The following is a 230,686-nucleotide window of genomic DNA, read 5'->3' as shown; positions in this document are numbered from 1 at the left end:
GCAAAGGAATCACACACGATATTAGAAAGTTGGGACATTATTGTCCCAATCTCTTTGTTTAAAAAATAGAAAGAAGAAAATAATGGCAGAAAAAACTTATCCTATGACCCTTGAAGAAAAGGAAAAACTTGAAAAAGAATTAGAAGAACTTAAATTGGTTCGCCGTCCTGAAGTAGTAGAGCGTATTAAAATTGCTCGTTCTTATGGAGATTTATCAGAAAATAGTGAGTATGAAGCAGCCAAAGATGAGCAAGCTTTTGTTGAAGGACAAATATCTAGTCTAGAAACCAAGATTCGTTACGCTGAAATTGTAGACAGCGATGCAGTAGCTCATGATGAAGTCGCTATTGGTAAGACCGTTACGATTCAAGAAGTTGGTGAAACAGACGAAGAAGTCTATATGATTGTTGGCGCAGCTGGAGCAGATGCTTTTGCTGGAAAAGTCTCTAATGAAAGTCCTATTGGACAAGCTCTAATTGGCAAGAAAACAGGTGACACAGCTACAGTTGAAACACCTATTGGTAGTTATGATGTAAAAATCCTAAAAGTCGAAAAAACAGCATAATTAAAAAAAGGAAACGCGCCCCATGGTATCATCACAATCACGGGGCGCGTCTCAGTAAAACATAGAGGAGGGAAACATGTCCCATCAGTCCCAAGTGATTTTAACCAACATGTGTCTAATTGAAGATGATCAGAATCGTATTGTTATGCAGATTCGGGACCCAAAACGGTATTCTTGGTCAGGAGCAGCTCTACCTGGCGGACATATAGAAGAAAAAGAAAGTCTCCACCAAGCAGTTGTGCGTGAAGTATATGAGGAAACGGGATTAACAATCCATCGTCCTAGACTGGTTGGTATGAAACATTGGTATACGGCGGAAGGTATTCGTTATCTGGTCTTTCTTTATCGTACAAATGAATTTTCTGGTCATATTCGTTCGTCAGAAGAAGGTGAAGTTATGTGGGTGGCACGTGAAGACCTAGATACTATGGAGTTGGCTTATGATTTAAAAAATCTACTACGTATTTTTGATGATAAATCGTTGTCAGAATTATTTTATAGTGAGCGCTTAGAAAATGATTTTGTTCGTGAATTTTGGTAAGTTTATTTTTAAATGAGAATATTCTGTCATTCAAGTTGGTGTTTGAAAAGATGGAGTGTTGTTTCATAGTAGGATGATTTTCTGATTGAACGGCAAGCAAAAAGCTGGAATGATTATCCCAGCTTTTTTTGTTTATCTTGAACGTTGTTTTCCAGCATTACGATTTTTCTTTTTATTTTGTTTTCTATTTTCGATAACGGCCTGTGCTTGAGGGGTTACATCCTTTTTATAAGTAGAATTTTTAATGTCTTTAGGTGGGTTATTTTTGTATTCTTCAGCTACGCGTTTTCTGAGCTGAGGACGGATGTAATGATTGATAATCAATTGTTGAATGATCATAATGAAACCGCCGATTACCCAGTAAAGTGTTACACCTGCTGGAGCTGTGAAAGAAAAGATAACAATCATGAGCGGGCTCATGTACATCATTTTTTTCATTTGTTCTTTTTGAACTTCATCAACACCGACAAGAGTTAAAGCAGACTGGATGAAATACAAAACACCGACGATAGCAGTAAGGAGAATGCTGGCTTTTCCAAGTGGAATACCTAAAAATACGCTGTGTGCAATTCCTTCAGTGTATTGAGCTGAAAAGTACAAAGCCGAGAAGAAAGGCAATTGAATCAATAATGGTAAGCAGCCAATTCCGCCAAACATGCTGACACCATTTTCTTTTTGAGCAGCCATGAGTGCTTGCTGAGCAGCAAGTTTTTCTTCTTGTGTTTCAGCATTTTTCATACGTTCTTGGATAGGCTCAAAAATAGGCTTCAAGTAGTTCATCTTTTCAGATTGATAAGTTGCTTTCCATGATTGATAAAGTCCTAGTGGCAAAATGATCAGCCGCACAATCAGGGTAACAATGATAATAGCAACACCAAAACCTAGCCCCATGTTATTAGCAAAATACTGAATGGCAAGGCTCATTGGTCTTCCAATGATATCCCAGACAAACCCAGCAGGCTTACCATCTTTTACTTGCACACATCCTGAGAGCAGCAGAAGCATAGATAACCCTAATCCTGAGAATAAAATACGATTTAATTTTTTCACGTGTTTGTTTCCTTTTTCTAAAAAATAATACCTTTCTATTCTACTGTTTTTTTCCCAAATATACAATAGTTCTTAGGACTTAATTTGCAATTTTAAAATCTGAATAGGATTCAAAATTCGTCATTGTAACATCTAAATAGCTGACTTTTGAAAATGGCGTTGGTCCTTTGCGGATTTCTTGGATAAATTTTGCCATAAGGGCAGAGTTTTCTGCTTGCGCCAAAATCTCTACGGTACCATCTTCATTATTCCAGACACGCCCTGTAATGCCACCAATTTCTGTAGCAAGCCTATAGACTCCCCAACGGAATCCGACCCCTTGTACGCGGCCTTGCGCAATCATTCTTACTTTTTGCATGCGAGCCTCCTTTTTGTGATATAATATACCTATGAATATTATAACCTCAAAAGCTAATAATGTGGTAAAAAATACTAAAAAATTACTTCAAAAAAAGTATCGGAAGAACTCATACTTAATTGAGGGTTGGCATTTATTTGAAGAAGCAGTAAATGCACAAGCTGAGATTCGACATATCTTTGTTTTAGAAAATTTTTTTGATAAAGTGAAAGATTTTTCTCAAGTTCATGTGGTAACCTCAGAAATTTTGACTGATTTGGCTGATTCGAAAACGCCGCAGGGCATTGTGGCAGAGATTGCTTTTGAAAAACAATCTGCTCCTTCATTTCTCAAAGGGAAATATCTCTTTTTGGAAGATGTGCAGGATCCCGGAAATGTAGGAACGATTATCCGAACGGCTGATGCAGCTGGTTATGATGGAGTGTTTATTTCGCAGCATTCGGCAGATATTTACAATCTTAAAACCCTACGTTCCATGCAAGGCAGTCATTTTCATTTGCCTATTTATCAAATGAAAACATCAGATTTTCTTGAACTTGCCAAACAAATACAATTGCCGGTCTTGGCAACGACACTTTCAAGAGATTCTATTGATTATCGAGAATTAGCACCAATGACAGATTTTGTTCTTGTATTGGGAAATGAAGGGCAAGGAATCAGCCAGCAGATGATGGATAAGGCAGATCAACTGGTTCATATTTCGATGAAAGGACGAGCTGAGAGTTTAAATGTAGCCGTTGCAGCAGGAATTCTCATCTTTTCTTTAAGTTAAAATTTAGAAATATATTTATAATTTGAAGCACATGGAGGTGGTTCTATGCTTTATAAAGAAGATAAAGAGTATATGGAGCATGTTGGACAATTGATTGCTCAACCACGCGTCCAGAAATTAAAAACTATAACACATCATATTTATTCCAACCGTTTGGAACATTCGATTCATGTTAGTTATACGAGTTATAAAATTGCTAAGAAATTAGGTTGGGATGCAAAAAGTACCGCGCGTGGAGGTCTTTTGCACGATATGTTTTATTATGATTGGCGTGAAACAAAATTCAATAAGAGCCATGCTTGGGTACACCCTCGGTTAGCAGTGAGGAATGCACGGAAAGTAACCAAACTAAATAAAGTCGAAGAAGATATCATTCTCAAACATATGTGGGGTGCAACAGTAGCGCCACCGCGGTATAAAGAGGGCTATATTGTCACCATGGTGGATAAATACTGGGCAATCAAGGAAGTAATAGCACCAGTTCGGAAAAAGATTGCTAAAAGAAGACTTTTCCACAGAAAAATGTTAAAATCATAACATATAACAATAAAGGAGAGAGCTTATGAACAATACAATTATTCAAGAAAATAGTGGTATCAATAGTTTTTATGCAAAAGTATACTCTTTAGTTGGAATGGGGATTGGTATTTCTGCTCTTGTATCAGCACTAATGCTGACCATCTTTCAAGATGTGATTTTGTCTGTCATGACAGGAAATACTTGGATTTTTTACTTAGCAATTTTTGCTGAGCTGATCCTTGTCTGGGTAGCTTCGGGCATGTCTGCTAAAAACAATCCAGCTGCATTGCCAACTTTTCTAGTTTATTCGGCTTTAAATGGTTTTACGATTAGTTTAGTGTTGGCTCTTTACACACAAGCAACAGTTTTAGCAGCCTTTGTTACTTCTTCTGCAATGTTTTTTGCGATGGCACTGATTGGCAAATTTACTAAGAAGGATTTGTCTGGTCTAGGCAGAGCTTTTATTGCAGGGTTAATTGGAATTATCATCGCTAGTTTGGTGAATATTTTCCTTAAAAATTCTGGACTGGATTTCATCATTAGTATTATTAGTGTGATTATCTTTTCTGGTTTGATTGCTTGGGATAATCAACGAATCCGCTATGTCTATGAGCAATCGGGAGGAAATGTAGCAGCTGGTTGGGCAGTTTCATTGGCCTTGGGTTTGTATCTTGATTTTATCAATTTATTCCTAAGTATTCTTCGTATTTTTGGAAGAGATAATTAGGAGTGAAAGAAATATTAATGATTGGAAGTGGGACAAAAATCGATAACTCGAAGAGTTCGATTTTGTCGTCCCATCCCCGCAACGATGGCTAGGCTTTAAAAAGCTTGATATAAGCGCCTTTAAAGCCAGACAGTGACTGCGTCTTGCAAATTTTGCTACATAGTTTTAGGAGACTGAGAATTTTTGTCTCAGTCTCTTTTTGTTTATGAAAGAATGAGCTTGTTAGATGTCTTAGCCCATTGACAAGAGTATCATTTTCTATAGTTTGGACTTTGAAAAATAGACAATTTTTGATATAATAAGAAGATGTAAAAAGGGAAAAGAGGATTACATATTTATGAATTTACTATTAGCTATTTTGTTGATTATTCTTGCTTTTTTTGGTGGCATGGTCGCTGGCATGTATCTTGTCCGCAAACAAATTGAAAAAGAATTTGCAGACAATCCACGTTTGAATATCGATGCTGTCCGTATGATGCTATCCGCAAACGGACAAAAACCAAATGAAGCAAAGGTACAACAAGTGTATCGTCAAATTAAAAATCAACAAAAAGCAGCACTTGAAAATGCTAAAAAGAAAAAATAATCTTTGTTTTATACGATAAATTGATTTTTAAAGAGATAAATGAATGGGGATTTGGGACTTGCACCCAGTCCCTTCTTTAGAAAGAAGAACTTATGGATAATCGACCAATTGGTTTTTTAGACTCAGGCGTGGGCGGTTTGACAGTTGTTCGTGAGTTGATGCGGCAACTTCCACATGAGGAAGTAATTTATATTGGCGATTCTGCACGTGCGCCTTATGGTCCCCGACCTGCAGAGCAGATTCGTGAGTACACATGGCAATTGGTACAATTCCTTTTAACCCAAAATGTCAAAATGATTGTTCTCGCCTGCAATACAGCTACTGCTGTGGTTTGGGAAGACATCAAAGAAAAATTAGATATCCCGGTTTTAGGAGTCATCTTACCAGGAGCTAGTGCAGCAATCAAAGCATCTCAACATGGAACGATTGGCATTATAGGAACGCCAATGACGATTCAATCAGATATTTATCGTCAAAAAATCGAACGTCTCTTACCGGAAGTGGAAGTGACAAGTCTTTCCTGTCCCAAATTTGTACCGCTAGTAGAATCTAATGAACTGTCGTCTAGTATTACGAAAAAAGTGGTGTATGAAAGTTTAATGCCTTTAAAAGGCAAGGTGGATACTTTAGTACTAGGCTGTACTCATTATCCTTTACTAAAACCAATCATTCAAAATGTGATGGGACCAACTGTGAAATTGATTGACAGCGGAGCAGAATGTGTACGGGACATTTCTGTCTTGCTAAACTATTTTGAAATCAATCATAGCAGAGAAGGAAAACTCCCGCAACACTGCTTTTTTACAACAGCTAATGCGAAAAGGTTTGCTGAAATTGCAGAAACGTGGTTAAACAAAAAAATAAATGTGGAGCATGTAACATTATGAGCAATAAAGTTTATGAGTATAAAGATGCTCAAGATTGGTATGTTGGAGAATGGTCTTCCTATGGCGGCGGATTCTATTTTAAAGATGTCATTTCAGAAGAACTTAGTCGAATGGAGGAAGAGCTCCGTCAATTAGTAGTTGAAGGACAGTCTTTTTCTGTTGCAGTGATTCAATATAACTCAATCATGTCTTTTGTTCAATTCGTCTTGCAACTAATCAATGAAAATCAAGCATCACAGTTTCAGGCACAATTTCATAAGGGTGCTATTTTAATCACGGAAAAGGGACAATTAGTTTTAGTGCACTTACCTGAAAAAGGTGTCAAATTAAATGTTTTCTTTTCTCAACAAGAATTGTCAGGTTTGACAGTAGGAGATACGATTTTAATTGCTACTCGTAATGAGGGAAAGACCGCTGAATTCCGCAGAATCTTTGAAAAATTAGGCTATCAGATTGAAAATTTGAATGACTATCCTGATTTACCAGAGGTCGCAGAAACTGGGATGACTTTTGAAGAAAATGCTCGTTTAAAAGCAGAGACTATCTCTAAGCTGACTGGCAAAATGGTATTGGCAGACGATTCAGGCTTAAAAGTAGATGCGCTAGGTGGTCTGCCTGGAGTTTGGTCTGCTCGCTTTGCTGGAAATGATGCGACAGACTTAGAAAATAATGCAAAACTACTACATGAATTGGCAATGGTTTTCGAGTTGAAAGATCGCTCAGCGCAGTTTCATACAACTCTTGTGGTAGCAAGTCCTACTAAAGAAAGTCTAGTCGTGGAGGCTGACTGGGCAGGCTATATTAATTTTGAGCCAAAAGGGGAGAATGGATTTGGCTATGATCCGTTATTTTTAGTAGGTGAAACAGGCAAAACATCTGCAGAATTAACAATGGAAGAAAAGAATGCTCAATCACATCGAGCTCAAGCAGTCCAAAAATTAGTGGAGGTATTTCCAACATGGCAAAACAAACCATCATCGTAATGAGTGATTCTCATGGAGATCGTGCTATTGTAGAAGAGATAAAGACCTATTATCTCGGAAAAGTAGATGCTATTTTTCATAATGGTGATTCTGAGCTGCCAAGTGATGACGAAGTGTGGCAAGGAATTTATGTTGTAGCAGGGAACATGGATTTCTATGGTGGCTATCCAGATCGTTTGGTGACGGATTTAAATGGTACCGTTATTGCACAAACTCATGGTCACCTTCAGCATATCAACTTTGGTTTTCAAAAATTGGATTTATGGGCACAAGAGGTAGATGCGGATATTTGTTTATATGGGCATTTGCATATTCCAGATGCGTGGATGGAAGGAAAAACGCTCTTTTTAAATCCGGGGTCAATCAGTCAACCACGAGGTGTTATTAATGAGCGACTTTATGCCAAGGTAGAGATTACTGATGATGCATTCCATGTAGATTACTATACACGTCAGCACGAGCTATACTCTCGCCTCTCAAAGGAGTTTTCTCGATGATTGCCAAAGAATTTGAAAATTTTCTCTTACAGCAAGAAGACACTTTTTTAACACCGGCAGAAAACTTAGCTGTCTTGATTGATACCCATAATGCAGACCATGCTATTTTATTACTGAGTCAAATGACATACTCACGAGTACCGGTAGTGACAGATCAGAAAAAGTTTGTGGGTACGATTTCGCTAACAGATATCTTGTCTTATCAAATGCAGCACGAAATCCCTGATGAGGAGTTTATGACAACTGATATTGTACATATGGCAAAAAAAGATGACCTAACTGTCGGCCCAGATTTTACATTGACAGAAGTACTACATAAATTAGTAGATGAGTCCTTCTTGCCAGTTGTTGATCAGGAAAATACGTTTCAAGGAATTATTACGCGTAAATCTATCTTAAAAGCAGTCAATGCTCTTTTACACAGCTTTGCGAATGAATACGAGATCCATCCAAAATGAAAGAAGAAATAATCACCTTTTTAGAAGGAAAAAATTTATCTGATAATTCAAAAACAGCTTATTTTTATGATTTGGAGCAGTTTGTAGATGTGATTCATGCAAAAATTACAGATACTAATCTTCGAATTTATCGGGCTTCTATTGCTGACTTCAAACCTTCTGTTCAAAAGCGAAAGCTATCTGCTGTCAATCAATTTTTGTATTATTTATACAACAAACGCTTCATTTCAAATTTTTATCGCCTAGAGTTGCCAAAAGTTGGAATTCCGAAAGAACACGATGCGGAGATTTTGGACTTATCTAATTTTTATGCCGATACAAATCAATACAACGGTCGTTTGATTGCACTTCTCATTTTGGAAATGGGGCTGTTGCCAAGTGAAATTTTGCAGTTAAAAGTAGCAGATGTAAATCTAGATTTTCAGATTATTCGCATTGAGAAAGCAGGTCAAAAGCGTATTGTTCCTATTCCAGATCAATTGATTGGAGAGCTGGGAACAACTCTGGAAGGGACTTATTTGTTAGAAAAAAATGGGAAAACCTATTCACGGCAATGGGGCTTTCGTCAATTAGAGGCTTTTTTGATTGAAAAAAATCAAGCTACCTTATCTGCTCAGAGTTTGCGAGAGCAATATATTTTACGTCAGCGAGAGAAAGGCGTAGAAATATATGAAATTGCGCGCAATTTAGGTTTGAAAACAATGATGACGTTGGAAAAATATAGATAATGGACATAAAAATTAAAGATTTTGAAGGCCCGTTGGATTTATTACTTCATTTGGTGTCAAGATACCAAATGGATATCTATGATGTGCCGATTACAGAGGTTATTGAGCAGTACTTAGCTTATGTAGCGACCCTTCAAGCTATGAAGTTAGAAGTGACAGGTGAATATATGGTCATGGCGAGTCAGCTCATGTTGATTAAAAGTCGGAAGCTCTTGCCAAAAGTGGCGGATACCGTAGAAACTGAAGAGAATCTGGAGCAAGATTTACTTGCTCAAATCGAAGAATATCGGAAATTCAAATTGTTAGGTGAGAAAATGGCAGAGCAGCATGAAGAACGGGCTCTTTATTACTCCAAGCCTAAAATCGAATTGGTATATGGAAATGCTGAGTTACGTCATGACAAAACAACGATTGATTTGTTTCTGGCCTTTTCAAAGTTGATGACACAAAAAAGAGAAGAATTTGCTCAAAACCACACAACCATTGTCAAAGACGAATATAAAATTGAAGACATGATGAATGTAATACGCAATCGTTGCCATCTACAAGAAAAAATTGCTCTTCAAGCGATCTTCTCAGAAACAAAAGATATAAATGAAGTCATTACTCTATTTTTAGCAACATTGGAATTGGTAAAAGTGCAAGAAATTCAAGTGGTGCAGGAAGAAAATTTTGGGAATATTTATCTAATGGGAAAAAGAAATGAGTAAATTAGCAGAGATTGAAGCCTTGCTCTTTGTAGCAGGTGAGGACGGCTTGCGTGTCCGTCAACTAGCAGATCTCCTCTCTATACCGCCTACGGGTGTGATACAGAGTTTGGAGAAATTAGCAGAAAAATATCGAAAAGACGAAGATTCAAGTCTTGCTCTATTAGAGACATCGAATGCTTATAAAATTGTTACCAAACAAGATTTCGCTGACCTTTTGCGGGAATATTCAAGAGCTCCGATCAATCAAAGTTTATCAAGAGCTGCACTTGAAACCTTGTCGATTATTGCTTACAAGCAGCCCATTACAAGAATTGAAGTGGATGAGATTCGTGGTGTCAATTCTAGTGGTGCAATCTCTAAATTACAGATTTTTGATTTGATTCGCGAAAATGGGAAAAAAGAAGTGCTTGGTCGCCCAAATCTTTATGTGACGACTGATTATTTTTTGGATTATATGGGCATCAATAGTATAGAAGAATTGCCAGTAGTGGAAGAAACAGAGTTAATAACAGAGGAAAGTCAACTATTTGTTGAAAGGATAGAGGATGAGAATCAATAAATATATTGCCCATGCTGGGATTGCTAGTCGTAGAAAAGCAGAAGAATTGATAAAGCAAGGGCTGGTCACTGTAAACGGACAAGTTATTCGTGAATTGGCAACGACGATCAAGTCTGGAGATCGCGTGGAGGTAAATGGTCAGCCAATTTACAATGAAGAAAAAGTGTACTACCTCTTAAATAAGCCACGTGGTGTTATTTCTAGCGTGACAGATGACAAAGGTCGTCCAACAGTAGTTGATTTGTTACCAAATGTCACAGAACGGATTTATCCAGTAGGGAGGCTTGATTGGGATACGTCAGGTGCCTTAATTTTGACAAATGATGGAGATTTTACAGATGAAATGATTCATCCTCGAAATGAGATTGATAAGGTCTATGTCGCTCGTGTCAAGGGGATAGCTGATAAAGAGGTCCTTCGACCGTTGACAAAAGGTGTAAAAATTGATGGTAAGAAAACCAAACCAGCTGTTTATGAAATTCTGAAAGTAGATCCGGTTAAGAATCGTTCGATTATCCAGTTGACGATCCATGAAGGACGAAATCATCAAGTAAAAAAGATGTTTGAGGCTGTTGGTTTGCAAGTAGATAAACTTTCCCGCACGCAATTTGGCCATCTAAATTTAACTGGTCTTCGTCCAGGTGAAGCTCGCCGTCTCAATAAAAAAGAGGTCAGTCAGTTACATAATCTAGCTGTTACAAAGAAAAAATAATGAAAAAAGTTCTTATCGCGCTAATCCGTTTTTATCAAAAATTTATCTCACCGGCTTTTCCACCTTCCTGTCGTTATCAGCCAACTTGCTCAAACTACATGATTCAAGCGATAGAAAAACATGGCATCAAGGGTTTGTTGATGGGGATTGCACGTATTTTGCGTTGCCATCCATGGGCGAATGGAGGAGATGATCCTGTACCGGATGATTTTAGCTTGAGACGCAATCACTCAGAAAATAAAGAAACTCACTAGTCTATTGACTGGCGAGTTTTTATTGGATCTAGTTATCGTTTGGACCAAGTTTGTGGCATAAAGAGCAGAATCATTGGGTAAATTTCTAAACGTCCAGCAATCATAGCAAGAGAGAGCAGGAATTTGGAAATTGGACCAAAGATTGCAAAGCTCTCTGTTGTACCAAGCATTGGTCCAATGTTGTTGAAACAGCTAAGAACAGTGCTCACGACGGTCATCAAATTATTATTATCTAGACTGACAATGAAAATAAGACTGATGATAATCATCGTATAAAGCACAAGGTATTTTAAGATTTTATGCTGCGTATCTTTGTCAATCACGCTATGGTTGACATGCAGGGTCAGTACACGTTTTGGTGAGAGAGTGGATAAAACTTGATTTTTAGCAATGCGGACTAAGATTAAGCCACGAACAATTTTTAAACCTCCTGCAGTTGATCCGGCAGAACCTCCTATACACATGAGAATGAGGAGAATAAATTGGGAAAAGAGTGGCCAAGAGGTAATGTCACCAAGACCAAAACCAGTGGTGGTGATGATATTCGCTACTTGGAAAAGAGAAATTTCTAAAGTCTTAGCTATATTTTGATAAATATGAAAGACATTCAAACAGATGAGAAGAGTAGTTGATATTACAATAATGAGATAGGTTCGCAATTCTTCATCTCCAAAGAATGCTTTAAATTTTCTCAATAGTAAAAAGTAGTAGAGGTTGAAATTTACTCCAAAGATAAGTACTCCAAAACTGACTAGATACGTAATGAGAGAGCTGTTATAGTGAGCAATACCATCATTGTAAACTGCAAAGCCTCCTGTACCAGCTGTTCCCATGGCGATGATAAAGCTATCAAATAAAGGCATTCCTGCAAGGTAATAGATTACTACAAAAATAGCAAAAAGTGCCAAATAGAGTAAATAGAGAATTTGTGCCGTGTCTTTTAATTTAGAGACAACTTTACCAAAGACAGGACCAGGAACTTCTGCTCGCATCACTTCCAAATGGCTATTTTTATTATTTTCCATGATAGCAAGGGCAAAGACGAGGACTCCCATACCTCCAATTAAGTGGGTGAAACTACGCCAAAAGAGTAGAGAATGTGATAAGACAGAGACATCTGGTAAGATAGAGGCACCTGTTGTTGTAAAGCCTGAACTGATCTCAAAGAAAGCATCTATGAGGTGAGGAATTTGTCCTGAAAAAACAAAAGGAAGTGCCCCAAAGAAGGACCAAAGTATCCAGCATAAGGCGACAATTAAAACCCCTTCTTTGGCATAAATATGATGATTTTTGGGCTTAAAAGAACTGCCTAAAAGTCCGACCACCAAGAGGATTCCAATTGTGATGCTAATGGAAAGTAAATTTTGATGAGGCTCGCGATAGATGAAAGCCACAATGAGTGGAACTAGAAGTAGTCCAGCTTCAATGATTAACAACTTGGAGAGGAGGAAACGAATCATATTTCTATTCATGGCTTACCTCTCTAACAAATCATATATTTGTGTGATACTTTGAATGAGCGTTGTGACAATGATTTGGTCACCTATTTGAATGTAATCCTCACCCGTCGGGAAAATAGGTTTTCCATTTCGGATAATGGCTGCAATTAAGACACCTTTCTTTAGTTTCAAACTAGAAAGTGGTCTTCCAGTCATTTTATTTTCTTCCTTGATTTGAAATTGCAAGGTTTCAAGTTGTCCATTAGCTAAGTGGTGCATAGCTTGCAAATCGGAATACTGAGCATTCACACGTCCGCGGACAAAGTGCATAATTGTATCTACTGCAATTCTCTTAGGCGTCACAATACTTGAAAATTCCTGACTGTCAATGATTTCAAGTAAACTAGTCCGATTGACTTTCGTGATATTTTTTTGAACCCCCATGCTTTCAAGGAACATAGAAGAAATGATATTTTCTTCGTCTACACCAGTCAGGGTCGCAACTGCATCATAGTGTTGAGCACTTTCTTCTAGTAAAATGTCTTTTGCAGTACCGTCACCTTGAACAATATGCAAATGTGGAAATTCTTGGCTAAACCATTCAGCATGCTTTGGATTGATTTCAATCACTTTTAGTTTGATTTTGCTATTTTTTAAAATATTAAGCAGATAGTAGGCGATTTTTCCTGCACCAATGAGCATCAAACTTTTAATGACTTTGGGTCGCACGAAATTATGGAAAAGAATAACATCAACCCGATTTCCGGTGACATAGATAATATCATTCTGCAAAATGGTAATTTCACCGTCTGGAATGAGCAATTGATTATCACGTTCAATAGCACAAATCAAGACATTTCCAAATTTCTTCCGAAATTGAGATAAAGTCATCTGACACAGATTACTATTTTGTTTGACTTTAAATGCCATTAAACTGACACGTCCATTTGAAAAATGTTCCACAGAAAGTGCGTTAGGAAATTCGATGATATTGGCAATGTAACGGGCTGCTAGTAGCTCAGGATTGACAATAAGTGAAAAACCAAGGATATTTTTTTCTTTAAAATAAGAATTTGAATATTCTGGATTGCGAGCGCGGACAATCGTTTCTTTTGCCCCCATTTTTTTAGCCAGCACAGACGACACCATATTGACTTCGTCATGCTCTGTCATGGAAATGAAAATATCACAATGCTCTACATTAGCCTGCTCTAAGATTTTAAAATTAGCACCGTTACCCACAATGCCCATAATATCATAACGTTTTGTGATCCGATTGAGTACGGACTCATTTTGCTCGATGAGAATCACATCATGTTTTTCAGCCACAAGTGAACGGCATAGTGCAGATCCGACCTTACCGCCACCAACGACAATAATTTTCATGTTATACCTCCCAAGTATACTTCTATATCATACTCTTTTTTTGCAAAAATTTCATCATTTTGAAGAAAGAAAAATGTATATTTTGTCCTATTAAAGCGTCCTGATGAAAACGATAAGAGAATTCTTGAAAAAATTGACAAATAATCTAGAAAATATGAAAATTTTAAGCTGTAAGTGTCTAGAGTTTCGGGAAACGTAAAATTAAATACCTTGTAACCTAAGAGAACGAAAAAATCGTTCTCTTTTTTCGTTGCCTAAAATAATGGAAAGGACACCAAACAGATGTCAAATAACATTGAAATCATCATGAATCTTGATACCTTAGAAATCTTTGAAGTAATTGATCTTGATGAAGAGAAAGAAGCAGCTGTTACAGATACTGAGGAGCTTCCTGAAGAAGTAAAAACATCCCCATACGATGACCTAGGAAGAGTTTGGCTAGGGAATGGTTATTACTACAAGCCTTTTAGCTTGCTTTGGAGAACTGAGAAAGATGATGTTATTCATGAGCTGAATCCCAAGAATAAACATGGCACCTATCCTTATCATAAACGAGCCCGAGATGGGACGTGGGGTCATATTTATCAACTGACACAAGAAGAAGCCTTGTGGCTAACCTTAGAGTTTAATCCTGAATTGATGAGTTATGTGTAGGGTTAAGAGAGAAAATAAAAAATGACCGAACGAGAAGAATCACTTTATGAAGTAAGGTTATGCCTATTTGGAATCCCATTATGGAAAGTAAAATACACTAAGCGAGAATTACTGATGTCTGCTTTTTGCGCTGCTAATAAGAACAAGATTATTGAATTGATATTTATTGATAAAGAGGGGGAATATGATATTTGGTATTTTTAACTTTTTATTGATTATATCAGTATTTAGAAAGGAGAGGTAGAAAGAATGAGTGTCTTGATTCCTGTAAATATTATCTTTGCTTTAATACTTTACCCTATGTTTATCAGTAATTATCGGAAAAGAAAACCTTATTTGTTGCATTTGTTTCTCTTTCTGATAAATGCTCTAGTATCACTGTATGAGATTTTTAATTATTTAGGCTGGTTGAAATAAGGAGATAGAGGATGACTCAAGAAGAAATAGAAGCTGGAATTTGTAGACGATGCGGATGTAATTGGATTACCCCTTGTATCGATGAAAAGTATGGTCCTTGCTGGTGGGTAGATAAAAATAGAACGCTGTGTAGTCATTGTTTTTATGGATTTAATGATAAACCTTATCAGACGAAAGTTTACTATAGGCCAGGTTATGATTTTCTTGAGAGAAATAGAGAATTTGCATGGGGAATATTGACAAATCCAAAAAGTCACTGGGTTTATGATATGGAACATGATGTTTTGTGTGTAGTTGGCTTAGGGGATCATATTGGAGCTGTTCGTTTTATTGCAAAAAAATTCTATGGACTAAAACGTATCTATCGTGAAGAGATACCTAAATGGCAAGAAATTATCGATGAGAATATGATTTTTTACAATGCAATGGTTGATGATCCAGAACATTATGCTTGGCATTTACCACGAAAGTATCGATTGGAGGATTGATATGAATAACAAGGTTATTTTTAAGATACAGAACCTTCTTGAATTAGCTTATGATGCACCAAATGACGAAGAAGGACAAACAGCTCTTCTAATGGCTCAAAAACTCATGGTCAAGCACAATCTATCTATGACCGATCTAACGACTACTAAAAACAAAAATAACATTGGTGAAACAGTAGGAACCTGGGAGTATAGAATGCCTTGGTGGCAAGAGAAATTAGCAGCTATTCTAGGTGAAAATTTTAGATGTAAAACGATAAGAAGAAGGGTTGTTGATGAAGGAATTACACAAATCATTTTCTTTGGGTATGATACGGATGCTGAATTGTGTACCAAGGTCTATGAAGGAGCTATTTTATATCTGAAGTATCGATTAAAATGGCTATTTCCTACAATTCCTAAAGCACGTTGGAAAGATTATAAAAAGTCATACTTGATAGGATTTCTTGCAGGACTAGACGAGCGATTTAGAAAACAGGCACAATCCTCAGAAGAATTTGCTTTGATGGTGCAGGTACCAGCAGAAGTGCTGGAAGAACAAAGACTACGTATGGGAGAATTGAAAAATCGCGAAACTAAAGCACAGATTGAGAATATTGATTTTGAGGCGTATGTAACTGGTCTTGAACATGCTAAAAAATCTCGATTAATGCCTAATAAATTGTTAAAAAGCAGTTAAGAAAACAAAAGAAAAAAGAATCCAATAAAGGAGTTTTTATGAGAACACAACAATCTTCTATGGTTAAACTAACAAAAAATATGATGGTAATTGATTTGATGAGAACAACAGGTTGGTCACGAGATCGAGCTCTTGCTGCGATTGAAGAATTGGAAGCAACGAGTTTAATCCAGTTCTCTCATCAAGGTGGTATGAAGCTATGTATCAATGCTGAGGTGTTTTAAATGATTCCAAATAGAGATATTACAGTCAATCAATTAACCACACAGACCTTTTATCAAATTCCACAATTATTTATGACAAGAATTGAACGCAAGTGGAATCCTGAAAGAAAGATACTGATGACGATTCGTTACGTTAGTCCATACGTTAAATTATCTTCAGATGCCAAACTTAGTTATGGCATATTGCTGAACCGTTGCCAGTTAAGTATTCATTCTCATGAAAGTGGGAACAGTGAATATGTAGATGAAAATGGCTCAGTGTTTATGATTTATACAGTCAGCGATTTGATGGAAGTATTAGATAAATCAAAACCAACTGTTACCAAAATTAAGAAAGAATTAACTGAAATGGGCTTGTTGCGAGAAGTTCGACAAGGAAATAATAAACCGAATCGATTGTATTTACAAAATGTTGATGCAACTTGCCAAATAGTAGAGCATTACGATGAAAATAATGTCTTGTTAAAACGGTTTGACTACTTTGGAAAACTTCTTTATGAGAAAGAGGAGTCGTTAACAGAAGAAGCGAAAACCCTTGATAATAGCGGAGGTAAAAAAATTGAACGTCCAAAATCTTTACTTCCGGAGGGTAAAAATTTTAACCCAAGTAAGAATAATACAAGTAAGACTGAGATAAATAATATTAGTTCTAGAAAGAGTGAGAAAATTTCTGATGAAATTTCTCCCTCTCCTGAAGCTGATCATATACATCATCTAGAAAAAGTTGAGAAATATATTTCACCAAAATATTATTCTCTCTTACAAGTAATTGCAGATGAGTATAATGGCAAATTTTGCCAACAAGATTTGTTTACTGGAGAGTTCCAAAATTACAGCTTAACTCATAGGCAAAAGATGATGATAGGACAATACCTTTCGGAAGGTTATGTGACCAGTAAAGAAGTTCTTAATCTTATTAATCGTATTCCCTATGATTGCGGATCTCCTTTAGCCTATCTCATGCGCAGTTTAGAAAACCTCAAGGAAGAGCGAAGATTAGAAGTGAAGATATTGGCGCATAAACAGGCAGAGTTGAAATATGGCAAGAGCAAGGGAGGGGACAAGTATGGCGTTTAACAGACAAAAAGGCATTATCAGAGGCTCGATGGCTGCTAGAATACGTCCGACAGAACCGAAACCAGTACAAGAGATAGTGATGGAGATTGAGTATTTTGATAAAACAACAGAAACAATTTCACTCACCTATAACCTAGAAGAACTACAGAGATTAGTATCTAGCTCTTTCAGTACAGGAGCTAGTATGAATTTTTCAGAAGCTCGACCGCCTTTCACTATCAATCCAAGATGGGTGAAGAAGGTGACCTACAAAGTAAAAGGGGGTGACTCCATGTGACAAAACCCATCCAAAACCGAGTGAAGGAACTACGAAAACAGGCCGGTCTAACCCAACAAGAGCTTGCAGATCAGCTTGGGGTTATTCGTAAGACAATCTCAAATTGGGAAAGAGGAACGAATCGGATCAGTCCTGAACATACTGAAAGCCTAGCTAGATTTTTTCAAGTGTCGGTTGGATACTTATTAGGCGTGAGTTCAGATCGAAAAGCAAGTTCAGATTTAGGTCACTATGTAGCTTATCGTCTTAAAGGTGAGAGGTGAACCTAATAGTTCTTCAGAAAATAAATGACCTAAGCAAGTCTTAAAACTACTTGAAGCTCTTTGACAATTGAATACCCCCACTGTCCTGATTAGCGGAACTAAGCATAAAAAAGAAAAAAGGGCGGTGTGTAGCTAGAAAAGGATATCTAGCGCTGTTCCACCACGTAAAGGCATAGCTAGTTAAAGCTATAAGCCGAAGGAGTTTGCGGTAAACTAGACTCAAAACCGTGCGTAAGAAACACAGTAGAAATGCTACGGCATTAACTCGGCATGGCTGTAAATCAGCCTTTGATTCGCAAGGAGGAAAATGATGAATCAAATAAATTCAACAAGTGAGGTAACCCTCACAGATTTAAGACGATTAGGAATGCAAGGAGGTGCAACAGCCCTTCTTGACAATGGTGAAGAAGTTAAGTTGACGAAAAAATATGGTCTAATCTCTCGGAAAGGATACGTTGAAGGAAAACTTGTAACGGTTGCGACAATCGCAAATTATGGGAATATTTATAAAAGCATACGCACCATTAAACGTGGCAATATTCTTGTAGCCCGTAAAGTCAAACGAGGGAAACAGTCTATTTTACAGTTAACTGGCAAAGGTTACCATAGACCGATCGTTCCATCTTAACAGATAGAGTCCTCATCTGTCTGTTTTGAAGAACAAAGAAAGAAGTTTTCTTTGCTGTTGAAAGCAGATTGATGATTGACAGAATATTAAAATTACAAAATATAATTTTTGTAGAAATGTTTATATTGTTATAAAATAAATAAAAATAGATTTAGGAGAAAAAAGATGAATAAAGTTAGTAAAACGTTGATGACAACAGTTGCGACTGTTGCTGTGGTAGGTGCAGGACAAGTAGTGCAGGCAGAAAATGTGCAACCAAAAGAGGTTAAAAGTGCGGAAGCTGCTCAACCGAAAGCAGTTGTAACTAAGGAAGAAGTGGCAACTAGTCAAACAAAAGTAGATACCGCAAATGCAGCAGTCAAAGCACAAGAACAAGTGACTAATCAAGCACAAAAAGATGTGACGGTTGCTGAAAATATAGTAAAAACAGAAACAAACAATGTTGCTCAGGCTGAAAAAGTAGCACAAGAAGCTACTCCAGAAAACATTGCTAAGGCAGAAACTTCTGTTAAGGAAACGACTAATCAGGTAAGTCAAGCTGAAAATGCTGTATCTGCTAGTCAAACAGCCCAACAAACAGCTCAAGAAGGGGTATCTAAACAGACAGAAGCGGTTGCTAAAGCTCAAGAGACCGTTACCCAAAAACAAGCAGATGTTGCTCAAGCTGAAAAGAAAGTAGCTGAAAAACAAGCAATTTTAGACGGTACAGGTACTAAAGAAATTATTGCTAAAGCTGAACAAACGCAAGCAAAAGTAAACGCTGATAAAGAAGTGGTTACTAAGGCTCAGACAGATTTAGCTAAAGCAAAACAAGATGACCAGAAACGTACTTCCGATTTAGCTGAAGCAGAAAAAGTAGTAACTCAATCTCAAAAGGCGGTAACTACTTCTAAAGCTGATGTAGATCAAAAGGCAGCTTTGGCTAATAAAACAGCTCAAGCTTTAGAAAAGGCAACAGTTGATTTGACTAAAGCTAATCAAGATGTTGAAGCTATCAACAAAATCAAATTGACTCAAGAGTATATTGCAGCATTAAGAGAATATGCTCAAAAAATCGCCACAGCTTCCCCAGCAGAAGAAAAGGCTATGACGGATAAATTGGTTGCTCTTGGGAAGGTTTTAGCTAAACAAAATCGTTTTAAAGCGAATAAAAATGATAGCCAAGAAAAACTTGACTTGAATAATTTGTCAGAAGCAACGAGAGAAGAATTGTCTCTCTTTGCAGCGGACTTATTAAATCAAATTCATGCAGCTTTTGGTACATCAAAGGTTGAAGTGACAAAAGATGTAACTAAAATTATTAACGACCATGTTTCAACTTCTAAAACAAATGGCGTGAAAGGTCATGACACTGAACATCTTAATAAACTTCTAGCACAATACAATATTACTTCTTCAGAAACAGATGAAAATATTGGCTTAATGGGCGGTAGTGGTATTTATAGTGCGAAACAGTTTGTAACAAAAGCAGAATTAAAGCGTTTGGTGTATAACACTATTTTGAATTTGATGTTTAATGCTTTTGATGATGTAGAAGATAATGTGAATAATGAATTCCTACATGCCTCAAGTATGGCAGGGTTGTTTGCCCCAGAAGCTAAAACTTCTTATCTTGGGGTAGGAACTTCTTACAAAGATGATTTTTGGCAGGTTGTTAATTTCTTGTTTGTACATGATAAAGCACTAACAAACAGTACCTTTAATCGTACAGCATTAGCTAATCCATTTGATAGCCAAGAATTATTGAATACTCAAAAAGAAGCTCAAAGTACTTATGATGTTGTAAAACAAGATGATGATCATGCACAAGCAGGTAAGTTGAAAGCTGAAGCTGATCATAAGAAAGTAACTGCTCATTTAACAGAAGCAACGGCACAACGTGACGCTATTAAAGCTATAAAACTGAAAACTCCTGCAGCTCAAACTCAATTGGATCAAGTCCAGGCAACTTTAAAAGCGGATGAAGCTGAAAATAAAGCAGCCCAAGAAGCCGTTGCTCAATTGAATGCGGACGTGAAAGCTAAACAAGCAGCTTTAGCCCAAGCAAAAGCTGAATTGTCTCAACAACAGTCAGAACTTAATGTGCTTAAGACTAGCCTTTCTGCTGAACAACACAAATTAGCTACTAAACAAGCGGATTTGACAAGAGCCCAAGCATTGGTCAGCCAACGTAACAATGAGTTAGTACAAGCTAAGGCACGTTTGACAGCAGCTCAAGAAAAAGTTCTTAAGCTAAAAGATGCTCCTTTACGTTTAGCACAAGCAAAACAAAGTTTATTGAAAGCTAAACAAACTTTAGCAGAAAAGAAAGTTTTGCTAGAGAAAGAAGAAGCAAAATTGCAAGCATTAAAAGCAACTCAAGCAGAGGTAGTTGCTAAACACTCTAAGATTGTCAAAGTATATCAAGCTCAATTGGAAGCAGAACGATTGGCAAAATTAGCAGCACAAAAAGCAGCGATTGAACAAGCAGGCGGACAAGCAATTCCAATTGTAGATGAAACAGGTAAAATTATAAGTTATGTGGATGGAAAGAAACAAACTGTTACACTTATCCAGAACTTACCAACCAATCATAAGCAAGTGAAAGTTAATTATAATGTATCCACTAATCACTTGCCTTCTACTGGAGAAACAACTTCTTTGTTAGGATTGCTTGGAGGAGTGATACTTTTAGCTCTTAGTTTTGTTTCTCGCAAACGTGTAAAATAATGATAAAACGAAGTCATCATGATATGTGATGGCTTTTTAAAATAGTTAAAGAAGGATAAAAAATGGTTATATTATTTCTGAAGAAGGCTCGTGCGCCTTCTTTTGTTTTTTAAAGCATAAGAATAAAAAAATAAAAATAGATTTAGGAGAAAAAAATGAAATCAAATGAAACAAAAACGTATGGATCAATTCGCAAAATCAAAGCTTATGGTGCTTGTGGTGTTATTTTAGGGCTTGCAGCACTAGCTGTAGCGACAACTAATGGTGTACAAGCAGATGAAGTCGCTAAAACAGAGCCTACAACGGTTGCACCCGCAAATACAGCTACTAATTTACCAGATAGTCAACCAGCAAAAACAGCTGAACAACAAAATCAGTTGAATCAAGCTGGTCAAGCACAAGGAAATGTAACTGTACAGGTTGACAATAGTCAAGTGAATCAAGCAGCACAAGCAGCTCAAAAAGAAGGTGTAAAGGTTGTTCAAGATGCTCCTGTTGATAAGGGAACAACGAATACAATTACTGAAACTCAAAAGGCTCAAGCGGAAATTGCGCAAGACCAAGCAAAACAAAAAGCTGAAGTTGAAAAAACAACTACAGATTATGCAAAAGCAAAAGAAGACCATGCAAAAGCAGTAGAAGAAACTAAAAAAGAAAATGCTAAAATCAATGCTGATAATGCAGCATTGAAAGAAGCGCATGATAAAGCTGAAAAAGCAGGTCAAGATGTCAATCAAGCTGTTTCAACTGCGAAAGAAAAGGTAAAAGCTGAGTTTAAAGATGCTCAAGTATCTGAAAGTTCTAAGACAGTTAAAGTTGAAGCAACTAAAGAGTCTTATGACGCTTATACTAAAGAAGTTACCAAGGTAAAAGAAGACAACCAAAAGGCAACTGATACTTATGTTGTAGAAAAACGCAAAGAAAACAAGGAAATTGCAGCTGCGAAGGCTTATAATGAAGCGGTGCGCAAACGTAATGCAGAAGGCAAAGCAAAAGTAGATGCAGAAAATGCAGAAATTGCTAAACGAAACAAGGCTCAATTAGATCATAAGAAATCAGTTGAAGCAGAAAATGCAGAAATTACTAAACGTAACGAAGCGGGTAAGGCTAAAGTCGATGCAGAAAATAAAGTAATTGACGCTTATAATAAGACAGTCACTGAACACAATAAAGCAGAAGATGCTCGTGTTGCAAAAGAAAAAGCAGAAGCTGAGAAAAACAAAACAAAAGATGGTTGGTTGCCTGAAGTCATCCAGCATCGTCTCTTGTTTAACCAGGAGACTGTCAAAAATGCTGAAATTCTAGATTCCGAAGGAATTGAATATTTCAATAAGGACAAATTTCTGAAATTGGTGAATGACAAGCATGGAGACAATCATGCTGTATTGAGAACGGATTTATCTCACTTGTCTGCTTCAAAGCAAGAAGGAACGGATGCGAATCGTGGCGTATTTGGTCGAATGAAAGTTGGGCAAACTGCGAAAATCACTTATGGAAATTTGAATGTGAAAGCAGGAGATAAAATTGTGACAAAAGCTGTATTTGAATATACAGTGGTTTCTACACCAAATAGTCAAGGCTATATCAATGCCATATTCTGGAAGAGTCCTGTACGAACTATTGATTATGGTGCAGTAAATGATAATGGACAAGATTCAAATATTCGTCTGCGTGTTCGTCTGTATGATAAAGACGGAAACGAAATTAAACCAACAAAAGAAAATCCTTGGTATTATTCTGCCGCTTCTTTAAATTCTTCTGGAGTAGGAAGTACCCACATTGAATACGTTAAGGCAGGACAAGGCACTCGTTTCTTGAAAATCAATGGCTCTTTTGTGGAACAACATTCTGATGGTATCTACTCTGCAACAGATATTGATTATGGAGCTGTGAAGACCGCAGATTGGGATTCAGCAGACAGCCCCAATGCCTATTATGGTGCTGGGGTTATGAAAGTGACGGATACCATTGAACTTTCTTTTGGAGTAAAGACATCAGGAAATTCTTCTGCTTTAAATTCTGCTTGGTTTGCATTCAATACGGATATTAAGGCAACTGGTGTTCCAACACCCCCACGTTATCAAAAGACAAAAGAACCTAAGAACTTCACACCAGAAAAATTGAAAGAAGTTCCAACTCCTAAATTGGAAACTCCGAAGAACTTTACTCCAGAAAAGGAAAAAGTAGTTCCAACTCCAAAAGCTAAATTGAATTTGGTAACAGTGAATGGTGTTCCAGCCCCAACTTATAAACCAAATGAAAAGATGCCAACCCCTCCAGTAGTACCAACCGTACATGTACATGGTTATAAATTATCCACTCGTCCTCAAGTACAAAAAGCAGTTGAAAATGCGGATAAGGTAAACATCAATGGTCAGTACGTAGCGAAGAACTCATTGAATCGGTTTGTTTTGCAAACGGAAACTTTGCCATCTTCTCGTAAGACAACAACTCAGCTAGTCTTTAATGATCATTTACCTCAAGGCTTTAAGTTGGATGTAGAGAAAACCAAAGAAGCCAACAAGGGGTATGATGTTTCTTATGATGAAAAGGCAAACTTGTTGACATTTAAGGCAACCACAGCTACTCTTACTTCGGTTAATAAAGATTTAGCTAAAGAGTACAAATTAGCTGATTTGTCTGTTTGGGGTCGTCCTCAAAATGACGCAGCTGACTACGAAAACGTCTTTGAAATGGTCGTGAACGGTGGTGGTTCAAATGGCTATGTTCGTAAGTCGAACAAAGTCTTGATTCATACGCCAGGTAAACAAAATCCAAACAAACTAAATGACCCTAAGAATCCTAATCGTGACCCATTGAAACCAGAAAAGCATAATTACAATGAACAAGGAAAACTTGTTGATGGTAAAGAGATGTTGCCTGAAGGAGTAAATTACTATGTTTCTAAATGGACGAATCGCCCTAATAAGAGTGATAAGTCTGGTAAGGAAGCAATTGCGAAAGGATTTGCTTACATTGAAGATTATCAAGATGATGCAGTTACACCGCTTGAAAGTCGATTCCAAGTGAAAGATGCTCAAGGTAAAGCTGTTAACGGTTTGAAGATGTACCATGTATTAGACCGTAAAACACTTTCTAAGGCTTTGAATGACATGATTGATAAGTCAGGTATTTCTCCAAAAGGCGCATTTTACATGTGGGTTGCAGAAAAACCAGAAGAATTTTACAAGGCTTATGTACAAACGGGTATGGATTTGTATTTCCATACACCAATGCAAAATAAAAAAGGTTTTGTTGGTAAATACACGAACCAAACCTTCCAAGTGCAATTTGGCAATGGTTACTATTCAAATGTGGTAGTCAATCATGTACCAGAATTGAAAGTCCAAAAACGAGTTTACAATAAACTTGGAGATGGTCAAAATCTTGATGGTAAGCTCATCAAGCTTGGTGATAAGTTCTATTACTATTTAGATGGAGCTAAGTTGCCAGCTGACCGTGGAGAAGCTCTCAAAGAATATCGTTTCTATGATGACTTTGACGAAAAGGGTGACGAGTTCACAGGTGAGTATAAGGCAATTGCTGGTGTTGACATCAAATTGAAAGACGGTGCAGTTATTAAGGCTGGTACAGACTTGTCACAATATGCAGAATTGAAATATGACAAATCTAGAGGTGTTGTTGAGATTTCAATGAAACAAGACTTCTTGGATAAAGTAGATAATGCGTCTGAATTTGATGTAGATGCAGCAATTCAAATGAAACGAATTTCAGCTGGAACATTTGAAAACACCTATAAGAATGTGGTGAATGGTCATGAAGTTGTTTCTAACACGGTTAAGACTAGCACTCCAGAACCAGAAAAACCACAACCTAAGAAACCAACTCCAGCACCAAAAGCACCAACCCCAGCTTTACCACAAACGGGTACTGCCTCATCTATTGGATTGTCTGTATTGGGAATGATACTTGCAGGATTCAGCCTTGTTAGTTTCAAAAAGTATAAAGAAAATTAAAGAAGCACAATCTGTCATCCAGTCATAAGGTTGTTTTATGACTGGGTGATGTTTGATAAAAAAGAAAGAGGTATTCTATATGACCAAAAAACAATTTTTTGCAGCATTAACTGTTTCTACACTCGTTTTGACAAATGGTGGAGCTGTTTTAGCGGAGGCAACTCCTCCTGCGTTGGATTCTTCTACTCCTGGAGTGGTGGCACCAGGCCCTTCTACCCCTACACCATCAGAGCCAAATCAGCCAGCACCAGAAACACCAGTAGATCCGACGACACCGTCCACTAATCCATCTGAACCAAAGCCAGAAAATCCAGGAACAACTCCAGCAGAACCTTCTGTTCCTTCTGATCCAACGACACCTTCAACGGATCCGTCAACAGATCCAAACAAACCAACTCCAGGAACAGCGGAACCAGAAAAACCTTCTGAAGATGATAAAAAGGAAGAACCTCAACCGAAGCCGGAAGAAAAACCGGCTCCTAAACCTGCTGAAGAACAACCAAAAACAACAGATGAAGCAAATCAAGCAGGTAAAAGTCAAGTTGGCACCACTTCCACCTCAACGGGACAAGTGGTTCAGGATGTAGCTCCTAATAAACCTGTTTATACAGAAAATGGCTATACGATTGTAGGAGTACAAGATAGTCATCCTGTGATCGTAAATGGCGACGGAACAACTTCTGTGGTAGAACCTGAAGTTGTAGGGGCAACGGTCAATGAAGATAAAACCGTCACGGTTTCTACTGCTACAGGAGAGAAGAAAACACTCCCTCATACGGGTGAGAAAGAAGCAACTCTCTTAGTAGCGATGGGAATGACCTTGCTTGCGGCTGTTTATGTTATGAAACGTTTAGATCGCAAGTTTCATTCAAAATAAATGGAAAGGCTAGTTTTCCCCTTGGATTTATGGTATAATGAGACCAACTAATGGGAGGGGAAATGATGGAAAAGGATAAGAATATGAATGTACATGTGACAAAAAATGGCTATAAATACTATACACCACAAAACAGACAAATCAACACAGTTCAACCTTCTCCAGAAAACAAATTGAAGAAGGGACTTAGCTGGCTCGGACAGGTGCTTCTAGCAGGAATCAAAAACCTTCCCACCCTCATCATGAGAGCAGCGACCCTCATGGTTACAACACCTCTCATGATCCTGCTCTTTGTGGTGAATCTCATAAAGAGCTTGTTGGTGACAGCTATTGGGTGGTTTATATTTAAAGTAATTGTAGGATTTGCAGTTATTTGTTATTATGCATTTTTAACAAAGGAAGGAAATGCTCCTGCTAGTGTAGAAAACTGGTTTCATAACTGGATAATGCCTTCGGGAGTTCCTATTCATCATTGGTGGGAAACGACCATTATCGTTGTCCTTGCTATCATTACCGCCCTCTCTTTAACCAACCGTCCAAGTGAGGACTAGTTTATTCTAACCCTATCCATAACACACAGACACTAAGTAAAGACTTGGTGTCTTTTTTTGTTTTTAAAAAAGAAAGTGAGAAAAATATATGCAACCAGTTGTCAATTTTATCAATCAAATCGGAAATATCGGCGGACTGATCGGTCTTGGTTGGGCTGCCTGGGGCGCTTGGGATCTAGCAATTGGGATTCGTCGGGAATTGGACGATAAGAAGGACAAAGGTATCCAAAGTGTAATTCTAGGTGCTCTTCTTGGAGCTGTTCTGAAAACACTCTTTTCAGCCCTTGCCGCAGGACTGTCCTCTATCGGGTAAGAGAAGGAGGGGGAACAATGGACCAATCCACACTCAATCAGTTAACGATGAGCCTCAAGGATTATAATCCGACGGCTTATAAACTGATGGAAACTGTTTCTGGTTCGATGGAGAAGGTAGCAGTTTTACTGCTTCTCTTATTTATGGGACTCAACCTTCTCAATTGGAACCAGCAGCTCAAAAGCAACGGTGGAGAATTGACCCTGCAGCTTTGGATTGAAGAAATCCTCAAATATGCGATTGCCCTCTTTCTCATCCTCTATGTGGATGAGATGTTTGATGCACTCTCTTGGATTTTTAATGCCATTATCAAATTGATTGCGAAAAGTGGTATAAATCCATATAAAGCTAACACTCCAGATTTTAAAGGGCTTAATTTTGCATCTAAGTTAATGCTTCAATTTGTTTATTGGGTTGTTGACTTTATCGGTCAAATTTCCACCAAACTTTTGATTCTCTTGCGCTCCTTTACACTCTACACCTATAAAGGCATCGCCAAGATTGTCGTGGCTTGTTACATGATGGAGAGTCTACGTCCTATTTGTTTCGGCTTTTTCAAACTCTACATCGCAGCGGTACTTCAAGGACTGATTTTAGTGATTGTGATTCTGCTGTATCCAGCCATTGTGACCAATGATTTATTAACGGTCGCAAAAACGGGTGCTTGGACGAGTGCTCTGATGGCGATTGCGAAAGGAATCATCTATATCATTATGCTCTTTGGCAGTCAACGAATGGCCAAGAACATTATGCAAGTAAACTAGAGGAGAAAAATAATGACCCGCTTAGGCAGTGAATTTTTAAAAGCCTTGGATAGTTACGAGCGGCCAGTGATTGGCTATATCACCTTTAGGCAGCTAGTTCTACTCTTTGGCATCGGACTGACGGTTGTAGCAGCCTCAGTCCTTTATTGGTTTAAAATACCCGAACTCATTCTTTATGGCGTTAGTCTCTTTGTACTAGCGCCTTTTGTGATTTTTGGATGTTATATTGACGAAAAGATAAAAGATGAGATGCGTTTTCTCTTAACAAAGCAAGAACGCAGCTATCAAACCGATTACGACAGAAAGGAATACACCAGGAATGCCTTTATTCAAACAAAAGAAAACCCCGAAACTCTCTAAAGCAGAAAAAGATCGGGCGAAGCGACTGAGACGAACCATGACCGCTTCCACTCAAAATAGTCTCAATTATCAGTGGCTTACTCCTGATGGTCTGATGACCATCACAAATGATACCTACTCAAAAACTTATCGCTTAGGGGATACTAGTTATATCACCGCAACCGATGACGAGCGGATTGATGTAATTGAAACTAATGCGGATATCTTTAATTCGCTAGACATCGATAACGACTTACAGCTCTTAATCCTGAATCGAAGAGTAGAAACAACCAGTCTCTCTGCTATTCGATATGACCTTACACAAGACGGTTATGACGATTATCGGAAAGAATACAATCACATGATTCAAGAGCGCTTCTCGCATGATCAAAATACCTTTAAAGTAGAGAAGTATTTAACAATCACCGCACAAGCCGATCAGGATCATCAAGCGAGACGGATTTTGGATGATACAGCGAATGTCATTGAAAGCCAGTATAGTGGTTTGGGAATTTCCTTTAAGGAAATGGACGGATTAGACCGCTTAATGATCTTTCGTAAATTGCTGAGGCGAGAGAATTTTTTGGATTTTACCTATAAGGATATTGCAATCTCTGGTTTATCAACTAGGGATTTTATTGCACCCAATTACCTGAAATTCGAGAAAGACCACCTTAGGATAGATGATGGCTATGCACGCATTCTCTACGTCAAACAGTACCCAACCTTTTTAAATGATAAGCTCATTAAAAATATTTTGGATACAGGAATTGAATTAGCGATTAGTTTACATGCGAAGCCTTATGATACGGCAGATGCTCTCAAGAAAATTAAAACGGTTAAATCAAGCGTTCGCAGGGAAATGATTAAAAGCCAAAAGGCTGCTGCTAAAGCAGGATATGGAAGTGACCTTGCAGTTGGTGGAAAGGCAATTGAAACCTCTCGTGAAACAGAAAAATGGACGGAAGAATTGCAAGACAATGACCAGAAGATGTTTTCAGGAGTCATGACCGTCTACCTGATTGCTGATAGTCTGGAAGAGTTGAACAATTATACGGAACAAGTTCAGCGCTCTGTCCGCAAGAATACCGTAGAGCTAGATAAGTGTTACCTCTATCAGGAAGAAGCCCTCAATACGATCTTACCGATTGGGGTTCCTTTTATCAACGTGAAACGTCGTTTTATGCGAGATATGACAACGAGCAACCTCGCAACCCAAGTTCCTTTTACAAATGTTGACTTACGCTCTAGTAGCCCTCGTGCTGTTTATTATGGTCAAAATCAATTGTCGAAAAATCCCATTACCCTTGATCGAAAAAAAGACCTCAACACAGGTTCTGGAGCGATCTTTGGGATTTCAGGTTCAGGAAAATCTGTTTTGGCGAAAGGCGGAGAAATTATCCCAACGCTCCTACGTTATACAGAAGATCAAATTATCATTGTAGACCCAGAAGCCGAGTACACAGATATTGGTCGTGAATTTAACGCAGAAGTGATTACCATTGCTCCAGGCTCTCCTCATCATTTTAACCTACTTGACTTACCTGATAAGGATAAGCTTCAGGCAGAAGATAGTGATCCGATTGGTCAAAAGGCTAATCTTCTCTCAACCCTATTTGAAAATATCTTCTCTGAAGTATCAGATGATGAATTTGCGATGATAGACCGAGTGACTAGAAAGACCTATGAAGCAGTAGATAAGCCAACCTTTAAGGACTGGCAGCGTGTCCTAGAAGAACAACCTGAAGATATCGCAAAAGCATTAGCTTTAAAAGCAGAGCCTTATACAATGGGTTCAAATGATATTTTTGCGCATCCAACCAATGTCAATATGGAGAACCGCTTTATTATCTTTAACCTGAAGCAGCTAAGCGGGAAGCTCAAACCATTTGCCTTGCTTGTTATTCAGGACTATATATGGAACCAAGTAGTCAACTTCCAAGGGAAAACCACAACCTGGCTCTATTTTGATGAATTGCAGCTTTACTTCAAAAACAAGCTTCAGGCAACCTTCTTTACCGAATTGTACTCTCGCATCCGCAAATACGGGGCGCTACCAACAGGCATTACCCAAAACCCTGAAACCGTATTGTCAACTGAAGAAGGACGTAAACTTGTGGCCAATTGTGAGTTTTTGGTTCTCCTGAAGTTGAAACGTACTGACTTAGAAGCTCTTTCTCAAGTCACGCCTCTCACACCTTCTTTAGAGCGCTTTGTCTTACGGCCAAAAGCCAAAGGAACAGGACTCATTGTGGCAGGGGACACCATTGTTCCTTTTGAAAATCCGATTCCAAAAGACACGAAACTCTATCAATTAGTTGCTACAGATGGTTAGAAAGGAGGAGGATGAATCTTGTACGAGAGTGATCCAAAACAACTCAAACAAGAACGAAAAGCTCGGATCAAAGAAGGCATCAAAGACAATCAATCCACCATTGCTAAAGCAGCTCGGCTAGACTCTCAAGCCACCTACAAAACGGCTAAGAAGGACTACCGTTTGGCTCAAAAAGCCTATACCTTAAACAAGAAACCACATCTTACAGCTAAGGAACTCTTTTTCAAAAAGGAATTAGATCGAGCAAAGCTAGATAAACAAGTCGCCAAGAAAGTCTATCAAAAAGCTAAACAAGCAGATAGCACCTATATCCCTAATCGAATCAAGCATCGAGCTAAACAAGGAAGCAAGATAAAAGTCAGACAGGATGTGGAAAGAACGATGCGAGATAATGAAATTCTAGGCGATTGGGTAAAAGCAAGACAAGATATTCGTCAGCTTCGTTATCAAAAAGAAGCCTCAAAACAGGCTTTAAAAGCGGGTGGGAAGTTGGCTAAATACACCATTAAACACAGCTATAGTCAAGTCAATCGAGCCTATAACTTTACTCGTGGTCGTGGTTTTACAAGAACTCCGAAAGAATTCTCTTGGGAAGGGAAACTGACGAAGAAGATGCGCCAGGCAAAGCAGCGGTTAGCACAATCAAAAGTAGGGAAACTAACCAAAGGGACAGGAAAGGCCGTAAAAGTTACCACAAAGCCTCTACGTTCCATTTTAAGGAATCCTTTAGCTATTAAGTCCTATTTCCTCATGTTTCTCATCTTTGGGGTTCTAGCCCTGTTTATGGGCATATTTGCAGGAAGTGGGCCTGTCCAACAAAATGAATTTGACCTCAATCGGTCGTGGCTTCAGATTTCCAAGCGAGATCGGGAAAAGTCCAATGATAAAGTGGATTATTGGACTAATATTGATGATATTCTATTTTTTATGAATTTCCGATACGGAAACGAGTGGAATCCAGAAAGCAGTTGGAAGGATGGAACAGGTGGGGAACTAGCTGGTAATTTAGGTTTTAATCATTATTCAGATGCTTTAAATGACCTTTGGAATCATCTGAACGGTGATCCTCAAAATCTTAAGACAATGGCGGATTTGTATGGATCGGCTTCTTCACTGAAGTGGGCGAAGTTAAACAAGGATGAGCAGAAAGATTATCAGGAACTGGTGGAACTAACCAAAGAAGTCGGGCGTTACCCTTCCTATCAGGAATTGGATAATCCTTTCTATAGTGAAGACAATCCATCCTATTCCAATCCTCTCACTATCCTGAAGCGATTTGGCTATACCTCAATCAAGGATATTTACGAGAAAACCCAATTAAAAGCCACTACTGGTCAAAGCTTAAGAGCGACATTATCAGGTACCGTCTCCATTCAAGGAGATACTCTATCCATCAGAACTAAGGAAGCAATTTTTTCTTATGAAAAAGTTGGCAGTATCCGAGTGAGTGATGATGCAGAAGTGAAAGCGGGTGAAGAGATAGGGAAGGTCACCACCAATGGTTATCAGACCATTCAATACCAAAAGCTAGAGGAAAAAGCCACCAATAAAACGAAAGAAAAGTGGACTTCGGTCAATCCTGGATTTTACTTTCAGTCAGTAACTTATAACCAAACAACTTCTGTTCTCACAACTTTAGATGGAGATCTGGGCACAAAGTCGAGAGCTATTCGAGATTATCTGAAGCAAAAACTTCCTAATCTCACCGATAAAGGACTAGCTGCTATGTTAGGGAATTTTGCGACAGAGAGCAATATCAATCCTAAGCGAGCGGAAGGCGACTATCTCAATCCTCCTGTAGGAGCCAGCAGTAGTTCTTGGGATGATGAAGCTTGGCTCTCCATGGGTGGCCCCTCCATTTACAATGGCGGTTATCCCAATATCCTACATCGAGGGTTGGGGCTAGGACAGTGGACGGATACGGCAGATGGTTCCACTAGACATACACTGTTACGCAACTATGCCAAGTTAAAGAATAAGAAATGGTATGATCTAGAATTGCAGCTAGATTTTATGTTAGAAGGTGACAGTCCTTATTACAGAACGATCGCAAAAGAGATTTTGACTAGTAATGAGAATGTGGGGACACTCACCAAACGCTTTCTAAATAACTGGGAAGGAAATGCAGGTGATAAACTCTTAGAAAGGCAAAATAATGCGAAACAAATTCATGCTTTTCTAAGCCAACAGATAATTGGCGGAGGAACGCTAGCTTCTTCTTGGAACTTTCCTGAAGACTATCGCTCCAAAGTTCCAAATCCACCAACACAAGCTGCCATGACGACACAAAGCGGCTCAGGTTATCCTGTTGGTCAATGCACCTGGTACGCCTATAATCGCTTGGTTGAGTTAGGCTCTATCAAAGACCTATCTGGTAGCTATGGCTATCTGGGAAATGGTCAGGATTGGGTGAGAAATCTTGTCGCAAAAGGCTGGCGCTATAGTGCTACTCCTATCAAGGGAGCAGTTGTTTCTACAGCAGGCGGATTCGATGGAACCTTTGCTTTATATGGTCATGTCGGGATTGTGGAAGCGGTCAATGCGGATGGCTCATTCCTAGTATCTGAATGCAATTATGCAGGTAGACAAGATGCGATACATTTTAGGGTCTGCCAACCTGCACCTTATTATACATTTGCGACCCCAAATTAAACCAGAAAGAAGGAAATAAATTATGAAAATGCTTGATACTGAAAAATTGAAACTGTTAAAACTAGTAGGTCTTGGACTAGGAGCTATTCTGGTCTTAGGTTTGGTATTCTGGTTCAGTGTGGCGACAAGCTCCCACTCGAACTTAAAAACTAAGCAGGTATCAACTCATCAGACGAAAAAAATAGAAGGTGGTGAGCTCACACAGGCTTATGTAAAGCAGTTTCTAACAGCTTATTTTACGAAGAAAGACTTAGGTGAAAATCGAAACCGCTATTTGCCTTTTATGACTGAAGCTGCTTACCAGCAGGAAGTCAACACAGAAAAAGAACCTGCAACACAGGCTTATAAGGGATATGTTGTAGATACGAAACTTAAGTCTGCGACTATTTATATTGATCAGGAGAATAAGACGGTGATTGTTCAAGTTAACTATACTCAAACTCAGCTTCAGAAAAAGAACAACTATGCCAATGCTCAAACAGATATTCTATCAAAAACGACGCTGCGGATTCGCTATATCAAACAGGAAGGGAAATATTTAGTTAGTCAACTGGAACCAATTCTCATTGTCGATACCTTGACAGCTAGTCAAGAAGCGAGCTTACCAACTCTAAACCAACCGAAAACAACAGAAGAAGGAGAAACGAACAAATGACAAAATTAGAAACTCTTGAAAAACAACGCACCAAAGCAATAGAAAGAAAAGAGGATTACCTCGCTAAAGCAAAAAAGGAAGAAGAAAAAATTAAGGCTTTGGATACGCAAATTATTTTAGCGAAACACGAAGAACGTTCGGACTATTTAGCGAGACATCACCTCACTTGGGCGGATATTGAAAAAGCTCTTGCTGAAGGTAAACTGAAAGGAGAAAAACACCATGTACCGTTTAACCAATCTGACACTGGACACGACGACAACCTACAAGAATAAAGACTTAGTCTATCAGGCTCTTGATCGAGAAAATGCCAAGGTGAAACATCAGGAAGCAGAAGGAGTGTTGCTGGCGGAAGAATTGGATAAAAAAGGCGTAGTAATTTACCAGGAAGATATCTATCTTCCCTTTGATGGGATCGCAGATAGCCTTTTTCTAAAGGCTCGTACAAACGCAACTCCTGAAACCACGATAAAGGAAAAACGTTTCTCTTTCCTGAGGGGCTCTAGAGGCGAGAACGACCAAGAACCCAGCTCAAAAGCCAAACAAGAGCCTAGAAAGGCTCTCTCGACACCTCAAATAAAAGAGAAAGAGGTGTCCTCGTCATCTAATTGGATAAAAAGAATTATGCAGGTAGTGGGACTCTTTCTTCTTATCATCAGCTTTGTCTTTTCGCTGATTACGACTCAATTATTCTTAGCTAGTCAACGACAAGTTCGAACGCTTCAGCACCAGGTTACTCGCTTGAGCCAATTTCAAGAACACACAGGTAAACTAGACACGTTTGGGCGTTATTTCTTACCCTCTTACTATTCGGAGAAAGGACAACTGGCTGATTTTAGTTCTTCTCGTATTACATTGCATCATCAATCAGGCCAGCTTCAATCGGTTATTTTAGAATCCGTCTCACAAATGAAAAAGGATACCTATCAACTAACTTATGTTTTAGCGATTAAAGAAGGAGAGACCAGAAGTCAAAAACGGTTGAATTTGGTCGTTCAAAAAGAAAAGGCAGCTCCTTATGGCTATCAAGTCGTCCAGATTCCTGAAGTAAGCAATTATCCTAAATAAGTGAGGTATGTCGAATGGATCAAGAAAAAACCAGCCATTCCCTAGCTTTAAAAGGGAAAATAACGACAGAGAGGATCCTTCAAGCTCTCTATGTTTTAGCGAAAGAATTGCAGGCTAAACATCAATATAAGATGGAACACAGAATCTTTGAAGGAGAGACTCGATTTAATGATTTTATGGCAACTAAAAGTCAGAAGGACATGGAGCGATTATTAAACAGTGAAATCCATCTTGCTAAGCTGAAGCAATACTTGGAAGAACATAAGGTAGGGTTTACCTATTATCAAAAGGGAGAAGAAACCCTGCTCTTTTTTGAAACTAAAAATCGACTCTTAGCTGAAAAATCAATTCAACAGATGCTCTCAGACATCACGAAAAGTCCTGAAAAACTTGAAAAATTCTCGAAAAAGGTCTTAAAGAAACCACATGAAATGACCCCAGAAGAAAAAATAGCCTATTACAAGACTCACACAACTTATCGAGGTCTAAAACCAGTCATAACGAAAGATCTTGGGAAGGAGAAAGCACGATGACCAGAAAATCTATCTGGCCCTACTTAGTAGTGGGGCTTTTTTCTTTTATCCTTTGTCAATCGTTTTATCATTATTATCAACTATCAGCAGCAGCTGTTCCCTTTATGGGTTTGTTGCGATTGGAATGGTTGTTTCATCACTGGGAACAGTTTTCATGGCATCTTGCATTTGATCAAGGTTCTTTATATGCAGGTGTTATTGGATTTGGGTTGCCTCTGCTGGTTTATGCTTCAGGAGATAAGAATATTTATCGCCAAGGAGAAGAGCAGGGGAGCGCTCGTTTTGCGACCTTAAAAGAGATGAAACGGTTTGAAGATAAAGAAGTAGAGAAAAATATGATCTTTACCAAGCAAGTCAAAATGGGGCTGTTTAACTTTCGGCTTGCTTATAATGTTCAGCTCAATAAGAATGTGATTGTGGTTGGGCTACCAGGGGATGGAAAAACATTTACCTTTGTATTGCCGAATCTGATGCAGCTGAATTCCAATTTTGTACTCACCGATCCAAAAGGAAATTTGGCACATGAAACAGGACAAATGCTCGAAAAGCATGGCTATGCCGTGAAAATCTTTGATCTCATTCGACTGAAAAATTCTGATCGCTTTAATCCTTTTCATTATATGAAGTCAGAACTGGACATTGACCGCATTTCTGAAGCCATTACTGAAGGAACAAAGAAAAGTGAGCACATGGGAGAAGACTTCTGGGTACAGGCAGAATTGATGTTGCAGCGGGCTCTCATCGGTTATCTTTATTTCGACTCTAGGGATCCTGAAACGGGAGCACAGCTTTACATGCCAAATTTAGGTCATGTGGCTGATCTCTTAAGAAACATCTACCGTGAGGATCCTGAACTTCCTAGCCCAGTAGAACAAATGTTTGAGGAGCTAGCAGAGCATCAACCAGGAAATTATGCTTATAAGCAATGGAAACTGTTTCAAAACTTCAAGGGGGAAACCAGAAATAGTGTCGTTGCGATTTTATCTTCTCGCTATTCCATTTTTGATCATGAGGATGTGAGAAAACTCATTAGTGAGGACACGATGGAAATAGACACCTGGAACACCAAGAAGATAGCCGTTTTTATTGCCATTCCTGAAACCAATAATGCCTTTAACTTCTTATCTTCTATCCTTTTTGCTATTGGTTTTGAAGTCCTCACACACAAAGCAGATGATATTTTACAAGGTAAGATACGAGGGTATAGTCGAAAGAATTTGCGTCACATTCAATTTATTCTAGATGAGTTTGCACAGATTGGTCGTATTCCAAACTTTTCCCAAGTTTTATCGTCTATTCGGAGTCGTGAGATGTCAATCAAGATCGTCATTCAAGCGGTCAATCAGTTAGAATCTCTTTACAAGAGTGATTGGAAAACAATCTTCAATAACTGTGCGACCCATTTATTCTTAGGAACAAACGATAAAGATACAATGGAATATTATTCAACTCGATCAGGAAAACAAACCATCCGAACCCGCTCTACCTCAAAAACTCATAGCTATCGGAACGGTTCTTCTGGTGAGAATAAGCAAATTCAAGGACGTCCTCTCTTAACACCTGATGAAGTAGCACGAATTGGTGTGGATGAAGGGCTAGTCTTTATTTCTAAACAAAATGTTTTCAAGGATAAGAAAGCTAGTGTTTATGATCACCCTAGACAAGATGAAATTTCCCATTCTCCTGAAGATGAGAATTGGTATGACTATATTCGTAAAGGAACAGATATTGATGGCTTGTTGATTCATGCCAATGATCTCACACCTCGTTTAGAAGAACTTTTTGCATCTTAACTATATAGAAAGGAAAAAACATGAAACAATCAACTATACGACTTGGCTACTTAGAAAGTATTTGTCAGGTTTTAGCATTGAAAACAGAAAACCTCGTTATGGAGCATCATACCATCTGGCAGCTATTCCAAGAAGCAGATGAAACACTGTTTCTTCAACTAGCTCCTCATCTATTTACAACAAAAAGCACACAAGAACCTTTTCTTGCGGAACCCTTAGAGTCCAGTCAAGAGGGCTATCAGTATTTTAAACATTTAGTAGAACAAGGAGGATAAGAAATGGTCTTTACAAAAGCGCAAGCAAAATCTCTAGCGATTTTGGATGTCGCAAGAAGTCTCGGAATGGAGATGAAACGTAAATCTCATAGGGAATACTATTGGGCGGAACATGATTCCTTTAAAATTGATACGCTCAAAAACACTTGGCATTGGTACGCTAGAGGAACTTACGGTGATACGATTAGCTTGGTTCAAGAAATGCGCAATGTCAGCTATTCAACTGCCATGAAATTTTTAGAAACAGGCCAGTTTCCTGAAGCTAAACCGATGGAAGAAGTGCGTCAACCCTTTAGATATACATTAGCGCCCTATGAACAACCCTTTAAAGAAGCAAGAACTTATCTCAAAGAAACTAGGGGGTTGTCAGATGAAACCATCAACTTTTTCCTAGATAAAGGAGTATTAGCGCAAGCGAAGCGAACAGACAGAGAAGGTTTTACAGAAGATGTCCTAGTCTTTAAATACCTGAATAGAGAGAAGAAACTGGTGGGAGCCAGTCTTCAGGGACTAGCGTCATACCCAGAGCGTTATGAAGGAAAAGGCTATCTCAAACAAATCATGTACCAGTCAGAAGGGATTGCAGGACTAAATATCTCTATTGGCTCTCCTGAGCGTTTAATTGTGGCAGAGGCACCAATTGACCTTATGAGCTATTATGAGCTTCATAAGAGTGAATTAAACAATGTGAGACTGGTTGCCATGGAAGGGCTCAAAGAAGGGGTGCTATCTCGCTATGCGATGGAAGCTCTGCAAGAACGAGGTATCCTTGGTGACATCCATAGAGATTATACTAAAGTCAGCGATTTGACCAAAACCTCTCAATTTTTATCAAATGCGGCAGAAACCTCGACCCTCTTTCACGATCACAAGTATGATGACTTGATTACCCTCGCGGTGGATTATGATAAGGCAGGAACAGATTTCTTAGACAACTTAAGAGAAAAAAACATTCCAGTCATCGATGCGAGACCTCCTAAAGGGAATGGTCAAGACAAGATGGATTGGAATGAGTATTTACAAACATCAAAAGCGGTCGAAAAACAAATGGCAGAAGAAAAGGAGGCTGAATTATCTGATTTTCGAGACAAACAAAAAGCTCCTGACCGAAGTCAAGAGCCATCTAGCAATGCGGGCGATTCACATCGCAATCCCGATTCTTTAGGAGACTTGTCTCCAGGGGCAGCATCGAAGCCCGTTGTGGACGAACCACAACCTGATTTTCCTGTCATTGCTCACTTAAATTTTACCACTAAAGGGGAGAGAATGTCAACCATAAAGCCAGGTTATCATGTCATTACCAATGGAGAATTGAATAGGCTGAATAAATTTGCGCCAGGTTTACAAGCAACTGCTCAATGGTATTTAAAAGAGTTGTCAGGAAGTACTATATCATATTTGTATCAAGACGGAGAGACGTTAGGTAAATTGAGTGTCCAGTTTTCTGATGAGAACTTTGCGCATTTAACTGGTATTTCTCCAAAAGGTATTGAGATGAGACAAGTGGTTTATGATTTTGCACAGGGAGTTGGTGACTATGGCAATATTCAAGTTTCCCATGCTATCAAGGATAAATCAATGGTTCTTCCGCTATTACCAGACATCCTATCGTCTCAATCCTTTGTATTTAATGATTTATCGGAAGTTGAAAAATTCAACCGGATTGATTTATCTCAGGCTATTAAAACAAATGATGAGGATTTATTACTTGCCATTAGAGATGTTGATGGAGTCGGTATCCCCGCTTCAGTGATGCGAATGAAAGAAAAATTATCTGAAGATCTCAAGGGGAAAGAAAACATTGTTCTTGCAGTTTATCGTCAGCGTGATGGAAAACTTGACAAAATGTCTATCAATGAAGAATATGTGAAAGATGGAGGGAAACGGTTTGAAGACATTCTAAAAAATGATGAGTTTAGCCGTTATCAAGAAGACCTGTACAAAGAGGAAACTAAGCAGCTTTCTTCTAAACGGGACTCAGATGGTGATGGTATTTCAGATGAGGAGGAACTAAAACAAGGAACGAATCCTTATGATTTTAGATCAACGCCCACCTCTAAACCAGCAGAAGAAAATGAGCTTGAACCTGAAGAAATGCTACTTGCTGCTGAGAGTGTTGTCGTCGCAGACTTCATCAAAAATAAAGATATCGCAGGCCTTAATCAACACCTCAAGGAAGGGATCAAAGCTTATCTAAATTCGGAACATTATAAAGAATTTCTCACTAAGATGAGTCAGTTCAATCAATATTCCAGTCGAAACTTACGCTTGATTTTAGCACAGAAACCAGATGCCTCTTACCTTGCTCCTTATAATACGTGGAGAAAATTTGACCGTCATGTCAAACGAGGGGAAAAGGCATTGAGTGTCATTATTCCAGTAACCTATGTAAAGAAAGATCAACAGGGACAACCCATCTTAGATAAAAACGGCAGACCTGAAACAGGAATGACTTTCCGCCTAAAACCAACCACCTTTGATGTTTCTCAAACAGAAGGAAAAGAGATGCCAAAGGCTGCTGAAGTGAAAGAACAGTTAACTGATTTAGATTATGCCAATCTCTATCGTGCTCTTATGAGTATTGCTAAAACTAATGATGTGTCTGTGAGGTTTGAAGAGATGGCAGGAGAAACAAAAGGTTATTACAGCCCAGCCGAACATCAAATTGTTTTACGCAGTCATGATATGAATAAGTCACAACTTATTAAGACCTTCATCCATGAAACAGCTCATTCAGAATTACATCATTCTAATAATCCACCAAGAGAACAACTGACCAGAAGTAATGCTGAACTGCAAGCAGAAAGTGTCGCTTATGTCGTTGCTTCTTACTACGGTATTGATACGTCTGATTATTCCTTTGACTACCTAGCGGGTTGGTCAAAGGATAAAGAGACCTTAGCTGACTTGGAAGCACAACTGGATATTGTCCAACAAGAGGCCAAAAGTTTAATGGTTCGAATGGATCAGGAACTAGAACGCTTGCAGTTAAGCCAACAAAAGCAAACTCAGCACCAATTTGAAAATAAACTTCAAAAATTTAAGGAAAAATCATCTCAAGAGGTCAAAGCTCACCAAGAAGAACAAAGAGCAGAAGTTCAGTCAAAAAAAGAAAGGGGTATCTCGAAATGACCAATCGGGATACCCAAGAACATCTTAACCTTAAATTAAAAACAACTCAGAACCAAGGAGGTCAACGAACATGAACGCACTACAAGAAAATCAATTCATTCTTCTTCTATCCGACTACGTTCCTATTATGAATGGAGATATTATCAAAGGAATTTCTCCTGAAGCAAACGAATTGACTCGTCAAAAACTGATAGAGAATTTGAACGAAGAATTAGAAAACTTTTCAGAAATGGAACCATCGCTTTTAGAATGGTATGAGAAAAATATCAGCCTGCTAGAAACGATTTCTGATCAAGAATTTCAATCAGCTCTTGATGAAAAAATTATGATAACGGAAGTTCAAATAGGACATTCACTCTTTGAGCCGCTCACTCCTACACAGCTAGATAAACTTGCAGAAAAATTCTCTATTCATCGGAAAGACCTTCAAGGAACAGATGAAAAAGCAGTAGAATTTGAAGCTCAATCTCAGTCCATTTTAAAGAATTTTTTTAAGGGCTTTCGCCAGAAATAAACGTTCAATTAAAAAGTAATCGCTCCTAAAGTGAGAGGGACAAGGGGCTTGGGGATTTCCCCAAAACTGAAAAAGGCAAGAAGGAAAACTGCAAAGTTGACCTTCTTTGACCTTTTTTAATATCGCAAATGGATATCCATTTGCTAAGCTTGCCACAAGGAGAGGTGGGGAATACCATCTTGAAGTTATAGATAAATTTTGAATGAAAGGACATCTAAAAATGTCACGACAGAAAGAAAATCGAAAGCGATTTATTCAGCGGCTCATCCGTTTAACGCCAGAAGAAAATGAGCAAATCAAGCACGCAATGGCTCAAATGAATGCTCCTTCTTTTCAATACTACGCAAAAAACCAATTGGTACAAGGGAAGCTAGTCCAAATTGATTTTTCAGAGCTGAAAAATTTACGAATAGCGGTTAATCGGATTGGCGGAAATATCAACCAAATCGCCAAACATGCAAATGAAAATCAAACAATCTCACCAGAAGAGTTGGAACAAGTTTTAGCTTATTTATCGGAGATTAGAAATATAGTCGCAACTAAGCTATCTAGTGCCGAGAAGAAAAGTTTACAAGAAAGAAAAAATAAAGAGATAAGGACGTATGATGAATGGTAGCTATAAAACCACCTAAACAAATTAAAACGTCCTCCAATTTGAAAATTGCGGTACGTTATATTTTAAATGAAGCAAAAACATTAGTCAAAGATGTCAAAGAAACCGACACGGATTTCCCCCTGATTTATCATAATGGAGAAATGCAGCTAAAGCTAGTGTCGTGTCATGGTATTGAGGATGTCAGCGTAGCAGATGAAGAAATGGTGATGACAAAATTAGCAGCTGCTTTTAAAAAAGGAGATGATGACCTAAAAGAATTGACCTCAGGGAAACAAGTCTTAGCGCATCATCTTATCCAGTCGTTTTCTCCAGAAGATAACTTGACGCCTGAACAAGTCCATGAGATTGGACGACAGACCATGATGGAATTTACGGGTGGGGATTATGAGTTTGTGATTGCAACACACGTTGATAAAGATCACCTGCACAACCATATCATTTTATCTACCACCAATACGTCGACGCTGAAAAAAATGCGTTGGCAGAAGAATACACTCAAGAATTTGAGAGCTATTTCCGATAAACATGCAGCCAAAAATGGAGCTAAGATTATTGAGCCGAGCATGAAAAATTCTTACACAAAATATTCTGCTTGGCGCAGACAAAACAATTATCGTTTTGAGATTAAACAACGCTTAGATTTTCTGCTGAGGCAGTCAACTTCTTTAGAAGATTTCAAGCAGAAAGCAACAGCTCTTGATCTTCAAATTGATTTTTCTGGGAAATTTGTCAAGTATCAATTGACGGATCAACCTCAAAAGAGACGGGTTAGAGATGACACCTTATCAAAGAAAGGACGCTACTCACTCGAAAAAATCAAAGAACAGGTTGAGAAAAATCAATTGGTTTATGATGCTTCTGAAATCAAAGAACGCTATCAAGAAACAAAGTCTGAACTCAATAACGATTTTGAATTGAAATTAGAGGTGGCTAGTTGGCAGGTTGAACAAGAAAGTAAACAAGGCATCTATCTTCAAATGGATTATGGTGCCTTAAACAGTGGTACTATTTTAGTTCCAGCTCACAAAGTGGATAAGACGGAAGATGGCAATTATACCATCTACATCAAAGAAAAAGATTACTTTTATTTTCTTAATCCTGATCAATCTCAAAAGAACCGTTACATGATGGGAACGACCGTTGCGAGACAATTAGCGAAGCAAAATGGGGAGCTGCTCGTCACAAAAAATCCGTCCATTTCCTCTATGCGAGAACTCATTAAGGAATATAATTTCTTAGTGGAGCATGGCGTAACAAGTGGTACTCAATTTCAAGAATTAGAAAATCGTTTTAATGAGAAGATTAAAGAAACGGATAAGGAATTGAAACAATTAGATAATCGTCTCGCTAGATTACATAAAATTGAAGGAGCTTTGATGACGTTAGAGGTGGCACCAGAAAATAGTTTCACCGCTATTCAAGTACTTCAGGAATTAAATATTCCAACAAAGACGGAATTGTCAGATATCCAACAGCGTATTCAACAATATCAAATTGAAAAAGAGGCTCTGCAAGAATTCTTTGAAGATACTTTGAAGCAATATACAAACTATCAAGAGATTAAAGATACTATCCGTTCTCGTGAAGCGGCTACTCAAAAACATTCAACGAATGAAAAATCATTAACATAATATTGCTTATACTTAAGGCTTGTAAAGGAGAACAAATGAAAATAGAAACAATACCATTGAGCCAAATCACCCCCTACGATAATAATTCCAAGAAACATCCCAAGTATCAAATTGAACAAATCAAGGAGTCTATTCAAACTTTTGGAAATAATGATCCGATTGCCATTGATGAAAATAATATGATTATTGAAGGACATGGTCGATACCTTGCCTTAAAAGATTTAGGAGTTGCCCAAGTTCCTGTGATTCGTCTGAAGCATTTGACAGAAGAGAAAAAAAGAGCTTATATCTTGGCTCACAATAAAATCACTCTAAATACAGACTTTGATATTGATCTCCTGAAGCAAGAACTGACTAGTATCATGGACATTGATATGGCTCAGTTTGGTTTTTCTGTTAACCTCTTATCTTCTCCTTTAACTGGACAGGAAGAGAAGGATGTCAATATGGATGATGATATAGAAACAATGACGGTAGGAAATCTTTATCAGTTGGGCAGACATCGATTGATGTGTGGGGACAGTACTAATCCAACTCATCTCAAGCAACTTCTTGGAAATACTATTGTAGATCTTTATATCACTGATCCGCCTTATAATGTGGACTACGAAGGAAAAACCAAGGAAGCCATGACGATTCAAAACGATCAAATGGATCAACTAACTTTTCAGAAGTTTTTAACAGATGCTTTTGCAACTGTTGATCACTACTTAAAAGCAGGTGCAGCCTTTTATATTTGGCATGCAGATAGTGAACGTCTGTCCTTTTCCAATGCCATTTTAGCTACAGGTTGGTTGGAAAAACAATGTCTTATTTGGGTCAAAGATAGTTTTGTTTTAGGTCGTCAAGATTACCAGTGGCAACATGAACCCTGTCTTTACGGATGGAAGCCAGGAGCTAAGCATTACTTTGTCAGTGATTTTAGCTCATCAACCCTTCTTGAAAGTAATCTAGAACAGAAAAGTAAGGCTGAATTGATTGACATCATCAAGACCTATCAAGAACACCAATCAACGTCTATTTTAAGAGTCAAGCGTCCACAAGCTAATCAAGACCATCCCACTATGAAGCCTCTAGCACTTATGGAACGGTTGATTAGACATTCTAGTCGACAAGGTGATGTGGTGTTGGACAGTTTTGCAGGAAGTGGAACAACGCTGATGGTTTGTGAGCAGTTGAACCGTATCAATTACTCCATGGAACTTGATCCTAAATATGTCTATCGTATCCTGAAGCGTTTTGAATATGAAACAGGGATCAAAGCAAAACAAATTCTATAGGAGGTAATGTGGTGGCAAATGAGCAGAACTTAATTCCTGTTAATCAACGAACCAAGAGCGAAGCAAGAGAAATTTCACAAAAAGGAGGGATAGCTTCAGGAAAAGCCAGGCAGCAACAAGCTAATTTAAAGCGAGCGTTTGAGACACTCCTAAGCTCTGAAGTCAACAATGAGCAGATGCGAGATTTTCTTATTGGGCTAGGCTATGATCCAACAAATGAAATGGCACTAGCCTTGGTTGTTCTTCAAAAAGCGTTAAATGGTGATATAAAAGCTTTTCGGGAGATACAAGAGTTGATAAATAAGGAATAAGAAAAAGCCACCCCCTAGAGAGTGACCAATCTCAGTGTTAGAAAAAAGCCATATTAATCTTCTAGCACTTCTTTTAGTATATCATATTTTCAAAAACACTTAAATTTAATAAAATAAGGTATGGTTAGATTTGATGAAAGAACTTTTATGGATGAGATGGCACGACTACATGAGAAAGAATTTCTCAAACGTGTTAAATCATATGACGATAAAGTTGCCACTACCATGATACAACATGGTTATAAGCGAGTGGATAGCAGTGAGCGAACCGTACTCTTTACTTTTGGAGAGATGACCTTCTCACGAAACAGATGGCGAAAAGGGAAAAAGACACGTTATCCCGTTGATGAATGGCTAGGATTAAAGCCTTATACCCGCTACTCTCCTGAACTAATTCTTCACATGGCTAAACATGCCTCCAAATTGTCCTATCGGGAAGTTTGCCGAACGATTCAGACAGCTTATGATTTGCTCGTGACAAAAGATGCTGTCTTAAAAGCGGTTAAAGTGGCTGGTCGTCTTTTTTCAGAGAGAGAACAGTATCGCTTTTTGCTCGAAGGAGAGCAACCACAAAAAATCCAAGCAGACAAAATCTACTTGGAAGGGGATGGCGTGATGGTGAAAACAACCTCTGGCGGTGACGAACGTCACAATACCGACTTGGCTCATTTTCTCGTCCATACAGGGACTAAAAATGTAGGTAAAAACCGTTATATCCTACAAAATAAACATGAAATCATTCATACAAACTATGAGACGGCTAGAGAAGAGCTGCTGGATTATCTCTATAACCACTTTGAAATTACTGATAAAACGATTCTGATTACTAATTCAGATAATGGAAAGGGCTATACCAAACGAGTCTTTCAAGAAATTAAGAAGGCTTTAGGGATTAAACATCATGAACATTTTTGGGATGCTTACCACCTAAACGAACAACTCGAAACCTTCCTAAAGCCTTACCCTTATCCCTTACAAGTGCTAGCTTTTAAGGCTATTCAGACATATCAAAAACCTCTCCTTCAGTCAGTCTTTGATACTGTAGAGTCACTTATTCAAAGCGATGAGGAGTATGATCGGTTTCATACTTTCCGTCAAAAACTTTTTGACCATTTCAAAGAAACGAAACCACCCAAATTAAGAGGCCTATCATCGAAAGGGATTGGTGTTATGGAAAGTCAGCACAGGAAAGTTACATACAGGATGAAGCACCGAGGGATGTATTGGTCAGTAAAGGGAGCTTGTGCTATGGCCAAGATGATTCTTTTAGAACGAATGGATCAGCTAGAGGAGTTGTTTTTTGGAGATTGGCGAAGAGAATATCAGTATTATCAAGGAAATAGATTGAGTGCTGGTCGTCTGGTTAACCATTATCCACATAAAGCCGTCATTAGGAAAAAAGGATATTTTGGTAAGTTATAATTATAATTAGGGATACATAAGAACCGCTAAAAAAGGGATTTTTTAGGGTCTTTTTGTCGTACTTTTTCTTGCTTTTTTGTGTAATCTATGGTACAATATACTTATTAAAAACGAAAAAGGTGTAGAAGCGTGAACTTCTACACCACCGATTAAGACAAAACGGAACTTTGCTTAATCAGTCAAACAGTATTGTACCATACCAAGAACAATATCGTCAAGACTGGAGCAGAGAAAAACTTTGTTTCAGTCTTTTTTCGCCAAAGAACCTAATGTTTTCTTAGGTTATAAGGGTTAGTTAGACTTTCCCAAAAATTTAGACACAAACTTTTAAGCTTTTTTTGTTGACATGTGCAAAGAAAGTGATATACTAAGAAAGTACCCTCATTGATTTACCTCAAACCTGTTGTGATGTAAGTTAATGAGCCTTAAACCACGCTGTCTGCTGAGCTTGACTCCGGGCAGTGTGGCTATTTTTTTGCTTGATAGCAATTACAGTTCACTAAGATAGATGAGAAGGCTATAACATATGACAACATTTCAAAACCACATTGTTCTTTTTGAACCGCAAATCCCACAGAATACGGGTAATATTGCTCGGACTTGCGCAGCAACGAATTCACCGCTTCACATCATTTTACCAATGGGATTCCCGATTGATGATCGTAAGATGAAACGAGCAGGTTTGGACTATTGGGATAAGCTGGATATTACTTATTATGACAATTTAGAAGAGTTTATGAGTAAAATGGATGGACATCTCTATTTGATTTCTAAATTTGCGGAGAAGATTTATGCAGCAGAAAATTTTACAACCGCTGGAAATCATTATTTTATGTTTGGGCGTGAGGATAAAGGATTGCCAGAGGATTTTATGCGTGCTCATTCTGAAAAAGCCCTGCGTATTCCGATGAATGATGAACATGTCAGAAGTCTGAATTTGTCAAATACAGTCTGTATGCTGGTGTATGAAGCCCTGCGGCAACAGAATTTTGCAGGTTTGGAGCTAGTACATCACTATGCACATGACAAATTAAAATAGGATTTCTCAAAAGAATGGACGACATCGGATAAAATGCTTGCTCTAGCAAGCTTTTTTTGTTATGATTAAAGGGTCTTCAGGGCAGGGTGAAATTCCCGACCGGCGGTAATTTGCAGCCGTTGACAATCTTTTGTTTTTATATAGCGTTGTAGTTTCTTTGTGTACCTTTGAAACGCCACTTCATTTAAAAACAAAATCTTTGCCAACTGGATAGCTGTTTTAAGTCCGCGAGCGTAAGCTGATGTGGTGCAATTCCACAACCGACAGTATAGTCTGGATGGGAGAAGACGAAAGGCAGGGGAGAAGTCCCAAGACTGTGGCTTTTAATTTTATTTAAGGAGACTTCCTTATACTATCATAAAGGTTTCACTGACTGGGATAAGTTATTCTTCAGCAAGCCTTTCCAGCTTCTCTAATTTAATAAAATTGGAGGAACCTGTTATGACACATACACGCAAAATGGCTATTATTGCCATTCTTTCAGCTATCTCATTTTTGCTGATGTTCTTTGATTTCCCGATTTTGCCGGGAGCCAGCTTTTTGAAGTTGGATTTTAGTATTTTACCAATTCTATTGGGATTAGTGGTACTGAATCTGAGAGGAGCTTTAAGCATTTTACTGGTTCGTTCAGTGCTCAAACTTCTACTGAACAACCAAGGGGTCAATACCTACATTGGTTTGCCGATGAATATCATTGCAGTTGCTGTTTTCGTAATCGCTTTTGCGCTTATTTGGAAAAAAGAACAGACAATCGTTCGTTTTCTGATTGCTTCTGTGGTGGGAACACTGGGATTGACTGTGGCAATGCTTCTTTTGAATTATATCTATGCAATTCCGCTATATGCAACGTTTGCTAATTTTGATATTTCAAAGATTCTTGGTGTAGCAAATTATCTGTTTGCGATGGTCATTCCATTTAATCTATTGGAAGGTGTAGTTTTTGCAATTGCCTTTTGGGTCATTAACTTGCTTTTAAAACCGATTTTAATTAAATATGAAAAATAAACAAACTTTTTTAACCAAGGGCTCTTTTGCCCTTTTACTTTTTGTGATTCTAGGCTATGTTGTCAAGTTTCATCCTAATTATTTAAAAGACTTTGATAGTCTAATTCAGATAACTTTGCGTGGAGATTTGCCACATACTTTGACATTTTTCTTTTCTAGCGTAACGAGTCTGATTAATACGCCCGTTATTATGACCTGGGTCGCAGTTTTGGCTGTTTTTTTCCTTTATAAGAAATGGTGGAGTGAGGCTATTCTTTTAATTGGGAATCTTGCCTTGACGGGGCTTTTAGTTGCTTTTTTGAAAAATATCTATCAACATTCGCGTCCTGCTATTCAACATTTGGTAGAAGAAGGTGGATTTTCTTTTCCGAGTGGGCATGCCTTGGCTTCTACACTAATCTTTGGTACGCTGTTGATTATCGTTAGTCAACGAATAAAATCAGTGCAGACGAAGCGTATCTTGCAAAGTTTGATGATTGTGATGATTTTTATCATTATGACGTCACGTGTGTATCTGGGAGTACATTATCCGACAGATGTGTTGGGAAGCTTTCTCTTAGGCCTAGGAATTTTGCATGTTGAATTTCCTTATTATGATAAGTTGCGTTTTCAATGGCGTTTCAAAGGAAAACAAAAATAGCATTGCTACAAGGAAAAAGATGATGCGAAAAGTGTTAAATGACAAGTTAGTACATCAAATTTTATCAGTTGTGTCCTGTATTCCCTTAGGGAGCGTAGCGACATATGGGCAAATTGCGCAGTTGATTGGGCGAGAAAGAAATGCTCGTTTGGTAGGTCGCGTCCTGTCTCAGGCTGGACTTTATGGGAAGTATCCTTGCCATCGTGTGGTTAATTCCGCAGGACGCTTAGCGCCAGCGTGGGAGGAGCAGAGACATCTCCTTTGGGCCGAAGGAGTGACTTTTAAAACGAATGGCTGTGTGGATTTAAAAAAACACCAATGGAGGCCAACGGATATTAGTAAAGTGTAAATGGAACTCCGAGCGCGAGTTCTGTTTTATTTTGTGGTACAATGAAAGTTATGAAACCTTATAATTCTTTGAATGCTTATTATCGAAAACTATTTGGAGAGAAGACTTTTAAAGTTCCGATTGATGCGGGATTTGATTGTCCCAATCGAGATGGAACGGTTGCTCACGGTGGCTGTACTTTTTGTACGGTGTCAGGTTCTGGTGATGCGATTGTAGCTCCTGAAGCACCGATTCGTGAACAATTTTATAAAGAAATTGCCTTCATGCATCGAAAGTGGCCTGAAGTCAAAAAATATCTAGTTTATTTTCAAAATTTCACCAATACCCACGATAAGGTAGAAGTTATTCGTGAGCGTTATGAACAGGCCATCAATGAGCCAGGGGTTGTAGGTATCAATATCGGTACCAGACCAGATTGCCTGCCTGATGAGACGATTGCCTACCTAGCAGAATTATCTGAACGTATGCATGTGACGGTAGAGTTGGGCCTGCAGACGACTTATGAAACTACTTCGCAATTGATTAACCGCGCACATTCATATGAATTATACGTTGAAACGGTTCAACGGCTGCGGAAATTTCCAAAAATCGAGATAGTTTCCCACTTAATCAATGGTTTGCCTGGTGAAAGCCATGAGATGATGATAGAAAATGTTCGCCGCTGTGTGACAGACAATGATATTCAGGGGATTAAATTACATCTTTTGCATTTAATGACTAACACACGGATGCAACGAGATTATCATGAAGGACGCTTGCAGTTGCTTAGCCAAGATGAGTATGTTGCTATTATCTGTGATCAATTAGAAATAATCCCTGAACATATCGTCATTCATCGAATTACAGGAGATGCGCCACGGGACATGCTCATTGGACCCATGTGGAGCCTCAATAAATGGGAAGTGCTAAATGCGATTGAGCAAGAAATGAAACGTCGTGGTAGCGTGCAAGGTTGTAGGGCAAAGGAGCAGTGATTTATATGTTAAGACCATTGCAAATGGCACATGCTTTTTTATCAGAAGTCATAACCAAAGAAGATATAGTCGTAGATGCTACTATGGGAAATGGATATGATACTCTTTTCTTGGCACAATTAGCTAAAAAAGTCTATGCTTTTGATATTCAAGAACAAGCTATTAAGCAAACCGCTAAGCGCTTGGCAGAAGCTAAAGTAGATAATGTTGAATTGTTTTTAACTGGTCATGAAAATGTGGGGCAGTACATTAAGAGCACGAAGGCAGCTATTTTTAATTTAGGCTATCTGCCGTCAGCAGATAAGTCGGTAATTACCCAGCCACATACAACCATACAGGCCTTGGAAAAATTATGTCAGCGTTTAGAAGCTGGCGGTCGGATTGCGGTCATGATTTACTATGGGCATACAGGTGGCGAGATAGAGCGGGATGCGGTACTAGATTTTGCGAGCCATCTACCCCAACAGGAATTTACCGTGACTTTGTATAAAACTATCAATCAGATCAATCAACCGCCTTTTTTGGTAATGATTGAGAAATTTAATTCGTAATTAACTCAGTCAGAATAGCGTAAAGCCTAGTTAGGCTGAAAAATATGACATATACCCCTGTTGCTAGTTGATTTTGCTTCACAAAAAAGCCCATTTGGTGTACACTGCAAGTGAAGAAAAAAAGCAGAGAGGTAAACCAAATGGACACTTTCCATTATACACCGAGTCGTCATCCTCTTCAACTCAGTATGCCACAGCTTCGTGAAGTCTGATGTGACTTATATCAAAAGATCGCTCCTGATGAGCTGGTTCATCGTAAGAATGTAGAGCAATGCAAGGTTTCAGATGTTTCTGTTTTGACCTTAATGCTGTTCCAGGCAGAAATTGGAATGAAGTCACAGCGAAAATTTTACCAATTGATTCGCAATTTCTTCGGATTCACCAGGCTGGAGAGAAGCCACTTTTATCGTCGTTCTCGTTATTTAGTGCCCCTATTTCAATCAACTGGATTTTGATGAATTGGTCATCATCGATAGTTTTCCAGTCCTCCTCCTTTTCCAGCCTGTCAGAAATCATCGGATTAAGGTCTTGAATAAGGTGGTCAACATTGGCTACTGTGCTTCCAAAAAGATGTGGTTCTACGGTTTGAAAGTGCATTTGGCGGTGACAGAGTCGGGCTATATTTTGGATTATCTGGTTACCCTTGCCTATTCAGGTAGCAGAAGAATTGCTGGAGACCGTGTCCCTTATTCTCGCGTTTTAGGAGATTTGGGATAAAGTAAAGAGTTGAAAGAACGCTTGGAGGCAAAGGGGATTCATCTTTGGACGCCGCTTCGTAAAAATATGGAGGGCATTGATGAGGGTAACATTCCTGCAATTCTAGCCATCCGAGGAACTATTGAAACTCGAATCTTTGTTCTAAATGCAATGTTTGACATTGAGCACCCGATTGTTAGGTCTTTAGCAGGATGGCAATTGGAGATTGAACAGGTTCTTTTAGCCTACCATTTAGAATTTTTTATCAACTAGCAACGCGAGTATCTATTGTTTCTTGTACTGTTTTTCTAGCTATATTTACTTGTATATATTCTGCTTTAATTATTTATCTCGTAGCACGTTATGGAAGTAAAAGATTTAAGTCATAGTTAGAGAAAAGCGGTTTGGCGAAATAAAAATCGTCTTAAAAGTTAGATTTTTCTATCTAACTTTTGGGGTGATTTCTTAAGCGCGAAATGCAAGATAAAAAATAAGCCCACAAGGGCTTATTTTGTTGGAATAGAAATTTCAATCAAGTTAGTAGAGTAGAGTGTTTTAATTCGAGATGCATCAATCAATTTTGTATCAATTTTTCGTTTTAGGAAAAATTCTCGAATTTTTTCAACTTCTTGTTCGCGAATAGCGCGGTGTTTATTTGAAATCAGGATTTCATAATGAAGTGGAGCCTGCGTAAAAACAACATCTGTATTTCCAGCAGAAAAAGTTTCAACTAAAGTGGCATCTGTGCTTTCTAACTGGCTTTGGACAAGATTCGCGTGGCTATTGGTTGTATTGATAAGCTTCATAATGATTTCCTCCTATATGCTAACCCTATTATAGCACTTTTCCATAAGAAATGTGAACAATTTCTCAGACTTTATGACTCTTTTTCCACATTTCAATTCCCCATTTATGGCTTCCGCGTTTTAGTTTGGAAATAGCTTCTTCGATTGGAAACCAAGCAAGCTGATTAAAATCCTCTAAAGGTGCTTGTGATTGCTCATAATGGCTTACTTCGTAAATGTAGGCAGGATTGTAAAAGTGGGTATCACGATGGCGAGAGTAGAAGTATTCGTCTGCTTGTCCGTAATATTGCTCGATTTCAGCTGTGAAGCCAAGTTCTTCAATCAATTCGCGTTCAAGTGCGGTTCGATGGTTTTCACCTTCTTCGATTTCACCACCTGGTAAAAACCAAGCTCCATTTGGTGCTTGCACTAAGATGATTTTTTCTTTTTTAGCATCTGGAATAACTGCGTAAACACCATAGCGATTTACATATTGAACGCTTTCTTTCTTTTCTCCAAAAGTTGCGACTGTCATATTTGTTCCTCTTTTGTGACTAGTTTACTATTATCATAAAGGATGAAGTGATTACTGTCAAGGGTTTAATAAGATTTCTTTTTGTTCAATCACTTGGTATTAAAACGAGACAAGATTTGGCAAGTTATAGTGGTATAATTATAGAGAGGTGAGAACATGACTCAAGGAAGATTACTAGGTATCATTTATTATCTACTGGGAAATGGACATGCTACAGCACCAGCATTGGCTGAGAAGTTTGAGGTGTCGATTCGTACTATTTATCGTGATGTGGATCGGTTAAGCAGTGTAGGTATCCCTATTTATTGTAATCCGGGGAAAGGCGGTGGTATTTTTACTGGATTCATTTGTACTGGATAAAAGTTTACTATCGGCTCAGGAGCAAGAAGAATTGCTTTTATCTGTACAAGGCTTATAAACTTTACGAGAGGAACATCAAGTATTAGAAAAGCTGCAGGCTTTGTTTCAAATTAAAATGGATAACTGGCTACAAATTGATTTTACAGATTGGCGTGGGCAAAAACACCATCAAGAAACGTTTGAGCAGATTAAGAGAGGAATCTTTCAGAGGCGGCTTCTTCAGTTTGACTACTTGAATCAACAGGGTGAAGGGACAAGCAGATGGGTTGAACCTATGCAATTGATTTTTAAAAGTCAAGATTGGTATTTATATGGATTTTGTCGGAGAAAACAGGATTATCGGTTATTCAAACTAAGTCGAATCAATCACTGCCAGCTATCAACTGAAATATTTGACCGAGAGTTAAGACAAGCTGACTTTCAAAGTAAAGAAAGCCAAAAGGAAACAATTCGGCTACAATTGAAATTTGAAAAACATCGAGCTTTTCGTGTCTATGAAGAATTTTCTGGTTTGATTTCGACAGATGTGGTAGGAAATTTACTTGTAGAAGCAGAATTTCCGAATCATGACAGTCTTTATGCTTATCTTTTATCCTTTTTGGATGGAGTGGAAGTGTTAGAACCGCCTGAAGTGCGACAGAATTTAGCAAAAAAATTAAACGAAATTTCCCAAAAATATAAAAGTTGACAGAAACTGACAAGTTTACTTTGTTATGATTATGATAGAAAAACGAAAGGGGTAAACAAATGAAATATGAATGGAGAAAGGCTGAAAAAGCTATATATGGTGTGAAGGTAAGTCCGACGCTAGTAACGGTTCCTGAACAGGCTTTCATTATGATTGACGGAGCAGGCAATCCAAATAGCCCTGATTTCTCTGAGCGGGTTTTGGCTCTGCACTCTCTTGCTTATGCAGTTAAAATGGATTATAAAAAATCCAATCCAGAGCTAGAAGTGACAGATTTTACAGTCTATCCGCTGGAAGGGATTTGGCGGCAAAAAGAAGCAGAAGTTTTAGTAAAAGATGACTTGGTTTATACGATTATGATTGCTCAGCCAGAGTTTATTACAAATGAAATGGTTGAAACAGCTCTCGAAAAAGTAAAAGTGAAAAAACCAAATCCGTTTTATAATGAGATTCGCTTTGAACGAATAAGCGAAGGAAGCAGCGTTTCCATGCTTCATGTAGGACCATTTGACGATGAACCACAAATCTTCGCGAAAATGGATGCTTTCTGTCAAGAAAATGGGTTAAAACGCTGCACAGCATATCATCGTGAAATTTATTTGAACAATAAAAATCGAACAGCTCTCCAGAAGTTGAAGACAATTTTGAGATATAGAGTTCAGTAACGAAAAATTACTCCCTAGAGAAACTTCTAAGGAGTGATTTTCATAGTCAGTTAGCAGTGTCGTCTGCTGTTGTTTTAATTTCTTTTTCGGTCTCGTTTTCAGACTTTTTGGACGACTTGATAACAATCTTGCTATTGCTCGTCATGACAGCTTTGAGCTCTTTTTCGCTTGGATGTTCAAGATAGTAGTCGGTGATAGCATCCTCGATGTGATCTTGGATTGTCCGACGAAGTGGACGAGCTCCCATTTTTGGATCGTAACCAAGATTAACTAATTTTTCCTTGACTTTGTCTGTTACGTCTAGGTGAATACCATTTACAGCTAAGCGTTTATTCACATCTTCAAGCATCAAATCTACGATTTGTAGGAGATTTTCCTTGCTAAGAGATTTGAACTCAATAATACCATCGAAACGGTTCATAAATTCTGGACTGAAGAAGTTTCCTAATTCACCGATAACAGAATTAGTTCGTCCTTCACGCGCTGCACCAAATCCAACGTTTGCTTCGACTTTTCCAGTACCGGCGTTGGAAGTCATAATGATAATCGTATCTTTGAAACTGACTGTCCGACCTTGTCCATCTGTCAGACGTCCGTCATCCAGTACTTGTAAGAACATATGCATGACATCTGGGTGAGCTTTTTCTATTTCATCAAGTAAAATGAGAGAATAAGGATTACGACGTACACGTTCTGTTAATTGTCCAGCTTCTTCGTAGCCAACGTAACCTGGAGGCGCTCCGACGAGTTTTGCTACGCTATGTTTTTCCATATACTCACTCATATCAAAACGAATCATGCTGTCAGCTGAACCAAAGAGCTCAATCGCTAGTTGTTTAGAAAGTTCTGTTTTGCCGACACCGGTTGGCCCAACAAAAAGGAAAGAACCAATTGGTCGGTCTGGTGTACCTAGTCCAACTCGATTACGGCGAATGGCCTTCGCAATTTTATCAACAGCATCATCTTGACCAATGACATGAGCTTTCAAATCATTAGCCAGACTAATCAATTGTGATTGTTCCTTTTCTTTCAAGTCGCCAACTGGAATATTTGTCTTTTGCTCAATGATATGTTCAATGGTTTTTTCACTGATAAGAGGCGTATCTTGATCAGCCATTTTATTTTGCTGCATTTCTTTGTATTTGGCAATTTGGTCACGGAAATAAGCAGCTTTTTCAAAATCTTCATCACGAGTAGCTTGTGCCTTGAGGTTTTCAGCTTCTACCAATCGTTGATCAATGATTTTTGGATCGACAAAGTTAAGTGTCAGATTCATCTTAGAGCCTGCTTCGTCTAGCAAGTCAATGGCCTTATCAGGCAAGAAGCGATCTTGGATATAACGATTGGACAAGACAGCTGCTGCTTCAATGGCATCGTCTGTGTATTTGACGTGGTGATAGTCTTCGTATTTCTTTTGAATACCTTTGAGGATAGTGATCGTTTCTTCAACTGTTGGTTCATCAACTTTTACAGGCTGCATACGGCGTTCCAGTGCAGCATCTTTTTCGATAATCCGGTATTCATTGAGAGTTGTGGCACCGACTAATTGGAGTTCACCGCGAGCAAGTGCTGGTTTTAGGATGTTTCCAGCATCCATATTTCCATCGCCAGCAGAACCAGCTCCAACAATTTCGTGAATTTCATCAATGAATAATATAACATCTTGTCGAGAGCGAATTTCGTTCATGAGTTTTTGCATTCGTTCTTCAAATTGACCACGGATACCAGTTCCTTGAACCAAACTAACGACATCTAAACGAATGACTTCTTTGCCTTGGAGTTTATGTGGCACATCACCGTCTACAATTTTCTGAGCCAAGCCTTCGACAACTGCTGTTTTACCGACACCGGGCTCTCCGATGAGGACAGGATTGTTCTTCGTTCTACGATTGAGGATTTCAATGACGCGCACAATTTCTTCGTCACGACCAATTACAGGGTCAATCTCGCCCCGCCGAGCAAATTCAGTTACATTGATACCAAATTCTTCTAGGAGGCCTTTGGGTTGTTGTGGTACTTGTTGGCGCGTGCTGCCACCTTGATTGGAACCATAGCCTCCGTTACCGTATCCGCCACCTGATTGAGTAGGAGGGGTCTGCGGTTCTTGATGATTTTGAAAATTCCCTAGATTGCTAAAGAAATCATCAAAAGGGTCTAAATTATTTTGATTGTTCATATTGGTCATGCCACGAAATAAGGCATTATTTGGGTCTGTTTTCATGATTTGATAACAATTTTGACAGAGGTCAACTTGGTGTTGTTTTCCATTCACATTTGTGTAAAGGTGAATAGTTGATTCGTTTATTTTACAATTTTGACAAAGCATGTGCTACCTCTTTCTTTTAAAATTTGCTTGACGGAAATCAATTGGTCAATAATAGTCAAACTTCTTATTTTCATTATAGCAGTATTCTAAAACATTGCAAGAATAAAGTGTTAAAAGATAGAATTTTATATTTGAGCATTTCATTTTGTGTTAAATTTACCAAAAATGGGTCTTTTGCTGGTATTTCATCTTTCATTTGTGGTAAAATAGTAACGTATAAATGAATAGGAGAAGGAAAATGGAATCACATTTAGTAAGAATTATCAATCGTTTAGATGCTATGACAAAAGATGGCGGCAATTTGAAACGTAATTTTGAACGTGACGGGGTTGTTGTAGCAGAAGTAACTTATAGCTATGACGAAGAAAATGGCTCAGTATTCACTCTTCGCGATGTTGCAGCGCGTGAAATCTATACTTTTGATAGCATTGATTTGATTGCAATGGAAATCTATGAATTGTTATATTAAATTTGTTAGTCTCTAATAAATATGTCCTCTAGGCATCTGCTTAGGGGATATTTATTTTGCAATAATTTTTGCTTATCTATCTTAGAATTGTCAGAAATTCTTAGAAAAAAGTGGTATACTAATGATGGTAGTAAGCATATTTCTTGACAAAATGAAAAGGAGAGAGTATGGATTTATCTCAAATAAAATTAGTAACAGAATATGAAATTGTCGGAATCGATCTAGAGGAAGCGAGTGTCCGTCATTTAGCTGATCTAGGGATTAAGATAGGCAGTTTTATTCAAGTCATTTCAAAAACAAACGACACAGCTATTCTCTTAGTTCGAGCTGCGAGGATTGCCTTGGATAATTCTATTTTGGAAAAGCTGGATGTTGTGCCAAAGGGCAGCAGCAAATCTTCTCTTCCTTTATCTGAGTTGGCTATTGGAGATTCGGCATACATCGAAGCAATTCATGCAGATGGTGCTTTAAAACGACGGTTGATGGACATGGGGTTGACCAAAAACACAAACGTTCAATTGCAAAAAGTTGCACCGTTGGGTGATCCACTTGAGATTAAGCTTAGGGGCTATGACTTGACCTTAAGAAAGTCGGAGGCTAGCTTGATCAGTGTGGTGAAAGGTGAAAAGGAAGCAAAACAATGAAAGAATTAGCGCTTGCGGGAAATCCGAATAGTGGAAAGACTAGTTTGTTTAACCTATTAACTGGTAGTAGCCAGCATGTGGGAAATTGGCCTGGTGTCACTGTCGAGAAGAAAAGTGGTCTGTTTAGCAAAAACAAAAAAATTATTATCCAAGACCTACCGGGAATTTACTCGTTGTCGCCTTATACTTCTGAAGAAGTGATTAGTAGAAATTATCTTTTAAGCGGTAATGCAGACGGGATTTTGGATGTAGTTGACGCAACCAATTTGGAACGAAATCTATACTTGAGCTTGCAATTGATTGAGACAGGAATTCCGGTTGTGCTGGCTTTAAATATGAGCGATGTCGTTGAAAAACAAGGGAAATGGATCGATACGACTAAATTAAGTTATCAGCTAGGTGTGCCAGTCGTTGCGACCAGTGCTTTGAAAAAGACTGGGATTGACCAAGTCATGCAGCAGGTCTTACGAGAAATGGAGCGCACGGATGAAACGCTCTATCCTGTTTACGACAGCCATTTTGAAGCGGCTTTGTCAGAAATTATCCGCATTTTAGGAAATGCAGTGCCTCAAAAACAGGCTCGTTTTTATGCCATTAAGCTTTTTGAACGTGATAAAGAATTATCCGAACAGCTGGTGTTGTCTGATTTCCAAAAAGCGGAGATTGAAGATGCGATTAGGATTACGGAGGAAATCTACACTGAAGACGCAGAGACCATTGTTGTTAATGCGCGCTATGAGTTTATTGAGTCAGCAGTCAAAATGGTGCTGCAAGCCGATGTTACTAAATTAAGTTTGTCAGACAAGATTGACCGTATTGTGACCAATCGTTATTTAGCTTTACCAATCTTTGCGCTTGTTATGTGGTTGGTGTATTTCCTCTCTATTCAAACGATTGGAACGATGGGAACGGATTGGACAAACGACATCCTCTTTGGAGAATGGATTCCGAACGGTATCAAATCACTGCTGGAACACTTAGCAGTATCTGATTGGCTTCAATCCTTGATTGTTGATGGGATTGTTGCAGGTTGTGGGGCTGTTTTGGGCTTTGTTCCTCAGATTTTTGTCTTATTTGTTTGCTTGGGAATTTTGGAAGACATTGGTTATATGAGCCGGATTGCCTTTGTTATGGATCGGCTGTTTAGACGCTTTGGCTTATCTGGGAAATCTTTTATTCCTATGCTGATTTCTACGGGATGTGGTGTTCCTGGCGTTATGGCGAGTAGAACTATTGAAAATGAACGTGACCGTAGGATTACGATTATGACAACAACATTTATGCCTTGCTCCGCTAAATTACCAATTATTTCTTTGATTGCTGGAGCGTTCTTCCCTAATAATCCTTGGATTGCACCAAGCGCTTATTTTATCGGAATGGGAGCCATTGTCTTATCAGGAATTGCTTTGAAAAAGACGGCAATTCTCGGTGGCGCTGTGGCACCTTTTATCATGGAGCTACCGAGTTATCACTTGCCACAAGTCAAAACTGTTTTGCGCTATGCGGGACAGAAGGCTTTGAGTTTCATCAAACGGGCTGGAACGATTATCTTTGTGACTAATATTTTCATCTGGTTTGCTAGTTCCTATAACTTTAGCTTACAGGCGGTCGAAACAGAAAATAGTATTCTAGCTACCTTAGGAAAAGGATTAGCTTGGATCTTTACTCCTCTTGGATTTGGTAATTGGCGAGCAACTGTAGCAGCTATTACCGGCTTATTAGCTAAAGAGACGGTGATTTCGACTTTTGGAATTTTGTATAAAGTGACTGATGCGACAGAGACTACGAAAGAACTATGGAACAATCTCCAACAGCATTATACGGCGCTTTCCGCCTATTCATTTCTTGTCTTTAACTTGCTTTGTGCCCCTTGTTTTGCAGCGATTGGTGCGATTCATCGCGAAATGGGCAATGCGAAGTGGACGTGGATTGCTCTATCTTTCCAAACACTACTGGCTTATAATGTCAGTCTTGTGATTTATCAGTTTGGTCAAGCGTTGCTATATGGAAAAGGATTATCTTCTGGAACTATTTTTGCTCTATTCGTTGTAGTAGTTGGTCTCTATTTCATCTTTAGAAAACCACGTAAAGAAAAAATAGAAGTTATCACTTTAGATAATCTGACACATCAAACAGTATAGGAGAAATTATGTCCACGATTATTGTATTTATCATCATTTTAGTTTTAGCAGGTGCAGCTATGCACCATATCATCAAAGGAAAAGGACGCTGTGGCGATTGCGACTGCCAATGTGAAATCAAAGAAAAAATGAGACAAAAATAAAGAGAAAACTAAAAATATGACAGAGGTTGTCAGGTCATTTGTTATATGATTTATTAAAAAAGGAGAACACAACATGGTAAGACCTACTAGCAAGACTGAGTTGATTAGTGCAGCAACACAGCAATATGCAAAGCTACAGTCATTGATTTCCCGATTAACAGAAGAAGAGTTGAATACCACATTTGATTTTTCAAAAGATGAGAAACGGAAAGAAGCTCATTGGAAGAGAGATAAAAATCTTAGAGATGTTCTCATTCATCTTTATGAGTGGCAACAATTACTTCTCAATTGGGTGTATTCCAATCAAAATGGTGTCGAAAAATCGTTTTTGCCAGCACCTTATAATTGGAGAAGCTATGGTGAGATGAATGTGGCATTTTGGCAAAAACATCAACAGACACTGCTAGAAAAAGCAATCAAGTTGCTTCATCAATCACAGGAAAAAGTGCTAACCCTGGCTGAAACCTTTACAAATGAAGAGCTGTTTTCAAAGAGCGTTTATAAATGGGTTGGTGGGAGTACTCTTGGCTCCTACTTTGTCAGCTGCACATCCAGTCACTACGACTGGGCTATGAAGAAGCTGAAAGCACATCAAAAGAACTGTAAAAATCAGTAAACAATCAGTATGGTTGGGAGCAAAAATACAAACAACAATGCTCAAGCGAGCCAAATCCACAGTAGCTCATCTCGTCCGCTGGGCTGACGGAGCCAATCAAAACAGTCTCATCCTGTTCGCCGGGCTGACGGAGCAAACCAAAAGTAGTTCATCTCGTCCGCCGGGTTGACGTGGTAAACTAAAAGTAGTTCATCTCGTCCGCCGGGTCGACGTGGTAAACTAAAAGTCATTTATCTTTTCGACTAGGTCGACAGATCCAATCCAAAGCGGTTCATTTTATCGACCAAGTCGACAAAGCGAACCTCACGTCATTTCATCCGAGAGTCAGTCCAGCTGTCTATAAAATAAATCGGTCCGTCAACTTAGCTGACGGACCGATTTTGTCTGAACTCATTGATATCTTATTTGCTGTTATCTCCCATTAGTAAGTCTTTTGGTTGCTTACTAAGGAGCGTGATTGAAGCAATGAGGACGGAAACGATGATAATAGCAAGTCCAAAGATGACCACTTTGGTCATATCATCAGGAGATACATGTACATTGAGGCTAGTGAGGGTCTTGTTAAAGCCATCCACTTCAGCCCCGCCTCCAAGATTGGCGCTCTTACCTTCTCGAGCTAGTTTTTCAGCAATACCACTGGTAACTTGTTTTAAAATGCTATTTCCCATCACCTTGCTGACAGCACTACCTGCAAAGTAAGCACCAATGAAGCTAAATATACTTACAAAGAGAACTTCTGTGATAAATTGGAAGAAAATCTTTGTTTTGCTAATTCCCATTGAAAGCATGATTCCCATTTCTTTTCTACGACCATTGATCCATAAGAACAAGACTAGCGTAAGAACAATCGCTCCAAAGATTAGCGTTCCGATTAAGAGGTTTCCAGTAACGCCGTAAATACCGTTAATAGAAGATTGAAGTGCTGGGAAGTTGCTTGTGCTCTTAACAAGGGTGTAGGCTTCCCAATCAATAGATGATATTTCTTTTACTTTCGCCATCACTTTATCAATATCTTGGCTACCGTTTACAAAGAAAGTAGCATCTTGATAAATAGCGTTTTTATCTGTTGAACCTTGTAAAGTTTTAGTTGTTTCTAAGTCTGTAATAAAGGTATTTTCATACAATTCTTGAGGACTAGAAACGCCTCCTTTATTTTTCCCGTCAAAAATTCCGATAACTGTCACTTTAGTCGTTTTATTAGCTTTGCGAACGTTATCATAGTCATAAGTATTCGATTTTATATTAATCGTATCGCCGACTTTAAGTTTGTTCTTTTCTGCAAAATCTTTATGAATTAAAGCAACATTTTTGTCATTTTTGTTGATATGTCTACCTTCAACTAGTTTGAAGGTTTCTGCGGTAAATTTATCATCTTTAGATGAATCGTTGATACCTGTTGCCATAATGGCACGGCCGAATTTTTGTTTTCTATCTTCGCTTTCAAAGTCGGTTTCTCCAGATTCAACCAATTGGTGATCAATTAAGTCAGCGACAACATTCATTCGTTTGATGTAGCCAGAGATACCTTTAACTTTTTCCACAGCTTCGATATCTTCGCCTTTAAGATTTCCTGCTCCGCGAGGTGTACCTTGGTTTACTTCGCGGTTAATCTGCATTGAGAAACTGCTAGTGATATTTTTGAAAGTTTCTTTTGAAGCAGCGTCTGTTGCATTTTTAACAGCAATACTGCCAAGTGTTAAAGTAGAGATGGCTAACAGGATTAAAAAGATAATCAGTGTTTTTATTTTTTTGCGCCATACATAGGCAAGAGCGTTCTTTATCGTTAACATATAATTTCTTCTCCTTGGAGGTCTTATTTATAATTCTTAGTGACTTCGACTAAGTTCTTATTGCTTAACTCTAAGATGACGTCTGCTTTATTAGCTAACTCTTTGCTGTGTGTCACCACAATCACACATTTATTTTTTTGTTTAGCTGATTTAATTAGGACTTCAATGATGTCCATGGCAGTACCTTCATCTAAGTTCCCAGTTGGTTCATCTGCTAAGATAATTGGTGCTGTAGATGCAAGAGCGCGTGCAATAGCAACCCGTTGCTGCTGGCCACCTGATAATCGTAATACGTTACGATGGATTTCTTTTTCGTTGAGTCCAAGTTGTAGTAAGCTATCTTTACTTGCTTGAGAATTTACGAGTCGAACATTCTCCATCGGAGTTAAGTAATCGATTAAATTATAATTTTGGAAAACCAGGGAGATTTGTTTCCGTCTGTGATGGTTATAGCCTTTTTGAGCGATGTCTTGATCTTCAAAGAGGATTTTTCCTTTTGTAGGAGTATCAAGTCCTGCAAGAAGGGAAAGCAAGGTTGATTTTCCTGCACCAGATTTCCCTATAATAGCATAAAATTTTCCTTCTTCAAATGAAGCTGTGATCTGATTCAATACATTTTCTTGTAGGCTATTGTATTGGTAACTAACTGAATCCATTTTTAAAATTGTCATGTTTTGTCTCCTTAACTTATATCGGTTAAAATATCTTTTGGTTTTTTATGTAGGATAATAGAAGATGAACCTACTACTGCAAGTAAAATAATGAAGAGCAGTATTCCATAAGTCATCAAAATAGTAGAGGTATGTAAGTGCGGAACGATATTTTCAAAAATAGCGGATGAGCTATCTTGTTGTTGACCGCCTTTTATAAACCCTTTGAATACCATAGTGGAAATATAAGAGCCACTAATAGAAGCTAGTGCCATACTAAATACTGATATGATAACCAGTTCCAGTATGAATTGAGAGATAATCATCGCTTTTGAAATACCGAGAGATAATAGTACTCCGATTTCATAAATTCTTTCTCTCAACCAGAACATGAGAATCAAGGAAAGAACGATGATACTTCCAATAATGATACTGAAAGTTAAAACATTAATAATCTGTTTGAAACTGGTAACAGAAGAAGAAACTGCTTCAAAAGCCTTAGAATTTTTAACAAGATCAGTTTGCTTCCAATCAATTTTTGACTTTTTGACTGTATTGATGACTTTATCAATTTGATTTGGATTTGATACGAAATAAACGGCTGCAGATAATTTATAATCAGCTGGTTTGTAGCCTTGTAAGTATTGGCTCGATTCATAGTCCATATAGACAGTATTTTCTGTCGCATCTGAGCTTAAACCTGTTTGTTTCTCTTCTTTTTTTCCAGAGAAGATACCAGCAATTTCAAACTCTACTTCATGGAGTTGTTTAGCATCCTCATCCTTTAAGGAAGCTCCCTTTAGTTTTAGTTTATCTCCAACCTTTAAATGGTTCTTTTTAGCTAATTTTTCATGGATGAGAATCTTGGATTTATCGCCTTTACGAATTGGCTTTCCTTGTTCAAGTTTGAAAACACCACTTGCAAAGGTTGTTTCTAGAGTAGAATCACTTGTTCCTAATGCAGCAACCAGATTGTTGAGGACAGGGTTTTGATTGTCTCTTGTGACACCTTGTTTTTTCTTAACAACAGTTTTATCTGTCAAACTTGCTAAAGCATCGTATTTGAAGTTGAATTTTGAAATTTCTTTATTCTCAAGTAATTTTTCTGCTGTTTTTAGTGAAAGTGGTCGTTCAAGTGTTTTGCTAGTTATTGTAAAGCCAGTATTTGATGCGTCATAGATTTTCTTTTCGATATTATTAGTCGTTCCCATAATAGAAAAGCTACTAGTTAAGGCAGTTGAAATGAGAGTAAGTATCAGAAATACAAGAAGAGTTTTAACTCTTTTTCTACTGATGTAATTCAAAGCCTGCTTGGCTATTTGCATAATTTTCTTCCCTTCTATATATTTTAAAACTAAATCGGTACCGTGTTCTATGTTAAAGCAGTTACCTTAAAATAGTTTTAAGGTTTAAGGTAATTTTAAGTTTTTTGGCTGATTTTTTTCTGTTTTTTATGTAAATTTTTGTAAAATATTAAAAGCTGAAAGAAGGAAGGAATTCTACGATCTTTTGATTGATAATGTTTTATAAGAAAAAGCAGTCATTTTTTTGTTATATGTTATAATAGAATGAAGAAATTAGAAATGAGATAGATATGATAAAGATAATTGATGGCAAGGCTTTGGCAGAAAAATTGCAAATACAGTTAGCAGAAAAAGTTAGAAAATTAAAAGACGAAACAGGATCGATTCCAGGACTTGTAGTGATTTTAGTGGGAAATAATCCAGCCAGTCAGATTTATGTACGAAATAAAGAGCGCTCCGCTTTGTCAGTGGGGCTTCATAGTGAAGTGGTACGCTTGCCAGAAACGACTAGCCAAGAAGAATTACTTGCTTTGATAGAACGATACAATCAAGACTCAGCTTGGCATGGTATTTTAGTGCAATTGCCTCTTCCAAAACACATTGATGAAGAAGCGGTGCTGTTAGCGATTGATCCCGATAAAGATGTGGATGGCTTTCATCCGATGAATATGGGGCGACTTTGGAGTGGCCATCCTGTTATGATCCCTTCAACACCTGCTGGTATTATGGAAATGTTTCATGAATATGGTGTTGACTTAGAAGGCAAACGTGCGGTGGTCATTGGACGAAGTAATATTGTGGGTAAGCCGATGGCACAGCTCTTGCTGGCTAAAAATGCCACAGTAACTTTGACTCATTCGCGGACACATCATTTGTCAGAAATAACAAAAAAAGCTGATATTTTGGTTGTTGCCATTGGTCGTGGTCACTTTGTGACGAAAGATTTTGTTAAAGAAGGTGCAGTCGTGATTGATGTGGGGATGAACCGCGATCAGAATGGTAAATTGATTGGCGATGTAAAATTTGATGAAGTATCAGAAATCGCTAGTCTCATTACTCCTGTGCCAAAGGGCGTTGGTCCCATGACTATTACTATGCTTATGGAACAGACATATAGAGCCTGCAAACGGAGTTTAAAGAAATAGAGTGCGACATGTTTTCGATTTTGGAGACATGTCTATTTTGTTTGTGGTAAAATAAAGATAAACAAGGGTGTCACTTCTCTACTGGCATAAGTGAAGGGAGCAAACATGAAAGTGGTAGACTATACATTATTGAAAAAGGTTATTCAACCACGTGCGCTGAATGGTCACAAGGGAGAGTATGGTCGTCTGTTATTGATTGGCGGTACTTATCCGTTTGGTGGCGCAATAATAATGGCAGCAATGGCTGCGATCTATAGTGGAGCTGGCTTAGTCACAGTGGCAACAGATAAGGAAAATATCCCATCGTTACATGCACAATTACCTGAAGCAATGGCTTTTGATATTCGGGACGAGAAATTATTGAAAGAACAGATCCAAAAGGCAGATGTGCTATTGATTGGTCCAGGTTTGGCTGAAAATCCTCTTGAAAAAGCTACTTTACAGTTGGTAATAAATCTTGCTAGTGAACGTCAAGTTTTTATCATGGATGGTGGAGCCATTTCTTTTTTTAGCAAAGAAGTTTTGCCATTTCCAAAGGCACAGACGATTTTTACACCACATCAAAAAGAATGGGAACGGTTGAGTGGATTAAAGCTAACAGAGCAGACACTCGAAAAAAGTCAAGAAGCAGTTAATGCTTTTCCTGTTAAAACTATCGTTGTTCAAAAAAAGCATGGAACGACTATTTTTCAAAGTGGAAATCGGAACTGTTTTCAACTGTCCATTGGAGGTCCGTATCAAGCAACAGGCGGTATGGGGGACACGCTTGCAGGTATGATTGCGGGCTTTACAGGACAATTTAAAACGAGCTCTCTACTAGATCGTGTAACTGCCGCTGTCTATCTTCATTCGGCGATTGCAGAGGAGTTGAGCAAAAAATCTTATGTGGTCTTACCAACAGAAATTAGTAAAGAGATTCCTAAGTGGATGAAGAAATGGTGTTAGTTTTTATGAATTCTGTCAATGATTTTTTATAGATAGTTTGGTATAATAAACATTACAAATGAAGAAGAACTATAGGAGAAGAAAGGAGAGAAATGGCTGAGTATTTATCTGTATCGACCTTGACTAAATATTTAAAGTTAAAGTTTGATAAAGATCCTTATTTAGAGCGGGTTTATCTGACAGGAGAAGTTTCCAATTTTCGCAAACGTCTGAATCATCAGTATTTCTCTCTCAAAGACGAAAAGGCTGTCATTCAGGCAACAATCTGGGGCGGAGTTTACAAAAAGCTAGGTTTTGACTTGGAAGAAGGCATGAAAATCAATGTTGTCGGCCGGATTCAGCTTTATGAGCCAAGTGGCTCCTACTCTATTATCATTGAAAAAGCGGAGCCAGATGGTGTAGGGGCTTTGGCAATTCAGTTTGAGCAGCTTAAAAAACGGTTAGGGGAAGAAGGCTTGTTTGAGACTCGATTTAAACAAACCTTACCGCAATTTCCTAAGAAAATTGGGGTAGTGACTAGTCCTAGTGGTGCAGTGATTCGTGATATTATTACAACTGTTAGCCGTCGTTTTCCAGGAGTAGACATTATTCTTTATCCAACCAAAGTACAGGGAGAAGGAGCTGCTACTCAGGTGGCAGATAGTATCCGTCGTGCTAATACACGAAGGGATTTAGATGTCCTTATCATCGGTCGAGGTGGTGGATCAATTGAAGATCTTTGGTCATTTAACGAAGAAATTGTTGTCCGTGCCATTTTTGAATCTCAAATTCCAATCATTTCAAGTGTAGGGCATGAAACAGACACGACTTTGGCAGATTTTGTTGCAGATAGACGCGCCGCAACGCCAACTGCCGCTGCAGAACTAGCAACGCCTGTAACAAAATTGGATCTCTTAGCGCACATACAGCAGCAACAAAATCGTTTGGCTACTGCTACATCTAATCGTCTTACTTATAATCGTGAGCGATTGGTTAAGTTGAGCCAGTCTGTCATTTTTCGTCAACCGGAACGATTATATGATAGCTATCTTCAAAAATTAGATCAATTAAATTTGCGACTCAAGCAACAAATTCGCGAATATTATAGTGAAGGGATGCAGCAAGCAAGGCTCTTAGAACATCGTTTGGAGGCTTTATCTCCTTTAAGGATGGTTCAGACTTATCAAGAACGTGCAGTCCAGTTGGAACGCCTTTTACGTAGCAATATGGCGGTGATTTATGATTACAAGGTAGCAGAAGTCAAGCGTTTATCTGATGCATTGCTTATGTTGGATACCAGTCGAATTGTAGCTCGTGGCTATGCGATTGTTCAAAAAGACGACAAGGTGGTATCAGGTACCAAAGATATAGAAAAGGGTGACAAGGTCAGTGTAGTTATGCATGACGGTCATCTGGAAGTTGAGGTAAAAAATGTCAAAAGAAAAGAAATTTGAAGAAAATTTAGCTGATTTAGAAGTCATTGTGCAAAAGTTAGAAAACGGAGATGTCCCTTTGGAAGAAGCAATTTCTGAGTTTCAAAAAGGAATGCAACTTTCAAAAGAACTTCAAGCAACCTTAGATAAGGCAGAAAAAACACTGGTCAAGGTTATGCAGGCTGACGGCACAGAAACGGAAGTGGAATGAAACAAGACGAAAAATTGGTTAGAATTGGGCGGACTATTGAGAATTTTTATGTTCAAAAGATGGTATCGGCTGATTTGATTGAAGTGATTCTTTACTCAATCAATGCAGGCGGCAAGCGGATTCGCCCTCTGCTGCTTTTGGAATTGTTAGAAGGTATGGGTTTGGAATTGACGGAGGCCCATTTTCAGGTGGCCGCAGCGCTTGAGATGATTCATACTGGAAGTTTGATTCATGACGATTTGCCAGCTATGGATGATGATGATTATCGTCGTGGTCGTTTAACCAGCCACAAAAAATTTGGAGAGGATATGGCTATTTTAGCAGGGGATTCGCTCTTTTTGGATTCTTATGCCTTAGTAGCAGAAGCGGCATTACCTAGTCAGATTAGGGCAAACTTAATTGCAGAATTATCTCAAGCTGCTGGAACCTTTGGCATGGTTGGAGGTCAAGTTCTTGATATGCAAGGAGAAGGTCGTGGCGTTAGTTTGGAAGAGTTACAGGTTATTCATGCTAACAAAACTGGTAAGCTCCTGACCTATCCTTTTATTGCAGCTGGTTTGATTGCTGAACTAGCAGAACCGCAGCAAGAAAAATTAAGAAAAACGGGTCAATTACTTGGACTAGCTTTTCAGGTGCGAGATGATATTCTAGATGAGACAGCGAGTTTTGAGGACTTGGGGAAGACACCACAGAAAGATGTAGCAGCAGGGAAGGCCACTTATCCAGCTATCTTGGGCTTGGATGGTGCTAAGCATTTCTTTGAAGAACAGTTGAGCGCAGCTGAGATTTTATTAGCAGAGGTAGAAATGGACATAGATTTTTCAGGGTCTGCTATCAGAAAAATAATAGAAAGTTTGAGGCTTAATGACGAAGGAAAGAGTAGATGTTCTAGCTTATAAGCAAGGTTTGTTTGAAACGAGAGAACAAGCTAAACGAGGGGTCATGGCAGGTTTAGTTGTTGCCGTTGCCAATGGTCAACGTTTTGATAAACCTGGTGAAAAAATTGATGAAAGTATGGAGTTGAAACTCAAGGGAGAAAAGCTCAAATATGTCAGTCGTGGTGGTTTAAAATTAGAAAAGGCTTTGCAGGTGTTTGACATTTCAGTTGAGGAGCAGGTCACGTTGGACATTGGAGCCTCGACAGGTGGCTTTACGGATGTTATGCTGCAAAATGGTGCACAGCAAGTCTACGCAGTAGATGTCGGCACGAATCAGCTGGCATGGAAACTCCGTCAAGATGAGCGAGTGGTCAGCATGGAGCAATTTAACTTTCGTTATGCTGAAGCAGCTGATTTTGAGAAGATACCTAGTTTTGCCTCCATTGATGTCAGTTTTATCTCGCTTCGTCTCATTCTACCAGCTTTGCATAAGGTTTTGGCTAAAAATGGAGAAGTTGTGGCACTCATTAAGCCGCAGTTTGAGGCCGGTAGAGAGCAAATTGGCAAGAATGGAATTGTAAAAGATAAAAAAGTGCATCAAGCAGTTTTAGAAAAAGTAACGGACTTTATGGTTGAAGCCGGATTCTCTGTTAAAGGTCTGGATTTCTCCCCTATTCAAGGTGGACATGGGAACGTGGAATTTCTGGCCTATTTAGAAAAAAGGTTTCACCCCGAAAACCTAGTAAAGACGATGATTACAACTGTCGTGGAAACAGCACATAAGGAATTTAAGGATGAATAAAAAAGAAAGATTAGAAAAAATTAGACATTTTGTGTCGGATTATGAAGTTGGAACACAAGAAGCCATTGTAGAATATCTGAAACAATCAGGAATCACAGCAACACAGGCAACCATTTCACGAGACATTAAAGAGCTGGGAATTGTCAAAATTCCGCAGAAGAATAACACCTATATCTATGAATTACCAAAATCAGCTAGTACAAGCTTAAAATTAGCGGATAACAATATTTTAGACTTTGAGTTGTTAAGAAATATGATCAACCTTCGCCTTGTCCCTGGAAGCACAGCTTTTGTGAAGCGACAAATCGTAGAAGATTTTTCTGATGACATTTTTAGTATTTTAGCGGATGATGACACAATCCTCCTTATTTTCCGTAATGAAGAAATGGCTCATAAGGTATTGGAAGAGATAAAAAATTGGTAGGTAGCCTATGTTACTTGAAATTTCCATTAAAAATTTTGCAATTATTGAAGAGGTTTCTCTCAATTTTGAGCAAGGCATGACTGTTTTGACAGGTGAAACGGGTGCTGGGAAGTCTATTATTATTGATGCTATGAATATGATGTTGGGAAGCCGAGCAACAACAGATGTGATTCGTCATGGCGCTCCGAAAGCTGAGATTGAAGGACTGTTTGCGATTGAACAGAGTAAAGCTTTGGTTGAAATCTTTGAGCAGCAAGGGCTTGATATGACAGATGAGTTGATTATTCGACGAGAAATTTTCCAAAACGGTCGCAGTATCAGCCGTATTAATGGTCAAATGGTCAATTTATCCGTTTTGCGATCGGTTGGACAGCATTTGGTGGATATTCATGGTCAGCACGACCAAGAAGAGTTGATGCGTTCCCAGTTACATATTGCTATGTTGGACGAGTTTGGAGATGAAGTATTTTTTAAACTCAAAGCGGATTATCAGCAAACTTTTGATCAGTATCGTCAGTTGCGTAAGCAAGTTATAACGATTCAGAAGAATCAAGAAGAAAATAAGGCGCGAATTGATATGCTGGAATATCAGATTGCAGAGATTGAGGCGGCTAATTTAAGAGCTGGCGAAGATTTGGCATTAAACCAAGAACGCGATAAATTACTCAACCATAAGCAGATTGCAGACACTTTGACAAATGCCTACGCTATGCTGGATAATGAGGAGTTTTCGAGTTTATCTAATATTCGAGCTGCCATGAATGATATGGAAGCTATCGAAGAGTACGATGTTACTTACAAAGAAATTGCGGCTAATCTTTCTGAGTCTTACTATGTACTGGAAGACGCAACAAAGCGTTTGGAAGACATTCTAGATAACATGGATTTTGATGGTGATCGTCTCTTAGAAGTTGAAAGGCGTCTAGATCTAATTTATAGCATTACTCGTAAATACGGTGGGCATGTGGATGATGTGTTAGCTTATTTAGAGCAAATTTCTAAAGAATATGCGCTTCTGACTGGAAAGAATCTCTCATCAAATGATTTGGATCAAGAGTTGAGAAAGCTGGAGAAAGATTTGGTCTCTCTAGCAGGTCGTCTGAGTCAGGAACGGCACGAATTAGCCCAGCAATTGGAAGCAGAGATTCAGCAAGAATTAAAAGATCTCTATATGGAAAAGGCGAATTTTCGAGTTCAATTTACCAAAGGAAAGTTTAGCCGCGAGGGAAATGAGCATGTTGAATTTTACATTTCGACTAATCCGGGCGAAGATTACAAACCGCTCGTTAAGATTGCTTCCGGTGGCGAATTGTCACGTTTGATGTTGGCAATCAAGTCTGCTTTTTCTCGTAAAGAAGGCAAGACAAGCATTGTTTTTGATGAAGTAGACACAGGCGTATCTGGACGTGTTGCGCAAGCTATTGCTCAGAAAATTCATAAAATTGGCTCCAATGGACAAGTTCTTGCCATCTCGCACCTACCACAAGTGATTGCTATTGCAGATTATCAATTTTTCATCGAGAAAATATCAGATGAATATTCAACAGTTTCAACAGTTCGCTTGTTGTCTGATGAAGAGCGTATCGAAGAGATTGCTAAAATGTTAGCGGGTGAAAATGTGACTGAAGCAGCTCTCACGCAGGCTAGAGAACTATTGAAACAGTGAATGGGTTGACGTTGTTCATCTCCTTCGTTATGCCAAAGTTCTGGTATAATGATCCCGGATATTTGTATAATCTAATTCCTACAAAGTTGCTTAAGTATCTAGAAGGCTGCTAAGTCGGCAATGGAATAAAACGAAGTTTTCGTCAAAAGCACTCTTCCAAATTTGGAAGAGTGACTTGCTTCGCAAGTTTTATCTGTAACTTCAAAGTAGTACTTTGAGTAGTTCGTTTCTGCACCAGTTGTTTACTATACAAGAGGCTTTGAAGTTGGAGGCTTGCGTTTCAATCTCTTCTTTTATCAGGAGGAAAACCATGACAAATTATTTTGTAATTGGAGATGTACATGGAAAGGCAAATATGCTAGAAACGCTACTCAAAAAATGGGATGGAAAAAGCCAGCTCATTTTTTTAGGAGATTTGATTGACCGTGGTGAGGATAGTAGAGCAGTTTTAGAGTGTGTGAAGAACCTTGTTGTAAAGCAAGGAGCAATTTGCATTTCTGGAAATCATGAGTATATGTTTCTAACTTGGTTAGATAATCCCGAGAGAGGATATGAACATTATCGCCGTAATGGTGGAGATACGACAATCAATTCCATTTTAAGACGATCTTTAGATACTCCTGTTGATGGAGTGGAAGATGCTAAGCGCGTGTTAGAAGAGGCACCAGATCTCGTGACTTTCATCCGTCAGATGCCCTTCTTTGTTGAAACAGAACAGTATATTTTTGTGCATGCCGGTATTGATTTAGATTTGAAAGATTGGCACCAAACTAGTGATTATCAAAAGGTTTGGTTGCGTGAACCCTTTCATCAGGGATACAATCAAACCGGAAAGACAATCGTATTTGGTCATACCCCAACTTTTTATCTCTTTTCTGAGAGACCTGGGACAAGTCGCCTTTGGAGAACGCAGGATCAAAAAATTGGTATGGATGGTGGAGCTGTCTATGGTGGAGTTCTCCATGGAGTTTTATTCGGAGACGAGGGCATTTTAGAACATTATTTTGTCAAAAATCATACATTGGTGGCTGAAGATAATTGAATGTTGTACAACAAAAGAGTTGAAAGAACTTTTCAAGTAAGTTTTCTTTCAACTCTTTTTGTTTATTTTCCAGCTATATTTTTGACATCTTTAATCATCAATTTAGTAGACTCGAGACCACCACCGCTAAGGTACCAAAGATCCGATGTTAAATTAACAATCGCTTTCTTTTTAGCAGCATTTGTTTCTTGAATTAGTGAATTATTCAATAAATCTTTATTCACTGAATTATCGCCACCGATAGCAAGAGTTCGGTTGAGAGAGAAAATAATGTCTGGGTTAATTTGTTTGACACTTTCGAAACTGACCTCTTGACCGTGCCGAGAGTCTTTAATTTTGGCATCAGTGGCTTTGAATTTCAGGGTGCTATAAAGAAATGCAAAACGTGATTTCGCACCAAATGCTGACATTGCGCCCTCGTTCAACATAAGGGTTAAGGCTTTTTTAGTTGACTTTTCATTTGCACTCGCAACACTTTCAATCTCTTTATCTAATGCAGCTAGTTCGCTTTTAGCTTTTTTTGTTCCATCTTCTCCAAAGATACTTGCCAGGGAGAGAATGTTTTGTTTAGTAGACCCCCAGTAATCTTTATTATCTGCTTTAAAAAGGATAGTAGGAGCAATTTCTTTAAATTTCTTAACATACTGTGCCGTACGTGGAGAAGCAATGATTAAATCTGGTTTCAAGGCAGCGATTACTTCCATATCAGGCTCTTTCATGGTGCCAACATTTTTGATGTTTTTTGAAAGATTTTTCAAGTAAGCAGGCAAGGTTTTCTTTGGAATCCCAGCGAGACTACTTTCCTTTCCTAGAGCTCGAATGGTATCGGCTGCACCAAGGTCAAACGTAACAATTTTTTTAGGATTGATTGGAACTTTAGTCTCCCCTGCTGCTGATTTAATAGAGACTTCCCTTGCAGAAGATGAAGTATTTGTCTTTGTGTTTTGTTTATTATGAGCACCACAAGCTGCTAAAAATACAACAGCAAAAGCTGTAAGGATAGATAACAATAGTTTTTTTGTATTCTGTTTCATCAGAAATCCTCCAAATTTAAATTATAGATATACACAGATTTTTTCCCGTTGATTTCACCAAGGGTTATGTCCATTTCGTACAATGAATCTAAAGTTTCTTTTTTCATGATTTGTTCCGTCGTACCTTGACAAAAGAGTTTCCCATCTTTAAAGGCGACCATCTCATCCACATATTGACTAGCGATATTGATATCGTGAATGACAATAATAATCGTTTTTCCCAGATCATCCACAAGTGAACGCAAGATTTTCATCATGGCAATACTTTGCTTAATATCCAGATTATTCAGTGGCTCATCCAAAAGAATAAAATCTGTATCCTGTGCCAAAACCATGGCAATAAAGACACGTTGCAATTGCCCTCCTGAAAGTGTATCAATAAAGCGATTTCGCAAGTCAAGGATATTCAGATAAATCAAGGCTTGCTCCACTTTTTGAACATCATCTTTTGTTAAGTGATCTTGGCTATACGGAAAGCGCCCAAATGAAACTAGTTCTTCAACGGTTAATTTCGATTGATAGTTGATTTTTTGCTTTAAAATCGTTAGCTCTTTAGCTAATTCTCTAGAATTCCAAGCTTCAATTTCTTTTCCTTTGATACTGAGAAACCCCTGATCTTTTTTGAGTAAGCGACTCATGATAGAGAGAAGAGTAGATTTTCCAGCACCGTTTGGTCCGATAAAGGCGGTGAATTTACTGGGAGAAATTCTTAAACGAATATCGTCTAAGACTAACTCTTCCCCAAATGATTTGCTAATGTTTTCTAATTGCATTTAACGTTTTGCCTCCTTTGCTAACAGATAGAAGAAGAAAGAACCTCCTACTAACTCGATGACCATGCTGACATTAATTTGTAGTTGAAAGATTCGCTCTACCAGCAGTTGTCCGCTGATTAGAAAGATAAAGCCGAGTAAACTGGCCACTAAAAAGAGCCATTTATGCTGGTATTCTTTGATGAGTAAATAGGCTAGATTAGACATCATAAAGCCAAAAAACATCATGGGTCCAGCTAAAGCAGTCGTTGACGAAGTCAGTAAAACAATAGCCCATAGCAGTTTTTTTTGCTCTTTTTCTACCTCTATGCCTAAAATCATAGCTGTCTTTTTATCTAAACGGAAGACATTGAGCACAGCATTCTTTTTCAGTACATATAGACTGACTAGTCCGATGATGACAGTAGCAATCAGAACAATTTCCATATTCATTCGTTGAAATGAAGGAAATAGTTTTGTTTGAAGCTTATCGTATTCGTTAGGATTCATCAATACTTGCAGAAAGGTACTCGTACTTCTAAATAGTGTCCCTAATGCCATACAGATGAGTAAGATGAACACAAAACCTTGTTGGAACAGTTTTTTAATCATAGGCTGCAAACAAAGGAAAAATCCACATTGAATACTCAAAATGATAATAAACTCAAACAAGGGATTTGATATCTTTCCAATAAACTGATTGGCAAAAAATAGATAGACAGTCTGCATGAGCACATAGAGAGCATCCAGGCCTAGGATACTTGGTGTTAAAAATCGATTTTCAGTAATCGTTTGGAAACTGATTGTTGAAAAACTAGCAGCAACTGCAATGATTAGATAGGCCAATAACTTTTGCGATCGCAGTTTTATGATAAAGCCTGTCAAAGGATACTCTGTTGGCATCAGGTAGAAAAATATAGCTACTATAGCCACAAAAAGTAGCAAGATGATGAGCCCTCTTGTTTGGATTTTCATTTTATTCATGAGTGGCACCTCGCCATAAAAGATAAATGAATGTTAAACTTCCAAAAATTCCCAGAATCAAACTAACTGAGATTTCGTAGGGACGGATCACCATACGTGACATAATATCACAGATTAAAATTAAGCCTGCTCCCGTCAGGGCAGTAATACTTTTGATGCGCGTGATATGATCTCCATAAAATTTTCGCACAATATTTGGTATAATCACGCCTATGAAAGGAAGCGAGCCCACTGTAATCATTGTCACACTGGTTGTGAGAGCAATGAGAAATAGGCTCAATCCTTCCATTTGATAAAAAGATATCCCTAGATTATGGCTAGCATCTTCTCCTAGATTCATAATTGTAAAAGTAGCAGACAACCGCCAGACAGCAATCAGAATAACAAAACTTAAAAAAAGCCACTCATATTGATGTGTCTGAATCATTGCAAAAGATCCTTGCGTCCACGATGTCATACTTTGCACTAGATCAAAACGATAGGCAAGAATTTCAGCAGCTGCGCTAATGACACCACTATAAATAATTCCGACAAGTGGCAGTAACCATTTTTCCTTAAATGATAATTTTCTGATAAATCTAATAAAAATAATCGTAAAAAAAATAGAAGAGACAAAGGCGAAGAGCATTTTTTGAGCCAAATTCGCCGTTGGAAAGAAGAAGAGGCTGAGAAGCATACCGAACTTTGCAGCATTTACTGTTCCAATTGTACTAGGCGCTGCAAAATGATTCTGTGTAACAGTTTGCATCAGAAGTCCCGCAATACTCATGCTAGATCCTGCTAAAATGATACTAATAGTCCTTGGTAAGCGCGACTCTAAAAATAATAGCCAAGTGTTCGTCTCACCACTGAGTAGTTTATGCCAAGAAAAACTGCTAGCACCAACCATAATTGAAATGAAAGCCAGTATAAGACAAAGAATTCCTAAAAATTTTGTCTGTTTCATTTATCAACTATTCCCTCTTTCTCTAAAATTTACTTTAAATTAAGATACAAGAATAGGCTAACAAAAAAACATTAGAGTGTCAATTATTTTCTGAAAATTTAATAATTCTGTCTATTGAGAACAATAAAGAGCTATACACATCTTTTACATATTTTATTCAGAAAAATTATTCCACAAAAAGTTATTTTTTTGATATAATAAATTAAATAGATAAAATTTATAAAGTAGGAAAAACATGACAAAAATCAAAATTGTAACGGATTCATCTATTACGATTGAACCGCAAATTGTAGAGGATTTAGAGATTACAATCGTCCCTTTGTCTGTAATGGTAGATGGTGTTGTTTATTCCGATGCTGATCTGAAAGAAGGAGAATTTCTTCGCTTGATGCAGTCCAGTAAAAATCTTCCTAAAACAAGTCAACCGCCCGTCGGCGTCTTTGCAGAGGTTTTTGAACGATTGGGTGAACATGCTGATAAAATCATTTCAATTCATATGTCCCATGCTTTATCTGGAACAGTTGAAGCCGCCCGTCAAGGTGCCACTTTATCAAACGTCGATGTCACAGTCATTGATAGCTCTTTTACAGATCAAGCTTTGAAGTTTCAAGTGGTAGAAGCTGCCAAATTAGCCAAGGCAGGTGCTGATTTAGAAGATATTTTGGCAAAAATTGAAGAAGTGCGTGAAAAAACGGAACTTTATATCGGTGTATCGACTCTTGAAAATCTTGTAAAAGGAGGTCGCATTGGTCGTGTAACAGGACTTCTCAGCTCGCTTCTGAATATTCGAGTGGTGATGCAGATGAAACAGCATGAACTACAACCAATTGTAAAGGGGCGGGGCGTAAAAACTTTTAAAAAATGGGTCAATGATTTGGCCGTAAGTCTGAAGGATAAAAAAGTAGCAGAGATTGGAATTTCGTATGCAGGAACTGCCGAATTGGCGAACGAAATGAAACAGATTTTGCAACCGTGTGTGGAAAAAACGATTTCTGGTTTGGAGACTGGTTCTATTATTCAAACACATACAGGTGAAAATGCGTGGGCAATCCTCGTTCGCTATGAATAAGTTTGATATTTTTGGAAAAATTGAAAAAAGTTCGTTTTGTGCTTGACCTAATAACATTTTTTAGATATGATAATACTTGTTAGAGTTAGTGACTACTAATTCATAAAATATTTTGGAGGATTTGTTAAATGGCTAACAAACAAGATTTGATTGCAAAAGTAGCAGAAGCTACAGAATTGACTAAGAAAGATTCAGCAGCAGCAGTTGATGCGGTATTTGCAGCAGTAACTGAATTCCTTTCAGCTGGTGAAAAAGTTCAATTGATCGGTTTTGGTAACTTTGAAGTTCGTGAACGTGCAGCTCGTAAAGGTCGTAACCCACAAACTGGTAAAGAAATCACAATCGCAGCTTCTAAAGTGCCAGCATTCAAAGCAGGTAAAGCTCTTAAAGACGCTGTTAAATAATTCAACGATAAAAAGCCTATTGTATCAACGTTTCGGCGTTGTGCAATAGGCTTTTCTTGTGTTTTGAAAGACAAAAACTGATCATTTGCATTTATTTACAATCATTCTAAATACGTATTCTCTTAATTTCATGATATAATAAGAAAAAACAATTATGAGTAGGTAGGCATGAATTTACATCCTTATTTAGAAATCACAGATCAAAGTGATTATGAAAATGTTATTCAACGGTTAAAAGTGAAAGGTGTGCGTATTACAGAGACTCGAAAGGCGGTTATTGCCTATATGATTCGGACACATGACCATCCAAGTGCTGAAAAGATTTATTCTGAGTTGCGATCAGATTTTCCCAACATGAGCCTAGCAACGGTCTATAATAATCTGAAAGTATTGATTGAAGAGGATTTTGTGGAAGAAATCAAGATAAAGAATGACAATACGACCTATTTTGATTTTATGGGGCATGAACATCTGAATATTGTCTGCGAAAAATGTGGACGAATTGCAGATTTTGAAGATGTGGACCTACCTGATCTGAGACGTGAAGCTGAAAAGCAGACAGGTTATAAGATCACAAAAACCAAAGTGCTGATATATGGAATTTGTGCTGATTGTTTAGGAGATAGCTGAGTAAATAGATACACTGTTTGAATAAAGAAAACAGTAAAAATCAAATATTCTCCTATTGCTACTAGATTTTTTATGAAAAATTTTGTAAAATATAAAATGACTGTAAGACAGTTTTCAAAAATCAAAGGAGATATCTAATGGTAAAATTAGTTTTTGCTCGCCACGGTGAGTCTGAATGGAATAAAGCTAACCTCTTTACTGGTTGGGCTGATGTTGATTTGTCTGAAAAAGGGACGCAACAAGCGATTGATGCTGGTAAATTGATTAAAGAAGCTGGTATTGAGTTTGACCAAGCTTACACATCTGTTTTGACACGTGCTATCAAAACAACAAATCTTGCTCTTGAAGCGGCAGGTCAACTTTGGGTGCCAGTTGAAAAATCATGGCGCTTGAATGAACGTCATTATGGCGGTTTGACAGGTCAAAATAAAGCTGAAGCAGCTGAAAAATGGGGTGACGAACAAGTTCATATTTGGCGTCGTTCTTATGATGTATTGCCACCAGCTATGGCAAAAGATGATCAATATTCAGCACATACTGACCGTCGCTATGCAAACCTTGATGATTCAGTGATTCCAGATGCGGAAAACTTGAAAGTTACTTTGGAACGTGCTCTTCCATTCTGGGAAGATAAAATTGCTCCAGCTTTGAAAGATGGTAAAAATGTGTTTGTAGGTGCGCATGGTAACTCAATCCGCGCTCTTGTAAAACACATCAAACAATTATCAGATGATGAAATCATGAATGTGGAAATTCCTAATTTCCCACCGCTTGTATTTGAATTTGATGATAAATTGAATCTTGTAAAAGAATACTATCTTGGAAAATAAGCCCAATAAAATATTAAGAAGCTCTGCGTAAACAGAGCTTTTTGATATTGTGCAAAATTCTAATTGGTTTAGCTGTGTTTTTTATCAGTGTTTCCATTTTACTTGACTTCATTTTCTTGGATTTGTGGTACAATAAAAGGTAGCATTTTGACTAGAATGAGAGAAAACATGTTTAAGAAAAAAAGAAAATTTGATAGTCATTCCATTCCTAGACGGCTCAATTTGTTATTTGGGATTGTGATTTTATTGTTTATGAGTTTGATTGTTCGTTTGGGCTATATGCAAGTTGTGCATAGGGAATTTTATACAAAAAAATTGGCGACTGCCAGCAAAACCAAAGTAACAACTAGCTCTGTTCGTGGGCAAATTTATGATGCAAGTGGAAAACCTTTGGTGGAAAATACAACCAAGCAAGTCGTTTCCTTTACGCGTAGCAATAAAATGAGAGCTGAAACGATTAAAGAAATTGCTCAAAAATTACTGCCGTTAGTTTCCATTTCCAATGCAGACGTTACTGAGCGACAACAGGTCGATTATTATTTGGCAGATAGCGAGGTTTATAAGAAGGTCGTCAATCAACTGCCTAAAAATAAAAAGTATAGTGCAGATGGAAATCGTTTGACAGAGTCGAAGATTTATAGTAATGCCGTTAAAAGTGTTGATGTGGTCAAATTAAACTACTCAAATGAAGATAAAAAAGTTATTTATTTGTTTAGTCAAATGAATGCTATTGCAAATTTTGAGACGGGAAATATCCGAACAGACGATTTGTCTCCTGACCAAATTGCGACAATTGCTTCTAGCTCAAAAGAATTGTCTGGTATCAGTATTACCACCAGCTGGGATAGAAAAGTGTTAGACACATCTTTAGCTTCTATCATTGGAAGTGTCTCAAGTGAGAAGGCAGGACTACCTGCAGAGGAAGTTGATGCTTATTTGAAAAAAGGCTATTCACTCAATGACCGTGTTGGAACAAGCTATTTAGAAAAGCAATACGAATCTACTCTTCAAGGGAAACGCGCAATCAAAGAAATCAATCTTGACAAAAATGGAAATATGGAGAGCGTGAAAAATATTTCCAATGGTAGTAAGGGAAATAATCTGAAATTAACGATGGATTTGACTTTCCAAAATGGTGTGGAAGATATTTTGAGAAGGTATTTCAGTGCAGAATTAGCGAACGGTCATGCGACATATTCTGAGGGTGTTTATGCTGTTGCTATGAATCCAAAAACGGGTGCTATTCTAGCAATGGCAGGTTTAAAACATAATATTGATACTGGAGAATTGACAGCCGATTCACTTGGTACCATTATGAATAACTTTGTGCCTGGTTCGGTTGTTAAGGGTGCGACTTTGACAGCAGGTTGGGGAAGTGGAGCTATCACAGGTAACCAAGTTCTGACAGATCAACCGATTTCTTTTGGAGGTTCCTCAGCAATCACTTCTTGGTTTACTCAGTATGGCCCTCGACAAATTACAGCTTTAGAGGCATTAGAATATTCATCCAATACTTACATGGTCCAACTAGCGTTGAATATGATGGGAACCCCTTATTCGCCTAATATGACGATTGATTTGAAAAATTTGAATTCTTCTATGGACAAATTGCGTAAAACTTTTGCGCAATATGGATTAGGAGCATCTACAGGAATTGATTTACCAAGTGAGTCCGAAGGCTATACTCCTAAAAAATATACGTTTGCAAACTATTTAACCAATGCTTTTGGCCAGTTTGATAACTATACACCGATGCAATTAGCTCAGTATGCTGCAACGGTAGCTAATGGTGGTACTCGTATCGCACCACACTTAGTGGAAGGAATTTATGACAATAATGAAAAAGGTGGTCTTGGAAAATTAATTGAAGGAAAAGCCACCAAAGAGTTAAATAAAGTGGATATTTCAAAAGACAACATGGATTTGATTCGTCGAGGTTTTTACCAAGTAGTACATGGAACAAGCGGCTTTACAACAGGGCGTACTTTATTTCAAGGTGAAGCAGTGCCAATCAGTGCGAAAACAGGGACAGCTGAAACGTTTGTCAATAATGGAAAACAGGAAGCCATCAATACAAACGTTGTTGCTTATGCACCAAGTAACAATCCGCAAATTGCAGTTGCAGTTGTTTTTCCACATAATACAGACTTATCTTCAACCGTTAGCCATAGCATTACACGTGATATTATTAATTTATATCATCAACAGCATCCGATGAATTAGAGAGGGAATTATGCTTTATCCAACACCGATTGCGAAATTAATTGAAAGTTTTTCAAAATTACCAGGAATTGGCATAAAAACAGCAACACGCTTGGCTTTTTATACGATTGGCATGAGTGATGATGATGTCAATGAATTTGCTAAAAATTTACTTGCAGCCAAACGTGAGCTAACCTATTGCTCTATTTGTGGCAATTTAACGGATGATGATCCTTGTGCTATCTGTACCGATGAGACCCGTGATCAATCTACTATTTTGGTTGTAGAAGATAGTCGAGATGTATCTGCTATGGAAAATATCCAAGAATACCATGGTTTATACCATGTTTTGCAAGGATTGATTTCTCCTATGAATGGTGTCGGACCTGATGACATCAATCTGAAAAGTTTGATTACACGGTTAATGGATAGTGAGGTGGCTGAAGTGATTGTAGCGACCAATGCTACAGCAGATGGAGAAGCAACTTCCATGTATATCTCGCGGGTGTTAAAGCCAGCTGGTATCAAAGTGACGCGACTAGCCCGTGGATTAGCAGTTGGATCTGATATTGAATATGCAGATGAAGTGACTTTGCTTCGAGCTATTGAGAATCGTACGGAGTTGTAAAAGGGTGATAGAGCTTTGTTTAAAAGAAAATGAAAGCTCTGTTTCTGTTCAAAAACAAGCTAAAATATGGTATACTAAAAGGCGATTAAATTTGTAGATTTCTTTTAAGATGAGAAGGTTAGGTATGAAAATGTCAAAACAACAAATCATTCTTCTTTACGGCGGACGCAGTGCGGAAAGAAAAGTCTCTGTCTTATCAGCAGAGAGTGTCATGCGTGCGATTAATTATGACAAATTTTTTGTCAAGACTTATTTCATCACACAAGCAGGTGATTTTATCAAGACGCAAGAATTTTCAAGCAAACCTGCTGATGATGAAAAATTGATGACAAATGATACCGTCATTGAGAGTCAAAAAATGAAGCCGAGTGATATTTACGAAGAAGGTGTTACTGTGTTCCCCGTTCTTCATGGTCCAATGGGAGAAGACGGGTCTATCCAAGGATTTCTTGAAGTGTTGAAAATGCCTTATGTGGGTTGTAATATCCTTTCTTCTAGTGTTGCCATGGACAAAATCACAACAAAACGAGTGTTGGCTTCTGCTGGCATTCCACAAGTACCATATGTAGCTGTGATTGAAGACGAAAATATAGAAGAAAAGATTGCAGAAGTAGAGGCAAATCTAACTTATCCAGTCTTTACAAAACCATCCAATATGGGCTCTAGCGTCGGTATTTCCAAGTCTGAAAACCAAGATGAACTGCGTTCTGCTCTTAAGTTAGCTTTCAAATACGATAGTCGTGTCTTGATTGAGCAAGGTGTCAATGCGCGTGAAATTGAAGTTGGTTTACTTGGGAACGAAGAAGCCCAAAGCAGCTTACCAGGTGAGGTAGTGAAAGATGTTCCTTTCTATGATTACGAAGCTAAATACATTGACAACAAAATCACTATGTCTATTCCTGCAAAATTGTCAGATGATGTGATTTCTACCATGCGTCAACACGCCGAAAAAGCCTTTCGAGCGATTGGCGGCGTTGGTTTAGCTCGCTGTGATTTCTTTTACACTGATAAAGGTGAGATTTTCCTCAATGAGTTAAACACGATGCCTGGATTCACACAGTGGTCAATGTATCCCCTGCTTTGGGAAAATATGGGCATTTCTTATACAGATTTGATTGAAAAATTGGTTCGGTTAGCTCAAGAAATGTTTACAAAACGTGAAAAGCATTTACTATGAGATAAGAGCAGGTACTCTTCCAAGTTTGAAAAGCGAATAAGTCGTAAGCTTTGTCTGAATCTTAAAGCTTTGCTTTGAGCAATTAGCCATAGCATCAATATAAGAGCTTTTTGCAGTCATAAAACAAGACAGGAATAACATTGCTCCTGTCTTTTCATTTTTTTCTGTTATTTTGCTATATCTTTTAGTGAATCTGTAAAAGTCGGTTTTTCTGTGGTATAATGAGAGAGTTAGAGATATTTAAGATAAGTAGGGGATAAAAATGCAATTAACGTTCTATGAAGTGGCTTCTGTTTTGAAAGCTAAAAATGATGTTCATCTATTTCCAGATTGTACATTTAGAAAGGCAGAATTTGACAGCCGATTGATTGGAGAGGGAGATTTGTTTCTGCCTCTTAAGGGCGCGCGTGATGGGCATGACTTTATTGCGACAGCGTTTGAAAATGGAGCTGTGGCAACCTTGTCAGAAAAAGAATTGGAAGACTATCCTTATATTTTAGTAGATGATGTATTAGCAGCACTGCAGCATTTGGCACGGTATTATCTGGAAAAGATGAAGGTAGATGTTTTTGCAGTCACAGGTTCTAATGGTAAAACAACGACCAAAGACATGCTGGCTCACCTCTTGTCAATGGCTTATAAGACTTACAAAACGCAAGGAAACTACAATAATGAAATTGGTCTTCCTTATACGATCTTGCATATGCCAGATGATACTGAAAAGTTGGTTCTGGAAATGGGTCAAGATCACATGGGAGATATTCATCTTCTATCCACTATCGCTCAGCCAAAAGTAGGCATAGTGACTTTAATTGGCGAAGCACATCTAGAATTTTTTAAAAGCCGTCATGAAATTGCAAAAGGAAAGCTACAAATCGCTGACGGTATGAAAAATGGGGCTCTTTTAGTTGTCCCAGCGGACAAAATTATCAATGACTTTTTACCAAGTCAGCAGAACGTTGTTCGTTTTGGTCCAGACGAAGATATTTGTCTAACAAAATTAGAAGAACGAAAAGATAGCTTGACCTTTGAGACCAACTTTTTAACTAGTACTATTGACCTTCCAGTAACTGGAAAATACAATGCGACCAATGCCATGATTGCCGCTTATGTAGCCTTAAAAGAAGGGGTGACAGAAGAGGCCATTCAAAAAGCTTTTTTGACTCTTAAATTAACGCGAAATCGCACTGAATGGAAAAAAGCTAAAAATGGAGCTGATATCCTCTCAGATGTTTATAATGCGAATCCAACAGCTATGCGTCTGATTTTGGAAACTTTTTCTACAATTCCTTATAATGATAATGGTCGGAAGTTGGTTGTTTTAGCTGATATGAAAGAGCTGGGAGCTGATTCTAAACAAATGCATGGTGCTATGATAACTAGTCTTAATCCTGACATTCTCTCAGAAGTTTTTCTCTACGGAGAGGACATGGCTGCTCTTTTTGCCTATGCTCAGGAAATTTTCCCACCAGAGAAAGTTCATTATTTTGTAAAAAATGCTGACAAAGATCAGTTTTCGGATTTGGTAAAAGCGGTTAAAAAAGCACTAAAACCAACGGATCAAGTCTTGATAAAGGGTAGCAATTCTATGAATTTAGCTAATCTAGTAGAGGAATTGGAGAATGAGGTGTAAGCATCAGGTGCAGTATCTTGCTCTTTTTCGCAGTGTGATGCCTACGGGATCAAATCGAATCTCTAAGATGAGTGACTTAGTTCAATTGTTGGGAACATCTGGTTTGGATAATGTTTCAAGCTATAGTCAATCAGGCAATGTGATTTGTGAAACGAGTATATCTGCTAAAGAATTGGCTCGACATATTCATCAATTGATTTTAGAGAAAATCGGCGCAAATTTAGCCATTATTGTAAAAGAAAAATCGGATTTAGAAAAAGCTATCTTACAAAATCCTTTCGCTGAGGAATTGGATTCATCTGGTTTTTACAAACAGTCGTATTTCGACAGAGCGATTGACAGAAGTGAGAGAACTGAACTTTACAGATGAAATATTTGCAGTTGGAGAAACTTGCCTTTATATGTATCTACCAAGAGATGCTAGAATAAAGAAGTTAAATAATAATTTTCTCGAAAAGAAACTAGGGACTGTTGCCACAACGAGAAAACTAACTATAATAAAAAAATTAATCAATAGGATGGATTAGTAAGAGATGAATTTACAAGAATTTTTTACAAGTCATAAAACAGAGGCACCACAATTAACCCCGTTTTGGTATGGAATGATGTTTTTGGGAATCATTTACATCATGTACAGTGCTGTAAAATATCATCAAAATAAGCGTTATCAAATTATTTTAAAATTTGTACAAGGATTCCAAATTCTAATGCTTTATAGCTGGTATGTCGCCACTTTGTCACCACTATCTGAGGCACTTCCTTTTTATCATTGTAGATTGGCGATGTTTGCTATTTTGTTTCTGCCTGATTCCTCAGTTTATAAACAATATTTTGCTCTTTTAGGAGTATTTGGGCCTATTTGTGCCTTGATTTATCCTTTGTTTGATCCATTTACTTTTCCTCATATTACCTTAGTATCCTATCTGATTGGTCACTATGCTCTTTTGGGGAATTCTCTCACGTATTTGATGAATCATTATGATAGTAAGCAATTGGACTTGCGGCGAATTGTAGAGATTAGTTTTGCTATGAATCTCTTGTTATTATTTGTAAATTTTGTGAGTGGTGGAAATTATGGTTTTTTGAAGGAGCCGCCTTTAGTAGGTGATCATGGGATAATTAGCAATTATCTGTTGGTGTCATTGCCTCTGATTTTAGCTATTTGGATGATTTCTCTGGTCTTTAAACAAATACAGCTTAAGCAAGAACAAGAAGAAACAGTCAGACAGGAAAATTAAGTTATAGTGAATAGTTTTTTAACGACTCACAAAACAGAACCGTCCCTGATACCGATGTTTTGGCATGGTTTGATGATTGCATTTATCTTTGTCTATTTATACTGCTGTAAAAAATCATGATAATCCATATATTGTAGAAACGTTTAAATGGATAAATTATACAGTTAGTTGTTCTTTATACATGATATATTGGCTTTCGATTACCACTAGCCAATAGTTTACCCCTTTATCATTGTCGTTTAGCCATGCTTGCTGTTGTTTTTTTACCAGACAACTGGCGAATCAAACAGTATTTTGCTTTAATGGGAGTAAGCGGTGCGGTATTTGCTTTGGGCTATCCGGTCTTTGACCCTTATGATTTTCTTCCGCATATTACGAGCTTTTCTTTCTTGATTGCTCATTATGCCTTGCTGGGTAATTCCCTTGTGTATCTGATGAATTCGTATGATAAGAAAGCACTAAAAAAATATCAGATTCTTTTTTATACTTTTGCATTAGATTTATTTTTAGTAGGGGTTAATCATTTGACAGGTGGCAACTATGGTCTTATGACACACCCACCTTTTATTAAAGGGGAGAATATTTTGTTTAATTATTTGGTTGTTTCAACCATACTGTCTGTCACCTTAATTCTTCTTGATGAAATATTTAAAAGGCGATGGAAAAAGAAATCAAAAATAATTTCAAACTGATACATCTCAATATTTATTTTCCTGTCAAATTTACTTGGCAGGATTTTTTCCACTATTTTGTGCAATGTAAAAAAATTTTGCTAGATTTTATGAAAGAAAATAGTAAAATAAAAGTAGAAAGATAGGAGAGAGATAATGGAAATTGGTAAAAAATTAAAAGAAGCGCGGCAAATATGTGGCCTGACACAAGAAAGTGTCGCAGAAGAATTAAATGTATCTAGACAAACTATCTCAAATTGGGAAACAGAAAAATTTTATCCGGATATTTTATATGTTTTACAGTTAAGTGATTTGTATCAGGTTAGTTTGGATGAATTGTTGAAAGGATATGAGCATATGATTCAGCACTTAGAAGATTCCACTAATACTGTTAAGAGTAATCGAAAGATTTTACTAGCCTTTATATGTAATATTTGTTTATTATTCCTTTTCTTCATTTTTGTCACTCCAATCTCTAAGAGTTATCTGTTGACCTTGTTAGCGGTGGCGCTGGTGACTGGGACAAGTGGGTATATCTTGGTGCAGATTATTCGCAAAATATAGGAGGTTTTATCATGACTTGGTATCTGTTGACCTTGATTGGTTTGCTTATCGTAACAAACGGACTGTTTGTTTATCAATTATTTAAATTGGTTGAATTAGATGCTGCGGTTCGCGGGATGAAACACCCCAAATTTTGGGCTTTCTTAACGACTGGCGGTCAACGAGGAGAAGGATTGATTTTGTACCTATTAAAACGGAACAAGGCCGTTTTTTCCATGACAGAAGAAGAAACAGAAGAACTTCAAACGAGGAAACAACGGTTAATCTATTTACTGGTGTTAATGGTTATCTTAGCGATTTTTCTCTTTGCTAGTGTGCTTGTGAGATTTTAATAGAAGTCTCGACTGTCGAAAAAATAGAATCACTCGAGAGGGTGATTCTTATATTTTATGGGACATTGAAAAAAAGCGCTAAATCCGCTATAATGGATAAGTTGAAAGGATCAAGGGTTCCGATGTAAAAATAAAAAGTAGATGCTAACATTCACGATTATTCTAAAATGAAAGAAAGAGAAAAAGATGACTTTACAAGAAGAAATTAAGAAGCGACGGACTTTTGCTATTATCTCCCACCCGGATGCGGGGAAGACGACAATTACTGAGCAGTTGCTCTATTTTGGAGGCGAGATTCGTGAGGCTGGGACAGTCAAGGGGAAAAAGACCGGAAACTTTGCCAAGTCCGACTGGATGGATATTGAGAAGCAGCGGGGAATTTCTGTGACGTCCTCTGTTATGCAGTTTGACTACGATGGCAAACGGGTCAATATTCTGGATACGCCAGGGCATGAGGATTTTTCAGAAGATACTTATCGAACCTTGATGGCGGTGGATGCAGCGGTCATGGTCATTGACTCAGCTAAAGGTATTGAGGCACAGACCAAGAAGCTCTTTGAGGTTGTCAAACATCGCAATATCCCAGTCTTCACCTTTATGAACAAGCTGGATCGAGATGGCCGCGAACCTTTAGATTTACTGGAAGAACTGGAAGAAATTCTAGGCATTGCTAGCTACCCAATGAACTGGCCAATCGGTATGGGAAAAAGTTTTGAGGGTCTCTATGATCTCTATAATGAACGTCTAGAACTGTACAAAGGCGATGAGCGTTTTGCTTCTTTGGAAGATGGGGATAAACTTTTTGCTTCCAATCCTTTCTATGATCAGGTCAAGGAGGATATCGAACTCTTACAAGAAGCTGGAAATGAATTTTCAGAAGAAGCGATTTTGGCTGGTAAATTGACCCCGGTTTTCTTCGGTTCAGCCTTGACCAACTTTGGCGTGCAGACTTTTTTAGAAACTTTCCTTAAGTTTGCTCCGGAACCACATGGTCATAAGAAGACAGACGGTGAGGTGGTTGAGCCACTCAGCCCAGACTTTTCAGGCTTTGTCTTTAAAATTCAGGCCAATATGGATCCGCGCCACCGCGACCGTATCGCTTTTGTCCGTATTGTTTCGGGTGAGTTCGAGCGAGGTATGAGTGTCAATCTGCCTCGCACTGGCAAGTCCGCCAAGCTGTCTAATGTCACCCAGTTTATGGCCGAGAGTCGTGAGAATGTGACCAATGCTGTAGCTGGTGATATTATCGGGGTTTATGATACGGGGACTTATCAGGTCGGCGACACTCTGACTGTAGGCAAGAATAAGTTTGAATTTGAGCCTCTGCCAACCTTTACTCCTGAAATCTTTATGAAGGTTTCGGCTAAGAATGTCATGAAGCAAAAATCCTTCCATAAGGGGATTGAGCAGCTGGTACAAGAGGGGGCCATTCAGCTATATACTAATTACCAGACTGGTGAGTATATGCTAGGCGCTGTGGGTCAGCTCCAGTTTGAAGTCTTCAAGCACCGTATGGAAAATGAATACAATGCTGAAGTGGTTATGAGCCCAATGGGTAAAAAGACGGTTCGCTGGATTTCACCAGATGACTTGGATGAGCGTATGTCCTCAAGTCGCAATATCTTAGCTAAAGATCGCTTTGATCAGCCTGTCTTTCTTTTTGAAAATGACTTTGCTCTTCGCTGGTTCGCAGACAAGTATCCGGATGTCAAGTTAGAAGAGAAGATGTGACGTACCAAAACTATCTGATTACAGACCGTGTATAGCAGCATCATAGTTATAATAAAATCGGCTCGCTAAATTAGTTGCTACGGGATATAAAAATTTACTGAATTGTATATATTAAATTTTCCTAAGGATTGAGCTTTCTTCTCTCAGTCCTTTTCCATTGATAGTGAAAGGGGAAAGTAGTGTTTATCGAAAAGAAATTACAGAGTGGAATGGTCTGGATAAATTTGGATGCAGATATTTTGAGTCAACACCCAGGTTCTTATACAAAATACAATATTGATGAAGAAACAATTGAGTATGCACTGGATAAAAATGAACGCGCCCACATGGACTACAATCGTGAGACAGGAACAGTTGTTTTTATTTTCAATGTACTCAATTTAAAAAGAGCTAAAAATTACTATGAAACAGTCCCTATGACCTTTGTGGTACAGCAGGATCGGCTCATTACCATTAGCAATAAGGAAAATACTTATGTTGTAGATATGATGAAAAATTATGTTGAACACCATGAACCAGTTACAGTTTACAAATTTCTATTTGCTAGTTTAGAATTAGTGCGTAATTCTTATTATCCTGTGATTGAACAAATGGACGAAACAAAAGATAACATCAATCATCTTTTGCACCAAACAACCACTAAAAAAAATCTCTTTGCTTTAGCGGATTTAGAAACCTCTATGGTCTATCTGGTTGCTGCTACCAAGCAGAACCGCATGCTTTTGGAGCATATTAAAGGACATGCCATTTATCGCCATTTAGATGAGATTGAAAAAGAGCAGTTTGATGATGTCATGATTGAAGCTCGTCAACTCGTCGCTATGACAGATTTGATTGCTCAAGTTCTCAATCAATTGTCAGGCTCGTACAACAATATTTTGAACAACAATCTAAACGACAATTTAGCTCTATTAACTATTATTTCAGTCTTATTGGCAGTATTGGCAGTGATTACAGGATTCTTTGGAATGAATGTGCCACTGCCTTGGTCAAGTGATAAGAATGCTTGGCTCTATATTGTGCTTATTAGTTTTATACTCTGGATTATTCTTGTTCAGTTTCTAAAGCGATTTGTAAATAAACAATAAAATTGGCTAGATGAGGAAGTGAAGCAAAGTCATAATCGTTTCTAGTTTTGCCCCGATAAATTTTAAAAGAAATGATATATTGTTTACATAGGCACAAAGTATAGTTGTCAAATTTACAGAAGTCTTGTTTTAAAATACTATATACCCCTGTTGCTAGTTGATTTTGCTTCACAAAAAAGCCCATTTGGTGTACACTGCAAGTGAAGAAAAAAAGCAGAGAGGTAAACCAAATGGACACTTTCCATTATACACCGAGTCGTCATCCTCTTCAACTCAGTATGCCACAGCTTCGTGAAGTCTGATGTGACTTATATCAAAAGATCGCTCCTGATGAGCTGGTTCATTGTAAGAATGTAGAGCAATGCAAGGTTTCAGATGTTTCTGTTTTGACCTTAATGCTGTTCCAGGCAGAAATTGGAATGAAGTCACAGCGAAGGTTTTACCAATTGATTTGCAATTTCTTCGGATTCACCGGACTGGAGAGAAGCTGCTTTTATCGTCGTTCTTGTTATTTAATGCCCCTATTTCGGTTGATTCGCCTCTATTTCAATCAGCTAGATTTTGATGAATTGGTCATCATCGATAGTTTTCCAGTCCTCCTCCTTTGCTAGCCTGTCAGAAATCATCGGATCAAGGTTTTGAATGAGGTGGTCAACATTGGTTACTGTACTTTCAAAAACATGTGGTCTTACGGTTTGAAAGTGCATTTGGCGGTGACAGAGTCGGGCTATATTTTGGATTATCTGGTTACCCTGTCTCAGTCCATGATATTCAGGTAGCAGAAGAATTGCTGGAGACCGTGTCCCTTATTCTCGCGTTTTAGGAGATTTGGGATACCTAAGTAAAGAGTTGAAAGAACGCTTGGAGGCAAAGGGGATTCATCTTTGGACGCCGCTTCGTAAAAATATGGAGAGCGCCGATGAGCATAACAATCCAGCAATTTTAGCCATCCGAGGAACTATTGAAACTCGAATCTTTGTTCTAAATGCAATGTTTGACATTGAGCACCCGATTGTTAGGTCTTTAGCAGAATGGCAATTGGAGATTGAACAGGTTCTTTTAGCCTACCATTTAGAATTTTTTGTCAACTAGCAACGTGAGTACTATATGATTAGTGTAAATTGTTTTATATGGTTCTCATTTTAAATATTTCTTTATAATTAAATATCTAAAGGAAGTATAAAGAAGAGAAGAAGCTAATTTTATCATAGTATCTATTAGACTTCTAATTAATTTTCAAGTAAAACGCTATCAGTTCTATCTTTTTACTATTCTTTATGTTATACTAAGTAGGTTGCAAAAACTAAAAGCTTTTCTGTTTAATGGTAACTAGCGACCAAGTTGGCGCTTTTTTAGTATTCCGATTTGAGAAACCATATTTTTAATAAAAAGAAGAGCCAAAATGTCTTATAAGGTAGCTTCGTACTGCCTTTTAGAAAGAAGAAAAAATTGAAATTTAATGAATTACATTTGTCTGCTGAATTGTTAGCAGAAATTGACAAAGCTGGTTTTGTAGAAGCTAGCCCGATTCAAGAACAGACCATTCCGCTGGCTATGGCAGGAAAAGACGTCATTGGACAAGCCCAGACTGGTACTGGAAAAACAGCTGCGTTTGGTTTTCCGACTCTGGAAAAGATTGATACAGAGGATCCAACTGTTCAGGCACTGATTATTGCACCGACTCGTGAATTAGCAGTACAGAGTCAAGAAGAACTCTTTAGATTTGGTCGTAGTAAGGGTGTCAAAGTCCGCTCAGTTTATGGCGGGTCTAGCATTGAAAAGCAAATTAAAGCTTTGAAATCAGGTGCTCACATTGTCGTAGGAACCCCAGGGCGTTTATTAGACCTCATTAAGCGTAAGGCGTTGAAACTCAATCATGTAGAAACGCTTATTTTAGATGAAGCAGACGAAATGCTTAACATGGGCTTTTTGGAAGATATTGAGTCTATCATTTCCCGTGTGCCAGAAGACCGTCAGACCCTTCTCTTTTCAGCAACCATGCCGGATGCTATCAAGCAGATTGGTGTGAAGTTTATGAAAGAACCAACACATGTGAAAATTGCAGCTAAAGAGCTGACTACGGAGCTGGTAGACCAGTACTATATCCGCGTCAAGGAAAATGAAAAATTTGATACCATGACACGTCTTATGGATGTAGAGCAGCCAGAACTTTCTATTGTTTTTGGGCGTACCAAACGCCGAGTAGATGAATTGACTCGTGGTCTCAAGATTCGTGGTTTCCGAGCAGAAGGGATTCATGGCGATTTAGACCAAGGAAAACGCCTCCGTGTACTTCGTGATTTCAAGAATGGCAATCTAGACGTTCTTGTTGCAACAGATGTAGCTGCACGTGGATTGGATATTTCTGGTGTGACCCATGTCTACAACTACGACATTCCGCAGGATCCAGAAAGCTATGTTCACCGGATTGGTCGGACTGGTCGTGCTGGTAAGTCAGGTCAGTCTATCACTTTCGTAGCTCCAAATGAAATGGGCTATCTGCAGATTATCGAAAATCTGACCAAGAAACGCATGAAAGGTATGAAGCCAGCAACTGCAGAAGAAGCCTTTCAAGCTAAGAAAAAAGTAGCCCTCAAAAAGATTGAGCGAGATTTTGCAGATGAGACCATTCGCAGCAATTTTGAGAAATTTGGTAAAGATGCTCGTAAGCTAGCAGCTGAATTTACGCCAGAAGAGTTAGCCTTATATATCTTGAGCCTAACGGTGCAAGATCCAGATACTCTTCCAGAAGTGGAAATTGCGCGTGAGAAACCACTACCGTTTAAATATGTTTCTGGTGCCAATAAGGGGAATCGGAATAATAAAGGTGGAAATCGTCGTGAACGTGGTAGCAGACGTGGCAATTACAAAAAGGGCGGTCGCAATGAGTATTTTGATAAAGAAAAACGCTATCGCAAAGAGCACAAGAAACCACGCAATACTTCAAGTGAGAAGAAAACAGGTTTTGTGATTCGGAATAAAGGTGATAAATAACTATATAATAATAAAAAGGCGAATAAACATTCGGCACTGCACCTCGAAAATGGGACAGTAGAAAAACACTATTAGGCAGCCGCTCTTCTGTACTCTGTGGGAGATTGGTCGTTTAATCTCTGTTGAATTCTACTTTCATTATAAAATGTGATGTATTTTTCGCCAATATCTGTTATACTATCTTTGGTTAAGTTTCTCCAGTTATGGAGATAGAAGGTTTCAGACTTGAGAACAGAATGAAACCATTCGATACAGGCATGATCTGCTGGTGTTCCCTTACGGGACATATAGCGGGTGATGCCTTTTTCTGTGCAAGCTTGGTAATAAGCTTTCGAGGTGTAAACAGAGCTCTGATCTCTGTGTAAAAGTGCTCCCTTAGGCAATTCCAGTTGATTGAGCGTATCCAATACAAAGTCAGTATCTTGACAATCTGAAATGGTGTAAGCTACCATCTCACGATTGTAGAGATCTATGACGGAAGATAGGTAGAGTTTATAGTTCCCAAAGTAGAGGTAGGTAATGTCTGTGACAAGCTTCTCCATTGGCTTTTCTACTTAGAAATCACGATCTAGCTTATTCTCTGTCACATAGTAAGGCTGACCTATATTTGGCACCTTCTTAGGACGTGCACGACAGAGCCAACCTCTTTCCTTCATAATTCGATAGACTTTCTTGCGATTAACGATTAGTCCATGGATTTTCTTAAGTAGTCGTAGTTGTTCTACTTCAGATAGCTCCTCCAGAACCTTTACCGTAATGACCTTGTTAGACTTACCTGCCTTCTTCATTTCGATACAGGCTAACTTAGTTTCCACTGAATAGGCTTTTTTGAGCATAATAAAACACTCCTGTTTCTAGTTTCCTAGATTTCAGCAGAAGTGGTTTTCTTATGTCTCATTTTGAGGGTGTAGTGCCTTCGTCTTTTTATGTTTTTATAAGGAGATACAAAGTTATTTAAATACAACAGGTGTAGCTGTCTCTTGGAGAACCGCATTTAATTCGACAATGTTTTGTTTACCAACAGTTTCAAGCCATTTTATAGTAGTTGCTTCTCCACCTTCTTGATAAGCTTTTGTAGCGCCGGCCCAAGTAGCACGTCCACAAAGGACACCGTTGAATGTCGAGCCGGAATCTTTAGCAAATCGAAGTGTTTCTTGGAAAAGTTGAGCTGATACACCGGCGGATAAGAATATAAACGGCAAATGTGTTGCTTCGCTCTGCTCTTTATAGAAAGCAGCAGCTTCTTCTCTGCTATACAAAATTTCTCCTTCAGCGAAACTTTCAACGTATTTCATATTAACAGGAACTTCAACTTTCAGAACATCTACTCCAAATCGTTCTTGTGAATAGACTTTCATTGCGTCAATCACCTTACGTGGTTTTAATATTGCGTATTCTTTTTCATCTGTTATATTGGCATCATAAGAAACTAGCTCCAAGAAAAATGGCATTTCTTCGGCTTTGCATTCAGAAGCGATCCGTTCAATAAAAGCTTCTTTAATGTCATTAACTTCTTTACCTTCGTCAATGTCTACATAGAGTAAGACTTTCACAGCATCAGCACCATTTGCTTTTAAACGTTGCACTGATACATTTTCAACAAGGTCAGGGAAGCGACCGGGTACAGTTTTATCATAGCCGGTTTTTTCATAAGCTACTAATAGTCCTGCATTTTTGTCACGAGTCCCAGCCGCTTTCCAGCCGAGTTCAGGATCCAGTAGGATAGAGGATGCATAGGGAGTTAAATATTTGGAAACTAAAACTTTAAAATTTTCTAATTCAGCAACAGGCGTATCTTCTCCCAGCATGCGACGAAGTGCACCACGTTGGTCAATGGCTAAAGCACCAATAATTCCATTTTTATCACATAAACGGTTTAATTTTTCTTGTTTTGTTGTCATTCCCAGACTCCTTTTATTTTATATGATTTCATTATAAAGCACAAATAAAACAAAGTCAAACAATAACTGACAAAAATGAAAAAAATCTTGTTTTTAATTTTTCAAAATGAATAAATTGTTGTATAATATATTTGAGGAATCTAATTATAATATAAGTTAGAAAGGAGACAAAATGAAAGAAGGACGACATAGAGTTATTCTCCAAGAATTGGATCAGCAAGGAGTTGTTTCTGTCAAGAAATTAAAAGAACTGCTGGATGTGACGGACATGACGATACGTCGTGATCTGATTGATCTAGAAAAACAAGGCCTGCTGACACGGGTTCATGGAGGAGCTCATAAAAAAGTAAAAAACGGCTTGAATGAAGCTTCCCATACAGAAAAAACGATGTTAAATATTGAAGAAAAACGAACAATTGCTCAAAAATGTGCAAATTTGATTTCTTCAGGTGATACGGTTTTTATCGGTTCAGGAACGACAACGGATTTTATCGGGGATTATTTAGCTGATAAAAGTGTCAGTATTGTGACAAATTCTCTTCCTATTTTTGAAAAATTAAAAGACAACCCTAATTGTGATATTATTCTGATTGGAGGTCGTTATCGTGTCAAGACGCAAACATTTGTTGGGCAATTTGCTAATAAATTATTGAAAGAAATCAAGGTTTCGAAGGCCTTTATTGGTGTGAATGGGATTGATGGTCACAATGTTACGACGGCCAACGAAGAAGAAGGAAATGGGAATGCCATTATTCTGAACAATGCAATTGAAAAGTACATTGTGGCGGATAATAGCAAATTTGATAGTTATTCTTTCTATTGTTTCTATCGATTGGATGATTTAGATGCTGTGATTACGGATGATGATATTTCGTCTAAAGTAAAGGAAAAGTACCAATCTTATACAAATGTTTTATAAATAGATAAAACAAGCCTAGATTTGGCACTGCACCTCGAAAATGGGACAGTAGAAAAACACTATTAGGTAGCCGCTCTTCTGTACTCTGTGGGAGATTGGTCGTTTAATCTCTGTTGAATTCTACTTTCATTATAAAATGTGATGTATTTTTCGCCAATATCTGTTATACTATCTTTGGTTAAGTTTCTCCAGTTATGGAGATAGAAGGTTTCAGACTTGAGAATAGAATGAAACCATTCGATACAGGCATGATCTGCTGGTGTTCCCTTACGGGACATATAGCGGGTGATGCCTTTTTCTGTGCAAGCTTGGTAATAAGCTTTCGAGGTGTAAACAGAGCTCTGATCTCTGTGTAAAAGTGCTCCCTTAGGCAATTCCAATTGATTGAGCGTATCCAGTACAAAGTTAGTATCTTGACAATCTGAAATGGTGTAAGCTACCATCTCACGATTGTAGAGATCTATGACGGAAGATAGGTAGAGTTTACAGTTCCCAAAGTAGAGGTAGGTAATGCCTGTGACAAGCTTCTCCATTGGCTTTTCTACTTAGAAATCACGATCTAGCTTATTCTCTATCACATAGTAAGGCTGACCTATATTTGGCACCTTCTTAGGACGTGCACGACAGAGCCAACTATTCTCCTTCGTAATTCGATAGACTTTCTTGTGATTAACGATTAGTCCATGGATTTTCTTAAGTAGTCGTAGTTGTTCTACTTCAGATAGCTCCTCCAGACCTTTGCCGTAGGAATCTTGCTTACCAACAGGTGGATGGAAACGGTGGAGCTCTTCGTTCTTATGCCATCTCATCCATGTATAAATCTGACCATCATTCAATCCCAACGTCTTCTTAATGACCTTGTTAGAGTTACCTGCTTTCTTCATTTCGATACAGGCTAACTTAGTTTCCACTGAATAGGCTTTTTTGAGCATAATAAAACACTCCTGTTTCTAGTTTCCTAGATTTCAACAGAAGTGGTTTTCTTATGTCTCATTTTATGGAGCTAGTACCATATATCTAAGCTTGTTTTTATATGTTTTTTATCAATCATGGTATTCGCCGCGATCCCATTTGGCATTTTCTTCGTCAAAGATATGATTATTTTTTGCAATTTCAGGGTTTACTTCAATGACCTTGTCAATTTTTTCAATTAATTTTTGATTAGTTTTTGTTGGTTCGTATTTGGTTTCTAGAAAGACATCAACAATGTTGTTAATGAGATTTTGTCCCAGAATGCGTCCGCCGAAAGCAATGATATTGGCATTAAGCTCTTTTTTGGCATATCGTGCTGTTAAGACATCTCCAACGAGGGCAACACGTGTACCAGGAACTTTGTCGGCAGAAGCAGAAATTCCGACACCGGTTCCACAAAGAGCAATTCCAAGATCGGCATTTCCAGAAACGACATTTTCTGCGATTAGGCGACCAAAGATGGGATAATGAGTACGGTGAAAGTCATAGGTACCGACATCAATGACTTCATGTCCAAGCTCTTTTAGGTGTTCAGAGATTTTCATTTTTGTATCTGTGACAATGTGATCACAACCAAGTGCAATTTTCATAGCATTTCCCTCCTAGCACAATTTATTTAACATATCAATCCGTACTTGGTGACGACCCGCATCATAATCTGCAGTTAAATACGCATCCACGCAGGCATTGGCTAATTCTTCACCAAGAATTGCAGATCCGAGAGTGATGATACGAGTAGAATTGTGACGAATTGTCATCATGGCCGAATGTTCATCTGAAACAGCAGCACAGATAATACCTCTATGCTTATTTGCGACCATGTAAGAGCCGACAGCAAAACGGTCAAACAAAATACCACGAGTAGTATCATCTTTTCGTAATTCTTCTACAAGGGCAACTGTTGAATCTATAAAATCAACAGCCCTTTCTTGCTCATTAAGGTCTTTTATCTCATAACCGAGCTGAATCAAATGAGTTTTCACTTTATTTTTTAACTCAAAACCATCAAGGTCTGTCCCTAGTATAACTTTCATGTTTATACCTCCTTTTTTATTTTACAACAATATTATAACGCCCGAAACAAACAATGTCAAATATAAAACAACAAAATAAAACACAATAAACTATTAACAACGCTTTCAAATAATTATATAATGATTTTGTAAACAAAATAGAACAAACAAACAGAAGGAGAAGATAAGATGGGACTTAATCATTTTTTTGATAAAGATTTAGTCTTTTGTCTGCAAGCTGACAATAAAGAGCATCTTTTTAGCCAAGTTGCGGATCTTCTTGAAAAAAGGAAGATTGTGACCTTTTCTTATAAAAAGGCTTTGATTGAGCGAGAAAAGTCATTTCCGACAGGACTTGACATGGAATTTTTGGGAAAAGGTTTACCTAATGTAGCTATTCCACATACGGATATAGCACACAATTTGGCAGAAAAAGTAGTAGTGGTACGGTTAGAACAATCAGTCATCTTTCATAATATGATTGCTCCTACAAAAGAAGTGGAGGTTTCGCTCTTATTCTTTATTATCAATAATTCTAATGCGAGCCAGACCAATATTTTAGCGCAGCTAATGGATTTCTTTACAGCAGATGGAAAATTGTATGCGCTATTACAATTAAACAATTCTGAAAAAATATTTCATTATTTATCAGAAACAATCAAGGATTAAACTATTAAAAATAAAAAACGGAGGATTTTAAAATGATTAAAATTTTAGCAGCCTGTGGAGCGGGGGTAAATTCTAGCCATCAAATCAAGAGTGCTCTTGAAGAAGAACTTTCTAATCGTGGTTATGATGTCCAATGTGATGCTGTCATGGTCAAAGATGTCAATGAAGACTTGATAAAAGGTTATGATATTTTCACGCCGATAGCAGCGACAAATTTAGGCTTTGAACCAGGAATTCCTGTTATTGAAGCAGGGCCTATCTTGTTTCGGATTCCAGCTATGAGCGCGCCTGTCTATGACAATATTGAGGCAACTATCAAAGAGCATGGTTTGCACTAAATTCTTTAATAGAGCTTAATAAAATAAAAAATACAATTCAATAAAATATGATCGGGAGGATTTATTTATGAATGTCATTATTGACTTAGCTAATAAATTTTTTAAACCCATACTAGATATGGGTGCACCAATTATTATGCTGATTGTTTTGACTGCTTTGGCTTTGCTTTTTGGAGTAAAATTTTCAAAAGCACTTGAAGGCGGTATTAAATTGGCTATTGCTCTTACTGGTATTGGAGCCATCATCGGAATGTTGAACGGTGCTTTCTCTGCTTCATTGACAAAATTTGTTGAAAATACAGGGATTAAATTGAACATTACAGATGTTGGATGGGCGCCTTTGGCAACGATTACTTGGGGTTCGGCTTGGACACTTTATTTCTTGCTCATCATGCTCATTGTAAATGTAGTTATGTTAGTTACCAAGAAAACAAATACTCTAGATGTTGATATTTTTGACATTTGGCATTTGTCAATTACTGGTCTGTTGATTAAATGGTATGCTGATAATAACGGTGTGAGTCAGGGTGTTTCTCTCTTTGTTGCCACCTCAGCGGTTGTGCTAGTCGGAGTGATGAAAATCATCAATTCAGACTTGATGAAACCAACTTTTGACGACTTGCTCAATGCACCAAGTTCTTCGCCGATGACTTCAACTCACATGAATTATATGATGAATCCAGTTATTATGGTGTTGGATAAAATTTTTGATAAATTTTTTCCATGGCTTGATAAATATGACTTTGACGCTGCAAAGCTCAATAAGAAAATCGGTTTCTGGGGTTCTAAATTTTTCATCGGTTTTATTCTCGGTATTGTTATTGGAGTGATGGGAACACCGCATCCAGTTGCAGGTGTAGAAGAAGCTAAATCATGGGAATTGGTTATCAAAAGTTGGTTATCGCTTGGTTTGACTGCTGGTGTCTGCTTGGAATTGTTCTCATTGATTGGTTCTTGGTTTATCGCAGCCGTAGAACCACTGTCGCAAGGTATTACAAATGTTGCAACGAAACGTTTGCAGGGTCGTAAATTCAACATTGGTCTTGACTGGCCATTTATCGCTGGTCGCGCTGAAATTTGGGCATGTGCTAATGTACTGGCTCCAATCATGCTCGTTGAAGCTATTCTTTTATCAAAAGTTGGAAATGGAATTTTACCGTTGGCAGGAATTATCGCTATGGGAGTCACGCCAGCCCTTCTGGTTGTCACACGCGGTAAATTGATTCGGATGATTGTTTTTGGAACCTTACTGCTTCCATTGTTCCTTCTTTCAGGAACCCTTATTGCACCATTTGTTACTGATTTAGCGAAAGGTGTAGATGCGTTCCCTAAAGGTGTAGCAAGCACACAATTAATTACTCACTCTACTCTTGAAGGACCGATTGAAAAACTATTCGGCTGGACAATTGGAAATGCGACAACAGGTGATGTTAAAGCGATTGTTGGAGTGCTTCTTTTCTTAGCATTCTATATCGGAATTTTTGCTTGGTATAGAAAGCAAATGATTAAGCGAAATGAAGAATACGCTGCAAATGCAAAATAAAATAACAATAAGCTAGGCTATTCCTTTTGAAATAGTCTGGCTTTTACGTGAAAAAGAAAGGAAAAAAGATGCTTCATTTGGTTTGTCCCAATCCAGCTTTGGATCGGACTGTTTTACTTAGCCATTTTAAAGAAAATGTGGTCAATCGACCAATTCAAGTGCACGAAAATGCTGGCGGAAAAAGTTTTAATGTTGCTTATGTTTTGAATTGCGAGAAAGGCGAAGAGCAAGTGAATTTTTGTATTCACACAATGCTAGGCGGCAAAATGGGGGAATATCTTCAGCAACTAAATAAAGAAAATCAAATTCCATTAGTTGTGACAGAAGTTGATAAGAATACACGTACGTGCACGATTATGGTTGATACAGAATCAGGAAAAAACTACCTTGTGTACGAAGCAGGATTTGAGCTGAGTGAGGAATTGTTAGAACATTTTACGACAAGGCTTCTAAGCCACGTTCAATCTGGTGATAGTGTTGTTTTTTCTGGTTCTTTGATGAAAGGGATGCCGGATGATTATATCGCGCAAATTGGTCGTCTTTTGCCAGAAGATGTGAATTTAGTAGTAGATACTAGTGGTGCAGCTTTGGAAGCAGCTCTTCCAGCTAAGCCTAAAGTTGTAAAAATTAACGATGAAGAATTAGCAGAATTAACAGGGCGATCAGTTGAATCGGCAGAAGAAGCAGTGAATCTTCTCAAAGAATACGCTGAAATTCCATATTTCATTGTAACAATGGGAGAAAAGGGAGTTGTTGCGCGTTTGCAAGATGATATTTTTCAGCTCACTTTTCCAAAAATTCAAGTTAAAAATCCAATTGCTTCAGGTGATTTCTTCTTAGGTAGTCTCTGTTATTCATTAGAAAATAAAGGATTAGTTGATAGAGAAGCCGTTATTCGTGCCTGTGCTTATGCGACAGCTAACTGTTTGCAATGGACTCCCAAAGTAGAGCTAGAAGATGTGAAAAGGATTATTCAGGAAATGAAACTAACAAGTTTGTAAATTTTTAGGGAACTATATAGCACTTTACCCTAATCACAATATATAGTATCTTAAAATAAGATTTTTGTAAATTTGACAACTATACTTTGTAGTTGTGTAAACAGGTATATAATCCCCTTAATTTAAATGGAGCAGAAGAAAAAGGAATGTCTATTTATGCATTAAAAGGTATTTGCGAGTATAAATTTGATGTGGATATTCCAAGAATAGATTGGGATTGGCTAATTTACCCTAAAGGTCTTTATGATATGATTATGCGTATTGTTAAAGATTATCCAATTATAAGAAAATTTACATCACAGAAAATGGTTTAGGCTATAAAGATGAGTTTGTAGATAATATGGTTTATGATGATGCTCGGATTGACTATGTTAAGAAACATTTGGAAGTTTTAGCTGATGCTATTGCGGACGGCGTCAATGTAAAAGGCTACTTCTTATGGTCGCTGATGGATGTATTTTCTCGGTCTAACGGTTATGAAAAACGCTACGATCTTTTCTATGTTGACTTTGAAACTCAAGAGCGTTATCCTAAAAAGAGTGCTTGCTGGTGCAAAAAAATAGTGCAAAGACGAGAAATTCGTTAACTAAGTTGTTTTTATATTGAGTGACAGTTCAATAGAGCTGTCACTTTTCTATTGTCCTGCTTTGAAAGTATGATTTATGTAAAGATTTTCTAAAATCTGTATGATATTTTTTAAAAGTATTGACTCATAGAATCTTCTCTTTATATAATGAGGTTAATTTTGTTTTTATAAGGAGGTCGTATGACTTTATCAGGACTCATTGTTTTAGCTGTATTTGTATTTCGATTGGTATTTTTGAAAATATCTATTAAAAATGAGAAAGCGATACTAGCAAATGGCGGTCAAGAATTTGGGGTACAAAATACCAAGTACATCACTATTCTTCATATTTTATTTTATCTTTCTTGCTTTGTTGAAGCCACAATACGTCAGGTTCGTTTTGATGCGCTCAGTAGCGTGGGGCTAGGACTATTAGTATTTTCCATGTTCATGCTTTATGTTGTGACACAGCTCTTAGGTGACATTTGGACTGTAAAATTGATGCTGGTTAAGAATCATAAATTTGTTGATCATTGGCTTTTCCGCTATGTCAAACATCCAAATTATTTCTTGAATATCATTCCAGAGTTGATTGGTTTAGCACTGCTTTGCCATGCGCTTCTTTCATTTTGTGTCTTGTTTCCTTTTTATGCTTTTGTTTTATATAATCGTATCAAGGAAGAAGAGAAACTTCTTCAAGAAGTCATTATTCCAAATGGGATTGCACAGAAGTGAGCTTTTTCAAATATGGAATGAAAGAGTTCAAAGTTAAACATTATTATCATTTTGTATAATTTTTTAAAAGCAAAGTAAGAAATTGAGCTTTACATTGACAAAAGAGACAGAGGTGACATTGGGAGTGACTGTGAAAGCAAATAAAGGTTCTTGGGGGACGATTGACGATTTGTTTTTAATCAAAGAAGATGTGGATAAAACAGATTTGGCAACAGCAATTTCTGCTGCAAAAGAAAAATTGACAAAAGGTACACATTATACAAAAGATTCGCTTGCTAAATTGAAAGTTCAAGTAGAAGAGGTGCAGGCTGTTTTACAAAAAAATGATACAACACAAGCAGAAGTTAATGCAGAAAGCGAAGCTTTACAGACTGCCATTCAAGCACTTGTACCACTAGAAAACCAGTCTTCTTCTACTGTTCAGCATGAAGATGGTAAAAAAATAAAGGAAAATTCTGATAACAAAGAACAAAAAGGAGAAAACTCTCATGCTGGATTGACAGATTCTGATTTGTCTAATAAAAACGAAGAGACCTCTCAAATAACTAAAACCAAAGAAACTTTGCCTACTACAAGCGACGAAAAATTAGCTAAATCCAATGAACTATTACCAAGTACCGTTACTAGCATGTCATATCTAGCTGGTATTGGCGTTGTTTTTCTAAGTGTATTTGTTGCTGTTCTCTCTAAGCAAAGTATTAAGTAAATCATTGCAAAAAAGTAGAAAGCAATAAAACTTTCTACTTTTTCTTATCTGCAATATATTCTAATTTTTGTTGTCGTGTTTTTCTTTTAAAGAGGGCTTCAGCTGACATGGCAGAAGGTTTATCAGGAAATTCTTCTTGGTACAAAAGCGTAACGGGTAATCGTGCACGTGTGTATTTGGCACCCTTTCCAGCATTGTGTATATGAAGTCGTTTTTTGATATCGGTCGTGTAACCTGTGTAGAGAGAACCGTCAGCACATTCAAGGACATACATAAAGGCTTTATTTTCCATAATAAATTTCGTGAATTTCTGGAGTATAACTGCCATCTTGATTGTGAATGAAAAGTGGTGGCAGGATTTTTAGTCCGTCGCGAGAGCCGTCTTTGATAGCTTCAATGAGAAGCATATTGGCTTTTCGATTTGCCTTTGGGTAGACAAACTGAATGCGTTTCGGAGCTAAATTGTGAGCTGTCATGGTCTCAATAATATCAAGGAAGCGTTCAGGACGATGGACCATTGTTAAACGTCCGTTTGATTTTAAAACCCGTTGAGAAATTTGACAGATTTCTTCCAAATTTGTCGCAATTTCATGACGTGCAAGCAAATAATGTCGGCTTGCATTGAGATTAGAATGTTCATCTACTTTAAAATAAGGCGGATTGCAGAGGATCATGTCTACTTTGCTACCACTGATATATCTGGTGAGATATTTCAAATCATCTTGAATGACCTGCATTTGGCTGGTTAGATTATTTAGCTCAATAGAGCGCTGGGCCATATCTGCGAGACGTTCTTGAATCTCAACAGCAATGATTTGAGCTTTCGTGCGCGTGCTTGCAAAAAGTCCAACAGCACCATTTCCGGCACAGAGGTCCACGATAAGACCACGCTTAGGTAAGTTTGGAAAGCGGGAGAGGAGCACGCTATCTACTGAATAGCTAAAGACCTCTCGATTTTGGATAATTTTGACGTCAGTAGAAAAGAGCTGATTGATTCGCTCACCGTCTTTTAAAAGAATTTCTGCCATATACCCTTATTATATCATGATGTAGAGGAAAAGAAGCAATAAAAATAAGCAGTAAGACAAAAATGTACGGTTTTTCTTACTGCTATAGGTTAAATTTTACAAATTCTGTTCCCGTTCATTCTGTCTGTGTGTCACAACAATAAAAGTAATTGTAAAGAGGAGCATCAGAATGAAATAGATTGGCAAACTGTTGCTGGTTAAGGTAGTGATTTCAATGTACTTTTGCAGGATAATGGCTGTTCCGAAGAAGCCAATGAGCGACCAGAGGATAAGTAGAATCCGCCAGAGATTGAGCGGAAGGCAGGCTCGGACAACAGATAGAAATCCGATAGAGCCTAATAAATAATAAAGCAAGGTTGAGATTTCTAGTTGTGACCAACTATGCAATCCACCGAAAATGCTGACAAATAAAACACTAAAGACGATCATTAGTCCGCTAGGTAGCGCCTTGAAAATTGCTTTTTTAAGGAAATCTTGTTCAACAGGTTTGATATTCCGCTCAAAGGTGAGGACAAAGGGCGGCAAACCTTCAACAAATTGGTCGATCAAGGTGATTTGAATGGGGATAAATGGAAAGACTAAGAGCCATTCTGATCGACCCAGTAAGATACTGGAAATACAAATGATTGTCAAAATGAACGAATAAGTTGTTTTAATGAGGAAAATTGGTGCAATGCGGGCGATATTATTAACGACGCGGCGTCCTTCAAAGAGAATTTCAGGTACATCGTTAAAATCAGAATTAAGCAACACCAGATTGGCAACTTGTCGTGTTGCAGGATCCCCTTCAGCCATGGCAATGGAGCAGTCTGCTTCCCGTAAGGCTAGAATATCATTGACTCCGTCACCAGTCATTGCTGTGGTATGCCCTGCTTTTTTCAGGGTTTGAATGATAAGTTTCTTTTGATGAGGAGAAACGCGGCCAAAGATAGCTGTCTTTTCTGTCAACTCAATCAATTCTTGATCCGTTACTTTTGAACAGTCAACATAACTTTGGTAATTTGAAAAACCAGCTTTTGCAGCAATGTTTGATACAGTAATTGGATTGTCACCTGAGATGATTTTTAAGCCCACTTCTTGTGAGCGTAAGTATTCCAAAGTATCAGCTGCTCCGTCACGAATCGGATCTGTGATTTCTAAAATGGCAATGGGTTGAATGCTACTTGGTAAGTGAATGTGTTTATGGTCAATGCGTTCAGGACTAATAGCTAAAGCGAGCACACGCGAACCACGCTTTTGAGCTTCCTGTGCTAGCTCAATTTCTTCATGAAAGAGCATTTCAGGCGCACCGAGAAAGACAGTACCTAAGTCCGACATTTCCATAGCTCCCCATTTACGGTCACTCGAAAATGGAATCATATTACTTGTTTGATAGTCAGTCGGAGTAGTAAATTGCTTGCGAATGGCTTGGGCAGTTGGATTATTGTCATCGCTTGCAGTGATATAAGCACTAAGAATGTCAGAGATGGCTTGTTCTGAAAAATCTTCTGTGAGTGGGCTGAAGGTTTCAACGTGCATTTTCCCTTGTGTAATGGTACCTGTCTTATCAAGACAGAGCATATCAACACGGGCCAATGTTTCAACGGAGTACATTTCTTGTACGAGGACTTTTCGTAAGCCCAGCTTGATGACAGCTGTTAAAAGAGAAGTAATCGTTAAAAGAGCAATTCCTTTTGGTAGCATTCCCAGAAGAGCCGTTGAGGTATTGACAACTGAGTCTTTGACAGGTAAATGTTTTACAAAGAGAGCTTCTAGAAAGAGCGCAATTCCGAAAGGGATAATGATTTTTCCTGTAAAACCTGCAATCCTGTCCATGGATTTCATGATACGAGAATTGATTGGTTTGACAGTCTTAGCCTCTAGCATCAGTTTAGAAGCATAATTATCAGAGCCTACATGAGTGATTTTGGCAATAACACGCCCGCTGGCAAGAAAACTTCCTGAGAGCAATTGCTCCCCAATCTCCTTTTGAACAAGGTCACTTTCACCTGTCAACATGGCTTCGTTCACTTCTGCAAAACCGTCTAAAACAGTTGCGTCACTTGGAATCTGCTCCCCCGTAGCCAGTTGAATACAGTCATCCAAGACTAAGTCTTCTGGATTGATTTGACTAGATTTACCATCGCGAATGACCGTTATCTTTTCTTTGTTTAAAAGATTCAGTTTGTCGACCATGTGTTTAGCTCGCAATTCTGTCACGATACCAGAGAGGGCATTGAAGCAGATAACAGCAAAGAAAACCAAGTTGCTCCATGCTTGCACAGCAACAAGCGCCAGGGCAATTGCAAAATTTAGTGCATTAAATAGCGTAAAAACATTGCGCTTGATGATTTGCCAGGTGCTGGTACTCGTATTGGCTGTAAAATCATTGGTAAGTCCTTGAGCAATTTTTTCTTGGACTTGTTGGTGGGTTAATCCCGTAAATTCTTTCATGTTCATGAGGATAATCATACCATTTTTTTAGTAAAATTTCTAATAGAATCCATTCGGCTGCGACACTTTTATGACGAAAAAAGTTTGCGAGCAAGAATTGGATAAGGTATAATGGAAGAAATAAGAAGGGAGAGGTTATGTTCTACAGATATTTAAGAGGATTAGTGATGTTGATTTTATGGGCTATAAATGGTAATGCTCATTTACATCATCTGGAGAATATTCCTGACCAAGAGGAAAATTATATTTTGGTAGCACCGCACCGTACCTGGTGGGATCCTGTTTATATGGCTTTCGCTACAAGACCCAAGCAATTTATTTTTATGGCAAAAAAAGAATTATTCACGAATCGCGTTTTTGGTTGGTGGATTCGGATGTGTGGTGCTTTTCCGATTGACCGTGAAAATCCTGGAGCATCCGCTATCAAATACCCTGTAAAAATGCTGAAATCAAGCAACCGATCGTTGATTATGTTTCCAAGTGGCAGCCGTCATTCTAAGGATGTTAAAGGAGGAGTAGCTTTGATTGCCAAAATGGCAAAGGTACGGATTCTTCCGGCCGTTTATGTCGGACCGATGAGCCTGAAAGGTTTAGCAAAAGGTGAGCGTGTGGACATGGATTTTGGCCAGCCGATTGATATTTCAGACATCAAAAAGATGAATGATGAAGGCCTAGAAGAAGTCGCCCGTCGTATTCAGACAGAATTTGATCGTTTAGATGCAGAAGTAGCAGCTCTTGAAGTGAAAAAAAGTCCGAATATATTATTGCTGTTGCCACGTTTGATTGCCCTCTTACTATCCCTTGCTGTTGGCTTGTTGACATTTGTTTTTAGTTTTATCGCAAGCTTTGTTTGGGATCCTGAAAAGCATAGAAAATCAAATCTCTTATAAAGGATGATAACTATACGCCTATCTGGATAGCAGCAATCGTACAGAATGAAATGGAATTTGTATATCTGGCAAAGCAAGTGTAGCAAACATTTGATCTATGTTTCTAAAAGGAGCCTCTATGAAAATAGCAGTTTTACTGTATCCAGCATGCTCATTGCAGGAAATCACAACTTTGACATCCATTCTTTGTCTTTCTTTTGGGCAGTCTTTGGACTATCTTGCTTCAGAAAAGAAAATTTATACAAGTGAAGAAGGATTACAAGTTATTCCGGATTTTACTTTTAAAGAAGTTCAAGGTGTAGTGTATGATTGTATCATATTGCCAGGTACACAGGAGCCTTTTGTTAGTCTCTATGATTCTAGACTCATCTCTTTTTTGAAAAATGTAGATATCAAGCGAACAATAGTAGCTGCCATTTCTTCGTCACCTATGTTTTTGGGAAAAGCTGGTTTATTGAGAAATCGATATTATACAGGCGGTTTATATATGGAGTTGGTAGATTATTTTTCTTTTTTGGAAAAAGAAAATATGCTCCATCAGCCAGTTGTAAAAGACAAGAATGTTATCACAGCTATTGGATTTGCCTATACAACATTTTCTCAGACTGTTTTGGATACTTTGGGATTAGAATTACCGAGCGATTTCTTTTTGAGAAAAAATTTCTACAGCCCAGAGGAATTAACTTATCATTTAGAAGCAAGCGATTACCAAAAAATACTGCAAAAGATTTCACAATATGAACGATGTACCCAGGAATGATTTCCTGGTTTTTTATTGTAAATGTTAGGACAAAAAGAATAATCAATACATAAATTATACATGAAAGCGCTTGCTAAAATAGATTTAAAATAGTATACTAAATTTAAGGTATACGGTTTTAAAAAGGTGATAAGAGTGTGTATTGCTCTTATTTATAAAAAGTTGATGTATTCAACATGCAATGATAAAAGGAGAAATATATGAAAAAATTGATTTTTCGTTTAACAATTTTATTATCTGCTCTCATTCTCTTTCCTTTCCAAGCAGTTGAAGCTTGTACAGGTTTTATTGTTGGGAAGAACTTGACAGCAGATGGTTCGACTTTGTATGGTCGTACAGAGGATTTGGAGCCTCATCATAATAAAGTCTATAAAGTCCATCCAGCTAAGGACAATAAAGCAGGTGCAAAGCTGATTGATGAAGCCAATGGTTTTGAATGGCAGTTACCTGCTCGGAGTTATAAATACACTTCGGTTTCAGACGTCACGCCAAAAGAAGGTATTTTTGACGAAGTAGGCTTCAATGAACATGGAGTATCTATATCAGCCACTGTTTCTGCAAAAGCAAATAAAGCTATTCAAAAAGTTGATCCTTATGTTGAAAAAGGCTTAGCAGAGTCTATTATGACTACAGTCGTTTTACCACATGTAAAAACGGCTCGTGAAGGTGTGGAACTCATCGCGGAGATTGTCAAAAAGCAAGGTGCTGCTGAAGGCAATATCGTGACGATTGCGGATAAAACGGGTGTTTGGTACATGGAAATCCTCTCTGGCCACCAATATGTTGCCATTAAATATCCCGATGATAAATATAGTGTTTTCCCTAATACTTTCTTCTTAGGAAGTGTTGATTTTAATGACAAGGAAAATGTCATTGCTTCAGAAAATGTAGAAAAAGTAGCACGTGATGCTAATTCTTACAAGGAGATTGATGGTAAATTCCATATTTCCCAGTCTTATAATCCACCAATGTCAGAGGCAGATCGTTCGCGTGCTTGGGCAGGTATTAAGGCTTTGAATCCAGACGCACCAGTCAATTATGATGATAAATATTTTGATTTGTTGCAATCTAGCAATAAGAAAATCAGTGTTGCAGATGTGATGCGGATGCAGCGGAACCGTTTTGAAGGAACGCAATTCAAACCACTAGACCAAATGGAATTAGACGGTAAAGGCATTCCTCAACGTGGAAAAGTAGATCCAGTCTATAAATATCCGCTTGGCAACCCAAACGTAATGGAAGCACACATTTTCCAATTGAAAGATAATATCCCTGCTAGCATGGGTGGTGGTACGATGTGGCTTTCCGTTGGGAGTCCTCGTTTCGCTCCATATCTACCATATTATGGAAATATTACCAATACGTATTCAGCTTACCAAGTTGATACAACGAAGTACGACAAAAATTCGTGGTATTGGGTTGCATCTCACATTTACGATATGGCGGCCAAACACCAAAAATTATTTGGCAATAGTGTACAGGAAAAATGGAAAGCTTTAGAAGCACAATGGATTGAAGAACAAGCTAAGGCTGACGAACAATACGCAGCTGCAGGCGGAGCTTCGTCAGAAGAAGTGACTGCAGCTAGTATGGCACGTGCGGAAAAAGTCTTTAAAGAGATGAAAGCTCTAGAAGCTGAAATGGAAGAAAAGATCAAAAATGAGCAAACACCGCCAAGTTCTAGCACAGAACCATCTTCAAGTACAAGTGAGTCATCTTCAACTTCGTCTACATCTCAATCTTCGTCAAGTACAAACGAAACTTCTACATCTAGTTCATCAGATGTTGAAAAACCAAAACCAAACGATACTTCTGATACCTTAGTGGATACAGCTACAGGTGTTCGTTTGCAAAATGCAGATTTAGTAAAGGCTAATCTCAAATTAGCAGTTAAAAAGACAATTGAAGAAAATGCAGATAGCTATGATATTACTTTGACCAATCCAAAAGGTGAAGCAGTGTCACAAGTTAGCTCCACATTAGTGACAGTACCAGTGAAACAAGGTGCTACGGTGGAATCTGTTTATGCTATGAAAGATGGTAAACAAGCAGAAAAATTTGACTTTGTTCTCAATAAAGATAAAACGATTAGCTTTAAAACAACTCACTTCTCTACTTACAAAATAAATTATAAAGTTGTAAAAGAAGCGCCAAAGCAAAACAAACGTGGTTTTCTTCCATCAACTGGTGAAAAAGTGACTTTCCTTGGTTTAGTAGGAATCGTTATTTTAGGAATTGTGATCTTTATCTTCGCAAAACGTTCAAAAAAGAATAATGAATAGTTGAAGCAAGAAAGTCAATATCATCTTGAAGAATTCCTTCAAAGTTGGATACAAACTAACTTTGGGGGATTTTTATATGGATTGGATAGCTGTATACTATAAATTGAAAATGATAATATTTATTTTGATAATAATAATTGTCAAAATGACAAATATATGTTGTAATAAAATTGTGAAAGGAGAATATGGTATGAAGTTGAGAAATCGGCTCAAGGAACTTCGAGCAAGAGATAGGCTCAATCAAACAGAACTAGCCAGAAAAGCAGGAATTTCTCGACAAACCGTCAATTTAATCGAACGGGGAGAGTATGCTCCATCTGTTATTATTGCCTTAAAGATTGCTCATATTTTTGGAGAAAACGTAGAAAATGTAGTTTATCTAGAGGAGAATAGTAATGAAAAAATGGATGAAAATTAGCGGTTTGATGATAGTCAGTGTTTTGCTGGGAATTTTTGTAGCCAATAGCTGGCTCGAAACTTTCCATTTTCCAACTTTTTTAAATAGTACACTTTTAGGATGGATTATTCGTTTGCTCAATCTGATTTTATTCTGCACGATGATTTATTTACTATCTTCTAGTCGGAAAATTCAGAAACAATCGGAATCAAGAAAAGAAAATGAGTTAATTGAGCAGCTTTACCAGAAGATGTTTAAAAATCTGGAATACGGCACCATTTCCCTAGATGTGATGACAATTTTGGTAATTTTTGATATACTAACTTCACTTAGTTTAGCTATCACTAAAAATAGTTTTTCACTTAGAATCAGTTTGTTTTCTTATTTAACCTTGTCTTTCGTCATATATAGGCAATATTGCCTTTAAAAAACAATTGAGCAGGTTAGGCATTTTAAACTACCAACGTTTGCATTTCCTGAAGACATTTCAATATTTATGAAAACTTATGATGAAGCAGAACGAGAAGCGTATTATAAGCAGAACTTTAAAATCCTTTTTCAGTTAAATCAGTTTATTTTGCCAGTACTTTACGTTTTCGTCTTTGTCATCTCGCTTAGCTTACGTGAGATTCAATATCTTCCCATTGCAATTGTAGTATTTATCCACTATACGTCAATGTGATGAACTTTTCTATGGTGAAAAATAATTTTAAATAAGCCGTAAACACTGTAAAATAACTAGTGAGAAAGGGAGAATCTTTAATGAAAAAAATAGCCCATATAGGACTTGGAATTTTAAAATTATTGGGATTAATTGTTTTAGTTATGGTCATCAATGGCATTCCTATGTTATTCTTAGCAAAAGGACAAAATCTACCAATATATACAGAAATTTTACTGGTTTTAGCCTACCTTGTGCTCGTGTTTTTTGCTATCCGCACTTTATGGAGAAGATACCAAACACATATCTCAAAAGACGTCAAAGTTCTGTCGTTTTCTTGGGGAGATTTTGGAAAAGCCTTGTTATTCTTTTTAGTGGCGAGAGTGGTAGCAGTAGTTGGAACTTATCTAAATATTCTGTTAACAGGGCAAAGTACAACCAGCAACGATAACGCTTTACAAAATCTAGGAAAAATTATGTCAGTTGATCACATCTTTTTTGCTCTGTTATATGTGATGACGGTTGCAGTGATAGCTCCGATAATTGAAGAACTGGTGTTTCGCGGTTTTGCGACGATCTTTTTCTTTGAAAAAGATCAAAAAATAGTGGCAGCGCTCATAACATCTATCATTTTTGCACTTCCTCATATTTCAAAATGGACAGAATTTCCATTATATTTTGTAATGGGATTAGTGCTTTATGCCGCATTTGCACGTCGGGGAAATCTGAAAGATTCAATCGCTGTACATATCTTAAACAATACACCAGCAGCTATAATCATGCTGATTGCGATGTTTCAATAGTGATCTAAAAATAGTGCAATCATTACAATAAAAACACGAATGGAATTTTGGTTCCAGCTATTTGCTGGTGTTACCTCATTCGTGTTTTTATGTTATCAAATGTTATTTTAATGAGCAGGTGTTTTATAATCCATAATTGTAATCGTCATCTTGCATGGCTTCAACTTCACCAAGAAGATAACCATTTCCAACTTGAGAAAAGAAATCGTGGTTAGAAGTTCCAGTTGATATACCATTCATGATAATCGGATTGACATCGTCAGCTGTGTCAGGGAAAAGTGGATCTTGTCCGAGATTCATGAGCGCCTTATTAGCATTGTAGCGCAAGAACGTCATAACTTCATCTGTCCATCCTATGGCGTCATAGAGTGTTTTTGTATAGAGTTCTTCATTTTCGTAGAGGGTGTATAGCAGGTCGTACATCCATTCTCGGAATGTTTCTTGTTCTTCTTCTGACAATTCGTTGAAACCAAGTTGAAACTTGTAGCCGATATAAGTACCGTGAACGGATTCGTCACGGATAATCAATTTGATGATTTCAGCGACATTGGCTAATTTGTTATTCCCAAGATAGTAAAGAGGTGTGAAAAAACCAGAGTAGAAAAGAAAGGTTTCAAGGAAAGTTGAAGCGACTTTTTTTTGGAGTGCATTTCCATTGAGGTAAATCTCATTGATGATCTCAGCTTTCTTTTGTAAATAAGGATTGGTATTGGTCCATTCAAAGATTTCGTCAATTTCTGATTTTGTGTTAAGAGTCGAAAAAATAGATGAATAGGACTTAGCATGAACAGACTCCATGAATTGGATATTGTTTAGCACAGCTTCTTCATGAGGCGTGCGAATATCTCCTCGAATAGCTTCCACACCAGATTGAGATTGCATGGTATCAAGAAGTGTCAGCCCGCCAAAGACTTTACCAACAAGGTCTTTTTCTTTAGCTGATAATTTTCTCCAATCATCTAAATCGTTGGAAAGAGGGATTCGTGTGTCGAGCCAGAATTGCTCGGTTAGTTTTTCCCAAGTAGATTTGTCAATGACATCTTCGATGGCATTCCAGTTAATGGCTTTGTAGTAGGTTTTCAAGTAGATTAATCCTCCAATTTTTTATAGGTATCATATACTTTATCAACAGATGATATTCCGATGAATGTAAGCGTTAGCATAAGTATTTGACTGGTTAAAGGCAGTTTGGAATTGAATTCTGTCATCTTTATTAAGAAATGGACTGCAGTAAGTAGTTGCCAATATGATATAGGTAAAATCTTGATAAAAATGTTCTTAGTCTTAATCGATACAATTTTCAAAATTATATATAAAAATTAGTAAGAAAGTTGTAAAAGTAATGAAATTTATTTCTGTGCTTTTAGGGTTAAGATAGCTGACAATATTTATAAAAATAAGAAAACAAATATCTATAATTAAACTATCAATTAAAAAATAAAAGAGATATTTGCAAAAATTGATGGATTTTTGTTTCGTATTTTTCATGTTTAAATCACACAACTTTCACACTGATTGGCTCCGACTTCACCGCCGTCATCTGTAAAGGTGCGGACATAATAGATAGATTTGATCCCCTTGTTAAAGGCATAGTTGCGCAGAATAGAAAGGTCGCGGGTGGTTTGTTTACTTTCGTTTTTCCATTCATAGAGACCTTGCGGAATATCACTGCGTAGAAAGAGAGTCAGAGAAAGCCCTTGATCCACGTGCTCAGTAGCTGCAGCGTAGACATCAATGACCTTACGCATATCCATGTCATAGGCGCTAGTGTAGTAAGGAATAGTTTCAGTTGACAGACCTGCTGCTGGATAGTAAATTTTTCCGATTTTCTTTTCTTGGCGTTCTTCAATGCGTTGGGTAATCGGGTGAATCGAAGCAGATACATCATTGATATAGCTGATAGATCCGTTTGGCGCAACAGCCAAGCGATTTTGATGATAAAGACCGTCTGTCATGACTTTCTCACGCAGCTCAGTCCAATCTTTGGCAGACGGAATAAAGATATTTTGAAAGAGTTTTTTCACTCGATCAGATTTCGGTACAAATTCGCCAGTCACATATTTGTCAAAGTATGAACCGCTTGCGTAGTCAGACTTTTCAAAGTTATGGAAGGTCATACCACGCTCACGGGCAATATTATTGGATTCAACAAGGGTCCAATAATTCATGAGCATAAAGTAAATACTAGTAAACTCAACAGATTCAGCTGAGCCATATTCTATCAATTGCTGAGCTAGGTAACTGTGCAAGCCCATGGCGCCTAGCCCAAAAGTATGAGCTAAGCTGTTGCCATGATCAATGGTTGGAACAGCTTTGATGTGGGAACTATCTGTAACGAAAGTCAGAGCACGAGTCATGGTTCGGATAGACTTGCCAAAGTCTGGTGAAGTCATCATATTAACCACATTGGTAGAACCGAGATTGCAAGAAACATCTGTTCCCAGTTTGATAAATTCTTGCGCATCATTCAACAATGAAGGTTCTTGTACTTGTAAGATTTCAGAGCAGAGGTTGCTCATGATAATCTTACCATTCACTGGATTTGCACGATTAGCGGTGTCAATATTGACGACGTAAGGATAGCCAGATTCCTGCTGCAACTTGGAAATCTCGGTTTCTAAATCACGAGCTTTAATCTTTGTTTTGTTAATCTTAGGATTGGCAACCAATTCGTCATATTTTTCGGTAATATCAATATAGGCGAACGGAACGCCATATTCACGTTCGATAGAATACGGACTGAAAAGGTACATTTCTTCATTCTTGCGAGCCAATTCGTAAAATTTATCTGGAATGACAACACCTAAAGAAAGAGTTTTCACTCGCACTTTTTCATCGGCATTCTCTTTCTTGGTTGAAAGAAAAGAGATAATATCCGGATGGAAGACATTGAGATAAACTACTCCAGCCCCTTGACGCTGACCTAGTTGATTAGAGTATGAGAAACTGTCTTCAAAAAGTTTCATGACTGGCACCACTCCAGATGCGGCCTCTTCATAGCCCTTGATAGGAGCACCAGCTTCACGCAAATTACTGAGGGAAATTCCAACACCGCCGCCAATCCGAGATAGCTGCAGAGCTGAATTGATCGAGCGACCGATAGAGTTCATATCATCCGTTACTTGAATGAGGAAACAGGAGACTAGTTCTCCGCGACGAGATCGGCCGGCATTAAGGAAACTTGGAGTAGCAGGTTGATAACGCTGATGAATGATTTCATTAGCAATATCTTTGGCAATTGCTTCATCACCGTTGGCAAAATAGAGCGCATTAAAAAGAACACGCTCTTCCATACTTTCGAGGTAATACTCGCCGTCATTTGTTTTGAGAGCATATTGATTATAGAATTTATAAGCTGCCATGAAAGACTTGAAATGGAAATCTTGCTCACGAATAAAAGCAGCCAGTTCTTCGATGTATTCAGGTTTATAAAGTTGGATAAATTCTTTTTCTAAATAGTTTTCTTGAATTAAAAAGTGAATTTTTTCAGTAATAGATGAGAATTGCTTGGTATTTGGTTCCACATTTTCTTTAAAAAATGCCTCCAAAGCTTCCTTATCTTTGTGAAGCATAATTTGTCCGTTGATTGGACGGTTGATTTCGTTATTCAGACGGAAATACGTCACGTCTTCGAGTTGTTTAAGTCCCATATTGTTCCTTTTTCTAAATAATTGAATTGTTTTACAAAAGAAAGAGCTTCTATGGTTTATAGAAGCGGCTGGATAGCTCTATGATTACAACAATTTTATGATAATTTTTTTAATTTACCTGGTTGAAAACCGGAAAATGCTTCTGTTGGAGTTTGGACAATCGGTGCAGCATTGAAACCTAAGCTTTTTACATGATCGATGTATTCAGGCTGTTCGTCCAAGTTGATTTCACGATATTCGACATGATTCGTATCTAAGAAGCGTTTTGTCATTTTGCATTGCACGCAATTATTTTTTGAGTAAATAGTTACCATAATGAACTCCTAATTTCTTTAAATTCAGTATGGATTTAGTATATCCAAAACGAGAAATTTTGTCAACTATTATATTCTAAATGTTGTGCTTATTTTTGTTTTTTGAATTCAATGATACTAGATATAGTATTTTAAAAAATGAAAAATCAAAGGAAAATCACATATTTTGTTTTGTTAAATCAAATTTTTCCCAGCGGATAATGGATTGAAAATGTATTTGTAGATTGGATAATGAAAATATCGTTTTAATAAAATTTCAGTAATTCTCATAAAAAAGGCTTGCTGAATACACATAAAATTCTTGAAAAAATTTTACAAAGATGTTATAATCTAGAATTGTAAGGGTTATCACTTATGACCCCAAAAAGATTACATTAAAGGAGAGTCCAATTATGGCTTCTAAAGATTTCCACATTGTGGCAGAAACAGGTATTCATGCACGTCCAGCAACTTTGTTGGTTCAAACTGCTAGCAAATTTGCTTCAGATATCACTCTTGAATATAAAGGTAAATCAGTAAACCTTAAATCAATCATGGGTGTTATGAGCCTTGGTGTTGGTCAAGGTGCAGATGTAACAATTACAGCTGAAGGTGCAGACGCAGATGATGCAATTGTAGCAATCGCAGAAACAATGACAAAAGAAGGATTGGCATAAAATGACAGAAATGCTTAAAGGAATCGCAGCATCTGATGGTGTTGCTGTTGCTAAGGCATATCTACTTGTTCAACCGGATTTATCATTCGAGACTGCTTCAGTCGAAGATACAAATGCAGAAGAGGCTCGTTTGGATGCAGCTCTTGAAGCTTCACAAAACGAGCTTTCTGTTATCCGTGAAAAAGCAGTAGAAACCCTTGGTGAAGAAGCAGCGCAAGTATTTGATGCTCATTTAATGGTACTCTCTGACCCAGAAATGATTGGTCAGATTAAGGAAACAATCCGTGCAAAGAAAGTTAATGCAGAATCAGGCTTAAAAGAAGTCACGGATATGTTTATCACGCTTTTTGAGAATATGGAAGATAATCCATATATGCAAGAACGTGCAGCTGATATTCGTGACGTTACAAAACGTGTGCTTGCACATTTGCTTGGAGTTCGCCTACCAAATCCTGCTATGATCAATGAAGAAGTAGTAGTGATTGCACATGATTTAACACCTTCTGATACAGCTCAGTTAGATAAGAATTTTGTTAAAGCTTTTGTCACAAACATCGGTGGACGTACAAGTCATTCTGCTATTATGGCTCGTACTCTTGAAATTGCTGCAGTTCTTGGAACGAATAACATTACCGAATTAGTGAAAGACGGTGATGTGATTGCTGCAAATGGTATCACTGGGGAAGTGATTATCAATCCAACCGAAGAACAAATTGCAGATTTTAAAGCAGCTGGTGAAGCTTATGCCAAACAAAAGGCTGAATGGGATTTACTGAAAGATGCTGAAACAGTAACAGCTGACGGAAAACATTTTGAACTGGCTGCAAACATCGGTACACCAAAAGATGTTGAAGGTGTCAACGCTAATGGCGCTGAAGCTGTCGGACTTTACCGTACTGAATTCCTTTACATGGATTCCCAAGATTTCCCAACAGAAGATGAGCAATATGAAGCTTACAAAGCTGTTTTGGAAGGCATGAATGGTAAGCCAGTTGTTGTCCGTACAATGGATATTGGCGGGGACAAAGAGCTTCCTTACTTTGATCTTCCAAAAGAAATGAATCCATTCCTTGGATTCCGTGCGCTTCGTATTTCAATTTCGGAAACAGGAAATGCAATGTTCCGCACACAATTACGTGCACTTTTGCGTGCATCTGTTCATGGGCAATTGCGCATCATGTTCCCAATGGTTGCTTTGTTGACTGAATTCCGTGCCGCAAAAGGTATTTTGGAAGAAGAAAAAGCTAAATTGCTTGCGGAAGGTGTTGCAGTTGCGGACAATATTCAAGTTGGTATTATGATTGAAATTCCAGCAGCAGCTATGTTGGCTGATCAATTTGCAAAAGAAGTTGACTTCTTCTCAATTGGTACTAATGACTTGATTCAATACACAATGGCTGCAGATCGTATGAATGAACAAGTTTCTTACCTTTATCAACCATACAACCCATCTATCTTACGTTTAGTGGATCGAGTGGTCAAAGCAGCTCATGCTGAAGGCAAGTGGGCTGGTATGTGTGGTGAAATGGCGGGTGATCAAACTGCTGTTCCACTTCTAGTTGGTATTGGTCTGGATGAGTTTTCAATGAGTGCCACATCTGTTCTTCGTACACGTAGTTTGATGAAAAAATTGGATACGAAGAAGATGCAAGAACTGGCTCAACGTGCCCTTACAGAATGTGCAACGATGGAAGAAGTTCTTGAACTTGAAAAAGAATATCTTGATTTTGAATAATATCACAACAGAAACTATTGTCAACGAGGACAATTGTAGTGTTGATGATGGAAAGGCAGGGATAGTAGCATCCCTGCCTTTCTTTGTGATAGCAAAAAATTTTGATACAATAGCCAATTATTAAAAAGTAGTAGGAAAAATTGCGGAGCAAGTCAACCTTTTGTTCGTTTTGTAAATCTGGAGAAATACTCAATGAAAACAGATTTATTCTATCTACAACCTAAAGTATACTTCTAATAACCTATTTAAACCTTGTGATAGTGAAGCTATGGGCTTAAAATTTTTAATATTTATTTGCTTGCCCTTTTCTATAGTAATCATTTAGGCTGTCGATGTTCCTTTTTACTTCCTTTTAGCTAATTTTGCTATAATGATAATTATGAACAACTTAATTAAATCAAAATTAGAGTTATTGCCGACTAGCCCAGGCTGTTATATCCACAAGGATAAAAATGGTACGATCATCTATGTAGGAAAAGCTAAGAATCTGCGCAATCGGGTGCGCTCGTATTTTCGCGGAAGTCATGATACTAAAACGGAAGCGTTAGTGTCTGAGGTTGAGGATTTTGAGTTTATTGTCACTGAGTCTAATATTGAAGCTTTGTTGCTTGAAATCAATCTGATCAAGGAAAATCAGCCCAAATATAACATCATGCTTAAGGACGATAAGTCCTACCCTTTTATCAAAATCACCAATGAGATATATCCGCGACTTATTATTACACGTCAGGTTAAGAAAGATGGTGGTTTATATTTTGGTCCATATCCTGATGTAGGTGCTGCAAATGAAATTAAGCGCCTGCTGGATCGCATTTTTCCTTTCCGCAAGTGTACCAATCCACCTGAGAAAGTTTGCTTCTACTATCATATCGGACAGTGTCGAGCTCATACTATCTGCCATAATGATCCACATTTCTTTCAAGAGATGGCTCAAGAAGTAGCAGATTTCCTCAAAGGTCATGATAATAAGATTATTGATGAATTGAAAGGAAAAATGACTAGTGCTGCTGAAAAGATGGAATTTGAAAAAGCAGCTGAATACCGAGATTTGCTTCAAAGTATTGCGACACTTCGCACCAAGCAACGAGTGATGGCAAGGGATTTACAAAATCGGGATGTCTTTGGCTATTATGTGGACAAAGGATGGATGTGTGTGCAGGTTTTCTTTGTCCGTCAAGGAAAACTCATTGAGCGAGATGTAAATATGTTTCCTTATTACAATGACCCTGACGAGGATTTTCTTACTTATATTGGACAATTTTATCAGAATAAATCTCATCTGGTGCCCAATGAAATTTTGATTCCGTCTGATATTGATGAGGAATCAGTACGGGCTGTGGTGGATACAAAAATTCTTAAGCCTCAACGAGGAGAAAAGAAACAGCTGGTCAATCTGGCAATTAAGAATGCTCAAGTTAGTTTACAGCAGAAGTTTGACTTATTAGAGAAATCTGTTGAAAAAACGCAAGGAGCAATTGAAAATCTAGGTCGGCTCCTCAATATTCCCACTCCAGTTCGGATTGAGTCGTTTGATAATTCCAATATTATGGGAACAAGTCCTGTTTCAGCTATGGTGGTTTTTATTAATGGCAAACCCAGCAAAAAAGATTATCGCAAGTATAAGATTAAGACAGTTATCGGTCCGGATGACTATGCCAGTATGCAGGAAGTCATCAAGCGTCGCTACAGCCGAGTTATGCGAGATGGTTTAATACCGCCTGATCTGATTGTCATTGATGGTGGTCAGGGCCAAGTCAACGTTGCTAAAGACGTCATTCAACATCAATTAGGTTTAGATATTCCTATCGCTGGTTTGCAAAAGAACGACAAGCATCAGACTCATGAATTACTTTTTGGTGATCCATTGGAAGTGGTCGAATTATCTCGCAATTCACAGGAATTTTTCCTTTTGCAGCGCATCCAAGATGAAGTCCACCGCTTTGCCATTACCTTCCATCGCCAGCTCCGGTCTAAGAATTCCTTCTCATCACAACTAGATGGCATTGAAGGACTGGGGCCCAAACGCAAGCAAAATCTGATGCGACATTTTAAATCTTTGGCCAATATCAAGAAAGCTAGTGTTGAGGAAATTGTCGAAGTAGGCGTACCGCGAAAAGTTGCAGAGGCCGTGCAGACCAAGCTTCACCTAGAAGTCTAGATACAGGAAAAATTGTTGATGAAAGAAGTGGTAAAGTCTAACAGTAGAGCTAGGATAGTAAGAATAAAAAATACTCCTTAACTAATCTTATCTTAGGATTTTATGAAAATGTAAAAATATATGAATAAAATGCTTGACATTATATATATATATAATAAAAAGAGACTATTTTAAGGAGAATAATTTATGAAGCAAAATGATGCTTATGCTGTAGTTATACAGACAATCAATGCGGCAAGTCAACTTCCAATCGTGAGGGTAGATAGAGAAGAATTTCTACGTAAACAATTTAAAGATAGTAGATATCTTGATAGTATTTTAGAACATGGACCTCAAAAAGTTTTCACACCAGAGGCATTGAGAAAACGAGCTGAAAAAATAATCAAAGATAGCACCACTAAAACTTCTTTCACTTCTTTTGTTGCTGGATTACCTTCAAATCCGGTAACAGCTGCCGTTGCTGGGGGAGCAGATGTTGCTCAATATATGGGCTTTGCTCTAAATTTAGCTCAACAAATTGCTTACTTATTTGGAGAAGACGACTTATATGAAGGAAACTATAAGGAACTACCTGAAGAAGTACAAATACGAGTTATCTCTTACCTTGGAATAATGTTCGGTGCGAGTGGAGCGAGTGCATTGATTGCAAATGTTTCTAAGGCAGCAGGAATGAATCTTGGGAAAAAGGTGGCTCAGAAAGCATTAACTAAAACGGCTTGGTATCCTCTTGTGAAAAAAGTCGGGACAATTATTGGCGTAAACATTACAAAAAAATCAGTTGGTTCTATAATTACAAAAACAATTCCAATTATAGGAGGATTAGCTTCAGGAGGAATTACTTACTTTACATTTAAACCAATGGGAACAAAGCTTGCTGATACATTTGAAAAAATATTAAATGGAGAATTTGAAGTAGAGTTTGATATTGAAGACGAGCTAAAACCAGAATTCAAAGATAGCTTAAATGACAGTGAAATAATTGATGCCGAGTTTTCTGAAATCAAAGAATAAATGTTTATCTTGAATTATAATCATTCACAAACTAAGACCGTGCAAACGGTCTTTTGTGATATAACCTGCTTGGATTTCTAACTTTAAAAAATTTTTAACTAGAAGCAGAGAATTATATAGTTGTTTACACAAATACAAAGTGTAGTTGTCAAATTTACAAAAATCATGTTTTAAAATACTACATATTGTGATTGATTTAAAGTGCTATATAATTTCCAAATATTATATTATCTGATAAGATGATAGTAAAAAAGTTTCCAAATAGAGTTTTAAAAAATTAATAAAGAAAAGTGATTATGACCTCCAAATAAAATATTTTAGTTCTCACAAAACCCCTGCAAGCTCTTCCAATTTATGGTAAAATGGAATGAGTATAATAAGAAAAGGAAAGTCCTTATGAAATTTCTTGAATTAAATAAAAAGCGTCATGCAACTAAGCATTTCAATGATAAAGCAGTTGATCCAAAAGATGTGCGAATGGCGATTGAAATTGCAACTTTAGCGCCAAGTGCTCATAATAGCCAGCCTTGGAAATTTGTAGTTGTGCGTGAGAGAAATGCAGACTTGGCTGAGATTGCCTTTAATGCTAATCAGGAGCAAATCAAAGAAGCGCCTGTGACGATTGCTCTCTTTACAGATACAGACTTGGTGCAGCGCGCTCGTAAGATTGCTCGTACTGCTGGTATAAAAAATATGTCTGAAGAAAAATTGCAATATTACATGCAAAATCTTCCGACTCAGTACAGTCATTACACCGAACAGCAAAAGAGTGATTATTTAGCTCTTAATGCTGGATTGGTAGCTATGAATTTAGTGTTGGCATTGACTGACCAGGGCATTAGTTCCAATATTATCCTTGGATTTGATAAGTCAAAAGTCAATCAAGTGTTAGATATTGATGAGCGCTTCCGTCCAGAACTTTTAATTACTGTTGGCTACACAGACGATAAACTGGATCCAAGCTATCGTTTGCCAGTGGATGAGATTATTGAAAAACGTTGATAGAAAGGAATATGATTTTATGACGATTGATTTTAAAGCAGAGGTTGAAAAACGTCGCGATGCTCTATTGGCTGACTTATTTAGCCTTTTGGAAATCAACTCCGAGCGAGATGATACGAAAGCAGATAAAGAACATCCTTTCGGGCCTGGACCTGTTAAGGCTTTGGAAAAATTCTTAGAATTAGCTGCGCGTGATGGTTATTCAACGAAGAATGTGGACAATTATGCAGGGCATTTTGAATATGGCGAAGGAGCTGAAGTTCTTGGAATTTTTGCACACATGGATGTGGTACCGGCTGGAAGCGGTTGGGATACAGATCCTTATACACCAACAATTAAAGATGGAAAACTCTATGCGCGTGGTGCGAGTGATGACAAAGGGCCAACGATGGCTTGCTATTATGGACTGAAAATCATCAAAGAATTAGGTTTGTCGACGTCTAAGAAAGTTCGTTTTGTAGTTGGTACAGATGAAGAATCTGGTTGGGCTGATATGGACTATTATTTCAAACATGTTGGTCTTCCAGAGCCAGATTTTGGTTTTTCGCCAGATGCAGAATTTCCGATTATCAATGGTGAAAAAGGAAATATTACTGGATATCTTCATTTTGCAGGGGAAAATAGCGGAGCTGCACGCTTGCATAGCTTTACTGGCGGACTTCGTGAAAATATGGTTCCTGAATCTGCAACAGCAGTAGTATCGGGAAATATGCCAAATCTTGTAGATAAATTGGACGAATTTGCCAAAGAACATGGACTTCGCTTTGAATACCAAGAATTATCAAATGGGCAAATGGCAGTAACGATTATTGGGAAATCTGCCCATGGGGCTTCGCCACAATCTGGTGTCAATGGCGCGACTTATCTGGCTAACTTCTTGACCCAGTTTGATTTCGCAGGTTCTGCTAAAGACTATCTTGAAGTGGCAGGAAACGTTCTTTTAGAAGACCACGAAGGGAAAGCCTTAAAAGTGGACTATGTAGATGAAAAAATGGGTGCTCTTTCTATGAATGCAGGGATCTTCCGATTTGATGAAACAAGCGATGACAACACCATTGCCCTTAATTTCCGCTATCCACAAGGAACCAATCCAGCATCAATCAAATCTAAATTGGAAAACTTACCTGTGGAAAATGTGACATTGTCAGAGCACGAGCATGTTCCTCACTATGTTCCAATGGAAGATCCGCTTGTGACAACGCTTTTGAACGTGTATGAAAAACAAACAGGTCTAAAAGGTCATGAACAAATTATTGGTGGAGGAACCTTTGGTCGTCTCTTGAAACGCGGTGTTGCTTATGGTGCTATGTTCCCAGGATATACAGATACTATGCACCAAGCAAATGAATTTATAGATATAGAAGACCTGTTCCGAGCTGCTGCTATTTATGCAGAAGCAATTTATGAATTAATCAAATAAAGCATGTAAACTCAGCTAGAAATAGTTGAGTTTCTTTCAAAGAAAGGGGAATATTATGATTTATACAATTACGAGTGCGACAGGTCAATTGGGGCAAAAGGTCGTTGCCGAAGCACAGAAACAGTTAGACACTAATGAAATTCGGTTATCTGTTCGGAGTCCCCAAAAAGCGAGTCAATATGCAGCAGCAGGGATTGATGTCAGATCAGCTGATTATTTAGATGTAGATTCTATGGTCGCAGCTTGGCGTGGAACGGATATCTTGATTTACATTCCAAGTATTTCTCATCCAAGCATTGTGCGTGTGCCAGAATTTGAAAATTCAGTCGTTGCGGCAGAAAGAGCTGGAGTTAAGCACTTTATCTTTGTTGGATTTTTTGCTGATCAAGTCAATAGTCCATTTCACATGGCAGCTTTCTTTGCTTATGCAAATACTCGTCTAGCATCGGCTGGATTTTCTTACAGCATTATCAAAAATGCTATGTATGCTGATCCATTGGTGCCTTACTTACCTGAGTTAATAGAGCGCAAGGCTGTCATTTATCCAATGGGAAATTCGAAAATGAGCTTTATTTCGCGGGAAGATAGTGCAGTAGCCATTGTCAAACTAGCTATGTCGTCTGCTCTACAAGGAAAAACATACATTTTGACTCAAGGTCGTAACTATACAATGCTAGAATTAGCTGATCTTTTGTCTGAAATATCGGGTCATGAAATTGACTACCAACCGGTGACAGTTGAGGAATTTGCTGCTCTTTATGATCAGCCCAAAGGATTTGGAGTTGTGCTGGCTTCTCTCTACCAAGCTGGGAGTCAAGGCTGCTTGGACATTGTGACAGATGATTTTCGGACAATCACAGGACGGCAGGCAACTGATTTGAAAATTTATATGAAGAAAAATTATCAAAAATAGAGGCAAGGAATGGAAACGCTAGAAGACATTAAGAAAGCTATTATGGTTGATCCACAAAATCAAGTATATACAGAGCGAGGAATTGAGCCGCTTTTTGCAGCTCCTAAGTCGGCGCGGATCAATATTGTTGGTCAAGCTCCGGGTATTAAAGCGCAGGAAACACGTTTATATTGGAATGATAAGAGTGGTGATCGCCTGCGTGAATGGATGGGCGTTGACTATGATACATTTTATCATTCTGGCTATTTTGCTGCGATTCCGATGGACTTTTATTTTCCAGGGCATGGAAAATCAGGTGATTTGCCACCTCGCAAGGGTTTTGCTGAAAAATGGCATCAACAGATTTTAGAATTGTTACCAGATCTGGAATTAACTATTCTTATTGGCCAATATGCTCAGAAGTATTATCTTCATCAAAAGGGAACTGTAAAGTTAACCGATACGGTAAAACATTATCAAGATTATTTGCCAGAATATTTCCCGCTTGTTCACCCATCTCCACGAAATCAAATCTGGCTGGCCAAGAATCCTTGGTTTGCAGAGCAAGTGATACCAGATTTGCGGGCGAATGTTCAACAGATTATTTCAAGATGAGCACTTGCTCATCTTTTTTTTGAAACCAAATCTTTGACAAAAAAGGTTCGATATAGTATTATAAATAAACTTCTATATCGTATGTTTTAGAAAGAAGAAAAATGGGTAAAAAAGTAGTCAATAGTGGATTTTACATTGGGAAAATTCATCGTTTATCTAATCGATTAATGAATCATATTTTGTTAGAACGAGGGATTCAAGCTTTTAATGGAGAACAGGGACGTATTTTACACGCGCTTTGGCAAAAAGATTATCAAAGCCAAACCGAACTGTCAGAGCAGACTGGCTTGACGTTGAACACTCTGACCAAAATGATTGACCGAATGATTCGCATGAAGCTTGTGGAACGGTGTTCTCATGAAAAAGATAAGCGGAAAAAGATGATTTGTCTGACAGATTATGCAAAAGGATTAAAAGCAGAATATGATGCAATTTCTGATGAAATCATTGAAATCTTTTACAGTGGTTTTTCTGATCTGGAAATCAGTGAATTTGAGATTTATTTAGAGCGTATTTTAGTAAATTTAAGCCAATCAAGAAAGGATGAAGCATGAACGAGTTAATCAAATTAGTCACCAATCAATGGCAGTTTCTGTTAGGTCTTATCTGGGATCATGTCTGGATATCGGGTTTGTCTATCTTATTTGCTTTGATTTTTGGAGTTGGACTTGGGATTTTTATTAGTTTCAAAAAAAGCTGGGCTGGAGTCGTTATTGGTTTAGTGAATACTCTTTATACAATTCCCTCTATTGCACTTTTAGGGATTCTGATTTCGATTACGGGGATTGGTAATAAGACAGCAATTGTAGCATTAACCTTATATGCCCTGTTACCAATGGTACGGAGTACTTATACAGGCATTTCTGGTGTTGACCCGCTTCTCATTGAAGCAGCAGAAGGAATGGGTTCTACACGCAAGCAGATTTTAACCAAGGTGCAACTGCCCCTTGCCTTTCCGGTTATGATGGCAGGTTTCCGTAATATGGTTACAATGACCATAGCTCTTGCGGGGATTGCTTCTTTCGTTGGTGCTGGCGGTCTTGGTGTAGCAATTTACCGTGGGATTACGACTAATAACCAAACCCTAACTTTGGTCGGAAGTGTTTTAGTCGCCCTGTTGGCATTGGTCTTTGATTTTCTTCTTTCTTTGGTTGAAAAATCAATCCTACGTCATAAAAAAGTATCTAAAAAATGGTTAGCTGTTTTCAGTTCTATAGTTCTTTTGATGGCAGGAACCATCGCATTTTTCCAAATGAATCCAATGGGCGGAACCGTGAAAATTGCGACCAAACCACAGACAGAAAACTATATCTTAGGTGAAATGCAAAAGCAAGTTATTGAAGAATACACCAATCTTAAGGTCAAAATGACTAAAGGTGTCGGTGGTGGGACTGCCAATATTCACCCGGCTATGTTGAAAGGTGATTTTGATATTTATGCTGAATATACTGGTACAATTTGGGAAGTCATTCTCAAACAATCAGGTTCATATGATGAAAGTCAGTTCAAGACACTTGAAAGTCAATATCGAAAAAAATATCGGTTAGAATGGGTAAATACATTTGGGTTTAATAACACTTATGGTTTGGCAGTTCGTAAGGATATTGCAGAAAAATACAATATTAAAACTTTTAGTGATCTTGCAAAAGCAGGTTCCAATTTAACCTTTGGTGCAGAGTATGACTTCTTTGGTCGAGAAGACGGTTTTGCCCGATTGCAATCAACCTATGGTATGAAATTCAAGTCGCAAGTGGACATGGATAGCGGACTGAAATATCAGGCAGTTAAATCTGGTAGAGTGGATGCAATTGATATTTTCACTACAGATGGACAGCTTCATGGAGCAAATCTCGTCGTTTTGAAAGATGATAAAAAAATCTATCCTTCTTATCATGCAGGAACGGTTGTTCGGTCAACAACTCTTAAAAAATACCCTCAATTGAAAAGAGCACTGGCTAAATTAGATGGTATTTTGAACGATAGCAAAATGGCAGAATTGAACCACAAAGTAGAAAATGATAAAGAAGAACCTGCTAAAGTTGCTCATGACTATCTTGTAGAGAAAGGAATTTTGAAGAAATGATTGAATATAAAAATGTCAGCAAATTTTACGGAAACCGCGACATTATCAAACAATTAGACTTAAAAATTGAAGATGGAGCCTTTCTGACGATTGTAGGAACTTCTGGTTCAGGAAAAACGACATTGTTAAAGATGGTAAATGGTTTGGTCAAGCCGAACCAAGGGCAAATCCTTATCAATGGTCAAGATGTTCAAGACACGGATTTGATTGAATTGCGGCGGGAAATTGGTTATTCTATTCAGGGAAATGGCTTGTTTCCGCATTTGACAGTTGCTGAAAATATTGCTTACGTCTTAAATTTGCAAAAGAAAAGTCAAGCAGACATTGACCGGATTGTAGATAAAAAATTAGCTATGCTAGGCTTGGAAAATGATTTGAAAAATCGTTATCCGTCTGCTCTTTCTGGTGGACAGGCTCAACGAGTGGGGATTGCACGTGCATTAGCTGCAACTCCTAATATTTTGCTAATGGATGAGCCTTTTGGAGCAGTGGATGCTATTACGCGCTATCAACTGCAGCATGAGTTGAAATCCTTGCATGAAGAAACAGGAATTACCGTTATTTTTATCACGCATGATATAGCAGAGGCACTAAAATTAGGCACTAAAATCTTGGTGTTAGATATGGGAGAAATTCAGCAATATGGCACGCCAGAAGAAATCAAACAACAGCCAGCTAATGAATTTGTAAGAAAATTGCTCGAATTAGCTAGTTAAAATCTATGTTTGCGAATAGGGAATAGGAGGTTTAACTAATGAGAAATAAAATGAAAGCAATGGTGATTTATGAGCCAGGCGGTCCAGAGAAATTTGTTCTAGAAGAACGAGCTATCCCATCTGTAAAAGAAAGATGGACCTTAGTCAAAATCAAAGGTTTTGGTATCAATCATTCAGAAATTTTTACTCGGAAAGGTTTATCTCTAACTGTTCAATTCCCTCGTATTTTAGGAATTGAGTGTGTAGGACAAGTAGTTGAAACGACAAGGAGAGATTTGCAGGAAGGGCAAAAAATTGTTTCTATTATGGGCGAAATGGGACGTGCGTATGACGGTTCTTATGCTGAATATGTATTACTTCCAAATGAGCAGATTTACCCTGTAGACAGTCAATTATCTTGGGAGGAATTAGCAGCAGTACCAGAGACCTACTATACTGCTTTTGGCTCCTTCAAAAATATGCAGATAAAAGAGGGAGACTCAATCTTAGTCCGAGCTGCAACGAGTGGTGTTGGGTTAGCCTTTTTAAAGTTAGTAAAAGCACAATTCCCACAGAATCGTGTAGTTGGTGCAGTTCGTTCTCTTGCTAAAAAAGATTTGCTTCAACAGCAAGGCTTTGATGAAATTATTTTAGATGAAAGAGGAGTTTTGCAAACTGAGGAAAAGTTTGATAAAATTCTTGAATTAGTCGGTTCGGCTACTCTAAAAAATTCATTTGACCATATTCAAAGTGCAGGAATTATCTGTAACACTGGTCAATTAGGTGGCAAATGGTATGTAGAGGAGTTTGATCCAATCGTAGAAATAAGAAACAATAGTTATTTGACTAGTTTTTATTCAGGAAATGTGCATCAGCAGCTTATTGATGAACTTTTTAGCTATATTGATGCTTATAAAATCAATGTATCTCCTCAACGAATCTTTTCGTTAGAGCAAATCCCAGCAGCTCATTCTTATATCGAAAGTCAAGCGGGATTTGGTAAAGTGGTTGTACTAAATAATTAACTATAAAAAAATTAAAAGTATGCAATTGCATGCTTTTTTGAATTGACAGATAGTATATCTACGCCTATAATGAAAATTAGTAAATTCTATAAATGAGGCGATACAGATGAAAAAAAGGATTGGCATTTTATTGTTAGCGAGTTTGTTGCTTTTGACAGCTTGTGGAGGAAAGAAAACAAATGTGGAAACGAAACAAGAAGGAAAAGCTGTATCTGCAAAAGTTAGATCCTCTGAGCAAACAAAGAAAAAAACAAAAGTTCATTATAATGGTTCTTATTATAGTGTAAAAGGGAAATATGATGAAATTGTTATCGCAAATAAACATTATCCATTATCTTCAGATTATAACCCCGGTGAAAATCCTACTGCTAAAGCAAAATTGCTGGAATTGATTGCTGCCATGCAAGGTGAGGGTTATCCTATCAGTCATCAATATAGCGGTTTTCGTAGCTATCAAATGCAAGTGACACTTTATCAAAATTATGTTAATAAAGATGGAAAAGAAGCAGCGGATCGGTATTCTGCTCGGCCTGGCTATAGTGAACACCAAACAGGCTTAGCTTTTGACTTGATTGGCACCGACGGAAATCTAGTGACAGAAAAAAAGCTAGTCAATGGCTTTTGAAACATGCAGCCGAATATGGATTTGTTGTGCGTTATCTAAATGGAAAAGAGAATGAAACTGGATATATGCCAGAGCAATGGCATCTTCGTTATGTTGGAAAAGAAGCAAAAGCGATTGCAGATTCAGGACTATCTTTAGAAGAATATTACGGTTTTACTGGGGGAGGTTATAAGGATTAAAACGTTTCAGCATTAGAAGAGTACAATAAGAAATGGTAGATAGGAGAAGAAAGAATAGTTCCTAAACACAAAGCTGATGCTTTAGCGACTGTTGTCTGTCTAGAAGGAAAGATTGATTTTACAGCATCTGGAGAAATAGTCCAACTTGTTCCCAGAAATTTTTTAATCATGGAATCCAATGAGCCTCATAGTTTATAGGGTTTCAAAGATAGCTATATATTGATTATTCAACAATTAAAATACTGAATGCGAAGAAAGAGTAAAAACTTGGAAATCATAATGTAGTGGATTCCAAGTTTTTTGATTGTACTAAAAAACCTTTCCCAAAATGGAAAAGGCTTAATATCAACATTTTTTGTAATGTGAATATGATTCTTATTTGAGACCGTATTTTTTGTTGAAACGATCCACACGTCCGTCTGCTTGAGTGAATTTTTGGCGTCCAGTATAGAATGGATGTGAATCTGATGAAATTTCCACACGGATTAGTGGATAGGTATTTCCATCTTCCCATTCAACAGTTTCGCTAGAATACTTAGTAGAACCACTAAGGAATTTGTAGCCAGTTGAAGTATCCATAAAGACAACAGGACGGTATTCAGGATGAATATCTTTTCTCATTTTAAAAAATTTCCTTTCTGCCATGGTCTCTCTGCGAGCCATAGATTCATTACTTTGATAGTTTACCAAATTCTACCGATTTTGACAAGTCTTTTCTCTCAATTTTAATATCTTTTTGCCAATTCTTTTAATTCTTGGTAAATTTTTTCGATTTCTTCTGTAGAGTAAGCATTGGCACCGCTAGCAAGTGGATGACCGCCTCCATCATGTTTTTTAGCCACTTCATTGATAGGGATAAATTTACTCCGTAGACGAACTCGGTAATTGCCATTTTCTTGTTCAACAAAAATTCCCCAAAGTTCAACACTGTTAATCCGCCCTGGAGCTGAAACGATAGCAGAAGTATCGGCATCTGTTAACTGATTGGATTTGAGAAGTTCTTGAGTTAAAATAACACGAGCTGCACCATTTTCATCGACTTCTAAATGATCGTAAACGTAGCCTTGAAGTTTAGCGATTTGATAGCTGAAAGAGTCCATTTTTCGAGCCAAAGCAGCAAAGTTAAAAGGGTATTCGCGAAGTTTGCTGGCGATAGCCATAGTTCGGGCAGTTGTGGCAGGATATAGGAAACGCCCAGTATCACCAACGATTCCAGCATAAAGTAACTTAGCAGAATAATCATCTAATTTTAGATGATTTTCTAATGCAAAGAGAGCAATTAACTCACTAGCGCTACTTGAGCTAGTATCTACCCAAGCAATGTCTCCATAAATATCATCGTTTGGATGATGATCGATTTTGATGAGAAAGTCTCCTTTGCTGTAGCGTTCATCATCAATTCGTGCAGTATTTGCTGTATCGCAAACAATCACTAAAGCATTTTTGTAATCATCATCTGAAATCTCATCCATGGTAGCCAGCCAAGCAAGAGTTGGTTCAGTTTTTCCTGCTGCTTTAATCTTTTTCTCTGGAAAATTGACTTGAAGTAATTTTTTTAAACCGACTTGACTTCCTAATGCATCGGGATCGGGTCGCATGTGACGATGGATGATGATTGTATCATATTCTTTAATTTTATGTAAAATTTGCTTGAAAATTTCCATATTCTAACCTCCACTCTACCTTCTATTTATTGTATCATAAGGTAGCTATTTTAAAAAGTAAAAGTGAGGAGCAACCAAACTTCAAGAGATTTCAAGTGCAACTATTTGTTCAATATGTTATAATAAATTGATAGAATTTTTTGGAGGAAATTATGGCGTTAGCAAAAATTGTATTTGCGAGTATGACAGGAAATACAGAAGAAATTGCAGATATTGTAGCTGATAAATTAAAAGAACTTGGTTTAGAAGTAGATATTGATGAATGCACAACGGTTGATGCAGAAGAATTTCTAGAAGCAGATATTGCAATCATTGCTTCTTACACATATGGTGACGGCGAGTTGCCTGATGAAATTGTTGATTTTTATGAAGATTTAGCTAGTCTTGACTTGACCGGAAAGATTTATGGTGTTGTCGGATCGGGCGATACATTCTATGATGAGTTTTGTAAGGCCGTAGATGACTTTGATCGTGCTTTTGCGGCAACAGGTGCTGAAAAAGGTGCTGAAAATGTCAAAGTCGATCTATCAGCAGAAGATGAAGATATTGAAAATCTGGAGAAATTCGCTGAAGCATTAGCCGAAAAAGTACGGTAATCATGTAAGAAGGCTGGGAAATTTTCCTAGTCTTTTTTAGCTTAATTTATTATATTTTAGGCATATATTCTGACATTTCTAATATAGAATAGTATAATAAGAGAAGATAATTTGTATCAATGGGAGGAATGAGATGACGAAAGTACGAGATTATGCTTTTGGATTTCATGACGATGTGAAGCCTTTGTTCTCGACTGGTAAGGGTCTGACAGAAGAGGTTGTTCGTGAAATTTCTGAAATTAAAAATGAACCGCAATGGATGCTGGATTATCGTTTGCGTTCTTTAGAATTGTTCCATAAGTTGCCCATGCCTGATTTTGGACCAGATTTATCCGGCATACGATTTGATGATATTATCTATTATCAAAAATTAAGTGGAGATCGGGCTAGAAGTTGGGATGAAGTGCCAGATGAAATAAAGAAAACCTTTGAGCGTTTAGGTATTCCTGAAGCAGAGCGCCAATTTTTGTCAGGAGCTGTTGCTCAATATGAATCTGAGGTAGTCTATCATAACATGAAAGAAGAATTTGCCAAGCAAGGCATTATCTTTACCGATACCGACACGGCAGTACAAGAATATCCGGATTTGGTGAAAAAATACTTTGGCACAGTCATTTCTAATGCAGAGCATAAGTTTTCCGCTTTAAACAGTGCAGTTTGGTCGGGTGGGACCTTTATCTATGTGCCAAAAAATGTTCAATGTCAGGTGCCGGTTCAGACATACTTTCGTATCAATGGAGAAAATGCTGGTCAATTTGAACGCTCGCTCATTATCGTAGAAGAGGGTGGCTCTATTCAATACATTGAGGGCTGCACAGCGCCGACTTATACGACCAATAGTCTTCATGCTGCAAATGTAGAAATTATTGTTAAAAAGGATGCTTTCTTCCGCTATACAACGATTCAAAATTGGTCGGACAATGTTTATAATCTGGTGACCGAGCGTGGAACGGTTGAAGAAGGCGGTACTCTGGAATGGATTGACGGAAATCTAGGCAGCAAGGTCAATATGAAATATCCTTGTAGCATTCTTAATGGTCGTAATGCAAGAACTTCGGTCCTTTCTATGTCCTTTGCTAATTATGGTCAGCATTTAGATGCAGGCTGTAAAGTTTATCACAATGCGCCAAAGACTTCTAGCACATTAATTTCTAAGTCTGTTGCAAAAGACGGAGGTAAGACAGATTATCGCGGTCAAGTCCGTTTTGGCAAGAATAGTGCTGGTTCAAAGTCTCACATTGAATGCGACACGATTCTTATGGATGGTGAATCCAGCTCAGATACCATTCCATTTAATGAAATTCACAATTCGAATGTTGCACTGGAACACGAAGCTAAAGTTTCTAAGGTTTCGGAGGATCAGCTTTATTATCTCATGAGCCGTGGCATTAGCGAAGAAGAAGCAACGGCTATGATTATCAATGGTTTCATGGAACCGATCACCAAAGAACTTCCAATGGAATACGCAGTGGAGCTCAACCAACTCATTAACATGAGTATGGAAGGCTCTGTAGGATAAAAATAAAAACAGTCGTAAGGCTGTTTTTTTGTGTTCCTGATTGAAATAAAAAAGCACCGAATCGGTGCGCACTTTTTAAGTTGAGTACGGACAAAGCCTTATTTTAACTTGCTGTGTTGTTTCGAATGATTCCAACATAATTATTATACAATAATTTTCTTTAAATGTAAACGTTTTTTTGTTAAAATAATGATATATTTAATAAAAAATTAGGCTATCAGATAAGAAAACATGACGTTAATCTTAACCGTTTAAAACAATACATTTCTAAAATGTTGCCCACTTAATTTTGAGGCAGCATTTGTTTTGGAACCATTCGAATGGTTCCAAAACTAACCTATTCTTTTCTTCCAAATTCCCAAAAATTCAGACACAAACCATCTGATTGTAAAGCTTGCAAATTTTTTTAATCGTGCTATAATATTTCTTAGAGACATACCGCTGGTTGGAATTTTTTAGAGAACGCGTGGGGCTGGAAAGCGTGTAGAGGAAGGCAGTTGGGACTACTCTAAAGTAACTTTTATGCAAACATAAAACGGTGGCTACGTTAAAGCCAGTCTGAGGTGTAGGTCTTTTTGATATGCACGAATGAAGGTGGAACCACGTTGCGACGTCCTTTTGAGGATGTCGTTTTTATTTTGTCAGAAGGAGGAAAAATGATGCTTTATATGATTGGAGGATCGCCTTGTAGTGGGAAGTCAACAATTGCTTCACTTCTCGCTAGACAGTATCAGCTCCTTCATATAAAGCTGGATGATTTGGTGGACGAGATGATGAGTCAAGCAAGTGTAGATTCACAGCCGATTTGCCTTCTTAGACAGGACAGAAATCCGGAACAAATCTGGATGAGAAATCCAGAAGAGATGGCAGATGAAGAATGGCGCTTTTATGAAGAGATTTTTCCTTACGTAAAATCTTACTTGATAAAAAATCAAGATAGACCACTCTTGGTGGAGGGGGCAGGACTTTTGCCTCACTTGGTAAAGGAGCTTGAATGGCCAGCGTCTTCCTATCTATGCTTGACTCCGACAGCTGATTTTCAGAAAAAGTATTATAAACAGAGAGAATGGGTTCCTTATGTCTTAGAGGGAACAACCAATCCTGAGCAAGCTTTTGAAAACTGGATGCAGCGAGACATTCTTTTTGCCCAAATGGTTCGGAAGGAAACGATGAAATTAGGCTATCCTAGCCTCATAGCAGATGGTAGTCAATCAGAAAAGCAGACTGTGGAAGAGGTTGCTCGGCTCTTAAAATTGTCCAATATAAATAGAATAGATATTAAAGGAGAAAATTATGATTAACATTACTTTCCCAGATGGCGCTGTGCGTGAATTCGAATCTGGCGTAACAACTTTTGAAATTGCTCAATCTATCAGCAATTCTCTTGCTAAGAAAGCCTTGGCTGGTAAATTCAACGGCAAACTCATCGATACCACTCGTGCCATTACAGAAGATGGATCAATCGAGATTGTGACACCTGACCACGAAGACGCTTTGGATATCTTGCGTCACTCTGCCGCTCACTTGTTTGCGCAAGCTACTCGTCGTCTCTTCCCAGAGATTCACTTAGGGGTTGGTCCTGCTATTCAGGACGGTTTCTACTACGATACGGACAATACAGCTGGTCAAATCTCTAATGAAGATTTGCCTCGTATCGAAGAAGAAATGAAGAAGATTGTCAAGGAAAATTTCCCGTCAATCCGCGAAGAAGTGACAAAGGATGAAGCACGAGAAATTTTCAAAAACGATCCTTACAAGTTAGAATTGATTGAGGAGCATTCAGAAGACGAAGGAGGTCTTACAATTTACCGTCAAGGTGAATATGTGGATCTCTGCCGTGGACCTCACGTACCGTCAACTGGGCGTATTCAAATTTTCCATTTGCTCAATGTAGCAGGTGCTTACTGGCGTGGGAACAGTGACAATGCTATGATGCAACGGATTTATGGAACAGCTTGGTTTGATAAGAAAGACCTAAAAAACTATCTTCAAATGCGTGAAGAAGCCAAGGAACGTGATCACCGTAAGCTCGGTAAAGAGCTTGATCTTTTCATGATTTCTCCTGAGGTTGGGCAAGGTCTTCCGTTTTGGCTTCCAGATGGTGCGACTATTCGTCGTATCGTAGAACGCTATATTACAGACCGTGAAGTCAATGATGGTTACCAACATGTATATACACCACCGCTTGCAAGTGTAGAATTATACAAGACTTCTGGTCACTGGGAACATTACCAAGAAGATATGTTTCCACCGATGGATATGGGAGATGGTGAACAATTTGTTCTTCGTCCGATGAATTGCCCACATCATATTGAGGTTTATAAAAACCATGTTCATTCTTATCGTGAGTTACCTATTCGTATTGCGGAACTTGGTATGATGCATCGCTTTGAAAAATCAGGTGCACTTTCAGGACTCCAACGTGTTCGTGAAATGACCCTAAACGATTCTCACTTATTTGTCATGCCAGAGCAAATTCAAGAAGAATTTAAACATGTGCTGGATTTGATGATTGACGTTTACAAAGACTTCAATATTACAGACTATCGTTTCCGTCTGTCTTATCGTGATCCGAATGACAAACATAAATATTTTGATAATGATGAAATGTGGGAAAATGCTCAACGCATGCTAAAAGGAGCAATGGATGATTTAGGTTTGGACTATTTTGAGGCAGAAGGCGAAGCTGCTTTCTACGGTCCTAAGTTGGATGTTCAAGTAAAAACAGCTCTTGGAAATGAAGAAACTCTTTCCACTATTCAATTGGACTTCTTGCTACCAGAACGTTTTGATCTTCATTATATCGGAGCAGACGGTGAAGAGCATCGTCCAGTCATGATTCACCGTGGTATTGTGTCTACGATGGAACGCTTTATTGCTTACTTGATTGAAACTTACAAAGGTGCGTTCCCAACTTGGCTGGCACCTCATCAAGTGACGGTCATTCCAATTTCTAATGAAGCGCATACTGATTACGCTTGGAAAGTAGCGAAAGAACTGCGCAATCGTGGTGTCCGTGTGGATGTCGATGAACGCAATGAAAAAATGCAATACAAGATTCGTCAAAGTCAAACTCATAAAGTTCCTTATCAATTGATTGTAGGGGACAAGGAACAAGCAGATGGTACGGTGAATGTCCGTCGTTATGGCAGCAAACAAACGCATACAGAAACAATTGCAGAATTTGTAGACCATATTTTGGCTGATATTGCTAGAAAATCACGCATAGATGATAAGGACAACTAAACTAAAAAGTAGATGATAGGTTGCAACGATGACATGACTGGTTATAAAGATATGCAATAGAACATCATAGTTTGTATGCTGTCGTCTCATTTTACAACCTTTCAATTTCTGAGCTTTAAAAAAAATGTATATCAAAAACTCTATTTCTAATTGAGGAAATCCCTTTTATAGAAATAGAGTTTTTTAGTTTACAATCGCCAAGCATCGTAATCAAAGGTTTGTAAAATCATATTCGTCATTTCTTCAGGCGTTTCTTTAGTGCCGCTTGAAATCCAGAGTGAAATAATGCCCTCTATGCTAGATAGAAAAACTTCAAGTGCATATTTTTCAGAAATGGGGAAATTTTCTTTTAAAAAGTGTTCGGTTTGAACTTTGTGCTGATCGTTCGTTAAAATACTAAGCATAAATTCACGGATTGTTTCACGGAAATTGAGGTAATGACTTTGAGAAACAGCATAAATTAGGTCGTGGTTTTGTTGGAGATAGCTTAGATTGGTAATGATTAGGTCATGTGTGTTTGTAGTTTCTTCAAAATTTTTACGTAATTGGGTAATAATTTCTTCTTTTAGTGTTTCAATTAGGTCGAATTTATCAAGATAATGAAGGTAGAAAGTTCCACGGTTGATACCTGCTCGTTGACAGAGTTTACTAACGGAAATTGTTTCAAATTTTTCTTCTAACAAGAGCTGAATGAGGGCTTCTCTGATATGCTGCTTGGTTGCTGTTTGTCGATTTTGTACCATAATACTCCTTAAATGAACACTCTGTTGATAATTGATGATTGCCTTTATGTTAAGTCTATTTTATAATAAAGATAGGATTCAATCAACAGCTTGTTTATTTAATTGGACATGGAAACTGAAAGAGGAAAAGGCGATGGCTTATATTGAAATGAAGCATAGTTACAAACGATATCAAATGGGAGACACAGAAATCATTGCTAACAATGACATCTCTTTTGAGATTGAAAAAGGTGAGCTAGTCATCATTCTTGGGGCTTCAGGCGCTGGAAAATCAACGATTTTGAATATTCTTGGTGGAATGGACAGCAATGACGAGGGAGATGTCCTGATTGATGGGCAAAATATAGCACATTACAACGCTCACCAGTTGACGGACTATCGGAGAAATGATGTTGGTTTTGTATTTCAATTTTATAATTTAGTTCCTAATCTGACGGCGCTAGAGAATGTTGAACTGGCTTCAGAAATTGTTCAAGATGCACAGGATGCAGCAGAAGCGCTAGCAGCAGTTGGCTTGGAAAATCGTCTCAATAATTTTCCTACTCAATTATCTGGTGGCGAGCAGCAACGTGTTTCCATTGCGCGTGCCGTGGCAAAAAATCCTAAAATTTTGCTTTGTGATGAACCAACAGGCGCGCTGGATTATAAAACAGGTAAGCATGTGTTGCAAATCCTTCAAGATATGTCACGTAAACAAGGTGCGACAGTGATTATTGTGACCCATAATAGTGCCTTAGCTCCGATTGCAGACCGTGTGATTCATATGCATGACGCACGGATACAGTCCGTCACTTTGAATGAACATCCTCAAGATATTGCAAGTCTAGAGTATTAGTGAGGAGTGGTGATATGAAAAAATCCATTCTAAATAAGGACATCAGGCTCTCTTTTCGTCAGTCCAAAGGACGCTTTCTGTCTATTATGTTTTTAATGATGTTAGGTTCTTTTGCGTTAGTAGGACTGAAAGCAGCCAGTCCAGACATTGAAAATTCAGCCAATCGTTATCTTTCGCAGATGAAAATGATGGATGTGGCAGTGATGTCAGACTATGGTATTAGCAAAGCTGATCAAAAAGAACTGAATGCAATTCCAAATACATATGTGGAATATGGCTATTTTACGGATACGGTGATTGGGGACAGCTCTGCGTCTGTCCGCGTTTTCTCCAAAACAGATAAAATATCCCAATTTAAACTGGTTTCAGGTCATTTTCCAAGCAAGGAAGACCAAGTTGCTCTGGCTAGTTTTTGTCAAGGGAAATATAAGATTGGTGATAGCATTACTTTAAACGAGGAAGGGACCAATGAGTATGCTTTGAAACGGCATACCTTTACAGTGACAGGATTTGTCAATTCAAGTGAATTGGCTTCAACTATTTCTCTTGGCAGTTCTAACTCAGGGAGTGGTACCTTGTCTGCTTATGCAGTTGTGACGCCCAAAACGTTTCAAAGTTCAGTCTATACGGTCGCTCGTTTGAGATATAACAATTTAAAAACACTCAACTCCTTTGGGGATTCCTATCGAAAAAAGGTAAAACAGCATGAAGATGAGTTAGAAAAGCTACTAGCTGATAATGGAAAAAAACGTTTATCAGAGATAAAAGCCCAAGCACAGACAAAAATTGCGGACGGAGAAGCAAAAATTCAAACTTCTCAACAAGCATTGGCAGATGCCCAGCAGCAACTAAGGAATGCGCAGGATCAAATTGATCAAAAAAGAGCAGATTTAGAGGTTGCTCAAGGTCAACTAACTGAAAAAGAAAGCTTACTTGCACAGGGCGCAGCTCAAATTGCACAGGCTGAACAAATTTTAGCAAGCTCGAAAGCAAAATTGGATACAGCCGCTGCTCAACTTTCTTCAGGTTGGGCACAATTGAACCAAATGAAAGCCCAATTAGATCAGGCAGCTAGTCAGTTGTCTGCTGCAAAAGAAAATGTAACAAATACTCAAGCTACATTAGCCATAGCGCAGGCGGAATTGGAAAAAGGTCAAGTTCAATTAGCAGCAGCTAAAGCGGATTTGCAGAAAAAAATGACCGCGCTTCAAGCACAAGGAATTGATCCAGCAACAGTGCCTGAAATTGTGGCAGCACAAACTCAACTAGCACAAGAAGAAGTGAAATTAAATCTTGCTCGTGCAGAATTAGAGAAAAAGCAGGCTGAATTTCAAGCTGGATTGTCACAGTACCAAAGCCAAGAAACGGTTTATCAAACGGGACTTGCCCAATACCAATCTGCTGTCGTGACATTGCGTGCGAAACAAGCTGAATATGACGCAGGCTTGGCTCAATATCAAAGTGGTCAGGCAACCTTAAGAGATAAGCAAGCTAAGTACCAAGCAGGCCAAGCCCAATTGGCGCAAGCAAAACAACAAATTGCAGATGGTCAGACGCAATTAAACCAAGCTCAGGCGACATTGAACGATAAAAAAACTGAATATGCGAAGCAAAAGGAAGATGCTGGAACAAAAATAAAAAATGGTCAAGCGGACATTCAAAAGGCAAAAGATGAAGTAGCTGGTTTGTCTGTGCCAACCTACCATGTGTATACACGCCGTACATTTCCAGGAGCGGACGAGTACACAACAACTGGCAATCGTGCTTATGGCATCTCAGCCGTAGGGAATGCTTTTCCGATTGTACTGTATCTGGTAGCGGCCCTTGTAACAGTCACAACGATGACACGTTTTGTCAGCGAAGAACGCACAAATGCTGGCGTTTTAAAAGCCTTAGGTTATCGGAACCAAGATGTCATTAAAAAATTTGCCGTCTATGGCTTGGTTTCAAGTTTAATCGGTTCAGTAATTGGAATTTTAGCGGGGACTTATTTCTTGCCTTATATTTTAGGGAAAACTATTTTTAAGACATCAACTTATCCAGCTTTGCGATTAGACTTTTATTGGGAAATTAGTCTCATTGCTCTTTTATGCTCGGTCTTGTGTGGCGTCGCACCAGCCCTCTATATTGCACATAAAGAATTGAAAGAAAAGCCGTCTCAATTATTGTTACCTAAGGCACCTAATAAAGGCTCTAAGATCTTGCTAGAGCGGATTGGTTTTATTTGGCATCGCCTTAGTTTTGCGCAAAAAGTAACAGCTCGAAATATCTTTCGCTACAAGCAAAGAATGCTGATGACTATTTTTGGTGTGGCAGGCTCCGTCGCCCTTTTATTTGCTGGTCTCGGTTTGTCATCTTCTATGGCAGGTATAGGAAATCGTCAGTATGGAGAAATTATCAAATATGATGCTGTCATTTCGCAAAAACATTATCTCAAATCTGATGAGCAAGCAGCAATCAGTCAGTTATTGGCAGATAAAAAAATAGCCAAGAAACACGGTATCTATCAGGAAGGATTTACCAAAAAAATTCAAGGAGCAAAAGATGAACAATCTCTCGCGTTATTTGTAACAACAAGCAAGAATTTTCATCATTTCATGGAGCTTAATGAGAGTCGAAGCAAATCGAAATTGATGTTGTCTTCGCATGGAGCGGTCATTTCTCAGAAATTAGCAACCATTATGCATGTTTCTGTTGGGGATACTTTTGAGGTGACTTCTGATGAGGGGAGACGCTATAAAATCAAAGTTTCTGCTATCGCTGAAATGTATGCAGGGCATTTTATCTTTATGAATCAGGACTATTATCAAACAGTATTTGATCGCAAGTTCCAAGAAAATGCTTATCTGATAAAATTGAAAGATTCCTCTAGTAAAAATATACAAGATACTGCAGCAGCATTCATGAAATTAACAGGTGTACGAGCAGTTGTACAAAATACGGGGATTTTGGAACAAATTGATGTTATTGTCAAGTCTCTTGGCTTTGTGATGCAGATTTTAACTGTTGCCTCTATTTTACTAGCCATTGTAATTCTTTATAACTTGATGAACATCAATGTTGCGGAGCGGATTCGAGAATTATCAACGATTAAAGTATTGGGGTTCCATAATAAGGAAGTCACACTTTATATTTATCGAGAGACCATTCTTTTGTCTATTATTGGCATTATTGTAGGCTTGTTTTTAGGAAATATTTTACATCGTTCTCTTTTAGAGACAATTGCTCCGGATGCCTTTCTGCTCAACCCGACAGTATCGGTGTTTGTCTATCTTGTACCAGTCTTTTCTATCATCATGATTTTGATTGTCTTAGGATTTATGGTCAATGCAATATTGAGACGTATTGATATGTTGGAAGCGTTGAAGTCAGTAGATTGATGAGGCAGTAAAACTTTCACTCAAACTTGGGAGTGGAAGTTTTTTCTTGGTTTGTTATAATATTTCTATAAAGGACAAGTAAAATGAGACGATGAAACGAAAAATTGCTTTATTATCAGATATTCATGGAAATGTAACGGCATTAGAAGCTGTTTTAGCGGACGCCAAAAAGGAACAGGTGACCGATTACTGGTTTTTGGGAGATTTATTGGCACCTGGAACGGGGCGAAAGAAAATTCTTGACTTAATGGCTGCTTTACCGATTAGTCTTCAAGTGCGGGGAAATTGGGAAGATAGCATTTGGAATGCTCTTCATGGAAAATTAGATATCAGTCGCCCTAGTCATTTATATATGGTTTGTTTATGCCAGTATCTTTTAGAAGAAGTCACACCTGAAGAACTAGATCGATTGAATGAGTTGCCTTTGCAGCTTTTGACAAAAGTTGGCGATTTAGAAATTGCTGTGACTCATCATTTGCCAGATAAAAATTGGGGACGAGAGTTGATTCATATTGGTCAACAAGAGAATTTTGATCGCCTGTTTGAAGGTAACAATTGTGCCATTGCCATTTATGGTCATATTCATCAGCAATTTCTTCGTTATGCGACGGGGGGACAGATGATTATCAATCCGGGCTCTATCGGTCAGCCGTTTTTTCTAGATGCTTGTTTGCGAAAGGATCTGCGAGCTCAGTATGCTATTTTAAAAATTGATGAACAGGGATTAGCAGATGTCGATTTTCGACGAGTGGCTTATGATGTAAATAAAGAATTGGAAATGGCTAGAACATTGAAGTTGCCTTATTATGAAGTATATTACGAAAGCCTTGTCAATGGGATTCATCACACCCATAACCATGATTTACTTCGAGCAATTAGTGAGCGAGAAGACTATGTTGCGCAGCTTAAGGAGTTTTTTTAGACGTAATATATGAAGTCACAACGTAAATAAAGTATATGAGTAATAGAAGCAGCAAATGAAAGGAGTTTAACATGCAAATTTCGAGTCGTTTTACCATTGCTACGCACATGTTGACTGTTATAGCACTAGAATGTCAAGAGCACAAAGTAACGAGTGATGTTCTAGCAGCTAGCGTTGGAGTAAACCCTGTTATTATTCGCAAAATCTTATCGCAATTGAAAAGTGCGGATTTGATTTCTGTAGCGCGTGGGAGGGGAGGAGCTATCATTAGGAAAGATTTAAAGGATATTACCCTTTTGGATGTCTATCAAGCAGTAGAAAGTCTGGGAAAATCGGGACAACTCTTTAGCTTTCATGAGCATCCCAATCCGTCTTGTCCCATTGGCAGAAATATTCATTTCGTTTTAGATGATAAATTATCAGAAATTCAAGTAGCAATGGAAAAAGAACTGAGTAAAACCAGCCTTGCAGATGTCGTTGCATCTACCCAAGAAAAGATAAAAAAACAATCCATTTCGTAAGAAATGGATTGTTTTTTGGAGAAAAAGAGGAGCTAAAAATAACAGTTGATTTCATAATCAAGAAAAACTTGCTGATAATCATAGAGGTCTTCCGGATGTAGAGCTTGCACATTTTCCATTTCATAAGAACGTTTTAGTAATTTATATTTATTTTCACCGAATTGATGAAAAGGTAAGAGTTGTACTTGGTCAATAGATAATTTTTTAAATAAAATAGCAAATTGTTCGGCATCTTCTAGAGAGTCATTAAAGCTAGGGATAACAGGAATACGCAGGACAATGGTTTTTTGTTGAGAAAAAGCATAATGAATATTTTTGATAATTAGTTCATTTTTGACCCCTGTGACTTTGCGGTGATTGATGGTGTTGTAATGTTTTAAGTCAGTATAGATAAAATCTACATACTGGAGCAAATCAACGAATTTGTTATGATCTACAAAGGCTGTCGTTTCAATCGCTGTATGGATACCTTTTTCTTTGGCAGCTTTAAGGATTGCTTTGGCAAATTCAAATTGGGCAAAGATTTCTCCACCAGACAAGGTCAGGCCTCCACCTGATTCTTCATAAAATTCTCTATCTTTGAGAACTTCTTTGATAATCTCTTCAACGCTTTTTTCCTCTCCCATGGTGATAGTCTTTTTGCTAGAAGCGTCTAACATGGGCTCAGGTTTAAATTTCTGAGATTCTGGATTGGCACACCAAGGACAGCGTAAGGGACAGCCTTTTAGAAAAACAGTTGTCCGAATTCCTGGTCCGTCGTGAATACTAAAATGTTGAATATTAAAAATGATTCCTTTTTCTGCACTCATGATGTACACTCTTTTCTTGCTTATTTTCTTTTATTATATCAAACAAACGAAAGAAAAACAATTACGAATGAAACTATTTTTTATTTTATTTATTCCTTAAATTCTGTTAAAATAAAGAATGAGGTGAATAAAATGGAACGTTTAGATGAAATCGTTAAGCTCGTTTCAGAGTTTGAAAAAATTGATGTTAATACTTTATCTGATAAATTAAAAGTCTCTAAAGTTACGATTCGGAAAGACTTGGATAAGCTGGAAATGAAAGGCTTACTTCATCGGGAGCACGGTTATGCGGTCTTAAATAGTGGTGATGACCTGAATGTCCGGCTTTCTTTTCATTATGATACCAAGCGAAAGATAGCACAAGAAGCGGCAAAAATTGTTGCAGACAATGAAACGATTATCATTGAATCTGGTTCAACTTGTGCTCTGTTAGCTGAAGAAATCTGTCGTACTAAGAAGAATGTGAAAATTATTACAAATTCTTATTTTATCGCAGACTATGTGAGAAAAGTAGATTCTTGCAAGATTATCTTGCTAGGCGGTGAATTTCAGAACGATTCGCAAGTTACGGTCGGTCCTTTGCTTAAGGAAATGATTCAATTTTTCCATGTAGAACATGCTTTTGTAGGGACTGATGGCTATGATGAAGAGCTTGGTTTTACAGGTAAGGATTTAATGCGTAGCGAAGTGGTGCAATATATGTCGGAAGCATCTGATAAAATGATTGTGTTAACAGATTCGAGTAAATTTGATAAAAGAGGGACTGTCAAGCGCTTTGGTTTGAAACAGGTTTCGCAGGTGGTAACCGATCAAGCTATTCCGACAGCCGCGGTTCAACGCCTAAAAGCAGCCAATATCAAATTGACTCTAGTCTGATAAGTAGAGGGAGATAAGATGAAAAGTGAAAGAAAAAGGCTATTAGCTAAGATTGCTTATCTTTATTATGTAGAGGAGAAAAGTCAGGCAGAAATTGCAGCAGAGACAGGGATTTATCGGACAACTGTGAGTCGTATGCTGGCTGAAGCTAAAAAGGAAGGCATTGTCAAAATCGAGATTGAAGCCTTTGATACGCGTTTGTTTCATTTAGAAAATGTAGTGAAAGAGAAGTATGGGTTAAAAGGACTTGAAATCGTAGCAAATCAAGTGGATGATTCACCTTCTGATTTGGAGCAGCGGTTAGCTCAATCAGCGGCAGGAATGCTTCGGGGGATGATTGATGACAATGCTAAAGTTGGATTTTCATGGGGAAAGAGTCTTAGTCTCTTGGTAGAACACTCGGGCAGTCGGCACTTGAATAATGTGCATTTTTTTCCATTGGCTGGCGGACCTAGCCATATTCATGCTCGTTATCATGTTAATACCCTCATTTACAGTATGGCTAATAAATACCATGGGGATTGTCGCTTTATGAATGCGACGATTATACAGGAAGACGAGATCTTAGCAAAAGGAATTTTATCTTCTAAATATTTTGAGGACTTAAAAAGAAGTTGGCAAGAACTAGATGTGGTTGTTGTTGGTATTGGCGGACAAGTGGATGAAAAGAATCGGCAGTGGTTGGATATGCTGACGGCTGAAGATTTTCGTACAGTGGAAAATGAAGGAGCTGTCGGAGAAATTTGTTGCCGCTTTTTTGATGAAAATGGTGAGTTGGTTGATGAACAGTTGCAAAATCGAACAGTTGCTATTTCTTTAGATTATTTAAAAACAGTTCCTTACAGTCTGGCTTTCGCCTATGGTCGTCAAAAAGCTGCCGCTATTTTGGCGGTTTTACGTGCTGGGTATGTCAACCATTTAGTTACAGATGAAGCAACTATTTTAAAAGTGTTGGAATTGGATAATAGTGCAGTTAATTAGTAGTTTATAAAAGTTCTCCTTTTCCTCATTATTTCATTTTCAAAAGGTCAAGAATAATGATTCTGACCCTTTTTATTTTACTCTATAAGCACAAATGTGCGATAAATATAAAAAAAGAGAATTTGTTCAGTGATATATTGACGGAATAAGAGAAAGATGATAAATTTGAGTTACAAACAAAAATAAAACGCTTTCAAATAAAAGAAAGATATATTTTGTAAATAAAAATAGGAGTAACGTTAAATATGGAAGTGATTGTAGCTGATCAAATCATTATGGGGTTAATCTTGCATGCTGGGGATGCCAAACAGCATATTTACCACGCTTTGTCATTAGCAAAAAATGGTGAGTTTGAAAAGTGTAATGAGTATCTAGAATTGGCAGATCAGGCATTATTAGAAGCTCATAATCTTCAAACGGAGTTTTTGGCACAGGAAGCGGGGGGAACAAAGACAGAAATTACAGCTTTGTTTGTCCACTCTCAGGATCATTTGATGACCAGTATTACAGAAATTAATCTTATCAAGGAAATCATTGATTTGAGAAAAGAATTACAAGTGAAAAAATAAATCATCAGGAGGATGAAGATATGATTAAAATTGGGTTGTTTTGTGCAGCAGGTTTTTCAACAGGAATGTTGGTCAATAATATGAAAATAGCTGCGAAAGAAGCTGGTTTAGAGGTTGAGATTGATGCTTATTCTCAGGCCAAGTTAGCAGATTATGCACCAAACTTGGATGTTGCTTTGTTAGGACCACAAGTAGCTTATACTTTGGATAAGTCAGCTGCCATTTGCGAAGAGAACCATATTCCAATTGCAGTCATTCCAATGGCGGACTATGGCATGCTAGATGGTAAAAAAGTATTGAATCTCGCTTTGGGGCTTTTGGAACAAAAACAAGGAGCTTAGTTATGGCTAAAATAGATACTCAAAAAATTATTGCGCCGATTATGAAATTTGTCAATATGCGCGGTATTATTGCCTTAAAGGATGGTATGTTGGCAATTCTGCCTTTGACAGTTGTTGGAAGTATCTTTCTGATCGTAGGACAGTTACCATTTGAAGGCCTCAATCAGGCGATTGCAGGCATTTTCGGGAAAAATTGGACCGAGCCATTTATGCAGGTTTACTCAGGAACTTTTGCGATTATGGGTTTGATTTCCTGTTTCTCCATAGGATATTCTTATGCTAAAAATAGTGGTGTAGAGCCGTTGCCGGCAGGTGTGTTATCTGTGTCTTCTTTCTTCATTCTTTTAAAATCTTCTTATATTCCAGAAAAAGGTGAAGAAATTACAGACGCAATTGCCAAGATTTGGTTTGGCGGTCAGGGGATTATTGGAGCCATTATTATTGGTTTGGTTGTCGGTAGTATCTATACCATGTTTATTCAAAAGCATATTGTTATTAAAATGCCAGAGCAAGTTCCGCAAGCGATTGCTAAGCAATTTGAGGCTATGATTCCAGCTTTTGTGATATTCTTCCTTTCCATGGTAGTTTATATTCTTGCTAAAATGCTAACAAAAGGTGGCACTTTTATTGAAATGATTTATGGTGTGATTCAAGTGCCATTACAAGGATTGACTGGTTCCCTTTACGGTGCAATTGGTATCGCCTTTTTCATCTCCTTCTTATGGTGGTTCGGTGTGCATGGGCAATCTGTTGTCAATGGTGTAGTGACTGCTCTATTGCTTTCAAATCTGGATGCCAATAAAGCTTTGCTTGCTGCTGGAAAGCTATCTGTTGGTAAAGGAGCGCATATTGTTACTCAGCAATTCTTAGATAGTTTCCTAATCTTATCTGGTTCAGGTATCACTTTTGGCTTGGTAGTAGCTATGATCTTTGCAGCTAAGTCCAAGCAATACAAAGCACTAGGAAAAGTTGCTGCTTTTCCAGCAATCTTTAATGTCAATGAACCAGTTGTGTTTGGGTTTCCAATTGTTATGAATCCCGTTATGTTCTTGCCTTTTATTCTTGTACCTGTTTTAGCGGCTGTAATTGTTTATGGCTCTATAGCAATTGGCTTTATGCAGCCATTTTCAGGGGTGACCTTGCCATGGAGTACACCAGCTATTATTTCTGGTTTCTTAGTGGCAGGATGGCAAGGTGCTCTCATCCAAGTTGTCATTTTAGCTATGTCCACTCTCATCTATTTCCCATTCTTTAAATTCCAAGACAATCTTGCTTACAGTAATGAACTGAAAGCGGAAGGATAAACCACATTGTATCACTGTAAAGAAATTATTTTAACGTTGATTGAGCACAAATGTGCAAAAAATCTTTAATTCGATAATTGATTATAAATGATTGAATTTTTGCATCTTGCATGCTACAATAGTTACGAAAGAAATAAAAATAATTTCATAAGAAAGGTTGTGCTGTGATGACTAATGTAAAAGAAATAGAAAAAACGACGATACAAACGAATTATTTTGGTAGTTTAACGGACCGAATGAACAAGTATCGGGAAGATGTGCTGGACAAGAAACCTTATATTGATGCTGAACGTGCTGTTCTTGCAACAAGAGCTTATCAAGAGCATAAAGAAAAGCCAAATGTTCTGAAGCGTGCTTATATGCTTAAGGAAATTTTGGAAAATATGACGCTTTATATTGAAGATGAGACCATGATTGTTGGAAATCAGGCTTCATCTAATAAAGATGCACCTATTTTCCCAGAGTATACTTTAGAATTTGTACTCAATGAATTAGATCTTTTTGAAAAGCGCGATGGCGATGTTTTCTATATTACAGAGGAAACTAAAGAACAGCTCCGCGGCATCGCTCCTTTCTGGGAAAACAATAACCTCCGCGCTAGAGCTGGTGCTTTACTTCCAGAAGAAGTTCAGGTTTATATGGAAACTGGCTTCTTTGGCATGGAAGGAAAGATGAACTCTGGTGATGCTCACTTGGCAGTCAACTATCAAAAATTGCTTCAATATGGTTTGAAAGGTTTTGAGGAAAAAGCTCGGGCAGCTAAGGAGGCCTTGGATTTGACAGATCCGGCTAGTATTGATAAATATCATTTCTATGATTCAATTTTCATTGTAGTGGATGCTGTGAAAGCTTATGCGGAGCGTTTTGTCAAATTAGCTCAAGATATGGCAGAGTCTGCAAGCCCAGAGCGCCGTCAGGAATTATTGGAAATTGCTCGAATTTGCTCCAAAGTGCCTTACGAACCAGCTGAAACGTTTGCTGAAGCTATTCAGTCTGTCTGGTTTATCCAGTGTATTTTACAGATTGAGTCTAATGGTCACTCCCTCTCTTATGGGCGCTTTGACCAATACATGTATCCTTATGTTAAGTCGGATTTGGAAGCTGGTCGCGAGACGGAAGAAAGCATTGTCGAGCGCTTAACCAATCTTTGGATTAAGACGATTACGATCAATAAAGTACGCAGTCAGGCTCATACTTTCTCATCTGCTGGTAGTCCTTTGTATCAAAATGTGACAATTGGTGGACAAACACGTGATAAGAAAGATGCTGTAAATCCTCTTTCATATCTGGTTTTGAGATCTGTTGCACAGACGCATTTGCCACAGCCAAACTTAACAGTTCGCTACCATGCTGGTCTAGATGCTCGTTTTATGAACGAATGCATAGAAGTTATGAAACTAGGTTTTGGAATGCCTGCTTTCAATAATGACGAGATTATTATTCCGTCCTTTATTGCCAAAGGCGTTTTGGAAGAAGATGCATACGACTACAGTGCTATCGGCTGTGTGGAGACAGCTGTGCCAGGTAAATGGGGCTACCGTTGTACGGGAATGAGCTATATGAACTTCCCTAAGGTGCTTCTCATCACTATGAACGATGGAATTGATCCCGCATCTGGCAAGCGTTTTGCACCAAGCTTTGGTCATTTTAAAGACATGAAGAGCTTTGCTGAGCTGCAAACGGCTTGGGACAAGACTTTGCGCCACTTGACTCGTATGAGTGTCATCGTGGAAAATTCTATCGACCTTTCTCTAGAAAGAGAAGTACCAGATATTCTCTGCTCAGCTTTGACAGATGATTGTATCGGACGCGGTAAGCATTTGAAAGAAGGCGGAGCTGTCTATGACTATATTTCTGGTCTCCAAGTCGGTATTGCCAATCTATCAGACTCACTAGCAGCAATCAAGAAGCTAGTCTTTGAAGAAGGCAAACTAACTCCAGCTGAACTCTGGCATGCGCTTGAAACGGACTATGCAGGTGAGCGTGGCAAGGAAATTCAAGAGATGTTGATTTCTGATGCACCGAAATATGGTAATGATGATGATTATGCGGATAAGCTGGTGACTGATGCTTACGATATTTATGTGGATGAAATCGCTAAATATCCAAATACCCGTTATGGACGCGGTCCAATTGGCGGTATCCGCTACTCAGGAACATCTTCTATTTCAGCCAATGTTGGTCAAGGTCGTGGTACTTTGGCGACACCAGATGGCCGCAATGCAGGGACACCGCTCGCTGAAGGCTGTTCTCCATCTCACAATATGGATAAGAATGGTCCGACTTCTGTATTGAAATCTGTTTCTAAATTGCCGACAGATGAAATCGTTGGGGGCGTTCTGCTCAATCAAAAAGTGAATCCTCAGACCCTGTCTAAGGAAGAAGATAAAATTAAATTGATTGCTTTACTTCGTACGTTTTTTAACCGTTTGCACGGTTATCATATTCAATACAATGTTGTTTCTAGAGAAACCTTGATTGATGCGCAAAAACATCCTGAAAAACACCGTGATTTGATTGTGCGTGTTGCAGGATATTCGGCATTCTTCAATGTACTCTCCAAAGCAACACAAGATGATATTATCGGACGTACAGAACACACATTATAAAAGAGGTCCAGTTTATGGAATTCATGCTTGATACATTAAATGTAGAAGAAATAAAAAAATGGTCGCAAGTTCTCCCCTTGGCAGGAGTGACTTCTAACCCGACCATCGCTAAAAAAGAGGGAGAGATTGATTTCTTTAAACGTATCCAAGAAGTTAGAGAAATTATTGGGGAAGCTCCTTCCATTCATATTCAGGTTGTTGCCAAAGATTATCAGGGAATTTTAAAAGATGCAGCTGAAATTCGCAAACAGTGTAGTGGAAATGTGTTTGTCAAAGTACCTGTAACCCCTGAAGGTTTAGCCGCTATAAAAGTTTTAAAAGCAGAAGGTTACAAGATTACGGCAACTGCTATTTATACCATTTTCCAAGGTTTATTAGCCATTCAAGCAGGCGCAGATTATTTAGCTCCTTATTATAACCGTATGGAAAATTTGAACATTGATTCAGATGTAGTTATTGGCCAATTGGCAGATGCGATTGCGAAAGAAGGTTCATCTAGCAAAATTTTAGCAGCTTCCTTTAAAAATGTAGGACAAGTCAACAAGGCTTTTGCTGATGGTACCCATGCTATTACAGCAGGTGCAGATGTCTTTGAATCAGCTTTTGCTATGCCGTCTATTTCAAAGGCAGTAAATGATTTTGCAGCAGATTGGTCATTCATTCATGGTCAAAAGTACATCTAATCTCCATTTTTGCGTAGGAAGAGGTATTTTATGAGAACTTTTGCAAGCCCTTCTCGCTATATTCAAGGTGAAGATGCCTTATTTGAAAATGCAAAACAGATTTTGAACTTAGGAAACCATCCAGTTTTGCTTTGTGACAACACTGTTTATCAAATTGTAGGAAAGAAGTTCCAATCCTGTCTTACTCGCTATGGACTTCATGTATTGTATGTCAGTTTTAATGGCGAAGCTTCGGATAATGAAATCAATCGGGTAGCTGCTTTAGCTGAAAAAGATGGAGCAGATCTAGTGATTGGTCTTGGTGGTGGAAAAACAATTGACAGTGCTAAGGCAATTGCAGATTTATTGGGAAGTCCCGTCGTGATTGCACCGACTATTGCTTCGACAGATGCACCAACATCAGCTCTTTCAGTAATTTATACCGAGGAAGGAGCATTTGAAAAATATATTTTTTACACCAAGAACCCAGATCTTGTTCTAGTAGATTCAAAGGTCATTGCTCAAGCTCCAAAGCGCTTGTTGGCTTCTGGAATTGCAGATGGTTTAGCGACTTGGGTTGAAGCGCGTGCGGTTATGCAGGCAAATGGAGAGACCATGCTGGGACAAAGACAGACTTTAGCAGGCGCAGCTATTGCTCAAAAATGTGAAGAAACTCTTTTTGCAGATGGTTTACAAGCACTGGCTGCTTGTGAGGCGCAGGTGGTAACACCAGCTCTTGAGCATATCATTGAGGCTAATACGCTTCTCAGCGGTGTTGGTTTTGAAAGTGGTGGATTGGCTGCTGCTCATGCCATTCACAATGGATTTACAGCTCTGACTGGTGATATTCATCATCTGACTCATGGAGAAAAAGTAGCTTATGGAACGCTAACACAGCTCTTTCTTGAAAACCGTCCAAAAGAGGAGTTGGAAAAATATATTCGTTTCTATCAGAAAATTGGTATGCCCACGACCTTGGCAGAAATGCATTTAGAAAATGCCAGCTATGATGATTTGCTCAAGGTTGGTAAGCAAGCTACTATTGAAGGTGAAACCATTCATCAGATGCCGTTTAAGATTTCAGCATCTGATATTGCAGGTGCTATCCTAGCAGTCGATCGTTATGTAAACTCCTTATAAAAATAAAAAGAAACAAGTCCGATTAGATTGGACTTGTTTTTTCGTGTAGTGATAGCTAAAAGTTTTAATCAGAAATAATAAACGCCTGATGCACATTGAAAATGTTATAATGATAATAAATGTGAGAAATAAATGCAAACTAGTGGAGGACGGATTGAGTAAAAAATTAGAAGACATGAGTTTAGAAGAATTATGGCAGTTGTTTCCCATATTTCTTGTAAAATATAATAAAGAATGGGCGCATTGGTATGATGAGGAAGCAACTGCTATTTTGTCCTTGATACCAGCTAAATATATAGTAAGAATATCTCATATTGGTAGTACTGCGGTTCAAAATATATGGGCAAAGAATATAGTAGATATATTACTTGAGGTTCGATTAGCCGAAGAATTAGAAATAGTGAAAAATATTCTTGTTGAAAATAAGTGGTTATGCATGAGTCAAAGTACACGACGAATCTCATTAAATAAAGGATACACAGAGAAAGGTTTTTCAGAAAAAGTCTTTCATCTTCACATTAGAGTTGTCGGAGATAACGATGAACTATATTTCAGAGATTATTTACGTGAGAATCATAATGTAGCGAAAGAATATGAACATTTAAAGCTGAACTTATGGAAGAAATTTGAACATGATAGAGACGGCTACACTGATGCAAAGTGTAAGTTTATTAAACGATATACTAAAATTGCAAAAGAAAAATTTATAGGAAGATATTAAAATAGATACGAGCACTGTGATCGTGCTTTTTAACTTACTTTAAATATGGTAAATTAGTCTTATCTTATCAATTTTAACAACTTTTCTGACATTCTTGCTTGGCATAGGAACGGCGTTGTTGTATATCGTTATGATGTTGCATATTTGGAGCATTAGCTTCTTTCAATCAAGGAGAAGTCGGAATAGGCATATCAGGATTGCTTATCGGCTTCCTATTTAGTCCTTACGGGCTTCCGATGATAGGAGAAACAGTGATAGCGTTTATCAAATTGATAAATGATAAGATTAGGGCGATATAGATAAATTTGAATTTGGAGGGGGATAATCATGGTGAATGAAATTAATGAATATGTTCGCGATAGTTTTTCTAAATCCGGCGATATTGTCATAAAATCTATGATGGGCGGATACCTTGTATATTTTAATGGTAAGCTGATAGGTGACATTTGCAATAATGAACTGTTTTTAAAGAGAACGCCGACATCGGACAGACTGCTTGCAGATTCCGAACTGCGTTATCCGTATGAAGATTCAAAAACCTTGATGCATGTATTTGATAGTTTTGATGATAAGGCTCTAATTCTGGAACTTCTGGATGGTATGTATGCTGAACTTCCGGAAAAGAAACCTGCGAAAGCCAGATGAGAAAGACAAATCTTAATTTATTAGATGAAAGTTAATTAGAAATTATGGAGGTAGTAATGAATAAGATTACTTGTATTTGTTTGGGTGTTAGAGATATGGAAAGGTCAATAAAGTTTTACAGAGATGGTTTAGGATATAAGACTGACTGTAAAGAAAATAATCCGCCAGTATGTTTTTTCGATACTCCAGGAACAAAATTTGAACTATTTCCTTTAGAACAATTGGCAAAAGATATTGATGAACATAACCCACCAAAGAGAAATGGATTTTCTGGAATTACATTAGCGTACAATGTTGAACAAAAAGAAGATGTTGATAGTGTAATTGAATTAGTACGAAATGCTGGTGGAAGAATTGTAAAAGAACCACAAGACACCTTTTGGGGTGGATATCACGCCTATTTTTCTGATTTAGATGGATATTACTGGGAAGTTGCATGGGGACCAAATTTTAAGTTTGACAAAAATGGACTATTGAAATTTTAGTAATTAAAGGAGATATAAAAAAAGGTATCAAGCAAAGAATACTTAGACTTTATTTTAGAACAAGTATCTGAATTAGATAATATTAGTTATAGAGCTATGATGGGAGAATTTATTATCTATTATAATGGAAAAATTATTGGTGGAATACATGATGGTAGATTACTTGTTAAACCTGTGCAGATATGCCAAATGTAGTGTATGACTTGCCGTATGATGGAGCAAAAGAAATAATTCTTGATTATAGTAGAATTTTGAACGAAAAAATTCAATTATGATAGAGTTAAAAAATGACCTTGCTCCCTCGTTCAAGAGGGACAAGGTCATTTTTGTTATCTCAGTATTCATTTGATAAGAAATTGTTTACTTCATCGTAGGGAAAAGCAATACGTCACGAATAGAAGTGACATCTGTCAACAGCATAATTAAGCGGTCAATTCCAATTCCGAGACCGCCAGTTGGTGGCATACCGTATTCAAGAGCTTCTACATAGTCGTAGTCGATACCAGTCGCTTCATCATCTCCGAGTTCCTTAGCTTGGGCCTGTGCTTCAAAACGAGATAATTGATCAATTGGATCGTTCAACTCGGTAAAGGCATTGGCAAATTCGCGCCCAACGATAAAGAGTTCAAAGCGGTCGGTAAAACGTGGGTCATCTGCATTTTTCTTAGCAAGAGGCGAGACTTCAACTGGATGCCCATAAATAAATGTAGGTTGAATCAAGGTATCCTCAACAAAATCTTCAAAGAAAGCATTGATAATATGACCGACTGTAAAATGCTTTTCAACCGTTACATGATGTTCCTTAGCTAGTGCAGTGGCTTCTTCGAGAGTCATTTCTTTCCAGAAATCAATGCCCGTCTGCTCTTTAATGGCTTCTAGCATATGCTTGCGTGCAAATTTGCGACCGATAAAGATTTCAGTACCTTGATAAGGGACGCTTTCAGCATCTGTAACAGCTTTAGCTGCACTTTGGATAATCCCTTCTGTCAAGTCCATGATATCTTCAAAGTCTGCATAAGCCTGATAAGCTTCAATTGTAGTAAATTCAGGATTGTGAGTGGCATCCATTCCTTCGTTACGGAAAATGCGTCCCATTTCATAAACACGTTCCATACCACCAACAATCAGACGTTTTAAGTGCAATTCAGTTGCGATACGAAGTACCATATCAATATTTTGTGCATTGTGATGAGTAATAAATGGACGAGCAGCAGCACCACCAGCTTCATTATGTAAAACGGGTGTTTCAACTTCAAGGAAGCCTTGGTTATCAAGATAACGGCGAATTTCTGAAACGATACGACTGCGAGTTACGAAGCGTTCAAAGCTTTCCCGATTGGAAATCAAATCCAAATAACGTTTACGATAAATCGTTTCAACATCTGTTAGTCCATGGAATTTTTCAGGCAATGGACGAAGTGCTTTAGAGAGATGTGTGATGTGAGTTGCTTTGATTGACAGCTCTCCCATATCTGTGCGCATAACCTCACCTTCGATACCAAGGAAGTCGCCAATATCCGCTTTTTTAAAAATTTGATAATTTTCTTCACCAACAGTATCTTTTCTGACATAGATTTGGATTTGACCTTCACGGTCTTGGATGTGAGCAAAACCGACTTTGCCTTTCCCGCGCTTGGTCATAAGTCGTCCCGCAATGGTAGCAGTTTCCGCTAATTCATGTAGCTCTTCTTTTGTTTTATCACTATATTCTTCTTTTAATTGGGCAGAATCTGCAGTACGTTCAAAACGTTTACCAAAAGGGTCAATACCTTGTTCTGCTAAAGCGGTCATTTTTTCACGACGAATCAGTTGCTGGTCATTTAATTCTTCAATATGTTCAGTAGTCATATTCTTCCTCCTAAAGTTTACCTTCCTCATTCTATCATAAATAAGGCAGAAATTCATCTATAAATAAAGAAAAACCGTGATTTTATACGCTCACAGTTTCAATTGTTTCTAAGTGGTCAACATTGTTCCAATCAAGAAGTGTAAAATGTCCAAAATCTTGTGTTTCAAGAACAGTGACACTTCCATTGGCAAGGCCTCCCTGCTGACGAAGTTGAGCAAAGTCGTACCCTAATAACAAGCGTAAAGAAGCAGTTAGATTAGCTCCGTGACCGACAAAAAGAAGATTTTCATAAGAATGCTTATTTTGTGATTTGATAAAGCCGATTGTCCGTCGTGTTGTATGGTAGACCGATTCTGCGCCAAAGATTGAGTTGTTGAATTTGGCTAAGTTGTGTCGAAAGGCTTCCATTTGATGTGGGTAGATAGCAGTAATGGTGGAAATTTTTTGTCCTTCTAGGGAGCCAAGTTGCCACTCGCGTAGCTCTGTATGTGGTTCAACAACTGATGAATATTGATTTTCACTACAGATAATCTGTGCGGTTGCCATTGCACGTGGTAAATCACTTGAAAAAATCTTATCAAATTTGATGTGAGACAGATGTTTTCCAAGCAAGTGTAGTTCTTTGATAGAAGTTTCAAGTAGTGGTGAGTCACCATTAGCTCCTTGAAATCGCCCTTCCAAATTCCATTGAGTTTTTCCGTGTCGAACGAAGTAGAGTTTCATACAGTTTCCTTTCTGAATGGTATATTAGTTTTCTTTTAAATCTGCAAAGTCTGCTTCAACAAAATCAGCTAAATCCTTTGCGTTAATTTCAATACTGTGTCCCAATTCTCCAGCTGAGACGATAATAGTCTTGCGTGTTAATGCTGAATAATCAATAAAAATAGGAAAATGATGCTTTTGTCGAATGCCGACAGGGTTATTTGCACCATGAATATAACCAGTTGTTTTTTCCAAATCTTTCTGTGGGATCATACTTACTTTTTTGTTACCAGATAGTTTGGCTAGTTTCTTTTCTGAAAGATGTTCTGTAATGGGCAAGATCCCAATGATAACACCTGTTTTATCACCTGTTAGGGCTAATGTCTTATAAATCTGTGAACGATCTATTTTTTCAGGTAATTCTCCTTCTAAAGCATTAATTTGAAGCCCTTTGTGGTTGACTTTAGCTTTCGTCAAGATTTGTTCAACCAAGGTTTTCTTGATTTTTGTTTTTTTAGCCATTATTTATACTTTTCCTCCAATTGGCTCATCCAAGCACCCAGCCAAGTTCCCAAACCAAAGAAGAAGGCAGCAGTAACCAAAGTGATGATAGAAGTATTAGCATAATGAATACTTTCACTGTTCCCAGGATTTGGTATCAAGATGAGAATGGTACTCGACAAGACAATCCCGATGATAAAATGATATACTCGAGAATGATAATTTTCTAAAGCATAATGCATAGATTTTGAAAAAATCACAAGTGCGAGAAGACCGCCGATTCCGATTGGTAAAAAAGTTCCTAAAATATCTAAAGATTTGAAACCGATCAGCATAGGAGAATACAGTCCCAAAATTAAAAGTAAATTTGAAGGACTTAAGCCTGGAACGAGAATTCCTAGTGCAATTAGCGCACCAGCTAAAATAAATGTCAAGAAATTTGCAGGTAAAGTTCCAACGAAACTATTGAGAAAATATAGGCAAATACCAGAAATGAGAAAGGTAGTAAGGAACCAAATAACATCGGTTCGATCGCGATCAGATTCTCTGACAGATTCGTTTAGCAAACTTGGAATCGTACCAATAATCGCACCTGCAAATCCCCATAAAACAATGATTTTATAATGCTCTAGTAAATATTCAACCGGCAGGGAAAATAGTGCAATTCCTAAAACCGTTCCAATGCCAACAGGTAAAAAATAAAGCACATTATCCCGAAAATTTTCCCTTATATGCGCTAAAAAATAAATCATCCGCTCGTAAATTCCCAAAATAGCAGCTAAAACTCCACCAGATACCCCGGGGAGAATAAATCCTAGCGCGATGATAATTCCCTTTAAAATTCTTATCAACCAAGAAATCATCCATTACTCCCTAAACTTTTCTATGCTAGTTATTATATCATATTTAGAAACAAGAAAGTAGTGATAAATGGAGTAGAAGAACAGAAAAACTCTGTAAAGTTTTTACTGAAAACCATTACAGAGTCATTGTTTTCTATTACCAAATAATTTTTTAAACGTTTTTGTCTGATTTTTTAAAGGAGACAGTTGATTGAGATCGACATCATGTGCAAAACCACTAATTGAACCTTGTGATGTGTATTGATGTAAATCGTATTTCAAGTCTGTCTTAGGAGCTGCGTTGTAATAACCGTCATTGTAGCCATAAGTTGGAATCCAAATAGCTGTAAATTTTTTGGTGGAAATACTATGTTCTTCAAGAAAATAGGTTCCGACATAAATCCCAATATTTTTAGCACCTAATGATGCTAACTTAGCACGAAAAGCTTCAACGCCAGCATTCATGTCCTCCATAGTTTTTTCTTCAACATCTAGCCAGTAGTAAGTCGGTTTGTATTTTGAAGCAGCCTTATAAAAACTTTCGGCAGCTTTTTGCATTTCTTTCTTACTGCTACCAGCAACATAAGCGTAAACAGCGACAGGGATATTTCGCTTTTGAAATTCTTCGATATGTCGTTGATAGGACTTGTCAATCCCATTTAGATGTGTAGCAGCATTTTCTTTTTTTGCTTGTGCTCCGCTATGCACGCGTATAATGGCGCCAGAGATATTTTTCGCTAATTGATCATAATCGATATCACTTGGTAGTTGCCAACCTGACAGGTCAATAATCGGTTTGTAGGTCTTATCTTCCTTGTTAGAATCAGAAATATCAGCTTGTTTTGGAGTGATAGTGGATGATTGCTCAATGGCAGCCTTTTGCTGTTTAGTTTCCTTGCTTTCTGAATAATGCTTCGCTCCTAAAATAATCGTAATAAAGCTCACAAAAAAGACAAAGACAACAAGCGGTTTAATCCTCTTTCTCATATAAATTTATTTTAACGTAAAGTCAGATAAAAAGCAAAATAAATTAGTAGAAAATAAGTATTTGTCATCAAATTGAAATATTAAAGAAAGCGGTTTATTGAGTACGATCAAGCTATTTGTGTATAAATACTTTTTCAAGCTCAAAATGTGACAGTAAATTTCATAGCCTTGTTCTTTTTTTAGTTAAAGTTTAGCCTAGATAACAAAAGGATTTCGAAAACGCCGTTCGTTAAATACTTTTATTTTACCCCGAAAAATGGTATAATGTTCGGTGAAAATTTTAAAATAATAGGTGAACTATGAAAATTGATAAACGCCACCTACTGAATTATTCCATTTTAATTCCTTATTTGATTTTATCTATTTTAGGACTGATAGTTGTTTATTCGACGTCAAGTGCTACTCTAGTACAGGTAGGAGCCAATTCTCTCAGATCTGTTTTAAATCAAGGAATTTTTTGGATAATCAGTTTGCTTGCTATTGCTTTAATTTATAAAATAAAGTTAGATTTCTTGAAAAACAATCGATTGATTGTCATTGTTATTTTTGTGGAAATCTTGCTCTTAATTTTATCACGTGTCCTTGGTGCACGAATCAATGGAGCACACGGTTGGTTACGTTTTGGTGGTTTTAGCATTCAGCCAGCTGAATATTTAAAAATCATTCTGGTTTGGTTCCTAGCGCTGCGTTTTTCTCATCAGCAAGATGAAATCGCAACTTATGACTATCAGGCTTTGACACGAAATCAACTGATTCCGCGTGCACTGAACGATTGGCGCATTCTTGCTATCGTGCTAATCGGAATCGTGGCTGCCTTGCCTGATTTAGGAAATGCGACCATTCTTTTGCTGACTACCATGATTATGGTAACGGTTAGTGGGATTGGTTATCGTTGGTTTTCAACTCTTCTCGGAGTGCTGGTCACTCTTTCTACAGTTGTTTTAACCAGTATTTGGCTCATTGGTGTGGAAAAAGTCGCTAAGGTTCCTGTTTTTGGGTATGTAGCAAAACGATTTAGTGCCTTTTTTAATCCATTTAAGGATCTGTCAGGTGCAGGTCACCAGCTAGCTAATTCCTATTATGCTATGAGTAATGGCGGTTGGTTTGGCTTAGGATTGGGAAACTCTATTGAGAAACGCGGATATTTGCCAGAAGCACAGACAGATTTCGTTTTTTCCATTGTTATTGAAGAATTTGGCTTTATTGGTGCCAGCTTGATTTTAGCTCTTTTATTTTTCCTTATTCTACGGATCATTCTGGTGGGAATACGAGCGAAAGATCCTTTCAATTCTATGATGGCTCTTGGTGTTGGTGGAATGTTACTGACGCAAACCTTTGTCAATATTGGGGGAATTTCAGGTTTGATTCCATCGACTGGTGTGACCTTCCCATTCTTGTCACAAGGTGGAAATAGCCTGTTGGTATTATCTGTTGCAATTGCTTTTGTGTTAAATATTGATGCCAATGAAAAACGAGAAAGTTTGTATAGGGAAATAGAAGAAACCAATCACGGTTTAAGAGTTGTTCGCTAACTTGAGATTGTGCAAAAGCTTACTGAAAGGTGTAGATCATGTCACTTCAAAAATTAGAAAATTACAATAATAAAGAAGTCATCCAAGAAGAAGTTACGATTTTGACGGACTTACTGGAAGAAGTTACACAAAATATGTTAAGTCCTGAAACCTTTGAAAAAATCATCGCTTTAAAAGAATTGGCAGCAGTTGGAAATTACGAAGGATTAAATGAAATTGTTCAGAATCTGTCGAACAAGGAAATGTCCTATATTTCACGTTATTTTTCTATCTTGCCTCTTTTGATCAATATTTCAGAAGACGTTGATTTAGCTTTTGAGATTAACTATCAAAATAATGTTGGTCAAGATTATCTTGGAAAATTATCCACAACAATTGATTTAGTTGCTGAAAAGGAAAATGCTGCTGAAATTTTAGAGCATTTAAATGTTGTACCTGTTTTAACAGCTCACCCAACTCAAGTGCAACGGACGACTATGTTGGATTTAACCAATCACATTCATGTCTTGTTACGTAAATACCGTGATGTGCGAATGGGCTTGCTCAATGAAGAAAAATGGCATAATGATCTTCGGCGATATATAGAAATTATCATGCGCACGGATATGATTCGTGAGAAAAAATTAAAAGTGACGAATGAAATCACTAATGTGATGGAATACTACAACAGTTCTTTCTTACAGGCAGTGACCAATCTAACAGAAGAATACAAGCGTCTAGCCAAAAAACATGGAATTGACTTAAAAAATCCAACCCCTATTACAATGGGAATGTGGATTGGTGGCGACCGAGATGGGAATCCGTATGTTACATCTGAAACGCTTAAAAAATCAGCTTTGACACAATGCGAAGTGATTATGAATTATTACGATACAAAAGTTGCTAACCTGTATCGTGAGTTTTCTTTGTCAACTGGTATCGTAAAAGTCAGTGAAGCGGTACAGGAAATGGCTTATTTATCAGAGGATAATTCTATTTACCGCGAAAAAGAATTGTATCGTCGGGCTTTATACTATATTCAAACAAAATTAAAGAATACAAAGGCTTACTTTATTGATCAGATAAAGACAGAGCCACATTACCACAAAATTGAAGAATTTAAACATGATTTGTTAGCGATTAAACAATCTCTTCTTGAAAATAAAAGCGAAGCAATGATTTCTGGCGAATTTACTGAATTATTGCAAGCGGTAGAAGTATTTGGTTTTTACCTTGCTTCTATCGATATGCGTCAAGATTCCAGTGTTCATGAAGCCTGCGTTGCGGAGTTGTTAGCAAGTGCAGGAATTGTGGAGAATTATAGCGAGCTTTCTGAGGACGAAAAATGTCATGTTCTGCTGAATGAACTTCTCTATGATCCACGGATTCTTTCTGCAACACACGCTAAAAAATCAGATCTTTTACAAAAAGAATTAGAAATTTTTCAGACAGCACGTGAGTTGAAAGACAAGCTAGGGGATGCTGTCATTAAGCAAACCATTATTTCTCATGCAACAAGTGTGTCTGACCTTTTAGAGTTGGCGGTTATGCATAAAGAAGTTGGTCTTATTGATAGGGAATTTGCGCGTGTGCAGATCGTGCCACTCTTTGAAACGATTGAGGATTTGGATAATTCTTATGATACGATGAAGAAATATTTATCTCTTCCAATTGCTCAGAAATGGATCGCCTCCAATAATAACTATCAAGAAATCATGCTTGGTTATTCGGATAGCAATAAAGACGGTGGTTACTTGTCATCCTGCTGGACTCTCTATAAAGCTCAACAGCAATTGACCGCTATCGGAGATGAATTTGGTGTGAAGATTACATTCTTTCATGGTCGTGGTGGAACGGTCGGTCGTGGTGGTGGACCTACTTATGAAGCTATCACCGCTCAACCTCTCCGCAGTATCAATGACCGAATTCGCCTGACAGAGCAAGGAGAAGTTATTGGCAATAAATACGGAAATAAAGACGCTGCTTATTACAATTTAGAAATGCTGGTTTCGGCAACGATTAACCGTATGATTACTAAGAAAAAAAGTGATACCAACACTTCAAATCGTTATGAATATATTATGGATCAAGTAGTAAAACGGAGTTATCAAATTTATCGTGACCTGGTTTTTGGCAATGAGCATTTTTATGATTATTTCTTTGAATCAAGCCCGATCAAAGCTATTTCCAGCTTTAATATTGGTTCGCGACCGGCTGCTCGTAAAACTATTACGGAAATCGGTGGCTTGCGTGCCATTCCGTGGGTCTTTTCATGGTCCCAAAGTCGAGTGATGTTTCCTGGTTGGTATGGTGTTGGATCCAGCTTTAAAGAATTTATTGATGAAAATCCAAAAGAAAATCTAGCTTTCTTAAGAAAGATGTATAAAAACTGGCCTTTCTTCCAATCGCTTTTGTCCAATGTGGACATGGTGCTGTCTAAGTCGAATATGAATATCGCCTTTGAATATGCAAAACTATGCGAAGATGAAAAAGTTCAAGAAATCTATTACACAATCTTAGATGAGTGGCAGTTGACCAAGAATGTCATTCTTGCTATTGAAGATTATGATGAACTGTTAGAGGAAAATCCATACTTGCGAGACAGTTTGGATTACCGCATGCGTTATTTTAATATCTTGAATTATATTCAGCTAGAACTCATCAAACGCCAACGCCGTGGGGAGTTATCTCCTGACGAAGAAAGGTTGATTCACGTCACAATCAATGGAATTGCGACTGGACTGAGAAATTCAGGCTGATGAAGAATAAAAAATCGGAAATAGTCCGATTTTTTTATATTTTTGTAACCAGAAACGCTTTCAATTCGTTATACTAGTGAAGGAAGGGGGATGAGAATATCAAATTAGATGATTATGAAAAAGTCTTGATTGCCTTTGCGAAAGAAATCGTCTATTATCTGCAAGGCTCAGGCGTTCCAAAAGAGCAAGCAGAAGATGTTGTTCAAGATGTTTTTATCAAAATGCTAGAGTCTGATTTTGTCATCCCTGCTGAAAAAATGCGAGCTTGGATGTATCGTGTGTCTATTCGCCGTTATATTGATAAATACCGGCGTGATAAGCATTATATGGAAATCCTGAGACGAGATTTTTTTACAAAGGGAAATCAATTGATTGTTGAAGGATCAGACTACGACTTTCTCATAGAGGAGGTGGAAAAGTTGCCCACACAGGATAAAATCATGTTGGACCTTTATTATTTTCAAGGGTTTTCAACAGGAGAAATAGCAGAAGTACTCCATTATTCTAAGAGCAAAGTCAAAGTTCAGCTCATGCGCAGTCGAAAGAAACTTCGACAGATTTTGGAAAAGAAAGGATATCATCATGGAAACATTTGAAATCGTTGCGAAGAAAAACAAAAAGAGAAATAGAAAGCGAATCATTCTCTGGTCAACAACAGTAGTGGTAGTATTTTTTGGAATATATATTGGTGCTCGTATGATTACGGGAAAACTCATCAGCAACCAAGCTTGGAAGGTAGTCAATGAGGTACAACTAGTTGAAAGCGTTGCCTTTCCTAATATTGAAACTTATACCTGGTCTGCTAATGGTGGGGACATGCTCCATGGTGGTATTAAAGGTAGACAAGCTAAAGATATTTATGGAATTCCACTCGACTATGGTGAATATAAGGCAGATTTTGGAATTTTTAATATCAATCGAGGAATCCATTTTCATGCAAATTCTGGCAGATATACAGAATCTGGGGCAACTATTCAAATAGAAAATAACCAAAAAGTGCCACAATTCTACAATAAAAATGTGAAAGAGGAGAAAGGAGAATCTGTCCATGAACCAACTAAAGAGCTTCCTTACGTAAAAGATATGCAAAATCAATTAGTAGAGGTAGCACTGACTTTTGATAAACCATATAGTTTAAAAGAAATTCGAGCAATGATTCCTAAGAATCTTAAAACCAATTGGTATTGGATTGGTACAAATTCAACAGGTGATCCAAGTTGGTGGCAACCAAGTAATCTATACGGCACGAGTCCAGATTATCTAACGAAAAAAGAATACGTTCATAAAAAGGAAGCAGAAGAAGCTATTAAAAATCTCAAAGAAGGAGAGAGACTGAGTAACAGACTTGCCCAAATGAAAGATGTAGATGGATTCTTGGTTAATTTAAAAAAATATATTGCGACTGACATTGGAAAAAGTACCTACAATAATGTAACTCCGTCAGATGACATTAAAACTTACTTGAAAAAATTTGGTAAGCTAGACTTGTCTAAGAAAGAAGACTTAGAAAAATTAGAATTCTCAGGCGTTATCCTAACAGGAAAAGCTGAAAATTTTGCACAGTTGGAAGGTAAGGAGTGGATTTATGCATCAAGCATTGGAGCTTCTATACCAAATCAACCATACTACAAGTTGGACAAAGAATAAATTGATAAAAAAGGCGTAAAACACTTGCAATTTGAAGAAAATTTGATAAAATAATAAAGAAAGTTAGACTGTATTGCCTACTGTCTATCTATAAAATATATTTTATTGGAGGCTTTTACTCAAATGGCAAAAGAAAAATACGATCGTAGTAAACCACACGTTAACATCGGTACAATCGGACACGTTGACCATGGTAAAACTACCCTAACTGCAGCTATCACGACTGTACTTGCACGTCGTCTTCCAAGTTCAGTTAACCAACCAAAAGATTATTCATCTATTGATGCTGCTCCAGAAGAACGCGAACGCGGAATCACTATCAACACTGCACACGTTGAGTATGAAACTGCTAAACGTCACTATGCTCACATCGATGCTCCAGGACACGCGGACTACGTTAAAAACATGATTACTGGTGCTGCTCAAATGGATGGAGCTATCCTTGTAGTAGCTTCAACTGATGGACCAATGCCTCAAACTCGTGAACACATCCTTCTTTCACGCCAAGTAGGTGTTAAATACCTTATCGTCTTCATGAACAAAGTTGACTTGGTTGACGATGAAGAATTGCTTGAATTGGTTGAAATGGAAATCCGTGACCTTCTTTCAGAATACGATTTCCCAGGTGATGAAATCCCAGTTATCCAAGGTTCAGCTCTTAAAGCTCTTGAAGGTGATGAAAAATATGAAGACATCATCATGGAATTGATGGATACTGTTGATGAATACATTCCAGAACCAGAACGTGACACTGACAAACCACTTCTTCTTCCAGTCGAAGATGTATTCTCAATCACTGGACGTGGTACTGTTGCTTCAGGACGTATCGACCGTGGTACTGTTAAAGTCAATGATGAAGTTGAAATTGTTGGTATTCGTGACGAAATCCAAAAAGCAGTTGTTACTGGTGTTGAAATGTTCCGTAAACAATTGGACGAAGGTCTTGCTGGAGATAACGTAGGGGTTCTTCTTCGTGGTATCCAACGTGACGAAATCGAACGTGGACAAGTTCTTGCTAAACCAGGTTCAATTCATCCACACACTAAATTCAAAGGTGAAGTTTACATCCTTACTAAAGAAGAAGGTGGACGTCATACTCCATTCTTCAACAACTACCGTCCTCAATTCTACTTCCGTACTACAGACGTTACAGGTTCAATCGAACTTCCTGCAGGTACTGAAATGGTAATGCCTGGTGATAACGTAACAATTGATGTTGAGTTGATCCACCCAATTGCCGTAGAACAAGGAACTACATTCTCTATCCGTGAAGGTGGACGTACTGTAGGTTCAGGTATGGTTACAGAAATCGAAGCTTAATTCAGTTAAGTTCCCAGATGAACAATTAAAGTCAGACAAACGAGCTCCGCTATTGCGGGGCTTTCTTTTTTATGATTTCATTAGACTCAGTCTTTATTTCTCTATTAAATTATGGTAAAATGATAGATGTAAATAAAAAAAGAAGAGGTATGTGAAATGTCACGTAAACCATTTATCGCTGGTAACTGGAAAATGAACAAAAATCCAGAAGAAGCTAAAGCATTTGTTGAAGCAGTAGCTTCTAAATTGCCTTCATCAGAACTTGTTGAAGCTGGTATCGCAGCTCCAGCCCTTGACTTGTCAACAGTTCTTGCAGCTGCTAAGGGTTCTGATCTTAAAATTGCCGCAGAAAACTGCTATTTTGAAGATGCTGGTGCTTTCACTGGTGAAAATAGTCCCAAAGTTCTTTCTGAAATGGGCACAGATTATGTTGTAATTGGTCACTCAGAACGTCGTGAATACTTCCATGAGACAGATGAAGATATCAACAAAAAAGCAAAAGCAATCTTTGCAAATGGGATGCTTCCAATTATTTGTTGTGGTGAAACACTTGAAACTTATGAAGCAGGTAAAGCTGCTGAATTCGTAGGTGGACAAGTTTCAGCCGCTCTTGCTGGCTTATCAGAAGAACAAGTTTCTTCACTTGTTATAGCATATGAACCAATTTGGGCTATTGGTACTGGTAAATCAGCTAGCCAAGATGACGCACAAAAAATGTGTAAAGTTGTTCGTGACACAGTTGCAGCAGATTTTGGCCAAGCAGTAGCGGATAAAGTTCGTGTACAATACGGCGGCTCAGTAAAACCTAACAATGTTGCTGAATACATGGCTTGCCCAGATGTTGATGGCGCTCTTGTTGGTGGTGCATCACTTGAAGCAGAAAGTTTCCTTGCATTATTAGACTTTGTGAAATAATTCTTATAAAAAGTGATCAGCTTGCTAGACTTTTATAGCAGGCTGATTTTAAAATGGAGAACAAAAGTGAGAAAGAAAAGTTTATTTTATTTAACAAGCACAGCTATTTTAATTGCAGCTAGTTCGCATCAAGTTTTTGCCGCTGAATCCGTAAAAGCTTCTACTTCAGAAACAACAGTAGAGCTCAATAAACAAGAAGCTGATTCTTCACCTAAATTCCAAACAAAAGAAGCTACTCATACATCTCCAGTAAATCAAGTAACTTCATCTTCTTCATCTGAAAATGAAGTAACTGATTCCTCGGCTGCTTTAACTGAGGCTAAAGCGTCTAAAGAAAAATCAGTTGTGAAAGAAAATCCAGTAGTTGCAAATGAGACTAAAAAAGACAATAAATCAACTTTTTTTGCTGCGCAAAATAATCAAGCAACAGCTAGGAGTAATACTGATGCACAAGTGAAAAAATCAACTTTTGTAGATGTCAGTAGTCATAATGGTTACATCAGCAAAGAAGATTATCAGCGCTTAGCTGAAAAAGGAGTAAGTGGCGTTGTTGTTAAACTAACAGAAGGAACGAGCTATAAAAATCCTTATGCAATTTCTCAAGCACAAAATGCACAAGCTGCGGGTATGCAAGTCTCAGCTTATGCTTTTTCTCACTATACTAATGAAGCAGAAGCAAGAGCAGAAGCGCGCTATTTTGCAGAGGAAGCAAGGAGATTAAATCTTCCGTCATCAACTGTTATGGTAAATGATATTGAAGATTCCGATATGCTTTCGAATATCAATACAAGCACTCAAGCTTGGGCGGATGAAATGCGGCGTATGGGTTTTTCCAATTTGATGTACTATACAAGTGCAAGTTGGCTTGATCGAAACAATCTCAGAACGAAAGGACCAATCCAAACAGAGAGATTTGGTTTAGAGAATTTCTGGGTAGCGCAATATCCAACTTCAAAATTAAGTGCTGATAATGCAAAAACATTGAAATATAATAGTGAAGCAGGGGCTTGGCAGTTTACTTCGCAAGCTGAGTTGCTACCTGGCCGCCACGTGTTTGATCAAAGCGTGGATTATACTGGACGTTTTACTGGTAATGCACCTATTGCAAAAAATGCTTTATCCGGAACGATTACTATTGCCAATAATAATCCTGAAACAGGAACCTTTGATGTGATTGTCTCAAATGTCGGTGCACCTTATGGCGTTCGTGAAGTGAAAGTGCCAATTTGGTCCAGTGTCAATGGTCAAGATGATATTATTTGGTATACAGCTGCTAGACAAGCTGAAGGAACTTATAAAGTAACGGTTAAGGCAAGTAATCACAAAAACTCGGTTGGTGAGTATAATATCCATCTTTACTATGTTCAAAATGATGGCCAATTAGTTGGTGTGACTGGAATGAAAACAACTGTATCCATTAGTAAGCCAAAAGGAACAATTACCATTCAAAACAACAATCCCAATACAGGAACCTTTGATGTGATTGTCTCAAATGTCGGTGCACCTTATGGCGTTCGTGAAGTGAAAGTGCCAATTTGGTCCAGTGTCAATGGTCAAGATGATATTATTTGGTATACAGCTGCTAGACAATCTGATGGAACTTATAAAGTAACGGTTAAGGCAAGTAATCACAAAAACTCGGTTGGTGAGTATAATATCCATCTTTACTATGTTCAAAATGATGGCCAATTAGTTGGTGTGACTGGAACAAAAACCAATGTTTCCATTGCTAAACCACAAGGGAAAATTACTATTAAAAATAATAATCCTGATACTGGTACCTTTGATGTGATTGTCTCAGGCGTTTCCAGTCCTTATGGCGTTCGTGAAGTAAAATTACCGACTTGGTCTAGTGTCAATGGTCAGGATGATATTATTTGGTATACAGCTGCTAGACAATCTGATGGAACTTATAAGGTGACTGTTAAAGCAACTGATCATAAACGATCCACAGGTGAATATAATATTCATCTATATTATGTTCAAAATGATGGTCAGTTAGTAGGAGTGACTGGAACAACGACAACTGTTTCGATGGCTCGTCCTAAAGGTACTTTGACAATTACGAATAATAATCCGAATGCAGGAACCTTTGATGTGATTGTCTCAGGTGTTTCCAGCCCAGATGGTGTTCGCGAGGTAAAATTACCGACTTGGTCTAATGTAGATGGTCAAGATGACATTATCTGGTATACTGCTAAAAAGCAAGCAGATGGAACCTATAAGGTAACGGTTAAAGCTAGTGATCATAAATATTCAACGGGCATATACAATGTTCATCTTTATTATGTACAAGATGATGGTAAATTAGTAGGTGTATCAGGGACACAAACAGTTGTTTCTTTAGCTAAGCCACAAGGACAAATTACCATTCAAAACAATAATCCTCATACTGGGACCTTAGATGTTATCGTGTCCAATGTTTCTAATCCTTACGGTGTACGCGAAGTCAAGTTGCCAATTTGGTCTAGTGTGAATGGACAGGATGATATTATCTGGTATACGGCAGCTAAGCAAGCCAATGGAACTTATAAGGTAACTGTTAAGGCAAGTAATCACAAAAACTCAGTTGGTGAGTATAATATTCATCTATATTATATCCAAAATAATGATAAACTGGTGGGTGTAACTGGAACAAAAACCAATGTTTCCATTGCTAAACCACAAGGGAAAATTACTATTGCCAATAATAATCCTGATACTGGGACCTTTGATGTGATTGTATCAGAAGTTTCCAATCCAGCTGGTGGAGTGAAAGCAGTTAGTGTTCCAATTTGGTCTAGTGTCAATGGGCAGGATGATATTATTTGGTATACTGCTACAAAGCAAGTCAATGGAACCTATAAAGTTACCGTTAAAGCCAGTGATCATAAATATTCAACCGGTTTATATTATGTTCATTTATACTATGTTCAAAATAATGGAACATTGATTGGAGTAGGTGGTACATCAACCAATGTCACAATTTCTCCAGATAAGCTGAAACCAACTGGAAAAATCACTATTCAAAACAACAATCCCAACACAGGAACTTTTGAAGTTGTCGTATCCAATGTTTTCAGTCCCAATGGTGTTCGTGAAGTGAAACTACCAACTTGGTCTAGTGTCAATGGACAAGATGATGTTAGTTGGTACACAGCCACAAAACAAGCTGACGGAACTTATAAATTATTTGTCAATGCTAGTAATCATAAAAACTCCACTGGTGAATACAATGTCCATCTATATTATGTCCAAAATGATGGTCAATTAGTTGGTGTGGGGGGAATTAAACTTCAAGTTAGCAAAAGAGTCTATGAAACACCATATTATTCTCAACGTGATAGTCGTTGGGCAGGACGAACTTATGGTGGCTATACGTTTGCCGCAACAGGCTGCGTTCCAACGACAGTCGCTATGGCAATTTCTGGTATTACAGGACAGACTGTCTTGCCAACGACTGTGGCCGATTATCTCTATCACTCTACGAATGAATTTAATAAGAGAAGTTACGGAACAACGAGCCACGGAATTGTATTAGCAGCACGGCATTGGGGTCTAAAAACAGAGACTTTAGGGTCAACTGCAGCTGTACGAGAAGCACTTGCTATGGGGCACCATGTGCTTGGTGCAGTAGGAACTAGTGTGTTTGCAAATTATCCTGTCACACATGAATTAATCATGAAAGGTTATAACAACGGAATGACCTATGTAATGGATCCTTATAATGCTAGTAATAATGGCTATTATTCAGTAGATTATTTATTTAGAGTACGGAGTTTGGATCCAACTGATAATACAGAGGGGTCACCATTTATGACAATCAGAGCGTAGGTTGTACTTATTCTGATGAGAATGAAAAATATATATTTTGACCCGTGGTGCTATATATAAAAACATAACAATTTAATAACGATTGCTATATTTTATTGTGAATATTGGTACAGTCAATTAGTTTGTATTGCAGTAGTATGTATAATTAAGAAAAGGTAAATTTACATGGGAAAATTAGAGCTTAATAGCACAATGCTTGAATTGAAAAAGTCAGAGGGAGCAGGTTTTAAGACATTTGCACTTTGCTATCTGCTTTATATTGCTGTAATGGTTATTTTTCAGATTATATTCAGAGGCAGTCAACAAATCGTAGGAGTTCTTGCTGGCTACTTCGCTGCAATGCCCGTTTGTGTGGGCTTTATGGTTAAGGTCGGTAAAAGGAGCTTTGCATCTCTGGGAATGAGTAAAGAAAAGTTTTTACTCAGATATTGTGCCGGCTGGCTTGTCTCTCTTGTTATGCTGGCAATTGTGTGGGGGATTAATATTCTGCTTGGCGGGGTGAGCTTTCAGTTCAATAAGAACTTCAACATAACAGTCTTCTTAATGTTGCTTGCCGGATTTGTAGTTCAGGGCTTTATGGAAGAGTTTTTGCTTAGAAGCCTGTTGTTTACTCAGATTGCTGTAAAGTGGGGCATGGCTGCGGGTATAATTTCCAATTCGATAATATTTGGACTCGGACACATCAGTAATTCAGGTGCTTCCGCGATCAGCCTAATCAATACCGTTCTAATCGGAACATTTGCAAGCCTTATATTCTACTATTATGACAATGTATGGCTGGTGAGCGGATTTCATTCGGGATGGAATTTCATATTGGGACCAGTTTTCGGCATTATAGTGAGTGGCTTTGCACAGCCTACAAGCGTACTTCTCACTGAGGCGGACATGAATCAGACCATATTGAACGGAGGCAGATACGGCTTTGAAGCGGGATTGCCCGTGACTGTTATATCTATTTTGCTGATAGTGATTTACTGGGTTAAAATTATACGCAAGCCAAAGGCTGTACCGGGATAATACACATAAACTGCCACTTATCGGGATTTTATTTTCTCTGAGGAGTTCTTAAATTCATTGGGTGACATCCCAAATTCTTTTCTAAATGTACGGTAAAAACCAGAATAGTCGCCAAAGCCACATTCTGCATAAGCTGTTGTTATGTCTTTGCCGGAGGCAATCGAAGCCTTACACAAATAGGCTCTTTGTCAACTGTAGTGGGTGACGAAAAGTTACAACCTGGAGAGGACCAAATTGGTTCTCTCCTTTTTGATATTTAAAGCGATGAGAATTCTAGTTTTAAAGTTTTCAAAGTTTCGGAAGCCAAAAGCGTTGCGCTTGATAACCTTGATAAGGTTGTTAGTAGCTTCTAGCTTAGCGATGATTTCTTTATGTGTACCAGCATCTAGATAATCCAAAATAGTAATATTAGGGTCTTTCATTCCGAGTAAGGTTGTGATAAAATTTAATTGTTCCATAAGAGCCTTTCTAATGATGGTTTTGTCGCTTTTCATTATAGGTCTTATGGGACTTTTTTATGAACACAATAAAAAACTCTATGACTTCTACAGAAAAAATCATAGAGTTTGATTGTTTTCAACTGAATTTATCTTTTGTTATTTTCCCAAGCAAAATTGGCTGAAAAGCTGAGTAATGAGTTCATCAGGAGCTGCATCCCCTGTGATTTCGCCGAGGATTCTCCACGTCTGAGTTAGATCGACTTGAACTAAGTCTACCGGCATTCCCAAATCTAGTCCCTCATTAACAGCATGAAGACTTTCGATGGCCTTTTCGATTAGAGAGATATGACGAGAGTTCGAGAGATAAGTAGCGTCTTGTTCTGCAATGCCAGCATTTTCAAAGAAAAGTTGATTGATTCGTTCTTCAATTTTATCAATATTTTGATTTTGAAGAGCCGAAATCTTGATAAAATCATCTGGGAGTTGAGTAGTTTCAATCTTTTCGTCCAAGTCTGTCTTATTAAGTAGCAAGATACGATTGGTGTTTTGGCTGATTTCTAAAAGTTTATGGTCTTGTTCTGTTAAGGGCTCGTTTGCATTTAGCACAAGAAGTACAAGATCAGCATCTTTGAGAGCTTTTTTGGATCGCTCTACTCCGATTTGTTCGACAATATCATCTGTATCACGGATACCAGCAGTATCAATCAATTTTAATGGCACGCCATTAATGTTGACATATTCTTCAATGACGTCACGAGTGGTACCAGCTATATCTGTCACAATAGCCTTATCCTCACATAAAAGATTGTTGAGTAGGCTAGATTTGCCAACATTAGGGCGGCCGATAATAGCGGTAGAAATTCCTTCACGTAGAATCTTACCTCGGCGTGCTGTTTTTAAAAGTTGAGTTAAAAGTTCTTCAAAGTCAGCCGTTTTTTCACACAGAAGTTTGGTCGTCATTTCCTCAACATCATCATATTCTGGATAGTCAATATTGACTTCAACTTGAGCCAGCGTGTTAAGTATTTCTTGACGTATATTATTGATGAGATCGGATAGAGACCCATCTAATTGCTTGACGGCAATATTCATAGCTTTATCCGTTTTTGCTCTGATAATGTCCATGATCGCTTCAGCTTGTGTCAAATCTAAACGTCCATTGAGAAAGGCTCGCTTGGTAAATTCACCAGGATCTGCCATTCTGGCTCCTTCTCGAATAGCTAATTGAAGGATTCCGTTAGTCACAGCAATCCCTCCGTGAGTGTTAATCTCAATCACATCTTCGCGTGTGAATGTTTTGGGAGAACGCATCGCTCCAATCATGACCTCATCTAGCACTTGGTTTGAATGAGGGTCTATAATGTGACCGTAGTTAAGTGTGTGGCTGGCAACCTTGCTTAAATCTTTTCCTTTAAAGATTTTTTGAGCAATGGCAAAGCTCTCTGTTCCACTCAGTCGAACAATACCGATAGCTCCTTCACCAAGAGGAGTAGAGATAGCAGCAATCGTATCAAATTCTTTGGTAATCATCATTTATTCCTTATATAATGTATTCAAATGTACTCTCTATTCATTGTAACGCAAAACAATGCTTGTCGCAAGATTTTCACATGCTATTTTTAGTCAAGAGAGCTCTTCATCATTTTTTCAACAAGATAAACTAAATAAAAAAGATTATTCGGTTATTCATTTGAAATATCAAATTATAATAGAAAAAAATTAAGGATTTTTAACATTTTATCATAAAGAAAAAAGGAATATTCGGCTTTTAGAATTTTTGGTAAAAAATAATAATTTTACAAGAAAGTGGTTTCATTTTTTGTGCTAAAGTTGCTAAATCATGGTATACTAGAAGCAGATTGATTAAAGGAGTAAAAATGGAAAACCTCAAAAAAATGGCAGGAATCAAAGCTGCAGAATATGTGAAAGATGGAATGGTAGTTGGTTTAGGCACTGGTTCGACTGCCTATTATTTTGTAGAAGAAATTGGCCGCCGTATCAAGGAAGAACAGTTAAATATTACTGCTGTCACTACTTCAAGTGAGACAAGTGAACAAGCTCGAAATTTGGGAATTCCATTGAAAGCGATTGATGAAGTAGCAGAAGTGGACGTGACAGTTGACGGAGCTGATGAAGTGGACGTTGACTTTAATGGTATCAAAGGTGGCGGTGGCGCCCTGCTTATGGAAAAGGTTGTTGCAACTCCAACAAAGACCTACATTTGGGTAGTGGATGAAAGTAAAATGGTTCATGAATTAGGTGCGTTCAAATTACCGGTAGAAGTGGTGCAATATGGTGCAGAACAGCTTTTTCGTCGCTTTGAACATGCAGGCTACAAACCATCATTTCGTGAAAAAGATGGCAAGCGCTATGTCACTGATATGCAGAATTTTATCATCGATCTTGACTTAGGTGTGATTGAAAATCCAGTTGAATTTGGGCGAGAATTAGATCATGTAGTCGGTGTTGTGGAACATGGACTCTTTAATCAAATGGTGGATATGGTCATTGTTGCTGGAAAAAATGGCGTGCAAATTTTAAAATCAACTAAAGCAAAATAAAAAGGAGAGTAAAATTTTATGTCACATGGAATTATCTTCATGTCGTTGTCATGGATTCAGACTGAATTTGTACTACATTAAATGCTGATTTTTATGAAAGTAAAAATGTTAGAGTATATAAATAAGTTGTTCTAACAAATGTCACAAATAGCTTAATATTTCACTACCCTTACAGACAAAATGCTAAAAGGGAAATAAATGATAAGAGTGAGGAGAAATGATATGAATTTAATGGATAAAATTAACGAAACAGCACAGTTTTTAAAAGACAAAGGAATTACTGTACCAGCATTTGGCTTGATTCTCGGATCTGGTTTGGGAGAATTAGCTGGTGAGATTGAAAATGCTGTCAGTATTGACTATGCGGATATTCCCAATTGGGGTCGCTCAACAGTGGTGGGGCATGCCGGTAAATTGGTCTATGGTGATTTAGCAGGTCGGAAAGTATTAGCTTTGCAAGGACGATTCCATTTTTATGAAGGAAATCCGATGGAAGTGGTGACATTCCCTGTTCGTGTGATGAGAGCACTAGGCTGTGAAGGTGTCATTGTCACAAATGCTGCCGGAGGGGTTGAATATGGTCCTGGCACTTTAATGGCTATTTCAGATCATATCAATTTAACTGGACAAAATCCTTTAATTGGAGCGAATTTGGATGAATTTGGACCACGCTTCCCAGATATGTCTGATGCTTATACAAAAGTTTATCGTGAAAAAGCGCATGCTGTAGCCGAAAAATTAGGTGTTGACTTGAAAGAAGGAGTTTATCTGGGTGTTACCGGTCCAACCTATGAAACGCCAGCTGAAATCCGCGCTTTCCAAACCTTAGGAGCTAGCGCTGTCGGTATGTCAACTGTTCCAGAAGTAATTGTGGCAGCCCACTCAGGCTTGAAAGTATTGGGAATTTCTGCTATCACCAATTTTGCAGCTGGTTTCCAAAGCGAGCTAAACCATGAAGAAGTGGTGGAAGTGACTGAACGAATCAAAGAAGACTTCAAAGGACTTGTAAAAGCAATCCTTGCAGAATTGTAAAAATAACTAAAATTTAGAAGAAAAGGAGAGTGGAGCTTGCTTTATTTTCGCTTTTCTATAATCAATTAAAAATCAATTAAAACGAAAGGAATAAAACCTGTACAAAATCCATTCTGAAAAGAAAAAGTTTTTAAGAAATTGATAACTTTGATTGTTTTTGATTCAGATTTTTACGGGTTTGGTATCTTAATTATGTCAATCCATATTGCAGCAAAACCAGGCGAAATCGCTGATAAAATTTTACTACCTGGAGATCCACTTCGTGCTAAATTTATTGCCGAAAATTTCTTAGAAGATGCTGTGTGCTTCAATGAAGTTCGCAACATGTTTGGTTATACAGGGACTTATAAAGGTCATCGTGTTAGTGTGATGGGAACTGGAATGGGAATTCCGTCCATTTCTATCTATGCGCATGAATTGATTGTGAACTATGGTGTGAAACGTTTAATTCGTGTAGGAACTGCTGGTTCGTTGAATAAAGATGTTCATGTACGTGAATTGGTGTTGGCGCAAGCAGCAGCGACAAATTCAAATATCATTCGTAATGATTGGCCTCAATATGATTTTCCGCAAATTGCAAGTTTTCATCTGTTGGATAAGGCTTATCATATTGCTAAGGGATTTGGTATGACAACGCATGTTGGAAATGTCCTATCGTCAGATGTTTTCTATTCAAACTATGGTGAAAAAAATATCGAACTTGGTAAAATGGGGGTTCTGGCTGTGGAAATGGAAGCGGCAGCTCTTTATTATTTAGCTGCTCAATATAATGTTGAAGCACTCGGTATTATGACTATTTCAGATAGCTTGGTGAATCCAGATGAAGATACAACAGCAGAAGAACGACAAACGACTTTCACAGATATGATGAAAGTCGGCTTAGAAACGATTATTTCAGAGTGATGCTTGGAAATTTAGATCTAAAAGAAGAGATAGTGTATGCTATTTCTCGCTATGATTATGCTCATGCCTATAAATTAGCTCAAAGATTGAACGATGCAGGATCAAAGCTAATTGAACTTTTGTATATTATGGCAGAACGGAGAGAGTTAAATATCCGCCCTGCTATGGAATGTCAGTTGGAAATTAGAAATGATTTTCAACTTTTTTGTCATGAGTCTGAGGAAGATGAGCAATTAGCAAATTATCTCTATGATTTAGAAGCGAAGCTTAAAAATGAACAAGTGATTGATTTTATTCGTGCCGTTAGTCCAGCTATTTATCGGATTTTTATGCGTTTGATCAAGATGGAAATTCCTGATATTGAATCTTATATTCATAATTCTCGAGAAGCGAGTTACGATCGTTGGAATTTTGAAAAGATGAAAAATACAGGGCACCCCATTTTGAGCACTTTTCATGCCGAAAGCACTGTTCATTCTTCCAGTCTAGCCAGTTTGATTTTGCTACTGGATTTGTCAGAGCAAGTCAAGATAATGGTCAAAGAGTTGCGAAAGTTGGAGAAATCTGTTCGAAATCCTTTGGCACATTTGATTAAGCATTTTGATGAAGAAGAATTGTACTCCACTACCGGGTTTTCTTCTCAATTTTTTATGGAAATATTGATTTTGCTAGCACAAGCAACTGGTATCACTTATGATAAAGAGCAGTTTTATTTTGATCGTGTTAATCAAGTCATCAAAACGTTGCTTGATTAAATGTTTCATTCCATTATAAAATCCCATACAAGCCATTAAATTTCTTGTATGGGATTTTTAATTATTTAGATGAAGAGCTTGATTCTTCTGTCGATGAGGAAGAACTGTTACTACTCGTTGATTCAAATTGTTCCGGATGAAGAGCTCGATAACTTGGTGAATTGAACAAATCAACAGTTGAATTTCCACCGCGTTTGCTATAAAGACTTGTAGATTCGGTGTCTTTTTTCTTCTCAATGGACAATAATGATTTAAGTGAATTAGTGTAAGAATAGTCTTTAGGATTCACTTTTCCTAAATTATTTCCTTTGTAGAAGCGAAGCAAGTCTCCTGTTTGAATCAAGTCACTCATCTTCAACTGTTCATTGGTTGTGTTGCGAATTTTTTCAAGTTCCGCTTTGGTTGTTTCATCAGGATTGGTAATTTCTTGCCCTGTTTCAGTATAGTAAGTACGTCCACTGTAGCTTGTATACTTAGGAGTCACGAAATAATTTGATGAACGAAAGGCAACAGTTTGTTGATGTTTGGGTGACAATAAGTCTTGTCCAACTTGTAAGTATTGTTTGGAGTCAATACCGAGCAAATGTTCCAAAGTAGGTAAGAGGTCAATCTGTCCTCCGTAAGTATTGACAATTTTTCCTTTTGTCATTCCAGGAATCACTACCATGTAAGGAACTCTTTGGAGCATCGCATTGTCATAGCTAGACCAAGTTTCAGAGTTTTTGCCAAGTAGTGGTGCAAGTGATGGATTGCGAGAATTTGAAATACCGTAGTGATCTCCATATAGTACGATAATGGAATTTTCGTAAAGTCCAGACGCTTTCAAATAATCAAAGAATGATTTAACCGCAGAATCCAGATAATTTGCTGTTGCAAAATAGCCGTTAATGGTTTCATCTTTTGTTGTCGCAAGCGGGAAGCCAGTCTCATCACCAATCAAACTAGTAGTGTAAGGATAGTGATTAGAAACGGTGATATATTTTGCATAGAAAGGTTGTTGCAAATGTTCAAGATATTTAATGGAATCTTTGAACATAATCTTATCATTCAGACCATATTGGAAAGAGTTGGTCTTATTTTGTTTGGAGAAATAAGCTGCATCAAAGAAATAATTATATCCCCATTGTTTGTAGGTGGTATTTCGATTCCAGAAGCTACCAGCATTTCCATGGAAAACAGCACTAGAATTATAACCGTTTTTTGAAAGGATGTATGGAGCAGCTTGCTGCGTGTTTGTGCCGCCATAGTTTACCATGTAAGAACCTTGATTGAGACCGAATAAACCAGTTTCTAGCATAGTTTCGGCATCAGAAGTCTTCCCGGCTTTGACTTGATTAAAGATATTGGAGAAGGATAAAGTTGAATTTGAATGGTAAAGTGAGTTAAGGAAAGGTGTTACTTCATATTCTTTACCCTCAGATTTCAATTTATAATCAATCAGGAATTGTTGGAAACTTTCTAAGTGAAGGTAGATGACATTTCTTCCTTTAGCAATACCATAATATTCTTTATTTGGCTCCGCATAGTGTGACTTGACATATTCTTCAACAGGCTTCAAATCATTTGCACTTGCTTTGGAGCGTTCTTTATTGGCACTATATGTTTGATTGGCGCTATACCCAAGAAAAGCAGGTAGGCCCAATGCACGGACAACATAATAATTTGAAAAACCGCGCGTTAACAATTCAGGTCGGTCAATTTCTGCCAAAAAGAGGTTGGCAGAAAAGAGCATACTAGATAGTGCGGTAATGGCAAAGCTAGCTCGCTTATTAAAAGAACGGTCATCCAATCGAATCCATTTTTTATAAAAAAGAAAACCTAAAATTGGAAAATCAATGATGTAAATCAAATCACTCACTCTAAATAATTCAAGCGCAGCTTCTCCTAGACCAGCAGAAACACTGCTTGAAGCCAGCATAGTATTGACAGTGACAAAATCACTAAACTCTCGATAATAGATGGAGTTTGAAATGAGCCAAACAAACAATAAAGTGTAAAGAGAAAAGGCTAGAATATAAAAAATCTTGGTTTTCTTAATGTAAAGCGCTAGCCCAATTAATAACAACCCTAATGGGATAGGATTGATCATAGCGAGAAAGACTTGATATGCACCTTGAATATCAAGATTAAAATCAACAGAATAGGCCCACATGGTTTTAAGCCAATAAAGAGTCAGTAAGGTCAAGACAAAACCTAGTCTTGTACTCATGAAGTTGAGTATCTTCCTAGTCATATTTTTCACAAATTGTACTTCCTTGTCTTATTTCCTAAAATTTTCACTATTAAGTATAACATATTTTCGTTTTAAGTAGGTAATTTAAAATGTCGCATTTGCTTTTATCAGATAAAAAACAGAGTAGAACTTTTATAGACTGAAAATAAATAGAAGTTTTACAAATCACCATTTTCTTGCAATCATTTTGTAATAAGCAGTACATTTTTTTGAGAAAATTCATAACATTTGATATAATAGAGTTTATGAAACAGCTTACGATTCCTTCTTACACCGAAAAAAAGATAAAAAAAGGACAATTTGTTTTAGAAAAACAAGATTTCCCTTCTCTTCCTTTTCATGATCAAGCCGTAGAATTGGCAAATACAAAAGGACAATTTATAGGCATCGGATACTTATCGGAGCAAAACAAAGGGATTGGGTGGTTTATTTCACATAAGAAAGTAACTTTAGATGTCTCGTTTTTCTGTCAGCTATTCCAATGTGCTAAAGAAAAACGACAAGTTTATCAACAATCTGAAGAGACGACAGCTTACCGTCTTTTTAACCAAGAAGGAGATGGATTTGGCGGTTTTACAATAGATTTGTATCAAGACTATGCTGTCTTTTCTTGGTATAATCTCTTTGTTTACGAAATGAAAGAGACCGTTGTTCAAGCGTTTCAACACGTTTTCCCAGAAGTTGCAGGAGCGTATGAGAAAATTCGTTTCAAAGGGTTGAATGTTGAATCCGCTCATGTTTATGGGCAAGAAGCACCAACATTTTTCCCAATTTTGGAAAATGGTGTTCGGTATCAAGTCTTTCTAAACGATGGCTTGATGACAGGAATTTTCCTTGACCAGCATGAGGTTCGTGGTAGCCTGGCAAATGGTCTAGCAACTGGCAAGTCTCTATTAAATATGTTTTCTTACACGGCAGCTTTTTCGGTTGCGGCAGCCATGGGAGGAGCAAGTCAGACGACCTCTGTCGATTTAGCAAAACGGAGTCGTGAGCTATCTGAAGCACATTTTAAAGAGAATGGTTTGGATCTGAGTCATCATACATTTTTTGTGATGGATGCGTTTGACTACTTTAAATATGCAAAGCGACATGGTCTGACCTATGATGTGATTGTTTTAGACCCGCCGAGTTTTGCAAGAAATAAAAAACAAACTTTTTCAGTGGCTAAGGACTATCATAAGTTGATTGCTCAGTCTTTAGAAATTTTAAATCCTCACGGAATGATTATTGCTAGTACGAATGCCGCAAATATTTCACGTAGTAAGTTTAAAAAAGAAATTGAAAAAGGTTTTGCAGGAAGCAAGCACCGTTATCTGAAAGAATACGGTTTGCCAGCAGATTTTACTTATAATAAGAAAGATGAAAGAAGTAATTACCTCAAGGTATTTACCATTAAGGTGGACAAATGAAATTAGTCGTATCAGTGATGCCTAAAAATTTAGAAGAAGCGCAAAATATTGATAGTTTGCGCTATAATGACGCGGATATTATTGAATGGCGCGCTGATTTTTTAGCAAAAGATGATATTCTGACTGTTGCGCCTGCTATTTTTGAAAAATTTGCTGGTCGTGAATTGATTTTCACTCTGAGAACAATTGGGGAGGGTGGAAAGATTGAATTGACGGATGATGAATATATTTCTATCATTAAGGAAGTTTCAACAATATATCAACCTGATTATATTGATTTTGAATATTTTTCTCATAAAGATAGATTTGAGGAAATGTTGGATTTTCCAAATCTTGTTTTGAGTTATCACAATTTTGAAGAAACGCCTGAAAATATGATGGAAATTTTATCCGAATTGACCAGTTTGACTCCAAAAGTAGTAAAAGTTTCTGTTATGGCGCATAGTGAGCAAGATGTACTGGATTTGATGAACTATACGCGTGGCTTTAAAACATTGAATCCAGATCAGGATTTTGTGACGATTTCTATGGGACAAATTGGAAAAATTTCACGAATAACAGCGGATTTGACAGGCTCAAGCTGGTCTTTTGCTAGTTTAGATGAGTCTAGTGCTCTAGGGCAAATTTCTCTTGCTAATATGAAACAAATTCAGGAGATTTTGAATGAAAATTGACGGCTATACTCGTTTAGCGGCAGTTGTTGCCAATCCAATCAAACATAGTATTTCTCCTTTTATTCATAATGCAGCGTTTGAGCAAGCGGGCGTTAATGGAGTTTATCTAGCTTGGGAGATTTCAAAAGATGATTTGAAAGCAACTGTTGAAAATATTCGCCGCTATAATATGTTTGGAATTAATTTGTCCATGCCCTATAAACAGGCTGTGATTCCTTTTTTAGATGAGCTCACGCCGGCTGCACAGATGATAGGGGCAGTGAATACTGTCGTAAATCAAAACGGGAAATTAATTGGTTATAATACAGATGGTAAGGGATTTTTTATGAGCTTGCCATCTTTTGTCATCAAAGGCAAAAAAATGCTTATACTTGGGGCTGGTGGAGCTGCAACAGCTATTATTGTGCAGGCTGTTTTAGAAGGTGTTGATGAGATTTTTGTGTTTACGAGGAAAACTTCTTTTGAGCGTGTTTTACAGCAAATGAAGCAAATTCAGCAGGCAGCTAGCACGAAAATTTCAGTGTTACCATTAGAACAAAGAGAACTATTGCAAGAAAAGCTTAATGCTTCCGCTTTGTTGGTCAATGGGACCAGTCTAGGGATGGATGAAAAGACATCACCAGTCCCCGACACTATTCGTTTATCAAAATCACTCCTTGTGGCGGATGTGATTTATCAGCCATTTGAAACACCATTTTTAAAATGGGCAAAAAAACAAAATGTGCAAGTTGTTAATGGCTTAGGTATGCTACTGTATCAAGCTGCAGAAGCATTTAAATTGTGGACAGGAAAAGATATGCCAACTAAGGAAATTTGGCAGGCATTGGAACAGAAGTACAATTAAGGAGTTGCCTATGAAATTAAATGTGAACCTCCCCAATCATCCTTACGATATTATCATTGAAAAGGGGATTTTAGCAAAGGCTGGAGAATGGCTGGCAAGTTTATGGTCAGCTCAAAAGCTTGTTGTTATCACTGATAATCATGTGGCAAGTCTATATGCCGAAACAGTCAAACGTAGTTTAGAGCTTGCAGGTTTTGAAGTATTTGTGTTTAATTTTCTGGAAGGTGAAGCCAGTAAAAATTTAACAACAGTTACTAACGTTTATGAATTTTTAGCAAAAGTTGGATTGACCCGTAGCGATGGTATTGTAGCCTTAGGAGGTGGCGTGGTTGGTGATTTAGCTGGTTTTGCAGCTTCAACTTATATGCGGGGTGTTCATTTTGTACAGATACCGACTAGTTTGACTGCTCAAGTAGATTCTTCAATCGGTGGGAAAACGGGTGTCAATACACCGTGGGCAAAGAACATGGTGGGAACTTTTACTCAGCCGGACGGAGTTCTGATCGATCCAGATGTTTTAAAAACTTTGGGACAACGGGAGCTGATTGAAGGTATGGGAGAGATTATCAAGTATGGTTTGATTGAAGATGTAGAGTTGTGGAAGGAACTGGCTGATATGGACGGTAGTCCAGAGTCTATTTTAGAGCACGCAGAAAGTATCATTTATCATTCTTGCAATGTCAAACGCAAATTAGTAGTAGAAGATGAACTTGATAATGGAGTGCGTCTTTATCTAAATTTTGGGCATACTATTGGTCATGCAGTAGAAGCGACTGCAGGTTATGGAAAAGTCATGCATGGAGAAGCTGTTTCTATTGGAATGGTCCAGGTTGCGCGCGTGGCAGAAAAAGAAAAACTAATGCCTAAGGGAATAACCACAGAGATTGAGAAGATGTGTTGTAAGTTTGGTCTCCCGACTGATTACCAACCTTGGCGTCAGGAAGAACTCTATCAAGCTTTACTTCATGATAAGAAAACTAGAGGAAAGATGATTAAATTGGTTCTTGTTCCAAAATTGGGCACGGCAACCATTTATCAGATTCCTTTAGAAGAAATGAAGGCTTATTTAGAAAAATAAGAGCTTAGTGTATATAAAATATGAGGTAACTAAATGAGATATTTAACTGCTGGGGAGTCACATGGATCGTGTTTAACAGCTATCATTGAGGGAGTACCAGCTGGACTTCCTCTTACGACAGATTACATCAATTTAGAACTCAAACGCCGTCAGGGTGGATACGGTCGTGGAGCTCGCATGAAGATAGAGAGCGATAAAGTGGAAATTACTTCTGGTGTTCGTCACGGGCGAACCATGGGCGGTCCGATTACACTCAATGTGATAAATCTGGATCATCAAAAATGGTTGGACATTATGAATGTGGCAGATGTAGATGACCAAAAAAAAGAACTGCGTAAGATAACCAAGCCTCGCCCGGGTCATGCAGATCTGGTTGGAGGTATGAAGTACCGTTTTGATGATTTGCGCAATTCTTTGGAGCGATCTTCTGCACGTGAAACGACCATGCGGGTTGCAGTAGGAGCTGTTGCTAAGCGACTCTTAGAAGAAATTGGAGTTGAAGTAGCCAGTCATATTGTAAGTTTTGGTGGTATTGATGTTGAAATTCCGGAAAATTTGACCATTTCTGAAATCAAGAAACGTGCTCGTCAATCAGAAGTTTCGATTGTCAACCCAGAACGGGAAGAGGAAATCAGAGCCTATATTGATCAGATAAAGAAAGATGGCGATACTATTGGCGGAATTGTTGAAACCATTGTTGGTGGTGTGCCAGTTGGACTAGGTTCTTATGTTCAGTGGGATAGAAAATTAGATGCTAAAATTGCTCAAGGAGTAGTTTCTATTAATGCATTTAAAGGTGTGGAATTTGGGGTTGGTTTTGAAGCAGGGCGGCTTAAGGGCAGTCAGGTTATGGATGAAATACTCTGGTCTAAAGAGGATGGCTTTACTCGTCGTACCAATAATCTTGGTGGTTTTGAGGGTGGCATGACTAACGGGGAGCCTATCATAGTACGCGGAGTGATGAAGCCGATACCAACTCTCTATAAACCACTTATGAGTGTTGATATTGAAACACACGAACCTTACAAGGCAACAGTAGAACGGAGTGATCCAACTGCTTTGCCAGCTGCTGGTGTAGTAATGGAAGCTGTTGTTGCCACAGTACTTGCAACGGAGATCTTGGAGAAATTTTCTTCGGATAACCTAGACGAATTAAAAGAAGCAGTTCAACAATACCGTGATTATGTGAAAGGTTTTTAATGCTTACTTATATTTGTACCATGTTACTCGTAGGACTGTTTGCGGGGATTTTGGGGGCTTTATTAGGACTTGGAGGCGGAATTGTTATCACGCCTGTACTCACTCTCTTATTTGGAGTAGACATTAAGTATGCGGTAGGAGCCTCTATTATTGCAGTTTTAGCAACTAGTTCAGGCTCTGCTATTGCTTATCTTAAAGATGATATGCTCAATCTACGGATTGCTATGTTTTTAGAAATTTTTACAACTTTAGGCGCCTTTGTAGGTGCGGTGTTATCAGTGATAACAGATTCACAGTTTCTTTTTTTACTTTATGGAGCTCTTATGCTCTTTCAAGCATTTAATATGTACCAGAAAATTCGTTCTAAAAAAGAAGAGCATTTACCTAGTCAAAATGATGCTATTGCTGAAAAACTGAATCTCAGTGGGGAATATTTTGATAAAGGCTTAAATCGGACGATTAAATACCAAGTAGCTAATGTTCCAGGTGGTTCCGTTGTTATGTTTTTTGCAGGCGTTATGTCGGCTCTCTTAGGCATTGGCGCAGGTGCCTTTAAAGTCTTGGCTATGGATACGGTGATGAAAATGCCTTTAAAAGCTAGTTCAGCAACCGCTAATTTTATGATGGGAGTTACAGGAACTGCTTCAGCCATCTTTTATCTTTTTGTAGGACAAATCAATCCGGTATTAGTGACACCAATCGCCTTAGGTGTTCTAGTCGGCTCTTTTATCGGAAGCCGCATCATGCCATATGTGCCTGTAAAAGTTTTGCGATGGATTTTTCTTGTTGCTTTGTTAGCTCTTGGTATGCAAATGTTTATACGAGGTATGAAATGACAGATAAGATGCGAGAAGAAAAAGAGCAGCTGGATTTGGTAATGGGGAAAATTCTTCGCATAGGAATTTTACTGTCCCTTCTTTTTATGTTCCTTGGTCTGATTTTTTACTTTTTTAGTGGGCAGCAGGTGATTTCTTTAGGGAATTTAGAACAGTTTAATCCAGTTGACTACGTGAAGAGCCATTCCATTTTTGATGCAGTAACGTTTATGTTACTAGGATCTTTTATGCTTATTTTGACACCAATTTTTCGAGTGATTTCGACATTTATCATTTTTTTGAAAACAAAAGATAAAATGTATATGATTTTCACAGCGATTGTTATGATTATTATTTTGGTGTCGATTGTTCTAGGGTTTATCATTGAACCAAAGTAAAGGAGTGAGCATGGAAAAGAAAGTTATTTACATTGCAGGTCTTGGTTTGATTGGATCATCAATCGCACTTGGAATTCGACGTGGTCATCCAAACTATATCATATTAGGCTATAATCGTGGAGAAGAGTCAAGAAAGATCGCCCTTGAAAAAGGCATAGTGGATAAAGTGACCAACCAGTTTGCTGAATTTGCTTCTCTGGCAGATGTGATTATTCTTGCTATCCCTATCAAGCAAACGATTGAGTTTATTCAGCAATTGGCAATACTAGATTTAAAAAAAGCTGTCATTGTCTCAGATGCTGGCTCTACTAAAGCTGAAATTGTGGCTGCTGCTGAAGAAGCCCTAAGGGAGAAAGATATCCGATTTGTAGGTGCTCATCCGATGGCTGGTAGCCATAAAACGGGGGCTCGTGCAGCAGATGTGAATCTGTTTGAAAATGCCTATTATATTTTTACTCCGTCTCATTTGACGAAAGATGGCACGATAGAGGAAATGAAAGATCTCTTATCGGGTTTGCATGCTCGGTTTATTGAGATTGATGCCAAAGAGCATGATGATGTAACTAGCCAAATTAGTCATTTTCCGCATATTCTAGCTTCGAGTCTTATGGATCAAGCAGCTGCATATACTCAACAGCACGAAATGACACAACATTTCGCTGCTGGAGGCTTTCGTGATATGACACGGATTGCAGAGAGTGAGCCAAGCATGTGGACTTCGATTTTGTTGACCAATCCAGATGCTATTTTAGAGAGAATAGAGGATTTTAAGAAGCGATTAGATATTATTTCAAGTGCTATTCAGAATAAAAATGAAGATCTAATTTGGAAATTTTTTCAACATGGGCGACAGGTCCGAAAAGCTATGGAAATTCATAAACGAGCTGGTGTGGATAGCTTTTATGACATTTTCATCAATGTTCCTGATGAAGAAGACGCTATTTTAGGTATCCTAGAACTTCTAAGAGGAACGTCCATTGTTAACATTCACATCAACGAAGAAAATCGTGAAGACATTAACGGAATTCTCCAAATCACCTTTAAAAATCGTGAAGATTTGGAAAAATCTGCTAAAATAATAAGAGAAAAGACACATTATCCAGTCTTTTTAGATTAAGGAGGAAGACTATGTCAAATATTTATGATTTAGCAAATGAACTTAGCCGTACTCTGCGTGACCTTCCTGAGTACAAAGCTGTTGTCGAAAGTAAAAAAGCAGTAGATGCTGATAGTGAAGCGAAAGCTCTTTTAAAGGATTATCTAGCTTTTCAACAAGAATTGCAAGCGATGGCACAATCAGGTCAAATGCCCACGCAAGAAGTACAAGATAAGATGAAATCCTTTGGGGAAAAAATTCAAGTAAATCCTGCTCTGACTGAATTTTTCAACAAACAACAGCAATTATCTATTTACTTGGCGGACATTGAACGTATCATTTTTGATCCAGTTCAAGAATTGCTAAGATAAAAAATATACACAGGTTGGCTGATTCAAATTTTGAATCAGCTTTTTTGGATAAGAAGAAACTTTGTAAAACAAGTGTCTTCCAGAAATATGTGAATTTTCTGCATGTTTTTGGAAAATGCTTGTTTTTTAATGATTTCTGAGTATAATGAATTATATCTACTGGACAAATTTTCAGTATATTATCAACTATTAGACACCTATTTGAGATATCCAGCCATTGTAGGACGTGAGGGAATTCTGGAACAAGTTCAACTTAACTTAACAGAAGAAGAAAATGAAAATTAGCTCGTTCTGCACCATTCATCAAGCAAAAATTTTTAGAAAGTTTATCGTCTTAAGAGGTTGAGGGAAAGTGGAATCTGAAGAAATGAAGTCATCTCCCACTCACTTTTGTTTCCCTCCTTTTTTTATGGTACAATATGTAAAAAGGATCAGGTATGAGGTTTTCTATGCAATTACGAACAAAGGCAAGTGGGTTAGCAGGGTGCATTCATGTGCCAGGGGATAAGTCTATTAGTCATCGCTCAATTATATTTGGTAGTTTAGCTAAAGGAGTCACAACGATTCATGATATTTTGCGAGGGGAAGATGTTCTATCCACCATGCAAGTCTTTCGCGATTTAGGTGTTCAGATTGACGATGATGGCAATGTAGTAACGATTCACGGGGTGGGTTTTGCTGGCCTTAAAGCTCCGACAAATACACTGAACATGGGAAATTCTGGTACTTCCATTCGCTTGATTTCGGGCGTACTGGCTGGACAGGATTTTGCAGCAACAATGGTTGGCGATGATAGCTTATCGAAACGTCCTATGGATCGTGTAACAATTCCTCTCCGTCAAATGGGAGTCCAAATCGCCGGGCAAACCAATCGTGATCTGCCGCCGCTTACGATTCATGGAAATAAGACCTTACAACCAATTCATTATACATTACCTGTGGCTTCTGCTCAGGTTAAGTCTGCTTTGATATTTGCTGCTTTGCAAGCTCGAGGTGAGTCCGTCATTCTTGAAAAAGAGATGACCCGCAACCATACAGAAGATATGATTGAGCAGTTCGGTGGTCAGATTTTTATCAATGGTAAGGAAATTCGTATTCAGGGTGGACAAGAGTTTATAGGACAGAATGTTGTAATACCAGGAGATATTTCTAGTGCAGCTTTCTGGTTGGTGGCAGGACTTATTATTCCAAATTCTAAGATTATTTTGAAAAATGTTGGAATCAATGAAACGCGGACTGGCATTTTGGATGTCATTCAAGCAATGGGTGGGAAGTTAAGTGTGGCGGATGTAGACAATATTGCTAAGTCTGCAACTATGACGGTGGAAACATCTGAATTAGTTGGCATAGAAATTAGTGGAGAAATTATCCCACGCTTGATTGATGAATTGCCCATCATTGCACTTTTAGCTACTCAAGCTAAGGGGCAAACGGTCATTCGTGATGCAGAGGAACTAAAAGTAAAAGAAACAGACCGTATTCAAGTTGTGGCAGATACACTAAATAGCATGGGAGCCGATATTACTCCGACAGAAGATGGCATGATCATCAAAGGGAAAAGCCCTCTTCATGGTGCTAAAGTGAATACATTTGGCGATCATCGAATTGGTATGATGGCAGCTATTGCAGCTCTTTTGGTAAACGACGATCAAGCAGAACTGGAACGAGCCGAAGCTATCAATACGAGTTATCCGAATTTCTTTCATGATTTGGAGGATTTACTTCATGCCTAAAATTTTGATTGGTTTCATGGGGGCTGGAAAATCAACAATTGCGAGCTTGTTAGATGAGAATTTTATTGATATGGATGAGTCTTTGTCAGAAAAACTAGAGATGCCGATTAAAGAATATTTTGAGCGGTATGGTGAAGAAGCTTTTCGACAAAGAGAAAGTGAATTATTAAAAGAATTGCTGCAGTCAGAACAAGTCATCTCAACCGGTGGCGGAATCGTAAGCAGTATTCAAAATCGCAAATTATTAAAACAAAATCCTGAAAACATTTATTTGAAAACAGATTTTGAGACACTCTACCAGCGCCTTGAAGAAGATCAGAAACACCAGCGCCCGCTTTATTTGAACAATAGCAAAGCTGATTTAAAAAGTCTTTTTAATCAACGTCAGGCTTGGTATGAAGAAGTAGCTACAAAAGTTATTGATGTGACTACTTTGACACCGAAACAAATTGTGGAGGTGTTGCAATGAAAATTGGATTTTTAGGTCCGAAAGGGTCTTTTTCTCACCATGTGGCACAAGAAGCCTTTCCAGCAGATACTTTAGTTGCTTTTGAAAATATCACAGAAGTTGTAAAGGCTTATGAGATAGGTGAAGTAGATTATTCTGTGGTGCCGGTTGAAAATTCAATTGAAGGCAGTGTCCATGAAACATTGGATTATCTTTTTCATCAGGCTGCCATTCATGCTGTGGCGGAAGTTGTGCAACCGATACAACAACAGCTATTGGTCACAGCAACTGATAAGCCAGTAGAAACAATCTTTTCTCATCCGCAGGCAATTGCGCAAGGCAAAAAATATATCCGTCAGCATTATCCACAAGCTAAAATCGAAATAACAGCTAGCACAGCTTATGCAGCCCGTTTTGTGGCTCAACATCCTGAAGAAAATTATGCAGCCATTGCTCCTAAAACTGCAGCCAGTGAATATGATTTGCAGATTATTGCAGAAGATATTCAAGAAATGGATGAGAATTTCACTCGTTTTTGGTTGCTTGGACAGTCAATCTCGGATTTGCCATTGTATCCGAAGGAAAAGAAAATGACGCTTGCTTTAACTTTGCCAGATAATCTACCTGGTGCTTTATACAAAGCCCTTGCAACTTTTGCATGGCGGGGAATTGATTTGACAAAGATTGAAAGCCGTCCATTGAAGACAGCCTTGGGAGAATATTTTTTCATTGTGGATATCAATAATGAAAAAGCGAATTTGGTATCATTTGCGATAAAAGAGTTAGAAACAATTGGTATTACTTATAAAATTTTAGGAAATTATACTGTTTATACCATTTCAGAAAAGTAGATTGGAGAAATCATGGGTAAAAAATCTGATAATCTCAGCCACCATGAGCAGTTGAGACTGGACTATCTTTACAAAAATATCCATTATTTAAATGAACGCGAGAAAAAAGAGTATCAATATCTTCTTAGCAAGCAAGAAGGAAACCAAACAATAGAGCCAGCTCGAGCAGTGAGAAGTAACTTTTCTGACCAACAGGTTCCTGAGAATTTTGGCTATACTGAACAAGGATTACCTCAATATCCAGAAAGAAGTCGCCGTAGTAAACGATCTAAAATTGAGCGCATACCAAACTATACAACCGAAAATGTAGAAAATCTGCCCAAGCCTAAAAAGGAAAAACGACATAGAAAATTACGTGTGAAGCGGATTCTAGGTTGGTTAGCACTTTTTGTGGTGTTGATTATTGGAGGGATGCTTTTTATGTTTATAAAAGGCTTGAACACCTCTAAAAGCAATCCAAATGCAAAAGCTGCTCAAACAGAGATTTTTCATGGGAAAGATACAAAAGACGGCGTGAATATACTTATTTTGGGTACAGATGGACGGATTGGGCAATCTTCTTCTGAAACGCGGACAGATTCGATCATGGTCTTAAATGTCGGTGGAAAAAATAAAAAAATGAAACTCGTCAGTTTCATGAGGGACACGCTCGTTCACATTGATGAAGTCAGCCAAGGATCGGGTTATGATCAAAAGTTAAATGTAGCGTATGCCATTGGAGAGCAAAATAAGAATCAAGGCGCTGAATTAGTACGCCAAGTGTTAAAAGACAACTTTGATATTGACATTAAATATTATGCCTTGGTTGATTTTTCGACCTTTGCAACAGCGATTGATACACTTTTTCCAAATGGTGTTGAAATGAATGCGAACTTTTCAACTATCAATGGCGAAAAAGTGAGTGAAGTTCAGGTGCCGGATGATCTTAATATGAAAGACGGCGTGGTTCCAGAGCAGACGATTAAGGTTGGCAAACAACGAATGGACGGTCGTACGCTTTTGAATTATGCGCGTTTCCGTAAAGATGATGAGGGAGATTTTGGACGTACACGTCGCCAGCAAGAGGTGATGAGTGCGATTATTCAGCAAATAAAAGACCCAACGAAACTGTTTACAGGATCTGAAGCACTTGGAAAAGTCTTTGCGTTAACTTCGACAAATATTCCCTATAGCTTTTTACTAACACATGGCTTATCTTCTCTTACCAATGCTCGTAATGGTGTTGAAAAGATGACTATTCCTAAAAATGGTGATTGGATAGATGCTTATGATATGTATGGTGGTCAAGGCTTGCTTGTTGATTTTGAAGCTTATAAGACTAAATTATCAAAACTTGGACTCAGATAATGATATAATAGAAAGTGATAATTTTGTCGCTTTCTTTTTTTGGGAAATGGCAGAGCAGATAGAAAGAGAAAATATGTTAAAAAAGAATGATGTGATAGAAGTTGAAATTGTAGATTTGAGTCATGATGGTGCAGGAATAGCTAAGGCAGAAGGGTTGGTTTTCTTTGTAGAAAATGCCTTACCAAGTGAAAAAATCCTTATGCGGGTTCTCAAGGTCAATAAAAAAATCGGCTTTGGTAAAGTAGAGGAATTTCTTCGCACTTCAGACCAGCGTAATGAGAATCTTGATATGGCTTATCTGCGTACGGGAATTGCGGACTTGGGACATCTGAGCTATCCATCCCAGCTGGCCTTCAAACGCAAGCAAGTCAAAGACAGTCTCTATAAGATTGCTGGTTTGTCCAATGTTGAAGTGTCGCCGACACTTGGTATGGAGCAGCCGCTGGGCTACCGCAATAAGGCTCAAGTGCCTGTCCGCCGTGTCAATGGCCAGCTGGAAACAGGATTTTTCCGCAAAAATTCCCATGACCTCCTTCCGATTGAAGATTTCTATATTCAGGATCCAGTCATTGACCAAGTTATCCTCTTTACACGTGACTTGCTCCGTCGCTTTGACCTTAAACCTTACAATGAGCAGGAAAAGACTGGTCTCATTCGCAATCTAGTTGTTCGCCGTGGCCATTATTCTGGTGAAATCATGGTGATTTTGGTGACAACCAGGTCCAAGATTTTCCGAGTGGAGCAGCTGATTGAGCGTTTGGTAGAGGCCTTTCCAGCTATCGAGTCCATCATGCAGAATATCAATGATCAGAATACCAATACTATTTTTGGAAAAGACTGGCAAACGCTTCACGGTCGAGACTATATCACAGACCGCATGCTGAATAATGACTTCCAGATTGCTGCGCCAGCCTTTTACCAAGTTAATACTGAGATGGCAGAAAAACTTTATCAGACAGCTATTGACTTTTCCGAGCTGGCAGCAGATGATGTGGTGCTTGACGCTTACTCAGGCATCGGGACTATCGGTCTGTCAGTTGCTAAGCAGGTCAAGCAGGTCTATGGTGTAGAAGTGATTCCAGAAGCTGTCGAAAATAGCCAAAAGAATGCAGAAATCAACGGCATTACTAATACCCATTATGTTTGTGATTCAGCAGAAAATGCTATGGCTAACTGGAGTAAGCAAGACATCAAGCCAGACGTTATTCTGGTTGACCCACCACGAAAAGGCTTGACAGAAAGCTTCATCGAATCCAGTGTTAGTATGGAACCAAAGAAAATTATCTACATATCCTGCAACCCAGCAACCATGGCGCGTGACATCAAGCTCTACCAAGAACTGGGTTATAAACTGAAGAAAGTCCAGCCGGTTGACTTATTTCCTCAAACGCATCATGTGGAGTGCATAGCGTTGATACAAAGAGTGAAATCGTGAAAATCCTGCATTTTAAGCAGTTTTACAAGCATTATGTATTTGTAGAAGATGGCGAAGGTGGACGAAAAAAAGTCCTAAAAAATTATATAGATGTGAATGTTTGCATTGATATGGTGTGTGGAGATACAAAGTATGAATTGGGAAGTGAGGAATAAGAAATGATGAGATGGATAATAAAAATAATCTTATTTCCAATCAGCTTGCTGCTGAGTATCCTTACTGCCTTTCTGACATTTATACTTGGCATAGGAACAACTATTCTGTATTTCTTAATGCTGATGTGTATAGTTGCTGCAATAGGATCATTTATGCAAAAAGATATATCACTTGGCATTGAGGCATTGGTATTAGGATTTTTGTTAAGTCCTTATGGAATACCGATGGTCGGAGCAGCTGTTATAGCATTCCTTCAGGGAATCAATGAAGCAATAAAATCAATCTAAAAAAATTCATACAAATGGTTACCAAAGGCGATAGAAGAAAAACTATCGTCTTTTTCTTTGCTAATTTTTTGGGGAGGAGGTGAAGCGATGGACTTTGACTATTTCTATAACAGAGAAGCAGAAAGATTTAACTTTCTAAAAGTACCGGAGATATTGGTAGACGGAGAAGAATTTAAGGGATTATCCGCTGAAGCGATTATCCTTTATTCAATGCTTCTTAAACGGACAGGAATGTCTTTTAAGAATAACTGGATAGACAAAGATGGCAGGGTATTTATCTATTTTACTGTTGAAGAAATTATGAGAAGAAGAAATATCTCAAAGCCGACAGCTATAAAAACATTAGATGAACTCGATATGAAAAAAGGAATCGGACTGATTGAAAGAGTAAGGCTTGGGCTTGGTAAGCCGAATGTCATATATGTTAAAGACTTTATGAGCATATTAGCGGTAAAAGAAAATGACTTTCAGAAGTCAAAAAACTTTACTTCAGAAGTAAAAGATGTTGACCTCAGAAGTAAAGAAAATGAACTTCAAGAGGTTAAGAATGTTGACCGTAACTATATAGAGAATAATAAGAGTAAGTATAGTAAGAGAGAATATAGTTTTGGTGAAAACGGACTTGGAACATTTCAAAATGTCTTTTTAAAGGATGAAGATATAGGCGAATTACAAATTAAAATGGCAGGAGAGCTTGATAACTACATTGAGAGATTATCAACCTATCTTCAAAGTACCGGAAAGACATATAAAGACCATAAAGCAACAATCCTTTCTTGGTTTTATAAAGATCAGGGAAGTAAGAAAAAATCCAATATCCCTACATGGGAGGAATATAACAAAGGAGTACATCTATGAATAAGGAATTAGAAAAAGTGATGATAGAAGATGTGGAATATAGCTTTGATCCTGAAAAAGAATATATCAAGGACGGACACGCCTATTGCAAAGTTTGCCACGAAAGAAAAGACGGAAAAGTGATGGAGTTCTTTGATAACAAGATGATATTTAAGATTTCTTGTAAATGCGATAGAAATAGAGAAGCAAAAGAAAAGGAAAGACAAAAGCAGATGGATATAGAGCGATTAAAGAGTAGCTGCTTTAACTCTGTTATTCAGTGGTCATATACCTTTGAAAATTATCAGGGAGAAGAAAATCAAAGCCTTATTATTGCCAAGAATTTTGTAAAAGATTATGAGGAAATGAAAAAGGAAAATATAGGACTTTTGTTTTATGGTTCGGTAGGTAGTGGAAAGACATACCTTGCTTGTTCTATCGCCAATGCTCTAATTGAACAATATCAGGTAGGGGTTAAGATAAGAAATTTTGCACAGATTATCAACGAACTACAAAAAGGCGGATTTGATTTTGACAAGAACGCATATATTGAATCCCTTGTAAATACTTCCGTTCTTATCTTGGATGACTTAGGAATAGAAAGAGATACAAGCTATGCCAAAGAGCAAGTATATAACATCGTGAATAACAGGTACTTAAAACAGAAACCGACTATCTTTACCACTAATCTTTCCTATGACACAATCCAAAATTGTAAGGATAGCGTAGAGTATCAAAGAATCTACTCAAGAATCATAGAGATGTGTATTCCTGTTATGGTTGTAGGAGAAGATTTTAGAAAGGCTATTCAAAAGGATAAGCTGGCTCGTAATAAAGAGAGGTTACTGAACGGAGGTGAGAGAACTTGATCAATGAAGAAATAGCAAGAAAAACGATGAATATGGAAGTAAGAGCTGCTAAAGTAACAGGAAAGCTAATTCTGAACTTATTAAAGAAATTGATGAAAGAAGCAGAAAAACTTGGAGGACTTGAAAAGCTGGTTAATGCTAACGGAAATGAAGTAAAGCTAAAAGATATGGTTAAAAAGGGACAGCTTGAAGAAATTCCGGTTGAAGAAGCGGAGCTTAAAGAACTCAAAAAGGAACTTAATCGGTATGGTGTTAAGTTTTCAGTGATGAAAGATAAGGAAACAGGTAAATACTCCGTATTCTTTCAAGCCAAAGATATGAAAGTGATGAATAGAGCCTTTAAATACGCTCTTGCAGAATCGGAAAAGAAAACGGAAAGGAAAGAATCTATCCATAAGAATATTGAGAAGTTCAAGGAGATGGCTAAAAACTCTGTTTCCAAAGATAAAATCAAGAATAAACAAAAGGAGCAGAGCCTATGATAGATAAAATATTAAAGGACATCAAAGGCTTATTTAAGGTGCAAGATAAGGCGAAGTTTGTTAAACAGAACATTCCCTATATTGCATTTTTCTATATAGGTAATATCTTTTCACATCATGTAAGAGCCTATGTAGGTGGCGATATTATTGACAAAATCTTTCAAGGGATATTAGAGATTAACACTATGAACTTTCTTCCAAGCATTCATCCTACGGATATTTTAATGGGAGTGTTAGTAGCTGTTTTAATCAAATTTATCGTATATACCAAAGGGAAAAATGCTAAAAAGTTTAGACAGGGGAAAGAGTATGGCTCAGCAAGATGGGTTGCATAATATTAACTGTAAAGGAGTGATATATAGACACAAAAAAGGAGGATAACGCCATGATGGAATACACAAATAAAATCACAGCACTATACTCCCGCCTTTCAGTTGGTGATGAGGACAGGGACGGTGGCGAAAGCAACAGTATCGTAAATCAAAAGGCATTTTTAGAGCGATACGCAAGACAGCATAAGCTGATGAATATTCGCCACTATATCGACGATGATGAAAGCGGTAGGTTCTTTGATAGAAGTGCCTATACACAGATGATAAAGGATGTAGAAAGCGATAAAATCGGCATTGTCATTATGAAAGATATGACAAGATGGGGACGAGATTATCTTCAAGTAGGAAACGCTATGGAGATATTCAGACGAAACAATGTACGCTTTATTGCTATCAATAACGGTATCGACAGCCAAGACCAAAACACATTGGAATTTGCCCCCTTTATCAATATTATGTCCGAGTGGTATGCAAGGGACATCAGCAAGAAAGTAACAACAGGCATTAAGACCAAAGGAGCAAACGGAAAGCCCGTTGCAACAGAAGCTCCATACGGCTATATAAAAGACCCAAACAACAAAGATTATTGGATTGTCGATAAAGAAGCTGCCGAAGTCGTAAAACTCATTTTTACGCTCTTTATGGAGGGGAAAAACCGCAATCAGATAGCCGTTTACTTGAAAGAAAAAGAAATACTAACCCCAACCTTTTATATGAAACAGCAAGACAGAGGAACAGCGAAAAACAAAAAGCTGAATGAAGAAAACCGCTATAACTGGAACAAAGCAACCCTAACACGCATACTGAAAAGGCAGGAGTATTGTGGCGATGTAGTCAACTTCAAAACTGAAAAGCATTATAAAGATAAGCGAAACCATTATGTAGATAAAGACAAGTGGCAAATAATCCCTGACGTACACGAACCAATCATAGATAGAAGTACCTATGAAAATGTACAACGGATATTAAAAAATGCACCGGTAAAAAGACCAAACGGAGATGGAGAAATCCACCCATTATCGGGACTGATGTACTGTAAAGATTGCGGTACAAAAATGCACATACGCACCATACACAAGAACAATAAGGTACAGCATGTAACCTATTGCAGTGAATATGCCAAAGGAAAAGCTAAGCACCCTAAATGCCATTCTCCACATCGCATTGATGTCGATGATGTGATGGAAAATCTAACAGAGGTTTTGCGAAAGATAGCAAAGTATTCATTAGCAAATAAAGGAGAATTTGAAACACTGGTAAAAAACAGTCTTGCAAAAGAACAGACCGAAGAAGTAGTGAAACAGAAAAAGCGTATCCCGCAAATTACAGACCGAATGGAACAGATAGAAAGAGTGATGAATAAGCTGTATGAGGACAATGCACTGGGCAATATCGAAAGGGAACGCTATGAATTACTATCAAGGAAGTATGCAGAAGAATATTATACTTTGAAAGCAGAACAAGAGAAAATAGAGGAACACTTATCTGAATTTGAAAATGCCAACCAAAGAGCAAAGAACTTTATAAGACTGGCAGAAAGCTATTCAGACTTTGAAGAACTTACCTCTACCGCCATCAATGAATTTATCAGTAAAATTGTAGTACATGAGCGAGATGTTAAAAGAGCAAAATATGCGGTTCAGCGAATAGAAGTGTATTTCAACTATATCGGAAAATTTGAAAATGAACTCACAAAAGATATAGAGCCGACAGAACAGGAAATGATACAGATGAGAGAAGAAATAGAAGAAGCCAAGAAAGAAAAATCAAGAGCATATCATAGGGCATATTCCAAAGAATATAGAGCCAAAAACATTGAAAAGTTTAGAGAGTATGAACGGATAAAAGCACGAGAATACCGAGCAAGAAAGAAGCTACAAGCCACAACCTAAAACCAAGACCTAAAACAAAATATCAACCAAGACGAAAAGAGGTTTCCTAAATCACAGGAAATCTTTTTTTGTGCAAGTAAAAGGAGGATTAAATGACAGAAAAACAAGAAGCACAGACCAAAGAAGAACGAGCCATACCCCGAAAACCTGACGGCATTTTAACAAAAAAGATTAGAGGAAAAACTTTTGTAACAGAGATATATTTTGATCCAAACAGTAAGGAAACATTTCAAGATAAACTGTTTAAGGTAATACATTCTAAGCAAGAAAAATAAAATCAAAAAATAAGTTATGGTTTGTGCGACGGGATAAACTCATTTAAGGTGATAGCAAAATACCTTATTTTTCTATGCTTAAAATAAAAAGTTAAAGTCTCATGATATACAGTAGTGTAGCGGTACAAGCTGAGTTTGATAAATTATAAGTTTTTAATCTTTCAATCCATGGTATAATGTCATATAAAAAGGGATTTGTAAGAGGAGTTGTTGGATAGTGAATAAAATATGTAAAAAAGTAAAATCTTTAATAGTTTGTATTTTAATAGTTGTAGCCAGTGTGTGCTCAATTACTTTATTGTTGCATCATAATGGCAATAAAACTTCTTATATTCAATCTGAGAATAAGGACATGATAGTTTCGTATGAGGCTAGTTACTTCCATTTAGATTTTTATAAGCAAAAAGATAAAATAATCATTAATGCTTATTCAGATGGTAAATTTGATGAACCTAACCAACTTGTAGTTCCATTTGAAGGAGAAATAACAAAAGAGGATATTTTAGTAAAATGGAAAACTCTAGGCGACAAAGTTGTCGAGCAAGACAGTGATGGCATTATTGTGGCAAATGTAATAATTGAAAAAAACGGGAAAACGATATGCAATGAAAACATAAGTCTTTTTGAAGAAGGTTGGAAGATATTAAACGATGTGGTAGGCAAGTAGAACATTTAAATGCAATTTATCGAAGTAAAACAATTAAATACAAGCTATAACATAGCAGTTCACGAAACAGTAAATCAAAAAGGTTTACTGTTTTTTATTTGCTCAAAATTAGAAAGAAAGGACAGGAAAAATGAAAAATATAGATGAAAAAATTTTAATGGCAGAAGAAGAAATCAAGCAGTTACAAAATAAAAGAAAGAAGCTCATCAGTCAGCAGAAACAGGAAGAACGAAAAAAGAGGGATAGACGGCTTTATGAAAAAGGAGGAGTCTTTGAAAGTATATTTATCGAAAGCAAGGATTTTACCAAAGATGAATTCTATCAGCTAATCACATTCCCAAACATCAAAGAAGCAGTCAATCAAAAAATCCTAAAAATTATTGAGAAGCGAGAACAAAGCGAAAATCAAAATACAGAAAACCAAGAGGAAGAAACAGACACAGAGGAATAGTCCCTTGTTTACAAGGGCGCACTTATACACCCTAAAGGGTGTGTGCGTTCTCCGAAGGCTCTTGCAGAGAGCATATCAGCTAAAACTGATACAGGGGAGCTACACTCCCCTACGGAAATAAATTTCCTACCCCTTGTAAACTTCCTAAAAGAAATCGGATAAAAAGCACTCCGATTTTTTTAGGAAGTCTTATCTATCGCCACCATACCCATATCAGAAAAACGAAAGGAGGTTTTTCCTTATGGCGATATATCATCTTAGTATAAAGATTATCTCAAGAGGCAAAGGCAAAAGTGCAGTTGCAGCAGCTTCTTATCGAAGTGGCGAAAAGATAAAAAACGAATATGACGGCATAGTCCATGACTTTACAAGAAAAGGCGGAATAGCTCATACAGAAATACTATTACCACAAAACGCACCACAAGAATTTTCAGACAGAGGAACGCTATGGAACAGTGTAGAGAAAATAGAAAAAAGTAAAAACTCACAGCTTGCAAGAGAAATAGAAATTGCATTGCCTAAAGAATTAGACAGGGAAAAACAGATAGAACTTGTAAGAGAATATGTAAAAGAAAATTTTGTAAAAGTCGGTATGTGTGCCGATATTGCTTTGCACGATAAAAATGACGGGAATCCACACGCTCATATCCTATTAACTATGAGACCGTTAAATGAAGATAAAACATGGGGAGCAAAATCAAAAAAGGAATATATCCTTGATGAAAACGGAGAAAAAGTAAAACTCAAAAATGGCAACTACAAAACAAGAAAAATCAATACAGTGGATTGGAACGAACAAGACAAAGCGGAAGAGTGGCGGAAAGCATGGGCAGATATTACAAACAAATATTTGGAAGAAAATAGCATACAGGAAAAAGTGGATCACCGCTCTTATCAAAGACAAGGTATAGAGCAAATACCGACCATTCATTTAGGCGTATCAGCCACCCAAATGGAAAAGAAAGGCATAGCCACCGACAGAGGAAATATCAATCGGGAAATCAGAAAACAGAATAGGCTATTACAAGAAATCAAGTTAAGAATAAAAGCCTTGTTAAATTGGATAAGAGGAATTGGAAAAGAAGAAAAAGCAGAAACTGATAAACTCAAATCCACCCTCCCACCCAAAAAAAATTTGCTACCCATTTTTGAAAATCTTATCCGTAAAAATGCAGATAACCATAATACAGATTTAGAAAAATACATCGAAAGCTATCAATTCTTAAAAGAGAAAAACATTATTTCCTTATCTGAACTGAAAGAAAGTATAGTTGCTTTAAGAGATAAGAACTACAAGACCACAAGAGCTATTAAAGATACCGAAAAGCGGATTGACGATAAAGTACAACTTATCGACCAAGCCGAGAAATATTTGAAACATAAAGATACCTATAAAGCCTATACCAAGCTAAAGGAAAACAAACAAGATACTTTCTACAATGAACATACCGCAGAGATTATTTTATTTGAGAGTGCAAAGAAATATCTGAAAGAACATTTAGGAGAAAGCAAAAACCTAAATATATCCAAATGGAAATCAGAAATAGGCACTTTGAGGAAAGAAAAAGATAGGCTATACAATCAAATATTAGAGATACGAGAAGAAGTTGAACAAGCTGAAAAAGTTAAGACCTGTATAGAGCAGTTACAGGTACAAGAAAAGCGACTTACAAAGAGCAAGAGCCAAGATTTAGGACTATGAAAAAGGGTAAAAAAGTTGTATAATATTTAATTAATATAGAGAAATAAATATGAATTTGTCGGCTACAGTAAAAGCTAGAAAAATTAATTAAGGAGGCAGATAATAATGAGAGTAAGAAAAAAAATATACATGTTATTGTTGCTTATTTTTGGGACCTTAAATCTTGTTATGTTTATAACGGAACGAGCAACTGAACAATATATTTTGACACACATCGGTAGGATTACTCTGTATGATTTTCTGTTTATATTTTTATGCCTTATTGTTATTGGGTTATCTTCTTTGCTAATTCATTCATGGCGTAAGGCTGTTCGCAAATTCACAAAAGTTATTATAGTTTTTGGTTGGATCGGAACTATAGGAATGTTAATGGTTGGAAGTCTTATATGGTTTGGAAATTATGCGGTCACAACTTGGCATGAGTTTAATTCGCCAGATAAGAAATACTCGCTTGTTGCAGAAGAGTCATCATTTTTAACATTAGGCAATATAAGGTTGTATGAAAGAACTTCATCTGTTCTTGTACGTAGATTAGATGTAGAACTATCCCCAGATAATGGGTTTGCTGCAATCTCACAAAGAGCCTATAAAATATCATGGAAAGAAGATGTAGTTACACTGTCTGTAGATATGAATGAGCACGGCTTGTGGAATACAGTGAAGATTAATATGGCAGATAACGGTAAAGTTCTTGCAGAATTCAGCAATTATCCGAATGGGAAACCTGCTTCTGCTCCGTTGGTTAGCCAGAGTGATGTAAATAAAAACTATGAACATGAAGAAGCACAGCAGAGGCTAGTGGAACAAAGGATTATTGATGGTCTTCGGGCTGTGGCTTTAACGACGGGTAATATAGAAGGTGAAAATTCAGAAATTTCATTTACTGCCAAAGGAACACCTAAACTTGTACTTTCATCAAAGTTGTACATTCTTTATGATCGTGAATCCTCCAATGGAAAATGTGCGTTATATGTACTTTATCAGTCGAAAAATGATGATGAATTAAATTCTGATTCACAAATTTTGGAAATGTATGCATACGAATACTCCACTGGTAAAGTTATAGTGGCAGATCGTCATTCATGGAATGATGTGGGTACAGATGAATACTACAAAGCAACAGGGGAATAAAGAATATATCGTTTCAGAGTAAAAATTTGATGGTTTCATTTCTTTTGTACACTCTTACGAAGCTTTGCTTGAATAACAAACAATTTAATAAAAACTAACATAGAAGCAGTAAATCAAAGAAGATTTACTGTTTTTATTTACCCACAAGTTAAAATGCCTTACAGAAAGAGCGTCCATAAACATAAAAAGGTGCTTGACAAAATGCTTCCTGGGGAACGAAGAAAGATATTGAGCCATATATGGATGAAAAGTTTCAAAACAACATCTTGCTTACACAAACAGAACGATTAACCATGAACGGTAGACCAGCTAATCCCAAGTATGCAAGAAACAAGAATGTACTTGTCATAGGAGGTTCAGGCTCCGGCAAGACGAGATTTTATGTAAAACCTAACCTAATGCAAATGCACTCATCATATTGCGTAACCGATCCTAAAGGAACGATAGTCCTTGAGTGCGGTAAGATGCTTGAAGATAACGGATATGAGATTAAAATCCTAAATACCATAAACTTCAAAAAATCCATGAAATACAATCCATTTGCCTATATCCGTTCTGAGAAAGATATTTTGAAATTGGTTCAGACAATCATTGCAAATACAAAAGGTGAAGGAGAAAAAGCAGGTGAGGATTTTTGGGTGAAAGCCGAAAAACTTTACTATACAGCTCTGATTGGATATATCTTCTATGAAGCTCCAAGGGAAGAAAAGAACTTTGCAACACTACTTGATATGATAGATGCTTCAGAAGTCAGAGAAGATGATGAAACATATATGAATCCTATTGATAGGCTTTTTGAAGCACTTGAAAAGAAAGAGCCTACACACTTTGCCGTGAAGCAATATAAAAAATATAAATTGGCTGCGGGAAAAACAGCAAAATCTATTCTTATATCTTGTGGGGCAAGGCTTGCTCCCTTTGATATTAGGGAACTTAGGGACTTGATGAGTGAAGATGAACTTGAGCTTGATACACTCGGAGATAGAAAAACTGCACTCTTTGTTATCATCTCTGATACAGATGATACCTTTAACTTTGTAGTATCCATTATGTACTCACAACTTTTTAATCTCTTATGTGATAAGGCAGATGATGTGTATGGCGGACGATTACCTGTCCATGTGAGATGCTTGCTTGATGAATTTGCAAACATTGGTTTAATACCTAAGTTTGAGAAGTTAATTGCAACAATCCGTTCCAGAGAAATATCAGCAAGTATCATACTTCAAGCACAATCTCAGCTAAAGGCAATCTATAAGGATAATGCCGATACAATCGTAGGTAACTGTGATAGTACCTTGTTTCTTGGTGGCAAGGAAAAGACCACATTAAAGGAACTTTCTGAAACACTGGGAAAAGAAACGATAGATTTATATAACACATCGGAAACAAGGTCAAATCAAAAATCTTTCGGGCTTAACTATCAAAAGACCGGCAAAGAACTGATGAGTCAAGATGAGATTACGGTCATGGATGGAAGCAAATGTATCTTTCAGCTTAGAGGTGTAAGACCTTTTCTATCAGATAAATTCGATATTACAAAGCATAAGAACTATAAGCTCCTTGAGGATTATGACAAGAAGAATTTGTTTGACATAGAAAGCTATATGAAGCGAAAAGGAAAAGCAAAGCTGAATAGGGAAACAGTTATTACCAGAATGCAGTAAGTCTTAAAAAGATTTGCTGTTTTTTTATTCAAAATCAGGAGGCAAGATGATAAGGATCAGAAGTCCCACTAAGAAAAAACTAAATAGTAAGAGTATCAGCGATTGGAAAAGAAATACTCCAGTCGCTTTTTTATTGAATTGAAAAGGAGAAATTTTTAATGAAACAGGAAATGATTAACATCAATGCTTGCTTAGTAGCAGAGCCAACTTTTTCAAGTTTTGAAAATGAAGGAGAGAAAGTGGAAGTTGCAAACTTCACACTTGTAAAAAAGTACGGAAAGGGAAAGGAGTACATCAACTGTGCAGCCTATGGAGAAAAAGCTGAGAAAGCAAAGGACTTTGAAAAAGGCGATTTAATTCATATCTTTGGTTACTTTAAGAAGCGTGAAAAAGAGGGAAAGACTTACAAAAACTTTGTAGTGAAGTCATATAACAAGATTGAAAAGAAAGAAGAAAACAAGGAGGAATAACTTATGGCATTTTTTACACAGGCAGTTAATGTATTAAAGATTTTGGTTATGGCAGTAGGTGCAGGACTTGGAGCATGGGGCGTCATCAATCTTATGGAAGGATATGGTAATGACAATCCCGGTGCTAAGAGCCAAGGTATTAAGCAGCTTATGGCTGGAGGAGGTATCGTTCTTATCGGACTTAAGCTCATTCCACTACTTGCCAATGTACTCAATTAAGAAGAAAAGGAGAGCTTAGATGTTTGGAATATTCGACAAGATAGAAGAATTCTTTAAGGAGCTTCTACTGGGCGGTATCCAAGCAAACTTAGAGTCCATGTTTCTTGACATCAACGACAAAGTTGGTGCGGTTGCAACAGATGTAGGTAAAACGCCTATGGGGTGGAACGGAGATGTATTTGCCTTTATCAAAAGCATTAACGATTCCGTTATCATTCCAATAGCAGGACTAATCATCACAGCAGTTCTTTGTATCGAGCTTATCAATATGGTAATGCAAAAGAACAATATGCACGATACAGATACCTTTGAATTTTTCAAGTACATCATCAAGATGTGGATTGCTGTATGGTTAGTATCCCATGCCTTTGAGTTTTCAATGGCAGTTTTTGATGTGGCACAGCACATGGTAAATAAGGCGGCAGGGGTGATAAATACCTCTGCTACCGTTTCCGGAGATCAGATAGTGGCAATGATGGATACCCTAAAAGAAAAGGGACTTGGAGAACTTGTCATGATTCTCTTTGAAACCTCACTCATCAAGGTTGCTATACAGGTAATATCCGTTGTGATTATGCTTGTAGTTTACGGAAGAATGTTTGAGATTTATGTTTACTCATCGGTTTCAGCCATTCCATTTGCCACAATGGGAAACAAGGAGTGGGGACAGATTGGAACAAACTACATCAAAGGACTATTTGCACTTGGACTACAGGGACTCTTTTTAATGGTTTGTCTTGGAATATACGCAGTATTAGTTAAGACGATTAAGATAACAGATATACACACAAGTACCATGACGATACTTGGCTATGCGGTTTTGCTGGGTTTAATGATGCTAAAGAGCGGAACACTGGCAAAAAGCATATTAAATGCACACTAAAAGAAAGGAAAGATAGTATGAACAAAAGAAAAACAACATTTACAGCAGTAATAATAGTCGCAGGTATTATGGCGGTAATTGATAGAATCAGGCTTCATAATAAGGTGGAAGAATTGGAAGAAAAAACAGAGGACATTGGTCGCTGTCATAACGATTTTTACCTAATGCAGCAAAGATATAACAAGAACACAGACGAACAGCTTGCGACTATTCAGGAAGAAATCGGCTCTGTATATGAACACTTTGAGGAGCTGTCAAAGGGTAAAGAAGATGGGAGGTAAGATATGGCATATGTACCAATCCCTAAAGACTTAAATAGGGTAAAGACAAAGGTTGCTTTTAACCTAACGAAAAGGCAGCTCATAGGCTTCACACTTGCAGGACTGGTTGGAATACCAGTCTATTTATTTATGAGGAAGTTTGTGCCAAATGACATAGCTGTCATATTCCTTATCGTGTCCACGCTTCCTATCTTTTTCATCACACTATTTGAAAAGGACGGACTGACCTTTGAGAAATATTTTAAGCACATCTACCTTCATAAGTTTTATCAACCGCAAAAGAGAGTGAGAAAGGAGGTTTACCTTGAACAAGAAAAGAAAAATTCAGCAAATAAAACTCATGCAAAACGAAAAGGCATTGAGAAGTCAAAAGCGGGACTTAAAGAAAAGTAATTGCAAGTCAAAAAAAGATAAGGGAGGAATCCTTGACCTTATCTTTAAGAAAGAAACGAAAAGATATACGGTAGAAGATACCATTCCCTATCTAAGGCTTTTAAAAAGCGGAATATGCCAGCTTGATGAAAAGCACTTCAGTAAAAGTATAGCCTTTCAGGACATTAACTATCAGCTTGCCTTAGATGAAGATAGGGACTTGATTTTTAATCAGTTTGCAAACTTCCTAAACTCTTTTGATCCAAGTATCAGCATTGAGTTTTCATATATCAATCAGCTCGGACGAAACGAAGAAATGAAGTCGGCAATTCAGATACCGGATAAAAAGGACGGTTTTGACGATATACGCTTTGAATTTAGAGAGATGCTTAAAAGCCAGATTGTAAAGGGAAATAACGGACTTAAAAAATCGAAGTATGTAACCTTTACAGTGGAAGCGGATAATTTAGAGCAGGCAACATCAAAACTTGAAAGACTGGAGATAGATATATTATCTAATCTAAAGAGCATGGGAGTGAGAGCAGAAAGCCTAAACGGAGAAGAAAGGCTAAAGATACTTCATGATGTTTTAAATCCAAATAAAACATTTGAATTTTCCTACAAAGACCTAAAGAAAAGAGAAAGCACAAAGACATATATTGTGCCTGATGAGTTTAACTTTACACCGAGTAGATACTTTAAGTTCGGCAAATTCATCGGAGCAACGAGTCATTTTCAAATCCTTGCCAGTGAGCTTTCAGATAGGATGTTATCCGAGTTTTTGGATATTGACGATAACATCAATATTTCCTTTCATATTAGGGCAATCGACCAATCGGAAGCCATTAAGATGGTAAAACGAAAAAACACTGATATTGATAAGATGAGGATTGAAGAAAACAAAAAGGCTGTAAGGTCAGGATATGACATGGACATTCTTCCAAGTGATTTAATTACTTACGGAGAAGATGTAAAGAGCCTATTAAAAGACTTACAGACAAGAGATGAGAGAATGTTTGTGGTAAGTATTGTCTTTATGAACTTTGCAAGGACAGTGCAAAAGCTCGATAATACCATTGCTCAGATAAGCTCTATTGCAAACAAGCATAACTGTAAGCTGAAAAGACTTGACCATTCTCAGGAACAAGGTTTAGTGAGCGTGCTGCCTCTTGGTGTAAATAAGATTGAGATAGATAGAGGATTGACAAGCTCATCAACGGCAGTATTTATGCCATTTACCACAGAGGAGCTTTTTATCAATTCAAGTAATAGTCTTTACTACGGACTAAATGCCCTAAGCCATAACCTGATTATGGCAGATAGAAAGAAATTAAAGAACCCAAACGGTCTAATCCTCGGAACTCCGGGCAGCGGTAAATCCTTTAGTGCCAAAAGAGAAATGGCAAATGCGATTTTAGTAACAGATGACGATGTGATTATCTGCGATCCGGAAGGAGAGTATGGAAACCTCGTAAGGCAGTTTAAGGGAGAAGTCATTAAGGTCAGCAGTAAGTCAAAGGATTACCTGAATCCCCTTGATATAAACATGAACTACGGTGATGGGGATGCACCGCTGAAAGACAAGGCAAACTTTATCATGAGTATGCTTGAGCTTGTAGTAGGTGGCAGTGGTCTTACGGCAGAAGAAAAGTCTGTTATTGATAGATGCCTGCCAAAGATTTATGAAAAGTATTTTGAAAATCCGACTCCTGATAATATGCCAATACTCCAAGATCTATACGATATGTTAAAAGGGCAGGAAGAAAAGGTCGGTAAGAAGCTGGCAACAGAGATGGAAATCTATGTATCGGGGTCTCTCAATGTCTTTAATCACAGGTCAAATGTGGATTTAAATAAGAAGCTGCTTTGTTTTGATATTAAAGAACTTGGAAGCCAGTTAAAGAAAATAGGAATGCTTGTCATTCAGGATCAGGTGTGGAATAAGGTGTCACAAAACAGAGGAAACAAGGCTACAAGGTACTATATCGACGAGTTCCATTTGCTTTTAAAAGATGAGCAGACAGCATCCTATTCCGTAGAGATTTGGAAAAGATTTCGTAAATGGGGAGGTATTCCAACAGGTATTACGCAGAATGTCAAAGACCTACTTATGAGTAAGGAGATAGAAAATATCTTTGACAATACAGACTTTGTCTTAATGCTTAATCAAGCATCAGGAGATAGAGAAATCTTAGCAAGGAAACTTAAAATCTCACTTCCACAGCTCAGATATGTTACTAATTCAAATGAAGGTGAGGGACTACTTTTCTTTGGAAATACCATTGTGCCTTTCCTTGATAAGTTTCCGAAAGATACAATTTTATATCAGAAGATGACTACCAAGCCGGAAGAAGTGAGGTAGCCTATGGGAAAGAAGCTGAAAAAGGATTTTAAGGAAAGGCATAAGGCAAGCCTTGAAAGAGAGATGTTTCATAGTAAAACAGATACGATACCTGAAGAAAGTAAGCTAAAACATAACGATGATTACAGAGGTAAAATCGTTCATGAGAAAGAACGGTTTCAGGATAAAGTGCATGAAAAAACAAGTAAGGTAAGTGCTGATAATGAAAAGTCTTATGGAACATCCAAGAGAAACGAAAAATATAGAACTCCAGATAAGGGAGACGTAAATTCCGCAATTGAAACGGGAAGATCAGATTATATTACGGAGGTTAAGGATGGAAAAATCTATGATCCTTTAGGAAAAGACCTTGATAATGATGGGATTATAGACAGATACGACAATGACTTTAGGGATAGAGATTATTTTGAGTCAACCTATGATGTCGAGGATAATCTTCATCATAAAGCAGAAAATACAAATAGCTTCTCAAAAAGCCAAAAAGCTCAAAAGAGAAATTATAAGAGAAAAAACTATACCGAAAGCCTTTATACAAGGGAAAAGGATGATGTGTTAAAGGAAAATAAGGCTGATGATAAAAAGGCGGGAAAAGATGCTGTCAGCGAAAAAGTTCATAGCAGTATTTATAAAGAGCAGAAGAAAAAGCTAAAGAAAGACATGGTAAAAGTATCTGCACTTTCTGGACTTGCTAAAGGAAGTGAAACCGTAAGAGATTACTTATCTCATGGAAGTGATGAAAATCAAGGAGTGGAAGCAGGAGAAAAGACAGCAGATACAAGCTCAAAACTCATTCATGGCATAAAGAAATATTCTGATAAGAAAGGAGCTAAAAGAGGCTATGACCTTACAAATAAGGACTATAAAATCAGAAAGCGTAAGTCAAAGTTGGAATTTCGTGATGCCAAAAAGGAACTGAAAAAGACGGATGAGTATAAAAGAGCAAGTGCATATAAAAGATTTCAAAAGAAAAATCAGGTAAAGGCAGCAATTTCTCGTGAGAATAAGTCAAGGCTTAGAGATCGAATTAAAGAGGGACTTATCGGAACACTGAAAAGCTCAAAGGATATGATTATCCGAAAAGCAAAAGGACTAATGCTTATTTTCATAGGGATCATTATCTTAGGGACTTTTGTGATTAACTTTGCAGGAACGGGAATGACAGGCTTTATGAACTCTACAAGCTCTGTGCTTACAACAAGCTATTTATCAAAGCCAAATGTCCTAAGTGAAATCAATCAGAACTTTTCTGCTATGGAAAAGGAACTTCAAAATGAGGTTGATAATGTCAAAAGTAACCATCCCGGCTATGATGAGTACATCTTAAATAACACAGAGTATATCGGTCATAATGTTCATGAGCTTTTATCCTACATTACATCAAGGTGCGGAGAGGTAAAGAGTGCATCGGAAGTAGAATCCATATTAAAAGAATTATTTGAGTCCATGTATGACTTTGAGTATAGGGAAGAAATTGAAATCAGATACAGGACAGTTACAGAAACCTATACCGATGAAGATGGCAATGAATATACCGAAAGCCACGAAGAACCTTATGAGTATAAAAAACTCATCGTAACGCTTCATAAAAAAGAGATGGACAGTATTATCCGAAAGGTCTTTGCAAACTATCCCGATAATCTAAAGCACTATGAGGCCTTGTTCCTTGCACAAGGCAATATGAGAGAAGCCTTTGGTAATTCTGACCTTATCAGTGTAAATGGAGGTATCGGCGGTGGAAAAGAGTATGAGGCATCTACGGAAGTACAAAAGAAGATTGTTAATGCTGCATACATTACGCCATCTCCGGGTGCAGGCTGGTGTGCCATGTGGGTATCACAGGTCTATCAAAATGCAGGACTTGGATATATAGGCGGGAATGCCTGTGATATGTACCGAAACTATACCTTTACATCAGACAGGTCAAAGCTAAAAGTGGGAATGCTTGTGGCAGTTGAAAGCAGCAGTAGCGGAAGCAGTGCAGGGCTTACCTATGGTCATGTAGGTATTTACATTGGAGATGGAAAAGTGATTGATAACATCGGTCGAATAAGAGTAACTACCTTAGATGATTGGATAGCAACATTTTGTAAGCACCATCCCGTAGGATTCGGTTTTCCGCCAAATGTAAAGAAATAGGAGGTAACAATTTGAAAAAGGAACTGATAGCAGTAAAAAACAGAATAAAGAAGTTAAATGATAAAAAGGCTCTGATTGATGAAGAATTGGAGCCTTTATTCATTCGTGAAGAAGAGCTTGAAAATGAAGAAATCATTGCCATTTGCAGAAAGAATAACATCACAATCAGCGATTTGATGGCAAAGGTAAACAGACAAAAAGCAGAAATAAAAAAGGAGAAAACAAATGAAAACCAGTTTGAAAAAGAATAATAAGTTTTGGACGGTAGCACTTGCGGTAATTGTAAGTATTAGTTGTATTTTAGGTCTTTGGACGGTTGTTTATGCACAGGAGCAAAAATCTGAAGCTCCAACAAAAAACGAAGCTGTTCAAACGGAAGTTGAAGTAAATGTAAGGTATATCTTTGAAGATGAAAAGGTCTTTAAGGAAGAAAAGATAAAGGCTGAGAAAGGACAACTTATTGATAGCGGAGATCTTCCAATGCTCCCTGATGATATGAAATTCATTGATGAGTTTCTGTTTTATGAGGTAAAGGGAGATGGAAAAGATGAGATTATCCGTAAGGTAGCAAAGATGGAGGTTAAGGATAAGGAAACGCAGACGGAAGAAGAAAAGCCAAAACAGGATGAATGCACTCAGACAGAAGATAAGGGAACGCAGACAGAGCTTTCTAAAGACGATATTTCAAAAATAGAAAAAGAGGCAAAAGAGCTTCAGGAAAAACTTGATAAGTTAAATGGTGAAATCAAGGATAAAGATAAATTAAGCGATAAGCAGAAAGAAAAAATCAAAGACCTTGAAGATGAAATTGATAGCCTGAAAGAAAAAATGAAGAAAGATAAGGGAAATAAGGACTTATCAGAAGATATGAAAAAGGAAATAGATAAGCTGACGGAAAAGGTGAAAGAGCTTGAGAAAAAGGCAACTGAAACAAATAAAGCTCCTGTAACATCACAATCAGTTACACCGATTAGTCCTATTTCCGGAATTAAGACAAGTTCAGGTATTTCTCCTCAAACACCACAGACTTCTGTAAGTAGTACCGGTAAAGGCAAAACGGAAGTAAAGGAGAAAGAAAAGGAAGTTCGCTATCCTAATAAGTTGACGGCAAAAGCTCCTGCGAATAACAGTCAGGATTCATCAATGGGGTCTGCAAGTAAGAGTGTAAACACCAACAAGGGAGTAGCTTCATCTCCGTCAAAGGCGAGAGCATCCGTTACGGAGAATAAAGATAATGCAAATAAGGAGTATCCGATTCATCATGGAGATAGCAGCGATAACAAAGAAACGGATCAGTATTCGGCAGATGCAAGGCAGTTTATTACCTTTCAAACGAAAAACGGTAAGACTTTTCATTTAATCATCAATCATGATGAAGATAGTGAGAATGTAATGCTTCTTACGGAAGTATCTGAAGATGATCTCTTAAACATGGTGGAGAAAAAAGAAGCACCAAAGCAGGAAGTAGTAAAAGAAGAACCTGTTAAGGAAGAAGTAAAGCCTGAGAAGAAGGACGAAAAGAGTAATTTAGGAACCTATATTATTTTGCTTCTTGTAGTAGGTGGTGCATTAGGAGCAGGCTACTATTTTAAGGTTGTGAAAAAGAAAGAAGATAAAGAACTTGAAGCCTTAGAGGAGGAAGATGATGATTTCTTTTCTGAATCTGAAAGCGAGGAAGAAATAAATGATGCAGATGAAGTAGAAGATGAAGAATAAACGCACCTAAAAACATATTATTTTGGGTGCAAAGTTAGGGCGGGAGAGTAACATCTTTCGCCCTATTTTGATTTATAACAGGAGGAAAACATAGATGAAGTTAGTTATTGCAGAAAAGCCGAGTGTTGCAATCTCCATTGCAAAGGTTATTGGAGCAAATAAAAAGAAAGACGGATATTATGAAGGAAACGGATATAGGGTGAGCTGGTGCGTTGGACACCTAATTCAAATGGCAAATCCGGATGCTTATGATGAAAAATACGCCAAGTGGAATATGGCTGATTTACCGATTATTCCGAGCGACTACAAGTATGAAGTAGCAAAGGCAACCAAGAAGCAGTTTGACATCCTTAAAAAGCTGATGAATGATAAGGAGGTTGATACGGTTATCAATGCGTGCGATGCAGGGCGTGAGGGAGAAAGTATTTTTAGACTTGTATATAATCAAGTGAATTGTAAAAAGAAGATGAAACGCCTTTGGATTTCTTCAATGGAAGATAATGCCATTAAAGAGGGTTTTGATAACCTAACAGACGGAAAAGACTATGATAATCTCTTTGAATCGTCACAGGCAAGAGCTATTGCGGATTGGTTAGTCGGAATGAATATTAGTAGGCTCTACTCTTGTCTGTATCAGCAAAATTACAGTGTAGGAAGAGTGCAGACACCGACTCTTGCCATGATTGTAAAAAGAGATGATGAGATAGCTAATTTCAAGAAAGAGAAATACTATACAGTGGAGCTATCTATGAATGGTTTTACACTATCAACGGATAGAATTGATGATGAGGTTGCTGCCGAACAGCTAATCAATTTAGTTGGCGATAAGATTGAAATAACCGATGTCATTCAGAAAGAAAAGATTACTAAACCTGATTTACCCTTTGACCTTACAACACTTCAAAGGGAATGCAATAAGTATTTCGGATACTCAGCCAAGCAGACACTTGATTATGCCCAAAGTTTGTATGAGAAAAAACTGATTACTTATCCAAGAACAGACAGCAGATGTCTTACCGAAGATATGATTACAAGTACCGTCAATAACATCTTAGGAAAGAATGACTTTGATACAGGGCGTATCAAGACGGTATTTAACTCTAAAAAGGTTACGGATCACCATGCGATTATTCCGACAATCAGTTCATTAAAGGAAGATGTTTCTAAGCTTCCTCTAAGCGAAGCTAAAGTTTACTTTCTCATATCTGATAAATTTCACGCAAGTGTAGGTTACCCATTAGTGGAAAGCACAACGAAGATTGTAGCGGAATTTGACGGCTTTGAATTTACAAGTTCAGGAAAGGTAATTAAGGATGAGGGGTTTAGCAAGTATTTGAAAGAATATATGACTAAAAAAAGTGGAGATATAGTTTTGCCGGATGTAGGTGTAGGGGATGTACTTGCTATTGAAAGTAAGGAAGTTAAAGAAAAATATACCCAACCTCCGAAACACTTTACTGAAGATACGCTCTTAAAGTCTATGGAGATTGCAGGAAATGATGCTTTAGAAAAAGGTGTAGAAGTGGAAAGGAAAGGACTTGGAACACCTGCAACAAGGGCAGGTATTATTGAAAACTTAATCTTTAAAGGCTTTGTCGAAAGAGATAAGAAGAATTTGATTGCCACTCATAAAGGAATTAGTCTTGTAACGATTGTATCCGATACCTTTAAGTCAGCAGAAACGACAGCAAAATGGGAAATGGAATTATCCGATATAGCTCAAGGTAAATCTTCTAAGAAAGAATTTTTAGATGCGATTGAAAATGAGATAAAAGAGGCTGTTTTGACATATAGCAAGTAAGTCTGGACTAATTTCAGAGTGGAAAAAATACTCTAAAAGTGTTATAATATATTGAAATATTTTTTTGAAAAGGAGGTATTATGCAGCTTTTAGACATAAAGAGAATGGCTCACAGCATTCTTGAAAATCAAAACATAGAAAGCAGTTTTATCGAATATAAAAAGTCGGCAAATTTTAAAGATAAAATTCTAAAAACTGCTTGTGCCTTTGCCAATAACTACATGAACAATGAGATAGGCTTATTATTTGTCGGGATTGAAGAAGTTGATAATAAAGAAACAGGAGAAAAGGCAATTCCGAAAAGACCGATAGAGGGGATAAAAGAGTCTAAAGTTGAAGGGATTGAAAATGAATTAAAATCTCTTCTTTCCAATATCCATCCTAAAATAAATTACCATATTATTACGGACAAAATTGATGATGAATATTATATTGTCGTTGCGGTAGAGCGTGGTAGTAACGGTCCGTTTCAAACAAGTGAAAGAGCAGAAAAAGATAAAGATATTAGGTTAAAGGCAGGAAGATACATTAGAGTCGGTAGAGATTCAAGACTACCAAATCCAACTGAAGAATTTGAGCTTTTGAAGAAATTTGCAAATTTTTCTTTTAGCTCAAACTTGAACGATACAGCTACCATAGATGATTTAAGCTATGAATACATGAAAGAATATCTGCTTCAGACAGGAGCAAAGAAAGATATTAGAGAAATGTCTAAGTTGGATATGGCAAAGAGTATGGGACTTGTCAGTGAAAGTGAGTATGGTGGTTATAGAGCTAAAAATTTTGCTGTGTTGATGTTTGCGGAAACACCGAATAAATTTATTCCAAACGCCCATGTTGAAATCATAAGAGAAATTGACGGAACGGATAAAATGGAATCAAAAAGATTTGATGGGCCGGTTTGGATACAGGCAAAACAAGTCAGCAAATATTTTGAAGATAATATTATGGCTTCGTATACCATAAGGGAAGCTGATAAAATTGAGCATAAGATTATCTATAACTATCCTCTTACGGCATTTGAGGAACTTGCTACTAATGCTATTTTGCATAAAGAATATGATACACCTGAATATGTAGGAATCTATATTTACAAGGATAGAATTTCTTTTGTGAATCATAATAGACCACTTCCTCCTGTAACTATCGAAGCTCTTAATAGGGATAGAAGTTTTGACAGAAGGCAGTATCTTAATAAAGAACTTAAAGATATGTTCTTTTCATTAAACTTGATAGAGTCTTACGGATCAGGAATAAGGCGTGCAAAAGATGCACTATTAGAAAATGGTTCTCCTGAGCTTAAGTTTTATCCGGATAATGAAGAAGATAACTATACTAACGCAGTTATGGGTATAAATGCAGAGTTTTTAAAGGAGTTTAATGGTAGTGCTACCCAAGAAACTACCCAAGAAACTACCCAAGAAATAAAAATTGAGAAATCCGTACCGAATAGAATTATTGAATTGATGATGATGGAGCCAAATATTACAGCAAAACAAATTGCGGAACATTTAAATGTTTCTTTTGACGGAGTTCGTTATCACATAAAAAAATTAAGAGCAGATGGTAAGATTAAAAGAGAAGGCTCTACCAAATCAGGTAAATGGATAGTGCTGAAATAGAATAAATAAGATCATAGAACCAAAAGGTGATTAGAGTAAAATCTAACCGCCTTTTTTGTTTGAAAAAAGAAGGAGGTAAAAATGCGAATAAATGATTTTCATAACATTTTGGAGCTTGTAAAACAGGATATTTTGCAAAGTGAAGCAGAATATCTGAAGCTCCTAAAAGTTGTCGGAAACAATCAAAGATACGACTTTAGAAGTCAATTAAGTATCTATGATAAAAATCCTGAAGCAATAGCTTGTGCCAAGTTTGACTACTGGAGGGAACGTTTTAATCGAACAGTAATGCGAGGACAGAAAGGTATCCCCATTTTAGAGGACTATGGCACATTCAAAAAAGTGGACTATATTTTTGATATAGGTCAGACAGTTTCAAGAAACAGAGATGTCAACGAAGTAAATCTTTGGAAGTTTGACAAAGAAAACCATCAAGATGTGTTAAAGGAAATGATTAAAAGCGAGGGCTATGATGAAAGTAAAAGCACACTTGAAAACATCTTTTCTTTAAGCAGACTCTACGGTGATGAAAAAATAGATACCTTAATGAATGAACTTAGAGTAGCGGATGAGGATAGAATATCCTTTACCAAGTTTGTAAGGGACTCGGTAAGCTATGCGGTAGCGTCAAGATTTAAGTTAGATTATTCGATAGATTATGAGCTTTTAAGAGAGAATTTTCAAAGACTTGACAGCATATCTCTAATGAGTCTTGGTGAAAGCGTATCGGATATTAGCGGAAAAATTATTGATGCGACCATTCAAAAAAGCAAAGAACTGGAGCTTCAAAAAGAAGTTTTAAGAGGAAAAGAAGCAGGATATAATAGGATTAAGGAAGAATTAGAGGAGGTAGAAGAAAATGTACTTCGACGAGATGATCAGGAAAGAAATGAAAGCGGGCGAGTTCTCCGAAATGGAGAGTACGGACGAGATAATAGAGAAAATCAAGGAGAATACGCTAAACAACTTGGAGGAACAGACGGACTTCATAAGGGAGTATCCGAATCCGACCTACGCAGTGATGAGGCTGGATTACATTTCAGAGAGCGAGGAGCAGAGCTACTTCGAGATGTTAGTAGATCTATACAAGGAGAAGAAACTGACAGGACACCTGATGGATATTCAGAAACAGGCGATAGAATTTATGAGGACAGAGAAACCGAAATTGATGGCAGCTTGGAAGATAGAGGACGAGAACGATCCACAGTATGGGGCGATGATTTCAGCTCTGAAGGAAATGACAATCAAGGAAGTAGTGGAAATTTAAAAGATAATACTAATGTAGAGTTAAAAGAAGCTGATAAGGCTTCTTTTTCTTTACCCGAAAATACTTACGGACAAATGAGGCTTACCATTCCATTAACTCAGAAGGATATAGATACCGTTCTTATTAACGGAGGAAATCACGATGGAAGTAGACTTCCTGTTATTGCAGAGTTTTCTAAAGGAAAAAGTAATGGAGAATTGGGAGAATACCTCAAAGATACCTTTAGGGGTGGAAATGGATTTTACATTGACGAAAGAGAAGTATCTTCCTGGTATTCGGATAAAGGTATTCATTTAGCTTACGGGACTTCTGCAAGAGAAGATGATACGCAAATTTTAAGTTGGAATGAAGCAGCAAGTAGAATAAATGAGCTTTTGGAAACTGGAGGATTTGCCACAAATATAGAGATTTCTGAAGCACTTGATTATGAAAGAGATCGGATTTCAGAATCTCTATGGTATTTATCTAATGATTTAAGTGAAGAAGGAAAAGAGCAAGGATATTTTGAACTTTTTGAAAGAGGTGGGGGCTTTCCGGAAGAAACGAAAAGACTATCTGAGGCATTAAAAAATCCTGAATATCTAAAGGAAACAATCAAAGAATATGGCAGGTTTTTAGAAGGATACAAAGAAAACAGAAATGTATTAAGGTTTCACTATCACAAGCTAGATAGCCTTTATCAGAAGTTGCAAGAACTTGAGCTGCCACGAAAGGAATATAGTACCAATCTGACAGAATTTCCTAAAGTAAAGCCCTTTATTACAGATGACGAAGTTCTTGCTACCCTGTCAAGAGGAAGCGGAATAGATAAGGGAAAAGAGCGGATTACAAAATTTTTCAAAGAAAACCATACACTTCAAGAAAAAGCTAACTTCTTAAAAAATGAGTATGGCATCGGAGGAAGCTCTCATGCTGTTTCAGGTGCAATGGGAAGTGATGAATGGCACGATGCTAAGGGAATTAAATTACAGAAGAAGAATTGCAGTGATGTATTTCTTACTTGGTCAAGTGTGGCAAAACATATGGATGAGCTGCTTTCTAAAAATCTGTATGAAGAAAAGAAAATAGAGAGCAGGACAGAGAGAGAAGAATCAAAAGCACCACAATATTATTCTAAAGATGATCCTGAAAACTTAATGACCGATGAAATGCTTAAAAGAGTGCCTGAACTTTATGCACAGGAAGATGTATCTTTAGCAGATAAGCAAGTTCATGCTGCATATATTATTCCCTTTAGAAGCAATTGGACTTGGTATATGACAGAATACGATAGAGAAAGTGGAGATGCCTTTGGACTTGTACTTGGGATTGAACCTGAATGGGGATATTTCAATCTTGAAGAATTGAAAGAATTAAATGCCCAAAGGCTTATTTTAGAGGATTTTCCAAAGACTTTTAGAGAGCTTAAAGATACAGAACTTGCAAAGCAGATGGATGAACAGGAGCTTCAATCAGTCTTTAACGGAGAACTTAGCTTTGAAGATAAAGAAGAACTTGAAATATCTGAAGAAGTAGAAGAAAGAGTAGCTGTAACACCTGTTCAGGAAACACTATTTGATTATCTGAAGGAAAGAGAAGAAGTAGAGCTTAATGAAAAAGAGGAAAGCCTTGCAGATGAATTTGCAGTTAAAGAGGGCGATACCGTCTATTTTAATCATGAAGAATATACTGTAAGGGAGATTGCTAAAAACCAAATCACAGAAAGAAATGATTTATGGCTTGATCCGGTAAGAAGTGGAAACCATCAAATCCCTATTGTAGCTTTTATAGATAATGAAGATTTATTAAGACAAGTAAGCCCTGAAAGACCTGCGTTTATCGTTGGAGATGAAATTAAATATAAGGACAAAAACTATACCATTACACGCTTTGATGATATGGGAAATAACCTAAAGACGGTAACTGTTAAGGACAATGCAGAGTATCTTGGCGGTATGATAACAGGCTCCGATGTCATTCCTTATCGTCTTGAAAGCAATCTTGAGAGAGTATTTGAAAATCGGACATATAAACAGCCAGAGCAGACTACTGAAGAAGTAGAAATAAAGAAAAATGAAGCTCACAATTTCAAGATTACAGAAGAAACGCTCCCTGAAAAGTTATCTCCAAGCGAGAGATTAAACAATAACCTTGAAGCACTCTCGATGCTTAACAGAGTGGAAAGCGGAGAACGAGAGCTTGATATTACAGCTCAGGAAGTGTTGGCAAAGTATGTAGGATGGGGCGGACTTGCTGATGTATTCGATGAAGAAAAAGGCGGACAGTGGAAAGAAGCGAGGGTATTCTTAAAAGAAAATCTATCGCAATCTGAATATGAAGCTGCTAGGGAATCAACCTTAACGGCTTTTTATACTCCTAAAACAGTGATTGACAGCGTATATAAGACACTTTCCGGTATGGGATTTAAGAACGGAAATATCCTTGAGCCATCAATGGGCATTGGAAACTTTATCGGAAATCTTCCTGATGAAATGAATAAGTCAAAGTTTTATGGTGTAGAGCTTGACTCTATAAGCGGTAGGATTGGAAAACTCTTATATCCTGAAAGTGATATACAGATTAAAGGACTTGAAGAAACTTCCTTTTCCAATAACTTCTTTGATGCGGTTATTGGTAATGTGCCATTTGGAGAATACAAGGTAAATGACAGGGAATATAACAAAAACAACTTCTTAATCCATGACTACTTCTTTGCCAAGTCCATTGATAAGGTTAGAAACGGCGGGGTTATCGCCTTTATTACATCTTCAGGAACAATGGATAAAAAGGACGAAAGTGTAAGACGCTATCTTGCAGCAAGAGCAGAGTTTTTAGGAGCTATCAGACTTCCTAATGACACCTTTAAGGGTACTGCCGGCACAGAAGTAACCTCAGATATTATCTTTTTAAAGAAAAGAGACAGTATCAGAGAAAGAGATGAGGACTGGATACATCTTGCTGAAGATGAAAATGGTCTTACCTATAACAAATATTTCGTAGATCATCCTGAAATGGTACTTGGCTTTATGAAAGAGGTATCGGGAAGATTTGGAAATACAATAGCTTGCCTACCGAAAGAAAATACGGACTTAAAGGAATTACTTACAAAAGCAAGCGAAGAAATCTATAAAGATGCAAAGTATGAAGAAATAGAGCTACTTGATGATGAAATCAGCACAATACCTGCCACAGATGATGTTAAGAATTTCTCCTATACCATTATTGATGATGAATTGTATTACAGGGAGAATTCCCTATTTGTAAAGAAAGAGGTAACGGACAAAAACAAGGAAAAGATTAAAGATTATCTTGAACTGAACGAAGCCTTAAAGGATGTCATATATAAACAAAAAGAGGATTTTTCAGATGATGAGGTAAAGAAAGCTCAGGAGAAGTTAAATGAAGTCTATGACAGTTTTTCTAAAAAACATGGGTATGTCAATAATCTTTCTAATACCAGAGCCTTAAAAGAAGATAGTAACTTCCCGCTTGTATCTTCCATAGAAATCCTTGATGAAGAAGAAAACTTTAAGGCTAAGGGAGATATTTTTTCAAAAAGAACAATCATAAAGGCAAAGACAATCGATCATGTTGATACTTCCCTTGAAGCTCTTGTTTTATCTATGTCTGAAAAAGGTTATGTGGATTTTGAATATATGGAAAGTCTGACAGATAAAGATAGACCTACTTTGATTGAGGAACTTAGAGGAGAAATCTATCTAAACATCAGAGAAGAACAAAACTTTTATAGACCATTATCTTTTAACCTTGAAGATGGAGATCTACCTTTTGCCTGTGCAAACGACAGTAATTCATACAAATACGGCTATGTAACAAAGGATGAGTACCTAAGCGGAAATATCAGAGATAAGATTGCTATTGTAGACAGCTACCTTGCAAAGTTAAGGCAAACGGAAAGAGAGTTGCCTCATCTTGGCTATGCCGAAGATGGGAAAGAAAAAGAGCTGATAAGCTATGAGATTAACCGTTTGGAATATCAAAAGGCAGAGCTTACAAAAGTTCTTCCAAAAGAGCTTGAAGCAAGTGAAATCAACGTAAGACTCGGAGCTACTTGGATACCGATTAAGGATATTGAAAAATTCATCTTTGAAACGCTGAAAACTCCGGGATATGCCAAATGGGATATTAAGGTTAAATTTTCAAATCTGACAAGTGAATGGAATGTAGAAGGAAAGAGCAGGGACAGAGGAAATGACCTTGCAGAGATGACCTACGGCACCTCAAGGGTAAATGCCTATAAGCTGATTGAAGATGCACTGAACTTAAAAGAAACAAAGGTGTTTGACCAGATTGTAAATCCGGACGGCTCGAAAACTTCTGTATTAAATAAAAAGGAAACGCTTCTTGCAGGGCAGAAACAAGAACTTTTAAAGGAAGAATTTAAGAACTGGATATTTAACGATCAGGAAAGAAGAAATAGACTTGTAAAGCTATATAATGAGCGTTTTAACTCTATCCGTAACAGAGAATATGACGGCAGCAACCTTTCTTTTGAGGGAATGACCACAGAAATTGATTTAAGACCTCATCAAAGAAATGCCATAGCAAGAAGCCTTTATGGAGGAAATACCTTGCTTGCCCATGTGGTAGGTAGTGGTAAGACCTTTGAAATGGTGGCGTCTGCGATGGAAAGTAAAAGGCTTGGAATGTGCAGTAAGTCCTTGTTTGTTGTCCCCAATCACTTAACAGGTCAAATCGGTCGTGAGTTTATGCAGCTATATCCGTCAGCTAACATTATGGTTGCAGATAAGAAAGACTTTGAGCCGAAAAACAGAAAAAGATTTATCGGAAGAATTGCCACAGGAGAGTATGATGCCGTTGTAATCGGGCATACACAGTTTGAAAAGATCCCGATGAGTAAGGAATATCAGGAGAAGCATATTCAAGATCAGATTGATGAAATTATAAACTATGTGGAGGAATATAAGCATGACAGAAATCAGAATTTTACCGTAAAGCAACTTGAAAAGACAAAGAAGAAACTTGAAACAAGGCTTGAAAAGTTAAACGATGATTTTAAGAAAGACGATGTCATTACCTTTGAAGAATTAGGTGTAGATAAGCTCTTTATTGACGAGGCACATAATTACAAAAATCTCTACCTTTATACCAAAATGAGAAATGTAGCAGGTATTGGACAGTCTGAAGCCTTTAAGTCCTCCGATATGTTTATGAAGTGTAGATATATGGATGAAATGACAGGTGGTAAAGGGATTGTCTTTGCAACAGGAACGCCAGTAAGTAATTCTATGACTGAGCTTTATACCATGCAGCGTTATCTTCAGTATGAAAGCCTTAAAAAGAATAATTTAGAGCATTTTGACTCTTGGGCTTCTACCTTTGGGGAAACGCAGTCTGCTTTTGAACTTTCTCCGGAGGGAACAGGGTACAGAGTAAAGACAAGATTTTCCAAGTTCTATAACTTGCCTGAACTGATGTCTATGTTTAAGGAAGTTGCGGACATTCAGACAGCGGATATGCTTAATCTTCCAACACCTGAAGCACACTATGAAGTCATTAAGACTTTGCCAAGTGAGGAACAAAAGGAAATTCTAAAGAGCTTATCTGAAAGAGCAGATGATGTGAGAAATAGGGTGGTAGAACCTGACGAAGATAATATGCTGAAAATCACCAATGACGGCAAGAAACTTGCCTTAGATCAGCGTTTAATCAATCCTTTGCTACCTGATAATCCTGACAGCAAGGTCAATGTGTGCGTGAAAAATGTCTTTTCCATTTGGGATAAGACAAGAGAAAATAAGTCCACACAGCTTCTGTTTTCCGATATGTCAACTCCAAAAGGAGATGGAGAGTTTAATATTTACGATGATATTAGAGAAAAACTTGTGGCAATGGGAATACCGAAAGAAGAAATAGCCTTTATCCATGAAGCAAATTCCGACAAGCAAAAAGATGAACTCTTTGCAAAGGTAAGAAAAGGAGATGTGAGGATACTACTCGGCTCAACACAGAAGATGGGAGCCGGAACGAATGTGCAAAACAAACTGATTGCCCTTCATGATTTGGATGTCCCATGGGTGTGACTTGAAAGTCGCATAGATAATTGTTTAACTAAATAAAGATTAAACCCTCTATTCCGTTAGAGGTAGCCTAATACCACCTGCTTTATCAGCAATGATAATGTTTGGAAGCTGGTATGACAATGTAGCCCTCCACGAAAGTGGTAAAGTCGAAGCCGTGAGGCTAAGGCGAATCTGCTAGCAACAATGCGGTTAGGGAGCTAGGCTTGAGTAGTATGGCTAACATAAGTGAACTGTCATTTAAACGTCGTAACATCCAATGAGCCAAAGTTGCTGACAGGCTCCAGCCCAAAACGGGAAGCGGTCGGATAATCCTCTCCATGGTAGGATTACACGGATATAAGTACCGCCGGCGAATGAGACAGAGCCTAACCTACTCTTGTTATCTATGTGGAACAAGGTAAGCCTGTATCTCTCCTAAGAATTTAGGAAAGTATTTTCGTAAGAAATACCGATAGAGGTGCAGGTATAGGATTGTAGAAAAAGCGAATGTCATTTTGTAATGTAATGAATAGGGGTTCAAAATTTGCCCTAACCCGAAAGGGTGCAGACTTCTACGCAAGGTAATTCTTTACAAGAAGCTTATAGAATTTTTGAAAGGAGTAAAGCAAATGAACGTTAATAAAAAGACGTGTGCAACTACCGACCGTGAATTTGCATGGAAATCCATTGACTGGAAAAAATGCGAAGCACAGGTTAAAAAACTACAAGAACGTATTGTAAAGGCTAGAAAAGAAGGTAGACACGGCAAGGTAAAATCCTTGCAATGGACACTGACGCACTCTTTTGCTGCAAAAGCAATCGCAGTAAAAAGAGTGACAACTAACGAAGGTAAGAAAACAGCAGGAGTAGACAAAGTATTATGGTCTACGGACAAAGCAAAGTATGAGGCTATTTTAAGCTTAAAAAGAAATGGATACAAGCCACAACCATTACGCAGAGTATATATTAAAAAAGCGAATGGGAAATTACGCCCGCTTGGGATACCTACAATGAAAGACAGAGCAATGCAAGCACTATATCTATTAGCACTTGAGCCAATTGCAGAAATGACGGCAGACCCTCACTCTTATGGATTTAGGAAAGAAAGATGCCCACAAGATGCAATACAACAATGTCATACAATCTTATGTCGCAAAAACTCTCCCAAATGGGTATTAGAGGGCGATATAAAAGGTTGTTTTGACCACATTAGTCATGAATGGCTACTCAATAATATTCCTATAGATACCAAAATATTAAAGAAATGGTTGAAATGTGGAGTTATCTTTAAAGGAGAATTGTTCACAACTGATGAGGGAACAATGCAAGGTGGAATTATTTCACCAACACTTGCTAACATGACATTGGATGGACTTGGTGAATTATTAGCTACTAAAAACAAGAGAGTAAATCGAAAATATGAGAAATACTCTCCAATGGTTAATATGGTGCGTTATGCTGATGACTTCATAATCACTGGTAGAACAAAAGAGACATTGGAAGACATCAAACCAATGTTAGTCGAGTTTTTAAGTGAGCGAGGATTAGAATTATCAGAAGAAAAGACTTTAATTACACATATTGATGATGGATTTGATTTTCTTGGATTTAATATTAGGAAATTTAAAGGTGTACTACTTACACAGCCGTCTAAAAAGAGTGTAAAGAAGTTCTTAGATAGCATTAGATATGTAATCGATAGCAATAAGTCTTGCAAACAAGAAACTCTAATAAGGCTGTTAAACCCTAAAATAATAGGTTGGGCAAACTACTATAGATGTGGAGCTTCATCAAGGACATTTCAAAAAGTGGACAACCAAATTTTCCAAAAGCTATGGCAATGGGCGAAAAGACGACATCCTAAAAAAGGGAAACGTTGGATTGCTAATAAGTATTTTCATTTCTATAAGACTAGACGTTGGACATTCTTAGTAAAGTCCATAAAGAAAGGGAAAGTAGATATATTTCCACTAAAATTTATGTTTGATACAAAAATCATCAGACACAAGAAAATAAAAAGTGAATCAAATCCATTTGATATAGAATGGAAATCATACTTTGAAGAAAGAATGACCTATAAAATGCTCTTGTCACTGAAAGGAAGAAAATCACTCTTGTATATGTGGAACAAGCAAGAACATAAATGTCCACTTTGCAATGAGAAGATAACTACTGACACTCAATGGAATGTACGAGAACAAAGAGAAAATGGGCAAATAGTCCGTTATCTTGTACACGATAAATGCTACAAACAAAATCGTTAGTTGACTAGCCGACATCTGTATTGGCAGATGTTTTGAATTGCTTGAGCCGTGTGAGGGGAAACTCTCATGCACGGTTCTTAGAGGGGAAAGGGATAGTAATATCCCTGACCTACTCGACCGTCCTGCCGACCTTGAGCAGAGAGCAGGTAGAATTGTGAGGCAGGGAAATGAGAATAAAGAAGTGAATATCTATCGTTATGTAACAGAGAACACCTTTGATGCGTATTTGTGGCAGACCATAGAAAACAAGCAGAAATTCATTTCACAGATTATGACAAGTAAAACACCTGTCAGAGTGGCAGAAGATGTAGATGAAAGCAGTTTAAACTATGCAGAGATTAAAGCCCTTGCCACAGGTGATCCTAAGATTAAAGAAAAGATGGATTTGGATAATGAGGTTACGAAACTTAAAATGCTTGAAGCAAACTATAAGTCCAATCGTTACAGATTAGAGGATAAGATCGCTAAAAACTACCCGGAAGAAATTGCAAGAACAGAAAAGCTAATAGAATCTGTAAAGAAAGATATATTGGAAGTTGAACCTAAAGCGGAAGGAGAAGAGAAGTTTACTTCCATTACTATCGGTGGTGTGAAGATATTAGATAAAAAGTTAGCCGGAGAAAGGCTGCTTGAAGCGATTTCCAAAGTAAAAATCAATGAAAGCAAGGTCATAGGAAAGTACAGAAACATGGATTTGGAGGTCAGCTATAACTTCTTTACCAATGAGCATAACTTTAGCTTAAATGGTGCTGCAAAGCATTCAGGAGAGCTTGGAACGAGTGCGGACGGTAATATTACAAGGCTTGATAATGCTCTTGAGAAAATGCCTGAGAAATTAAAGAGGCTTGAAGAAAAGCTCTTCAGCACAAAAGAACAGCTTGAAAATGCCAAAGAGGAATTACAAAAGCCTTTTGAAAAAGCTGATGAACTAAAGAATAAGGTGCTTCGCTTGGCAGAACTGAATAAGCTCCTTGATATGGGAGAAGTGGAAGAAAAGAGAAATGATAATCCCCTTGTAGAAGATGTAAAACGAGCCATCATTGACTTCTGCAACAGAGAGTATGAGGAAAACCATAGTTATGATGAGTTTGACGCTCTATATCCTGATTTAAAGCATATAGGAATTGCTTATACTGATACACCGGATGAAAGACATGGCATACAGTTTGAGTTAGACCTTGAGAATTATACAGCGACTCAATATGTAAATGATGTTGTAGTAAGTCATTATGATTATGTAAAGGAAAATGGAAGTGTTGAAAAGGCTCTTGATGTCATAAAATTTGAAATGGAAAATGGAGAGTTTAATACCTTTGTTTCGGTAGATGAAGAAGAATTAAAGCAAGCAATGGGACTTGAAATTGATAATGAAGGTAACTTCTATGATCCACTTTCTAAAGACCTTGATAATGATGGAATTGCTGACAGATATGACAATGACTTTAAGGACAGCGATTATTTTGAGTCAACCTATGATGTTGAAGATAATTTGCATACCAAAGAGGAAGCCACACAGAAAACGGGTGATAAACCATCTATCTTAGGACAGATAAGAGCCTATCAGGAAGAAAGTAAAACAGAAGAAAAACAAACTGCAAAAGAACAGGAATATGTACGATAAGGGAGGGAAACCTCCCTTTTACCATGAAAGGAGATAAAACATGGATTACAAAACAATGAGAAATCAGATAGAAGATATGGTAAGTGATAATCACAAGGACTTTGTTAAGGCGGTTATCAGCATGGAAAAAGGTATCAACGATGAAAGTGCTTTGGATAAGCTCTATGAGGCTTATATGGACAATGACACCGTTAATTTACTGCATGAGGAATTTGATTACATGATTGAAGATTTAAGAGAACAGGGGCAGATTAAAGATCTTCCTTATGTTCAAAAGGAGAAAGATAATCTTGTCAATATCGTTGGAAATATTGTAGGAAAGATCGATGTAGTTGAAAGAGAAAATAAGAACGGCGAAGCCTTTCAAGTAGTAAACTTCTCTGTGGCATCTAAAGATGATGAGGGCAATAAGGTATATCATAATTGCTCCGCATACGGAGAAAAGGGTGATATTCCAAAAGACTTTAAGCAGGGAGATTTTGTAAAACTCTTTGGACAGATCAGAACTTCCGTTGACGATAACGGCAAGGAACATACTAACATCAGGATACTTTCTTCAAAGCTCTTAAAGGCAAAAGAACAGATGAAAGGTCGAGATGAAAAGAAAGAGTCTGTGCTTGGAGCTATCAAAAAATATCAGGCTGAAGATAAGGAAAAGCCTAAAGAAAAGAAAGAAACATCAAAAGAAGCTGAGAGATAAACTTATGGTCGGTGTGGTCTTGGGACTGCACCGACTCTTTTTTTTATTTGCGAAAAAAGGAGATAAAGATTATCTCTCCATCTCCTTACCCATATAAATTCCGTAATTTTTTCGTATCTTATAAAGCTCGTCCATAGTGGATTTTGAGGAAGAATACTCTTGCATAAGGGTGTTCTTTTTTTCTTGTAATTTATCAAGCTCAGCTAAAATATCCTTTGAATTTGGGAGCTTGGAATAAGATTTTTTAAGCTCTGAGAGAGCATTTTCATATAGGGTAATCTGAGCTTTGTACTCTTCAAAAAATGCCTTGTCAGACGGATTAGCAGTATATTCCTTGTAGCACGCTCTGTATTTTTTAACGCTATGAACTTGCTCCATAGTGGTGGAAAGCTTCTGCATTTCCTTATCAATAGTCTTGATTTTCTCTTGTATGTTTTGCCTTTCATCGGCTGCTTTTTGAATATACTCGTCAAGCTGTTTAACG

General features: G+C 37.7%; 215 protein-coding genes, 16 pseudogenes and 1 riboswitch (1 of these 232 cut by a window edge). Of the genes and pseudogenes, 191 read left to right on the top strand and 40 right to left on the bottom strand.

What is annotated here, in order from left to right; genetic code table 11:
- Positions 1 to 82: 82 nt before the first annotated feature.
- Positions 83 to 565, top strand: a complete 483-nt coding sequence (gene greA / locus H8787_RS08695; RefSeq protein ID WP_003068147.1) for a transcription elongation factor GreA — start codon at positions 83 to 85, stop codon at positions 563 to 565.
- Positions 566 to 641: 76 nt separating this feature from the next.
- A complete protein-coding gene (locus H8787_RS08690; RefSeq protein ID WP_006269462.1) occupies positions 642 to 1,106 on the top strand; it encodes an 8-oxo-dGTP diphosphatase in 465 nt (154 codons plus the stop codon).
- 132 nt (positions 1,107 to 1,238) lie between these two features.
- Here the strand turns inward: H8787_RS08690 and yidC are convergent, their stop codons facing one another.
- Entirely contained in the window at positions 1,239 to 2,156 is a 918-nt protein-coding gene (gene yidC / locus H8787_RS08685) for a membrane protein insertase YidC (protein ID WP_003068149.1), read from the bottom strand.
- A gap of 79 nt (positions 2,157 to 2,235) precedes the next feature.
- Positions 2,236 to 2,514 carry an acylphosphatase gene (locus H8787_RS08680; protein ID WP_003068151.1) on the bottom strand — a complete coding sequence of 93 codons (279 nt, stop codon included), beginning with the start codon at positions 2,512 to 2,514 and terminating at the stop codon, positions 2,236 to 2,238.
- A 31-nt stretch (positions 2,515 to 2,545) separates the two neighbouring features.
- On the opposite strand from H8787_RS08680, the gene H8787_RS08675 reads away from it, so the two are divergent.
- The 13 genes from H8787_RS08675 to yidD all read left to right on the top strand — a co-directional run bounded on the left by H8787_RS08675 (position 2,546) and on the right by yidD (position 10,906).
- Complete coding sequence (locus H8787_RS08675) at positions 2,546 to 3,286, top strand: TrmH family RNA methyltransferase (protein ID WP_006268567.1); 741 nt, start codon at positions 2,546 to 2,548, stop codon at positions 3,284 to 3,286.
- Positions 3,287 to 3,331: 45 nt separating this feature from the next.
- Positions 3,332 to 3,823, top strand: a complete 492-nt coding sequence (locus H8787_RS08670) for an HDIG domain-containing metalloprotein (RefSeq protein ID WP_187327882.1) — start codon at positions 3,332 to 3,334, stop codon at positions 3,821 to 3,823.
- Positions 3,824 to 3,848: 25 nt separating this feature from the next.
- Positions 3,849 to 4,532 carry a Bax inhibitor-1/YccA family protein gene (locus H8787_RS08665; RefSeq protein ID WP_187327881.1) on the top strand — a complete coding sequence of 228 codons (684 nt, stop codon included), beginning with the start codon at positions 3,849 to 3,851 and terminating at the stop codon, positions 4,530 to 4,532.
- 337 nt (positions 4,533 to 4,869) lie between these two features.
- Complete coding sequence (locus H8787_RS08660; RefSeq protein WP_187327880.1) at positions 4,870 to 5,118, top strand: YneF family protein; 249 nt, start codon at positions 4,870 to 4,872, stop codon at positions 5,116 to 5,118.
- A gap of 92 nt (positions 5,119 to 5,210) precedes the next feature.
- The gene (gene racE, locus H8787_RS08655) at positions 5,211 to 6,005 is read left to right on the top strand and encodes a glutamate racemase (RefSeq protein WP_048800595.1); all 795 of its coding nucleotides are present in this window, start codon (positions 5,211 to 5,213) and stop codon (positions 6,003 to 6,005) included.
- Entirely contained in the window at positions 6,002 to 6,988 is a 987-nt protein-coding gene (locus H8787_RS08650) for a nucleoside-triphosphate diphosphatase (RefSeq protein WP_187327879.1), read from the top strand. Before racE ends, H8787_RS08650 begins: the two co-directional genes overlap by 4 nt.
- Positions 6,964 to 7,485 carry a metallophosphoesterase gene (locus tag H8787_RS08645; protein ID WP_006269447.1) on the top strand — a complete coding sequence of 174 codons (522 nt, stop codon included), beginning with the start codon at positions 6,964 to 6,966 and terminating at the stop codon, positions 7,483 to 7,485. Before H8787_RS08650 ends, H8787_RS08645 begins: the two co-directional genes overlap by 25 nt.
- Positions 7,482 to 7,943: a cyclic-di-AMP-binding protein CbpB gene (gene cbpB, locus H8787_RS08640; protein WP_003071900.1), complete on the top strand. Its 462-nt coding sequence runs from the start codon at positions 7,482 to 7,484 to the stop codon at positions 7,941 to 7,943. The genes H8787_RS08645 and cbpB overlap by 4 nt, the downstream gene beginning before the upstream one ends.
- Complete coding sequence (gene xerD, locus H8787_RS08635) at positions 7,940 to 8,671, top strand: site-specific tyrosine recombinase XerD (RefSeq protein WP_003068161.1); 732 nt, start codon at positions 7,940 to 7,942, stop codon at positions 8,669 to 8,671. Before cbpB ends, xerD begins: the two co-directional genes overlap by 4 nt.
- On the top strand, positions 8,671 to 9,381 hold the full coding sequence (locus H8787_RS08630) for a segregation/condensation protein A (protein WP_003068162.1): 711 nt from the start codon (positions 8,671 to 8,673) through the stop codon (positions 9,379 to 9,381). The genes xerD and H8787_RS08630 overlap by 1 nt, the downstream gene beginning before the upstream one ends.
- Positions 9,374 to 9,940, top strand: a complete 567-nt coding sequence (gene scpB, locus H8787_RS08625; RefSeq protein WP_003068163.1) for an SMC-Scp complex subunit ScpB — start codon at positions 9,374 to 9,376, stop codon at positions 9,938 to 9,940. The genes H8787_RS08630 and scpB overlap by 8 nt, the downstream gene beginning before the upstream one ends.
- On the top strand, positions 9,927 to 10,652 hold the full coding sequence (locus H8787_RS08620) for a pseudouridine synthase (RefSeq protein ID WP_003068164.1): 726 nt from the start codon (positions 9,927 to 9,929) through the stop codon (positions 10,650 to 10,652). The genes scpB and H8787_RS08620 overlap by 14 nt, the downstream gene beginning before the upstream one ends.
- Positions 10,652 to 10,906, top strand: a complete 255-nt coding sequence (yidD, locus tag H8787_RS08615) for a membrane protein insertion efficiency factor YidD (protein WP_003068165.1) — start codon at positions 10,652 to 10,654, stop codon at positions 10,904 to 10,906. Before H8787_RS08620 ends, yidD begins: the two co-directional genes overlap by 1 nt.
- A 32-nt stretch (positions 10,907 to 10,938) precedes the next feature.
- Here yidD and H8787_RS08610 read toward each other — a convergent pair whose 3' ends face one another.
- Positions 10,939 to 12,378, bottom strand: coding sequence for a TrkH family potassium uptake protein (locus H8787_RS08610; RefSeq protein WP_187327878.1), 1,440 nt, complete (start codon positions 12,376 to 12,378; stop codon positions 10,939 to 10,941).
- Between the two features lie 3 nt (positions 12,379 to 12,381).
- Positions 12,382 to 13,731 carry a Trk system potassium transporter TrkA gene (gene trkA / locus H8787_RS08605; protein ID WP_126441596.1) on the bottom strand — a complete coding sequence of 450 codons (1,350 nt, stop codon included), beginning with the start codon at positions 13,729 to 13,731 and terminating at the stop codon, positions 12,382 to 12,384.
- A 282-nt stretch (positions 13,732 to 14,013) separates the two neighbouring features.
- On the opposite strand from trkA, the gene H8787_RS08600 reads away from it, so the two are divergent.
- The 37 genes and pseudogenes from H8787_RS08600 to H8787_RS08420 all read left to right on the top strand — a co-directional run bounded on the left by H8787_RS08600 (position 14,014) and on the right by H8787_RS08420 (position 51,712).
- Positions 14,014 to 14,385, top strand: a complete 372-nt coding sequence (locus H8787_RS08600) for a hypothetical protein (RefSeq protein WP_003030375.1) — start codon at positions 14,014 to 14,016, stop codon at positions 14,383 to 14,385.
- 428 nt (positions 14,386 to 14,813) lie between these two features.
- A complete protein-coding gene (locus H8787_RS08595) occupies positions 14,814 to 15,290 on the top strand; it encodes a hypothetical protein (protein WP_125261506.1) in 477 nt (158 codons plus the stop codon).
- A 1-nt stretch (position 15,291) separates the two neighbouring features.
- Complete coding sequence (locus tag H8787_RS08590; RefSeq protein WP_003030358.1) at positions 15,292 to 15,969, top strand: DUF2786 domain-containing protein; 678 nt, start codon at positions 15,292 to 15,294, stop codon at positions 15,967 to 15,969.
- Between the two features lie 38 nt (positions 15,970 to 16,007).
- Positions 16,008 to 16,193, top strand: coding sequence for a hypothetical protein (locus H8787_RS08585; protein ID WP_003030351.1), 186 nt, complete (start codon positions 16,008 to 16,010; stop codon positions 16,191 to 16,193).
- The gene (locus tag H8787_RS08580) at positions 16,194 to 17,270 is read left to right on the top strand and encodes a replication initiator protein A (RefSeq protein ID WP_003030403.1); all 1,077 of its coding nucleotides are present in this window, start codon (positions 16,194 to 16,196) and stop codon (positions 17,268 to 17,270) included.
- A complete protein-coding gene (locus H8787_RS08575) occupies positions 17,260 to 17,547 on the top strand; it encodes a hypothetical protein (protein ID WP_052234558.1) in 288 nt (95 codons plus the stop codon). Before H8787_RS08580 ends, H8787_RS08575 begins: the two co-directional genes overlap by 11 nt.
- Positions 17,544 to 17,810: a helix-turn-helix transcriptional regulator gene (locus tag H8787_RS08570; protein ID WP_039677363.1), complete on the top strand. Its 267-nt coding sequence runs from the start codon at positions 17,544 to 17,546 to the stop codon at positions 17,808 to 17,810. Before H8787_RS08575 ends, H8787_RS08570 begins: the two co-directional genes overlap by 4 nt.
- Positions 17,811 to 18,120: 310 nt before the next feature.
- Positions 18,121 to 18,438 carry a hypothetical protein gene (locus tag H8787_RS08565; RefSeq protein ID WP_003030405.1) on the top strand — a complete coding sequence of 106 codons (318 nt, stop codon included), beginning with the start codon at positions 18,121 to 18,123 and terminating at the stop codon, positions 18,436 to 18,438.
- A gap of 165 nt (positions 18,439 to 18,603) precedes the next feature.
- A complete protein-coding gene (locus tag H8787_RS08560; protein WP_187327877.1) occupies positions 18,604 to 21,147 on the top strand; it encodes an SEC10/PgrA surface exclusion domain-containing protein in 2,544 nt (847 codons plus the stop codon).
- A gap of 155 nt (positions 21,148 to 21,302) precedes the next feature.
- A complete protein-coding gene (locus H8787_RS08555; protein WP_187327876.1) occupies positions 21,303 to 25,124 on the top strand; it encodes an SspB-related isopeptide-forming adhesin in 3,822 nt (1,273 codons plus the stop codon).
- Between the two features lie 79 nt (positions 25,125 to 25,203).
- Positions 25,204 to 26,001: an LPXTG cell wall anchor domain-containing protein gene (locus tag H8787_RS08550; RefSeq protein WP_187327875.1), complete on the top strand. Its 798-nt coding sequence runs from the start codon at positions 25,204 to 25,206 to the stop codon at positions 25,999 to 26,001.
- 65 nt (positions 26,002 to 26,066) lie between these two features.
- On the top strand, positions 26,067 to 26,552 hold the full coding sequence (locus H8787_RS08545; protein WP_187328382.1) for a hypothetical protein: 486 nt from the start codon (positions 26,067 to 26,069) through the stop codon (positions 26,550 to 26,552).
- An 88-nt stretch (positions 26,553 to 26,640) separates the two neighbouring features.
- Positions 26,641 to 26,865 (top strand): hypothetical protein, encoded by a 225-nt coding sequence (locus tag H8787_RS08540; RefSeq protein ID WP_187327874.1) that lies wholly within the window; start codon positions 26,641 to 26,643, stop codon positions 26,863 to 26,865.
- A 17-nt stretch (positions 26,866 to 26,882) separates the two neighbouring features.
- Positions 26,883 to 27,629, top strand: coding sequence for a hypothetical protein (locus tag H8787_RS08535; protein ID WP_101749901.1), 747 nt, complete (start codon positions 26,883 to 26,885; stop codon positions 27,627 to 27,629).
- A gap of 12 nt (positions 27,630 to 27,641) precedes the next feature.
- Positions 27,642 to 27,989 (top strand): PrgI family mobile element protein, encoded by a 348-nt coding sequence (locus tag H8787_RS08530; RefSeq protein WP_187327873.1) that lies wholly within the window; start codon positions 27,642 to 27,644, stop codon positions 27,987 to 27,989.
- Complete coding sequence (locus H8787_RS08525) at positions 27,949 to 30,303, top strand: VirB4-like conjugal transfer ATPase, CD1110 family (RefSeq protein WP_187327872.1); 2,355 nt, start codon at positions 27,949 to 27,951, stop codon at positions 30,301 to 30,303. The genes H8787_RS08530 and H8787_RS08525 overlap by 41 nt, the downstream gene beginning before the upstream one ends.
- An 18-nt stretch (positions 30,304 to 30,321) precedes the next feature.
- Entirely contained in the window at positions 30,322 to 32,955 is a 2,634-nt protein-coding gene (locus H8787_RS08520) for a phage tail tip lysozyme (protein ID WP_187327871.1), read from the top strand.
- Positions 32,956 to 32,977: 22 nt separating this feature from the next.
- The gene (locus H8787_RS08515; RefSeq protein WP_187327870.1) at positions 32,978 to 33,610 is read left to right on the top strand and encodes a hypothetical protein; all 633 of its coding nucleotides are present in this window, start codon (positions 32,978 to 32,980) and stop codon (positions 33,608 to 33,610) included.
- Positions 33,607 to 33,885: a type III restriction endonuclease gene (locus tag H8787_RS08510; protein WP_187327869.1), complete on the top strand. Its 279-nt coding sequence runs from the start codon at positions 33,607 to 33,609 to the stop codon at positions 33,883 to 33,885. Before H8787_RS08515 ends, H8787_RS08510 begins: the two co-directional genes overlap by 4 nt.
- Positions 33,833 to 34,678 (top strand): hypothetical protein, encoded by an 846-nt coding sequence (locus tag H8787_RS08505; RefSeq protein WP_187327868.1) that lies wholly within the window; start codon positions 33,833 to 33,835, stop codon positions 34,676 to 34,678. Before H8787_RS08510 ends, H8787_RS08505 begins: the two co-directional genes overlap by 53 nt.
- A gap of 14 nt (positions 34,679 to 34,692) precedes the next feature.
- A complete protein-coding gene (locus tag H8787_RS08500) occupies positions 34,693 to 35,211 on the top strand; it encodes a hypothetical protein (RefSeq protein ID WP_187327867.1) in 519 nt (172 codons plus the stop codon).
- Positions 35,208 to 37,004 carry a VirD4-like conjugal transfer protein, CD1115 family gene (locus H8787_RS08495; RefSeq protein WP_187327866.1) on the top strand — a complete coding sequence of 599 codons (1,797 nt, stop codon included), beginning with the start codon at positions 35,208 to 35,210 and terminating at the stop codon, positions 37,002 to 37,004. Before H8787_RS08500 ends, H8787_RS08495 begins: the two co-directional genes overlap by 4 nt.
- A gap of 20 nt (positions 37,005 to 37,024) precedes the next feature.
- Positions 37,025 to 37,279 carry a hypothetical protein gene (locus tag H8787_RS08490; protein WP_039677347.1) on the top strand — a complete coding sequence of 85 codons (255 nt, stop codon included), beginning with the start codon at positions 37,025 to 37,027 and terminating at the stop codon, positions 37,277 to 37,279.
- Between the two features lie 3 nt (positions 37,280 to 37,282).
- Entirely contained in the window at positions 37,283 to 40,411 is a 3,129-nt protein-coding gene (locus H8787_RS08485; protein ID WP_187327865.1) for a PBECR4 domain-containing protein, read from the top strand.
- Between the two features lie 70 nt (positions 40,412 to 40,481).
- The gene (locus tag H8787_RS08480; protein ID WP_187327864.1) at positions 40,482 to 40,925 is read left to right on the top strand and encodes a hypothetical protein; all 444 of its coding nucleotides are present in this window, start codon (positions 40,482 to 40,484) and stop codon (positions 40,923 to 40,925) included.
- A 220-nt stretch (positions 40,926 to 41,145) separates the two neighbouring features.
- Positions 41,146 to 41,541: a MobC family plasmid mobilization relaxosome protein gene (locus H8787_RS08475; protein ID WP_262350629.1), complete on the top strand. Its 396-nt coding sequence runs from the start codon at positions 41,146 to 41,148 to the stop codon at positions 41,539 to 41,541.
- Positions 41,535 to 43,172: a helical hairpin domain-containing protein gene (locus H8787_RS08470; protein ID WP_187327862.1), complete on the top strand. Its 1,638-nt coding sequence runs from the start codon at positions 41,535 to 41,537 to the stop codon at positions 43,170 to 43,172. Before H8787_RS08475 ends, H8787_RS08470 begins: the two co-directional genes overlap by 7 nt.
- A 35-nt stretch (positions 43,173 to 43,207) precedes the next feature.
- The gene (locus tag H8787_RS08465; RefSeq protein WP_187327861.1) at positions 43,208 to 44,452 is read left to right on the top strand and encodes a site-specific DNA-methyltransferase; all 1,245 of its coding nucleotides are present in this window, start codon (positions 43,208 to 43,210) and stop codon (positions 44,450 to 44,452) included.
- A gap of 11 nt (positions 44,453 to 44,463) precedes the next feature.
- Positions 44,464 to 44,763, top strand: coding sequence for a hypothetical protein (locus tag H8787_RS08460; RefSeq protein ID WP_187327860.1), 300 nt, complete (start codon positions 44,464 to 44,466; stop codon positions 44,761 to 44,763).
- A 147-nt stretch (positions 44,764 to 44,910) separates the two neighbouring features.
- Positions 44,911 to 46,185, top strand: a complete 1,275-nt coding sequence (locus H8787_RS08455; RefSeq protein WP_187328381.1) for an ISLre2 family transposase — start codon at positions 44,911 to 44,913, stop codon at positions 46,183 to 46,185.
- A gap of 526 nt (positions 46,186 to 46,711) precedes the next feature.
- Positions 46,712 to 47,224, top strand: coding sequence for a tRNA (cytidine(34)-2'-O)-methyltransferase (locus H8787_RS08450; protein WP_187327859.1), 513 nt, complete (start codon positions 46,712 to 46,714; stop codon positions 47,222 to 47,224).
- 68 nt (positions 47,225 to 47,292) lie between these two features.
- Positions 47,293 to 47,517: riboswitch (FMN riboswitch) on the top strand.
- 148 nt (positions 47,518 to 47,665) lie between these two features.
- Entirely contained in the window at positions 47,666 to 48,229 is a 564-nt protein-coding gene (locus H8787_RS08445) for an ECF transporter S component (protein ID WP_003068171.1), read from the top strand.
- Positions 48,219 to 48,869, top strand: a complete 651-nt coding sequence (locus H8787_RS08440; protein WP_003068173.1) for a phosphatase PAP2 family protein — start codon at positions 48,219 to 48,221, stop codon at positions 48,867 to 48,869. Before H8787_RS08445 ends, H8787_RS08440 begins: the two co-directional genes overlap by 11 nt.
- A gap of 22 nt (positions 48,870 to 48,891) precedes the next feature.
- Positions 48,892 to 49,218: an MGMT family protein gene (locus tag H8787_RS08435; protein ID WP_006269449.1), complete on the top strand. Its 327-nt coding sequence runs from the start codon at positions 48,892 to 48,894 to the stop codon at positions 49,216 to 49,218.
- A 41-nt stretch (positions 49,219 to 49,259) separates the two neighbouring features.
- A complete protein-coding gene (locus tag H8787_RS08430) occupies positions 49,260 to 50,192 on the top strand; it encodes a TIGR01212 family radical SAM protein (RefSeq protein WP_187327858.1) in 933 nt (310 codons plus the stop codon).
- Between the two features lie 5 nt (positions 50,193 to 50,197).
- The gene (locus H8787_RS08425; RefSeq protein ID WP_187327857.1) at positions 50,198 to 50,743 is read left to right on the top strand and encodes a tRNA (mnm(5)s(2)U34)-methyltransferase; all 546 of its coding nucleotides are present in this window, start codon (positions 50,198 to 50,200) and stop codon (positions 50,741 to 50,743) included.
- A gap of 140 nt (positions 50,744 to 50,883) precedes the next feature.
- Positions 50,884 to 51,712: pseudogene (locus H8787_RS08420) on the top strand (IS982 family transposase).
- A gap of 233 nt (positions 51,713 to 51,945) precedes the next feature.
- Here H8787_RS08420 and H8787_RS08415 read toward each other — a convergent pair.
- Positions 51,946 to 52,245 carry a DUF1827 family protein gene (locus tag H8787_RS08415; RefSeq protein WP_003068181.1) on the bottom strand — a complete coding sequence of 100 codons (300 nt, stop codon included), beginning with the start codon at positions 52,243 to 52,245 and terminating at the stop codon, positions 51,946 to 51,948.
- A 64-nt stretch (positions 52,246 to 52,309) separates the two neighbouring features.
- The gene (locus H8787_RS08410; RefSeq protein WP_003068183.1) at positions 52,310 to 52,759 is read right to left on the bottom strand and encodes an NUDIX hydrolase; all 450 of its coding nucleotides are present in this window, start codon (positions 52,757 to 52,759) and stop codon (positions 52,310 to 52,312) included.
- A gap of 156 nt (positions 52,760 to 52,915) precedes the next feature.
- Here H8787_RS08410 and H8787_RS10170 point away from each other — a divergent pair, with 156 nt between their 5' ends.
- The 3 genes from H8787_RS10170 (at position 52,916) to H8787_RS08400 (ending at position 54,472) form a co-directional block, all read left to right on the top strand.
- Entirely contained in the window at positions 52,916 to 53,119 is a 204-nt protein-coding gene (locus H8787_RS10170; RefSeq protein WP_003068185.1) for a helix-turn-helix transcriptional regulator, read from the top strand.
- A gap of 100 nt (positions 53,120 to 53,219) precedes the next feature.
- Positions 53,220 to 53,807, top strand: coding sequence for a WYL domain-containing protein (locus H8787_RS08405; protein ID WP_225908964.1), 588 nt, complete (start codon positions 53,220 to 53,222; stop codon positions 53,805 to 53,807).
- Between the two features lie 59 nt (positions 53,808 to 53,866).
- Positions 53,867 to 54,472: a GyrI-like domain-containing protein gene (locus tag H8787_RS08400; protein WP_187327856.1), complete on the top strand. Its 606-nt coding sequence runs from the start codon at positions 53,867 to 53,869 to the stop codon at positions 54,470 to 54,472.
- Positions 54,473 to 54,518: 46 nt separating this feature from the next.
- On the opposite strand, the gene H8787_RS08395 is transcribed toward H8787_RS08400, so the two are convergent.
- Entirely contained in the window at positions 54,519 to 56,798 is a 2,280-nt protein-coding gene (locus tag H8787_RS08395) for an ATP-dependent Clp protease ATP-binding subunit (RefSeq protein ID WP_187327855.1), read from the bottom strand.
- A gap of 238 nt (positions 56,799 to 57,036) precedes the next feature.
- On the opposite strand from H8787_RS08395, the gene H8787_RS08390 reads away from it, so the two are divergent.
- The 5 genes from H8787_RS08390 (at position 57,037) to H8787_RS08370 (ending at position 60,811) form a co-directional block, all read left to right on the top strand.
- The gene (locus H8787_RS08390; RefSeq protein ID WP_039677320.1) at positions 57,037 to 57,267 is read left to right on the top strand and encodes a DUF1797 family protein; all 231 of its coding nucleotides are present in this window, start codon (positions 57,037 to 57,039) and stop codon (positions 57,265 to 57,267) included.
- Positions 57,268 to 57,434: 167 nt separating this feature from the next.
- Positions 57,435 to 57,911, top strand: a complete 477-nt coding sequence (locus H8787_RS08385; protein WP_003068195.1) for a ferrous iron transport protein A — start codon at positions 57,435 to 57,437, stop codon at positions 57,909 to 57,911.
- A complete protein-coding gene (gene feoB, locus H8787_RS08380) occupies positions 57,908 to 60,052 on the top strand; it encodes a ferrous iron transport protein B (RefSeq protein WP_187327854.1) in 2,145 nt (714 codons plus the stop codon). The genes H8787_RS08385 and feoB overlap by 4 nt, the downstream gene beginning before the upstream one ends.
- Before the next feature lie 8 nt (positions 60,053 to 60,060).
- Positions 60,061 to 60,195 (top strand): FeoB-associated Cys-rich membrane protein, encoded by a 135-nt coding sequence (locus H8787_RS08375; protein WP_003023693.1) that lies wholly within the window; start codon positions 60,061 to 60,063, stop codon positions 60,193 to 60,195.
- A 73-nt stretch (positions 60,196 to 60,268) separates the two neighbouring features.
- Positions 60,269 to 60,811, top strand: a complete 543-nt coding sequence (locus tag H8787_RS08370) for a ClbS/DfsB family four-helix bundle protein (RefSeq protein ID WP_187327853.1) — start codon at positions 60,269 to 60,271, stop codon at positions 60,809 to 60,811.
- A 401-nt stretch (positions 60,812 to 61,212) separates the two neighbouring features.
- On the opposite strand, the gene H8787_RS08365 is transcribed toward H8787_RS08370, so the two are convergent.
- The 3 genes from H8787_RS08365 to H8787_RS08355 are packed head-to-tail and all read right to left on the bottom strand — an operon-like array spanning position 61,213 to position 64,576.
- Complete coding sequence (locus H8787_RS08365; RefSeq protein WP_003068202.1) at positions 61,213 to 62,601, bottom strand: ABC transporter permease; 1,389 nt, start codon at positions 62,599 to 62,601, stop codon at positions 61,213 to 61,215.
- Between the two features lie 23 nt (positions 62,602 to 62,624).
- Positions 62,625 to 63,272, bottom strand: a complete 648-nt coding sequence (locus H8787_RS08360; protein WP_187327852.1) for an ABC transporter ATP-binding protein — start codon at positions 63,270 to 63,272, stop codon at positions 62,625 to 62,627.
- Positions 63,273 to 63,283: 11 nt separating this feature from the next.
- Entirely contained in the window at positions 63,284 to 64,576 is a 1,293-nt protein-coding gene (locus H8787_RS08355) for an ABC transporter permease (RefSeq protein WP_187327851.1), read from the bottom strand.
- Between the two features lie 269 nt (positions 64,577 to 64,845).
- Between H8787_RS08355 and H8787_RS08350 the strand changes: the two genes are divergently transcribed.
- The 9 genes from H8787_RS08350 to H8787_RS08310 all read left to right on the top strand — a co-directional run bounded on the left by H8787_RS08350 (position 64,846) and on the right by H8787_RS08310 (position 73,080).
- A complete protein-coding gene (locus tag H8787_RS08350; protein ID WP_187327850.1) occupies positions 64,846 to 65,700 on the top strand; it encodes a bifunctional methylenetetrahydrofolate dehydrogenase/methenyltetrahydrofolate cyclohydrolase in 855 nt (284 codons plus the stop codon).
- A 105-nt stretch (positions 65,701 to 65,805) separates the two neighbouring features.
- Entirely contained in the window at positions 65,806 to 66,645 is an 840-nt protein-coding gene (locus H8787_RS08345; protein ID WP_039677316.1) for an NAD(P)H-hydrate dehydratase, read from the top strand.
- 92 nt (positions 66,646 to 66,737) lie between these two features.
- Entirely contained in the window at positions 66,738 to 68,078 is a 1,341-nt protein-coding gene (gene xseA / locus H8787_RS08340; protein ID WP_187327849.1) for an exodeoxyribonuclease VII large subunit, read from the top strand.
- The gene (locus H8787_RS08335; RefSeq protein WP_003068213.1) at positions 68,056 to 68,268 is read left to right on the top strand and encodes an exodeoxyribonuclease VII small subunit; all 213 of its coding nucleotides are present in this window, start codon (positions 68,056 to 68,058) and stop codon (positions 68,266 to 68,268) included. The genes xseA and H8787_RS08335 overlap by 23 nt, the downstream gene beginning before the upstream one ends.
- Positions 68,265 to 69,167 (top strand): polyprenyl synthetase family protein, encoded by a 903-nt coding sequence (locus tag H8787_RS08330; RefSeq protein WP_119056496.1) that lies wholly within the window; start codon positions 68,265 to 68,267, stop codon positions 69,165 to 69,167. Before H8787_RS08335 ends, H8787_RS08330 begins: the two co-directional genes overlap by 4 nt.
- Positions 69,133 to 69,948 (top strand): TlyA family RNA methyltransferase, encoded by an 816-nt coding sequence (locus H8787_RS08325; protein WP_048786221.1) that lies wholly within the window; start codon positions 69,133 to 69,135, stop codon positions 69,946 to 69,948. The genes H8787_RS08330 and H8787_RS08325 overlap by 35 nt, the downstream gene beginning before the upstream one ends.
- On the top strand, positions 69,941 to 70,372 hold the full coding sequence (locus H8787_RS08320) for an arginine repressor (RefSeq protein WP_006269766.1): 432 nt from the start codon (positions 69,941 to 69,943) through the stop codon (positions 70,370 to 70,372). The genes H8787_RS08325 and H8787_RS08320 overlap by 8 nt, the downstream gene beginning before the upstream one ends.
- Before the next feature lie 7 nt (positions 70,373 to 70,379).
- Positions 70,380 to 72,038, top strand: a complete 1,659-nt coding sequence (recN, locus tag H8787_RS08315) for a DNA repair protein RecN (RefSeq protein ID WP_049477041.1) — start codon at positions 70,380 to 70,382, stop codon at positions 72,036 to 72,038.
- A 310-nt stretch (positions 72,039 to 72,348) separates the two neighbouring features.
- On the top strand, positions 72,349 to 73,080 hold the full coding sequence (locus H8787_RS08310; RefSeq protein ID WP_187327848.1) for a metallophosphoesterase: 732 nt from the start codon (positions 72,349 to 72,351) through the stop codon (positions 73,078 to 73,080).
- A 62-nt stretch (positions 73,081 to 73,142) separates the two neighbouring features.
- Here the strand turns inward: H8787_RS08310 and H8787_RS08305 are convergent, their stop codons facing one another.
- From H8787_RS08305 to H8787_RS08290, 4 genes are read right to left on the bottom strand one after another with little or no spacing between them, the layout of a single operon-like run.
- Positions 73,143 to 74,114, bottom strand: a complete 972-nt coding sequence (locus tag H8787_RS08305) for a siderophore ABC transporter substrate-binding protein (RefSeq protein WP_187327847.1) — start codon at positions 74,112 to 74,114, stop codon at positions 73,143 to 73,145.
- Positions 74,114 to 74,887 carry an ATP-binding cassette domain-containing protein gene (locus H8787_RS08300; RefSeq protein ID WP_187327846.1) on the bottom strand — a complete coding sequence of 258 codons (774 nt, stop codon included), beginning with the start codon at positions 74,885 to 74,887 and terminating at the stop codon, positions 74,114 to 74,116. The genes H8787_RS08305 and H8787_RS08300 overlap by 1 nt, the downstream gene beginning before the upstream one ends.
- Positions 74,888 to 75,850 (bottom strand): iron chelate uptake ABC transporter family permease subunit, encoded by a 963-nt coding sequence (locus tag H8787_RS08295; protein WP_187327845.1) that lies wholly within the window; start codon positions 75,848 to 75,850, stop codon positions 74,888 to 74,890.
- Positions 75,843 to 76,796, bottom strand: a complete 954-nt coding sequence (locus tag H8787_RS08290) for an ABC transporter permease (protein WP_006269745.1) — start codon at positions 76,794 to 76,796, stop codon at positions 75,843 to 75,845. The genes H8787_RS08295 and H8787_RS08290 overlap by 8 nt, the downstream gene beginning before the upstream one ends.
- Before the next feature lie 235 nt (positions 76,797 to 77,031).
- On the opposite strand from H8787_RS08290, the gene H8787_RS08285 reads away from it, so the two are divergent.
- The 17 genes and pseudogenes from H8787_RS08285 (at position 77,032) to H8787_RS08205 (ending at position 93,987) form a co-directional block, all read left to right on the top strand.
- Positions 77,032 to 77,865 (top strand): DegV family protein, encoded by an 834-nt coding sequence (locus tag H8787_RS08285; RefSeq protein WP_187327844.1) that lies wholly within the window; start codon positions 77,032 to 77,034, stop codon positions 77,863 to 77,865.
- Positions 77,866 to 77,993: 128 nt separating this feature from the next.
- Complete coding sequence (locus tag H8787_RS08280; protein WP_003036014.1) at positions 77,994 to 78,269, top strand: HU family DNA-binding protein; 276 nt, start codon at positions 77,994 to 77,996, stop codon at positions 78,267 to 78,269.
- A gap of 168 nt (positions 78,270 to 78,437) precedes the next feature.
- Positions 78,438 to 78,899, top strand: coding sequence for a Fur family transcriptional regulator (locus tag H8787_RS08275; RefSeq protein ID WP_187327843.1), 462 nt, complete (start codon positions 78,438 to 78,440; stop codon positions 78,897 to 78,899).
- A 137-nt stretch (positions 78,900 to 79,036) separates the two neighbouring features.
- Positions 79,037 to 79,729, top strand: coding sequence for a phosphoglycerate mutase (locus tag H8787_RS08270; RefSeq protein WP_003036126.1), 693 nt, complete (start codon positions 79,037 to 79,039; stop codon positions 79,727 to 79,729).
- A 156-nt stretch (positions 79,730 to 79,885) separates the two neighbouring features.
- Complete coding sequence (gene pbp2b, locus H8787_RS08265) at positions 79,886 to 81,952, top strand: penicillin-binding protein PBP2B (protein WP_020999767.1); 2,067 nt, start codon at positions 79,886 to 79,888, stop codon at positions 81,950 to 81,952.
- 10 nt (positions 81,953 to 81,962) lie between these two features.
- The gene (gene recR / locus H8787_RS08260) at positions 81,963 to 82,559 is read left to right on the top strand and encodes a recombination mediator RecR (RefSeq protein ID WP_003068251.1); all 597 of its coding nucleotides are present in this window, start codon (positions 81,963 to 81,965) and stop codon (positions 82,557 to 82,559) included.
- 130 nt (positions 82,560 to 82,689) lie between these two features.
- Positions 82,690 to 83,736 (top strand): D-alanine--D-alanine ligase, encoded by a 1,047-nt coding sequence (locus H8787_RS08255; protein ID WP_187328380.1) that lies wholly within the window; start codon positions 82,690 to 82,692, stop codon positions 83,734 to 83,736.
- 262 nt (positions 83,737 to 83,998) lie between these two features.
- Positions 83,999 to 85,369, top strand: a complete 1,371-nt coding sequence (murF, locus tag H8787_RS08250) for a UDP-N-acetylmuramoyl-tripeptide--D-alanyl-D-alanine ligase (RefSeq protein ID WP_187327842.1) — start codon at positions 83,999 to 84,001, stop codon at positions 85,367 to 85,369.
- A pseudogene (locus H8787_RS08245) lies at positions 85,359 to 85,896 on the top strand (DUF1697 domain-containing protein). The gene murF and the pseudogene H8787_RS08245 overlap by 11 nt, the downstream one beginning before the upstream one ends.
- A gap of 6 nt (positions 85,897 to 85,902) precedes the next feature.
- Complete coding sequence (locus H8787_RS08240) at positions 85,903 to 86,607, top strand: TIGR02206 family membrane protein (RefSeq protein WP_006269761.1); 705 nt, start codon at positions 85,903 to 85,905, stop codon at positions 86,605 to 86,607.
- A 6-nt stretch (positions 86,608 to 86,613) separates the two neighbouring features.
- Positions 86,614 to 87,299: pseudogene (locus H8787_RS08235) on the top strand (YwaF family protein).
- A gap of 135 nt (positions 87,300 to 87,434) precedes the next feature.
- Positions 87,435 to 87,842 carry a helix-turn-helix transcriptional regulator gene (locus H8787_RS08230; RefSeq protein WP_006269756.1) on the top strand — a complete coding sequence of 136 codons (408 nt, stop codon included), beginning with the start codon at positions 87,435 to 87,437 and terminating at the stop codon, positions 87,840 to 87,842.
- An 11-nt stretch (positions 87,843 to 87,853) separates the two neighbouring features.
- The gene (locus H8787_RS08225) at positions 87,854 to 88,174 is read left to right on the top strand and encodes a hypothetical protein (protein ID WP_039677303.1); all 321 of its coding nucleotides are present in this window, start codon (positions 87,854 to 87,856) and stop codon (positions 88,172 to 88,174) included.
- A gap of 186 nt (positions 88,175 to 88,360) precedes the next feature.
- Complete coding sequence (locus tag H8787_RS08220) at positions 88,361 to 89,905, top strand: peptide chain release factor 3 (protein ID WP_187327841.1); 1,545 nt, start codon at positions 88,361 to 88,363, stop codon at positions 89,903 to 89,905.
- Positions 89,906 to 90,084: 179 nt separating this feature from the next.
- Complete coding sequence (locus tag H8787_RS08215; protein WP_187327840.1) at positions 90,085 to 90,993, top strand: magnesium transporter CorA family protein; 909 nt, start codon at positions 90,085 to 90,087, stop codon at positions 90,991 to 90,993.
- Positions 90,994 to 91,223: 230 nt separating this feature from the next.
- Positions 91,224 to 92,085 (top strand): annotated as a pseudogene (locus tag H8787_RS08210) (IS982 family transposase).
- Positions 92,086 to 92,442: 357 nt separating this feature from the next.
- Positions 92,443 to 93,987, top strand: coding sequence for a DEAD/DEAH box helicase (locus H8787_RS08205; protein WP_006270613.1), 1,545 nt, complete (start codon positions 92,443 to 92,445; stop codon positions 93,985 to 93,987).
- 71 nt (positions 93,988 to 94,058) lie between these two features.
- On the opposite strand, the gene H8787_RS08200 is transcribed toward H8787_RS08205, so the two are convergent.
- The 3 genes from H8787_RS08200 to lacD form a co-directional block, all read right to left on the bottom strand.
- The gene (locus H8787_RS08200) at positions 94,059 to 94,529 is read right to left on the bottom strand and encodes a DDE-type integrase/transposase/recombinase (protein WP_187327839.1); all 471 of its coding nucleotides are present in this window, start codon (positions 94,527 to 94,529) and stop codon (positions 94,059 to 94,061) included.
- A 12-nt stretch (positions 94,530 to 94,541) separates the two neighbouring features.
- Positions 94,542 to 94,823 (bottom strand): IS3 family transposase, encoded by a 282-nt coding sequence (locus H8787_RS08195; protein ID WP_022524510.1) that lies wholly within the window; start codon positions 94,821 to 94,823, stop codon positions 94,542 to 94,544.
- Positions 94,824 to 94,937: 114 nt separating this feature from the next.
- Positions 94,938 to 95,888, bottom strand: coding sequence for a tagatose-bisphosphate aldolase (lacD, locus tag H8787_RS08190; RefSeq protein WP_058669741.1), 951 nt, complete (start codon positions 95,886 to 95,888; stop codon positions 94,938 to 94,940).
- A gap of 172 nt (positions 95,889 to 96,060) precedes the next feature.
- Here lacD and H8787_RS08185 point away from each other — a divergent pair, with 172 nt between their 5' ends.
- Positions 96,061 to 96,807 carry a DeoR/GlpR family DNA-binding transcription regulator gene (locus tag H8787_RS08185; RefSeq protein WP_048800859.1) on the top strand — a complete coding sequence of 249 codons (747 nt, stop codon included), beginning with the start codon at positions 96,061 to 96,063 and terminating at the stop codon, positions 96,805 to 96,807.
- A 62-nt stretch (positions 96,808 to 96,869) separates the two neighbouring features.
- Here H8787_RS08185 and H8787_RS08180 read toward each other — a convergent pair.
- The 3 genes and pseudogenes from H8787_RS08180 to lacA form a co-directional block, all read right to left on the bottom strand.
- Positions 96,870 to 97,739: pseudogene (locus H8787_RS08180) on the bottom strand (IS3 family transposase).
- Positions 97,740 to 97,850: 111 nt separating this feature from the next.
- Complete coding sequence (lacB, locus tag H8787_RS08175) at positions 97,851 to 98,369, bottom strand: galactose-6-phosphate isomerase subunit LacB (RefSeq protein ID WP_006269641.1); 519 nt, start codon at positions 98,367 to 98,369, stop codon at positions 97,851 to 97,853.
- Between the two features lie 12 nt (positions 98,370 to 98,381).
- Positions 98,382 to 98,813 carry a galactose-6-phosphate isomerase subunit LacA gene (lacA, locus tag H8787_RS08170; RefSeq protein ID WP_187327838.1) on the bottom strand — a complete coding sequence of 144 codons (432 nt, stop codon included), beginning with the start codon at positions 98,811 to 98,813 and terminating at the stop codon, positions 98,382 to 98,384.
- 168 nt (positions 98,814 to 98,981) lie between these two features.
- Here lacA and H8787_RS08165 point away from each other — a divergent pair, with 168 nt between their 5' ends.
- The 7 genes and pseudogenes from H8787_RS08165 (at position 98,982) to H8787_RS08135 (ending at position 104,349) form a co-directional block, all read left to right on the top strand.
- The gene (locus tag H8787_RS08165) at positions 98,982 to 99,461 is read left to right on the top strand and encodes a PTS sugar transporter subunit IIA (RefSeq protein WP_187327837.1); all 480 of its coding nucleotides are present in this window, start codon (positions 98,982 to 98,984) and stop codon (positions 99,459 to 99,461) included.
- A 32-nt stretch (positions 99,462 to 99,493) separates the two neighbouring features.
- Positions 99,494 to 99,799, top strand: coding sequence for a PTS sugar transporter subunit IIB (locus H8787_RS08160; protein WP_187327836.1), 306 nt, complete (start codon positions 99,494 to 99,496; stop codon positions 99,797 to 99,799).
- 67 nt (positions 99,800 to 99,866) lie between these two features.
- A complete protein-coding gene (locus H8787_RS08155; protein ID WP_187327835.1) occupies positions 99,867 to 101,342 on the top strand; it encodes a PTS galactitol transporter subunit IIC in 1,476 nt (491 codons plus the stop codon).
- A 68-nt stretch (positions 101,343 to 101,410) separates the two neighbouring features.
- Complete coding sequence (locus H8787_RS08150; RefSeq protein ID WP_070669342.1) at positions 101,411 to 102,343, top strand: 1-phosphofructokinase family hexose kinase; 933 nt, start codon at positions 101,411 to 101,413, stop codon at positions 102,341 to 102,343.
- A 125-nt stretch (positions 102,344 to 102,468) separates the two neighbouring features.
- Positions 102,469 to 102,929, top strand: a pseudogene (locus H8787_RS08145) (family 1 glycosylhydrolase); the annotation flags it as partial.
- Between the two features lie 180 nt (positions 102,930 to 103,109).
- Entirely contained in the window at positions 103,110 to 103,643 is a 534-nt protein-coding gene (locus H8787_RS08140; RefSeq protein ID WP_037598530.1) for an isoprenylcysteine carboxyl methyltransferase family protein, read from the top strand.
- Between the two features lie 112 nt (positions 103,644 to 103,755).
- Entirely contained in the window at positions 103,756 to 104,349 is a 594-nt protein-coding gene (locus H8787_RS08135; protein ID WP_262350626.1) for a hypothetical protein, read from the top strand.
- A gap of 34 nt (positions 104,350 to 104,383) precedes the next feature.
- Here H8787_RS08135 and H8787_RS08130 read toward each other — a convergent pair whose 3' ends face one another.
- The 3 genes from H8787_RS08130 to H8787_RS08120 form a co-directional block, all read right to left on the bottom strand.
- Positions 104,384 to 104,641, bottom strand: a complete 258-nt coding sequence (locus H8787_RS08130; protein WP_003068423.1) for a GIY-YIG nuclease family protein — start codon at positions 104,639 to 104,641, stop codon at positions 104,384 to 104,386.
- Positions 104,631 to 105,377: a tRNA1(Val) (adenine(37)-N6)-methyltransferase gene (locus H8787_RS08125; RefSeq protein WP_003068425.1), complete on the bottom strand. Its 747-nt coding sequence runs from the start codon at positions 105,375 to 105,377 to the stop codon at positions 104,631 to 104,633. The genes H8787_RS08130 and H8787_RS08125 overlap by 11 nt, the downstream gene beginning before the upstream one ends.
- 96 nt (positions 105,378 to 105,473) lie before the next feature.
- A complete protein-coding gene (locus tag H8787_RS08120) occupies positions 105,474 to 107,828 on the bottom strand; it encodes a cation-translocating P-type ATPase (RefSeq protein ID WP_187327833.1) in 2,355 nt (784 codons plus the stop codon).
- A gap of 119 nt (positions 107,829 to 107,947) precedes the next feature.
- Here H8787_RS08120 and H8787_RS08115 point away from each other — a divergent pair, with 119 nt between their 5' ends.
- The 7 genes from H8787_RS08115 (at position 107,948) to H8787_RS08090 (ending at position 113,603) form a co-directional block, all read left to right on the top strand.
- Complete coding sequence (locus H8787_RS08115; protein ID WP_187327832.1) at positions 107,948 to 108,700, top strand: lysophospholipid acyltransferase family protein; 753 nt, start codon at positions 107,948 to 107,950, stop codon at positions 108,698 to 108,700.
- 118 nt (positions 108,701 to 108,818) lie between these two features.
- Positions 108,819 to 109,460, top strand: a complete 642-nt coding sequence (locus H8787_RS08110; RefSeq protein WP_049493380.1) for a DJ-1/PfpI family protein — start codon at positions 108,819 to 108,821, stop codon at positions 109,458 to 109,460.
- Between the two features lie 200 nt (positions 109,461 to 109,660).
- The gene (locus H8787_RS08105) at positions 109,661 to 111,742 is read left to right on the top strand and encodes a C69 family dipeptidase (protein WP_187327831.1); all 2,082 of its coding nucleotides are present in this window, start codon (positions 109,661 to 109,663) and stop codon (positions 111,740 to 111,742) included.
- 190 nt (positions 111,743 to 111,932) lie between these two features.
- On the top strand, positions 111,933 to 112,160 hold the full coding sequence (locus tag H8787_RS08100) for a helix-turn-helix transcriptional regulator (RefSeq protein ID WP_187327830.1): 228 nt from the start codon (positions 111,933 to 111,935) through the stop codon (positions 112,158 to 112,160).
- The gene (locus tag H8787_RS10165) at positions 112,138 to 112,566 is read left to right on the top strand and encodes a hypothetical protein (RefSeq protein WP_262350624.1); all 429 of its coding nucleotides are present in this window, start codon (positions 112,138 to 112,140) and stop codon (positions 112,564 to 112,566) included. Before H8787_RS08100 ends, H8787_RS10165 begins: the two co-directional genes overlap by 23 nt.
- A gap of 69 nt (positions 112,567 to 112,635) precedes the next feature.
- A complete protein-coding gene (locus H8787_RS10160; protein WP_127502338.1) occupies positions 112,636 to 112,821 on the top strand; it encodes a DUF3169 family protein in 186 nt (61 codons plus the stop codon).
- 80 nt (positions 112,822 to 112,901) lie between these two features.
- Positions 112,902 to 113,603, top strand: a complete 702-nt coding sequence (locus tag H8787_RS08090) for a CPBP family intramembrane glutamic endopeptidase (protein WP_048800875.1) — start codon at positions 112,902 to 112,904, stop codon at positions 113,601 to 113,603.
- Positions 113,604 to 113,726: 123 nt separating this feature from the next.
- Here the strand turns inward: H8787_RS08090 and nrdF are convergent, their stop codons facing one another.
- The 3 genes from nrdF to nrdH form a co-directional block, all read right to left on the bottom strand.
- Positions 113,727 to 114,686, bottom strand: a complete 960-nt coding sequence (gene nrdF / locus H8787_RS08085) for a class 1b ribonucleoside-diphosphate reductase subunit beta (protein ID WP_006269622.1) — start codon at positions 114,684 to 114,686, stop codon at positions 113,727 to 113,729.
- A 407-nt stretch (positions 114,687 to 115,093) separates the two neighbouring features.
- Positions 115,094 to 117,253: a class 1b ribonucleoside-diphosphate reductase subunit alpha gene (gene nrdE, locus H8787_RS08080; protein WP_049493371.1), complete on the bottom strand. Its 2,160-nt coding sequence runs from the start codon at positions 117,251 to 117,253 to the stop codon at positions 115,094 to 115,096.
- A gap of 95 nt (positions 117,254 to 117,348) precedes the next feature.
- Positions 117,349 to 117,567, bottom strand: a complete 219-nt coding sequence (gene nrdH, locus H8787_RS08075) for a glutaredoxin-like protein NrdH (protein ID WP_006269677.1) — start codon at positions 117,565 to 117,567, stop codon at positions 117,349 to 117,351.
- Between the two features lie 392 nt (positions 117,568 to 117,959).
- Between nrdH and H8787_RS08070 the strand changes: the two genes are divergently transcribed.
- From H8787_RS08070 to H8787_RS10300, 14 genes and pseudogenes are all read left to right on the top strand, one after another.
- Positions 117,960 to 118,223 (top strand): phosphocarrier protein HPr, encoded by a 264-nt coding sequence (locus tag H8787_RS08070; protein ID WP_003023815.1) that lies wholly within the window; start codon positions 117,960 to 117,962, stop codon positions 118,221 to 118,223.
- Position 118,224: 1 nt separating this feature from the next.
- Positions 118,225 to 119,958 carry a phosphoenolpyruvate--protein phosphotransferase gene (gene ptsP / locus H8787_RS08065; RefSeq protein ID WP_003068445.1) on the top strand — a complete coding sequence of 578 codons (1,734 nt, stop codon included), beginning with the start codon at positions 118,225 to 118,227 and terminating at the stop codon, positions 119,956 to 119,958.
- Between the two features lie 379 nt (positions 119,959 to 120,337).
- Positions 120,338 to 122,116 (top strand): excinuclease ABC subunit UvrC, encoded by a 1,779-nt coding sequence (uvrC, locus tag H8787_RS08060; protein WP_187327829.1) that lies wholly within the window; start codon positions 120,338 to 120,340, stop codon positions 122,114 to 122,116.
- Between the two features lie 186 nt (positions 122,117 to 122,302).
- The gene (locus H8787_RS08055; protein WP_187327828.1) at positions 122,303 to 123,127 is read left to right on the top strand and encodes an ABC transporter ATPase; all 825 of its coding nucleotides are present in this window, start codon (positions 122,303 to 122,305) and stop codon (positions 123,125 to 123,127) included.
- Between the two features lie 396 nt (positions 123,128 to 123,523).
- Positions 123,524 to 124,129: a nitroreductase family protein gene (locus H8787_RS08050; RefSeq protein ID WP_003068452.1), complete on the top strand. Its 606-nt coding sequence runs from the start codon at positions 123,524 to 123,526 to the stop codon at positions 124,127 to 124,129.
- A 19-nt stretch (positions 124,130 to 124,148) separates the two neighbouring features.
- Positions 124,149 to 125,549, top strand: a complete 1,401-nt coding sequence (pepV, locus tag H8787_RS08045) for a dipeptidase PepV (RefSeq protein WP_187327827.1) — start codon at positions 124,149 to 124,151, stop codon at positions 125,547 to 125,549.
- Between the two features lie 55 nt (positions 125,550 to 125,604).
- Positions 125,605 to 126,462 (top strand): SDR family oxidoreductase, encoded by an 858-nt coding sequence (locus H8787_RS08040; RefSeq protein ID WP_003068455.1) that lies wholly within the window; start codon positions 125,605 to 125,607, stop codon positions 126,460 to 126,462.
- Positions 126,463 to 126,471: 9 nt separating this feature from the next.
- Positions 126,472 to 127,056, top strand: a complete 585-nt coding sequence (locus H8787_RS08035; protein ID WP_048800882.1) for a uracil-DNA glycosylase family protein — start codon at positions 126,472 to 126,474, stop codon at positions 127,054 to 127,056.
- A 101-nt stretch (positions 127,057 to 127,157) separates the two neighbouring features.
- Positions 127,158 to 127,610 (top strand): MarR family transcriptional regulator, encoded by a 453-nt coding sequence (locus H8787_RS08030; RefSeq protein WP_006268509.1) that lies wholly within the window; start codon positions 127,158 to 127,160, stop codon positions 127,608 to 127,610.
- The gene (locus H8787_RS08025; protein WP_187327826.1) at positions 127,607 to 129,139 is read left to right on the top strand and encodes a glycine betaine ABC transporter substrate-binding protein; all 1,533 of its coding nucleotides are present in this window, start codon (positions 127,607 to 127,609) and stop codon (positions 129,137 to 129,139) included. The genes H8787_RS08030 and H8787_RS08025 overlap by 4 nt, the downstream gene beginning before the upstream one ends.
- Positions 129,136 to 129,855, top strand: coding sequence for an ABC transporter ATP-binding protein (locus H8787_RS08020; protein ID WP_187327825.1), 720 nt, complete (start codon positions 129,136 to 129,138; stop codon positions 129,853 to 129,855). The genes H8787_RS08025 and H8787_RS08020 overlap by 4 nt, the downstream gene beginning before the upstream one ends.
- Positions 129,856 to 129,893: 38 nt before the next feature.
- The gene (locus H8787_RS08015) at positions 129,894 to 130,859 is read left to right on the top strand and encodes a zinc-binding dehydrogenase (RefSeq protein WP_222848864.1); all 966 of its coding nucleotides are present in this window, start codon (positions 129,894 to 129,896) and stop codon (positions 130,857 to 130,859) included.
- 106 nt (positions 130,860 to 130,965) lie between these two features.
- Positions 130,966 to 131,663 (top strand): annotated as a pseudogene (ldcB, locus tag H8787_RS08010) (LD-carboxypeptidase LdcB/DacB).
- Positions 131,664 to 131,720: 57 nt separating this feature from the next.
- Positions 131,721 to 131,861 (top strand): annotated as a pseudogene (locus H8787_RS10300) (cupin); the annotation flags it as partial.
- A 177-nt stretch (positions 131,862 to 132,038) separates the two neighbouring features.
- Here the strand turns inward: H8787_RS10300 and H8787_RS08005 are convergent.
- On the bottom strand, positions 132,039 to 132,284 hold the full coding sequence (locus tag H8787_RS08005) for a type B 50S ribosomal protein L31 (RefSeq protein WP_003023866.1): 246 nt from the start codon (positions 132,282 to 132,284) through the stop codon (positions 132,039 to 132,041).
- A gap of 104 nt (positions 132,285 to 132,388) precedes the next feature.
- On the bottom strand, positions 132,389 to 133,327 hold the full coding sequence (locus H8787_RS08000; protein ID WP_187327824.1) for a DHH family phosphoesterase: 939 nt from the start codon (positions 133,325 to 133,327) through the stop codon (positions 132,389 to 132,391).
- Positions 133,328 to 133,479: 152 nt separating this feature from the next.
- Here H8787_RS08000 and H8787_RS07995 point away from each other — a divergent pair, with 152 nt between their 5' ends.
- The 4 genes from H8787_RS07995 to thrS all read left to right on the top strand — a co-directional run bounded on the left by H8787_RS07995 (position 133,480) and on the right by thrS (position 138,688).
- Positions 133,480 to 133,923, top strand: a complete 444-nt coding sequence (locus H8787_RS07995) for a flavodoxin (RefSeq protein WP_003023869.1) — start codon at positions 133,480 to 133,482, stop codon at positions 133,921 to 133,923.
- 133 nt (positions 133,924 to 134,056) lie between these two features.
- A complete protein-coding gene (gene sufB / locus H8787_RS07990) occupies positions 134,057 to 135,442 on the top strand; it encodes a Fe-S cluster assembly protein SufB (protein WP_003036119.1) in 1,386 nt (461 codons plus the stop codon).
- Between the two features lie 659 nt (positions 135,443 to 136,101).
- Positions 136,102 to 136,743: an AAA family ATPase gene (locus H8787_RS07985; RefSeq protein WP_187328378.1), complete on the top strand. Its 642-nt coding sequence runs from the start codon at positions 136,102 to 136,104 to the stop codon at positions 136,741 to 136,743.
- On the top strand, positions 136,736 to 138,688 hold the full coding sequence (gene thrS / locus H8787_RS07980; protein ID WP_187327823.1) for a threonine--tRNA ligase: 1,953 nt from the start codon (positions 136,736 to 136,738) through the stop codon (positions 138,686 to 138,688). Before H8787_RS07985 ends, thrS begins: the two co-directional genes overlap by 8 nt.
- A gap of 188 nt (positions 138,689 to 138,876) precedes the next feature.
- Here thrS and H8787_RS07975 read toward each other — a convergent pair whose 3' ends face one another.
- Positions 138,877 to 139,431, bottom strand: coding sequence for a TetR/AcrR family transcriptional regulator (locus H8787_RS07975; RefSeq protein ID WP_037598561.1), 555 nt, complete (start codon positions 139,429 to 139,431; stop codon positions 138,877 to 138,879).
- 133 nt (positions 139,432 to 139,564) lie between these two features.
- Between H8787_RS07975 and H8787_RS07970 the strand changes: the two genes are divergently transcribed.
- The 4 genes from H8787_RS07970 to H8787_RS07955 all read left to right on the top strand — a co-directional run bounded on the left by H8787_RS07970 (position 139,565) and on the right by H8787_RS07955 (position 145,089).
- The gene (locus tag H8787_RS07970; protein WP_006269667.1) at positions 139,565 to 140,266 is read left to right on the top strand and encodes an ABC transporter ATP-binding protein; all 702 of its coding nucleotides are present in this window, start codon (positions 139,565 to 139,567) and stop codon (positions 140,264 to 140,266) included.
- Positions 140,267 to 140,280: 14 nt separating this feature from the next.
- Entirely contained in the window at positions 140,281 to 143,646 is a 3,366-nt protein-coding gene (locus tag H8787_RS07965) for an ABC transporter permease (protein ID WP_187327822.1), read from the top strand.
- Positions 143,647 to 143,737: 91 nt separating this feature from the next.
- Positions 143,738 to 144,568: a metallophosphoesterase family protein gene (locus H8787_RS07960; protein WP_187327821.1), complete on the top strand. Its 831-nt coding sequence runs from the start codon at positions 143,738 to 143,740 to the stop codon at positions 144,566 to 144,568.
- Between the two features lie 71 nt (positions 144,569 to 144,639).
- Positions 144,640 to 145,089, top strand: a complete 450-nt coding sequence (locus tag H8787_RS07955; RefSeq protein ID WP_187327820.1) for an Rrf2 family transcriptional regulator — start codon at positions 144,640 to 144,642, stop codon at positions 145,087 to 145,089.
- A gap of 32 nt (positions 145,090 to 145,121) precedes the next feature.
- Here H8787_RS07955 and H8787_RS07950 read toward each other — a convergent pair whose 3' ends face one another.
- On the bottom strand, positions 145,122 to 145,898 hold the full coding sequence (locus H8787_RS07950; protein WP_003023885.1) for a glycyl-radical enzyme activating protein: 777 nt from the start codon (positions 145,896 to 145,898) through the stop codon (positions 145,122 to 145,124).
- Between the two features lie 132 nt (positions 145,899 to 146,030).
- Here H8787_RS07950 and H8787_RS07945 point away from each other — a divergent pair, with 132 nt between their 5' ends.
- The 13 genes and pseudogenes from H8787_RS07945 to H8787_RS10295 all read left to right on the top strand — a co-directional run.
- Positions 146,031 to 146,774 (top strand): DeoR/GlpR family DNA-binding transcription regulator, encoded by a 744-nt coding sequence (locus H8787_RS07945; protein WP_003028982.1) that lies wholly within the window; start codon positions 146,031 to 146,033, stop codon positions 146,772 to 146,774.
- An 18-nt stretch (positions 146,775 to 146,792) separates the two neighbouring features.
- Positions 146,793 to 147,755 (top strand): sugar-binding transcriptional regulator, encoded by a 963-nt coding sequence (locus tag H8787_RS07940; RefSeq protein WP_049516583.1) that lies wholly within the window; start codon positions 146,793 to 146,795, stop codon positions 147,753 to 147,755.
- Positions 147,756 to 148,000: 245 nt separating this feature from the next.
- On the top strand, positions 148,001 to 148,324 hold the full coding sequence (locus H8787_RS07935) for a PTS lactose/cellobiose transporter subunit IIA (protein WP_187327819.1): 324 nt from the start codon (positions 148,001 to 148,003) through the stop codon (positions 148,322 to 148,324).
- Positions 148,325 to 148,344: 20 nt separating this feature from the next.
- On the top strand, positions 148,345 to 148,665 hold the full coding sequence (locus tag H8787_RS07930) for a PTS sugar transporter subunit IIB (protein WP_003023895.1): 321 nt from the start codon (positions 148,345 to 148,347) through the stop codon (positions 148,663 to 148,665).
- A gap of 2 nt (positions 148,666 to 148,667) precedes the next feature.
- Entirely contained in the window at positions 148,668 to 149,969 is a 1,302-nt protein-coding gene (locus H8787_RS07925; protein ID WP_187327818.1) for a PTS sugar transporter subunit IIC, read from the top strand.
- Between the two features lie 167 nt (positions 149,970 to 150,136).
- Positions 150,137 to 152,578 (top strand): glycyl radical protein, encoded by a 2,442-nt coding sequence (locus H8787_RS07920; protein ID WP_187327817.1) that lies wholly within the window; start codon positions 150,137 to 150,139, stop codon positions 152,576 to 152,578.
- A gap of 14 nt (positions 152,579 to 152,592) precedes the next feature.
- The gene (locus tag H8787_RS07915) at positions 152,593 to 153,261 is read left to right on the top strand and encodes a fructose-6-phosphate aldolase (RefSeq protein WP_187327816.1); all 669 of its coding nucleotides are present in this window, start codon (positions 152,593 to 152,595) and stop codon (positions 153,259 to 153,261) included.
- A gap of 30 nt (positions 153,262 to 153,291) precedes the next feature.
- Entirely contained in the window at positions 153,292 to 154,380 is a 1,089-nt protein-coding gene (locus tag H8787_RS07910; protein ID WP_150202595.1) for a glycerol dehydrogenase, read from the top strand.
- A 154-nt stretch (positions 154,381 to 154,534) separates the two neighbouring features.
- Entirely contained in the window at positions 154,535 to 155,101 is a 567-nt protein-coding gene (locus H8787_RS07905; protein ID WP_187327815.1) for a GrpB family protein, read from the top strand.
- 52 nt (positions 155,102 to 155,153) lie between these two features.
- Positions 155,154 to 155,400, top strand: a pseudogene (locus H8787_RS09965) (CD1845 family protein).
- A 31-nt stretch (positions 155,401 to 155,431) separates the two neighbouring features.
- On the top strand, positions 155,432 to 155,746 hold the full coding sequence (locus H8787_RS07900) for a TfoX/Sxy family protein (protein WP_003032465.1): 315 nt from the start codon (positions 155,432 to 155,434) through the stop codon (positions 155,744 to 155,746).
- Between the two features lie 56 nt (positions 155,747 to 155,802).
- A complete protein-coding gene (locus H8787_RS07895) occupies positions 155,803 to 156,231 on the top strand; it encodes a VOC family protein (RefSeq protein WP_048800563.1) in 429 nt (142 codons plus the stop codon).
- Between the two features lie 96 nt (positions 156,232 to 156,327).
- Positions 156,328 to 156,467 (top strand): annotated as a pseudogene (locus tag H8787_RS10295) (competence protein TfoX); the annotation flags it as partial.
- Positions 156,468 to 156,591: 124 nt separating this feature from the next.
- On the opposite strand, the gene lysS reads toward H8787_RS10295, so the two are convergent.
- The 5 genes from lysS to H8787_RS07865 all read right to left on the bottom strand — a co-directional run bounded on the left by lysS (position 156,592) and on the right by H8787_RS07865 (position 161,112).
- Positions 156,592 to 158,079, bottom strand: coding sequence for a lysine--tRNA ligase (gene lysS, locus H8787_RS07885; protein ID WP_187327814.1), 1,488 nt, complete (start codon positions 158,077 to 158,079; stop codon positions 156,592 to 156,594).
- A gap of 82 nt (positions 158,080 to 158,161) precedes the next feature.
- Entirely contained in the window at positions 158,162 to 158,803 is a 642-nt protein-coding gene (locus H8787_RS07880) for a histidine phosphatase family protein (RefSeq protein ID WP_006268068.1), read from the bottom strand.
- A 24-nt stretch (positions 158,804 to 158,827) separates the two neighbouring features.
- The gene (locus H8787_RS07875) at positions 158,828 to 159,304 is read right to left on the bottom strand and encodes an aminoacyl-tRNA deacylase (protein WP_003068525.1); all 477 of its coding nucleotides are present in this window, start codon (positions 159,302 to 159,304) and stop codon (positions 158,828 to 158,830) included.
- On the bottom strand, positions 159,304 to 160,146 hold the full coding sequence (locus tag H8787_RS07870) for a DUF368 domain-containing protein (RefSeq protein WP_048800562.1): 843 nt from the start codon (positions 160,144 to 160,146) through the stop codon (positions 159,304 to 159,306). Before H8787_RS07870 ends, H8787_RS07875 begins: the two co-directional genes overlap by 1 nt.
- 123 nt (positions 160,147 to 160,269) lie before the next feature.
- A complete protein-coding gene (locus tag H8787_RS07865) occupies positions 160,270 to 161,112 on the bottom strand; it encodes a glycoside hydrolase family 25 protein (RefSeq protein ID WP_003068529.1) in 843 nt (280 codons plus the stop codon).
- Positions 161,113 to 161,411: 299 nt separating this feature from the next.
- On the opposite strand from H8787_RS07865, the gene ftsW reads away from it, so the two are divergent.
- The 8 genes from ftsW (at position 161,412) to H8787_RS07825 (ending at position 174,094) form a co-directional block, all read left to right on the top strand.
- Positions 161,412 to 162,644 (top strand): cell division peptidoglycan polymerase FtsW, encoded by a 1,233-nt coding sequence (gene ftsW, locus H8787_RS07860; protein WP_020997950.1) that lies wholly within the window; start codon positions 161,412 to 161,414, stop codon positions 162,642 to 162,644.
- Between the two features lie 38 nt (positions 162,645 to 162,682).
- The gene (gene ppc / locus H8787_RS07855; protein WP_049480504.1) at positions 162,683 to 165,382 is read left to right on the top strand and encodes a phosphoenolpyruvate carboxylase; all 2,700 of its coding nucleotides are present in this window, start codon (positions 162,683 to 162,685) and stop codon (positions 165,380 to 165,382) included.
- A gap of 125 nt (positions 165,383 to 165,507) precedes the next feature.
- The gene (locus H8787_RS07850; protein ID WP_187327813.1) at positions 165,508 to 165,978 is read left to right on the top strand and encodes an RNA polymerase sigma factor; all 471 of its coding nucleotides are present in this window, start codon (positions 165,508 to 165,510) and stop codon (positions 165,976 to 165,978) included.
- Positions 165,965 to 167,029: an anti sigma factor C-terminal domain-containing protein gene (locus H8787_RS07845; protein ID WP_003068539.1), complete on the top strand. Its 1,065-nt coding sequence runs from the start codon at positions 165,965 to 165,967 to the stop codon at positions 167,027 to 167,029. Before H8787_RS07850 ends, H8787_RS07845 begins: the two co-directional genes overlap by 14 nt.
- A gap of 123 nt (positions 167,030 to 167,152) precedes the next feature.
- The gene (tuf, locus tag H8787_RS07840) at positions 167,153 to 168,349 is read left to right on the top strand and encodes an elongation factor Tu (RefSeq protein ID WP_003023932.1); all 1,197 of its coding nucleotides are present in this window, start codon (positions 167,153 to 167,155) and stop codon (positions 168,347 to 168,349) included.
- Positions 168,350 to 168,505: 156 nt separating this feature from the next.
- The gene (gene tpiA / locus H8787_RS07835) at positions 168,506 to 169,264 is read left to right on the top strand and encodes a triose-phosphate isomerase (RefSeq protein ID WP_006268363.1); all 759 of its coding nucleotides are present in this window, start codon (positions 168,506 to 168,508) and stop codon (positions 169,262 to 169,264) included.
- A gap of 66 nt (positions 169,265 to 169,330) precedes the next feature.
- Positions 169,331 to 173,077, top strand: coding sequence for a GBS Bsp-like repeat-containing protein (locus tag H8787_RS07830; RefSeq protein ID WP_187327812.1), 3,747 nt, complete (start codon positions 169,331 to 169,333; stop codon positions 173,075 to 173,077).
- A 165-nt stretch (positions 173,078 to 173,242) separates the two neighbouring features.
- Positions 173,243 to 174,094: a CPBP family intramembrane glutamic endopeptidase gene (locus H8787_RS07825; protein WP_003068543.1), complete on the top strand. Its 852-nt coding sequence runs from the start codon at positions 173,243 to 173,245 to the stop codon at positions 174,092 to 174,094.
- A 17-nt stretch (positions 174,095 to 174,111) separates the two neighbouring features.
- Here H8787_RS07825 and H8787_RS10290 read toward each other — a convergent pair whose 3' ends face one another.
- From H8787_RS10290 to mnmE, 3 genes and pseudogenes are all read right to left on the bottom strand, one after another.
- Positions 174,112 to 174,270, bottom strand: coding sequence for a helix-turn-helix domain-containing protein (locus tag H8787_RS10290; RefSeq protein ID WP_020997947.1), 159 nt, complete (start codon positions 174,268 to 174,270; stop codon positions 174,112 to 174,114).
- 36 nt (positions 174,271 to 174,306) lie between these two features.
- Positions 174,307 to 174,453 (bottom strand): annotated as a pseudogene (locus H8787_RS07815) (transposase); the annotation flags it as partial.
- Between the two features lie 237 nt (positions 174,454 to 174,690).
- A complete protein-coding gene (gene mnmE, locus H8787_RS07810) occupies positions 174,691 to 176,064 on the bottom strand; it encodes a tRNA uridine-5-carboxymethylaminomethyl(34) synthesis GTPase MnmE (protein ID WP_187328377.1) in 1,374 nt (457 codons plus the stop codon).
- Positions 176,065 to 176,411: 347 nt separating this feature from the next.
- Here mnmE and rpiA point away from each other — a divergent pair, with 347 nt between their 5' ends.
- From rpiA to H8787_RS07790, 4 genes are all read left to right on the top strand, one after another.
- Positions 176,412 to 177,095, top strand: coding sequence for a ribose-5-phosphate isomerase RpiA (gene rpiA, locus H8787_RS07805; protein ID WP_003068551.1), 684 nt, complete (start codon positions 176,412 to 176,414; stop codon positions 177,093 to 177,095).
- Positions 177,096 to 177,317: 222 nt separating this feature from the next.
- A complete protein-coding gene (locus H8787_RS07800) occupies positions 177,318 to 178,127 on the top strand; it encodes a purine-nucleoside phosphorylase (protein ID WP_048800604.1) in 810 nt (269 codons plus the stop codon).
- A gap of 192 nt (positions 178,128 to 178,319) precedes the next feature.
- A complete protein-coding gene (gene deoD, locus H8787_RS07795; RefSeq protein WP_020997945.1) occupies positions 178,320 to 179,030 on the top strand; it encodes a purine-nucleoside phosphorylase in 711 nt (236 codons plus the stop codon).
- Positions 179,030 to 179,785 (top strand): hypothetical protein, encoded by a 756-nt coding sequence (locus tag H8787_RS07790; protein ID WP_048800605.1) that lies wholly within the window; start codon positions 179,030 to 179,032, stop codon positions 179,783 to 179,785. Before deoD ends, H8787_RS07790 begins: the two co-directional genes overlap by 1 nt.
- A gap of 61 nt (positions 179,786 to 179,846) precedes the next feature.
- Here the strand turns inward: H8787_RS07790 and H8787_RS07785 are convergent, their stop codons facing one another.
- Entirely contained in the window at positions 179,847 to 182,018 is a 2,172-nt protein-coding gene (locus tag H8787_RS07785; RefSeq protein WP_020997944.1) for an LTA synthase family protein, read from the bottom strand.
- Between the two features lie 245 nt (positions 182,019 to 182,263).
- Between H8787_RS07785 and H8787_RS07780 the strand changes: the two genes are divergently transcribed.
- The 43 genes and pseudogenes from H8787_RS07780 to H8787_RS07575 all read left to right on the top strand — a co-directional run bounded on the left by H8787_RS07780 (position 182,264) and on the right by H8787_RS07575 (position 230,202).
- Entirely contained in the window at positions 182,264 to 183,427 is a 1,164-nt protein-coding gene (locus tag H8787_RS07780; protein ID WP_187327811.1) for a class I SAM-dependent rRNA methyltransferase, read from the top strand.
- A complete protein-coding gene (aroD, locus tag H8787_RS07775; protein ID WP_006268264.1) occupies positions 183,424 to 184,101 on the top strand; it encodes a type I 3-dehydroquinate dehydratase in 678 nt (225 codons plus the stop codon). Before H8787_RS07780 ends, aroD begins: the two co-directional genes overlap by 4 nt.
- The gene (locus H8787_RS07770; RefSeq protein WP_187327810.1) at positions 184,091 to 184,945 is read left to right on the top strand and encodes a shikimate dehydrogenase; all 855 of its coding nucleotides are present in this window, start codon (positions 184,091 to 184,093) and stop codon (positions 184,943 to 184,945) included. Before aroD ends, H8787_RS07770 begins: the two co-directional genes overlap by 11 nt.
- A 10-nt stretch (positions 184,946 to 184,955) precedes the next feature.
- Positions 184,956 to 186,023, top strand: coding sequence for a 3-dehydroquinate synthase (gene aroB, locus H8787_RS07765; protein ID WP_187327809.1), 1,068 nt, complete (start codon positions 184,956 to 184,958; stop codon positions 186,021 to 186,023).
- Between the two features lie 33 nt (positions 186,024 to 186,056).
- Positions 186,057 to 187,223 (top strand): chorismate synthase, encoded by a 1,167-nt coding sequence (gene aroC / locus H8787_RS07760; RefSeq protein ID WP_187327808.1) that lies wholly within the window; start codon positions 186,057 to 186,059, stop codon positions 187,221 to 187,223.
- Complete coding sequence (locus H8787_RS07755) at positions 187,223 to 188,059, top strand: sulfite exporter TauE/SafE family protein (protein WP_003068574.1); 837 nt, start codon at positions 187,223 to 187,225, stop codon at positions 188,057 to 188,059. The genes aroC and H8787_RS07755 overlap by 1 nt, the downstream gene beginning before the upstream one ends.
- Positions 188,056 to 188,436 (top strand): DUF1634 domain-containing protein, encoded by a 381-nt coding sequence (locus tag H8787_RS07750; RefSeq protein ID WP_003068576.1) that lies wholly within the window; start codon positions 188,056 to 188,058, stop codon positions 188,434 to 188,436. The genes H8787_RS07755 and H8787_RS07750 overlap by 4 nt, the downstream gene beginning before the upstream one ends.
- 10 nt (positions 188,437 to 188,446) lie before the next feature.
- Positions 188,447 to 189,553, top strand: coding sequence for a prephenate dehydrogenase (locus tag H8787_RS07745; RefSeq protein ID WP_003068578.1), 1,107 nt, complete (start codon positions 188,447 to 188,449; stop codon positions 189,551 to 189,553).
- An 11-nt stretch (positions 189,554 to 189,564) separates the two neighbouring features.
- Positions 189,565 to 189,903, top strand: a complete 339-nt coding sequence (locus H8787_RS07740) for a YlbF/YmcA family competence regulator (RefSeq protein WP_187327807.1) — start codon at positions 189,565 to 189,567, stop codon at positions 189,901 to 189,903.
- 171 nt (positions 189,904 to 190,074) lie between these two features.
- Positions 190,075 to 190,241: pseudogene (locus H8787_RS10155) on the top strand (L-lactate dehydrogenase); the annotation flags it as partial.
- Positions 190,242 to 190,352: 111 nt separating this feature from the next.
- Entirely contained in the window at positions 190,353 to 191,636 is a 1,284-nt protein-coding gene (aroA, locus tag H8787_RS07735) for a 3-phosphoshikimate 1-carboxyvinyltransferase (RefSeq protein ID WP_187327806.1), read from the top strand.
- Positions 191,629 to 192,105 (top strand): shikimate kinase, encoded by a 477-nt coding sequence (locus tag H8787_RS07730; protein WP_003073063.1) that lies wholly within the window; start codon positions 191,629 to 191,631, stop codon positions 192,103 to 192,105. Before aroA ends, H8787_RS07730 begins: the two co-directional genes overlap by 8 nt.
- Entirely contained in the window at positions 192,102 to 192,935 is an 834-nt protein-coding gene (pheA, locus tag H8787_RS07725; RefSeq protein WP_187327805.1) for a prephenate dehydratase, read from the top strand. The genes H8787_RS07730 and pheA overlap by 4 nt, the downstream gene beginning before the upstream one ends.
- 12 nt (positions 192,936 to 192,947) lie before the next feature.
- On the top strand, positions 192,948 to 194,282 hold the full coding sequence (locus H8787_RS07720) for an LCP family protein (RefSeq protein ID WP_187327804.1): 1,335 nt from the start codon (positions 192,948 to 192,950) through the stop codon (positions 194,280 to 194,282).
- A gap of 73 nt (positions 194,283 to 194,355) precedes the next feature.
- Positions 194,356 to 195,717 (top strand): 23S rRNA (uracil(1939)-C(5))-methyltransferase RlmD, encoded by a 1,362-nt coding sequence (gene rlmD / locus H8787_RS07715; RefSeq protein WP_187327803.1) that lies wholly within the window; start codon positions 194,356 to 194,358, stop codon positions 195,715 to 195,717.
- A complete protein-coding gene (locus H8787_RS07710; RefSeq protein ID WP_003042651.1) occupies positions 195,714 to 195,872 on the top strand; it encodes a hypothetical protein in 159 nt (52 codons plus the stop codon). Before rlmD ends, H8787_RS07710 begins: the two co-directional genes overlap by 4 nt.
- 6 nt (positions 195,873 to 195,878) lie before the next feature.
- On the top strand, positions 195,879 to 196,160 hold the full coding sequence (locus H8787_RS07705; RefSeq protein ID WP_005541379.1) for a CD1845 family protein: 282 nt from the start codon (positions 195,879 to 195,881) through the stop codon (positions 196,158 to 196,160).
- An 87-nt stretch (positions 196,161 to 196,247) separates the two neighbouring features.
- Positions 196,248 to 197,018, top strand: coding sequence for a replication initiator protein A (locus H8787_RS07700; protein ID WP_187327802.1), 771 nt, complete (start codon positions 196,248 to 196,250; stop codon positions 197,016 to 197,018).
- Complete coding sequence (locus tag H8787_RS07695; RefSeq protein ID WP_187327801.1) at positions 197,015 to 197,866, top strand: ATP-binding protein; 852 nt, start codon at positions 197,015 to 197,017, stop codon at positions 197,864 to 197,866. The genes H8787_RS07700 and H8787_RS07695 overlap by 4 nt, the downstream gene beginning before the upstream one ends.
- On the top strand, positions 197,863 to 198,348 hold the full coding sequence (locus H8787_RS07690) for a PcfB family protein (RefSeq protein WP_187327800.1): 486 nt from the start codon (positions 197,863 to 197,865) through the stop codon (positions 198,346 to 198,348). Before H8787_RS07695 ends, H8787_RS07690 begins: the two co-directional genes overlap by 4 nt.
- Positions 198,345 to 198,674 (top strand): annotated as a pseudogene (locus tag H8787_RS07685) (type IV secretory system conjugative DNA transfer family protein); the annotation flags it as partial. The gene H8787_RS07690 and the pseudogene H8787_RS07685, both read left to right, overlap by 4 nt.
- A 59-nt stretch (positions 198,675 to 198,733) precedes the next feature.
- Positions 198,734 to 200,572: a recombinase family protein gene (locus H8787_RS07680; RefSeq protein WP_187327798.1), complete on the top strand. Its 1,839-nt coding sequence runs from the start codon at positions 198,734 to 198,736 to the stop codon at positions 200,570 to 200,572.
- Between the two features lie 92 nt (positions 200,573 to 200,664).
- A complete protein-coding gene (locus H8787_RS07675; protein WP_187327797.1) occupies positions 200,665 to 200,847 on the top strand; it encodes a transposon-encoded TnpW family protein in 183 nt (60 codons plus the stop codon).
- A 217-nt stretch (positions 200,848 to 201,064) separates the two neighbouring features.
- Positions 201,065 to 201,514, top strand: coding sequence for a hypothetical protein (locus tag H8787_RS07670; protein WP_187327796.1), 450 nt, complete (start codon positions 201,065 to 201,067; stop codon positions 201,512 to 201,514).
- A 130-nt stretch (positions 201,515 to 201,644) separates the two neighbouring features.
- Positions 201,645 to 201,965: a DUF3847 domain-containing protein gene (locus H8787_RS07665; protein WP_179010224.1), complete on the top strand. Its 321-nt coding sequence runs from the start codon at positions 201,645 to 201,647 to the stop codon at positions 201,963 to 201,965.
- A 241-nt stretch (positions 201,966 to 202,206) separates the two neighbouring features.
- Positions 202,207 to 203,667, top strand: coding sequence for a MobQ family relaxase (gene mobQ / locus H8787_RS07660; RefSeq protein WP_187327795.1), 1,461 nt, complete (start codon positions 202,207 to 202,209; stop codon positions 203,665 to 203,667).
- Positions 203,668 to 204,036: 369 nt separating this feature from the next.
- Positions 204,037 to 204,798 (top strand): hypothetical protein, encoded by a 762-nt coding sequence (locus H8787_RS07655; protein WP_187327794.1) that lies wholly within the window; start codon positions 204,037 to 204,039, stop codon positions 204,796 to 204,798.
- A gap of 200 nt (positions 204,799 to 204,998) precedes the next feature.
- Positions 204,999 to 206,465: pseudogene (locus H8787_RS07650) on the top strand (VirD4-like conjugal transfer protein, CD1115 family); the annotation flags it as partial.
- Positions 206,466 to 206,623: 158 nt separating this feature from the next.
- On the top strand, positions 206,624 to 206,935 hold the full coding sequence (locus H8787_RS07645; protein ID WP_187327793.1) for a single-stranded DNA-binding protein: 312 nt from the start codon (positions 206,624 to 206,626) through the stop codon (positions 206,933 to 206,935).
- A 3-nt stretch (positions 206,936 to 206,938) separates the two neighbouring features.
- On the top strand, positions 206,939 to 207,154 hold the full coding sequence (locus tag H8787_RS07640; RefSeq protein WP_000863833.1) for a Maff2 family mobile element protein: 216 nt from the start codon (positions 206,939 to 206,941) through the stop codon (positions 207,152 to 207,154).
- 19 nt (positions 207,155 to 207,173) lie between these two features.
- Positions 207,174 to 208,037, top strand: a complete 864-nt coding sequence (locus H8787_RS07635; protein ID WP_006525981.1) for a VirB6/TrbL-like conjugal transfer protein, CD1112 family — start codon at positions 207,174 to 207,176, stop codon at positions 208,035 to 208,037.
- A gap of 17 nt (positions 208,038 to 208,054) precedes the next feature.
- Positions 208,055 to 208,318 (top strand): conjugal transfer protein, encoded by a 264-nt coding sequence (locus H8787_RS07630; RefSeq protein ID WP_187327792.1) that lies wholly within the window; start codon positions 208,055 to 208,057, stop codon positions 208,316 to 208,318.
- Positions 208,319 to 208,321: 3 nt separating this feature from the next.
- The gene (locus tag H8787_RS07625; RefSeq protein ID WP_006906342.1) at positions 208,322 to 208,711 is read left to right on the top strand and encodes a PrgI family protein; all 390 of its coding nucleotides are present in this window, start codon (positions 208,322 to 208,324) and stop codon (positions 208,709 to 208,711) included.
- Entirely contained in the window at positions 208,623 to 211,052 is a 2,430-nt protein-coding gene (locus H8787_RS07620; RefSeq protein WP_187327791.1) for a VirB4-like conjugal transfer ATPase, CD1110 family, read from the top strand. Before H8787_RS07625 ends, H8787_RS07620 begins: the two co-directional genes overlap by 89 nt.
- 3 nt (positions 211,053 to 211,055) lie before the next feature.
- The gene (locus H8787_RS07615) at positions 211,056 to 213,188 is read left to right on the top strand and encodes a CHAP domain-containing protein (protein ID WP_187327790.1); all 2,133 of its coding nucleotides are present in this window, start codon (positions 211,056 to 211,058) and stop codon (positions 213,186 to 213,188) included.
- A gap of 11 nt (positions 213,189 to 213,199) precedes the next feature.
- Complete coding sequence (locus H8787_RS07610; protein WP_187327789.1) at positions 213,200 to 213,439, top strand: conjugal transfer protein; 240 nt, start codon at positions 213,200 to 213,202, stop codon at positions 213,437 to 213,439.
- The gene (locus H8787_RS07605) at positions 213,414 to 214,904 is read left to right on the top strand and encodes a CD1107 family mobile element protein (protein ID WP_187327788.1); all 1,491 of its coding nucleotides are present in this window, start codon (positions 213,414 to 213,416) and stop codon (positions 214,902 to 214,904) included. Before H8787_RS07610 ends, H8787_RS07605 begins: the two co-directional genes overlap by 26 nt.
- Before the next feature lie 94 nt (positions 214,905 to 214,998).
- Positions 214,999 to 216,705, top strand: a complete 1,707-nt coding sequence (locus H8787_RS07600; RefSeq protein WP_187327787.1) for a DNA topoisomerase 3 — start codon at positions 214,999 to 215,001, stop codon at positions 216,703 to 216,705.
- 80 nt (positions 216,706 to 216,785) lie between these two features.
- The gene (locus tag H8787_RS07595) at positions 216,786 to 218,327 is read left to right on the top strand and encodes a helix-turn-helix domain-containing protein (RefSeq protein ID WP_187327786.1); all 1,542 of its coding nucleotides are present in this window, start codon (positions 216,786 to 216,788) and stop codon (positions 218,325 to 218,327) included.
- An 81-nt stretch (positions 218,328 to 218,408) separates the two neighbouring features.
- Positions 218,409 to 225,632, top strand: a pseudogene (locus H8787_RS07590) (Eco57I restriction-modification methylase domain-containing protein); the annotation flags it as partial.
- 614 nt (positions 225,633 to 226,246) lie between these two features.
- Entirely contained in the window at positions 226,247 to 227,881 is a 1,635-nt protein-coding gene (ltrA, locus tag H8787_RS07585; RefSeq protein WP_187327785.1) for a group II intron reverse transcriptase/maturase, read from the top strand.
- A gap of 118 nt (positions 227,882 to 227,999) precedes the next feature.
- A pseudogene (locus tag H8787_RS07580) lies at positions 228,000 to 229,502 on the top strand (helicase); the annotation flags it as partial.
- A 40-nt stretch (positions 229,503 to 229,542) separates the two neighbouring features.
- Positions 229,543 to 230,202, top strand: a complete 660-nt coding sequence (locus tag H8787_RS07575; RefSeq protein ID WP_187327784.1) for a single-stranded DNA-binding protein — start codon at positions 229,543 to 229,545, stop codon at positions 230,200 to 230,202.
- Between the two features lie 69 nt (positions 230,203 to 230,271).
- Here H8787_RS07575 and H8787_RS07570 read toward each other — a convergent pair whose 3' ends face one another.
- Positions 230,272 to 230,686 carry the final stretch of a relaxase/mobilization nuclease domain-containing protein gene (locus tag H8787_RS07570; RefSeq protein ID WP_187327783.1) on the bottom strand. The gene runs 917 nt beyond the window's last position, so only the last 415 of its 1,332 coding nucleotides appear in the window; its start codon lies off the right edge, out of view — the gene reads right to left on this strand; it ends in the stop codon at positions 230,272 to 230,274.

Source organism: Streptococcus sp. NSJ-72 (assembly GCF_014334035.1).
Taxonomy (GTDB): Bacteria; Bacillota; Bacilli; order Lactobacillales; family Streptococcaceae; genus Streptococcus; species Streptococcus constellatus.
The sequence above is the reverse complement of the archived record's forward strand: the minus strand, read 5'-3'. Positions and strand labels throughout refer to the sequence as shown.

What these genes read in the sequence shown, in the direction of transcription:
- H8787_RS08130 (WP_003068423.1), bottom strand. Translation starts at nt 104,641, where the DNA reads ATGGAAAATAAAGCCTTTATGTATGTCCTTGAATGTGCTGACGGTTCT.
- H8787_RS08400 (WP_187327856.1), top strand. Translation starts at nt 53,867, where the DNA reads ATGAAATATGAATGGAGAAAGGCTGAAAAAGCTATATATGGTGTGAAG.
- H8787_RS07720 (WP_187327804.1), top strand. Translation starts at nt 192,948, where the DNA reads ATGGGTAAAAAATCTGATAATCTCAGCCACCATGAGCAGTTGAGACTG.
- H8787_RS08290 (WP_006269745.1), bottom strand. Translation starts at nt 76,796, where the DNA reads ATGAAACAGACAAAATTTTTAGGAATTCTTTGTCTTATACTGGCTTTC.
- xseA (WP_187327849.1), top strand. Translation starts at nt 66,738, where the DNA reads ATGGCTGAGTATTTATCTGTATCGACCTTGACTAAATATTTAAAGTTA.
- H8787_RS08495 (WP_187327866.1), top strand. Translation starts at nt 35,208, where the DNA reads ATGACCAGAAAATCTATCTGGCCCTACTTAGTAGTGGGGCTTTTTTCT.
- H8787_RS07750 (WP_003068576.1), top strand. Translation starts at nt 188,056, where the DNA reads ATGACAGATAAGATGCGAGAAGAAAAAGAGCAGCTGGATTTGGTAATG.
- deoD (WP_020997945.1), top strand. Translation starts at nt 178,320, where the DNA reads ATGTCAATCCATATTGCAGCAAAACCAGGCGAAATCGCTGATAAAATT.
- H8787_RS08575 (WP_052234558.1), top strand. Translation starts at nt 17,260, where the DNA reads ATGGCGTTTAACAGACAAAAAGGCATTATCAGAGGCTCGATGGCTGCT.
- mobQ (WP_187327795.1), top strand. Translation starts at nt 202,207, where the DNA reads ATGGCGATATATCATCTTAGTATAAAGATTATCTCAAGAGGCAAAGGC.
- H8787_RS10160 (WP_127502338.1), top strand. Translation starts at nt 112,636, where the DNA reads ATGAAAACTTATGATGAAGCAGAACGAGAAGCGTATTATAAGCAGAAC.
- lacD (WP_058669741.1), bottom strand. Translation starts at nt 95,888, where the DNA reads ATGACAACAAAACAAGAAAAATTAAACCGTTTATGTGATAAAAATGGA.
- H8787_RS08140 (WP_037598530.1), top strand. Translation starts at nt 103,110, where the DNA reads ATGACTTTATCAGGACTCATTGTTTTAGCTGTATTTGTATTTCGATTG.
- cbpB (WP_003071900.1), top strand. Translation starts at nt 7,482, where the DNA reads ATGATTGCCAAAGAATTTGAAAATTTTCTCTTACAGCAAGAAGACACT.
- aroD (WP_006268264.1), top strand. Translation starts at nt 183,424, where the DNA reads ATGAAATTAGTCGTATCAGTGATGCCTAAAAATTTAGAAGAAGCGCAA.
- tuf (WP_003023932.1), top strand. Translation starts at nt 167,153, where the DNA reads ATGGCAAAAGAAAAATACGATCGTAGTAAACCACACGTTAACATCGGT.
- H8787_RS08165 (WP_187327837.1), top strand. Translation starts at nt 98,982, where the DNA reads ATGGGACTTAATCATTTTTTTGATAAAGATTTAGTCTTTTGTCTGCAA.
- H8787_RS07595 (WP_187327786.1), top strand. Translation starts at nt 216,786, where the DNA reads ATGCAGCTTTTAGACATAAAGAGAATGGCTCACAGCATTCTTGAAAAT.
- H8787_RS07625 (WP_006906342.1), top strand. Translation starts at nt 208,322, where the DNA reads ATGGCATATGTACCAATCCCTAAAGACTTAAATAGGGTAAAGACAAAG.
- H8787_RS08355 (WP_187327851.1), bottom strand. Translation starts at nt 64,576, where the DNA reads ATGCAAATAGCCAAGCAGGCTTTGAATTACATCAGTAGAAAAAGAGTT.
- uvrC (WP_187327829.1), top strand. Translation starts at nt 120,338, where the DNA reads ATGAACAACTTAATTAAATCAAAATTAGAGTTATTGCCGACTAGCCCA.
- H8787_RS08270 (WP_003036126.1), top strand. Translation starts at nt 79,037, where the DNA reads ATGGTAAAATTAGTTTTTGCTCGCCACGGTGAGTCTGAATGGAATAAA.
- H8787_RS08365 (WP_003068202.1), bottom strand. Translation starts at nt 62,601, where the DNA reads ATGTTAACGATAAAGAACGCTCTTGCCTATGTATGGCGCAAAAAAATA.
- H8787_RS07825 (WP_003068543.1), top strand. Translation starts at nt 173,243, where the DNA reads ATGGGAAAATTAGAGCTTAATAGCACAATGCTTGAATTGAAAAAGTCA.
- H8787_RS08515 (WP_187327870.1), top strand. Translation starts at nt 32,978, where the DNA reads ATGAAAATGCTTGATACTGAAAAATTGAAACTGTTAAAACTAGTAGGT.
- H8787_RS07615 (WP_187327790.1), top strand. Translation starts at nt 211,056, where the DNA reads ATGGGAAAGAAGCTGAAAAAGGATTTTAAGGAAAGGCATAAGGCAAGC.
- ptsP (WP_003068445.1), top strand. Translation starts at nt 118,225, where the DNA reads ATGACAGAAATGCTTAAAGGAATCGCAGCATCTGATGGTGTTGCTGTT.
- H8787_RS07780 (WP_187327811.1), top strand. Translation starts at nt 182,264, where the DNA reads ATGAAACAGCTTACGATTCCTTCTTACACCGAAAAAAAGATAAAAAAA.
- H8787_RS08025 (WP_187327826.1), top strand. Translation starts at nt 127,607, where the DNA reads ATGAACGAGTTAATCAAATTAGTCACCAATCAATGGCAGTTTCTGTTA.
- H8787_RS08100 (WP_187327830.1), top strand. Translation starts at nt 111,933, where the DNA reads ATGAAGTTGAGAAATCGGCTCAAGGAACTTCGAGCAAGAGATAGGCTC.
- H8787_RS07575 (WP_187327784.1), top strand. Translation starts at nt 229,543, where the DNA reads ATGGATTACAAAACAATGAGAAATCAGATAGAAGATATGGTAAGTGAT.
- H8787_RS07800 (WP_048800604.1), top strand. Translation starts at nt 177,318, where the DNA reads ATGAATTTAATGGATAAAATTAACGAAACAGCACAGTTTTTAAAAGAC.
- H8787_RS07680 (WP_187327798.1), top strand. Translation starts at nt 198,734, where the DNA reads ATGATGGAATACACAAATAAAATCACAGCACTATACTCCCGCCTTTCA.
- pepV (WP_187327827.1), top strand. Translation starts at nt 124,149, where the DNA reads ATGACGATTGATTTTAAAGCAGAGGTTGAAAAACGTCGCGATGCTCTA.
- H8787_RS07705 (WP_005541379.1), top strand. Translation starts at nt 195,879, where the DNA reads ATGAGATGGATAATAAAAATAATCTTATTTCCAATCAGCTTGCTGCTG.
- H8787_RS07960 (WP_187327821.1), top strand. Translation starts at nt 143,738, where the DNA reads ATGAAACGAAAAATTGCTTTATTATCAGATATTCATGGAAATGTAACG.
- H8787_RS07875 (WP_003068525.1), bottom strand. Translation starts at nt 159,304, where the DNA reads ATGGCTAAAAAAACAAAAATCAAGAAAACCTTGGTTGAACAAATCTTG.
- ltrA (WP_187327785.1), top strand. Translation starts at nt 226,247, where the DNA reads ATGAACGTTAATAAAAAGACGTGTGCAACTACCGACCGTGAATTTGCA.
- lacB (WP_006269641.1), bottom strand. Translation starts at nt 98,369, where the DNA reads ATGAAAATTGCACTTGGTTGTGATCACATTGTCACAGATACAAAAATG.
- H8787_RS08195 (WP_022524510.1), bottom strand. Translation starts at nt 94,823, where the DNA reads ATGCTCAAAAAAGCCTATTCAGTGGAAACTAAGTTAGCCTGTATCGAA.
- H8787_RS08500 (WP_187327867.1), top strand. Translation starts at nt 34,693, where the DNA reads ATGGATCAAGAAAAAACCAGCCATTCCCTAGCTTTAAAAGGGAAAATA.
- H8787_RS07910 (WP_150202595.1), top strand. Translation starts at nt 153,292, where the DNA reads ATGAGAACTTTTGCAAGCCCTTCTCGCTATATTCAAGGTGAAGATGCC.
- H8787_RS07965 (WP_187327822.1), top strand. Translation starts at nt 140,281, where the DNA reads ATGAAAAAATCCATTCTAAATAAGGACATCAGGCTCTCTTTTCGTCAG.
- H8787_RS08425 (WP_187327857.1), top strand. Translation starts at nt 50,198, where the DNA reads ATGTTAAGACCATTGCAAATGGCACATGCTTTTTTATCAGAAGTCATA.
- H8787_RS08185 (WP_048800859.1), top strand. Translation starts at nt 96,061, where the DNA reads ATGAAAGAAGGACGACATAGAGTTATTCTCCAAGAATTGGATCAGCAA.
- H8787_RS07880 (WP_006268068.1), bottom strand. Translation starts at nt 158,803, where the DNA reads ATGAAACTCTACTTCGTTCGACACGGAAAAACTCAATGGAATTTGGAA.
- H8787_RS08020 (WP_187327825.1), top strand. Translation starts at nt 129,136, where the DNA reads ATGATTGAATATAAAAATGTCAGCAAATTTTACGGAAACCGCGACATT.
- H8787_RS08200 (WP_187327839.1), bottom strand. Translation starts at nt 94,529, where the DNA reads ATGGAGAAGCTTGTCACAGACATTACCTACCTCTACTTTGGGAACTAT.
- H8787_RS07600 (WP_187327787.1), top strand. Translation starts at nt 214,999, where the DNA reads ATGAAGTTAGTTATTGCAGAAAAGCCGAGTGTTGCAATCTCCATTGCA.
- aroB (WP_187327809.1), top strand. Translation starts at nt 184,956, where the DNA reads ATGAAATTAAATGTGAACCTCCCCAATCATCCTTACGATATTATCATT.
- H8787_RS08610 (WP_187327878.1), bottom strand. Translation starts at nt 12,378, where the DNA reads ATGAATAGAAATATGATTCGTTTCCTCCTCTCCAAGTTGTTAATCATT.
- H8787_RS08480 (WP_187327864.1), top strand. Translation starts at nt 40,482, where the DNA reads ATGAACGCACTACAAGAAAATCAATTCATTCTTCTTCTATCCGACTAC.
- H8787_RS08470 (WP_187327862.1), top strand. Translation starts at nt 41,535, where the DNA reads ATGGTAGCTATAAAACCACCTAAACAAATTAAAACGTCCTCCAATTTG.
- H8787_RS08155 (WP_187327835.1), top strand. Translation starts at nt 99,867, where the DNA reads ATGAATGTCATTATTGACTTAGCTAATAAATTTTTTAAACCCATACTA.
- H8787_RS07770 (WP_187327810.1), top strand. Translation starts at nt 184,091, where the DNA reads ATGAAAATTGACGGCTATACTCGTTTAGCGGCAGTTGTTGCCAATCCA.
- H8787_RS08150 (WP_070669342.1), top strand. Translation starts at nt 101,411, where the DNA reads ATGCTTCATTTGGTTTGTCCCAATCCAGCTTTGGATCGGACTGTTTTA.
- trkA (WP_126441596.1), bottom strand. Translation starts at nt 13,731, where the DNA reads ATGAAAATTATTGTCGTTGGTGGCGGTAAGGTCGGATCTGCACTATGC.
- H8787_RS07955 (WP_187327820.1), top strand. Translation starts at nt 144,640, where the DNA reads ATGCAAATTTCGAGTCGTTTTACCATTGCTACGCACATGTTGACTGTT.
- H8787_RS07845 (WP_003068539.1), top strand. Translation starts at nt 165,965, where the DNA reads ATGGAAACATTTGAAATCGTTGCGAAGAAAAACAAAAAGAGAAATAGA.
- H8787_RS07930 (WP_003023895.1), top strand. Translation starts at nt 148,345, where the DNA reads ATGATTAAAATTGGGTTGTTTTGTGCAGCAGGTTTTTCAACAGGAATG.
- H8787_RS07945 (WP_003028982.1), top strand. Translation starts at nt 146,031, where the DNA reads ATGGAACGTTTAGATGAAATCGTTAAGCTCGTTTCAGAGTTTGAAAAA.
- H8787_RS08015 (WP_222848864.1), top strand. Translation starts at nt 129,894, where the DNA reads ATGAGAAATAAAATGAAAGCAATGGTGATTTATGAGCCAGGCGGTCCA.
- H8787_RS08545 (WP_187328382.1), top strand. Translation starts at nt 26,067, where the DNA reads ATGGAAAAGGATAAGAATATGAATGTACATGTGACAAAAAATGGCTAT.
- murF (WP_187327842.1), top strand. Translation starts at nt 83,999, where the DNA reads ATGCAATTAACGTTCTATGAAGTGGCTTCTGTTTTGAAAGCTAAAAAT.
- H8787_RS08030 (WP_006268509.1), top strand. Translation starts at nt 127,158, where the DNA reads ATGGGTAAAAAAGTAGTCAATAGTGGATTTTACATTGGGAAAATTCAT.
- H8787_RS08115 (WP_187327832.1), top strand. Translation starts at nt 107,948, where the DNA reads ATGTTCTACAGATATTTAAGAGGATTAGTGATGTTGATTTTATGGGCT.
- H8787_RS08320 (WP_006269766.1), top strand. Translation starts at nt 69,941, where the DNA reads ATGAATAAAAAAGAAAGATTAGAAAAAATTAGACATTTTGTGTCGGAT.
- H8787_RS08390 (WP_039677320.1), top strand. Translation starts at nt 57,037, where the DNA reads ATGGAATCACATTTAGTAAGAATTATCAATCGTTTAGATGCTATGACA.
- H8787_RS08335 (WP_003068213.1), top strand. Translation starts at nt 68,056, where the DNA reads ATGTCAAAAGAAAAGAAATTTGAAGAAAATTTAGCTGATTTAGAAGTC.
- H8787_RS08285 (WP_187327844.1), top strand. Translation starts at nt 77,032, where the DNA reads ATGACAAAAATCAAAATTGTAACGGATTCATCTATTACGATTGAACCG.
- H8787_RS08220 (WP_187327841.1), top strand. Translation starts at nt 88,361, where the DNA reads ATGACTTTACAAGAAGAAATTAAGAAGCGACGGACTTTTGCTATTATC.
- yidD (WP_003068165.1), top strand. Translation starts at nt 10,652, where the DNA reads ATGAAAAAAGTTCTTATCGCGCTAATCCGTTTTTATCAAAAATTTATC.
- H8787_RS08105 (WP_187327831.1), top strand. Translation starts at nt 109,661, where the DNA reads ATGAAAAAATTGATTTTTCGTTTAACAATTTTATTATCTGCTCTCATT.
- H8787_RS08410 (WP_003068183.1), bottom strand. Translation starts at nt 52,759, where the DNA reads ATGACAGTCGCAACTTTTGGAGAAAAGAAAGAAAGCGTTCAATATGTA.
- H8787_RS07895 (WP_048800563.1), top strand. Translation starts at nt 155,803, where the DNA reads ATGAATAAGATTACTTGTATTTGTTTGGGTGTTAGAGATATGGAAAGG.
- H8787_RS07925 (WP_187327818.1), top strand. Translation starts at nt 148,668, where the DNA reads ATGGCTAAAATAGATACTCAAAAAATTATTGCGCCGATTATGAAATTT.
- H8787_RS08525 (WP_187327872.1), top strand. Translation starts at nt 27,949, where the DNA reads ATGCCTTTATTCAAACAAAAGAAAACCCCGAAACTCTCTAAAGCAGAA.
- H8787_RS08645 (WP_006269447.1), top strand. Translation starts at nt 6,964, where the DNA reads ATGGCAAAACAAACCATCATCGTAATGAGTGATTCTCATGGAGATCGT.
- H8787_RS07605 (WP_187327788.1), top strand. Translation starts at nt 213,414, where the DNA reads ATGAAAACCAGTTTGAAAAAGAATAATAAGTTTTGGACGGTAGCACTT.
- H8787_RS08225 (WP_039677303.1), top strand. Translation starts at nt 87,854, where the DNA reads ATGACTTGGTATCTGTTGACCTTGATTGGTTTGCTTATCGTAACAAAC.
- H8787_RS08690 (WP_006269462.1), top strand. Translation starts at nt 642, where the DNA reads ATGTCCCATCAGTCCCAAGTGATTTTAACCAACATGTGTCTAATTGAA.
- H8787_RS07920 (WP_187327817.1), top strand. Translation starts at nt 150,137, where the DNA reads ATGACTAATGTAAAAGAAATAGAAAAAACGACGATACAAACGAATTAT.
- H8787_RS08630 (WP_003068162.1), top strand. Translation starts at nt 8,671, where the DNA reads ATGGACATAAAAATTAAAGATTTTGAAGGCCCGTTGGATTTATTACTT.
- H8787_RS08360 (WP_187327852.1), bottom strand. Translation starts at nt 63,272, where the DNA reads ATGACAATTTTAAAAATGGATTCAGTTAGTTACCAATACAATAGCCTA.
- H8787_RS07645 (WP_187327793.1), top strand. Translation starts at nt 206,624, where the DNA reads ATGAAACAGGAAATGATTAACATCAATGCTTGCTTAGTAGCAGAGCCA.
- sufB (WP_003036119.1), top strand. Translation starts at nt 134,057, where the DNA reads ATGACGAAAGTACGAGATTATGCTTTTGGATTTCATGACGATGTGAAG.
- H8787_RS08325 (WP_048786221.1), top strand. Translation starts at nt 69,133, where the DNA reads ATGACGAAGGAAAGAGTAGATGTTCTAGCTTATAAGCAAGGTTTGTTT.
- H8787_RS07870 (WP_048800562.1), bottom strand. Translation starts at nt 160,146, where the DNA reads ATGATTTCTTGGTTGATAAGAATTTTAAAGGGAATTATCATCGCGCTA.
- H8787_RS08600 (WP_003030375.1), top strand. Translation starts at nt 14,014, where the DNA reads ATGTCAAATAACATTGAAATCATCATGAATCTTGATACCTTAGAAATC.
- H8787_RS08330 (WP_119056496.1), top strand. Translation starts at nt 68,265, where the DNA reads ATGAAACAAGACGAAAAATTGGTTAGAATTGGGCGGACTATTGAGAAT.
- H8787_RS08125 (WP_003068425.1), bottom strand. Translation starts at nt 105,377, where the DNA reads ATGGCAGAAATTCTTTTAAAAGACGGTGAGCGAATCAATCAGCTCTTT.
- H8787_RS08580 (WP_003030403.1), top strand. Translation starts at nt 16,194, where the DNA reads ATGATTCCAAATAGAGATATTACAGTCAATCAATTAACCACACAGACC.
- recN (WP_049477041.1), top strand. Translation starts at nt 70,380, where the DNA reads ATGTTACTTGAAATTTCCATTAAAAATTTTGCAATTATTGAAGAGGTT.
- H8787_RS08090 (WP_048800875.1), top strand. Translation starts at nt 112,902, where the DNA reads ATGAAAAAAATAGCCCATATAGGACTTGGAATTTTAAAATTATTGGGA.
- H8787_RS08305 (WP_187327847.1), bottom strand. Translation starts at nt 74,114, where the DNA reads ATGAAACAGAATACAAAAAAACTATTGTTATCTATCCTTACAGCTTTT.
- H8787_RS08385 (WP_003068195.1), top strand. Translation starts at nt 57,435, where the DNA reads ATGGATTTATCTCAAATAAAATTAGTAACAGAATATGAAATTGTCGGA.
- H8787_RS07695 (WP_187327801.1), top strand. Translation starts at nt 197,015, where the DNA reads ATGAATAAGGAATTAGAAAAAGTGATGATAGAAGATGTGGAATATAGC.
- H8787_RS07995 (WP_003023869.1), top strand. Translation starts at nt 133,480, where the DNA reads ATGGCGTTAGCAAAAATTGTATTTGCGAGTATGACAGGAAATACAGAA.
- H8787_RS07730 (WP_003073063.1), top strand. Translation starts at nt 191,629, where the DNA reads ATGCCTAAAATTTTGATTGGTTTCATGGGGGCTGGAAAATCAACAATT.
- H8787_RS07935 (WP_187327819.1), top strand. Translation starts at nt 148,001, where the DNA reads ATGGAAGTGATTGTAGCTGATCAAATCATTATGGGGTTAATCTTGCAT.
- H8787_RS08665 (WP_187327881.1), top strand. Translation starts at nt 3,849, where the DNA reads ATGAACAATACAATTATTCAAGAAAATAGTGGTATCAATAGTTTTTAT.
- recR (WP_003068251.1), top strand. Translation starts at nt 81,963, where the DNA reads ATGCTTTATCCAACACCGATTGCGAAATTAATTGAAAGTTTTTCAAAA.
- H8787_RS08055 (WP_187327828.1), top strand. Translation starts at nt 122,303, where the DNA reads ATGAAGCAAAATGATGCTTATGCTGTAGTTATACAGACAATCAATGCG.
- H8787_RS08530 (WP_187327873.1), top strand. Translation starts at nt 27,642, where the DNA reads ATGACCCGCTTAGGCAGTGAATTTTTAAAAGCCTTGGATAGTTACGAG.
- H8787_RS08350 (WP_187327850.1), top strand. Translation starts at nt 64,846, where the DNA reads ATGATAAAGATAATTGATGGCAAGGCTTTGGCAGAAAAATTGCAAATA.
- tpiA (WP_006268363.1), top strand. Translation starts at nt 168,506, where the DNA reads ATGTCACGTAAACCATTTATCGCTGGTAACTGGAAAATGAACAAAAAT.
- H8787_RS08540 (WP_187327874.1), top strand. Translation starts at nt 26,641, where the DNA reads ATGCAACCAGTTGTCAATTTTATCAATCAAATCGGAAATATCGGCGGA.
- H8787_RS10170 (WP_003068185.1), top strand. Translation starts at nt 52,916, where the DNA reads ATGACTCAAGGAAGATTACTAGGTATCATTTATTATCTACTGGGAAAT.
- pbp2b (WP_020999767.1), top strand. Translation starts at nt 79,886, where the DNA reads ATGAGAGAAAACATGTTTAAGAAAAAAAGAAAATTTGATAGTCATTCC.
- H8787_RS08670 (WP_187327882.1), top strand. Translation starts at nt 3,332, where the DNA reads ATGCTTTATAAAGAAGATAAAGAGTATATGGAGCATGTTGGACAATTG.
- H8787_RS08310 (WP_187327848.1), top strand. Translation starts at nt 72,349, where the DNA reads ATGACAAATTATTTTGTAATTGGAGATGTACATGGAAAGGCAAATATG.
- pheA (WP_187327805.1), top strand. Translation starts at nt 192,102, where the DNA reads ATGAAAATTGGATTTTTAGGTCCGAAAGGGTCTTTTTCTCACCATGTG.
- H8787_RS07985 (WP_187328378.1), top strand. Translation starts at nt 136,102, where the DNA reads ATGCTTTATATGATTGGAGGATCGCCTTGTAGTGGGAAGTCAACAATT.
- H8787_RS08395 (WP_187327855.1), bottom strand. Translation starts at nt 56,798, where the DNA reads ATGCTTTGTCAAAATTGTAAAATAAACGAATCAACTATTCACCTTTAC.
- nrdH (WP_006269677.1), bottom strand. Translation starts at nt 117,567, where the DNA reads ATGGTAACTATTTACTCAAAAAATAATTGCGTGCAATGCAAAATGACA.
- H8787_RS08050 (WP_003068452.1), top strand. Translation starts at nt 123,524, where the DNA reads ATGAAATTTCTTGAATTAAATAAAAAGCGTCATGCAACTAAGCATTTC.
- H8787_RS08465 (WP_187327861.1), top strand. Translation starts at nt 43,208, where the DNA reads ATGAAAATAGAAACAATACCATTGAGCCAAATCACCCCCTACGATAAT.
- nrdE (WP_049493371.1), bottom strand. Translation starts at nt 117,253, where the DNA reads ATGGGACTTAAACAACTCGAAGACGTGACGTATTTCCGTCTGAATAAC.
- H8787_RS07915 (WP_187327816.1), top strand. Translation starts at nt 152,593, where the DNA reads ATGGAATTCATGCTTGATACATTAAATGTAGAAGAAATAAAAAAATGG.
- H8787_RS08370 (WP_187327853.1), top strand. Translation starts at nt 60,269, where the DNA reads ATGGTAAGACCTACTAGCAAGACTGAGTTGATTAGTGCAGCAACACAG.
- H8787_RS08650 (WP_187327879.1), top strand. Translation starts at nt 6,002, where the DNA reads ATGAGCAATAAAGTTTATGAGTATAAAGATGCTCAAGATTGGTATGTT.
- H8787_RS07665 (WP_179010224.1), top strand. Translation starts at nt 201,645, where the DNA reads ATGAAAAATATAGATGAAAAAATTTTAATGGCAGAAGAAGAAATCAAG.
- H8787_RS08675 (WP_006268567.1), top strand. Translation starts at nt 2,546, where the DNA reads ATGAATATTATAACCTCAAAAGCTAATAATGTGGTAAAAAATACTAAA.
- H8787_RS08035 (WP_048800882.1), top strand. Translation starts at nt 126,472, where the DNA reads ATGGAAACGCTAGAAGACATTAAGAAAGCTATTATGGTTGATCCACAA.
- H8787_RS08505 (WP_187327868.1), top strand. Translation starts at nt 33,833, where the DNA reads ATGTACCGTTTAACCAATCTGACACTGGACACGACGACAACCTACAAG.
- lacA (WP_187327838.1), bottom strand. Translation starts at nt 98,813, where the DNA reads ATGAAAGTTATACTAGGGACAGACCTTGATGGTTTTGAGTTAAAAAAT.
- H8787_RS07865 (WP_003068529.1), bottom strand. Translation starts at nt 161,112, where the DNA reads ATGAGAAAGAGGATTAAACCGCTTGTTGTCTTTGTCTTTTTTGTGAGC.
- H8787_RS08660 (WP_187327880.1), top strand. Translation starts at nt 4,870, where the DNA reads ATGAATTTACTATTAGCTATTTTGTTGATTATTCTTGCTTTTTTTGGT.
- H8787_RS08345 (WP_039677316.1), top strand. Translation starts at nt 65,806, where the DNA reads ATGAAAGTGGTAGACTATACATTATTGAAAAAGGTTATTCAACCACGT.
- H8787_RS08445 (WP_003068171.1), top strand. Translation starts at nt 47,666, where the DNA reads ATGACACATACACGCAAAATGGCTATTATTGCCATTCTTTCAGCTATC.
- H8787_RS08485 (WP_187327865.1), top strand. Translation starts at nt 37,283, where the DNA reads ATGGTCTTTACAAAAGCGCAAGCAAAATCTCTAGCGATTTTGGATGTC.
- H8787_RS08295 (WP_187327845.1), bottom strand. Translation starts at nt 75,850, where the DNA reads ATGAATAAAATGAAAATCCAAACAAGAGGGCTCATCATCTTGCTACTT.
- H8787_RS07970 (WP_006269667.1), top strand. Translation starts at nt 139,565, where the DNA reads ATGGCTTATATTGAAATGAAGCATAGTTACAAACGATATCAAATGGGA.
- feoB (WP_187327854.1), top strand. Translation starts at nt 57,908, where the DNA reads ATGAAAGAATTAGCGCTTGCGGGAAATCCGAATAGTGGAAAGACTAGT.
- H8787_RS08040 (WP_003068455.1), top strand. Translation starts at nt 125,605, where the DNA reads ATGATTTATACAATTACGAGTGCGACAGGTCAATTGGGGCAAAAGGTC.
- thrS (WP_187327823.1), top strand. Translation starts at nt 136,736, where the DNA reads ATGATTAACATTACTTTCCCAGATGGCGCTGTGCGTGAATTCGAATCT.
- H8787_RS08160 (WP_187327836.1), top strand. Translation starts at nt 99,494, where the DNA reads ATGATTAAAATTTTAGCAGCCTGTGGAGCGGGGGTAAATTCTAGCCAT.
- H8787_RS08110 (WP_049493380.1), top strand. Translation starts at nt 108,819, where the DNA reads ATGAAAATAGCAGTTTTACTGTATCCAGCATGCTCATTGCAGGAAATC.
- H8787_RS07975 (WP_037598561.1), bottom strand. Translation starts at nt 139,431, where the DNA reads ATGGTACAAAATCGACAAACAGCAACCAAGCAGCATATCAGAGAAGCC.
- H8787_RS07755 (WP_003068574.1), top strand. Translation starts at nt 187,223, where the DNA reads ATGCTTACTTATATTTGTACCATGTTACTCGTAGGACTGTTTGCGGGG.
- H8787_RS07745 (WP_003068578.1), top strand. Translation starts at nt 188,447, where the DNA reads ATGGAAAAGAAAGTTATTTACATTGCAGGTCTTGGTTTGATTGGATCA.
- rpiA (WP_003068551.1), top strand. Translation starts at nt 176,412, where the DNA reads ATGGAAAACCTCAAAAAAATGGCAGGAATCAAAGCTGCAGAATATGTG.
- racE (WP_048800595.1), top strand. Translation starts at nt 5,211, where the DNA reads ATGGATAATCGACCAATTGGTTTTTTAGACTCAGGCGTGGGCGGTTTG.
- H8787_RS08120 (WP_187327833.1), bottom strand. Translation starts at nt 107,828, where the DNA reads ATGATTATCCTCATGAACATGAAAGAATTTACGGGATTAACCCACCAA.
- H8787_RS07655 (WP_187327794.1), top strand. Translation starts at nt 204,037, where the DNA reads ATGGTTGGAAGTCTTATATGGTTTGGAAATTATGCGGTCACAACTTGG.
- H8787_RS08590 (WP_003030358.1), top strand. Translation starts at nt 15,292, where the DNA reads ATGAATAACAAGGTTATTTTTAAGATACAGAACCTTCTTGAATTAGCT.
- H8787_RS08680 (WP_003068151.1), bottom strand. Translation starts at nt 2,514, where the DNA reads ATGCAAAAAGTAAGAATGATTGCGCAAGGCCGCGTACAAGGGGTCGGA.
- H8787_RS08490 (WP_039677347.1), top strand. Translation starts at nt 37,025, where the DNA reads ATGAAACAATCAACTATACGACTTGGCTACTTAGAAAGTATTTGTCAG.
- H8787_RS07675 (WP_187327797.1), top strand. Translation starts at nt 200,665, where the DNA reads ATGACAGAAAAACAAGAAGCACAGACCAAAGAAGAACGAGCCATACCC.
- H8787_RS07785 (WP_020997944.1), bottom strand. Translation starts at nt 182,018, where the DNA reads ATGACTAGGAAGATACTCAACTTCATGAGTACAAGACTAGGTTTTGTC.
- H8787_RS08510 (WP_187327869.1), top strand. Translation starts at nt 33,607, where the DNA reads ATGACAAAATTAGAAACTCTTGAAAAACAACGCACCAAAGCAATAGAA.
- H8787_RS08005 (WP_003023866.1), bottom strand. Translation starts at nt 132,284, where the DNA reads ATGAGAAAAGATATTCATCCTGAATACCGTCCTGTTGTCTTTATGGAT.
- H8787_RS08280 (WP_003036014.1), top strand. Translation starts at nt 77,994, where the DNA reads ATGGCTAACAAACAAGATTTGATTGCAAAAGTAGCAGAAGCTACAGAA.
- H8787_RS08555 (WP_187327876.1), top strand. Translation starts at nt 21,303, where the DNA reads ATGAAATCAAATGAAACAAAAACGTATGGATCAATTCGCAAAATCAAA.
- H8787_RS08455 (WP_187328381.1), top strand. Translation starts at nt 44,911, where the DNA reads ATGGATGAGATGGCACGACTACATGAGAAAGAATTTCTCAAACGTGTT.
- H8787_RS08475 (WP_262350629.1), top strand. Translation starts at nt 41,146, where the DNA reads ATGTCACGACAGAAAGAAAATCGAAAGCGATTTATTCAGCGGCTCATC.
- H8787_RS07700 (WP_187327802.1), top strand. Translation starts at nt 196,248, where the DNA reads ATGGACTTTGACTATTTCTATAACAGAGAAGCAGAAAGATTTAACTTT.
- H8787_RS08535 (WP_101749901.1), top strand. Translation starts at nt 26,883, where the DNA reads ATGGACCAATCCACACTCAATCAGTTAACGATGAGCCTCAAGGATTAT.
- H8787_RS07790 (WP_048800605.1), top strand. Translation starts at nt 179,030, where the DNA reads ATGCTTGGAAATTTAGATCTAAAAGAAGAGATAGTGTATGCTATTTCT.
- greA (WP_003068147.1), top strand. Translation starts at nt 83, where the DNA reads ATGGCAGAAAAAACTTATCCTATGACCCTTGAAGAAAAGGAAAAACTT.
- mnmE (WP_187328377.1), bottom strand. Translation starts at nt 176,064, where the DNA reads ATGATTACCAAAGAATTTGATACGATTGCTGCTATCTCTACTCCTCTT.
- H8787_RS08620 (WP_003068164.1), top strand. Translation starts at nt 9,927, where the DNA reads ATGAGAATCAATAAATATATTGCCCATGCTGGGATTGCTAGTCGTAGA.
- H8787_RS08300 (WP_187327846.1), bottom strand. Translation starts at nt 74,887, where the DNA reads ATGCAATTAGAAAACATTAGCAAATCATTTGGGGAAGAGTTAGTCTTA.
- H8787_RS08585 (WP_003030351.1), top strand. Translation starts at nt 16,008, where the DNA reads ATGAGAACACAACAATCTTCTATGGTTAAACTAACAAAAAATATGATG.
- H8787_RS10165 (WP_262350624.1), top strand. Translation starts at nt 112,138, where the DNA reads ATGAAAAAATGGATGAAAATTAGCGGTTTGATGATAGTCAGTGTTTTG.
- H8787_RS08430 (WP_187327858.1), top strand. Translation starts at nt 49,260, where the DNA reads ATGAAAGTTATGAAACCTTATAATTCTTTGAATGCTTATTATCGAAAA.
- H8787_RS08070 (WP_003023815.1), top strand. Translation starts at nt 117,960, where the DNA reads ATGGCTTCTAAAGATTTCCACATTGTGGCAGAAACAGGTATTCATGCA.
- H8787_RS08415 (WP_003068181.1), bottom strand. Translation starts at nt 52,245, where the DNA reads ATGAAGCTTATCAATACAACCAATAGCCACGCGAATCTTGTCCAAAGC.
- H8787_RS08230 (WP_006269756.1), top strand. Translation starts at nt 87,435, where the DNA reads ATGGAAATTGGTAAAAAATTAAAAGAAGCGCGGCAAATATGTGGCCTG.
- H8787_RS07940 (WP_049516583.1), top strand. Translation starts at nt 146,793, where the DNA reads ATGAAAAGTGAAAGAAAAAGGCTATTAGCTAAGATTGCTTATCTTTAT.
- H8787_RS08435 (WP_006269449.1), top strand. Translation starts at nt 48,892, where the DNA reads ATGCGAAAAGTGTTAAATGACAAGTTAGTACATCAAATTTTATCAGTT.
- rlmD (WP_187327803.1), top strand. Translation starts at nt 194,356, where the DNA reads ATGTTAAAAAAGAATGATGTGATAGAAGTTGAAATTGTAGATTTGAGT.
- scpB (WP_003068163.1), top strand. Translation starts at nt 9,374, where the DNA reads ATGAGTAAATTAGCAGAGATTGAAGCCTTGCTCTTTGTAGCAGGTGAG.
- xerD (WP_003068161.1), top strand. Translation starts at nt 7,940, where the DNA reads ATGAAAGAAGAAATAATCACCTTTTTAGAAGGAAAAAATTTATCTGAT.
- H8787_RS08275 (WP_187327843.1), top strand. Translation starts at nt 78,438, where the DNA reads ATGAATTTACATCCTTATTTAGAAATCACAGATCAAAGTGATTATGAA.
- lysS (WP_187327814.1), bottom strand. Translation starts at nt 158,079, where the DNA reads ATGACTACTGAACATATTGAAGAATTAAATGACCAGCAACTGATTCGT.
- H8787_RS08560 (WP_187327877.1), top strand. Translation starts at nt 18,604, where the DNA reads ATGAATAAAGTTAGTAAAACGTTGATGACAACAGTTGCGACTGTTGCT.
- aroC (WP_187327808.1), top strand. Translation starts at nt 186,057, where the DNA reads ATGAGATATTTAACTGCTGGGGAGTCACATGGATCGTGTTTAACAGCT.
- H8787_RS07635 (WP_006525981.1), top strand. Translation starts at nt 207,174, where the DNA reads ATGTTTGGAATATTCGACAAGATAGAAGAATTCTTTAAGGAGCTTCTA.
- H8787_RS08595 (WP_125261506.1), top strand. Translation starts at nt 14,814, where the DNA reads ATGACTCAAGAAGAAATAGAAGCTGGAATTTGTAGACGATGCGGATGT.
- H8787_RS07640 (WP_000863833.1), top strand. Translation starts at nt 206,939, where the DNA reads ATGGCATTTTTTACACAGGCAGTTAATGTATTAAAGATTTTGGTTATG.
- ftsW (WP_020997950.1), top strand. Translation starts at nt 161,412, where the DNA reads ATGAAAATTGATAAACGCCACCTACTGAATTATTCCATTTTAATTCCT.
- H8787_RS07740 (WP_187327807.1), top strand. Translation starts at nt 189,565, where the DNA reads ATGTCAAATATTTATGATTTAGCAAATGAACTTAGCCGTACTCTGCGT.
- H8787_RS08255 (WP_187328380.1), top strand. Translation starts at nt 82,690, where the DNA reads ATGTCAAAACAACAAATCATTCTTCTTTACGGCGGACGCAGTGCGGAA.
- H8787_RS08550 (WP_187327875.1), top strand. Translation starts at nt 25,204, where the DNA reads ATGACCAAAAAACAATTTTTTGCAGCATTAACTGTTTCTACACTCGTT.
- aroA (WP_187327806.1), top strand. Translation starts at nt 190,353, where the DNA reads ATGCAATTACGAACAAAGGCAAGTGGGTTAGCAGGGTGCATTCATGTG.
- H8787_RS07950 (WP_003023885.1), bottom strand. Translation starts at nt 145,898, where the DNA reads ATGAGTGCAGAAAAAGGAATCATTTTTAATATTCAACATTTTAGTATT.
- H8787_RS08440 (WP_003068173.1), top strand. Translation starts at nt 48,219, where the DNA reads ATGAAAAATAAACAAACTTTTTTAACCAAGGGCTCTTTTGCCCTTTTA.
- H8787_RS08375 (WP_003023693.1), top strand. Translation starts at nt 60,061, where the DNA reads ATGTCCACGATTATTGTATTTATCATCATTTTAGTTTTAGCAGGTGCA.
- ppc (WP_049480504.1), top strand. Translation starts at nt 162,683, where the DNA reads ATGTCACTTCAAAAATTAGAAAATTACAATAATAAAGAAGTCATCCAA.
- H8787_RS07630 (WP_187327792.1), top strand. Translation starts at nt 208,055, where the DNA reads ATGAACAAAAGAAAAACAACATTTACAGCAGTAATAATAGTCGCAGGT.
- H8787_RS08450 (WP_187327859.1), top strand. Translation starts at nt 46,712, where the DNA reads ATGACAACATTTCAAAACCACATTGTTCTTTTTGAACCGCAAATCCCA.
- H8787_RS08565 (WP_003030405.1), top strand. Translation starts at nt 18,121, where the DNA reads ATGAATCAAATAAATTCAACAAGTGAGGTAACCCTCACAGATTTAAGA.
- H8787_RS08000 (WP_187327824.1), bottom strand. Translation starts at nt 133,327, where the DNA reads ATGGAAATTTTCAAGCAAATTTTACATAAAATTAAAGAATATGATACA.
- H8787_RS08240 (WP_006269761.1), top strand. Translation starts at nt 85,903, where the DNA reads ATGAATTTACAAGAATTTTTTACAAGTCATAAAACAGAGGCACCACAA.